The organism is Frederiksenia canicola (assembly GCF_011455495.1).
Lineage (GTDB): Bacteria > Pseudomonadota > Gammaproteobacteria > Enterobacterales > Pasteurellaceae > Frederiksenia > Frederiksenia canicola.
The window spans coordinates 749,729-980,414 of the sequence record NZ_CP015029.1 but is presented as its reverse complement, the minus strand read 5'-3'; the positions used below and the strand labels follow the sequence as shown (position 1 = coordinate 980,414).

The window sequence follows — 230,686 nt, the reverse complement described above, 5'->3', positions numbered from 1 at the left end:
CAATCAAACGAGTTGCCCTCGACGACGCAACAAATTGTTGAACCCATTTTTGCTCAACAGGATTTAGTCGGTTTTTTACGAGTTACTTTCGATTCACAATACGGGCAAACCACTCAAAGCAAAGTGAACGAGCTGTTCCACCTTTTGTATGGTGAGCTGATTATTCTATTTTTGGCGGGCGGGCTGTTTGTTAGCTGTTTTTACTATTTCAACCGCCGCCGTATACATATTATCCATAGCCAACCGAAATTATTGCCAGCGGAGAACAAAAGCCAAGCCCAACGTTTTCACTCTCGCCGCCGAGCTTTTGGGCGTAAATGATTGTAATTCGGGCAACAGAGAGTATAATAACCGCCGTTTTTCGCCAAACTGGCACTTAAATTATCAACTTACAGAGGAATAAATGGCTAAAGAAGATTGCATTGAAATGCAAGGTACAATTTTAGAAACCTTACCTAACACTATGTTTCGTGTCGAATTAGAAAACGGACACGTTGTTACCGCTCATATTTCAGGCAAAATGCGTAAAAACTACATTCGCATTTTGACAGGCGATAAAGTTACCGTTGAAATGACCCCATACGATTTAAGCAAAGCACGCATTATTTTCCGTGCAAGATAAAATCAAAACGGCAGCTTCCCAGCTGCCGTTTTCGTTTTATAACACTACTCTTGGTTCTCTGCCCACCAAGCCGCACCGATTAAACCGGCATCTTGGGCATAATAAGCCCGCACAATTTCAGGGCGGTAGATTGCTGGCATTTCAGCAAGAAAATGTTCCACTCGAGCAAGATAACCTTCCGCTAATCCTACGCTGCCACCTAAAGCAATGCGTTGAATATCCAAATTAATTTTGAGATCTGCAATTAAGTGAGCAATCGCTTTTGCAGATTTTTCGACTAAAGTGACCGCTTGTAGATCGCCTGCTCGGAAACGCTCGAATACCTCTGGCGGTTCACAAGGGTTATCCCATTTCGCAGCATCTCGAGCAATAGCTCTGCCTGCGGCCACAGCTTCCACACAGCCGACACGTCCACAACCGCACACTTCACCATTTGGATCTGCCAAGCTATGTCCGATATGCCCGGCAACACCGTTAGTGCCAGTGAATAATTTGCGGTTTAAGATGATCCCACCGCCAACCCCTGTTGAAACCGTGATAAAGGCAAAGTTCTCAATATCGTCTTGACGTAAAAATTCTGCACAGCCCGCTGCTTGAGCATCATTTAACAAGGTAATCGGCTTATCAGTGTGCTTTTTAACACTTTCTTCAAGCGGGAAAAACGCCAAATTACCCAGATTCTTCGGATTCAAGGCAGTCAAAATGCCATTTTGGATAATTCCCGTTGACGCTACTGACACCTTATCGAATTGCCCTTCGAATTTCTGCAAAATTTCCGCCAAAGCGATATCTAAAGCTTCAGCACTCGGGTTTTGTGGCGTATGAATTTGCATACGCTGTTCAACTTGGGCATCTTTGTCGTTTAAAGTAACCAATGCTGCAGCAATCTTTGTGCCACCCACATCAATGGCTAAACAAGCGGTCATTTTAGGCTCCTGTTTTGCGATTTTCGATAGCGGTAACGAACCAGCTCACGATGTGTTCAAGGCGAGTTAATGCAGAGCCAACGGTTACGGCATAAGCACCGTTCTCAATCGCTAATGCAGCAAGTTCAGGAGTGTTATAACGCCCCTCCGCCATCACACGGCAGCCGTTAGCCACTAAATCACGAACGAGTTGAACATCAGGATCTTTCGGAGTTTCACCACCGGTGTAGCCTGACATTGTGCTGCCGATTAAGTCCACACCTAATTTTTGGCAATACATTCCCTCTTCAAAATTTGAGCAGTCTGCCATTGACATTGCACCAAGTTCCTGAATGCGTTTCACCAACACATCAATTTCTGTTGGGCGAATACGATGTGTACCGTCAAAAGCAATAATATCGGCACCTGCATTGTAGAGATCATCAATATCTTGTAAAAATGGCGAAATACGTACAGGGCTGTCGTCTAAATCGTATTTCACAATCCCTACAATCGGCACGTCTACCACTTTACGGACGGCTTTAAGATTCTCAATGCCTTCAATTCGCAAACCTGCCGCACCACCGGCAACAGAAGCCGCCGCCATCGCGGCAACAATTTCAGGGTGATCCATTGGACCATCATCAACAGGCTGGCAAGAAGCAATCAAGCCATGTTTTAATTGTGCTAAAATCTGTTCTTTGGTTAGTCTTGACATACAAACTCCATTATCCCTACAAAAAAAGAAGATTAACTCCAGCATAATATTCTGCAATGACAACTCACGCAAGATATAGACGAAAAAAGTGAGAACTAGATCAAATTTTTACAACTTTGTCGACTTCAGCTCGACAAAGTTGTAAAAATTTTGAAGATTTTGACAAAAAAAATCGGTATAGTATTGTCACTTTTTTCATCGTCGATTTTGTTCATAAAATCGATATATTTTTGGACTTTCTGAGGTTTTAATAATGGATACATTAATCAGCCTATTAGGTATTGTTGTACTCCTTTTAATTGCTTTCTTATTATCTAACAATAAAAAAGCAATTAATGTGCGTACCGTTGCTGGTGCATTGGCTTTCCAAGTTGGTATTGGTGCATTAATTCTTTATGTCCCTGCAGGTCGTGAAGCATTACTTGCTGCAGCAAAAGGTATCAGTGCCGTTATCAACTATGGTAACGATGGTATCAACTTCTTATTTGGTGGCTTAGTTAGCGACAAAATGTTTGAAGTCTTTGGCGGCGGCGGTTTCGTCTTCGCACTTCGTGTTCTTCCACCAATCATCTTCTTCTCTGCATTAATCTCTGTACTTTACTACTTAGGCATCATGCAATTTGTGATCCGTATTTTAGGCGGTGCATTGCAAGCAGTTCTTGGTACATCTAAATCAGAGTCAATGTCTGCAGCAGCAAACATTTTCGTCGGCCAAACTGAAGCTCCATTACTGGTTAAACCATACATCAAATCAATGACTAACTCTGAGTTATTTGCGGTAATGTGTGGTGGTTTAGCTTCTGTTGCGGGTGCGGTAATGATTGGCTACGCTGGTATGGGGGTACCACTTCCATACTTAATCGCAGCCTCATTTATGGCAGCCCCAGGTGGTTTATTGTTCGCTAAAATTCTTCACCCTCAAACAGAACCATTTAAAGATGAGTTAAGTGAAGAAGATATGGATGACAAACCATCTAACGTAATCGAAGCAGCAGCAGTAGGTGCCTTCTCTGGTATGCAATTAGTGATGAACGTAGGTGCAATGTTATTAGCATTCATCGCATTAATCGCTATGTTAAACGGCTTTATTGGCTGGACAGCAGGGTTAATTGGTTTTGAAGGTGTTACTCTCCAATCGCTTCTCGGCTATATATTCCAACCTCTTGCATGGGTAATTGGTGTGCCATGGGAAGAAGCTCAAGTTGCTGGCTCTTTAATCGGTACTAAATTAGTAGTGAACGAATTTGTTGCTTACGCCGATTTCGCTAACTACTTAAAACCTGAAGCAGCCGTTGCCTTAAGTGCAAAAACCGTTGCAATTATCACTTTCGCATTATGTGGTTTCGCAAACTTAAGCTCAATTGCAATTTTAATCGGCGGTCTTGGCGGTATGGCACCAAATCGTCGTAGCGATGTTGCTCGTATGGGCTTAAAAGCGGTTGCAGCTGGTACGCTTTCTAACTTAATGAGTGCTGCGATTGCAGGCTTGTTTATCGGTATCGGCGGTGCCGTACTGTAATGTAAAAATAGCGTAATCAACACCGCAGGAAACTGCGGTGTTGTCATTTTAGGCTAAGTTAAACGATTGCGTAAAATCCTCTTAGTCCCACAGTCCCCCTTTTTCAAAGGGGCAAACAATATAGAAGGAAAATCCTATGAGTTTAAAACAAGTAGCACAACAAGCGTTGTCATTAATGGATTTAACTACCTTAAACGACAACGACACTGATGAAAAGGTCATCGCACTTTGCCAACAAGGCAATACTGCTTTTGGTACACCTGCTGCCGTTTGCGTCTACCCCCGTTTTGTGCCGATCGCTCGAAAAGCCTTAAGAATGCAAGGTACTGAAAACGTGAAAATTGCGACTGTCACCAACTTCCCACATGGGAGTGATGATATTGACATTGCGGTTGCAGAAACGAAAGCTGCAGTTGCCTATGGTGCAGACGAAGTGGATGTCGTTTTCCCATATCGAGCGTTAATGGCTGGCAATGAACAAATCGGTTTTGAATTAGTCAAACAGTGCAAAGCCGTTTGTGCCGTAGCAAATGTTATTTTAAAAGTCATTATTGAAACAGGTGAATTGAAAACTGAAGCATTAATTCGCAAGGCGAGCGAAATTTCAATCAAGGCAGGTGCAGATTTCATCAAAACCTCAACAGGTAAAGTGCCTGTCAATGCAACCCTTGAATCTGCCCGCATTATGCTTGAGACCATTCGTGATTTAGGTGTAGCTGACACTGTTGGTTTTAAAGCAGCAGGTGGCGTGAAAACTAGCGAAGAAGCAGCACAATATTTAGCTTTAGCAGCTGATATTTTGGGTAAAAACTGGGTAAACCAAGCTCACTTCCGTTTCGGTGCATCAAGCCTATTAGCCAATTTACTAGCAACCTTAAACGATCAACAAGTAAATAAAAACGTCACTGGTTACTAACTCATTACAAGCGGTCAGTTTCCAAGAAAAATGTGTAAAACTTTCGTCGGATCTCACCGCTTGTTATCTAATTTATCGGACGAATGGGAAATACTCATTCATTCTTAATCCACCAATAAGAGGAACTCACAATGACTCCACATATTAACGCACCAGCAGGTGCATTCGCTGATGTTGTTTTAATGCCAGGCGACCCACTTCGTGCAAAATACATCGCAGAAACCTTCTTAGAAAACCCTGAGCTTGTTACCAATGTGCGTAATATGTTCGGCTACACGGGCACTTACAAAGGCCGTAAAGTGTCAGTAATGGGACACGGTATGGGTATTCCTTCTTGCTCAATCTACGCAAAAGAGTTGATCACCGAATATGGCGTGAAAAAAATCATTCGTGTGGGTTCATGTGGAGCCGTGCGTCCAGACGTTAAATTACGTGAAGTGGTCATCGGTGTCGGTGCTTGTACCGATTCAAAAGTAAACCGCATCCGTTTCAAAGATAACGATTTTGCTGCTATCGCAGACTTCGATATGACTTTAGCCGCAGTTCAAGCCGCAAAAGCAAAAGGTATAAACGTGCGTGTAGGTAACCTTTACTCAGCAGACTTATTCTATACACCCGATGTTGAAATGTTTGATGTGATGGAAAAATACGGCATTTTAGGGGTAGAGATGGAAGCTGCAGGGATCTACGGTGTAGCTGCAGAGTTCGGGGCAAAAGCCTTAACGATCTGTACCGTTTCAGACCACATCCGCACCCATGAACAAACCACTGCTGAAGAACGTCAATTAACTTTCAACGACATGATTGAAATTGCGTTGGAATCTGTGTTAATCGGCGACCAACAATAATTTGCAAAATTTTTGCCAAATCTAACCGCTTGTAAAAGCGGTTATAACAAAAAAGCCTGATTTTCATCAGGCTTTTCTTGGCTTGCGTTTAGAATTACGCTTGACCTTTCACTTCTTTTAAACCGTTGAATGGTGCTTTCTCACCTAACGCTTCTTCAATACGGATTAATTGGTTGTATTTCGCAACACGGTCTGAACGGCTCATTGAACCTGTTTTGATTTGACCTGCTGCAGTACCTACCGCTAAATCAGCAATCGTTGCATCTTCAGTTTCACCAGAACGGTGTGAAATTACGGCAGTGTAACCAGCGTCTTTTGCCATTTTGATGGCCGCAAGCGTTTCAGTTAATGAACCGATTTGGTTGAACTTGATTAAGATTGAGTTTGCAATCCCCTTCTCGATACCGTTTTTCAAAATTTTAGTATTCGTTACAAATAAGTCGTCGCCAACTAATTGAACTTTGTCACCTAACACTTTAGTTTGATATGCGAAACCGTCCCAGTCTGACTCATCTTGACCATCTTCGATAGAGACGATTGGGTATTCTTTACATAAACCTTCTAAATAGTGAGTGAACTCTTCAGAAGTGAATGATTTACCTTCACCTTTCATTTCGTACATACCGTTTTCTTTGTTGTAGAACTCAGATGAGGCACAGTCCATAGCAAGTGTTACATCTTTACCTAACACATAACCGGCTTTCTCAACCGCTTCTTTGATACACGCAAGTGCATCTGCGTTTGAAGCAAGATTTGGCGCGAAACCACCCTCGTCACCTACAGCAGTATTTAGACCTTTACCTTTTAATACTTTCGCAAGGTTGTGGAATACTTCAGCACCGATACGTAACGCTTCTTTTAACGTTTTCGCACCTACAGGTTGAATCATAAATTCTTGGATATCAACGTTATTGTCAGCGTGCTCACCACCGTTGATAATGTTCATCATTGGTAATGGCATGGAGTACACGCCTGGTGTGCCGTTAAGTTCTGCAATATGAGCATAAAGTGGCATACCTTTTGAAGCTGCCGCAGCTTTTGCATTTGCTAAAGACACCGCTAAAATTGCGTTCGCACCGAATTTAGATTTGTTGTCTGTACCATCTAAGTCGATCATAATTTGGTCGATCTCAGCTTGGTTAGATGCATCTTTGCCCAAAATGGCTTGTGCGATTTCGTTGTTTACTGCAGAAACAGCTTTTAACACACCTTTACCTAAGAAACGTGCTTTGTCACCATCACGTAACTCTAATGCTTCGCGTGAACCTGTTGATGCACCTGATGGTGCAGCTGCTAAACCAACAAAACCACCTTCTAAGTGAACTTCAGCTTCAACAGTTGGGTTACCACGAGAGTCGATGATTTCACGACCAATTACTTTAACGATTTTTGCCATTGTTAATATCCTCAATGTGAGATTAATGTAAAAAAACGTGTGTATAGTAATCGGATTTTGCTGTTTTGTCTTGTAAAAAAGTGACATACTTCACAAAATCTGAAAGTAATTTGATCCGAACGGGTAATTTCGGGAAAATACACAAAAGATTGCTCAAACAAATTCTACCCCCGCAAACGGGACCAGAGTTTATTATTTTAGAGAACATAAAATGACCACAACCGAACTTTTACGCTGTGAAAATATCAGCAAATTTTACAAAGAAGGTGCAAATAATACGCAGGTATTAAAAAATATTTCGTTTTCAATGAACAACGGGGAACTTGTTGCCATTGTTGGAAGCTCTGGCTCAGGGAAAAGCACGCTACTTCATACATTAGGAGGATTAGATCAACCAAGTCTAGGTGAAGTGTTTATCAAGGGTCAATCACTCCAACGATTGAGCAGTAATGCCCTTGCGAAGCTACGCAATCAACACTTGGGCTTCGTTTATCAATTTCATCATTTAATGGCTGATTTCTCTGCACTGGAAAATGTGATGATGCCAATGTTAATTGGTCAGCAAAGTCGCTCAGAAGCCAAAGATCGGGCTGAAAAAATGCTACAAGCGGTTGGTTTATCTCATCGAATTACGCATCGACCGTCCGCTTTATCTGGTGGCGAACGCCAACGTGTAGCCATTGCCAGAGCCTTGGTGAACAATCCATCACTCGTGCTTGCTGACGAACCAACAGGGAATCTCGACCAAAAAACAACAGAAAGTATTTTTGATTTGATCAAACAGCTTAATCAAGAGCAATGCATTGCCTTTCTCTTAGTTACCCATGATTTAGGGTTAGCAGATAAACTCAACCGTCGTTTTGTCATGCAAGACGGTGTTTTGCTTGAGGATAAATAATGAACACGCCTTTTTTTATCAGTTATCGTTACCAGAAAGGCAAGCAGAAAAACCGTTTGGTATCGCTTATTTCGCTTTTCTCTAGCGTTGGAATTGCGTTGGGCGTAGCGGTGCTCATTATCGGACTGAGTGCAATGAATGGCTTCGAACGAGAACTTAACCAGCGCGTGCTATCCGTTGTGCCACAAGCTGAGATTTTTTCTTATAACAAAAATCAAAATGCGTTTATTCAACAGGGAAATCGTCTCGAGCAACTTGTTCAAACCAACCCGAATGTTCTTGCTGTCTCCCCTTATATTAGCTTTACTGGGCTGATTGAAAATGGTTCTAAGCTCAAAATTGCCGAGATTCGAGGCATTGAACCGTTTAAACATGAAAAAACGAGCTCCTTAAATCAATTTATTGCTAAGGAGCAATGGCAAAGTTTCAAGCAACAAGGTGGTCTTATTATTGGAGCAGGGATTGCTCGAGATTTAAATATCGACATTGGTGAGGATGTAACTTTGCTGCTCCCACAATCAAGCCATGACGGCAAACTCGCTCAACCTTTACGCTTCAGCTTAAATGTGACAGGTATTTTACGTCTAGACGGTCAGCTTGATCACAGTTATGCCATTATTTCGCTTGAAAAAGCACAAGAACTGTTGGAGCTAGAATCTCGCCAGATTTCAGGCGTTGAAATGAAAGTAAAAGATCCCTTCAATGCGAGAGATATGCGGTTTCCAGAATTGGCGAATTACCCCCAACAGATACATTTCAAAACGTGGATCGATAAATTTGGCTATATGTATCACGACATTCAGCTGATCCGCACCGTGATGTATATTGCGATGGTATTAGTGATTGGCGTAGCGTGCTTCAACATTATTTCAACGCTCGTCATGGCCGTCAAAGACAAGCAAGGCGATATTGCGATCCAACGCACACTGGGAGCAAACAACCGTTTTATTCAGCAAATTTTCTTGTGGTATGGATTAATTTCAGGACTAAAAGGGGCATTGTTTGGGATTGTGCTAGGCGTTGTTCTGGCGTTAAATCTCACGGCAATTATCAAAGCTCTGGAAGATTTCTTCGACGTAAAATTGCTTTCTGATGGCGTGTATTTTATCGATTTTCTACCGAGTGAAATCCATTGGCTCGACATCATTTGGGTGTTACTGGCCACCATCATTCTAAGTCTTATCGCCAGCCTCTACCCTGCAATTCGGGCCTCAAAACTCGAACCTGCGAAAGTGTTGAGTGGGCATTGATTCATAATGCAAACAGGCGGACATTTCCGCCTGTTTTTTCATCATTCAAATAGTTACAACTTTTCCGCCCTTTCTGGCAACAACACAGGAATACCGTTTTCAATCGGATAGGCTAATTGGGCTTGACGACTGATTAAGCGATTGTTTTCTTTGTCCCATTCCAGTTTTTGATGGGAAACAGGGCAAGCGATGATGTTAAGTAGTTTTTCGTTCATTGTAGGTTCTCACTAAATCTAAAATAGGTTGAAGCAAACAAGCGGTCGCTTCCGCTGAAAATTTTGCAGAAACAGGCACATACCACCAGTTTGGTTCGGCAAAGGCGTGGCATTTTACCGCATCTTTTTCGGTCATCAGCAATGGTTCTCCCGCAGATAATGGCGAAATTATCGCCGCAGAATAGGCTTGGTGGTCGGCAAAACTGTGGCAAGCGGTCAGATTGATGCCATAGTGTTGCAACATCTTAAAAAAACGGGGTGGATAACCAATGCCCGCCAAAGCCACGGCTGACTGCTTGGTAAAATCACGCAATGGCTTACGTTCGCCCGTAGCTAAGTTGATCGCCTCCGTCGGCTCAAGAGTCATCAAATGCTCGCCTTGATTTGCAACATTTCCGTTGCAAATGACCGCTTGTACCGATTTCAAACGACTCGGTAGCTCGCGTAAACTGCCCGCAGGTAACAAAAATCCGTTGCCGAAACGGCGTTCGCCATCAATCACCACCCATTCTATATCTCGTTGTAAAGCGTAATGTTGCAAACCATCATCGGTGATAATCAAATCTAGTTCAAACTGGCTCAACAGCAGTGCAATACTTTGCTGACGGTTCGGTGAAATTGCCACAGGAGCTTGGGTGCGTTGAGCAATTAGCACAGGCTCATCGCCCATTTGTTCGGGATCGCTTTGTGCCGTGACAAGCTGCGGAAACAGCTTATTTTTCCCACCATAACCACGGGAAATCACCCCCACTTTAATGCCTCTCTGTTGCATCTGCTCCACCAGCCACACCACTACTGGCGTTTTGCCATTACCGCCCACCGAAATATTCCCCACCACCAAAACCGGCACAGGCGAGCGGTAAGATTTCAAGCAATTTTTGCGATACAACGCTCGGCGGAGTTGACTAATCAGCCAAAATAGCAGCGAAAATGGTGCAAGTAGAAAGGTAAAAGGGTTAATGGATTGCCAGATTTTCATTGTTATTTTACTTTTTGGTAATTCTCAATTTGTATAATATCTCATCGATGAATAGATTTTCTGAATAAAACTTTGTTGCCTAAGTCAGCTTCGGATAAAGTCTTTGGTTCACTTCTATGCTTTCTTCTTTATATTTTTCATCCTTTCCAAAAGGAAACCAACCAAAACACCCACCACCGAACTGTAAGAAAGTTAATAGCTTTTTCTTTTCTGATTTTTGTTCAGTACTTATCTAAGTTCAACGACGGAAATCCTTTTCTTTTTCTCGTCTTGTTAACTTCATAATAGTAAAAAAGGGCAATAAATTATTGCCCATCAATAAATTTTACTCCACCTTCGGTTTTTCGCCTTTCTCAACAGAGCCTTTGCCGACGGTGACTTTTTTCGCATTGAGCGAAGGTAAGTCATACATCGTATCAAGCAACAGATTTTCCACAATTGAACGCAAACCACGTGCCCCTGTTTTGCGGGCAATCGCTTTTTGGGCGATGGCAGTGAGTGCATCTTTGGTGAATTTCAGCTCCACGCCTTCCATTTTGAATAGGGCTTGATACTGTTTGATGATCGCATTTTTCGGCTCGGTCAAAATTTGGATCAACGCCGCCTCGTCTAATTCAGACAATGGCGTAATCACGGGCAAACGTCCGATCAACTCTGGGATCAAGCCGAATTTGACCAGATCTTCTGGTTCCACTTGCTTGAATAATTCGGTTAAGGCTTGACGATCTTTATCTTTTTTCAGCTCTGCACCAAAGCCAATACCACCTTGTTTATTGGTTCGGGCTTCGACAATTTTATCCAGCCCCGCAAAAGCTCCGCCACAAATAAATAGAATTTTAGACGTATCTACCTGAATGGTTTCTTGTTTAGGGTGTTTACGTCCACCTTGTGGATTAATGTTTGCGACCGTGCCTTCCACCAATTTTAACAAGGCTTGTTGCACACCTTCGCCCGATACATCTCGGGTGAGCGATGGGTTTTCTGATTTACGGGTGATTTTGTCGATCTCATCAATGAAAATAATGCCACGCTCGGCTTGTTCTGCATCAAAATCGCATTTCATCAATAATTTTTGGATCACGTTTTCTACGTCTTCTCCCACATAGCCCGCTTGAGTCAGCGTTGTGGCATCTGCAACGGCAAACGGCACATTCAAACGGCGAGCTAAACTTTCCGCTAACAAGGTTTTTCCGCTTCCTGTTGGACCAATCAACAAAATATTACTTTTGCCAAGCTCAACGCCCTCGCTTTCTTCATTATCTGACAAGGCATTACGTAAGCGTTTGTAGTGGTTATAGACCGCCACTGACAGCACTTTTTTGGCGTGTTCTTGTCCGATCACATAATCATCTAAATGAGCATGAATTTCGTGTGGGGTGGGCACTTTTTCTGGCTCGCTTTCGCTCTGCTCAAATGCCTCATCAATTAACGGCTCGGCTTCGCCTTTGAGCAATGCATAGGATTCTTCGATACAGTCATTGCAGATATGCCCTTCAGTGCCTTCGATTAACGCATCAACTTCTGAGCGACGTTTACCACAAAAACTGCAGTGTGGCTCTTGTTCAAATTTATTCATTATTTCTGATCTCTTTTGCTCACCACCGCATCAATTAAGCCATAATCTTGGGCTTCATCGGCTGACATAAAATTATCACGGTCAGTGTCTTTTTCAATTTTTTCTAGCGGCTGGCCCGTAAATTCCGCCATACGTTCGTTTAAAGTCTGTTTGATTTTCAAAATTTCTTGGGCGTGAATTTGAATATCCGACGCTTGCCCACGGAAGCCGCCGAGCGGCTGATGAATCATCACTCGGGCATGCGGTAAGGCAAAGCGTTTGCCTTTTGTCCCTGCGGAAAGCAAAAATGCTCCCATTGAACAAGCTTGCCCGATACACACAGTGCTAACATCTGGTTTGATGAAATTCATCGTATCGAAAATCGCCATCCCCGCCGTCACCGAACCACCAGGGGAGTTGATGTAAAGGTGAATATCTTTTTCAGGATCTTCCGCCTCTAAAAATAGCAACTGGGCGACAATCAACTTCGCCATTTCATCTTCCACGCCACCGTTTAAAAAAATAATCCGCTCTTTGAGTAAGCGGGAGTAAATATCATAGGCACGTTCGCCTTTGGAACTCTGTTCCACAACCATTGGAATAACTGACATTTTCGTTCCTTATAAAATAGAAAAACGCTGAATTTTAACAAAAATCGGCAAGGGTAGAAAGTGGCACGAAATAGCGGTAAGATCTGCCCACTTTTTTACAATTTGAATAATGATGACATTAAATGACATATATACCCAGTTTGCAAATTGCAAATCTTGGGAAGAAAGATACCGCTTGTTAATTCAGCTCAGCCGCCAACTGCCAAAACTTTCGGCACAAGAGTTGGAAGCTCTCCCCGAAATTCACGGCTGCGAAAGCCGCTTGTGGTTTGCGTTTCAAACCGAACCGAGAGAAATCAAAGCCTATAGCGATGCCCGTTTAATGCAAGGGCTATTGATGATCGTCCGTATCGCCTTGCTTGAAAAAACCACCGCCGAGTTAGCACAGTTTGAAATTCAACCGCTTTTTGATGAGCTACACATTACCCGTCATTTGACGAGCACTCGTTTGAATGGGCTAAAACAAATTCAAGACATTGTTAGAAACGCTAGTTGATCTAAAACGCACTCCCCGTTTACTTTAGCTTTCTTGCTCGTTCGCTGTCCCACTTTTCTAACTGGGCTAAGGCATTATTTTTTCTGTTTAGATTCGGTTGTTTATCAGCACACAGCACGATATTTTCTAAAGTGTCAGCTTGATAATAATAAGGCTGCTTGCTTTGCAACGCTTGGTCAAATTGTTGGTAAGCCGCATCAAATTTGCCCTGCTTACACAAAAATGTGCCGTAATTATTCATCACATCAGGGCGATTTTCACTCAACGTTAAGGCTTGTTGGTAGGCTTTTTCGGCATTGCTTGGCTCGCCAATTTGCTGAAAATAGTAGGCAAGGACAGAATGCGGCAGATAATCTTTTGGGCCGTGCTCAAGAGCTTTGTCGATATTTTGCTTGGCTTTTGGAAAGTCATTCTGTTCCAGATAAGCCAAGGCAAGATTGATACGAGCTTTAACCGCTTCACTGCGGTTAAACCCAGCTTGCTCTGGCGGGCTTTGCGTAGCACAACCTGAGAGCCAGAGAGCTAGCAAACAAGCGGTCAGATTTTGAAAAAGTTTTGCAAATTTCATCGTTTCTCTCATCACAGTACATTTTGTTAGGGGAAAACCTACATGTCCCTCATTGTTTTTACGGTGTAAGCTAAGTCTTAACCCACCAATTAGCATTACAAGCGGTTAGTTTTGATGAAAAATTTGCAAATCGTAATGGCGGGCGAAGCCCCACCCGACCTATTGAGCGATTGCAATATTTTCACCAAACTTACGTTTTTCCATCGTGCGTTTGGTACGGTCGATGACGTCGCCAGCAAGCTGTCCACAGGCGGCGTCAATATCATCGCCACGAGTTTTACGAACGGTGACGGTAAAGCCATATTCCATCAGCGTTTTTTGGAAACGGTCGATACGCGTATTTGAGCTTTTCGCATATGGGGCTTCTGGGAACGGGTTCCACGGAATCAAATTGATTTTGCTCGGGGTGTTTTTCAACACATCCGCCAACTGATGTGCATGTTCTACACTGTCATTCACTTGGTTGAGCATCACATATTCAATCGTCACTTTGCCGTGGTTAGCATTCGACACTTCTAAATATTTGTTCACCGAGTCAATCAACATTTTGATGTTGTATTTTTTGTTGATTGGCACGATTTCATCACGCAATGCATCGTTCGGAGCATGCAGCGAAATCGCCAACGCCACGTCAATTTGCTCCCGCATTTTATCCAATGCAGGCACCACACCTGAAGTTGAAAGAGTTACACGGCGTTTGGATAAGCCGTAGGCAAAGTCGTCTAACATAATTTCCATTGCAGGAATCACATTATTCATATTCAACAACGGCTCCCCCATTCCCATCATCACCACATTGGTGATTGGTCGCACGCCAGTTACACCAAAGTTACCGATAATTTTCGATGCTCGCCACACTTGCCCGATAATTTCCGACACACTCAGGTTGCGGTTAAAGCCTTGTTGTGCGGTGGAGCAGAAAGTACAGGCTAAGGCACAGCCCACTTGCGAAGATACGCACAACGTTGCCCGATCATCTTCAGGAATATAAACGGTTTCGATCTGCTGATCCCCCACTTGCATCGCCCATTTGATTGTGCCATCGGCAGAACGCTGTTCCACTGCCACTTCAGGCGCCTTGATTTCGGCGATATTTTTCAGTTTCTCCCGTAACACTTTGTTGATGTTGGTCATATTGTCAAAATTGTCTTCACCAAAGTGGTAAATCCATTTCATCAACTGATCGGCACGGAACGGTTTTTCGCCCATTTCGGCAAAAAGCTCCCGCATTTCTTGACGGTTCAAATTTAATAGGTTGATTTTTTCTTGTTTGGATTGAGTTGAGCAACCGCTATTAGTCGCTTGAATTTGTTCAGACATTGAAAAGCCTCGTTGTTACACGTCTTGTGGCAAAAGGTGAATTTTGCATTGATAAAAGAGTGCAAATTCTACTGATGTCTGAGGCTATAGGCTAGTGATTTTTATCAGATTTGCAAAGTTGAAGATGTGCGTTTTTCGACAGAGATCACAAAAATCGGATTACAAGCGGTTAGTTCCACTAAACATTTTGCAAGTTGAGTATGCTTTGAAAATTAAGAAAACGCTTAAGAAGAAGTGGTGGGCGATACCGGTCTCGAACCAGTGACCCCCTCCTTGTAAGGGAGGTGCTCTCCCAACTGAGCTAATCGCCCTTCATTGATATGAAGCTTATGATGCTAAGTCTAAGTGGTGGGCGATACCGGTCTCGAACCAGTGACCCCCTCCTTGTAAGGGAGGTGCTCTCCCAACTGAGCTAATCGCCCACTTGAGACTTACATCTGGGAAGTTTGAAAGGTTGGTACTTTTTATTATTAAAAAGTGGTGGGCGATACCGGTCTCGAACCAGTGACCCCCTCCTTGTAAGGGAGGTGCTCTCCCAACTGAGCTAATCGCCCTTTTCAAACTGTTTTGCAACGCAACGTTGCGGGGTGGCATTATAGGGATCTTAAAATTATCGTCAAACGATTTTTGCAAAAATTTGTGTATTCGCTGAATTTTTCGCCCAAAACGGCAAATTTTCACTATTAATCGTTGATCATAAGAGTAAAATAGTAAAGTTTTTTGCTAAAAATTTTAAATTAGGATAAAAAATGAAAATTGAAACCCTTTTCCCCTTAGCTCCGAATGTGAAAGTTCGTACTCGTTTTGCCCCAAGTCCAACAGGCTATTTACACGTTGGTGGTGCGAGAACGGCACTTTATTCATGGTTATATGCTAAACATAATCAAGGCGAATTTGTGCTGCGTATTGAAGATACCGATTTAGAACGTTCAACGCCAGAAGCAACCGCAGCAATTTTGGAAGGAATGGAATGGTTGAATTTAGAATGGGATCACGGTCCTTATTATCAAACTAAACGCTTTGACCGCTATAATCAGGTGATCGATCAAATGCTTGAACAAGGTCTGGCATATCGTTGCTACTGTTCAAAAGAGCGTTTAGATGCATTGCGTGCAGAGCAGGAAGCTCGTAAAGAGAAACCACGATACGATCGCCACTGTTTACACAATCCACCCTTGGATCCTAATGCTCCACACGTTGTTCGTTTCAAAAATCCAACTGAAGGTTCTGTCGTATTTGACGATGCCGTTCGTGGTCGAATTGAAATCAGCAACAGCGAATTAGATGATTTGATCATTCGCCGCACCGATGGCTCACCAACCTACAACTTCTGCGTTGTCGTCGATGACTGGGATATGGGGATCACCCACGTGGTGCGTGGTGAAGATCACATCAACAACACACCTCGTCAAATCAATATTTTGAAAGCGTTAGGTGCTCCAATCCCTGTTTATGCCCACGTATCAATGATTAACGGCGATGATGGACAAAAATTATCCAAACGTCATGGCGCCGTCGGCGTGATGCAATATCGTGATGATGGCTACTTACCAGAAGCTTTGATCAACTACTTAGTGCGTTTAGGTTGGGGGCATGGTGACCAAGAAATTTTCAGCCGTGAAGAGATGATTGAACTGTTCAATTTAGAAGCGGTGAGTAAATCCGCCAGTGCGTTCAATACTGAGAAATTACAATGGTTGAACCAACACTATATCCGCAGCCTTGATCCAAATTATGTGGCAGGCTATTTGGCGTGGCATATGCAAAATCAAGGCATTGATACCAACCATGGTCCAGCCCTTGCCGAGATAGTTGGCGTGCTTGGTGAACGTTGCAAGACGTTGAAAGAAATGGCAGCATCAAGCCGTTACTTCTTTGAAGAATTTGACAGCTATGATGAAAAAGCCGCAGCGAAAAACTTTAAGGCTGAAGCTGTTGCCCCTCTTGCAAAACTTTCCGAGAAACTAACCGCTTGTAATGAGTGGACGGTGGAAAAAATTCACGAAGCGATGAATCAAACCGCTGAAGAATTAGAAATCGGTATGGGCAAAGTTGGAATGCCATTCCGCTTGGCGGTCACCGGCTCAGGACAATCGCCATCAATGGACATCACCGCTAAATTGGTCGGCAAAGAACGTACTCTCGCCCGCCTAGCGAAAGCGATTGCGTATATTCAAGCGAATAGCTAGTCAGTTTTTGAGCAATCAAAGGGCGAAACTGTTTTTGTGATTGACAGATAAGCCGCAAACACCTATTATTTCGCTCGTTTTTGGGGATATAGCTCAGTTGGGAGAGCGCTTGCATGGCATGCAAGAGGTCATCGGTTCGATCCCGTTTATCTCCACCAAATTTTAAGCCTTGGATTTTCCAAGGCTTTTTTGTTTTCTGATAGTTGGATTTTATGAGACAACAAAAAAGGGCTTTCGCCCTTTTGTGAAAAATTAGAATGGCATTTTCATACCTGGTGGCAACTGAATACCTGCAGTAACGCTTGCCATTTTTTCTTTTTGTAACTCTTCAGCACGACGCACTGCATCGTTAAAAGCGGCAGCGATTAAATCTTCCAACATTTCTTTGTCGTCTTCCATCAATGATGGATCGATTTCAATACGACGGCAATTATGTGCGCCGTTAATCGTGATTTTCACCAAACCAGCTCCTGATTCCCCCGTCACTTCAAGCTGTGCGATCTCTTCTTGCATTTTTTGCATACGTTCTTGCATTTGTTGAGCTTGCTTCATTAAGCCGCCCAATCCGCCTTTTCCAAACATGGTTTACTCCTAAGTAATAAAAAACGCCCGCATTCTACTGAAGCAAGCGTTTAGGTGCAAGCGGTTAGATCCGCTTAATAATTTGCAATTGCAAAAAATTGTACGGAAATGACCGCTTGTCAGATTAGATTTTGCTCTTATCGCGAACGGCACCTTTATCGGCAGACGTCGCAAAATGCCCGTAAACTTTGAGGGCAAAGGAAACTTCACGCTGGCGATTTGCGGGTTTCCAACCTAGTTTATCTTGCTCTGCTCGACGTTGAGCTAATTCGGCTTCAGGCACGACTAACTCAATTTTACGGTTTGGAATATCGATCTCAATGATATCGCCATCTTTGACTACGCCAATTAAACCGCCAGCAGCCGCTTCTGGTGAGCAATGTCCGATGGATAAGCCCGATGTACCGCCAGAAAAACGTCCGTCTGTTAATAAGGCACAGGCTTTGCCTAAACCCATAGATTTCAGATAGCTAGTTGGATAAAGCATTTCTTGCATGCCCGGTCCGCCTTTTGGACCTTCGTAGCGAATAACGACAACATGCCCAGCTTGCACTTTGCCACCTAAAATACCTGCAACTGCATCTTCTTGGCTTTCAAACACAATGGCTTTACCGCTAAATTTTAAGATGCTTTCATCAACGCCTGCAGTTTTTACGATACAGCCATCTAAAGCGATATTGCCCGATAACATGGCTAAGCCACCATCTTGGCTATAAGCAAATGCTTTGCTACGAATACAGCCATTTTCACGATCATCATCAACAGTATCCCAACGGCAGTCTTGCGAGAAGGCTTGCGTGGTGCGAATACCTGCTGGACCAGCTCGGAAGAATTTGTGTACTGCTTCATCTTGCGTGAGTTTGATGTCGTATTTAGCAATCTGTTCACCAATGCTCATACCTAAAATGGTGCGAGTTTGGTTGTTCAACAAGCCTGCACGGTCTAACTCGCCCAAAATCGCCATAATACCGCCAGCACGATGCACATCTTCCATGTGATATTTTTGCGTATTTGGTGCCACTTTGCTCAGGCAAGGCACCACACGAGAAAGGCGATCAATATCCGCCATAGTGAAATCCACTTCTGCTTCTTGTGCGGCTGCTAATAAATGCAGAACGGTGTTGGTTGAGCCGCCCATGGCAATATCCAGGCTCATGGCATTGTCGAAAGCGTCTTTAGTGGCGATTGAGCGTGGTAATACGGAAACATCATCTTGCTCATAATAACGTTTGCACAGTTCAACAATCTGTTTGCCGGCATCTAAGAAAAGCTGCTTGCGGTCAGCGTGGGTGGCTAAACAAGAACCGTTGCCTGGTAAGCTCAAGCCAAGTGCTTCCGTTAAACAGTTCATCGAATTAGCAGTAAACATGCCAGAGCAAGAACCACAAGTTGGGCAAGCGGAACGCTCGATCTGTTCGCTTACTTCGTCCGACACATTCGGGTTTGCCCCTTGGATCATCGCATCAACCAAGTCTAATTTGATGATTTGATCGGATAACTTGGTTTTGCCTGCTTCCATTGGACCACCAGAGACAAACACCGTTGGAATGTTCAAACGCATTGCTGCCATTAGCATTCCTGGGGTGATTTTGTCGCAGTTGGAAATACACACCATCGCATCGGCACAATGTGCATTGACCATATATTCCACACTATCTGCAATCAAATCTCGGCTTGGCAAAGAATAAAGCATACCTCCATGCCCCATGGCGATCCCATCATCAACGGCAATAGTATTAAATTCTTTCGCGACACCGCCTGCTTTCTCAATTTCAGCCGCAACTAATTGCCCCATATCTTTTAAGTGAACGTGCCCCGGGACAAATTGCGTAAATGAATTCACCACCGCAATAATCGGCTTACCGAAATCATTTTCTTTCATTCCTGTTGCACGCCATAAAGCACGTGCGCCTGCCATATTACGACCTTGTGTACTGGTCGCTGAACGTAGTTTAGGCATAATCTCTCCAAGTTTTATAATGTTATGTTGTGTTTACAAGCGGTTAGTTTTTCAGAAAATTTTGCAAATTTCCATAGAAATTTAACCGCTTGTTAAAAGAATTATAAATTACGCCCGATCCCCTTAAACTTCTCTACAAAAGCCGCCACTTTTTGGAAAACTCTTTGTTTTAGCGTTAAATATTTTGGATTAATTGGACTCATTTTAGGCAAAATATCGTTTAACTCAGTGCCATTTTCGCTGGTATATTCTCGTTTCAAGGAATTACTGATATAGCGTTTTGCCGCATCTACATTAAGTTGCTCTTCATCAATTAAGGTTTTTGCCTCTTTTTGTAGTTCCATTTGTGCATATTGGAAAAAGGCTTCAATAATATCCGCTTTATGCTTAAATTGATTGAGATCCGTTTGCTCAATAAATTCTACAATTAGACCTTCTTTGGCACGGTTACCAAGGCTTGCCCGAATAGTGCGGCGTATATCTGCGATCAAATCTTCTTTATTACCAGATTTTTTATTTTGTTCAAAAATCAATTCTAAAATATAGTCTAAATTAATCTCTTGAGACTTTAAAAGATCTACTTCAAAGACCACATCGTCCCAATCAATCGTCAGTTTTTCAGGCTTATTTCCTGCTTTTTCTCGGCGTAGCCATTCACGAATATCATTATAGGTTGAACGATAATCCTGAACTTTATGCTCAGTCAAAATAGGTTTGGCGTTATACTCCCCTGCTTGCTCTTGCAGTTGATTTTGAGCGATCTTTTCCGCCTGTTTTTTCAACTCAGTATATTCATCATAATTTTGTAGCACATTATCAATACGCAGATATTCGCCAAAAAGTTTAACAAAGGCTTTTTTGTCTTTTTCGGTTTCAATATTTGCTGGTTCAGGGAATTTCTCTTGCAACTCCTTCACCACCGCCAAATAACCTCGACAAAATTCGCCAGTTAGTTTGTCCTCATAGCCCTGCATATATTCTCGATAGCTTTTTTCTAGCACCACATTTTTGGTGTTTTTATTGCCGAACAAAGTAATGGCATCAATGGTGTCTTGTTCTAGATCTCGGAAAGTAACGATATTGCCAAAGGTTTTGGTGGCATCAAAAATACGGTTGGTGCGAGAATAGGCTTGTAGCAAACCATGATAACGCAAGTTTTTATCTACAAATAGCGTGTTCAATCTTGGGGCATCAAAGCCCGTTAAGAACATTCCCACCACAATAAGTAAATCAATTTCTTGATTTTTTACTCGCTTGGCTAAATCACGATAATATTCTTGGAATTTTTCAATGCCAAAGTTACTTTTAAAATGCTGGTTATAATCTGCCATCGCTTGAGCCAAAAACTCTTTAGCGGTCAAGTCCATGGCATCGGTATCAAAACTTTCATCCACAATATCGCCTACCGCATTTTGCTCTTCATTGGCGGTAAAAGAGAAAATAGTGGCAACTTTTAATGGTTTTTCTACCGCTTGCTGTAGTCGTTTAAAGGCTTGGTAATAAAGCTTTGCCGCATCCACACTAGAGACTGCAAACATGGCATTAAAGCCCTTTCCCCCATTGATACGGTGGGTTTTGTATTTAAAATTATCCAAAATATATTGGGTAATTTCTAGGATACGTTCAGGGTGCAAAAAGGCTTTTTTGGCTTCAAGTGCGGTTAGTTTTTCTAAATCTTTTTCTTGTTCAATGTCTTTAAAGGTTGGACGTACATCATTGTAATCCACCTTAAATTTCAGCACTTTTTCATCACGAATGGCATCGGTAATCACATAAGAATGTAGCTCACGCCCAAATACACTTTGCGTATTCTCCGCACCCAAAGCATTACCTTTTCTAATCAGCTTGCCATCAACTATTTCATCAGGAAAAATTGGCGTTCCTGTAAAACCAAATTGGCAAAACTTCTTAAACTTTTTCTTGAGATTTTTTTGAGCTTCGCCAAACTGAGAGCGATGGCATTCATCAAAAATAAATACCACCTGTTTTTGATAAATCGCTAAATTCTCTTCTGATTTCATCAAATTGTTGAGTTTTTGAATGGTGGTAACAATGATTTTGTTATCTTCTTTGTCCAAATTACGCTTTAAGCCTGCAGTGCTTTCTGAACCATTGACACTATCTGGCGAAAAACGCTGATATTCTTTCATCGTTTGATAGTCCAAATCTTTTCTGTCCACCACAAAAAATACCTTATCAATAAAAGGCAATTCGGTCGCCAAACGAGCCGCTTTAAAACTGGTTAAGGTTTTGCCCGAACCTGTGGTATGCCAAATATAGCCACCGCTCTCTACATTGCTCCAGTTTTTATTTAGATAAGTGCTTTTAATTTTCCATAAAATCCGTTCGGTAGCCGCAATCTGATAAGGACGCATTAAAAGCAACGTATCGCTGACATCAAACACCGAATAATCAATCAAGATTTTGAGCAAAGTATTTTTTTGAAAAAAGGTTGCGGTAAAATCTTTTAAATCCTTAATCAAACTGTTGTCGGATTTCGCCCAGTTCATCGTAAAATCAAAGCTGTTTTTATCCCGCTTGGTGGTATTAGCAAAATAACGAGTGTCTGCGCCATTTGAAATCACAAAAACTTGTAAATACTTAAACAAGGAATTTTCGCTATTAAAGCTTTCCTTGCTATAACGATGAATTTGGTTAAAAGCCTCACGAATTGCCACCCCACGTTTTTTCAATTCAACCTGCACCAAAGGCAAACCATTAACCAAAATAGTTACATCATAGCGATTGGCGTGCGTGCCAGTTTGTTCAAATTGATTGATGACTTGCAGTTTATTATTGGTAATGTCTTTTTTATCTAATAGATAAATATTTTGAATACGCCCTGTGTCAAACACAAAATCATAAATGTGGTTATGATGAATTTTGCGGGTTTTATCCAGTAAATTCTCTGATGGTTTATCCAAATATTCTTCAACAAAACGTTTCCATTCCCCATCGGTAAAAATGACATGATTTAGCCTTTGCAGCTGCTGCCGCACATTGGCAAGTAGCTTGTCTTGGCTATTTAAATCCGTGCGATACTCATAACCTTGATTGATTAAGTCTTGGATAAATTCGCGTTCCAAATCGCTTTCCGTTTGATAATTACTAGACTGCTCAATCGGCGTATATTTATCCAAAATAATAAAATGATTGGTTTCGGTGATGGTGGCAGTTTGGGTGGTCATATATTAAATATTCCTCTAATACTAAATATCAGACTGCTTAAAATGATATATTTCATTAATTTGTTCAATTAAATACTTTAATACCTTTTTATCATTCTCTGTTAATTCTGCAATTTCTTCTGTAGAGTGTTTTGAATGGCTTGAGATATCTGTAATTCTCTTTTCATACGGATTTCTTTCTCCATCATCCAACATTGGTAGCAGCATATCCCATTTTTTATACCCTAAGAAAGTTGATGTTTTCTCCAAAATATTTCTGAGAAAATTAAAATGGTATTTTTGAAGGTTGTTTTCTTTAATTGCATTCTCTATTTCCAACTTCAAGTGCAAATGATATGAAAATGGAGAATCATTATCCTGTCTTTGAAGATCATACATGCCATCATCATATTTCTTTAGTATGTACTTTTCTGCTTTACCTAGCTCATTATGCAAAACATTATAAAAAAGAGGGTTATGGGTAGTAATAATAAACTTTAACGAAGACTGGCTTGACTTTATTAAAGTTGCGATATCTACAGCAAGTTCAATTAGATGATTTTCATCTAAAGAACTAACAGGGTCATCAATAAAAATATACTCCAGATCATCAAACTGATTACTTGACCTATCTTTAGGCTCAGGAGTATTCAACTCATCAACCACTTGCTCTAATAAGCTATAAAAAATACACCAAATAAAATTACTTTCCTCGCCTTTCAATATTTTAATATTTTCCTCTACTTCATCATTACCTCGAGCAAAAGAAAATGTAACTTCATCAAAAGAATCATTAAACTTAGGATTTAATTTTTCATTGGTATAACGTTGAAAATGCCCGATTATTTCATTCCCTTTCCCTTGCTCACTTAATATCCATTGAGTAAAAGTATTGGGTTGGATGTTAAGTTTTAAATCAATATCTTGAGTTAAGTCATTGTTCCAATAAAATAAATCTTCCGTAAACGCATTATAGTAAAGAATTTTATTACGAGCTGGGGGAGTGCCTTTATCACTAGAAAAGTCCTTTGGTGCAACTAGGTTTTTAAATAGCTTAGATAAGCGTGTTTTTCCTGTGCCATTAAATGCATAAATAAGCTGTGTTTTCTTATCGCAATCCTTTAAATTTTGTGCAACTTCTTCTAATGTTTTACTCATTTTTTACTCCGATTATGATTGAGAAAACCCAAGCAACAGCTCCCGATAATACTCATACTGCTTGCGTCTTAACTCAATTTCTTTTGGCAAGCCGTCTGTGATGGAACTGGTCAAACGGTCAAATGTATCTAAAATGGCGACAATCTTGGCTTGGGTTTTTAGTGGGGGGATTGGGATTTGTAACCCCTTAACAATCTGAGCATTAATATTGGTTTGTGAACCTGTGCCTAGTGATTTAATATATTCATATTGACTACTTAAATAATGAAATAAGTAACGATAATTCAAAATCTTTTCATCTATTTGAATATTGGCACAAGCCTGATTTGTTGTCATTGGGATTTTATTAATTGCTACTTTACCAACAGTTGCTCCATACATTGCGATAATCACACAATTTTCAGGTATCCATTTTGCACTAGAATTTTTAACGCCTGTTTCGGTAATTTTAATGTCTGTATCCCAAATCTCTCCAAAGTTCACTTCTTGCGTTCTAAGCCAAGGAATATCGCCATTATAATATTCATCTACCCCTGTTTTTGGCGTACCGCCTGATGAAATCTTTGTAGCAACCTCTCCCAAACTTCTCCACTCAAACCCCACTTTTGCCAATTCATTTTCAGACAACAACAAATCCCGATAATAGTGATATTGTTTTTTACGCAGGGATAATTCAGCTTCCAGCGTAGCTTCCAGCTCTGTCAAAATGTCAAGTCTTTTTACAATTTCTTTTTGTAATTCGAGTGGGGGAATGGGGATTAAAATATCCTTAATCATTGGCTTTGTTAATTGTGGAATACCGCTTTCTGGGACTTTGTAATCATTTTCAATCATCTTCATAAAATAATACGCAAATTTTAAGTTGATTGAAACTTTTGGTGTTAAAACTAATAATCGAACAATAGGAAAAAAAGGGTTCTCTCTATAACTTGTCCAACCAATCGTTCCCCTTGCTGATATTGTTAGACTTGGTTTGTTAATTTTTGCTTGGTTAGTCCAACCATATAATGCCTTTTTCCCTATACCATTGGATAAAATAGGAATACAAAATTCATCTGTTTTTTCTATTGATAGTGCATCTTTTGGCACATCACCACCTGCTATAATTTCAAAAATATCCCCCAATGGTTTCCACTCCACTTCTGCCTGTTCAATCATTGTTAAAATATTACTTTTCATCATTTTCTCTATTTGCAAAATTTGTTAAAAATCTAACCGCTCTTTTGGTTAAAAAGCGGTTTATTTTTCTAATTTCCCTCGATCTCCGCCACAATTTCATCAATCTGGGCTCGCAAGGTATCAATTTTGGCGACAGTTTGGTGAATATCGGCATTGAGCACATCAATATCAATCACTTCTCTGGTATCTTTGACCTCTACATAAGAACTCACCGCCAGATTGTAGTCATTTTCTGCAATGGTTTCTTTATCCACCATTTTGACCAAATGCTCGACATCCGTTTTATCAGCAAAGAGTTTGATAATCTCGGCGATATGCTCATCAGTGAGTACGTTGTTGTTGGTTTCTTTCTTAAAAATACCACTGGCGTCAATAAACTGGGTATTGTTGTCTGCTTTGGATTTTGAGAGTACTAAGATATTGACCGCAATGGACGTACCAAAAAACAGATTAGGGGCAAGAGAAATCACCGTTTCCACATAGTTATTGTCAATCAGATATTGACGGATTTTTTGTTCTGCCCCACCACGATAAAAAATACCAGGGAAAGTAACAATCGCCGCACGCCCCTTAGCAGATAAGTAATTGAGCGTGTGCATAATAAAGGCAAAGTCTGCCTTAGATTTTGGGGCAAGTACACCAGCAGGGGCAAAGCGGTCGTCATTGATTAAAGTTGGATCATCTAAGCCAATCCATTTAATCGAATAAGGCGGATTGGAGACAATGGCATCAAAAGGCTTATCATCTTTAAGTTTTGGGTCAATTAGGGTGTCGCCAAGCTCAATGTTGAATTTGTCGTAATTAATATTGTGCAAAAACATATTCATACGAGCAAGGTTGTAGGTGGTGTGGTTGATTTCTTGCCCGAAAAAACCCTCTTCAATGATATGCTCATCGAACTGCTTTTTGGCTTGCAAAAGTAGCGAGCCAGAACCACAGGCAGGATCGTAGATTTTATTGACCGCACTTTGCCCATATAAGGCAAGTTTGGCGATCAACTTGGAGACATTTTGTGGAGTAAAAAATTCACCGCCTGACTTGCCCGCATTGGCAGCATAGTTAGAAATCAAAAACTCATACGCATCGCCAAACAGATCAATTTGATTATCCTCAAAATCGCCAAAATCCAGCTCCGCCACACCTTTTAATACGGCAGCAAGACGTTTATTTTTATCCGTAACCGTATTCCCCAAGCGATTGGATGTGGTATCAAAATCGGCAAATAAGCCTTTAATATCATGCTCTGATGGATAGCCATTGGCAGAAGCTTCAATGGCGGTAAAAATCTCTTTTAAATCGGTATTTAGCTTGTCATTGGTATTAGCGGTTTTGACGACATTTTCAAATAGCTGACTTGGGTAGATAAAATAACCTTTAACCTTGATGGCATCATCTTTAATGTCATCAGTGATGATATTGTCATTTAGCGTCGCGTAATTAACCTCTTCATCATTAAAAAAGGCAGCAAAATTCTCACTGATAAACCGATAAAACAACGTACCTAAGACATATTGTTTAAAATCCCAACCATCAACTGAACCTCTCACATCATTAGCAATTTGCCAAATACGGCGTTGAAGCTCTGCTCTTTGTTGTTGACTTGTCATAAATTTATCCTTTCTATTTCTTTGTTTCTAATGATCCCAAGTATATCGCTATCATCGTTAAAATTGCACCAACCCACTGCATCGTATTAATGGGTTTATCTAACAGTAAATAGTCAATAACCAACGCAGCAACAGGCTCTGAAAGTAATAGTAGCCCTGTCAAACTGAGCGATAGCAAAGGAATGGAATACGCAATGAGTCCCCACGCAAAACATTGCATGACTGCCCCATAAATCACGATAAGCCCTATCTGCTCCCAGTTGGTTGGGTATAAATTATGGCTATTTAACCACAACGCAGGAAGAAATAGAATTGCCATTCCACCTAGGCTAAGTCGAAACATGAGAGAGAATATGGGCGTTACCGCGGTTTGCTGCGTTTTACGAATATAAACCATCGACAACGCCAACATCAGCCCCGAAACTATCCCTGAAATAAAGCCCCAACTCGCCTTGCTATTATATTCAAATTCAGGGCTAGCAATTAAAGCAACCCCAACAATAGCAAGGCATAGACTAAACATCTGCAATTTCGTTTGCCGTTCGTGAAACCAGAAAAAACCAATCGCTGACAGCCAAAAAATTTGTAAGCTATTGAGTAAAGTAGAAATTCCCGGCCCAACGGCATAGATACTTTCGTGCCATAAGGCTAAATCTAGTCCTAAAAATGCCCCAGAAATCAGGGCATACGTCGTGGCTTGCTTTGAAATTGGAGCGGATTGTTTGAATATTTTCGCCAAAGCATAAAAAATACCTGCGGCGACAAATAATCGCCAAAAAGCAATCGCATACGCCCCGACTGGTACATAGGCAACAATCAAGCTCCCCAAGCCAAAGAGAATACAGCCAATCACTAGGCCGATACTGGCGGATTTTTCAGAGGTGACAAATTTCATGATATCCTTTGCAAAAAATTAGGCGGATCTAACCGCTTGTCAAAAAGCAAGGTGAGATGATGACATATAAAAAATGCCGAGTAAATTTCTCACTCGGCATTTTCTGTGTGATTTAATCGCTTAAATCTTATTTGGCATCGTAGTTAATCACGTTAAAGAAGCGTTTACCGCTATTGGTGCCTGCATAGCCACTTTTCGACCAGAAAGCCTCTTTAAACCAATTTTCAAAATGCTCACGTTTTTTAAAGGTGATTTCACCAAAGTTCGGGTCAAAGAAAATCACTTGCTCACCTTTCACCGACGCCGCTACAGTATGCGAACCGCCTTCTAGGTTGATAGAGATTTTTTTCACACCAGAATGGCTATCACCCGTGTCTAAAATGGCATTGATTAACGATTTCACCTCCGTATTCGTCACTGTGCCTGACACTTCATCTTTACGAGAATACTCACCCACTTGTTTTTGTTTCACTTTGGCCCCTTGTTCATTTAACCAAGACTCCGTAAATTTAAACTGCTGGGTGGCAGAACTGCCGCTATTGATAAACTCAGTTTGCAATTTTTTGATTTTCTCAAAGGCTTGTTTATCTAATTTACCCTCTTTGCCATTTGGATAAATTTCCTTAAACAAACTTTGATCATCGTTTACTTTCTTCGCAATCCAGAATGCACAAGTTGCCTCACAAGTGCCGTGTTCTGTTTCACTGTGCTTGATGATTTCATTAAATACTTCCCCTTTTGATTGAGCGTATTTAAAACTCACCTCACCACCATATTGTTCCACAGAATTTCTCACCTCTTTGATTTTTTTACCTACACGCAACGGTTGGAATTTATCCTTCACTTGTTGCAATGCTGAACGAGGTTTTTCCACTAATGTGCTTGCTTGTACTTTGTCATCAATTGGTGTCGCTTTTTTGGTTGTTGCCTCAGTCTGAGACTCAACTTTCGGCGCTACAAGCGGTGCGTTTTCCTCTGTTTTTTGCAATTTCGGCAACGCCTCACTCCCCGCTGGTAAGTTTTTCTGTGAAAGCTCTTTTAAGAACTCTTTCACCACTTCACTGCTAGAAGCCGACTTCGCCGTTGTGTTTGTTTGCGGAATAATTTGAGTTTCAAATGATTCATTAAATTTGGTAAACGGTGGATAACCTGCATCCAGTAACAGTTTATTCACTATTACACGTGCCATTCGTCCATTACCTTCCGCAAACGGGTGATATGCAATTAAACGTTGATACACTAAACCCGCCAAGACACTCGGCTCTACCCCATTTTTTCTTGCTTGGTTGATAAAATCAACCGTCGCTTTGAGCTGAATTTTTGACGACTCTGGGCTAGAGAACACCGCATTTTCTTTAGTCAAGGTCTCTTTCTTATACAGAACTCGATCCGCACCTTCATCTGGACGTAAGCCGTGATTCAATTTTTCAATCATTTCAACGGTGAGATCCTGATCTTTACTTTTCACTAAAAACTCTTCTATTGCACCGCGAATTTGCTCTTTTAATTCAGGGTTCTTTTGAATCGTTTTTGAAGTTGAGGCTAGAGCCTCTGTTACGCTATCCGTCGCCACTTTTGTGTCTGTGATAACGGTACCTTTCGGTAGCTCTTTAACTAAGTTTTGAATTGCGTTGAACTCTTCTGCGGTTGGTTTAAAGGTGACCGCATCGTTAATCCGCTGCTCCACTTTTCTCGCACCTTCCGTCAAAATATCGTTAAACTCCGGTGAATCACCCATCTGTTTAATCGTTGACTCTGGAATATATTTCTTCGCCGCCTCTTTTGCCTCCGCTAAGAATTGTGGATTCTTCAAGACTTGTTCTCCAAAATCAGCATTACGCTGTTTTTCCAAACTCAATAGCCCTTTTAGGTTCGCACTATCAGGTAAATTGTCATAGTTTGGTTCAGCATCTGACGCTTTGCTTTCCGCTTTTGTCTCTGTTTTAGGTGACTTTTTAGCTTTATCTGAATCTGAGCCTTTGAAGAATTTTTTCACTTTGCTCAAGAAGGATTCACTTTCCGCTTTTTTCTCTGTCACCACCGGTGCTGCCGTTTCTTCGCTTGGCTTAGCTACGTCTGCTTTTTCTACCACTGCTTTTGAGACATCCGCTTGCGGGCGTGGTGGTAACGCAGGTGGGGTGTCATCCGCTTCCACTACCGCTTTCTTCGGCTGTTTTGCTTCCGCTTCCACACTACGTTGCTCCGCCTTCGCTCTCGCTTCTGGCGATTTGTCTATCGTTGCATACGGATTTTCTTCCGCTTGCGGACGTGGTGGTAACACTGGTGGTGTGTCATCCGCTTCCACTACCGCTTTCTTCGGCTGTTTTGCTTCCGCTTCCGCACTGCGTTGCTCCGCCTTCGCTCTTGCTTCTGGCGATTTGTCTATCGTCGCATACGGATTTTCTTCCGCTTGCGGACGTGGTGGTAACGCTGGAGGGGTGTCATCCGCTTCCACTACCGCTTTCTTCGGCTGTTTTGCTTCCGCTTCCGCACTACGTTGCTCCGCCTTCGCTCTTGCTTCTGGCGATTTGTCTATCGTCGCATACGGATTTTCTTCCGCTTGCGGACGTGGTGGTAACGCTGGTGGCGTGTCATCCGCTTCCACTACCGCTTTCTTCGGCTGTTTTGCTTCCGCTTCCGCACTGCGTTGCTCCGCCTTCGCTCTCGCTTCTGGCGATTTGTCTACTTTAGCGTATAAATCTTCTAGCTCTGCTTTAGATTTAGGTTGTGGCGTTGCGATGTCTGTGTTTTTCGGTGTTAAGTTAGGAATTTCAGCATAATCACTTTCGACCTCATTCGCTTTTGCTTTTGGAGCAAAGGTTGAAATATCGGCATAGTCACTTTCCACTTCTGCGGATTTCGCTTTTGGTGTAAAGGCTGAAATTTCCTCATAATCACTTTCCACTTTTTGTTTCGTGCTATTTTCTGTCGGTAGTTCTGGCAGTACACGTTTAGCTTGATTATTTGGATTTGTCTCAGCCACCTTATTAGAAGAGGCAGAATCTTCCTGTACAAGCGGTCTGTTTCTCGTTGAGTTTTGCGAATTATCATTCAGTTTACTTGAATGCGATTTCACTTTATCACGTGCTTTTTGACCAAGTTCTACCGCATCTAAGATCTCAAATTCAAATTTGCTTTTCGCAATACGATCATCACGATGTACCTCTTTGGCTTTATTAATGTCAGTATTAATTGAGGTATCTTCTGATTTTATGCCGTCTAATGTTGATTTCTGGGTCGCATCATAATGATGTTGCTCTGCACGTCCTCCTCTTAAAGAAAGTTGTGCGGTACCACGCTCATTAATCCCCACTGTGCCGCCACCGTGACCGCCATCCTTATGGTAAGATTCCTCTACATTTTGATGAGTTACATTACCTTTAATAACGACATCTTTACCTTTGTTATGATCAACAATATGTCCAGCAGAAAGGTTGACATCATTTAACTCACCCACAATACGATCTGCAATAATGCCCGATTGCTTATTGATTTTGTTTCCTTTCTCATACTCATAGCCATAACCCGCACTAATCGTTCCCGTAGGTGTAATCTCTAAGGCCGTATTAATAGAAGCACCGCCAGTAGCTCCTGCATTAATGGAATGCTCTGAACGCTCAATATGATCTTGTTTAGAAATAATATTCGTTGTTCCTTCAACATCAATATTCAGTTGCTTAGTGCGTATATTAGCACCATTCAGGTTGAGATCTTTTCCCGCATTAATAGTAACTTTCTTGCTGAGTAGTTCGCTATTTTGTACTTCTTTCTTATCTGAGTTAGAAATATGGACGCTAGCCTCTACACCGCCCGTGACGCCAACTGTACAGCCTTTAGACATTACACCACAAGATGAGGTGGCACCATCAAATATTTTCTCAGATACGGCGGTTGCATTTTCTTTCTGCTCTCTCTCGCCTGCATTAATATTAATATTCTCTTTCGCTGTTAATGACAACTCACTATTCTCATCACTCTGTACATTATTTAAAGTAATGTCACCATCACGAGCAATTAAGGAGGTTTTGCCTCCAATATGGGTACGGACATCTTGCTTGTCTCTGAGAACTGAGGCTGAAGCATCAAACTCAATTTTTCTTTTCACTGAGCCGCCAACCAAATCGCCCGTGACTAAACCAAGTGCCTCACTTGCATGTTGTAATGCAACAGTACCATCTTGTTTTAGACCTTGCTTCTTGTCATTTACATGTTTAGCAATTCCAGTTGCAAAATCAGCGGCTGCAGAATGTCCCTCTGCTTCAACACCAACTTTCACTTTAAAGCCAGCTTCTGCTTTAAAATAGCTATCCTTTTCTTTGGTAGAAGAAATTGAACCCGCAGATAATGTAAAGCCTTCATCCTTCTTACTACGCTCTTTAGCGTAGAAATCTTCACCTTTTTCAGCCATTAAATCAGCAATTTGTTCTTTTGAAAGTGCTTGAAGATCTTTCTGCTTTTGTTTGCGAGCTTCTTCTAAAGAGGTATTTGCAACTTCTGCAGCCACCTCTTTAGAGGGTTTAGCTTTATCACTTTGTTTATCTTGAGATAATTCATTACCACTTTTATTAATATCGACGCCACCAATATCTGCATTACCTAAGACATGTAATTTCCCAGATTTTGCATTAAACTCACTATTTTTGTGCTTTAACAAGGCTTCTGCTTCAATTTTATTACTCAGTGCTAAACCTAGATCAGCATTTACACCTGCATTATCACTTGGTCCTGATTTAATAGATGGATCAGAATATTCATTCGCACTTATCTGTGTAGAATGACCTAGTGCACTAGCTCCTCCTGCTAATTCTAACGAAAGGATACTCTCTGTCCGCTCTGAATGTGAATAATTCTTTCCAGCCTTAGTATTGATATTTCCTTGAACAATTCCCGTTGTTTTATCCGTATCAATTTTACTCCCTTGCTGATTTAAATCACCTTTAAGAGCCAGATGCAAATGCTCAAATTTAACATCTGATCCGACTGAATTCACGTCAACCTTATCTAAAGTTTCAACCCCAACATTTAAACCACTAAAACGTGATTTAATCTCTTTTGACTTATGTGTTGTTTTCACCTCATAAGTATCCTGTACATTCAGGTCTTTGGATTTAATAAAGCCAGTTTTACCTTTAACATTTGCTGCTTTTAAATCTACATTTTTGTCTAAACCAGCTTCTAAATGAACATGCCCTTCCGAAATAACATTTGCTTTTTCTGTTACTGTGTTACCTTGATCATTTGTTACCGTTTGAGAAATTAATTCAACGCCTTCTAAGCCTTTTAATTTAGTCTTCTCACGACTTAGGATATCTCCTGAATTAATGATTTTTCCTTCAGCCTCAATATCAATTTTATTTGCAATGACTGAGCCCGCATTATTAAATTCCTTTGACTTTAATTCAATGTCTCTTGCCTTAATTACGGCCTGCCCTAACCCCTGATATTTTTTGGCATCCGCCAATGTTTCAGGAGCTAAATAAACTTGAGGTATAAAAACCTCTTTGCCATTTACTTCTGATTTAACGTACCAAATAATATCTTCTTTTAAAGATGCCTGTTGCTCTTTAGTTAAAGCTTGGCCAACCGTTAAATTAAGTTCCTGTGATTTATTTACAGCATTGTCCATTAAGCGTTTAACTAAATCTCGATTATTTAAGTCATATTTAAGAGACAGATGATTATCCACTTTCTTTTCAATTGTTCGAGTAATTAGCTGATGCTGAAAATAATTATCGCCAATAACAGTAACTTTATTTTGTCCTTTTACTTCAGATGCTACTTTATTAAAGAAATAGTCAGCTCCAACATACTCTTCCTGTTTAATATATTTCACACGAGTATGATAAAGCGGATCGACTTCAACACGAGGTCGATTTGCATTTTCCAATAATGCTCTTTGGTTTGCTAACTCTTCTGCTTTACGACGTTCTTGCTCTAATTTAGCACGATATTCTTTTAAACGAAGTTCTTCTTCTTGACGCTTTTGTTCTTCTGCTTTTTCTCTAGCCAACTGTTCTTCTTGTAATTTTCTTTCCGCCTCTTCTTGCTCTTTTCTAAGCTTCTCCTCCAACGCTAGTTTTTCTTGACGCTGTCTTTCTGCAAGTTCTCTGCTTTTTCTCTCAAGCTCCTCTAAACGTTTTTTTTCTGCTTTTAAACGTGATTGTTCGTCCTCTAAAGCTTCACGTTCTTTACGCTGTCTCTCTTGTAGCTCTTTTTCCGCTTTTTCTCGACGTTCTTTAGCAATTCTTTCTTGACGCTCTTTTTCTTCTTTCGCTTTTTGTGCTTTTCTTTGACGCTCTTCTTCTAGCAGCCTTTCAGCCTCTTCTTTTGCTTTACGAATTCGTTCTAATTTCTCTTGCTCCGTTTCCTCTAATAATTTTTTATCCTCATCATTTGGATTAAATACTGGTGGTTTTGGTTTCTGTAGTTGTAATGAACGATCGATAAATAAATTCGTTTCTCCAAGTAAGTCAGCAAGTACAGAAAGATCAATATCTGAACTACTATCTTGACTTTGAGATGAGATATTCTTAAATGTCACTTTTGGTAATACTATCTTAGTATTTCCTGCACTTAATGTGCTATCAAATTTATTTGTAATGCCATTATTTCCATTCTGGATATTTTGAATACTTCCAGTAATAGAGTCTGCTAAAATTTTTGCTTGAGTATCTGGATAAAATTCTACTAACAGAGGATTTCTTTTTGCACTTGCCCATTTCCGTCTTAAATCTTGAAGATCTCTACTTTCCCAATCTTGACCAAAGACTTGCGTTAATACTTTTTGCAGCTGAGGAGATTGAATATTTTTCAGAATTTTTAAATACTCACTAGAATATCCACTATAAAGTGAGCTTGATTTAATCGCCTCTTCATTATAGAGAAGGTGATCTAATAATCCTTTAAGAGAGGAAAATGGGTATACTGACTCTCCTGATAGTGGATTTGAGATGAACCCAAATCGTCCAAATGGTTGAAATCTTAGTAAGAAACTCGCATTATTATCTTTTTGAAAATAATGATAGCCTAAATCCTTAGATATTCCCTTAGCATTATTACGAATACGGGTAGTTCCATTATTAAAAAACTCACCTTTTATATTAATAATGCCGTAATTATCAATTCCACTTTCATTTGGATTTTTATTATCTCTTTGGATAAATTCAAAACCATCCTCTGAAAGAATATGCCCCATGGACTTAATTTTTATATTTAATCCTTCAAGCTCCTCAATCCATCCACCAATTTTATAAACATCATAGCGTAGTAAATTACGGGGATTAGTACTTGAACTACCAACAAAATATCTTTTCCCTATTACATCTCCAGTGACAGTAGCATTGTTTACTAGATGACTTGCACTAAGTGTTAATTTTTTACGAGATAAAATCTTACCATCATTAATAAAGTCAAATGCCGCATCTAAATAAGTTGTACCTTCAGAATGGAAAATACCTTTTTCTCCATTATGAATATCTATAGCATTTAATTTAACACTTTTACCTGCCCCGATTAGTCCATTATTGGTGGCTTTACGCCCTGCAGAGATATCCAAAGTATTAAATGCGGTAATTAAACCGTTATTTAAAAGGTTATTACTGATAATAGTTAAATTATTGGCTACTTGAATCTCTTTATCTTTTTCAACGGTAAAGTCATCCGATATAATTTTTAGCGTATTTTTTGCCTGAGGTAAATTACCATGTAAATTAGCACTAAAGCTCGTATTATCTAAGAAGATCAACTCTGCATTATTTTTACTCTGAATAGTCCCTGAGTTAGTATAATTATTCTCAATGACATTTTGAGAATCATTCATTTTCTTAACCCCATGAACAGAGAGGTAAAGTTCATCCTCAGCTAAAATATCACCTGTATTCTTTAAGTTTTTACTCGTAATTCTTGTATTTCTTGCAGAGATCGTTCCTTTGTTATCAATTTTAGAGTCTAATGTAATCGTGTGACCAATAATCGTTGCATTCTCTGATACTTTAGTATTTTCCCCAGAAATATTTACTCTTTTGGCTCTAACTTTGCTCGCATTTTCTAAATTAACACTGGAGTCAATTAAGATATTCTCTCCTGCTTTTAAGCTAGCATTTTTTTTCAAGTCGGTTTGCTTTGCATCAACTAAAATATATCGGCCTTCAAGTTTATTGTTTACCTCAACATTTTTTGCTTTTTTAATATCAATAACATTTTTAGCTTGAATCGTTTCAATAGAAACTTTTCCACCTTGAGATTCAATGACAATATCAGCCTCAGATAAAATGATCCCTTTATGATGGACACCTGCACCTTTATCTGTCACAATAAATTGGACTTTATCTCCATACATTGAGCCTGTTTCTGCCCCTGTTAATATCACCTCTTCATTATGAACATTCTTTGATTTAGCGGTACGTTTTTCTACATCATAATCACTAGAGCCAGCAACTAAGTTAATATTTGCTGGATTTAATGTTGTTTTCGTATTATGTTTTATTGCTCCTTTTTGATTAATTTTTTTAGCTACAATATCAACATATCTTAAGCCATCTGTCGCTAGGCCATTTTCCTCAATAGATACTTGTCCTTTATCAACCGATAAATGCAATCCTTTTTTTGGATCAATCACATTACTTGTAGAAATAACAAGACGATCAGTATTAAATGTGCGAACACCATTTACGCTAACACCGTTAGGATTCACAATAAGTAAATCTGCTTTATCGCCTAATACCTCTAATCCACCTTTTAATTTTGTTTCCTCATGACCCGTTACTTGTGCCAAAATTGCTTTAGCAGACTGATCTCTTAAATGTTTACTTTTTTCTTGATAGCCCACTAAGGTTGAAGTATCTGCTTGTTTGTTATTTTTAAATACTGCACCATTTTCAACATTAAATTTATTAAAACGGTTATCTGAGATACCATCATGTTCCGGTTTTGCAATATCAATGATAGCCACATTATTAGAGGTAATCTCAACAGAAACTTTATCTTTATGGTTTGGATCTACTTCAATTGGGTTAGCCGTCGCCATTGCAGGCAAGGATAATAAAATCGGTAGTGCTAATACATGGCGAACAATTTCTTGAATTGATTGTGATAAGAATGACAAGCGGTAACTTTCTTGTTCTTTTTTACCATTTTTCTTTTCTGACTTATTATTTTCAGTTACGCTATTAATAAATTCAGCAACTGGAACTAAACAGGATTTTGCTTTACTAAAAACGAGTTTATATCGATTTTTATTCATAACTAATTTCTCCTTAAAATTTAAAAATTAAAATGACACAGATCCATTAAAATAATAAACGGATTTATTCTTATTGTGTTTGACATCTTTTAATGGTTTTGCATAACTTAATGCGAGTGACAATCTATTTGAAATCGTTGCCTTAATCCCTGTCGCAAAACCGGAAATCGTTTCTCTTGGTAAATTTGATTTATGGCGAACTTGCCCAATATCAAAGCCAATTAATGGTGTAATTTGCGAAATTGCATATTTTTGTGGATAAAATGGTACGCTAAATGTCTGAGATAAATAAGCTCCATTCTCACCAGAAATAATACCACCTTTGAATCCTCTCACCGTATATTCATCGCCTAAAGAAAATTGGTTATCTGAATAAAGATGATATGGACTATACTGAGCACCAATTCTTAGTTGATAATTCGTATTGCGTTTAAATAACTCAATAGGTCTACTCCAAGTCATGTTTCCACTTACCACTCTAAGTGTCTTATCGCCTTTTTCGCTATATGCTAAAGAATCAGCACCCGACCAATTCAATCCATTTGCATAGGTTAATTCGCTATATAACTTACCTTTTAACAAATTAGTGGTATAAGATAAACCAACACTCCATTTATTTTCATGGCGATTAAGTACTTCACGTTGAACAATATAGTTTATTCGTTTTTTAAACTCCAATTCATTATATAAAGAAAGGATACTTTCTTTATTGCGGAAAAGCATTCTTGACAGTTTTACATTAAGCGTATTTGTACGACCACTTGAAGAGTAACTATCATTAATCCCTTTTACCTCACGCTCATAACTAGATTTTGCTAATTTTGTTTCCAACGTATAAAAAGAAAATGGCTGGGTATAACTTATTGAATAGTTGAGTTGATTATTTTTACTATGTTGACGATAAAAGCGATGCCCTGTTGATAGACTCCATTCATCATTCGTCCCTAAAATATCACTCATTCTTACAGAAAGAGTTGCCTGATTTCGTCCATTGGCATTATTTTCAGCACCTGATGTATTGTATCCAAGCTGCAATATTGGCCAAGCACGGCGAGATGTCACAAAATTAAGATTAGACTTACCTTCTTTTTCACTGGCTTTCACATCCACTTGAACTGATTTGTTTGAGGTATTCATCATCTCAATAAACTGATCAAGTTGATGTACATTGAATACATTCTGTTTAAAAGAAGGTAATACAGAAAGCATTGCTTTATCTTTAAATGTGTCAGGTAATTTTTTATTCACCAAATATTGATCTACCTCCCCCCAATAAACGATAAATTGAAGGTGACCATCTGAAAGATCTTTCGACTTTAAACCGACGGCACTCGTCACATAGCCAGCTTGATATAAAGCTTCTGTGATGGCTTGAGAAATCGCAAAAATTTGATGGCTACTGATGTTACTACCTTGATAGCGATGAATAATTGGCTGAAAATCCACATTTGCTTTAACATCAAGCATATCTATGCTGATTTTGTCAATTTTAGGCAGATTCTCATCTACGACTATCTGCTCCTGTGGTTGCTTTTCTGTGGTGGGCGTTAAAAATTGATCCGCTTTTTCTAATGCTTTTTGAGCATCTTCAGCAGCTTCTTGATGTTTGAGACGTTGGAGCTCTTGAGTGAGGGGATTAGTTTCAGCTTGCACTGAGTAAGAGAAAGGCAATAGACAAACCGCTATTGCCAGCGAAGTTCGATTAAATTTTTCCATAGAGTAAAATTCATTTTAAAGTAAAAACGGATTGACAAGTTTTACACTTTTTCCACAAAATTTCTAGGTTCTTTATCGAACTAAAGGACTAATAGATTATAAAATCATCAACTTACATACAATTCTATCACAGCACAAACAAATTAATTACATCTATAAAATTGACAAAATCTACTTTAGCGTACCACTCACTCCCCATCTAAAATAAATGTTGAGGCTGTTTTTGAATGAATTTCAGCTGTATCAAAAAATGGAAGAGAAAAATCTGTTTGCTCAATCAGTAAACCAATCTCCGTGCAACCTAAAATTATCCCTTCTGCACCTAACTTTTGTAAATCCGCTATCACTTGCAAATAATATTGCTTAGATTTTGGTAATAATTTCCCAACACAAAGCTCTTCAAAAATAATGCGATGAATTTCTGCTTGCTGTTCTTCACTTGGCACAATGGCAGAAATACCACGCTCACTCAGCCCATTTCGATAAAAATCATCTTGCATCGTAAAGCGAGTCCCAAGCAATCCAACCGTTGAAATATTCTGATCTAGAATGTGTTGAGCAGTAGCATCAATAATATGCAAGAAAGGAATCGTAACCGCCCCTGAAATATAATCCGCAACTTTGTGCATCGTGTTAGTTGCCAACAAAATTCCATCAGCCCCCATTTTTTCTAATGTGCGAGCGGCATCAGCAAGGATCTCACCGGCTTGTTGCCAATTTCCAGCTTTCTGACATTGTACAATTTGCTCAAATTCGACACTCACCATCAACAGTTTTGCACTGTAATTTCCGCCTTTGGCTTGATTGACCAAGCGGTTGATTTGTGAATAGTAGGTCACCGTACTTTCAGGCGACATTCCGCCAATAATACCAAGGGTTTTCATAAAAGCTCCTATAAACAAGCGGTCAGTTCCCAGTCAAATTTTGCAATTGCAAAAAATTGTTGGGAACTAACCGCTTGTAGTTATTTCACGTCAATCACATCGGGCAGTTTGACTAGCTGATGCATTAGTAGCGGCAGTTCTCGCTCGCTTTGCACCTGTACTTGAAGCGAAATTACTCTACCATCGCTTTTTGCATTAAGTTGCACCACAGTGAAGCCTCGATGGCGAATCACACGTAATAAACGCTCTAACGTTTCAGGGCGTTGGCTGGCTTGAATAGTTAAATCGTACGTTTGCATTTTACACCCCAATATCTTCTTCGATCATATCGCTGTTGCACGCATTTGGTGGCACGAGCGGCCACACGTTTTCTTCATCTGGAATGCAGACGTGCAGTAAATACGCCCCTTCGGCGTTGAGCAAGCGGTCGATTGCCTCAGACACTTCGTTTGCTTTTTCAATCCGTTCGCCTGCAATGCCAAATGCAGAAGCAAGGGTAACGAAATCAGGGTTGTCATCTAAAATCGTTTGGCTGTGGCGACCGTGGAAGAACAGCGACTGCCATTGACGCACCATTCCTAAACGCTGGTTATCCAACAGCAGCATTTTGATCGGTAAATTGCCCCGCTTAATCGAACCAAACTCTTGAATATTCATCATCAATGAACCATCGCCGGTAATTAAAATTACCGGATCTTGTGGACGCGCTTTCGCTACCCCTACTGCAGCAGGTAAGCCAAAGCCCATCGTGCCAAGCCCAGCGGAAGTTAAATAGTTCTCTGGTGCATAATGTTGCATATGTTGTGCCGACCACATTTGATGCTGCCCAACATCGGTGGTAATCACCGCATTTTGTGGTTTACGTTGTGAAAGGGTATTGAGCAATGCCCAAGGATCAATTTCTTTATCGCCGGCATTGTCTTCATATTGGAAATCAAAATCAGCTTTCATTCGTAAAATATCCTCTCGCCAAGGATCAATATCTAACGATTGTGCTAAAGCATTCATTGCTTCATTTAGATTGCCTTGCAAAGCAACATCCGCTTTGCGTAACTTGTTGATTTCGGCTATATCAATATCCGCATGGATCACCTTCGCACTTGGTGCAAAGGTGTCTAATTTGCCTGTTACACGATCATCAAAACGTGCGCCTACAGCCAACAACAGATCACACTCTTGCACCGCATAATTTGCTGCTTTAGTGCCATGCATACCGAGCATTCCCATATAGAGAGGGTGCTTCGGGGGAATTGTACCGAGCCCTTTAAGGGTGGACACTGATGGTATATTGGTCATTTCTAAGAAAGTTCTGACCGCTTGTACGGCATTGCCCATTCCCACGCCGCCGCCCACATACAATACAGGGCGTTTCGCCTGAGCAAGCAAGGCTTTCGCTTCAGCAAGTTTGGCTGGCTGCTGGGCTTGATCAGCGATTTTTTCATAGACAATCGGCTTGGCAGAAGTTGGAGCAAATTGCACATCTTTAGGAATATCAATGAGAACAGGCCCTGGGCGACCACTTTGGGCAATTTGGAAGGCTCTCGCTATCACGTCAGGTAACTCATCAATGTGTTGCACAATAAAACTGTGCTTGGTGCAGCCGAGAGATAAACCCAACACATCAATTTCTTGGAAGGCATCGGTACCTATAAAATTACTCGCTACTTGCCCAGTAATGGCTACGATAGGAATCGAATCTAACAACGCATCAGCCAGACCTGTAATTAAATTTGTTGCCCCTGGGCCAGAGGTCGCAATACATACGCCAACTTTACCTGTTGAACGAGCAAAGCCAATTGCTGCAATGGCCGCCCCTTGTTCATTACGACAAAGCAAATGATCCAAACCTGAATCATAAATTGCATCATAAACAGGCATTATCGCCCCACCGGGGTAACCAAAAATTGTGTTTACGCCTTGTGCTTTAAGGCACTCCACAACTAAATTCGCACCATTCATTGATGTTGTGTCCTTCTTGTTATAGTTTGATTGAAAGTTGTTATAGATAACATAGTTTTAGAATATTTTGAATAAATTGCCAGAAATTTATGTAAAAAAGTTGAAAAAGCCCCAAATGGGCCCCATTCACCACATTCATTTTGCGACAAATTTAAGGAACAACAATGCCTGCACTGATTTTTTTATTCGGTCTTTTTCTCTATATTTATGTTGAAATTTCACTACTGGTGAGCGTGGGATCAGCGATTGGTGTACTGCCATTAATTTTATTGATGATTGCCATTTCCGCTGCAGGGTTATGGTTGATTAAATTACGAGGCATAATGACGATTCTGCAAATCCGTAAGCAAATCAGCCAAGGACAGATTCCGACTCAAGCGGTGATAAATTCGGTGTTTTTTGCTATTGCAGGCGTACTGTTACTGATCCCAGGTTTTCTCAGCGACATTTTAGCGATTTTACTTCTACTACCGCCTACTCGCTTTTTATTGCAAGGTGTGGTGATGAAATTTGTGCTAAATCGTTTTCGCTTTTTCAGTATTAGCAGAAATTTTCGTTCTAACTCATACCATCAAAATACTTTTGACGCCGAATTTGAACGAAAAACCGATGAAGATAAGTGGATCAAATAATAGGAAGCTCGCCCACAAGCGGTCAGTTCCGAGCAACATTTTGCAAATCTAATGGGGCATATCTACGCCCCGCTTTTGCGATGACTCATTACAATCCTTTCAGCCACATTTCAAATTTATCCGCCTGCATAAAACCCGTTACTCGTTTATCGCTCAATTCGTTGCCGTTTTCATCGAAAAACAGAATGGTTGGTAAGCCCAGCACTTGGAAATGTTTCATTATTTCATCGTTTTCGGTGGAGTTACGAGTCATATCCACTTGTAGCATCACCATTTTTTCCAGTTCGGCTTTCACCTTAGCATCGGTGAAAGTGTATTTTTCAAACTCTTTGCAGGCAACGCACCAGTCGGCGTAGAGATCGAACATCACTTTTTTGCCACGGTTTTCCGCAATTGTATGTTGCAGCTCTGAGAGGGTTGTAATGCGAGTGAAATGGCTTTGCTCGGTGATGATTGCCGTGGGTTGGCACACTAAATCTGCCCACGGTTTGCCACTGAAAATCAACCCCGTTACCAGCAGAGCTCGCAACGCTTTTTTCCACAAGGTTGTGGCGGTAAATTGTTCATTGAGCCAAATCAAAGTCACAACCGCCAACGCCGACCAAAGCAGCGGTTCAAACTGGCTTGGTAGCAAACGACTGAGCAGGAAAATCGGCAAGGCAAGCATCACAAAGCCGAACAGCGTTTTTACTTTCAACAGCCAATCGCCCGATTTCGGCAGGATTTTGTTGCCGAACAGGGTGATCAACATCAATGGAATGCCCATTCCTAATGCCAATAAATAGAGAGCTAACCCGCCAGTGAGTACATCCCCACTTTGTGCTACATACAGCAACGCACCAGAAAGCGGGGCGGAAGTGCAGGGCGAAGCAACCAAGCCCGCAATCATCCCCATCAAAAAGACACTCGGATAGGAACCGCCCTGCTGCTGTTGGCTGAGTTGGTTGAGCTTTTGCTGCCAGCTATTCGGCAGTTGCAAGGTAAACAGCCCAAACATCGACAATGCCAGTAAAGTAAACACCATCGATAAACCAATCAACACGGGTGGGCTTTGCAACGCCACTTGAAACGGCAAACCGATCGCCGCCACAATCAAGCCAAGCAACGTGTAGGTTAATGCCATACCTTGTACATAGGTCAAACTCAAGGTAAAAGCTCTCACGCTATTTGGACGCTGACGGTTGCCGATCACAATCGCAGACAACAACGGTAACATCGGCAGCACGCAAGGGGTAAACGCCAAGCCAACGCCTAACACAAAAAACCAAAAAATCGACAGACGATTTTGGGCTAAACCTGCTGCTAATTGATCTTGCTCGGCAACTTGAATAGCTGATGTAGAAGTCGCCTGATTTTCCGCATGATTTGCAAAATTTTGCTCGGAACTGACCACTTGTAGCTCGATCGTTACCGTTTCTGGCGGGTAGCAAAAGCCTTTAGTGCAGCCTTGATAACGCACATCGACTTTGCCAGCTGATGATTTCAACGGCACATTCAACCCAAGTTGCTGGCGGAAAATCTGCACATCGCCAAAAAATTCATCGTGATGTGTTTCACTTGTAGGAAATTGCCACTCACCCAATTCAGCATTATGTGGCGTCACGCTGATCTCTTTTTGGTACAAATAGTAGCCGTCCGCAATTTGCCAATTTAGTGCTAATTTTTCTTGTTTGACTTCGTAGGAAAAAGCGAAGGCTTGCTCACTTGTGAGAAATGTTGGTTTTGAACCGAATAGACTTGCGTTTGCAGAAATCGCACCTAACACACTCAAAAAACAGATAAAAATTCGAATAAACATGGCTCATCCCATCAATAAATACGCATTTATTGTAATACGCCGTTATTCATTCACCAACAATTTCTTTAAAACAGATAAAAAACAACTTGCATAATTATTCAAAAAAATCTACTATCTATTCAATTCAGGCGTTTTTAGATAGGATCTATCGCAAATGGCGATTCGTATTAGCAATGTCAATTTCTTTTATGGCTCAAATCAAGCCTTGTTTGACATCAATTTGAACATTGAAAAGGGCGATACCGTAGTGCTGCTCGGTCCAAGTGGTGCAGGAAAAAGCACCTTAATTCGCACCTTAAATTTAATGGAAGTGCCACAATCGGGCGTGTTGGAAATTGCCAATCACCGTTTTGATTTAACTGCCCAAGCTAACAGCAAACAAGTAAATTTACTTCGTCGTAATGTTGGTATGGTATTTCAACAGTATCATCTTTGGCCGCACTTAACCGTAATGCAGAACTTAATTGAAGCCCCAATGAAAGTATTGGGTTTAAGTAAGGACAAGGCTATTGAAAGAGCCAATGGTTTATTAAAACGGCTACAGTTATCGGAATTTGCAGCACGTTTTCCGTTACATTTATCCGGTGGCCAGCAGCAACGGGTTGCGATTGCTAGAGCCTTGATGATGCAGCCAGAAGTGTTGCTTTTTGATGAACCCACTGCCGCTCTTGATCCAGAGATCACCGCTCAAGTCGTTGATATTATCAAAGAATTACAGCAAACAGGCATTACACAGGTGGTAGTAACCCACGAAGTGTCTGTAGCACGTAAAGTGGCGACCAAAGTCGTCTATATGGAAAAAGGTAAAATTATTGAACAAGGTGATGCGAGCCATTTTGAGCACCCGCAAACCGCTCAATTTGCCAACTATCTTTCACACTCTCATTAAAATATATAGGAAAACACAATGAAAAAATTACTTCTTGCCACGCTTTTAGCTACTTCTGCGGTTGCGAACGCACAAACCATTACTTTTGCAATGGAGCCAAGCTATCCTCCGTTTGAATTAACCAACGAAAAAGGTGAAATCATCGGTTTTGATGTGGATATTGCTAATGCAATTTGTAAAGAAATCCAAGCAACCTGCCACTTTAAAAGCCAATCGTTTGATTCATTAATTCCAAGTCTAATCAAAGGTCGTGGCGGTTTTGATGCAGCCATTTCCGCAATCGACATCACCGAAGCTCGTGCAAAACAAGTTGATTTCTCTGATGCCTACTATGAAAGCTCTGCGAGCTTTATTGCAGTGAAAGATAAGATCACTGATTTAGCTCAAGCGAAAAAAGTTGGCGTACAGAACGGAACAACTTATCAACAGTATGTCAATGCGGAAGCGAAGCAATATGCGGCAAGCTCTTACGCCAGCTTACAAGATGCCATTTTGGATCTAAAAAATGGCCGTATCGACATTATTTTCGGTGATACGGACGTATTGCGTGATATGTTTAGTAAAAACCCAGAACTTGCATTTATCGGTGAGAAAGTTACCGATAAACGTTACTTCAATAACGGCTTAGGGATTGCGGTGAAAAAATCAAACAAAGCATTGGTAGAAAGTCTAAACAAAGGTATTGCTGCAATTAAACAAAATGGCGAATACCAAAAAATCTATGATAAATGGATGACTAAATAATTCGATATGATTGAATATCTTCCTTTAATTGGTAATGCCACCCTAATGACCTTAGGGTTGGCATTCTGTTCATTATTGCTAGGCTTGCTCTTGGCGATTGTGTTTGTTTCACTTGAGACAAATCGTTTAGCAATCATCAATAAACCAACTATGGTATTTGTCGCACTCTTACGGGGATTGCCTGAAATTTTAGTGGTTTTTCTGATTTATTTTGGCACACCTGAAATTTTAGAACTCTTCACTGGTGATTACATTGAGTTAGGTCCATTTGGCTGTGGGGTTGTGGCACTTTCTTTAATTTTTGCGTCTTACGCCTCCCAAACGCTACGCGGGGCAATCCAAGCCATTCCTGCTGGTCAGTGGGAGTCTGGAGCTGCACTTGGTTTAAGCCGTGTTTACACCTTTATGCATATTGTGATGCCACAAGTATGGCGACATGCACTTCCGGGGCTGAGCAACCAATGGCTGGTGCTATTAAAAGATACCGCTTTAGTGTCATTAATCGGAGTACATGACTTAATGCGTCAAACCGAGTTGGTTAATACCAATACACATCAACCATTTACTTGGTATGGTCTAGCGGCATTAATTTATCTTGCGATTACCCTAATCAGCCAGGTATTAATTCGTAAACTAGAGGCGAGATTTACCCGCTTTGAGAGAGGGATTGCATAATGTGGCAAGATTATTTTTTGACTATCGCACAGGGCATTCCGACCAGTTTATTGCTCACGTTTGTGTCACTGACTATCGCTTTTTTTATGGCGATTGGGCTGACACTGGTACTTTCTCTTGAAAATCGGCTCGCCAAAATGTTAGTAAATGGTTTTTTAACGCTGTTTACTGGTACACCACTATTAGTACAGTTTTTCTTGATTTACGCTGGTCCTGGGCAATTCAAGTGGATCGTTGAAAGCCCACTTTGGGCACTTTTCTCCAATGCATGGTTCTGTGCGATGTTGGCATTAGCATTAAACAGCGCAGCTTATACCACCTTACTGTTTCACGGTGCGGTAAAAGCCATTCCGAGAGGACAGTGGGAAACCTGTGCCGCTCTTGGCTTAAACCGCTTACAGACACTGAAAATTCTCGTCCCTTACGCGTTGAAACGAGCGTTGCCATCTTATAGCAACGAAATTATTTTAGTGTTTAAAGGAACCTCGCTCGCTTCCATTATTACCATCATGGATATTATGGGCTATGCTCGCCAGTTATATGGAACGGAATATGATGCATTGACAATCTACGGTATCGCTGGTGCGATTTATCTCATTATCACTGGTATCATGACGATTGTGCTTCGCCGTATTGAACGCAAAGCCTTGGCATTTGAACGATTGGAAAACGCCTAGCGACCTTGCTCTTTGTTAGATTTTTTGCAAGCTATCACACTTGCAAAAAATCTCCCGGATCTGACCGCTTGTATCTCCCTAAGCAATTTGCTTAAACCACCTCAAAAATCGTCCGTAAATAGCTTGCGACCGATTGTTCTTTATGATCACCAATCACTTCATGATTGGGTAATGCATTACGCAAACGCTGATCCGCATTGCCCATCACACAGCCTTTTCCAACTTGGGAAAGCATTTCTACATCGTTCATCCCATCACCAAAGGCAATACAATCTTGTAAATCATACCCTCGGGCTGCGACCAGTTGCGATAATGTATTCGCCTTGCAAACGCTTTTTGCCATAATTTCAAAACATTGCGGCGTGGAATAAGTGAGCTGCAGTTGATCACCATACTTTTCAGCAATGAATTGCTCAACTGGAACTAACGATTCTGGTGTCCGACCGATAAAAAAGATTTTCTCGGTTTGTTTGCCATGATGCTTTTTGAAATCAATAACCTGATACATAAAACCAGATTCTTGGTGGAATTTTCTAAGCGGCTCCACATCTACATTAATAAACCAATCGTCCGCTTGATAGCTATTCAAACACACATTAAAAGGATCAAAAGGTGTTGTTGTCATGATTTCAAAGGCAATTTGCTCAGGAATGTAATGATTAACAAATAATTCTCCCGCTAAATTATTTGCTCTCGCTCCATTACTCGTCACTAATGTTGCTTCATTGATATTCACTTTACTCATTATACGTCGCACATCAGGCAAGCTCCGCCCTGTCGCTAAGAAAATATCCACACCTTTTGCCGCCAATTTTTCAAGCGTTTCAATTGTAAATTCGCCAAGTCGGTGCTCACCATTCAATAAAGTGCCGTCAAGGTCAGAAATTACTGCACGAAATGGTTTAGTCATTGTTCTATCCTTTTCAATAATTAATCTGTTCACAGGCTAACAAATTTGGCTTTTGAGTTCAAAATAAATGACTGGTTTATTGTGATTGCTCAAAAAATAGCAAAACAAGCAAAATTTATGAAAAGATGAATTTTATGCCATCACCATTAGGATTATTTTGTTAAATTATAGTTAATAAAATTTAATAATCTGAGTTTTAACAAAAATCCAGTTTATTATGCTAAACAAAAAAGATATTTTGCCAAAGCAACCGTTTGCAAAAGAGAAATATGCTATTGACTTCATCATTAATACGGTTAAGATATCGCCCATTCCTGAATAACAATGCAAACATAAACACACAAAAATGGTAAAACTGATTTCTGCTCTCAACCTTTTACTTCTAACGCACTTGGTGCGTGGTTAAGGCTGTGAAAAGAAAAAAGTTCACTATCCACACTTACCCGCACCTAAAACGTGCGGGTTTTTTTATACCAAATTCTATCCTATTCAAATAAAGAGGCGATTATGAGCAACAATATTATTATTTTTGATACCACATTACGTGATGGTGAACAGGCATTGAAAGCCAGCCTCACCGTCAAAGAAAAATTACAAATCGCCCTCGCCCTTGAGCGTTTAGGCGTGGATGTCATGGAGGTTGGCTTCCCTGTATCATCGGCGGGAGATTTTGAATCCGTGCAGACTATCGCTCGCCATATCAAAAACAGCCGTGTTTGTGCTCTTTCTCGTGCCGTAGATAAAGACATTGACGCCGCTTACGAAGCCTTAAAAGTAGCGGAGGCCTACCGTATTCATACCTTTATTGCGACCTCTGCCTTGCATGTTGAAGCTAAACTTCGTCGCACCTTTGACGATGTGGTTGAAATGGCAGTACAAGCGGTCAAAAGAGCAAGAAATTATACCGATGATGTTGAATTTTCCTGCGAAGATGCAGGACGGACGGGGGTAGATAATATCTGCCGTATTGTTGAAGCCGCGATCAAGGCTGGGGCAACCACGGTGAACATTCCTGATACTGTCGGCTACTGCTTGCCATATCAATATGGTGACATCATTGCTAATGTGATGAACCGTGTGCCAAATATCGACAAAGCTGTGATTTCGGTACATTGCCATAACGATTTGGGCATGGCAACGGCGAATTCACTCACCGCAGTGCAAAACGGAGCAAGACAGATCGAATGTACCATCAACGGCATCGGCGAACGGGCGGGCAACACGGCATTAGAAGAAGTCGTAATGGCAATCAAAACCCGTCAAGACATGTTCAACGGCTTGGACACTCGTATCAATACCCAAGAAATTCATCGTGTTAGCCAAATGGTCAGCCAGTTGTGCAATATGCCTATTCAGCCGAACAAAGCGATTGTTGGCTCAAACGCTTTCGCTCACTCCTCAGGCATTCACCAAGACGGCATGGTAAAACACAAGAACACCTACGAAATTATGTCGCCAGAAACCATCGGCTTGAAAAAAGAGAAGCTCAATTTAACCGCTCGTTCAGGGCGTGCGGCGGTGAAAAACCATATGGAAGAGATGGGCTATCAAGAAAGCGACTACGATTTAGATAAACTCTACGATGCGTTCTTAAAACTTGCCGACAAAAAAGGACAAGTGTTCGACTACGACTTAGAAGCTTTGGCGTTTATTGATATGCAGCAAGGCGATGAAGATCGCTTGAAATTAGACGTGATCACCACGCAGCTCATCAGTGGCTTGCCCGCCTCTGCATTCGTGCAAGTGGAATTAGACGGCAAGAAAATCAGTGATGTTTCACAAGGCGGAAATGGTCCTGTCGATGCGACTTTCAACACCATTTTGAAAATCACGGGGTTGGAAATCAAAATGCTCAACTACAATTTGACGGCGAAAGGTGAAGGTGCCGAAGCTTTAGGACAAGTAGATATTGTGGTTGAACATCAAGGTCGCCGTTTCCATGGGGTTGGCTTGGCGACTGACATCGTTGAATCCTCCGCCCGTGCCTTGATCCACGCCATCAATGCAATTTACCGCTCACAAAAAGTGGCGGATTTGAAATGTAAGAAATAGGTAGATAACACAAGCGGTCAGTTTCTCGATCTTTTTTGCAAAAAATGGGGAGAAACTAACCGCTTGTCTCTTCGCTTAAGCCGCCCAAACTGACTAGTTTTCAGTCGAAACAATCTCAGGCGTGTAGTTCAATTTATAAATAGCCGCTTTTAACGTTTCATTATCCACATCGCTTTCCGCAATCACTTGCACTTGATGCTCTTTGATACTTGCTTTTGTGGAGATCACCCCTTTTACATCACGCAAGGCTTTATTCACTAAATACGCACACAGCTGGCAAGTCATTTCTTTGATCTGAATCACAACGTGCTTTTCATTGTTTTCTGTGGCGTGCAGCGGGTTCAATAACATCACGCAGAACAACGTAACATAAACTGGAAATTGAATTAACTTTTTCATTCTAACACCCAAGGTAATATTGTTGGATAAAAAAGGAAGAACAGAATAATGCCTAACAGCACCCAATATAAAATCTTTAACGTTTGCAGAGAAAGATATTTACTACAAATCATTCGATTGGAGAAGTTTAACAACCAAAAGCCGTAACCAAACGCCCCCAAAGAAATAATTAGCATTGGTGTGCGTAAAAACGCCCACTCATTGAGCTCAATCAGCCATGTTGAAGACACGCCCAATATCAAGTAAATCAACGGAGCAATACAGCATAACGTAGATGTCACTGCCGCAACAACGGCAGTGAGACAAGTGGCGATGAAGCTTCGATTAGCGTTTTTTGGCGATAAATTCATAACGGAACGCTTTTGGATCAAAAAAGTTAAGCGGATCGCCACCAATTTCGGCATAAGGATAGCCAAAGTTATTCAGCGGCGTCATTTCAGGTACTGGATAGAGATCAAAATCTCTGGCGTGATTATAACCAATCCAATTCATTTCCCAGTTACCGAAAAGATAAGCCGAAACGGCTTGCACATCGTTATCTTGTACTGCTTTTTTCTCCGCAAGTCGCATTTTGGCGACATCCGCAGAATCAACTGGCACCCACCCAAAACCAGCAAGATAGAACTCCGCACGGCAATGTTGCCCACCGCTTACCTCTGCAACGCCCTGTTCATCGGCACTACCAAACGCTTTAGCGGAATATTTTCCCATTTTGACCGCTTGCCCTAAACGAATGCCAAACACTTCACGGGCAGGAATCCCTGCTGCACGAGCAAGGGCGACAAAAACAGAATTAATATCAGTACATTTCCCTTTTAAAACCCCTGTGGTCAAGATTTTTTCTACGTCTCCATCACCACAGCCTAATACAGAATTGTCCCGCTCCATATTATTTACCACCCATTGATGAATGCGTGCTGCTTTTTTTAGCGGATCTGTTTCATTACCAACAATGTTATCCACATATTCTTTTACAATGCCATCTGTTTTAATGTGAGTAGTTGGCTTTAAATATTCCAGCACATCAACGGAATAGACAATTTTCTCCGGCATTTGATAATGGTTTAATGCTCCTTGAACCATTGGTTCACGATCTTTCGTTTGCACTAACATCGTGATTTTTAGTTCTCGCTTATCGGCATTTTTATCCCAATTGGCAAAGAGCGTTTTGACTCCGTACTGATTATTTTCGGTAATGTAGGCTTGCTGATAATTTCCTTCAAATTGGATAGATTTCACCTCTTGATACTCGCCATTAAAAGGCAATGGTACCCATAAATTGGTTTCGCCTGATGAGCCTTTAGGAGCAACAATGTCAAAAGATTTGGTTAATTCATAGGTGTGAACATCGGTGTGATAATTTGGAATCACGCTAGCAAATGCCAAAGGCGAGCAAGCCGCCGAAAGCAGCACGGTAAATTTTTTCATAAAGAAGTTTCCTGTGTAAATAATAAACACAGCAAAGTGAAGGGTAAACTAAGTGCAGAATACGGGAGGGCCGTATTAGGTCATCTCTTTACACACAAAACCTTGCGATATAACGAAATGGTTTAAAACCGAGCGATATTCTACACGTTTCCCAACAGAAGTAAAACGGGTAACTTAGCCAAACAACTCGTCCATTGCGTCAATCAGTACACCACTTGGTTTATCAAAATAAACGCCACTATTATGAGAACCATCCATTCCCCGTAAAAACAGATACGCAATACCGCCAAAATCCCGTTGATAATCATAATTCTGCCCCAAACGAGAACGTAAATAGCGATGTACAGCCAACGTATAGAGCAAGTATTGCAAGTCGTAACGATATTGCCCCATCGTTTTTTCAATTTTCTCTCGTGCATAATCCTGTGGTAAATATCCAAGAAAATTCGATTTATAATCTATCACATAGAACTGATTTTCCACTTGCACAATGCAATCCACAAAGCCACGAACAAACCCTTCCACCTGTAACAATTGCAAATCAGGCAGCTGTTTTGCCAAACGGCTGTGTTGCTTGAGTAATGCGTTTAGTTGAGGTAACGCTTTTCGGTTACCCAAACGTAAATAGAATTGCCATTCTGTTAGGCGAGTGGCTTGAGAGATCTGCGAAAGACGAAACGGCTTATCTCCAATCGGAGTGACAAGAATTCGCTCAAACCATTGCAAGACAGGCTCAATCCAATTTTCATCTAAATTGAGCTGTTCGCACAAGGCTTGAATACTGTCGTGCGTAATTGGCTGCTGAAAATCCTGCCGTTCAAAAAAGCGGTGAAGTACATTCCCCACATTCGTGCTATGTGGAAATTGAAATGGATTGCGTTCGCCTTGCTGCTCCAGCTCTATTGAGGTCGTTGCAATGACATGACTATCATAGTCCAAAGCCATATCTTGCCACCCAACAAGCGGTTGGTTCCGCAGAACATGTTGCAAACGCTCATGTTGTGCTTGCAAGGCGGTAAAACTGGTCACACTGCCCCTCTCCCGAATTTTCCCTTGAAACGTTTTGGCTTCCACGTCATTCATCTCTGTACTTGTTGGTTCAAAACGGCTAGTTGCAAACGTTTCCGCTAAACTGACCGCTTGATAGGCAATGCCTTTACGTTCAAAAGCATCACGTGTATTCAACGCTTTTTGAATGTCCCCTTGTGCTAACAAATAATGCATTGCATTCCACTTATCGCCCCAGACTTCAGGTAAGACTAAATGGAGCTGATATTTTGCTCGAGTTAATGCCACATACAGCAATCGCAGGTCTTCGGCATGCTCTGCTTGGTCTTGATATTGCTTGATTTGCTCATCGCCACTGTTGAAACTCCACCGCACTTGATTCTCTTCGTCGCGATAGATTGCCATACTCGCCGCTCGTGCTCCTTGAGCATTTTTGGCAATAAACGGCAGCCATACCACGGGATATTCCAATCCTTTAGATTTATGAATCGTGATAATTTTGATCAGATCCGCTTCACTTTCCAGCCGCAAAACTTGCTCATCACTGTCGCCATTTGGATTCGCTATTTGCTCATGAAACCAACGTAATAAACTGCTTTCATTTTCTACGCTGTCCATTTTTTCTTGTAACAACTCGGCTAGGTGGAGAATATTGGTGATCCGCCTGTCAGCATCATCGTGGCTATTTAAACGAGCAATAATTTGCTGCTGAATAAATAATTTATGTAACATCGGCAACACCCCTTGAAGCTGCCACACTTGGAAATAATGAGCAAAATGTTCAACATAACTATCCCACTCAGTTTCGTTATTTTTGATCTGAAAAAGATCCGCAGCAGTTAGTCCCCAAAGAGAAGTGCCAAGTGCTGCCAATAACGCTCGTGACGAAAAAGGATGTAAACAGGCATTTAAGATAACCGCTAAATCCGCCGCATCTTGCGACTGATAAACACTATTGCGTTCAGAAAGGTAAACCGATTGCAAATTTCGAGCTGCAAGTGACCGCTTGATCTCCGCAGCTTCGTCGTGAGAGCGGACTAAAATCGCAATGTCTTTCGGTGTTAATTCCCGCTCCACCAAGGTTTCATTCTGTTCGCTCAACACCCATTTTTCGCCCTTCTGAGCCGCATTTAGCTGCAACACAATTTGCTCTGCACAATGTTCTGCCGCTTGTGTTGTGTTATACCCTTTTGCCAGCAAATAGAGATTCGTTTCTTGTTGATTTCCAAGCAATTTTTCATTACTTTGTTTAAAATCAACTGCACTGAAGGTGATGTCAGGATAGAGAAAAGCAGGTTTATTGTCCGGCAGAGTAAAAAGTTTGTTCACCGTTTCCACAATGGCGGGGAGAGATCGCCAGTTTTTCGCTAAGGTAAATTTCGCATCCACCTGCTTCGCCGCATCAAGATAAGCAAAAATATCCGCTCCACGGAATTTGTAGATCGACTGTTTCGGATCGCCGATCATAATGAATCCATAGGGTTTATCGCCGTCTAAGAAAATGCGTTTGAAGATTTGATATTGAATGTTGTCGGTATCTTGTGATTCATCGATCATGGCAAAACCGAACTGCTGGCGGATTTTGCCCGCCAACACGTCGCCTTTTTCTCCTTGCAACGCCTCATAAAAATAGGTCAGCATATCGCTGAAATTTTTTTCTAAATGAGTATGCTTATAGTCTGTGAGTTTTTGGCGAAGATGTTGGAAAAAACGATAGAGCAATTTGGTTTCAATTTGGTTTGAAATGTCGCTAAATGTCTCAAACTGCTGGATAAACTCATCCCATTGAACAAAATGCGAACTACGTAATATCTCCGCACCTTTGCTTGCTTTCGCATTCAACATGGATTGACTGAAATAGCTCAACTCTTTACTTGGAAACGACCAATCACGGTTTGTCGCCCAGGCACGAATCGTTGGTAACCATTTGTTTTTAAAACTTTCTTCTTTATAGCTAACACCATTGAGAATTTTGATTTTTTTATCCGCATTTTGCTGCTCAAACGCCGTTTGAATAGGGGCGATAATGTCCCCTTCATTCGTCTGCCAATACGCTCTGGCGGTTGCAAGAAATTGCTCGAATCTACCCGCTTGTTGGGCATAGTCTTCGTTTAGTTCACGCTGTTGAGATTCTGTCAGCGGCGGCAAAATACCTGATAAATAACCTTTCACTTTATTTAACGCATTTTCAGGGCTTTGCAGAAGCCTTGCAACCAACGCCGTTTCTTCCAAACTTGCGGGGTAAAACAGCTCTCGCCATGTCTCTTCACTTAAGCGTTGTAATAACTCTCGCTCATCGGTTTGTAAGTTAATATCAAACCGCACACCTGAATCAAACGCATACTGAAAAAGCATTTTCTGGCAAAAACTATCAATGGTGTAAATGCTTGCCAAGTCCATTTCTCGCTCTGCAATTTGTAAGCGGAGCAAGGCTTCCGCCAAATTCGGCTGAATTTGCTGATAGATCCTTGCCAAAAACGGATCTGCCAAATTCTTGCGGGCATCGTCACTGTCTGGATCCGCAAACCATTTAGCCACATTGCGTAACTTGGCTCTAATACGATCCCGCAACTCTTGCGTTGCGGCTTTGGTAAAGGTCACGACCAAAATTTGCTCGACCATTAATGGCTCACATTCCACGCCAAGCACCAATCGCAAATAAAGATTTGCCATGGTGTAGGTTTTCCCGGTTCCTGCGGAAGCTTCTATTAGACTCGCTCGGTTAAGCGGAATTGAGATAGGATCAAGAGTTTTCATCGGCTGTATCCAGTAAAAAGTGATGGGGCATTTTAGCACTACAAGCGGTCAGATTTATTCGACAATTTGCAAAATTTCTTTAAAATCTGACCGCTTGTAAACGAGGAAAAGGCGTGAAAAATCAATGAAACTCAATGCTCAACAACAACAGGCGGTGGAATATGTGAACGGGGCTTGCTTAGTGCTGGCAGGGGCTGGCTCGGGCAAAACACGGGTGATCATCAATAAAATTGCCCATCTCATCGCCCACTGCGGCTACTCGCCAACACAGATTACGGCAGTTACTTTCACCAACAAAGCTGCTCGTGAAATGCGGGAACGGGTTGCCCATTCCATCGGCAAGGAAAGTAGCAAAGGGCTGACCATTTCCACTTTCCACACCCTCGGTTTCGATATTCTCAAGCGAGAACATAAATTGCTCGGCTATAAATCGGGGATGACGTTGTTTGACGAACACGATCAACTGGCGTTACTCAAGCATCTGTTGCCTGAAAATGTGGCGGAAGATAAAGATCTGCTGAAAGCCTTGATCGCCACCATTTCTAACTGGAAAAACGATCTGCTTTCGCCCGAACATGCCATCGCACACTGTAAAACCGATCGGGATCGGGTTTTCTCCCATTTTTACGCTCAATATCAAAATCAGCTCAAAGCCTACAATGCGTTGGATTTTGATGATTTGATTATGTTGCCGACTTTACTTTTCCGTCAATTTCCAGAAGCAAAAGCACGTTGGCAGCAGAAAATTCGCTACCTGTTGGTCGATGAATATCAAGATACCAATACCAGCCAGTATGAGTTGATTAAATTGCTGGTAGGTGGGCACAACAACTTTACCGTGGTCGGCGATGATGACCAATCGATCTACTCGTGGCGGGGGGCAAAGCCCGAAAATATGGCACGTTTAAAAGCCGATTTCCCGCAACTTAATGTGATCAAATTGGAACAAAATTACCGCTCAAGCCAACGGATTTTGCATTGTGCCAACATTTTGATCGACAACAACGATCACTTGTTTGAAAAACGGCTGTTCTCCCAGCTCGCTGAGGGGGAAAAGCTGAATGTCATCGAGGCAAAAAACGAAGAACACGAGGCAGAGCGAATTGTTGGTGAGCTGATCGCCCATCGCTACATTCGCAAAACCAAATATAAAGATTATGCGATTTTGTATCGTGGCAATCATCAATCTCGCTTATTGGAAAAATTACTGCTCCAAAACCGCATTCCTTACAAAATTTCAGGCGGTACATCGTTCTTCGCCAAGGCGGAAATCAAAGATATGTTGGCGTATTTACGCCTGCTGGTAAACCAAGATGACGATGCCGCATTTTTACGCATTGTAAACACACCACGCCGTGAAATCGGGGCCGTGACGCTCGAAAAATTAGGGCAACTGGCGAATGAAAAGCAAGTCAGCCTGTTTGAAGCGATTTTTGATTTTGAGTTGATCCAACGGCTTACACCAAAGCCGTACCAAGCATTGCAGGACTTTGCCCGTTGGATTGTGGAACTTGCCGATCAAGCGGTCAGATCCGAACCACAAACTGCAGTGAAAGACATGTTGGCGACAATTCAGTACGAAGCCTATCTGTACGAAACCGCCAATACGCCGAAAGCGGCAGAAATGCAGAGCCGCAACGTGCAAACACTGTTTGAGTGGGTACAGAAAATGTTAGATGGCGACGAAATGAACGAGCCAATGAGCCTCAGCCAAGTCGTCACCAATCTCACCTTGCGGGATATGATGGAACGCAGCGAAGACGATGATGAAAGCGATCAAGTACAACTGATGACGTTGCATGCCTCCAAAGGCTTGGAGTTTCCGCACGTTTTTCTGATTGGTATGGAAGAAGGCATTTTGCCACACCAAACCAGCATTGACGAAGACAATATCGAAGAAGAACGCCGTCTTGCCTACGTTGGTATCACTCGGGCTCAGCAAACGCTAACATTTTCGCTCTGTAAAGAACGCCGTCAATATGGTGAAATCCTCAAACCTGAAGTCAGCCGTTTTCTGCAAGAACTGCCGCAAGACGATTTGCAATGGGAGCGAGATAAGCCTCCGCTTACAGCCGAACAAAAACAACAAAAAACCGTTGCTAAAGTGGCCGATTTAAGGGCGATGTTGTTGGCGAATAAGAAGTGAGCCTATTTAAGTCCATAAAGGCAGGATCTGCATCAGCCTATATGCCACTACCCGATAGCATGAACAACTTGCAAAAAATTCGGCTAAACTGACCGCTTGTCGTGGGCGGACATCCAGTCCGCTCCTACAGCCCTGATGGAAATTATCCACTATTAAGAAACAATTATTTCACTAAAACACTATTTATCCACCGTCATTTTCGCTCTACAATGCACGCCATCGAAAGCCAAGACTTTTCAACAAATTCAAAATAAGGAGCATATATATGTTATACATCCGCAAAGCAAATGAACGTGGACATGCTAATCACGGTTGGTTAGATTCCAACCATACTTTCTCATTCGCTAACTATTACGATCCAAAATTTATGGGTTTCTCATCACTGCGTGTGATCAACGAAGACCGAGTAAAAGCGGGCTATGGATTTGGTACACACCCACATAAAAATATGGAAATTCTCTCTTATGTGTTAGATGGCACCATTGCTCACAAAGACAGTATGGGTAATGTAGAAGAGCTGAAAGCAGGTGAATTTCAAATTATGTCTGCGGGTACAGGCGTAACACATTCAGAATTTAACCCAAGCGATACAGAAAACCTACATTTCTATCAAATTTGGATTATGCCAAATGAAATGAATATTAAACCGCGTTACGATCAAAAAGCCTTTGAAAATCAAAAAGGTGGAACATTGATTTTATCACCAAATGCGGAAAATGGTTCGTTCAAAGTCTATCAAGATATGAAGTTATGGCGTTATCAATTTGATGCAAACCACACCGAAGCGATCAAATTAGACGCTAACCGCAACTACTGGTTACAAGTAGTGAAAGGTGAATTTACTATCAACGGGAATACGGTCAGAACTAGCGATGGCATTGCTATTAGCGAAGAAACCTTAGCCAATATTGAAACCAATAGCGATGTTGAATTTCTGATGTTTGACTTAGCATAACGTTAATTTAGAGCTGTCTTTTGACAGCTCTTTTTTATGGACTCAGAGGAGCTTACGCCAATAGTTCGGAGCGTAGCCACTGAGAAAGTGCATTCAGCACTCAAAACGGTAACACGCTGAATATTAAATGAAAGAAATAGGGTCAATATGTCCCCCATTTTGGTTTGTTCTAAACTAGCGTATAATCACCACGCAAATTTTATCCTTTGGAGTGGTTTATGACGCACCTTTCTCACGCAACAGAAACACTTTCTCTCTATTCCCAAGCGATTACCCGCCTTAGCAAAAATCTTAATGACACTTTCAACCAAGCCGTTGATCTGATTTTAGGCTGCGAAGGGCGTATTGTGGTGGCGGGTATTGGCAAATCTGGCTTAGTCGGCAAAAAAATGGTAGCAACTTTCGCCTCTACCGGAACGCCAAGTTTTTTTCTACACCCTACAGAAGCCTTTCACGGCGACTTGGGAATGCTCAAGCCAATTGACGTGGTCATTTTGATTTCTTACAGTGGCGAAACGGATGATGTGAATAAACTGATCCCAAGCCTGAAAAATTTTGGCAATAAAATTATTGCAATGACGGGCAAGGCACAATCCACCCTTGGTCGCTATGCTGACATCGTGCTAGACATCAGTATTGAGCGAGAAGCCTGCCCAAACAATCTCGCCCCAACCACATCTAGTTTGATTACAATGGCTCTCGGCGATGCGTTGGCGATTGCGTTAATCAAAGCTCGTCATTTCAATGCGGAAGATTTTGCCCGCTTCCACCCTGGCGGTAGTTTAGGGCGGAAATTGCTCTGCCGCGTACGTGATGTGATGCAACGCAAATTGCCAACGGTTTGCCCTAATTGCAGTTTTAGCGATTGTCTAAATGTCATGAACGAAGGCAGAATGGGGGTCGCGCTAGTCATGCAAGGGGAGCAATTACTGGGTATTATTACCGATGGTGATATTCGCCGCACCCTTGCGAAATTTGGGGCGGAAAGTTTGAATAAGTCAGCACAAGAAATGATGACCCGTCAACCAAAAACTATTTTAGATAGTGCCTTCTTAGCTCATGCTGAAGAATTGATGAAAGAGAAACATATTCACTCACTGATTGCGGTGGATGAAACGGGCAAAGTGACAGGTATTGTGGAGTTTGCAAGCTAATGGCGAAATCAAATTACATCACCCGAGTAGGCTGGCAAGTGTTGGATCAAGAATTGAAATATCTGTGGAAAGAGGAACGCCCCAAAGTCACCCAAGCGGTATCGGATGCCGCAGCTTTAGGCGATCGCAGCGAAAATGCTGAATATATCTACGGCAAACGCCGCTTGCGTGAAATTGACCGCCGAGTGCGTTTTCTCAGTAAACGGTTGGAAGTTCTACAAATCGTGGATTATCACTCCAGCCAAGAAGGCAAAGTCTTTTTCGGTGCGTGGGTGGAACTTGAAAATGAACAAGGCGAAACCAAACAGCACCGTTTAGTTGGTACGGATGAATTTGATCCTGCTAAAAATTGGATTTCAATCGACTCGCCAGTGGCTCGTGCGTTAATCGGTAAACAAGTGGATGATGAAATCCAAGTCGAAACGCCGCTCGGCAAAATCACGCTGTATATCAATAAAATTTGGTATGAGAAATAACAAATAAGGGCTAAGGAATTTCCTTAGCCCTTTAACATTGATTTACTGAATAATGACAAAGAAGTTTGAGCCTTCCCGTAAGATGTTCAACGCCACTGCCGAAGGTTTGGAATCTAGGATTTTACGAAGCTCGCCAATATTTTCCACTTCACGTCGATTCACACCAACAATCACATCACCTTTACGGAAACCACGACTTTCAGCGGCAGAACCTTTTTCAACTTTTGTGATTTCAACACCTTTAATGCCTTTTTCATTGTAGTTGCTGAGTTCTGCCCCTTTCAAGGCTGGCAGTAAGCTATTCGCACTGGTTTTAGTCTGTTCATCGGACTGTAAAGTCACATTCGTTGTTGATTCTTTTCCATCACGCAAATAAATGAGTTCAATTTGTTTACCCGCTCCTGTCGTTGCGACTTTGGCACGCAATTCTGCGAAACTACGAATTTTTTGGCCATTTAAGCCTACAATCACGTCACCTGCTTTTAAACCTGCTTTTGATGCTGCTGAATCCGCCATCACTTCACTCACAAAGGCACCTTGTTGAGCATCCACGTTGAAGGCTTTGGCAAGATCCGCATTGAGCTCACCGCCTTTAATACCAAGTAATCCACGTTTTACTTCACCAAATTCTATAATTTGTTGAACAAGATTGTTCGCCATATTACTTGGAATAGCAAAGGCAATCCCTGCATTGCCACCACTTGGAGAGATGATTGCCGTGTTAATACCAATCAATTCACCTTGTAAATTGATTAATGGACCGCCCGAATTACCACGATTTACGGCGGCATCCGTTTGGATATAACTTTCATACCCTTCATCACTATTACCCGTTGAGCGACCTAATGCCGACACGATCCCTGAAGTTACCGTTTGACCTAAGCCGAATGGGTTACCGATAGCCACAGTAAAATCGCCCACACGTAACTTATCGGAATCGGCAATTTTAATTTCGGTTAAATTGCTTGGATTCTCAATTTGCAATAACGCTACATCTGAAAGTGGGTCAGCACCAATCAATTTAGCTTTGAATTCACGGCCATCATCCAGTTTAACTGTAATTTTTTCTGCATTATCAATCACGTGATTGTTGGTCACAACATGACCTTTTTTCGCATCAATAATCACCCCTGAGCCTTCGCCACGAAATTGGCGTGGGCCACGATCACCAAAACGATCACCGAACATATCTGGACCGAAGAAAAACTCAAACTCATCAGGTAAATTCGCACGCGGAGATCGGCTATCTTCTTTTGTTTGGCCTTCTACGGCAATGCTCACGACCGCAGGACGCACTTTTTCTAACATAGGCGCCAAACTTGGCATTGCTTGACCATCAACCGCAGTAGGTAAACTTGCTTGTACTGCCATTGGGGCTGAGAGTACGCCCATACCTAATACTAATGCGGTTAATAACGACTTTTTCATTAGTTTTTTCATTTGTCTTTCCTTTTTTATTATGAGTATACATTTACGATAGCACTATGACAGAAAAAAAATTTTATGGTTCTCTTAAAACCATAATATTTGCCCAAATTTCCAGCAAAACAATGTTCTCATTCCCCATAAAAATAGCGATGAAAACGGTATAAAATGTGATCTTTATCACATTTTCTTTGTCATTAAAACATTAAATTAACAACTTAATTTACTTTACCCATATTCCTTTTTACAATAGCACGCCTTTTGGCTATCTCACTAGCAAACGTTTATCTTCAAAATAGGACACTAACAATGTTGTGGTTTTTCTTCTGTATTGCCGTACTCTTAGCAGGTTATTTTGTATACGGTAAAATTATTGAAAAGATCTTCGTGATCAACCCGAAAAAAACAACACCAGCGTACTCAATGACCGATGGTGTGGACTATATGCCAATGTCTAAAAAGAAAATTTGGCTTATTCAATTATTAAACATCGCAGGAACAGGCCCAATTTTTGGTCCGATTCTAGGGGCATTATACGGACCTGTTGCTATGCTTTGGATTGTAATTGGTTGTATTTTCGCAGGTGCAGTACACGACTACTTCTGTGGGATGTTAAGTGTACGTAACGGCGGTGCATCTATGCCTAATTTAGCAGGCAAATATTTAGGTGCCCCAGTTAAAGCCTTCATTAACTTATTAGCAGTTGTATTATTGCTATTAGTTGGCGTAGTGTTTGTGGCAAGCCCAGCCAAGTTATTAAGTAGCTTAACCGTTGAAAACTTGGGCGTAGTAGAAAGTGCAGGGGCTGCTGCAACCGTATTTGGTTTTGATGCTGCAACAGTATTGGTGATCTGGACCACCATCATCTTCGTTTATTACATCATCGCAACCTTGCTACCAATTGATAAAATTATTGGTCGAATTTATCCATTCTTTGGTGCCTTACTGCTATTCATGACATTCGGTATGATCTACGGTTTGGTATCAAGCCATTTAAATTCTTCAGAGCCAATCGAATTCTTCCGCACTGTTGGTGGTTTGGATTTTGATAAGTTCTTCCAAAATTTCCAACCAAAAGGTGATGTACCAATTTGGCCATTGCTCTTCTTAACTATCTCTTGCGGAGCATTATCAGGCTTCCATGCAACACAAACCCCATTAATGGCTCGTTGTGCTCAAAATGAAAAAGAAGGTCGTTTCATTTTCTACGGTGCAATGATTGCAGAAGGCGTGATCGCATTAGTATGGTGTGCGGTGGGTTTAAGTTTCTACCAGGATCCAAACGAATTACAAGCCGCAGTCGCTGCAGGCTCACCGTCTAAAGTAGTATACGATTCAGCGATCTACTTCTTAGGTGCAATTGGTGGAGTGTTTGCGATTTTAGGCGTGGTGATTTTACCAATTACTTCAGGTGATACCGCATTCCGTGCAGCACGTTTAATCATCGCTGAGTTCTTCAAATTTGAACAACGCACATTAGTCAAACGCCTTGTGATTGCTATCCCTCTTTTCGTTCTCGGTTTCATCGTGTCGAAAATCGACTTCAGTATCTTATGGCGTTACTTCAGCTGGGCGAACCAAACCACTGCTATGGTGATGTTGTGGACAGCAGCGGCATATTTATACCGCTACAATAAATTCCACTGGATATGTACGGTACCTGCACTCTTTATCAGTGCCGTATCCTTCACTTACCTGGCTTACAACAAAATCGGTTTCGGTTTAGATTATCAACTTTCTGTCTATATCGGTTTAGGCTTAACGGCTTTCTGCTTAGTACTTTTCTTGACTATGCTGAAACCACTTGGCAAAACCGACCCAGATGCAACGGTTGATGATTCTGCGAAAGCATAATCCATCTCTCATAAAGGGCGTAGCGACTACGCCCTTATCTTTTTACAAGCGGTCACTTTCTCAACATTTTTTGCAAATGCCTATCCGTTTTTTCGATACTCATACTCATCTCGACTATCTCGCAGATGATCTTCAACTCACGATCCCAGAGCTACTTACAAATGCCCAAACTATGGGAGTTGAGCGCATTCTTGTTGTGGCAATATTCGCAAAAAATTTCGAGAAAGTGACCGCTTGTAGTCGCTTAGAACCGAATCATATCGTCTATGGTTTAGGGCTCCATCCACTCTATATTGAACAGCATCAGCAAGCCGATTTAGATTTATTGGAAAAACGCCTAAGTGAACGAGATCCCCATTGCACTGCGATTGCAGAAATCGGACTAGAGCGAGGTGTTGAGTCTGTATCCACGCCAACCTTGTGGCAGAAACAGTGTGAATTTTTGGAAACACAGTTGGCTCTCGCCAAGCGGTATGATCTGCCCGTAAATTTGCATTCTCGCAAAAGCCACGATCAGCTTTCGGTCTTTCTGAAAAAAGCCCAACTTCGCCAAGCGGGCGTAGTGCATGGTTTTGCGGGGAGTTACGATCAAGCCAAACGCTTTGTCGATCTCGGTTATAAAATTGGTGTCGGCGGCACTATCACTTACCAACGAGCCAACAAAACCCGCGAAGCTATTCGCAAATTGCCGTTGGAGATGTTGCTGTTAGAAACGGATAGCCCTGATATGCCTGTTTTTGGTTTTCAAGGCGAACCAAACCGCCCCGAGCGATTAGTCGTGACGTTTAACACCTTATGTGAACTCCGCCGAGAAACGCCTGAGCAGATCGCTGAAACCATCTGGCAAAACAGCGAAAAATTATTTTGGAAAAAGGCTTAACCGAAGATATCGGAATGGACATTTACCCGAATAATCTCTAATCGGCGCTATTCAAATTTTGCTCCTTGATTTTGTGAACATTACGCTCTAGCCAACGTCCAAACCTGAATATCTTTGACCCCTTGCTTGAGTAATGCCAAACAAATAGCATTGATCGTGGAACCTGTGGTGACCACATCATCCACAATCGCAACTCGCTGGTAAGGCTCAATAGGTTCATATTTAAAGGCATGTTGCAGATTTTTGCGGCGTTGGACGGCAGTTAGTTCTTTCTGTGGAATGGTTGCCCGTACCCGTTTTAAACTGTGACAATCCAACGGAATATCGAGCCATTTTGAGAGCGGTTCGGCGATAAGTTCTGCTTGATTGTAGCCCCGCTTCCATTGGCGTTTCCAGAAAAGTGGCACAGGCAAAATGACGTCGGGTAGACATAAATGATGAGTGCGTCTTGCTTGATAAATCGCAAGCAGTAGTAGCCGAGCAAGAGCGAAATCTAAATAATGCTGATGCTGAAATTTGAAGCGATGAATCCACTCCGCAAGCGGTGACTTATAGGCAGAAATTTGCACAATATGGTGCCATTTCGGCTCATTTTGTAGGCAATTTCCACAACTGTGGTCATTTTCTAACAAAGGGGAACCGCAATGTCCACAGTAGTTTGAACGTTCCAATAACTTTACACAACGACAACAGAATCCATGGGAACTAATCGCAAGTGTCTGCTGACAGTGGAAACAGCGAAATCGAGAAAAATTCATAGCTCACGCCTTTTAGAAAACCGTTTTTGCACTCTATCAATTTTTCTGAAATAAATTTTGTCAATTTTTGCGACACAGATCGAAAAAAGAGTAAAATCATTTCCATTGTACTAAAGGAGAAACAATGAAAGCATTAACTCACCCTATAAAAATCGTCTTCTTTGATATTGACGAAACCTTATATTACAAAAAAGAATGCCGCATTCCCGACTCCATTTTTGAGCAGGTTATCCCACAGTTAAAATCCAAAGGCATTATTCCTGCGATTGCGACGGGTAGAGCCTTAGGCGCATTTCCCAAAGCGATTCAGCCATTATTAAATCCACAGGGGTTTGAACTTTTTGTCACCACAAATGGGCAATACAACATCTATCAAGGCGATATTATTAGTCAATACCCACTAACTACTGAGCGGATTGAGAGAGCCTTAGAAAAACTCAAAGCACTGCAAATTGAGTATGGCTTCGTCAGTATTGAGGAAATTGCCGTATCAAAAAACACAGCAGAAGTTGAAAAATCGCTACGTCCAATTAAAGAAGACTATATTGTCGATCCGAATTTTTATCTTGATCACAAAATACTGCAACTACTCGCCTTCTTCCCACAAGAACGAACACAAGAAGTCATTGGTTCTGGTTTATTGGAAGATGATTTCAAAGAAGTCCGTTGGCATAAATATTCTGTTGACTTACTGAAAAAAGAAAATTCTAAAGCTAAAGGGATCAAGGACGTACTGAATTATTTCAATATCCAGATGGAAAACGCGATGGCATTTGGCGATGGCTTAAATGATTTAGAAATGTTAGCAACCGTTGGATACGGCATTGCAATGGGAAATGGCGAGGAAGAACTCAAAGCCGTAGCAGATTATGTCACCTTACCAATTGAACAAGATGGTATTTTAGCGGCACTTAAAAAACTGAAGGTTCTTTGATTATTTCATCAATCAAATGTAAACTATTCTCATCTGGACAAAGCGGGCGTTCTATATACGCCCATTTTTGTGATATCAAAAAATCACTCGTTGTAAAAAGAGAGACAAATAATGAATAAAATATTACTTTCCACTTTCGTGCTGATTTTCTCAGCCAATACTTATGCTGAGCTAACTAAGCAGCAACGTGAGCGAGCCGTAGAACGTTTGGACGACCGTCGCTTACAAAGCGAATATGAAATGAAAGAGCCCGAAAGACCTAAAGTATCTACATCCCAGTCTGCCGCTGCGGCAAAAGAAAACTCAATTTCGATGTCTAAAGAAGAACTCGCAAACCACCCTGATTTAGTTATTCGAGCCTTGATCCCCGCGGTTATGCAACGAAATGCGGATAATGTCGCCTTACTTTTTCCTATTTATCAGCAAATTCCTCCCGCCTTCCACGATCCACTCTTAACAAAATGGGCGGAAGCTATCTTAGCCAAAAAAGCAGAAAACTATAGTCAATCCATTCGTTTATACCGTGAATTAGTTGCTGCTAAACCTGAAATTTTAGAAGCTCGTTTACAACTGGCAATCACTTTATTTGAAAACAGTGAATTAGATGCCGCAGAAGGACAGTTCAAGAAATTACGTTCTGAGCCATATCCTGTTATACAACAAATCAGTGATGATTACCTAAATGCCATTCAGAAACGTGACCATTGGTCATTTAATGGTGGTTTAACTTATCTTAACGATCCAAACATCAATAACGCCCCGAAAGCGGGAACCACGTATGGTAACTGGACACCACCAAAATCAGAATCCGCACAAGGTGTTGGCTTCAATTTCAATATTGGAAAAAAATGGTCTTGGGGAAACGGCTTTTTCAACGAGCTACGTTTGGATACCAATGGAAAATACTACTGGAACAACAAAAAATATAACGAAATGTCATTGCGTAGCAGCTTAGGATTAGGTTACCAAAATGCCAAATCAGTGTTCGTGATTTTACCATTTATGGAACAAACGCTCTACGCAGGTGGATCAAGCACAAACGAAACGTTAAAACGTTTCTCTAAGAATCGCGGTGCAACTGCTGAATTCAATTACTGGTTATCCCCAAAATGGCAACTTAATGCGAACTATGAATACGGAGAACAACGCTATGTAGCCCGTAAACATCTCAATGGCAATTACCACTTTGTATCAACCAGTTTAGTTTACCTTGCCAGTGCCAAACAATACTGGTTTGGTGGCGTAAACTACAATCGTACTTCTACTCGAGATGCCGACGACAGCTTTTTACGCCGTGGGGTTAGTCTAGGCTGGGGGCAAGAATGGGGTAAAGGATTATCGACTCGAATCTCATTGAGTGCGGCTCAGAAAAACTACAAAGGTCCAATGCCGATATTCAATATTACTCAACGAAATAAAGAGTACGGCATCACATCCTCTATTTGGCACCGAGCAATCCATTACTGGGGCATTACCCCTCGTTTAACCTATAGCTTCACCAAAACAAAGAGCAACCACTCGTTCTATACTTACGATAAACACCGTGTCTTTATTGATTTAAGTAAGCAGTTTTAAACGACAAGCGGTCAGTTACGGCAAAAATTTTGCAAATAGCGGGACACAAAATCAGAAATTTGCTCGATATTATTGATATCTAAGCGGTTTTCCCGTTCAAGCGGATAATCGGTCGCCGTTGCGATGGTAAATTCGTCTAATTCAGGTAAAGGCTTATCGAGATCTTGGCGATGCAGTTGGATCTTCGGTAAGCCTTCGTGTTTAAAGCCCTCCACCAAAATCAGATCGACATTTTGATCGCGAAATTGCTCAGTTAAATGCTGAAAATCGGCAAGCTCATCTGTTTCCACCATCATTGCCCAGCGTTGATCGCACACAATCATCGTGGGATTCGCCCCCGCTAAGCGCAGACGGTGGCTGTCTTTGCCCGCTTTATCCACATCAACATGATGATGTGAATGTTTAATCAGCCCCACCTGTACGCCTTTTTGCTTGAGAGCGGGGATCAATTTTTCCAACAATGTGGTTTTACCCGTACCACTGTAGCCCGTTATCGCCAGTAGCGGTTTGCAAAATTTTACCGAAATCTGACCGCTTGCCAGTTGCTCGGCACTATTGAAATTTTGAAAGGCATCGGGCTGTTCGGAGAAATCCACCGCCACACTCTTTTGCGATTGAAAAAACTGCAGCAGACGGCGTTCGCCTTGAGCTAAATAATCCGCCAACGCAGGTGAAATTGAACGGTGAATAAGGGCAAAAGTTGGGTGAGCTTTCTCGCCATCGTGGGCGTAAGCGATTTGAGCATCGTTAATTCGCAAGGCAGTTGCCAGTTTTTGTACTAAATTGGTTGGCACGAAGGGGCTATCGCACGACACAAACAGCAGATAATCACCTTCCAACTGTCGAAAGCCCGACAGCATTCCACTTAACGCCCCTTGAAAGCCATCAAGATCGTCTGAGTAGGTTGGAATATCAGGATATTGAGCGTGATACACATCATGCAAACGGTTGATATTCAACACAATTTTGCAAACCTGTGGAGAAAGTCGCTCAATAATATGGGAAATCATCGGCTTGCCATTAAACCGCTGTAAGCCCTTTTCCACCCCGCCAAAACGGCGAGCTAAACCGCCTGATAAAATCACTGCCGTCACTGAATTTATTTGTGCCATTTTTTTCCCTTGTTTTTGCAAAATGCGAACTAAAAGTATATGATTTCGCCCAGTTTTTTCCAAATTTTTTAGGTAACAAAATGAAATGTAAACGTTTAGACGAAGTCCTTGAACTACTGGGTGAACACTGGCGAAATGAGCCCGATCTGCATCTACTTGATTTATTACATAAAATCGCTGAAGAGGTAGGTGAGCCGAACAATTTAGAGGCGTTGCGTGATGAAGTGCTGATTTATCAGCTCAAAATGCGGGGCAAAGACAAAACAGAAGTGATCCCTGGTTTAAAAAAAGATTACGAAGACGATTTTAAAACCGCTTTACTCAAAGCACGTGGAATTTTACAGGACTAACGTTGTCCAAAAGCAGCATTCATTTATATTGAGGTAACAATGAAAAAATTAGCATTAAAAAGCACGTTTATCGCCCTTTCCGCGCTTTTCGCTGTCAATAGCAGCGTGATCGCAGCAGATTTCAACGAGGGTAAAGAATACAGCCAAATCCGCCAAGTGCCATCGGCACAAAAAGAAGTCGTAGAGTTTTTCTCATTCTACTGCCCGCACTGCTACGATTTTGAGATGAGTTACAAAATCCCTGCGGCGATCAAAGATGGTTTACCACAAGATGCGACATTGGTGCAATATCACGTTAATTTTTTAGGTCGTCAATCAGAAAACTTAACCCGTGCGTGGGCATTAGCGATGGCGTTAGGCGTAGAAGATAAAGTCAAATCCGCGTTGTTTGAAGCCGCCCAGAAAGATGCATTGAAATCCATGGACGATATTCGTGCGATTTTTTTAAACCACGGCGTCACTGCAGAACAATTTGACGGTGGCATCGACAGCTTTGCGGTTAATGGTTTAGTCAATAAACAAAAACAAGGTGTGGAAGAATTTAAAGTGCGTGGCGTCCCTGCATTTTTCGTCAATGGACAATACCAAATCAACGCCGAAGGCTTTTCCGATGTGGGGTCCACCAGTGAATTCGTGAAACGCTATGTGGATGCAGTATTATTCTTAGTGAAGAAGTAACTGCGAAAAAATATAAAAGTGGTCAATTTCTTGACCACTTTTGCAAAAAAGTTGCGGGATCTGACCGCTTGTTATTACCAATAAGCACGTACACCAATAGCAACAACGTTATCACGTGTTTTGCTTGAATTTGCACCACTGATATTCTGCTTAGTGCGGCTTGTTGCAGCTTCAACGAAACCTTTCACATATTTAGGAATAAAGTAATACTCCGTTCCTACCATAAATTGATGCGTTTTATTTTCTTGTTTGCGGCTATTTACCACATTACGTGTATTCATTTTATAGGCGTACATGGTGTAAGCACGCAATTCAGGTATGAATTTGTATTCAAGCACCGTACGGACTTCTTTCTGAACATCTTTATTACCAATAATACCTTTGTTTTTGGTTTCACCGCGTTCTAAATCGAGACCAACGGTCGTTTTACCATAAGTGTAAGCGGTACCAAACGAGTAGGCAGTGTAGTTAAATAAGCTATGATCACGATTAAATGAACGCTCACGGGTCATACCTGTACCAAAACGTGCGTGTTGGTTATCGGCAAATTTATAATCATAAATTACCCCTGCACCCATCACATCTTTACGTTTATTTTTACGGTCGAGACCGTTGCTACTACGCTTGCTGTGATCGCCGTAGAAACCACCAAATTTTAAACCATCAATGACGTTGTAAACATATTGGATAGATTTACGTTCAAAGCCATTAAGTAAGCCATCACTCAAACTTAACGTATTACCTAAATCTGTCTGCTTAACTTCATCAGCAATGGTAAATTGATGACCATACGTCAATTCACCAAAAGTGTAGCTACCGATTCCTGCATACAATTGACGAGTATAAATGTCATCAAAATCGTGTTGTGAAGGTGCCTTACCACGGAAACGCCATTCCACTCGCCCTAATGCATAAAAGTCTTCATCAAATTCTTGTTTGAGTTTAAAACCAAAACGTGTGCCGTTATTCGCAACGGCGTGATTAATATGTTCTTTATGGGTTTCACCATTCGCATGAACTTTTTCTGAGGTGCTTTTCCACACTAAACGAGCGGAACCAGTAAGGTCAATTTTCGTTCCTGTTTCTTTGCTCTCTAATAACGTGTATGCTTGAGAAGATGCCGTTGCTAATGCAAGTGCAGATAAAACAAAAAGGTCTTTTTTCATAATGTTCTCCGGAAAAGAATGTAAAAAATAAGTTATTCTAGTCGAATTATACATCACATTTACTTCAATTGGCGTGTAGAATTACATATCGTTTAAAAATTGAATCAATGGGATCCTGTGGAAAGGAAAAATTAATGACAAATTCTCCTCTAATTGCCATTGTGGCAGGTGAAGTTTCTGGTGATATTTTAGGTGCAGGCCTGATTTCAGCTTTGAAAGTTCACTATCCAAATGCTCGTTTTATCGGCGTAGCGGGGGAGCAGATGCTCCACGCAGGCTGTGAGACACTGTTTGATATGGAAGAACTGGCTGTAATGGGGCTGGCAGAAGTGGTAAAACACTTGCCCCGCTTGCTCAAACGCCGCAAGCAAGTGATCGACACGATGCTTGAGCTAAAACCTGATATTTTCATCGGTATCGATGCTCCTGATTTCAACATCGGTGTAGAAGAAAAGCTCAAAGCCAATGGCATTAAAACCATTCATTATGTTAGCCCATCGGTGTGGGCATGGCGGCAAAATCGGGTACATAAAATTGCCCGTGCAACGGATCTTGTTCTAGCGTTTCTCCCCTTTGAAAAGGCGTTTTACGATAAATTCAACGTACCTTGCCGTTTTGTTGGACATACCATGGCAGATGCGATTCCACTTAAACCAAGCCGTAAAGAAGCCTGCGAGCGACTAAACATAGATGAAAATCAACATTATTTGGCAATGTTAGTGGGGAGTCGTGGTAGCGAAGTAGGCTTTTTGAGTGAGCCGTTCTTACAAACAGCAAAATTACTCAAAGCACAATTTCCTCACTTGCAATTTCTCGTGCCTCTGGTTAATGATAGCCGTATCGCCCAATTTGAAGCTATCAAAGCAGAAGTTGCCCCCGATCTTGAAGTACATATTCTTAAAGGTAATGCTCGCTCAGCCATGATCGCAGCAGAAGCCACTTTACTCGCATCGGGAACCGCAGCATTGGAAGCTATGTTATGTAAGTCCCCAATGGTTGTAGGTTATAAAATGAAACCAACAACCTATTGGCTGGCGAAAAAATTAGTAAAAACTGACTATATTTCTTTGCCAAATTTACTCGCAAACTCACCGCTTGTACCTGAATTAATTCAAGATGAATGCAATCCTGAAAACTTGGCTAAACAACTGAGCGTTTATTTGTCAGATGATCCAGAGCATCGCAAACAGCAAAATGCGTTAAAACAGCGTTTTACTGAACTTCATCAGCAAATCCAGTGCAATGCCGATGCGCAAGCTGCACTGGCTGTTGTTGATATTTTGAATAATTGATAAATGTTCTTAGAGAAAAAGAAATGTCGAAATTAAAAAAAACCATTGTGATTTTGGTGGCAATTTTTCTCGTTTTAGGGGGCTACTTTCTCATTGCATTTACGATGTTTAGCCCACCTAAAACAACATTTTTCTCTACGAATCAGGTCAATTATGCACTAAAAAAGCGGAGTGATATCACTGACTGCTATCATGCAGAACAACAAACGGAAGTGCTTAATCAGTCTGAATTTCAACTATTAGTTTGGAATATTCATAAAGGACAAGATGCTGGCTGGCAAGATACTTTACATACTCTTTCACATAACGCAGACCTCTTGTTGTTACAAGAGATTAGTAGCCAGCAACATCTAGAAAAACTGCTTGAAAAACACTTTCCTTATTTCGTTTATGCCGTAAGCTTTGCTTATCACAATACTTTTTCTGGTGTAGGTACTCTTGCAAAATTTGCACCACAAACTTATTGTGCTAGTGCAACAAAAGAGCCTTGGATAAAACTGCCTAAAGTGGGGGTCGCAACAACTTACCCATTGCTAAATGGAAAATCGCTGCTTGTAGTTAATTTACATTTAGTCAATTTTGAGTGGAATCCTACTAACTACCAACAACAATTAACTGAAGCCTTTAACTTAATAGCAACACACCAAGGTCCAATTATTTTAGCTGGCGACTTCAATACTTGGAACAAACGACGTCTGCGTTTAGTCGAAGAACTCGCAAATAAACATCACTTTAGACCCGTCAGTTTTTCACCAGATGTCCGACTTCACTTTATGAACAATCCATTAGATCATATTTTTGTAAAAGGACTTTCGGTTCTAGATGCAACAACACTTGAAACAGAAAGCTCAGATCATAACCCTCTGTTGATTAAATTGAAATTGGACTAAACATGAATATTACCGTCACACAGATCGCCTCCATTGTTTCTCCACTACTTTTCTGGTTTGCGATTGCGACTGTCACATTACGTTTACTCACTAAAAAGCAATCCAACTCCGCCACAATCTCATGGATTATGTTGATTTATCTGCTACCAATTGTGGGTTTAATTATTTACTTACTGTTTGGTGAAATTACGCTTGGACGTAAGCATGCGGAAAAAGCACAAAAACTAGCCCCTACTTACCAACAGTGGTTTACACAGCTTGAACAACAGCCGCACTTGCTACGCCAAAACATGTCAGGTCGTTATCTGGCTCTCTTTGAACTCTGTCAAAGACAATTACAAATTCCTTGTATCGCAGGAAATGAATTAAAACTATTTTCTTCTCCTGATACCATTATGCGACAAATCATTCGAGACATTCATCAAGCCCAAACAGAAATTCGTATGATTTTTTATATTTGGCACAATGGGGGAATGGTCGATGAAGTTGCTATTGCCTTACAACAGGCTGCACAACGTGGTGTAAAAGTTCAAATCCTATTAGATGCGGTTGGAAGTGCTGATTTTATTGGAAGTGAACATTATCATACGATGCGAAGTCATGGGATTGAAATTGCGGAAGCTCTGAAAGTGAAATTATGGCGAGTTTTTTTAAGCCGAATCGACTTACGTCAACACCGCAAAATTATCGTTATCGACAATCACATTGCTTATACAGGCAGTATGAATATGGTTGATCCTGCCTATTTCAAACAAGATCAAGATGTTGGACAGTGGATTGACGTAATGGTGAGAATTAACGGCCCTGTTTCAACAATACTCGCCGCATTGCACTCTTGGGATTGGCAAATTGAAGAAGAAATTGATGCCCTTCCCTCCCTTCCCGATGAAAAGCTCCTGCCTGTAGAAATGGATAACCAACACGCCGTGCAGATTCTGCCTTCTGGTCCGAATGAAAATAAAGAACTGATGCCAAGAGCCTTAGCAACTGCAATTTACTCTGCCCGTAATAGTATTGTAATTACCACACCTTATTTTGTGCCAAGCCCTGAAATTGCCAGTGCATTAGAAAATGCGGCATTAAGGGGAGTCGAAGTTAGAATCATTGTGCCTGAACGCAATGACTCCACGATGGTCGAGTGGGCAAGTCGCTATTTCTTTGATGAATTACTTGAAACTGGGGTAGAAATTTATCGCTTTGAGCAAGGATTACTACATACTAAAAGTATCGTGATTGACGATCGCTTAGTGCTTATCGGCTCAGTCAATATGGACATTCGCAGTTTTCTACTGAATTTTGAAGTGACAATGATTGTTGATGATAAAGACTTTGCCAAACAAGTGAGCTTGTTGCAACATGACTATATCAAGGCTTCTGTTCAAATTGATGCTGAAAAATGGGCTAAACGTCCGGTCTATCAACGCATTACAGAAAAACTGTTTTACCTTTCTAGCCCACTGCTTTAACGTAAATAGCCCCGATAAACGGGGCTATTTAGCCATTACTTACTTAAACAGTTGCTAAACTCATCTGCTACCGCTTGCAGGAATTGTGTATAAGCATCTTTGCCCATTGCTACTTTTTCGCCAAGCGGGTCAAGCTGACCAACTTTTGTCGCCGTGCCTTTGCTTAAACTCTCGATCACTTTTGGGGTGAATTGCGGTTCTGCAAATAAGCATTGTGCTTTGTGTTTTTGGATATTTTTCTTAATTGAATTTAACGTCTTCGCTCCTGGAGCAATGGTTGGGTTGATAGTAAATGAACCAAGCGACTCCAAACCATAGGCCCGCTCAAAATGTCCATAAGCATCGTGGAAAGTGTAGTAACCTTTGCCTTTTGCGGTGGCAAGTTGTTGGGTAATTTCACCATTCTTCTTCGCTAACGCCGCTTTGAAATCGGCTAAATTGGCTTCAATTTTCGCTTTTTTCTCTGGCATTTGTTGGCTCAAACGCTCCGCAATTTGTGTGGCAATATGTTCACTTGCTGTTGGCGAAAGCCAGATGTGCCAATCTTCATCGTGATGATGGTCGTGCCCTTCATGAGCATGATCGTGATGTTTATGTGCATGTTTGTGCTTATGTTCGTGTTTATGATCTTTGTGATCCTTATGATCATCATCGTGATCATGCTCTTTTGCTGCATCAACGATTTGTTCAATGGCTTCCACATCTTGCAAGGTCAGTACTTTTTCTTTTGGCAACTTATCGATACTTTTCTCTAAAAAGGTTTCCATATCATCACCTACCCAAACTACAAGTTGGGCAGATTTAAGCTGCTCAACATCAGACGGTTTCAAATTATAATCGTGTGGTGATGCACTCATCGGTAACAACACATTGGTTTCGGTTACCCCATCGGTGATGGCATTGGCGATAAAACCAAGCGGTTTCACAGTAGTTAATACATTGGCATTCGCAACTGCCGTTGCCCCTAATAAAGCAAGGCTTAACGCGGTTCTTTTTAACATAGTTCATTCTCCTGTTCGGTAAAGTGGCGAGATTTTAGCAGAACGGCAAGATATTTCTATAATTTTTTTATGGTTATTTAAGTACAAAACAGATTTGCAAAATTTTGCCGAAATCAGACCGCTTGTAAGCGGTCAAATTTGCTATAATTTTTGTAAATGGAAGGATAAAACAATGAAATACAAAAACCTGCGAGATTTTCTTGATTTACTGGAACAAAAAGGCGAGCTAAAACGCATCTGCCACGAAATTGATCCTTATTTAGAAATGACCGAAATCGCTGACCGCACCTTGCGAATGGGTGGACCAGCATTGCTATTTGAGAACCCTAAAGGCTACAAAATGCCAGTGTTGTGCAATTTATTTGGCACGCCAGAACGGGTTGCAATGGGAATGGGACAGCCTGATGTTTCGGCGTTGCGAGAGCTCGGCAAACTGCTGGCGTTCTTAAAAGAGCCTGAACCGCCGAAAGGTTTTAAAGAGCTGATCGGACAAATTCCACAGTGGAAACAGGTGCTGAATATGCCGAGCAAAGTGTTGAGCAAAGCAGATTGTCAGCAAATCGTGCTGTCGGGCGATGAGGTTGATCTCTACCAACTGCCGATTATGCACTGCTGGCAAGGCGATGTCGCACCGCTGATCACTTGGGGACTGACGATTACCCAAGGTCCGTACAAAAAACGGCAAAATTTGGGGATTTACCGGCAACAACTGATCGGCAAAAACAAACTGATTATGCGCTGGCTTTCCCACCGAGGCGGAGCCTTGGATTTCCAAGAGTGGAAAGAAGCTCACCCGAACGAGCCGTTTCCTGTTTCGGTGGCATTGGGAGCCGATCCCGCCACGATTTTAGCGGCAGTAACCCCCATTCCTGACAGCCTTTCCGAATATGCGTTCGCGGGGCTATTACGGGGCAATAAAACCGAAGTGGTAAAATCGCGAAGCAATTCTCTTGAAGTGCCTGCCAGTGCCGAAATTGTGTTAGAAGGCTATATCGACCCGCAAGAAACCGCACTTGAAGGCCCTTATGGCGACCATACGGGCTATTATAATGAACAGGAATATTTCCCCGTGTTCACCGTCACCCACATGACCATGCGAAAAGATGCGATCTATCATTCGACCTACACAGGTCGCCCGCCCGATGAGCCAGCAGTACTCGGTGAAGCGTTGAATGAAGTCTTTATCCCGATTTTGCAAAAACAGTTCCCTGAAATTGTCGACTTTTATCTGCCACCTGAAGGCTGCTCTTATCGCTTAGCGGTAGTGACGATCAAAAAACAGTACGCAGGACACGCCAAACGAGTGATGATGGGGGTATGGTCGTTTTTACGCCAATTTATGTACACCAAATTTGTGATTGTGTGTGATGATGATGTGAATGCTCGCGATTGGAAAGATGTGATCTGGGCAATCACGACCCGCTGCGATCCCGCTCGTGATACCACATTGATCGAAAACACCCCAATCGACTATCTTGACTTCGCCTCCCCAGTCGCAGGGCTTGGATCAAAAATGGGCATTGACGCGACGAACAAATGGGCGGGTGAAACCACGCGAGAATGGGGAACACCGATTGTGAAAAATCCTGACATCGTCAAACGGGTGGACGATATTTGGGAAGAACTCGGTATTTCAAAATAATATCTCGGGCGGCTCAATGTGGTCGCCCTATTTTTACCAAACAAGCGGTCAGTTTCAGTAAGAATTTTGCAAATTTAACGACTAATTTTTTATTCATTTCTAAAGGAGAAAACCATGATCACTGTCTTGTTCTGTTTATTTTTTATCATTCGTCTATTTAGTCTGAAAATTTCGATTAAAAACGAAAAAAATCTCATTGCCAAAGGGGCGATCCAATACGGCAAAACCAACTCCACGCTGCTTTCCATTGCGCACGTTTTATTCTATTTCTCCGCGTTATTTGAAGCGAATTATTACGGCTATGTATTTGATTCCACGTCCTTAATCGGTGCGGTGATTGTTGTGCTTTCGCTTGTCGCATTGTTTTGGGTGATTCGTGAATTGGGTGAAATTTGGACAGTAAAACTCTACATTTTGCCACACCATCAGCTCAATACCTCGCCCATTTTTAAACATATCCGCCACCCGAACTATTTCTTGAACATCATTCCAGAGCTTATTGGGATTATTTTGTTGTGCCACGCTTGGCATACGCTTTACTTCGTTTTCCCCATTTATTTAATTATTTTAGGCGTGCGGATTTATCAAGAAGAAAAAGTGATGAAACCGCTCTTTGAGCAGCAAGCCACCAAATAATTTTCATAGCTAATCCCTACCAAAATCGCTATACTTGGCCGCTTTCGCTGTGGCGAAAAACACACTACAAGCGGTCAGTTTCGCTGACTTTTTTACCATCCCCCCAATAATGAGGAACGAAAAATTGATCAAATTCGGTCGAATATTTTTTGCCAAATTGATGGCAGTTGCGGTGGCTTTTTCTGCATTATCTGCTCAGGCAGCAGAAAAATTGTATGTGTATAACTGGACGGAATATGTGCCGTCATCGTTACTTGAGCAGTTCACGAAGGAAACGGGTATCGAGGTGATCTACTCTACCTTTGAAAGTAACGAAGAAATGTATTCAAAGCTGAAATTAGCCAATGGTGCGGGCTACGATATTGTGTTCCCATCAAGCTACTATGTCGGCAAAATGGCGAAAGAAGGGATGTTGGCGGAAATTGATAAAAGCAAATTAAGCAATTTCGACAATGTTGATAAAGCCTTGATGGGCAAGCCTTTCGACCCTAAAAATAAATACTCACTGCCTTATGTCTATGGTTTAACTGGCATCGGCGTGAACAGTGCCAATATCGACCCAGCCAAACTTACCAGTTGGGGCGATTTTTGGAAACCCGAATTCAAAGGCAAGTTATTGCTGATGAATGATGCTCGTGAAGTGTTCCACATTGCGTTGTTGTTAGACGGCAAATCGCCGAATACCACCAAGGAAAGTGAAATTAAAACAGCTTACGAGCGTTTACTCAAAGTCGTGCCGAATGTGTTAGTGTTCAACTCTGACTCCCCTGAAATGCCTTATTTACAAGGCGAAGTGGATGTTGGGATGATCTGGACAGGCTCGGCACACCGTGCGAAAAGCGAAAATCCAGACATCAAATTCATCTTCCCCAAAGAAGGAGCGGTGGTTTGGATGGATAACTACGCAATTCCAAAACAAGCCAAAAATAAGGATGCGGCACATAAATTTATCGATTTCTTGTTGCGTCCAGAAAGTGCGAAAGAGGTGATTGAGGTGATGGGCTTCTCTATGCCGAACGAGAAAGTAACACCACTTCTCTCTGAAAGTTTAGTGAACGATCCATTGATCTTCCCACCCCTTGAACAAATTGAAAAAGGTATTTTACAAAGTGATGTCGGCGAAGCTGTCGAAATCTATGAAAAATACTGGAATTTACTCAGAACAAATAGCAAATAGAGGTCTTAAATGTCTGCTCATCAAACAGCAACAGCAAATCCAGGCCCACTCGGTTTATGTGGATTTGCCCTAACAACTTGGTTACTTAGCTTAATTAACAACGGCACCTTCGGCGGCGAAAACGTCGGCTTAGTGCTTGCAATGGGCTTTGCCTTCGGCGGCACCGCACAAATGATTGCGGGGATGTTCGAATTTTCGAAAGGCAACACCTTTGGTTTCACTGCATTCACCAGCTACGGGGCATTCTGGTGGTCATTCGCCCTATTCAAAACCTTCTTCGCGACAACTGTTTCGGCGGAATTTATCGGCTGGTATTTAATCGTTTGGGGAACCTTCACCTTAATGATGTTCGTTGGTACACTGGCGAAAGCCCGTGCGTTACAAGTGATCTTCGCATTATTAACCATCACATTCTACTTATTAGCCGCAGGCGATTTTACGGGTAACCATAACATCACCCATATCGGCGGTAATTTTGGTTTAGCAACTGCACTTGCCGCATTCTACTTAGCCGCAGCAGAAATCATCAACGAAAGTTTCGGTCGTACCGTGTTACCAATCGGCGCACCCAAAGCCTAACAAGCGGTCAGATCCGCCAACTTTTTTGCAAATGCCCCACATCGTTGGGGCATTTTTTATTTTCGGCTTGAGCTTGTAGCGACTACAACCTTTATGCTCTACTTATTACTTTCACATAGAAGGCATATTTATGACACATTCACATTCTGAGCATGACCACGATCACCACAGCCATCTTCCACAGGATCGCAACACCTTACTCTGGAGCTTCGCTATCATTACTGTTTTTATGTTAATTGAATTTGTCGGTGGTTATTTCTTTAACAGCTTAGCGTTAATCGCTGATGCAGGACACATGGCAAATGACAGCCTGTCGATTGGATTAGCCGTTTTAGCACTGTGGTTTGCTCACTCGCCTATATCAAAATGGCTGGCTCTGCTCAACGGCGGATCGCTACTTGTTATCGCACTGTGTATTATTTGGGAAGCCATTGAAAGATTGCAATCTCCGCAAACCATCGCAGCGTTGCCAATGATCGCTGTTGCAGTGATCGGATTATTGGTTAATATCGTCGTCGCTCAAATGATGCTCAAGGCAAACCATGAGAACCTCAATATCCGAGCGGCTTATTTACATGTTCTGGCTGATTTACTTGGCTCTCTGGTGGCAATTATTTCTGGGTTAGGTGCCTACTTCTTGGCATGGCAATGGATTGATCCACTCGCCAGTTTACTACTCAGTTTGATTATTTTTCGTAGTGGCTGGCAAGTGACCAAAGCAGCCATCAATGACATTTAGGGCGTTACCCGCCCTAAACAAGCGGTCACTTCCGGCTAATTTTTTGCAAGTCGGTCAAGCAATTTCTGATGAATGCCGCCAAAGGCGCCGTTGCTCATCACCAAAATGTGATCATTTGGTTGTGCGACTTGGGTAACTTGCTCGACGAGTTCATCAATGCTTGTAGCCCATTGTGCTGGCTGGCAAAGAGCCTCGGTAATTTGGCTGACTTGCCAAGGAATTGTGTCGGGTTGGAAGACAAACACCTGATCCGCATCAGCCAGAGATGGGGCAATTTCGTCTTTATGCACGCCCATTTTCATCGTGTTTGAACGGGGCTCAAGGACCGCTAAAATGCGTTGATCTTTGCTGATTTTGCCACGAAGTGCGGCGATTGTCGCCGAAATAGCGGTGGGGTGATGGGCGAAATCATCGTAAATGGTGATGCCATTGACTTCCCCTTTCACTTCCAAACGGCGATTAGCGTTGATAAACGTACTGAGAGCTTGGCACGCCATTGGAATGGTAACGCCTGCATGATGTGCGGCGGCGATTGCCATTAATCCATTGTGCATATTGTGCTCGCCCCAAATGTGCCAATGCACTTCGCCCGCTTTTTCGCCGTGATGATAAACGGCAAATTGAGTGCAATCTGCGGTGATCGGTTCAGCAAACCATTCATTGTCTTTGCCGATAAATTGCAATTCACAGTAGCTTCCCATCGCAAGAGTATCTTGCACGTTCTTGTCGGATTTTGCCGATAAAATACAGCCTTTCTGTGGCATTGTGCGGATAACGTGATGGAACTGGCGTTGAATCGATTTTAAATCATCAAAAATATCGGCGTGATCGAAGTCGATGTTATTCACAATCAACGTTTTGGGGTTGTAATGGACGAACTTCGACCGCTTGTCAAAGAATGCAGAGTCGTATTCATCGGCTTCTATCACGAAAAATGGGGCACTTCCCGCACGAGCGGAAATGCCAAAATTCCCCGCCACCCCGCCAATCAAAAAGCCAGCATCAAGCCCCGCTTGGTCTAAAATCCACGCCAACATTCCCGTTGTAGTGGTTTTGCCGTGGGTACCTGAAACCGCTAAAACCCAACGATTTTTCAATAAGTTATCATGAAGCCATTGTGGGCCTGAAGTAAAATTGAGCTGATTATCTAACACATACTCCACACACGGATTGCCACGGCTGATCGCATTGCCGATGATCACCATATCAGGTGTAGGCTGCAGCTGTGCCACATCATAATTTGGGATAATCTCAATACCACTTCTTTCTAGAAAAGTGCTCATCGGCGGATACACGTTGGTGTCTGAACCGGTGACTTTATAACCAAGCTCACGGGCGATCATCGCCACCCCGCCCATAAAGGTGCCGCAAATACCGAGAATGTGAATATGTTTTTGCATAAAATTCCTTGAATGTAGATAACTGTGAACAAAGTCACAAAACCGAAAAATAATGACAGGTATAATAAAGCAATTTGTTGAAATAAGGAGAGAAAAATGAAAACTTTAGGCGAATTTATCGTGGAACGACAAGCGGAATACCCGGGAGCAACAGGGGAGTTGAGTGGTATTCTGTCGTCTATTCGGCTATCGGCAAAAATTATTCACCGTGACATCAATCGAGCAGGGCTAACACAAGATATTTTAGGCGTGTCAGGCGATGAAAATATTCAAGGCGAAACGCAGATGAAGTTAGACGTTTTCGCCAACGAAACGATGAAAAAAGCACTCATCGCTCGTGGTGATGTCGCAGGTTTTGCCTCAGAAGAAGATGATACCTTTGTCGCCTTTGATACGGAGCGGGGGCGTAACGCCAAATATATTTTAATGACCGATCCGCTCGACGGTTCATCTAATATTGATGTAAACGTTTCTGTCGGCACTATTTTCTCGATTTACAAACGCATTTCGCCGATTGGTACGCCCGTTACAATGGAAGACTTCTTGCAACCTGGACGTAAACAAGTCGCTGCGGGCTATGTAACTTACGGTTCATCCACAATGTTAGTTTACACCACGGGCAACGGCGTAAACGGTTTTACTTACGATCCCTCTTTGGGCTTGTTCATTCTTTCGCACCCCAATATGAAAATGCCATTTGAAGGCAAATATTATTCAATCAATGAAGGGCAATATCGTACCTTCCCTGAAGGCGTAAAACGTTTCATTAAATTCTGCCAAGAAGAAGACCAAGCCACCAAACGCCCGTATTCGTCTCGCTACATCGGTTCGCTCGTATCCGATTTCCACCGCAACTTACTCAAAGGTGGCATCTACATCTACCCAACCACCACTACTCACCCGAAAGGTAAATTGCGACTATTATACGAAGGCAACCCGATGGCATTTATCGCGGAACAAGCTGGCGGTATGGCAACGGACGGCATCAATCCGATTCTTGACATCAAACCAACAGAGCTTCACCAACGCGTGCCATTCTATGTCGGCTCAACCGCAATGGTACAAAAAGTGGAAGATCTCTTAAAAGAATTTGGTTAATCCACACGTCTCATTTTAATTTGTTGTGTTACAAGCGGTCACTTCTGAAGAAAATGTTGCAATTTGCAAAAAATAGTCCGAATCTGACCGCTTGTTTATGCTTTTTGGTTATAACTGACATAAATTTGTTCTTTACCAATGGACAAAATCTCGCTATCTTGTAAAGGTTTTGTTAATTTCCCCATAGGAGACACGATGAAATTACGTACAAAATTTTCGCTCATTGCTGCAACATTATTGGCTTCAAGCCTTGCACAAGCTGCCGATAAAACCTTTGTAAACTGCGTAAGCCGCTCACCTACAGGCTTTAGCCCTGCTCTTGTAATGGATGGTATTTCCTATAACGCCAGCTCGCAACAAGTGTACAACCGTTTGGTTGAATTTAAACGTGGCTCAACAGAAATTGAACCTGCACTCGCAGAAAGTTGGAGCGTCAGTGATGACGGTTTGACTTATACCTTCAATTTACGCAAAGGCGTGAAATTCCACACAACCAAAGACTACAAGCCAAGCCGTGAATTTAATGCTGACGATGTACTGTTCTCATTCCAACGTCAGCTTGACCCAAACCACCCGTATCACAATGTGTCGAAAGCAACCTATCCGTACTTCAAAGCGATGAAGTTTCCGAAATTGTTGAAAGCGGTTGAAAAAGTGGATGATCACACCGTGAAAATTACCCTTAATCACCCCGATGCAACCTTCTTAGCCAGTTTAGGTATGGACTTTATTTCGATCTATTCCGCTGAATATGCCGACAAAATGCTTGCGGCAGGCAAACCTGAAGCGATTGATACAACACCAATCGGCACTGGGCCATTCGTGTTTGCAGGCTATCAGCTAGATCAAAAAATTCGTTTCTTAGCCCACAAAGAGTATTGGAATGGCAAAGCGGATATTGACCGCTTGATCTTTGATATCGTGCCAGATGCGACTACTCGCTATGCAAAATTGCAAGCGGGCAGCTGCGATATGATGGATTTCCCGAATGCAGCGGATCTCGACAAAATGAAGACCGATCCAAAAGTGAATTTGCTTTCACAACCGGGGTTAAACATCGCTTATATCGCTTTTAATACCGAAAAAGCCCCGTTTGATAACGTAAAAGTTCGCCAAGCGTTGAACTATGCGGTGGATAAAAAAGCAATTTTAGATGCCGTTTATCGTGGTGCGGGTGTCGCTGCGAAAAATCCATTGCCACCCACAATTTGGGGCTATAACGACAGCATCACTGATTACGAATACAATCCAGAAAAAGCGAAGCAGTTGTTAAAAGAAGCAGGCTTTGAAAATGGTTTTGAAACGGATATTTGGGTGCAGCCTGTGGTGCGTGCATCAAATCCAAACCCACGTCGTATGGCGGAATTAGTCCAAGCCGACTGGCAAAAAGTGGGCGTAAAAACTAAATTGGTTAGCTATGAATGGGGCGATTACATCAAACGTACCAAAGCGGGAGAATTAACTGCAGGGACTTACGGCTGGTCTGGCGATAACGGTGATCCAGATAACTTCTTATCACCATTATTAGGCAGCGAAAATATTGGCAATAGCAACTATGCACGCTTTAAAAATGCCGATGTCGATGCGTTGCTTGCAAAAGCAATTATCTTGTCAGATAAAGGCGAACGTGCAAAATTGTACGAGCAAGCTCAGGTTATCATTAAAGAGCAAGCACCATGGATCAATGTTGCTCACTCTATCAACTTTGCTCCAACAAGCAAACGAGTGGAAGGTTATAAACAAAGTCCGTTTGGCTACTCTTACTTCTATGGGACAAAAATCATCGACTAACAAGCGGTTAGATCATTAGATTTTTTTGCAAATACCAAAATCCCCAAGATACCTTGGGGATTTTTATTACACATTAGTTTGCTTTAGTATGAGCTCGTTTACCTAAAATAACCGTAATTGTAAATGCCAAGCCAGCGGAAATGACCATACCGACACAGTACATCCCAAGACTTTCTGGTTTGATTGACGGAATTCCCGGCAACCCTGCTGCCCCCAATGCAATTGCTTTCACATTGAATAAAGCAATAAATGCACTCGATACTCCAGCTCCGATCATTGCCGCAATAAATGGATAGCGAAAACGCAAGTTAACCCCAAACATAGCTGGTTCAGTAATACCAAGTAGTGCAGAAACACCTGATGGCACCGCAATACCACGCACTTTCGCATCCTTCATCACAAAAGCGGCACCTAAACATGCTGCCCCTTGTGCAATATTCGACATCGCTGCAATTGGGAAAATAAAGGTTCCGCCTGTTGTCGCCACTTCTGCTAATAGCTGTGTTTCAACCGCAATAAAGGTTTGGTGCATTCCTGTAATCACAATTGGAGCATAGAACGAACCAAAAATCGCACCGCCAACAAAACCTAATGTGTCATATAACCAGGTTAAACCGAAGCTAATTAGCGATCCAGCTTCACGTCCTAGTGGACCAATAATCGTAAATGCTAAGAACCCAGCAATAAACAATGAGAAAAGCGGTGTAATCAAGTTATCTAAGAACGATGGTACAATTTTACGGAAAAACTTCTCCAATGTTGCCAAGACCCAGGCAGAAACTAATGTCGGGATCACTGTGCCTTGATAACCGACTTTTTCAATTTCTAACCCTAACACATTCCAATACTGAATGTTGCCCTTCGCAAGAGTGAGAGCATAGTTCCAACCATCGGCTAATGCCGGATGGACTAATAACATTCCAAGAGCGGCCCCTAAATAAGGATTACCGCCGAACTTACGAGTTGCAGAAAAACCAAGCAATACAGGTAAGAAGACAAATGGTGCATTCGCAAAAGTATTCATTAAATCGACTAAATCTGCGATGCCAGGGTACATATCAACAACATTCACGCCCTCAGCAAAGAAGCCTTTGGCAGTTAACATAGAGTGAATCCCCATTAACAAACCGCCCGCAACAATGGCAGGAATGATTGGCACAAAAATATCAGCTAACCCCTTGATCGCAGATTGGAACCAACCTTGTTTTTCTGCGCCTGCGGTTGCAACATCTGCGGTTGTCATGTCCCCAATACCAAGCATCTGGATGAGTTCTGCGTGAACTTTATTCACTGTACCAGAGCCAAAAATAATTTGATACTGGCCCGCAACTGAGAATTGTCCTTTTACGCCATCAATATTTTCAATGCCTTGTTTATCAATCAGACTTTCATCTTTGACAACCATACGTAAGCGAGTAGCACAATGTGCGGCAGCTGAAATGTTTTCTTTTCCGCCGAGTTTATCAATCACCTGCTGAGCAATTTGTGGAAAATTCATAGTAAGTACCTTTATAGTGTGAGAAATCAAACTATTTCATTTTAACTAAATCGTTTTAGCAAATAAAGAACACAAAGATAAAAGGTTTTAGTTTTGAGATCAAGTTCACATTTTTAGCAAGTTTAGCTCAACAAATCTGCAAAAAATTGGCAGGAACTAACCGCTTGTTTCAACAAAAAGTATAAATTTTAGAATTTTTTTGATTTAGATAAAAACAGTCTGGAGCAAACACGTTAGAATGGCATTCTTCTTTTTTATTTTTACGAGGTCTCTATGCTCTATTTTGAGTTTATTCTATTACTTGCTTTTTTATATGCTGGTAGCCGCTTCGGCGGTATTGGGTTAGGGGTTGTGTCTGGAATCGGCTTGCTTGTTGAAGTCTTTATTTTACGCATGCCGCCGACATCACCGCCGATTGAGGTTATGCTCATCATCATTGCGGTGGTAACTTGTGCATCGGTGCTTGAAGCCGCTGGTGGATTAAAATTCATGCTACAAATTGCCGAACGTATTTTACGTAGCAATCCAAAACGGGTGACCATTTTAGGCCCTCTAGTGACTTACACCATGACATTAATGTTAGGTACAGGTCATGCCGTTTATTCAATTATGCCAATTATTGGTGACGTTTCACTAAAAAATGGAATCCGTCCAGAGCGTCCTATGGCAGCAGCCTCTGTTGCCTCTCAGCTCGGGATCACGGGCAGCCCAATCTCCGCTGCGGTTGTTTACTATTTAAGCCAAATCGTTGAATTACCTGGATTTGAACACGTTTCACTACTGAGCATTGTTGGTGTCACTATTCCTGCAACCTTTACTGGAGTACTCGCACTTTCATTGTATAGCTTAAAACGAGGCAAAGAATTACAAGATGATCCAGAATATCAACGCCGTTTACAAGATCCTGTGTGGAAAGAACGTATCGCAAACACCACAAGCACTTCATTAGATGAGAAATTGCCACCTGCGGCAAAAAATGCAGTGTTACTGTTCTTACTCGCATTAGTAAGTATCGTGATTATTGCTATGTTCCCTGAGATTCGTACGATTGGCGATGCGAAAAAACCAATCTCAATGAGTGCAATCATTCAAATGATGATGTTAGCTTTTGGTGGTATCATTTTATTAGCAACAAAAACCGACGTACAAAAAGTGCCAAATGGGGTGGTCTTCAAGTCAGGCATGGTGGCAGCAATCGCTATTTTCGGGATTGCTTGGATGAGCGATACCTACTTCACTCACGCAATGCCATCATTCAAAAGTGGTATCACAGAAATGGTAAATGCATATCCATGGACATTTGCCTTTGCTTTGTTTGCCGTTTCAGTTGTAATTAACAGCCAAGCCGCTACTGCTAAAATGTTGCTACCAGTTGGTTTAGCAATGGGCTTACCTGCTCCATTATTAATCGGCTTACTTCCAGCTACTTACGGTTACTTCTTCATTCCAAACTATCCATCTGATATTGCAACCGTAAACTTTGACGTCACAGGTACAACGAAGATTGGTAAATACTACTTCAACCATAGTTTTATGGTTCCAGGTCTAATCGGTGTCATTACGGCTTGTAGTGTCGGAATTTTCCTAGCCAATATTCTAATTTAACCATTTGCAAATGGTGATAAAAAAGTGACCGCTTGTGGAGAAACAAGCGGTCACTTTTACGTCATATTTTGCAATTAACTATTTTTCATCAAGCGTGTAATTCTACCTGAAGCGATTTCCTCTTCACGAATCGTCATCACTTCACAACCATCTTTGGTAACAACAATTTGATGCTCAAACTGTGCGGAATGACTACGATCTTTCGTTTTCACCGTCCATCCATCTGGCATTGTTCGGATCTCTTTCTTACCCGCATTGACCATCGGCTCAATCGTAAACACCATTCCTTCCTGCAAAATTACCCCTCCATCATCGGAAAAATAGTGCAACACTTGTGGGTCACAATGAAACTGATCCCCAATACCATGACCACAATATTCACGCACGACAGAAAACCCTTCTTTTTCTACATATTGCTGAATAGTCTTACCTATTTGATTCAGACGAATACCAGGCTTCACAATTCGCAATGCTTTGTATAAAGATTCTTGAGTGACTTCAATCAAACGTTTGTCACGAATACTTGGCTCACCAACCACATACATTTTAGAATTATCGCCATAATAACCCTCTTTGATCACTGTGACATCAATATTGAGAATATCCCCTTTTTTCAATTTTTTATCGTCATTAGGAATACCGTGGCAAATTACTTCATTGAGTGAAATACAAGTTGCTTTCGGGAAACCATGATAGCCTAAACAAGCGGGAATACCCTCTTGCACTTGTTCAATATACTGATGGCAAATACGATCAAGTTCGCCTGTACTTACACCTTCTTTGACATAAGGTTCAATCATCACTAATACATCTGAAGCTAAGTTACAGGCAACTCGGATCTTTTCTAACTCCGCTTCAGTTCGGATAGGAATATTATTCATGAATATACTTTCTCTTATAACAAAAAGTGTGGCGAATTATACGCTTTTTCACAACGAAATTCACGCACTACAATCGGTCACGTTGGTGGTATCTTTTACAAAGCCTATTCTTTCCCCCTTCCCAAAACAAAAACCCCTTGCACTGTACTCAACCGAGTACTTGCAAGGGGTCCAATAAAACCCTGATGGTGCCCTACTCTCACATGGGGAAACCCCACACTACCATCGGCGTCACTGCGTTTCACTTCTGAGTTCGGAATGGAATCAGGTGGGACCACAGCACTATGGCCATCAGGAAAATCCTGTTGTTGTCTTTGTTCGTCTTTATTTTTTCGTTCTCTATTCTTGGCTTCTTACGTCGCCTTTAATCTGAAACAAGCTGTCTGTTTGATTTTCTTTCACTTCGCTCTCGCTTTGTCTTTTCGTTTAGCTTTCTTCTCAACCGCTTTTGGCTTCTTTCTTCTTTCCAAAAACGCTTGAGGTTGTATGGTTAAGCCTCTCGGGCAATTAGTATGGGTTAGCTCAACGTCTCGCAACGCTTACACACCCCACCTATCTACGTCGTAGTCTACAACAACCCTTACTGACTTAATGTCAGGGATGACTCATCTTGAGGCAAGTTTCGTGCTTAGATGCTTTCAGCACTTATCTCTTCCGCATTTAGCTACCCAGCAGTGCCTCTGGCGAGACAACTGGAACACCAGTGATGCGTCCACTCCGGTCCTCTCGTACTAGGAGCAGCCCCTCTCAATCATCCAACGCCCACGGCAGATAGGGACCGAACTGTCTCACGACGTTCTAAACCCAGCTCGCGTACCACTTTAAATGGCGAACAGCCATACCCTTGGGACCTACTTCAGCCCCAGGATGTGATGAGCCGACATCGAGGTGCCAAACACCGCCGTCGATATGAACTCTTGGGCGGTATCAGCCTGTTATCCCCGGAGTACCTTTTATCCGTTGAGCGATGGCCCTTCCATTCAGAACCACCGGATCACTATGACCTGCTTTCGCACCTGCTCGACTTGTCTGTCTCGCAGTTAAGCTTGCTTCTACCATTGCACTAACCTGACGATGTCCGACCGTCATTAGCAAACCTTCGTGCTCCTCCGTTACGCTTTGGGAGGAGACCGCCCCAGTCAAACTACCCACCAGACACTGTCCGAACACCTGTACTTGGTGTTTCGTTAGAACATCAAACGTTAAAGGGTGGTATTTCAAGGACGCCTCCACAAGAACTAGCGTTCCTGCTTCATAGGCTCCCACCTATCCTACACATCAAAATTCAATGTTCAGTGTCAAGCTATAGTAAAGGTTCACGGGGTCTTTCCGTCTAGCCGCGGGTACACCGCATCTTCACGGCGATTTCAATTTCACTGAGTCTCGGGTGGAGACAGCCTGGCCATCATTATGCCATTCGTGCAGGTCGGAACTTACCCGACAAGGAATTTCGCTACCTTAGGACCGTTATAGTTACGGCCGCCGTTTACTGGGGCTTCGATCAGGAGCTTCTCTTTCGATAACACCATCAATTAACCTTCCAGCACCGGGCAGGCATCACACCCTATACGTCCACTTTCGTGTTTGCAGAGTGCTGTGTTTTTAATAAACAGTTGCAGCCAGCTGGTATCTTCGACTGGTTCAGCCTTCGGAGGTAAACTCCTACAACCTACGCCAGCGCACCTTCTCCCGAAGTTACGGTGCTATTTTGCCTAGTTCCTTCACCCGAGTTCTCTCAAGCGCCTGAGTATTCTCTACCTGACCACCTGTGTCGGTTTTCAGTACGGTTTAGTTATATCTGAAGCTTAGTGGCTTTTCCTGGAAGCGTGGTATCAGTAACTTCATTCCCTTAGGAACTCGTCATCACTTCTCGTTGTTTAAATTGGGTAAGCGGATTTGCCTACCTACCCCAACTACCGGCTTAAACAGACATCCAACAGTCTGCTTACCTAACCTTCTCCGTCCCCACATCGCAATATAACCAAGTACGGGAATATTAACCCGTTTCCCATCGACTACGCTTTTCAGCCTCGCCTTAGGGGCCGACTCACCCTGCCCCGATTAACGTTGGACAGGAACCCTTGGTCTTCCGGCGAACGAGTTTTTCACTCGTTTTATCGTTACTTATGTCAGCATTCGCACTTGTGATACGTCCAGCAAACCTCTCGATTCACCTTCATCCGCTTACACAACGCTCCCCTACCCAACAGATTTGACTCTGATGCCGCAGCTTCGGTGCTATATTTGAGCCCCGTTACATCTTCCGCGCAGGCCGACTCGACTAGTGAGCTATTACGCTTTCTTTAAATGATGGCTGCTTCTAAGCCAACATCCTAGCTGTCTAAGCCTTCCCACTTCGTTTCCCACTTAATATAGACTTTGGGACCTTAGCTGGCGGTCTGGGTTGTTTCCCTCTCCACGATGAACGTTAGCACCCACCGTGTGTCTCCTATGCATTACTCTTCGGTATTCGCAGTTTGCATCGGGTTGGTAATCCGGGATGGACCCCTAGCCGAAACAGTGCTCTACCCCCGAAGGTATTCACATAAGGCTCTACCTAAATAGATTTCGGGGAGAACCAGCTATCTCCCGGTTTGATTGGCCTTTCACCCCCAGCCACAAGTCATCCGCTAATTTTTCAACATTAGTCGGTTCGGTCCTCCAGTTAGTGTTACCCAACCTTCAACCTGCCCATGGCTAGATCACCGGGTTTCGGGTCTATACCTTGCAACTAGACGCCCAGTTAAGACTCGGTTTCCCTACGGCTCCCCTATTCGGTTAACCTTGCTACAAAATATAAGTCGCTGACCCATTATACAAAAGGTACGCAGTCACCAAACAAGTTGGCTCCCACTGCTTGTACGTACACGGTTTCAGGTTCTATTTCACTCCCCTCACCGGGGTTCTTTTCGCCTTTCCTTCACAGTACTGGTTCACTATCGGTCAATCAGGAGTATTTAGCCTTGGAGGATGGTCCCCCCATCTTCAGACAGGATATCACGTGTCCCGCCTTACTTATTTTCAGCTTAGTTCCACACAAGGCTTTTAAAGTACGGGATTATCACCCTCTTTGATTGAGTTTCCCAACTCATTCCTCTAAGTCTTGTGCTATAACTGAATGGCTCCTTCGCGTTCGCTCGCCGCTACTAACGAAATCTCGGTTGATTTCTTTTCCTCGGGGTACTTAGATGTTTCAGTTCTCCCGGTTTGCCTTATTTACCTATGGATTCAGTAAATAATGATAAGCTCTTCGCTTATCGGGTTTCCCCATTCGGACATCTTGGATTAAACGCCTCTTATCGACTCATCCAAGCTTTTCGCAGATTAGCACGTCCTTCATCGCCTCTGATTGCCTAGGCATCCACCGTGTACGCTTAGTCACTTAACCATACAACCTCAAACATTTTTAGATAATATTGTTATTAAACAATCATCAAAATATTTAAAGCTGATAATCAAAAACTACTACTTGTGTGCTTTTGTTCACACAAGATTTTTACTACTCAGACTTTCTTTCGAAAATCTCTCAGTTTTTCAGCTTGTTTCCTATTTTTTAAAGAACTATAGACAATGAAACATTTCTGTTTCACTCATCATACCTAAAATCACAAAGGCTTTTGCAAAACTTTCGCAAAAACTGACCGCTTGCAACCTTAGGTATGATGAGTTGGTGGAGATAAGCGGGATCGAACCGCTGACCTCCTGCGTGCAAGGCAGGCGCTCTCCCAGCTGAGCTATATCCCCATTCATCACTTCCGTTTTCTTCACTCATTATTAACTTGCTTTAGCCTATTGCTTTGCTTGTTACCTGTTTGAGTGGTGGGTCTGAGTGGACTTGAACCACCGACCTCACCCTTATCAGGGGTGCGCTCTAACCACCTGAGCTACAGACCCAACGGATGACCTTCAGTTTTTTTGTCTTTCTATCAAACAATCTGTGTGAGCGCTTATTGTGTCATTTCTACTTCGGTAAGGAGGTGATCCAACCGCAGGTTCCCCTACGGTTACCTTGTTACGACTTCACCCCAGTCATGAATCATACCGTGGTAAACGCCCCCCTTGCGGTTAAGCTATCTACTTCTGGTACAACCCACTCCCATGGTGTGACGGGCGGTGTGTACAAGGCCCGGGAACGTATTCACCGCAACATTCTGATTTGCGATTACTAGCGATTCCGACTTCATGGAGTCGAGTTGCAGACTCCAATCCGGACTTAGATGCACTTTGTGAGATTTGCTCCATGTCGCCATTTTGCTTCCCTCTGTATGCACCATTGTAGCACGTGTGTAGCCCTACTCGTAAGGGCCATGATGACTTGACGTCATCCCCACCTTCCTCCAGTTTATCACTGGCAGTCTCCTTTGAGTTCCCGACCTAATCGCTGGCAACAAAGGATAAGGGTTGCGCTCGTTGCGGGACTTAACCCAACATTTCACAACACGAGCTGACGACAGCCATGCAGCACCTGTCTCATGGTTCCCGAAGGCACATTCACATCTCTGCGAACTTCCATGGATGTCAAGAGTAGGTAAGGTTCTTCGCGTTGCATCGAATTAAACCACATGCTCCACCGCTTGTGCGGGCCCCCGTCAATTCATTTGAGTTTTAACCTTGCGGCCGTACTCCCCAGGCGGTCGATTTATCACGTTAGCTTCGGGCACCAGAGTTAAACCCCAATCCCCAAATCGACATCGTTTACAGCGTGGACTACCAGGGTATCTAATCCTGTTTGCTCCCCACGCTTTCGCACATGAGCGTCAGTATATTCCCAAGGGGCTGCCTTCGCCTTCGGTATTCCTCCACATCTCTACGCATTTCACCGCTACACGTGGAATTCTACCCCTCCCTAAAATACTCTAGATTGCCAGTCTGAAATGCAATTCCCAGGTTAAGCCCGGGGCTTTCACATCTCACTTAACAATCCGCCTGCGTGCCCTTTACGCCCAGTCATTCCGATTAACGCTCGCACCCTCCGTATTACCGCGGCTGCTGGCACGGAGTTAGCCGGTGCTTCTTCTGTGGATAACGTCAATTACCAACTCTATTAAAGTTGATACCTTCCTCACCACCGAAAGAACTTTACAACCCGAAGGCCTTCTTCATTCACGCGGCATGGCTGCATCAGGGTTCCCCCCATTGTGCAATATTCCCCACTGCTGCCTCCCGTAGGAGTCTGGACCGTGTCTCAGTTCCAGTGTGGCTGGTCATCCTCTCAGACCAGCTAGAGATCGCGGGCTTGGTAGGCCTTTACCCCACCAACTACCTAATCCCACTTGGGCTCATCTTATGGCAACTGGCCCGTAGGTCCCAGTCTTTAATCTCTCGATATTACGCGGTATTAGCTACAGTTTCCCGTAGTTATCCCCCTCCATAAGCCAGATTCCCAAGCATTACTCACCCGTCCGCCACTCGTCAGCAAGAAAGCAAGCTTTCTCCTGCTACCGTTCGACTTGCATGTGTTAAGCCTGCCGCCAGCGTTCAATCTGAGCCATGATCAAACTCTTCAATTCAAAAAGTTTAATCGCTCAATAAATACTGACTATAAAAAAATCAATAATATTCATTATGAATTTCAAGTTAAGCACTTATTAAGACTTCAAAATTAAATAATATTTCACTTCAAAATCACATCAACAAGTGCCCACACAGATTGTCTGATTCATTATTAAAGAGCAAAAAACAACGACGCACCGTAATAACCTAATCCGTTCACAACAGTGCGTCGTTGTGTGGTGCGCATTATAGAGAAATTCAAATCCAATGCAAGCAAAAAATTTAAAAAAATTTAAAAAAACGATCTTTTGGTGAAAAAAGATCCAAACTGATGATTTTGTATGACATTTTAATGGTACAAGCGGTATGATTAGCCCAATTTTTTGCAAAACCAAAAGAGGATCATATTATGCAGAACCAACACTTTATCGGATTAGGCGTTGCGGGTAACTTTGCGGGGCATTTGGAACAAGCGGGCGAAGCAGCCGATTTTGTCAAAGTAAAAACCTCGGAAGCTATTCAACCAAAGGCAATTTTCCCCTTTTATGTGCCAAGCAAAAATTTAGCGGAAACCGACCGCTTTCTGGCCGAATTCCCGCTTTCGTCTGACACCATTCGCTTTCCATACGATGCCGATAATTTACAGATTGAGCCTGAAGTTGCATTAATTTGTGAAATTCACTATGAAAATCAAAAAGTTGTCGCTCTTAAACCGACTCATTTTGCCGCCTATAATGATTGCTCAATTCGTCGCCCAAACGCTCGCAAAATTTGTGAGAAGAAAAACTGGGGGGCAAATTCCAAAGGATTATCAACTCGTTGGATTGCCTTAGACAAATTTGAGCAGGGTGGCAATTTAGATGATTACCACATCGCTTGCTTCCATAAACGTGCGGGTGTGATGAACGAATATGGCATTGATAGCCAAACTATTGGTTACAGTTATTTCCACCAAAAACTTTTAGATTGGATTATCGATCGAATGAATAATCAGCCCGACCAAGACCCAATGAACAACATTGCTGATTTACTGGCTCGTGCCAACTATCCAACTCAGGCGGTAATCAGCATCGGAGCAACTCGCTATACCGATTTTGGCGAGTACAATTTCTTGCAAGTAGGCGATACCAGCATTGTCGTAGTTTACAACGGCAAGCAATATCGCCACGAACAGATTGTCGAAATGGCAGAAAAAGAGCAGTTTGTGGATGGTATTTCAGCCCTAGTACAAGCGGTAAAATAGCAAGCCTTTTTGCAAATTTTGCGACACAGATCGAAAAAATCGTTTTTCGTTCTGATTTCTTCGCTTTCCTTTTGTATAGTCGCTACATTTTCTGAGGACGATTTATGTGGCGACTACTCTTTTTTCTATTTATTCCCTCTGTCTTGGCTCAGCCGCTAAATTTAATGCTGTTGGAACAGTATAAAAATCAAGATGTTACGGGCTGGGTGATGAGCGAAAAGTTGGATGGCGTGAGAGGATTTTGGGACGGCAAGCAACTGCTGTCTCGCCAAGGCTATCCATTCAATCCGCCCGATTATTTCGTGGAGCATTTCCCGCCTTTTGCGATTGATGGCGAATTATTTAGCGAGCGTGGCAAATTTAGTGAAATTTCGGCAACCGTTCGCTCTGCTAACCCAAAAGGGTGGTATAAATTGAAACTACACGTTTTTGATGTGCCGAATGCCGAAGGTGATCTCTTTGATCGTCTGGCGACATTAGAAAAGTGGTTGGAAACCAATCCTTCGCCGCATATTGCGATCATCAAACAGATCCCACTCAAAAATACTGATCACTTGCATCAATTTTTTAGTGAGATTCAACAACTTGGGGGCGAAGGCGTAGTGGTGCGTAATCCTAATTCGCCTTATATTCATGGACGCTCCGCTCAAATTCTCAAACTCAAAGCGGTGTTGGACGAAGAATGTACCGTAGTAGCACATCACAAAGGCAAGGGGAAATATGCCGATAAACTTGGGGCGATTACCTGCGAAAATAAGCGAGGGCGTTTTCGCATCGGTTCGGGATTTAAAGATAAAGATCGAGAAAATCCGCCACCGATCAACAGCGTGATCACCTATAAATATCATGGGCTGACGGAATCGGGCAAACCGAGATTTGCAACCTTTTGGCGAATTCGAGACGATTTGCAAAAAAATCCGACAAACTGACCGCTTGCAAGCGGTCGGTTTTGCTGAAAATTTTGCAAAAATCAAAGCAGATTGACTCACTTTCTTGTAAACTAGATGCCTTTTTAACATTGATAGAAGGAAAAACAATGGATTTCCCAATTTGCCCACAATGTAAAGGCGAAAATACTTACCACGACTCGATTCAATTTGTCTGCCCAGATTGTAGCTATGAATGGACTGGCGAAGAAGCCGAAGCACAAGATGATGATCAACTGATCGTAAAAGACAGCAATGGCAATTTATTAGCCGATGGCGATGATGTGATTTTGATTAAAGATTTGAAACTCAAAGGCTCATCGGAAGTGCTGAAAAAAGGCACGAAATACAAAGGAATTCGTTTAGTAGCAGGCGATCACAATGTTGATTGCGGAAAATTACTGCTGAAATCAGAGTTTTTGAAAAAGGCATAATCCCATATTTTCAGGCGGACACCTCGTCCGCCTGTATGAACAACCTAATCAGCACTCCTGCCCTTTGGCACTCATTATTTCAATGATTTGCCTGTCCATATAGACCATACTTTTGGTAGCGATCGCACAAAGATTGTTGATCGATTTATCAACACTATGTTCTACAATGCCTTCGTTACCTGTTACTCGGCTGTTGTCTAACGCCATGAGCACTGCTTTGTAAGCAGACGAAACACCTGTGGAGACTTTCATCGCACAACTGTTTGCTGCCCCGTCACATAACACGCCACTGATGTCACCGATCATACTGCAGATCGCCATACTGATCGCATTAAAATTGCCGTTTAGCAGATATGCCATTCCCGCAGCACTGCCCATTGCCGCCGTAGTGACTGCACATAATGCCGATAATTTTGGCAATTTACTGTGAATGTAAATAGCAATAGTGTGTGAAAGGAATAACGCACGAATCAGCTGCTCATCGTTGGCATTGACAAAACGTGCCACAATCACCGAAGGCATTGTGGCAGCGATGCCTTGATTGCCAGAGCCTGAATTACTCATCGCAGGCAGTAACGCCCCGCCCATTCGAGCGTCGGAGGCTGCAGTGGTTTCGATCACAATGCGGTTGAGCAGATCGTCCGACAGCAAACCGAGTTCGATCTGCTTTTTCAACGTGCGACCAATATGCAATCCATACTCTTTTTCCAAGCCTTCTTTGGATAAGGCACTGTTGAGCTGAGCAGCCTCAGCAATAAACGCCAATTTTTCAACAGGAGCGTGCATCGCAAAATCGTAAATTTGCTGGGCTGAAAGCTGATTGAAAAACTGGTAATCATCGGCAACTTCCGCAGTAACTGTAGGCTGCTCAAAAATCACCTCACCATTTTTTTCAATCAACACCACATTCGTATGTGAGTCCTGAATACAGACCTTCACCCAACCGCTGTCGCCAAGCACCAAAGCTTCAGAGTAGAGCGGAAATTCTACGTTGGCAATGTCGACACTCACCCGATTTTCCGCCAACATCTGCTTGGCTTGAGCCACATCATCAGGCTGAATATGTTTTAGTACCTCCAACCCCGCTTGACAGTCGCCCGCTATCGCCCCTGCCGCCGCCGCAATTGGCAACCCAACCATTCCTGTTCCTGGCACCGTGACCCCCATTCCGTTTTTCATCAAATTCGGAGACACTTTTGCCTGAATTTGTTGCAACGGTGAATCCAAATGCGACACGGCAATCGCCGTTGCTAAAGCAAGTGAGATCGGTTCCGTACAGCCCAATGCCGGGGCGACATCGCGTTTCACAATGGCGATCAACGCATCGCCAAACTCAACATCTTTCATTGTTTAACCCTTTGGTAAAATTTCGCCACATTCTACCCGCTTGTGCCCGCCAACAAAATAAAAATTTGTTAAATAGTTGTAAATTGTGAATAGACATGCAATTATTTAGCATAACTTTTCATCTTAATCGTCACTTACAAGCGGTCAGAAAGTTTAGCTTGAATGCAAACGTTTGCTTTAGTAAACTTAGCCGCCTACTTCTAATCACGCCGCAACGGTGGTGGTTAATGGCTACTTGTAAGTACCAACCAAATAGATTTATTTAGGAGTAAATAATGTTTCAACCCGCAATTCTTGTCTTAGCCGACGGTTCAACTTTCCATGGAAAATCAATCGGCTATGATGGACACACCATCGGTGAAGTAGTTTTTAACACCGCCATGACGGGCTACCAAGAAATTCTAACCGACCCTTCCTACACAGGGCAAATCGTCACACTGACTTACCCCCATATCGGCAACACAGGTGCCAATCTTGAAGACACCGAATCTCATGCCGTTTATGCCGCAGGCTTGATTATCCGTGACCTTCCTCTATTACATAGCAATTTCCGCTCAAATATTTCCCTTCAAGATTATCTCATTGCCAATAAAATCGTTGCCATCGCCGATATTGATACCCGCCGCTTAACTCGCATTTTGCGTGAGAAAGGTGCACAAGCAGGCTGCATTTTAGTCGGTGATGACGCCGAAAAAGCGTTAGCACTTGCTAAAAGTTTTGGCTCAATGACTGGCCAAGATTTAGCCAAAGAAGTGACTTGCAAAGAGCTTTATCAATGGACAGACGGCGAATGGCAACTCGGAAAAGGCTATGTACCACAAGCTACCCCTGAATTTCATGTTGTCGCCTACGACTACGGCGTAAAACACAATATCTTGCGTATGCTTGCCGAACGTGGCTGTCGTTTAACCGTTATGCCTGCGACGACTTCTGCGGAAGCTGTGTTAGCCCTTAATCCAGACGGCATTTTCTTATCAAATGGCCCTGGCGACCCAGAACCTTGCAACTATGCAATCACTGCTATCCAAAAATTACTTGCCACCAAAAAACCTATCTTTGGCATCTGCTTAGGGCATCAACTTCTCGGCTTAGCCGCTGGCGGAAAAACTAAAAAAATGGCGTTCGGACACCATGGGGCAAACCACCCTGTGCAAGATCTCGACAGCCAAAAAGTGCTTATTACGAGCCAAAACCATGGCTTTGAAGTAGATGAACAGAGCTTACCTGCCAATGTGCGAGTGACCCACCGCTCTTTATTTGATGGCACTGTGCAAGGCATTGAGCTAACCGACCAAGTCGCATTTTCATTCCAAGGGCACCCTGAAGCTAGCCCCGGCCCGAACGATGTCGCGTATCTATTCGACCGTTTTATTGACGAATTAAGAAAGGCGAAGGGGGCGTAACAAGCGGTGAGATTTTAAAGAAAATTTGCAAATTTTTGATAGAAATTGACCGCTTGTGGAGAAATAACGAGATAAAACAATGCGAACTTATGCTTTTAAATTAGTAAACGTCTTTGCTGAAACTCACTTCGGTGGCAATCCGCTAGCAGTGTTTCCCCAAGCGGACGGTTTAACCGATGAAGAAATGCAACAAATCGCTAAACAATTTAATTTGAGCGAAACGGTCTTTGCTTTTTCATCGGAAACTGCTGTTGCGGATCTACGCATTTTCACCCCAGCTTATGAACTTCCGCTTGCAGGGCATCCGACTTTAGGCTGTGCTTATGTGTTGCAACAGCAACAACGGCTACCCGAGCAGTTTGTGTTAAATACCAAGGCGAAAGCAGTTCGAGTATTCGGGAAAAATGCAAAAATGGAATTGGCGATTGAAGGTTACGACATCAAACCAAGTGAAGCTACCCACAGTCAATTAGCCAAGGCGACGGGATTATCGGAAGCACAAATTGCGGAGACAGCCTATTGGCTTAACAGCGGATCCCCACAGCTTTTATTGCAACTTCATGAACGATCTGCCCTTGATCAAGTGGCAATTCATATCGCCACTTTACAAGAAATCTGTGAACAAGAAGCGAGAACGGTGATTTATTTGTGGTGTGAAGAAAACGAGACGATTTTTTCTCGTCTTTTTTATGTGGCGAACAATGCCCTGTTTGAAGATAGCGGAACAGGCTCCGCCGCTGCAAACTTAGGAGCGTATTTTCTTTCACAGGGTAAGTTCCCTCTCAATCGCCAAATTCATCAAGGCGACCAAATAGGCAGACCTAATCGCCTTTCACTCAAACTTGACGAAAATCAGACGATTTATGTTGGTGGGCAAGTGATTGAAGTAGGGGAAGGGAGTTTTTGGATTTAAGCAAAAAATTTAAAAAAATAGGAGAAAAAGTATGCCAAAAGATAGAAAGTCATATGCAACAAAACCATATACTAATTTAGATGGTTTTATAAAAACAATAATTAAGACAGTCAAAGATATAAAAGATGATGAAATCTTACTTTATAGAGGTCAGGCTGATTATAATTGGGATATTACACCATCAATAAAGAGAAAAGACTTCATAAATAAGGAAAATATATTTATTAGAGAAATAATATCATCTTTTCCTAATGACTTTAGAGATGATAAAACAACTTTAGATTATTTGATTAGAGCTCAGCATTATGAGTTGCCCACTAGATTAATAGATTTAACACTAAACCCTTTGGTAGCATTATATTTTTCTTTATCTGAAACAATTGAACTTGATGAGAATAATAACGAAAAGTATAAAGAAGACGGAGCAAAGAAATTTGCTGATGGTGCTGTATTTGTACTAAAAGTAAAAAAAGAACAGATAAAATATTATGATAGCGATACAGCTAGTTGTATCGCTAATTTAGCATTCTTATCTAAGGATGAAAAAGACACTATTAAAAATTACTGCCAACAGTATGTGAATAAAGAAAATAATGAAAAAGATGCATTCAAAAGTGAACTAATGAAAACAAAAGAATTTAAAAGATTACTTCATTTTATAAAATTAGAAAAAAATCATTTTGATGACAATATAAACCCTAGTGATCTATTATCTAATATTATTATCAAAGGAAAAATGAATAATAATAGAATTTTAGCTCAGCGAGGAGCATTCTTACTATGTGGTTTAGGAGAACCTAATTTTGATATTCTTTTGAAATTTAAAATTTCAGCTGAAAATAAGAGACCGTTAAAAGAAGAGTTAGATAAAGTAATGTCTATAAATGATGCATCAATGTTTCCTGAAATTATGCAACATTCTAAATATATCAAAGAAAAGATTTAAATAAGGAATAACAATGCCAAAACGTACAGACATAAAAACCATCCTAATTATTGGTGCAGGTCCGATTGTAATCGGGCAGGCGTGTGAATTTGACTATTCGGGGGCGCAGGCGTGTAAGGCGTTGCGGGAAGAAGGATATAAGGTGGTGTTGGTGAACTCAAACCCAGCGACCATTATGACCGATCCGAATATGGCGGACGTTACCTACATTGAGCCGATTGAGTGGCGAACGGTGGCGAAAATCATCGAAAAAGAGCGTCCTGATGCAATTTTGCCAACAATGGGTGGGCAGACAGCGTTGAACTGTGCCTTAGATTTATCGAAAAACGGTGTGCTGAAAAAATATGGCGTTGAGCTAATCGGGGCGACGGAAGATGCCATTGATAAAGCCGAAGATCGTGGGCGTTTTAAAGAGGCGATGACCAAAATCGGGCTGAATACGCCGAAATCGTTTGTCTGCCACACCTTTGAAGAAGCCTTAACCGCTCAAGAGCAGGTGGGCTTTCCAACCTTAATTCGTCCATCGTTTACCATGGGCGGTTCGGGCGGCGGTATTGCTTACAATCGTGATGAATTTATGGCGATTTGTGAGCGTGGTTTTGAAGCCTCGCCAACCCACGAGCTACTTATCGAACAATCGGTATTGGGCTGGAAAGAGTATGAAATGGAAGTGGTGCGTGATAAAGCGGACAACTGCATTATTATCTGCTCGATTGAGAACTTTGACCCGATGGGCGTGCATACGGGCGATAGTATCACCGTTGCTCCTGCACAAACCTTAACCGACAAAGAGTACCAAATTATGCGTAACGCCAGCCTTGCGGTGTTGCGTGAAATTGGCGTGGATACGGGCGGTTCAAACGTACAATTTGCGATTAACCCTGAAAATGGCGAGATGATCGTGATTGAAATGAACCCTCGTGTAAGCCGTTCTTCTGCCTTAGCGTCAAAAGCGACAGGCTTCCCGATTGCCAAAGTGGCAGCGAAATTAGCGGTGGGCTATACCCTAAATGAACTGCGTAACGACATCACTGGCGGTTTAATTCCAGCCTCATTTGAGCCAACGTTGGATTATGTAGTGACCAAGATCCCACGTTTTGCCTTTGAGAAATTTGCCAATGCGGACGACCGCTTGACCACCCAAATGAAATCAGTGGGCGAAGTGATGGCAATGGGGCGTACTTTCCAAGAGAGCTTGCAAAAAGCGTTGCGTGGCTTAGAAACCGGCATTTGTGGCTTTAATTTACTGTCAGAAGAGCCTGAAAAAATCCGTCGTGAGCTTGCCAACCCCGGCCCGAACCGTATTTTATATGTTGCCGATGCCTTTGGGGCAGGCTTCTCGCTCGAAGAAGTGCATCACTATTCCAAAATTGACCCTTGGTTCTTAATTCAAATTCAAGATTTAGTTCAAGAAGAACTGGCGCTTGAGAAAAAGCAATTTAGCGATCTTGACCGAGACGAGCTTCGCCGTTTAAAACGTAAAGGCTTTTCCGACAAACGTATCGCTCAACTGACCAATGTGAGTGAAAAAGCAGTGCGTGATTATCGTCGTAGCCTAAATGTGTTGCCTGTGTATAAGCGTGTCGATACCTGTGCTGCCGAGTTTGCTTCTGATACCGCTTATCTCTATTCCACCTACGAAGAAGAGTGCGAATCAAATCCATCGGATCACAAAAAAGTGATGATTTTAGGCGGTGGCCCGAACCGTATTGGACAAGGGATTGAGTTCGATTACTGCTGTGTGCACGCTTCCCTTGCCTTGCGTGAAGCGGGATATGAAACCATTATGGTGAACTGTAACCCTGAAACCGTTTCTACGGATTTTGATACGTCCGACCGCCTGTATTTCGAGCCATTAACGCTGGAAGATGTGTTGGAAGTGGTGCGTGTGGAAAATCCTTGGGGCATGATTGTGCATTATGGCGGTCAAACGCCACTCAAATTGGCGAATGCCTTACACGAAAACGGGGTGAACATCATCGGTACATCGGCGGATAGCATTGATGCCGCCGAAGATCGTGAGCGTTTCCAACGTATTCTGAATGAATTAAATCTCAAGCAGCCTGCCAACCGTACCGCGCGTAATGCGGCGGAAGCGGTGGAGTTGGCGAATGAAGTGGGCTATCCGTTAGTGGTTCGTCCTTCTTATGTATTGGGTGGACGTGCGATGCAAATCGTGTATAACGATGAAGAATTGAACAAATATATGCGTGAAGCGGTGTCTGTGTCTGACGATAGCCCAATTCTGCTCGATCACTTCTTAAATAATGCGATTGAAGTCGATGTGGATTGTATCTGCGATGGCGAAAATGTGGTGATCGGCGGCATTATGCAACACGTTGAGCAGGCAGGAATTCACAGTGGCGACTCGGCTTGCTCATTGCCAGCCTACTCGTTAAGCGGTGAGATTTTGGATGAAATTCGCAGACAAACCAAAGAAATGGCGTTTGCGTTAAAAGTGCGTGGCTTGATGAATGTGCAGTTTGCAGTGCAGAACGATGTGATTTATGTGCTAGAAGTGAACCCTCGTGCTAGCCGAACCGTTCCATTTGTGAGTAAAGCCACAGGTCGCCCATTGGCGAAAATTGCAGCTCGTGTGATGGCAGGGGAAACCTTGGCGGAATTGAATGCGTTAGACGAAATCATTCCAACCAAATTCTTTGTGAAAGAAGCGGTGTTCCCATTCATTAAATTCCCAGGAGTTGATACGATTTTAGGCCCTGAAATGCGTTCAACGGGGGAAGTGATGGGCGTGGGCGAAACCTTTGCTGAAGCCTTCTTCAAAGCACAGCTCGGTGCAGGCGAACGAATTCCGAAAATCGGTAAGGTGTTTATGTCGGTTGTTGATCAAGACAAAGCGACCTTGCTTACCATCGCCAAACGTTTCCAAGAGCAAGGCTACGGCTTGTGTGCCACTTTCGGTACCGCCAAATTCTTACGAGACAATGGCGTTGCAGTGCAAACCATCAATAAAGTGCGTGAAGGTCGCCCGCATATTGTCGATGCAATCAAAAACGGTGAAATCGCCCTCATCATCAACACCGTTAGCGGTGAACCCGAAGTAATTGCCGATAGCCACTCAATCCGCCGCACCGCCTTGCAACAGCGAGTGCCAATCCAAACCACCATTTCGGGGGCTTATGCATTAGTGGAAGGAGTTAAACACATCAACGAATTTGATGTTTACTCCGTCCAAGAGTTGCACCAAGAAATGCAGTTGTAAACAAAATGGGGATGCTAATCAAAATAGCCTCCCCATTGTCTAAACAGACATATTACTCACAACGTCTTTAGAGAAGTTGTTCTCGGCTTCGGGAGCGTTGGCATAGCCAACGTTCCAAAAGTTTTGCAAAATTTTGACATAAACTGACCGCTTGTAGGCTATTGATCGGACAACGCCGCAAGTTGATCCGCTTGATATTCAGTGATAATAGGTTGGATCAATTCGTCGATCTTACCGTTCATCACTTCATCAAGGCGGTAAACCGTCAAGTTGATACGGTGGTCAGTTACACGCCCTTGTGGGTAGTTGTATGTGCGGATTTTATCGGAACGGTCGCCCGAACCGAGCAAATTACGGCGAGTGTCTGCTTGCTCTTGGGCTTGTTTTTCTTTCTCCACTTGGACGATACGAGAAGCCAACACAGCCAACGCTTTGGCTTTGTTTTTGTGCTGGGAACGCTCGTCTTGACACTCTACCACGATGCCTGTTGGAATGTGGGTAATTCGCACCGCAGAATCCGTAGTGTTCACGTGCTGACCACCCGCACCCGATGAGCGGTAAGTATCAATGCGTAAATCCGACGGATTGATCTCTGGCATTTCTGATTCTGGCAATTCTGGCATTACCGCCACTGTGCAAGCGGAAGTGTGAATACGCCCTTGAGATTCGGTCTTTGGAACACGTTGAACACGGTGCCCGCCCGACTCAAATTTGAGCTGACCATAAACACCTTCACCGCTGATTTTAACGATGATCTCTTTGTAGCCCCCCTGTTCACTTTCGTTAGCGGAAAGCTCTTCAATTCGCCAGCGTTTACCTTCGCAGTAACGGCTATACATACGGTATAAATCGCCAGCGAAAATGCCCGCCTCATCACCGCCTGTGCCTGCACGAATTTCAAGGAAAGCGTTGTATTCATCGTTTGGATCTTTTGGTAATAATAAGATTTGTAATTGCTGTTCGACTTGTTCGATTTCAGCTTTGTTCTGCTCAATTTCTTCGGCAGCAATCTCTTTCATATCGGGATCATCAAGCAAAAATTGAGCTTCTTCGATATCGCGGTGTAATTTGTTCCAGCGGTTAAATGCCCCAACCACTTCTTCCAGTTGGGAATATTCTTTGGAATAGGCTCGGAATTTATCTTGATCGCTAATGACAGATGCATCGCCCAACAAGGCTTGGAGTTCTTCGTGGCGTTCGCTTAGGCTTTCTAATTTAGTAATAATCGACTGTTTCATAATACAAAGTAGGATGGGTTTTAGCCCACCAATAAGTGAAAAGAAATGGTGGCTTAAATCCACCTACATAAAATCGCACTATTTTAGCTGACAAGGCGAATAAACGCAAAAAGCCTAGAATATCTCTAGGCTTACATAAAATAGGATGGGAAAAGAATTATTTCACTAAATCTTTTAATGCTTTACCTGCAACGAATGCCGGTACGTTAGCTGCTGGGATTTCGATTGCTTCGTTAGTTTTTGGATTACGACCTGTACGAGCTTTGCGGTGGTTTACTTTGAAAGTACCGAAACCGATTAGTTGTACGGCATCACCTTTTTTAAGGCTGCCAGAAATTGCTTCTAAAGTCGCTTCTAATGCTGCTTTTGCGTCTTTTTTGCTTAAGTGTGCCGCTGCTGCGATCGCATCAATTAACTCAGTTTTGTTCATTGGTTGTATCCTCTAAAAGATTTATTGTTATTACTGGCTGTTATGCCTAAACTTAGATTTGCGTAAATGCGGTGATAGCTTAATTCAAACCCGCTTATTCTCAAAGCAAATAATGCAAAAATTGTTACCTACATCACATTTATTGATTAAAATTTAACCCAATATTGCTGACTCCACTCTCTCTAATCTCATTTTTCAGGCCTAAAATCAATTCTACATCGCGTTCTTCACGCTCATTCAACAATCTGTAGATCTGCCATTGCACATCTAATTCCTCCTGAATTTCAATAGCATTCTTAAGCTCTTGCTCGTTTAATTCACGATCGAGCTGAGTTTCTAAATAAGTTGCTACCGTTGCAAGCGAAAGTTGGCTAATTTTGACCGCCTGTTCGAGTGTTTCGCCTGCGATAATCGCATGCAACAGCTCTGACAAGGCTTCGCATGCATCTTGAGCGGGGAAAACTCCGTAAAAATCGTATTGATTAACATCAGGGATGATGTCTTCTAATTTTTCCAACTGATTTTCAAAATTGATCTTCGCCCCCTTCACTGTGAGAAACTCCCAAACGAGATTTAGTATATTTTGAAAAACTTTTGCCTGATCTGCCCGCTTGCTCACTTCACAAAATAGTTGGAAATTTGGCATCATTCGTTCGCATAAACACGCCATAAAAACAAGATGTTGCCAACTCTCAAAACGTTCCATACGTTTATGGATAGGGTTTCGCATAGGATTTCCTTTTATTGATGATATGACTTCGAAAATGTGTGGATCGCATCGACAAACACTTTCGGGCTTTGTTCTGGCACATCTTGGTGAATACCGTGTCCAAGGTTGAAAACGTGCCCTGAGCCATTGCCAAAGCCAGCTAAAATCGCTTGCACCTCTTGTTCAATGCGTTCTGGCGAGGCGTATAGTACGCTTGGATCCATATTGCCTTGCAACGCTACTTTATGCCCAACTCTTGCACGGGCATCGGCAATATCCACCGTCCAATCCAAGCCCACAGCATCGCAGCCAGTATCGGCAATCGCCTCTAGCCATAAACCACCGCCTTTAGTGAACAGGGTAACTGGCACACGGCGACCGTCATTTTCACGAAGTAAACCGTCCACGATTTTGTGCATATATTGCAGCGAAAATTCCTTGTAATCACGATGAGCCAATACGCCCCCCCAAGTGTCGAATACCATCACCGACTGTGCCCCTGCTTTGATTTGAGCATTCAAATATAAGATCACGCTGTTAGCCAGTTTATCTAACAAGCAATGTAGCAGTTTTGGATCGGTATAGAGCATTTTTTTGATTTTGGTGAAAGCCTTGCTTGAACCGCCTTCAACCATATAAGTGGCAAGCGTCCACGGGCTGCCTGAAAAGCCAATCAACGGCACTTCACCCTTTAATTCACGGCGAATGGTTCGCACCGCATTCATTACATATTGCAATTCACCTTCAGGATCAGGAATAGGCAAATTATCCACATCCGCTTTGCGTTCGATTGGGTGAGCAAATTTCGGACCTTCGCCAGCCCCAAAACTCAGCCCTAACCCCATCGCATCGGGAATGGTCAAAATGTCAGAGAATAAAATTGCGGCATCAAGATCGTAACGACGTAAAGGCTGTAAAGTGACTTCACAAGCTAAATCCGCATTGCGGCAAAGGGACATAAAATCCCCTGCTTGAGCACGGGTTGCTTTATATTCAGGTAGATAACGCCCCGCTTGACGCATCATCCATACTGGCGTCATATCAACAGGTTCACGCAATAGGGCTTTTAAATAGCGATCGTTTTTGAGAGTGGTCATATAGCATTCCGTTGGGCGTATTTATTCACCCGAAAAATAACATCAAAGAAAAGGCGGGTTAACCCCCCGCTCTGTGTGTGGCAAATCATATCACAAAATGAACTTAAAGTGCTTCTACGCTGAATTTTGCCGTGACCGTTTCGCCTTGATTTAACAAGCGATGAATGCGGGCGGTTTCAACGCAAACCATCGTTTTATGCCCTGCTTCGTTCATTCCTGACATCGCTTTGTGCCACGGATTCCACACCACTACTTCACTGGCATTTTGATGCTCAACATTAATTTGACGTTTTGCAATTGGATCGATGATCACGGTTGGCAAACCATTTGCGGTGTAAATTTCATCGACTAAATTTGCAAATTTTCTTGGGGAAGTGACCGCTTGCATGGTCTGTTCAACCGAATTGAAACTCTCATTGGGCAAGTTATGTAACTCAATTTGGGCAATATCCGCTACCTTGAAATAGCTATGCAACGCGACTTGAGCAGGCTTTGCGGCAAGATGGGTGAAGGTTAAACGACATTCAGAGCCTAATTCCATTTGCATTAACGCTTCGTCTTCCAAAGCGAGTTCTAACAACACACGATCAGCAAGGACATCGACTTTAGTGAGTGTCCATAAACGATTACGAGCCGTCCCGTGGGCAGGCTGTTTTACGCCCCCAAACCACGGATAACAAATCGGTACACCGCCACGTATTGCCACACCTGTTTCAAATGGCTCAACGTCACTCAGCCAAATCACATCTTGTGAACACGGGGTTGGCTGCCAGCTCAATAGTTGCGCCCCTTGCAAGGCGACCTTTGCGTGAAAAGAGGTATGCTGAATATACAAAATATCCAACTGGTTATGTTTGATAAGAGAAAGCCCAGCTGGAAGCGTTGGTATTGGTTTCATGGCGATATCCTTTATAGGTTCAAATAAATAAAATCATAACATTAAAACTAGGAATCTAGACGTCTAGATTGCGAACATAACGACTTTTGATTAAAATGATAGCTAAGTTTTTTATTTTTAGGTACTGAAAATGGCAGAATGGAATGGTGAATACATTAGCCCGTATGCAGAACACGGCAAAAAAAGCGAGCAGGTGAAAAAAATTACGGTGTCAATTCCAATTAAAGTGTTGGAAATTTTGACCAACGAACGTACTCGTCGCCAAATTCGTAATCTTCGCCACGCAACAAATAGTGAACTACTCTGTGAAGCCTTTTTACACGCATTCACAGGTCAGCCTTTACCAACAGATGAAGAGTTGATGAAAGATCGTACCGATGAAGAAGAAAAAAATGATCATTAGAGTAATTCATTGATGATGAATTCTCCTTTATGAGCGGGATTATCCCGCTTTTTTTGTGACTTTGTGAATAATCTGGAGGAAAAATGAAACATTCACAGCAAATAATGCGAGAAGTGCGTTGGTCGTTATGGCTGACGCTGTTTTATCTCGCAGGTTGGGTTGGATTTGCCTACTTTTCGCCAACGGGACGGGGCCTTTTAGGCTTTCCGATTTGGTTTGAGTTGGCGTGCATTTATTTGCCAATTTTATTTGTGTTGCTCACCACAATAGTAATCAAAACGGTATACAAAGCGATCGATTTGGAGGACAAATAAATGGATTTTGCCGTATTAATACCGCTTATCGCCTATTTGCTATTTGTATTTGGCGTGGCGTTTTATGCCTATCGTAAACGTGCAAGTGGTTCATTTTTAACGGAATATTACGTTGGTGGTCGCTCAATGTCAGGTTTTGTGTTGGCAATGACAATGGCGGCAACTTATGTCGGAGCAAGTAGCTTTATTGGTGGCCCTGGGGCTGCGTATAAATACGGCTTAGGCTGGGTGTTGCTTGCGATGATCCAAGTGCCTGCGGTGATTTTATCTCTCGGGGCATTAGGTAAAAAATTTGCGATTTTAGCCCGTAAAAATAATAGTGTAACGATTAACGATATGTTGCTCGCTCGCTATAAAAGCCCTGTGATTGTATGGCTTTCAAGCCTTGCGTTGTTGCTCTCTTTCTTTGCGATGATGGTAGTACAATTCATTGGAGCAGGGCGTTTGCTTGAGACCACACTGGGTATTTCTTACGGAATGTCACTGCTGATTTTTGCACTCACCGTTGGGGTTTATACCTTTATCGGTGGTTTTCGTGCGGTAGTGTTAACCGATACTATTCAAGGCTTGGTGATGATGGTTGGAACCGCATTATTGCTCGGTGGGGTCATTTATGCCGCGGGTGGCGTTGAGCCAATTATCAATCAATTAGAAGCGATTAACCCGCAGTTAATCACCCCTTACGGCATTGATGAGCGTCCGCTCGATTTCACGTTTATGACTTCGTTCTGGGTACTGGTCTGCTTTGGTTTGGTTGGTTTGCCTCAGCTTGCCGTTCGCAGTATGGCATATAAAGACAGTAACGCATTACACCATGCAATGATTATCGGCACTATCGTGGTATCGTTTTTGATGCTCGGAATGCACTTAGCAGGGGCTTTAGGACGTGCGGTTTCGCCTGACTTGAAAGTGGTCGATCAAGTGATCCCAACGTTGATGTTGCAAGTGCTGCCGCCAGTGATTGTCGGCATTTTCTTAGCTGCCCCAATGGCGGCAATTATGTCCTCTATCGACTCGATGTTGATCCAATCCTCTTCTACGATGATCAAGGATCTCTATCTGGCGATCAAACCAAGTGCAGCCCAAAACGAGAGCAAACTCAAACTGTTTTCTACTCTAACAACATTAACCCTCACCACAGGCGTATTTTTACTGGCGTTCAACCCACCTGATATGTTGATTTGGTTGAACTTACTCTCACTTGGTGGCTTAGAAGCAACCTTCTTATGGGTGATCGTACTTGGACTTTACTGGGAAAAAGCGAATGCGACAGGGGCAATCTGTTCAATGATCGCAGGGCTTGGTAGTTATGTTTTGATGAGCAGTTTTGGTATCAAAATTCTTAGCTTCCACACTATCGTTCCCGCACTCATTATCGGCTTGGTGGCTTTTTTAATCGGTAACCAATTCGGAAAACAAAAATAGGGCAACATCATAAAAAAATCGGCATCCAAATAAGATGCCGATTTTTTCATTCTTCGATACCACCAAGCTGATTTGCAAAATTTTTGCCAGATCTGACCGCTTGTCAGCCCTAAAACTCGTACTCAGTAAAAGCCTTAGCGATGCCAATAACCACTTGGGTAGCTTGCTCCATCACATCAACAGAAATAAATTCAAATTTACCATGGAAGTTTTCACCCCCAGTGAACAAGTTCGGGCAAGGCAAGCCCATAAAAGAGAGGCGCGAGCCATCAGTGCCACCACGAATTGGCTCTAAAATCGGTTTGATACCTTGGGCTTGCATCACGTTTTGGGCGATGTCGATGAGATATTTATGGTTTTCCAACACCTCGTACATATTGCGGTACTGCTCGGTGATTTCCACTTTACCACAATGCTCACCGTACACGTTTTGCATTTCAGACATTGTAGATCGCAACATTTCGCCGAAGCTAGCTAATTCTTCACGGCTGAAGCTACGCAAAATATAATGCAGTTCAGTACGATCGATGCCGCCGTCAATACCGCCAAGCATAATGAAACCTTCTCGCTGTTCGCTTTCTGCTGGGGTTAAATGGGCTGGCAAACGGCTGTGAAATTCGCAAGCTCGCTCCCATGCGTTGATCATTTTGCCTTTGGCTGTGCCTGGGTGAACGCTACGACCAAAAAGAGTGACTGTTGCTCCGTCTGCGTTGAAGTTTTCATACTGCAATTCGCCAAGGGGACCACCATCTAATGTGTAAGCGACTTCGGCACCAAAGGCCTGCACATCAAAGTGATCTGCCCCACGCCCGATTTCTTCATCCACAGTAAAGCCGATGCGGATTTTGCCGTGTGGAATTTCAGGGTGAGCTTGCAAATATTCCACTGCCGACAGGATAATCGAAATGCCCGATTTGTCGTCTGCTCCCAGTAACGATGTGCCATCGGTAGTGACCAGAGTATGCGTTTTCAAGCCATTTAATGCAGGGAAATCCTTCGGTGAAAGTACATCACCGCTGCCTTTTAGCAGAATATCTGATCCATCGTACTGCTCAATCACTTGTGGCTTCACATTTTTGCCGTTGAAATCAGGTGCAGTATCCACATGGGCAATCAAGCCAAGAGTTGGCACACTTTTATCGGTGTTCACAGGTAACGTGGCGAACAGATAGCCGTTTTGATCTAGGCTGATGTCACTCAAGCCCATTGCAGTCATTTCATCTCGCAAAAGGTGGAGCAAGTCCCACTGTTGCGGCGAACTTGGCGTAGTTTGGCTTTTGCGATCGGAGGTCGTATAAATTTGGGTGTAACGTAATAAACGGGTTAAAAGTGAGTGTTTAAGTTGAGAATCTTGCATATTTGTCCTTATTTTTATTCATTGAATTTTCCCTTGATGAACGGAGAAACGCATATCGTTGTTCTGTTCATCCCATTGCATTTGGTTGAGCTGATCTTGGGTGATGGCGGTCACGAATACCTGCGAGCCGCTTTGACGCAAACGATGAGCCAAAAGTGCCCGCTTGGTTGGGTCAAGTTCTGAGGCGAAATCGTCGATCAAAAACAGGCATTTTCTCTGCTTTTGAGCCATTAAGTATTCGCCTTGAGCTAACCGCAATGCACACATCAGCAATTTTAGCTGCCCACGTGAAAGTACATCTTCCACCGGTAAACCATTGGCACGAAAGCGGAAATCCGCTTTTTGCGGCCCAACCATGGTATAGCCTACCCCCCGATCTCGCTCAAAGCCTTGGGCTAAAATTTCTGCATAATCAGCCCCTTTTTCCCAACCTTGATGAAAGCTGACACTAATTTCTAATTCTGGCAAAAAGAATTGGCAGGTTTTCTCAATTTCAGGTCGCAACGCTTCCGCATACGCCGCACGCAGTTGGCTAACAATGTTGGCGAGTTTGGTGAGTTCAATATCCCAAGGTCGCAATTCTGCATAGTTCCGCACTTGTGCCAATGCTGAATTGCGTTGTTTGAGCAGCCGCTTGAGATTTGCCCAATGGCTATAAAATTCAGGGTGTTGATGGAACAATCCCCAGTCGAGAAATGCTCTGCGGTACGTCGGTCCGCCATTCAGCAGAGTTAAACCTTCAGGGGTGATCACTTGCATCGGCAACAGATGAGCAAGATCTGAAATCTTCTTGCCATCTTCGCCATTGATTTTCAGAATAGTATCGCCTTGGCGGCTTTTTTGGATCCCAACCGACCATTCGTGCTTAGCCTCTTCCACCTTGCCAAACAGGGTGAATTGATCTTGATCGTAATGAATAATACGGTTACTGATGTGGCTTTTGAACGACCGCCCGTGCCCGAGATAAAAGATCGCTTCAAGCAAACTGGTCTTGCCGCTTCCGTTTTCCCCCACCAAAAAATTAAAGCTGTGGCTCAATTCTAGATCCACCGCAGTTAAATTTCGGAAGTTGTTGGTGATTAAACGGGATAGTGACATAACAAGCGGTCAAATTTTATAGATTTTTTGCAAATTTACGTGAGTGAATACGTCAATAAATTCACCTACCGCTCACGATCTTCCCTTCTGAACCGCCTGAGCAGCTTTGAATTTGTAGGAAAAATTTAGTGTCTGAGCGAGCCTGCAAGCGAGTTTTAAATTTTTCCGTTAAGCACATTCAAACAAAGCGAAGACAAGCGGTGAAGTAGGGTTGCCTTTCTTTTGGTTACTTTTCTTTGACAACGCAAAGAAAAGTAACAAACAACTACAATCGCATCGGCATAATCACATATTCTGCCGAACTGTTATCTACATCCTCAATCACACAACTTGAAATGGAATCAACCAAATTGATGCGTAAGCGTTGGCATTTTAAGGTGTTGATCACATCCAATAAGTAGCTAACGTTAAAGCCAATTTCCATTTCAACATTGTCATAAGAAACGTCAATAATATCTTCCGCTTCTTCTTGTTCAGGGTTATTAGCGGTAATTTTGAGTTGATCTTTGCTTAAGGCTAAGCGTACGCCACGGAAACGCTCGTTGGATAAAATCGCCGCACGCACTAATGCACGTTTTAACACTTCCGCATCCGCTTCTAAAATACGATCTGCATTGCGTGGGAACACACGGCGGTAATCTGGGAAACGGCCATCAATTAATTTCGAAGTGAACACAATACCGTTCATTGTCACTCGCAAGTTGCTGGTACCGATTTCAAGGCGAACAGAATCACTGTTGTGTCCAACTAAACGAGCAAGTTCAAGTACCGCTTTACGTGGCACGATAACCGAGTGAGCCAATAGCTCTTGATCTAACGCCATCGTACAAACCGCAAGGCGATGACCGTCTGTCGCAATGGTGCGAAGTAAATTGCCTTCTGTTTCAAATTTCATCCCGTTCAAGAAATAACGGGCGTCTTGATTCGCCATGGAGAATTGGGTTGCATCAATTAAACGAGCAAGAGTCGCTTGGTCGATGGTGAAATCCACTTCTGGCTTCCAATCCATCAAATTTGGGTAGTCACTCGCAGGTAATGTCGCTAAATTGAATTTACTGCGGCCAGCACGGACAAATGCACGATCAGCTTCGAATTGCACCGAAATCACGCTATCGTCTGGTAAGGTACGACAAATATCAAGAAATTTTTTGGCCGGAATGGTAAATTTTCCATCGGATCCAACCGCTTCCAGTAACTCGGCTTGGGTTGTTAGTTCTACTTCAAGATCGGTTCCCGTCATAAATAATTGATTGCCACGAATATCAAGCAAAATATTATTGATCACAGGTAAAGTTGGGCGACTGCTTAATACGCCGCATACTTGCTGTAACGGTTTGAGTAATTGTTCACGTGTAATAGTAAATTGCATATTTCCCCCTATGACGAGAGTTTACGAGTTAAATGAGTATAGTCTTCTTGAATGCTGCCGCCACTCTCTCGCAATTCGTTAATCGTTTTGCAAGCGTGCATTACTGTCGTGTGATCGCGACCACCGAATTCACGCCCGATCTCTGGCAAGCTATGGTTAGTCAGCTCTTTGGCTAATGCCATTGCCATTTGACGCGGTCTTGCCACAGAGCGAGTGCGGCTTTTAGATTTCAGATCCGACATTTTGATATTGTAATATTCAGCAACCGTTTTCTGAATATTTTCAATCGTAATAAGATGATCATAAGATGCAAGTAGATCTTTTAAGGCTTCCCGCATCGCATCCACGGTAATTGGACGATGAGTAAAATTTTTCCACGCAATTGCTCGATTGAGTGCTCCTTCTAACTCACGAACATTGGTTCGCAATTTTTGGGCAAGAAAAAACGCGACGTCTTCCGTTAATTCAATACCACGCTCTTCTGCTTTTTTCATCAAAATCGCAACGCGAGTTTCTAGTTCTGGTGGCTCAATAGCGGCATTGACCCCCCAACTCAAACGAGAGCGGATACGCTCTTCAATATTTTCGATATTTTTTGGAAAGACATCCGAAGTCACAATAATCTGTTTACTGCGTTCAAACAAGGAGTTAAATGTATGGAAAAACTCTTCTTGGGTTGCTTCTTTATTAGCGAAAAACTGAATGTCATCGATCATTAACACGTCTAAAGAACGATAGAACTTTTTAAAGTTTTCAATCGTATTGGCTTTAATTGCTTTCACCATATCCTGTACAAAACGTTCAGAATGAATGTAAACGACCCTGGCATTTGGATTTTGGCTGAGAATTTCGTTTCCAATCGCATGCAGCAAGTGGGTTTTACCTAGACCCGTTCCGCCATAAAGCGAAAATGGATTGCAATGATTTTCACCAGGGTTGGCCGCCACTTGTTGTGCTACGGCTTTAGCTAATTGGTTAGATTTACCCTGTACGAAATTATCAAACGTAAGGTTTTCAGTGATCCCCGTACGAATATTGGTAGTGATTTCTGGTTGACTTTTTGCGGTCGTCTGTGCCGTTGGAACAGCCTCTTCAACTGGCTTATTACCCACTTGGATCGTCACATTCAGATCATCATTTTTCCCTAAAAAGCGGGCAAGTCCAACGATCTCTGCCATAAACTTGTCTTTCACCCAATTGGCAACAAATTGGTTCTGTGCATAAAGTACTAATTCACTGCTGGTCGAGCTCGCTTGTAGCGGACGTAACCACGTGCTGTAATCCGCAGGCGATACTTTTGTTTGTAAATGACTTAAACAATCAGACCAAAGGGAAGACACAATTTGCTCCAAAAATAGGGTAAATAAAATGGTTATAATACCCGAAAATTAAGGGAAGATCTTGCACATTTTATGTGGCATTTTATCTAGTATTTAAAATTTTATACCTTGAAAAGATCGCAACAAAAAAAGAGACGCTGATATCTGCGTCTCTTTTCGTTAATCGTCATTATTTTTGTGGTTTCAGACCCGATTCCACATTTTGCATATGTGGCAAACTGTGTGCAATCCCTTTATGGCAGTCGATACACGTTTTACCTTCTTTTTCAGCCATGGCGTGCATTTTCGCAGCAACGCCTTTTTGTTGGGTGAAGTCCATATCAGCAAAGTTGTGGCAGTTACGACACTCTTGCGAATTATTGGCTTTCATACGAGCCCATTCACGCTGTGCCATTTCTAGACGATGTGCTTCGAATTTTTCTTTAGTATCCACTTTACCCGTAATGTGAGCATACACTTCTTTTGCAGCTTCGATTTTACGTGTCCATTTTGGAATAAATTCATGCGGCAAGTGACAATCCGCACAGGTCGCTTTTACCCCACTACGATTGAGATAATGTGGTGAAGCACGGTACTCTGGCACAACATCGTTCATATGGCAGCTTGAACAGAATTCTTCAGTGTTGGTGTGTTCCAATGCCACATTGAATCCTCCCCAAAACAGAATCCCACCAAGAGCCGAAATGACAATGAGAAAGCCAATTCCAATACGGCTCGGGGTACGAAACCACTTCCAAAAGCCTTTGATTAAACGAAACATTAGTTACCCCCAAATACTTTGGTTGGTTGGAATTTGTTCTCAATAATCGGTGCAACTTCTGCTTGCGGTACATGGCATTGTAAGCAGAAATAACGACGTGGTGATGTATCTGCGGTTACATTACCATCACGATCCATAAAGTGAGTTGGACTAATGCGTGGTGCACCCGTTGTTCGATAATTTTCAATACCATGACAATTTAAACACTGGTTAGTGTTTTTAGTCACTTGATAACCTTTGATACTATGCGGAATCATTGGAGGCTGATTCACATAACTTAACGCCAGTTTAGATCCATCTTTTGGCATATTATGGAACTCTGGGGCAGTCGACTCTACACCGTCTTCAATTTTAGAAGGCACTTTTTCAATGCTGTTAGCAACCGCTAAGCCCGATATCGCAATGAAGAATAAGGCGAGATATTTTTTCATTTTTTCACTCCAAGGTAATTCATTCTGTCTTATATCTCAGAAAAGCTATCGCATCAGAGAGCTACAAGCGGTCAGATTCTCTAAACGTTTTGCAAATTTAGAACTCACCACTCGATCGCCTTCTCAGTAAAGGCAGAACTTTTTGACTAAATAATTCGTTTTTCTTTCTCAAAACGCGTTGAAAAAGTAAATACATTTTCAGCACAGACATCAACACAACGTCCGCAACTAATACAATCTTTATCTAACACAATTTGGCTGTCTTCAGGTTTACCATTTAGCGGTAAACGTAGCACTTGCGGTTCAGGGCAGACGTGGAAGCAGTCCATACAGCGATCGCACTGTTTGCGATCAACCACTTTCACACGAACAATACTTTTCGCACCAATAAACGCATAAGTCGCCCCAATCGGACAAAGATGCCCACACCAGCCATGTTCTACAATCAATAAATCGAATAAGAACACGGCTAAGACCAACCACAATGTTGCTCCCAAGCCATAAACGAAGACTCGTCCAAGTGCTGCAACAGGGTTAATCCATTCCCACAATAAAGTACCTGAAACCGCACTGCCAACTAAAATCATCGCTAAAATCCCGTAGCGTAAATTGCGGGGTAATTTTGCCGACTGACGGATCCCCAATTTTCGTCGAAACCAAGCGGCACAGTCTGTCACAAAATTCAAAGGACAAATCCAAGCACAAAAAACTTTGCTGGCGAGAAAAGCGTAAATTGCCACAATAATCAATGCACCAAGCAATGTTTTCCATTCAGGAACATAGCCCGTTGCTAAACTTTCAGCCGTAATCAACGGATCCGTCAATGGGATCACATCAAAAAGCATACTTGAGCTATAATTGCCTTTTAAGATCCAAACATTCCACAATGGTCCGCTTAAAAACATCAAGACAACACTTAGTTGGCTCAGTCGGCGTAAAATCAAAAAGCGATATGCACGCCACCATCCTAACTTTTCCCTTGCTTCAAGCCCGGCATTTTTAGGGCTATTACTTTTCGGTGCGATCGCCATTATTTTACGTCCTCAGGTAAACGAGTAGGGAAAGATTGAATACCTTCTGGGTAAGCTTCGTCTAACAACGAGTGCCCCACTTTTTCTTTCTCTTCCCAACCTAATCGGTAGTGTTTACCCAACATACCTTTCGCAAGATCCATTGGTAACACTTTGATTGCAGCTTCTTCCAATACACAGGCTTCTTCACACTTTCCACAACCTGTACACGCATCTGAGTGAACCGTTGGGATAAATTTTGCGTGTTTTCCTGAGCGTTCATTACGTTGCATTTCCAGCGTAATGGCTTTATCAATCAATGGACAGACCCGATAACACACATCGCATCGCAACCCTTGCCAGTTCAAGCAAGTCTCGTGATCCAGCAATACTGATAACCCCATTCGGGCATCATCAATATTGGTTAAATTCGGATCTAAGGCCCCACTTGGACAGGCTTTAACACACGGAATATCAGGACACATTTCGCACGGCTTATCACGGGCGATAAAGTATGGTGTTCCTGCCTCCATCGGCGAAAGCAACGAGGCTAAGTGCAACATATCATAAGGACACGCCTGCACACATTGCCCGCACCGCACACAAGCAGCGGTAAAATCCTTATCGTTTGCCAACGCACCCGGTGGACGCAATGCTACACCTTGTCGTGCCAAACTCTGATTTTGCTGCAACGCTAAAACAATCCCTACACCGCAAACACCCGCAGCAGTGCGTGTTGCATCTTTCAGAAATTGGCGACGGTTTGGATCGAGTTTCATATTTGCAAAAGTTTTCCGGAAAGTAACCGCTTGTAAGGTGAATTCTGCCCCTTTAACGGAGGCAGAATTTATAACCCTACGCCTTCTCCACCTTCACCGCACATTTTTTGAAGTCGGTTTCTTTGGAAATTGGGTCTGTAGCGTCTAACGTCAGCTTGTTCGCCAACTGCCCTGCATCAAAGAAGGTGGTATAAATTAAACCTTCAGGTACTTTGTTACGTCCTCGAGTATCAAGGTGAGAAATAATTTCGCCACGACGTGAAATGACTTTCACTTTATCGCCATGACGTAAACCACGTTTTTTCGCATCCGTTGGGTGCATCCAAACAAGGTTGTTCGGGAATGAACGGTGTAATTCAGGTACACGGCGAGTCATTGAGCCGGTGTGCCAGTGTTCAAGCACACGACCAGTACACAACCATAAATCATATTCCGCATCTGGTGCTTCCGCAGGTGGTTCATACGGCACGGCTAAAATAATCGCACGCTTGTCTGGGTAACCGTAGAATGCCACTCCTTCACCTTCTTTGACATACGGGTCATACCCCTCACGATAACGCCATAAGGTTTCTTTACCATCGACCACTGGCCAACGTAAACCACGAACTTGGTGATAAGTATCAAAGTCGGTCAAGTCGTGTGCATGCCCACGTCCAAATACGGCATACTCTTCAAATAAACCTTTCTGCAGATAGAAACCAAAGTGGTCAGCTTCATCATTCATATAACCAACCTTGTCAGTTGGCACTTGGTATTTGTCAACTTGTCCATTACGGTACAGCACTTCGTAAAGCGTTTTACCTTTGTATTCTGGATTCGCTGCTAACACGTCTGCAGGCCACATTTCGTCAGTTGTAAAATATTTGGAGAATTCAACTAGCTGCCAAATATCTGACTTCGCTTCGCCTGGTGCTTTCACTTGTTGATACCAGAATTGTGTACGACGTTCTGCGTTACCATAAGCGCCTTCTTTTTCCACCCACATTGCGGTTGGTAAAATTAAGTCCGCTGCAAGTGCTGAAACCGTCGGATATGGATCTGATACGATGATGAAGTTTTCTTCATCACGCCAACCTGGGAAACGTTCTTCATTAATATTTGGACCGCCTTGCATGTTATTGGTACACATTTGCCATAACACATTCATTTTTTTGTCTTTTAATGCACGGTCTTGAGCAACAGCGTGATAACCCACTTGTGTTTGAATAACGCCATGTGGGAGTTTCCACAACTTCTCTGCTTTTTTAACGTGTTCTGGATTTGTTACTACTAAATCCGCTGGCAAGCGGTGTGCGAAAGTACCTACTTCACGAGCAGTACCACAAGCTGATGGCTGACCTGTTAATGAAAACGGGCCACAACCTGGTTTTGAAATTTTACCTGTGAGTAAGTGAATGTTGTAAATCAAATGGTTCGCCCACACCCCACGGGTATGTTGGTTAAAGCCCATTGTCCAGAACGACACGATATTCAGTTTTGGATCTGCATACATTTTTGCCAAGGATTCAAGTTGATCTTTTGGCACGCCTGAAATTTCGTGAGCTTTTTCAAGGGTATAAGGTGCAACAAGTTTTTTGAATTCTTCAAAATCACTATCGTGCATTTTGCCTGCCGTTTTGACATTCTTCGCCGCTTTCTCTAACGGATGGGTCTCACGTAAGCCATAACCAATATCGGTTTCACCACGTTTGAATTTCGTGTGTTTTTGAATGAAATCGTGATCAATTGCATCGTGCTGAATCAGATAGTTCGCAATATAGTTCATGATCGCTAAATCAGACTGTGGTGTGAATACAATACCTAAGTCGGCTAATTCAAATGAACGATGTTCATAGGTTGAAAGCACCGCAACTTTCGAATCTTTTTTCGATAGACGGCGGTCAGAAATACGTGACCACAAAATTGGGTGCATCTCCGCCATATTAGAGCCCCAAAGCACAAACGCATCGGCTTTCTCGATATCGTCGTAACAGCCCATTGGCTCATCCATACCGAATGTACGCATGAACGCAACCGCAGCAGATGCCATACAGTGTCGTGCATTAGGGTCAATATTGTTTGAACGTAAGCCCGCTTTAAATAACTTAGATTTTGCAATTCCTTCAAAAATGGTTGATTGCCCAGAAGTGAACATTCCTGCTCCATTAGGCCCTTTCTCTTTCAACGCTTTTTTGAACTTCTCCGCCATAATCGTAAAGGCCTGATCCCACGAAACTGGGGTAAACTCACCATTTTTGTCGAACTTTCCATCTTTCATTCGCAACATTGGCGAGGTCAAGCGGTCTTTTCCGTACATAATTTTTGGTAGGAAGTAACCTTTGATACAGTTCAACCCACGGTTTACTTCTGCGTCTGGGTCACCTTGCGATGCCACAACACGACCGTTTTGGGTTCCCACAAGCACACTACAACCGGTTCCACAGAAACGGCACGGAGCTTTGTCCCATTTGATCGTATTATCATCGGCATAGACATTCTTCACTGGAATAGAAATCCCAGCGGCAACCGCTGCAGCAGCTGCAGCGTTGGCTTTCATAAAATCTCGACGATTGAGTTCCATAATGTTCCCCAAAAAGAATAGGTAATAAAAAAATTTAAAGTTTTTCGTCCTGCTGACTATAAATCAAAGACACTACGATAACTCCGTCAATATCTTTGATGCTCTCCATTCGTTCCACTAATGCAGGTTGAAAGTCTGCTTCTAGCACCACCACCAACTTGCCTTCTTCGGCTTTTTCACCATGAACTTCAGTGTATGGCATCGTATTTAATGCCGTTTTCACTTGTGCTAATTTTTCAGGGCGAACCTGCACCACTAAACTGCAAACGTACCAGTTTCCGTCGTGCTGCGAATGATTTAATTTGTCCGATACGTTTCTCATAACATTTATAAATACAATAAATTAATGCTTTGACTCGGGCAGACGTTTAAACATGCCCCGCAACCATTACAACTTTCTAAATCTACACTTGGTGTCGGTACTCGCCCTACAGCACGTTGAAAGCGGATAGCTCGACTTTCACAACTATCTTGGCAGGCTCGGCATTCCACTTGATTGTGTGCCAAGCAGTTTGGCTGAACTTCTACCTTATGCAGCCATGGTTCTTCGTCCGTTGAGCGAAATAAATTCGGTACTTCACACGCCTTCACACAAGCTTGGCAGAAAGTGCATTCTTGCTTGCCTTGGCTAAAATCCACTTCGGGATAGCCACCCGCTCCTTTAATTAAAATTTGTGTTTCGCACGCCGTAATGCAACGGCTGCAAGCGGTACAATGTTGCTCAAATTTTGCAAGCTCTATCCAAGGAGGACGTACGACTTGCAAACCTTGTTGTTTCGCTTGTTCATCTTTTAGTGCATTTAAAAAGTTTCCACGTAAAAAATGTCGACGAGAAAGCGATTTATCCATTTAAATAAAATAGTTGAGTAAAAGAGTAGGTTATTTCACAGTCTATTGTATCAGTTTGTAAGAATTGTGAAATTGTTGTGAAAGACTATTCGAAGGAAGTTTGACTGTAGTCAAAAAAATAGCGATAAATCTATTGATTTATCGCTATATATTTAATTTTACAATGAAGTCTTATTAAATAAATGTGACTAACGTTGTCGAGCTTTGTAACGTGGATTGGTTTTACAAATCACATATAATTTGCCTTTACGACGTACGATTTGGCAATCTGGATGACGTGATTTTGCCGTTTTCAATGAATTTAAAATCTTCATTCTACTTTTTTCCTATTCTTATTTTTTAGAGGCTAATGAAATACCTTTAAAGCGTTCATTAAATTTACTTGCACGACCTTCCGTATTCGCTTCACGACGTTTACCCGTATACACAGGGTGTGAGGCTGACGAAGTATCTAATGGATAAAGCGGATACTCTTTGCCATCCTCCCAAACCATGGTTTTGGTGGTATGAGCACAAGAGCGAATAACCCAACCTTGTTGTACACTGCTATCAAAAAATAATACTTCACGATAATTTTCAGGATGAATCCCTTTTTTCATGTTTAACTCCGAAATAAAACCATAAATAAAATATGGAAATCATTTTGCCTGAAAATTTGATAAATAACAATAAATTTTTTATGGGTTAATCTAAATGGATTTCTTTTTGCAAAAAATCCTCAAAATCTGACCGCTTGTATGGTGTCAGATCAATTTATCCACAAAGCTAAATGTGGTAGTCTAAACAAGATTTTGAGCCTTCACTTTTGGAGAAAAAAGATGTCTAGACAACCTTTTCTAATTGCCCCTTCGATTTTATCTGCCGACCTTGCCCGCCTTGGCGATGATGTGCGAGATGTGCTAAATGCGGGGGCAGATTTGATCCATTTTGATGTGATGGATAACCATTATGTCCCGAATTTGACCTTTGGCCCTGCAATCTGTAAGGCATTGCGAGATTATGGCATTGAATGCCCGATTGATGTGCATTTAATGGTGAAGCCTGTTGATCGTATTATTCCTGATTTTGCGAAGGCGGGGGCGAATATCATTACTTTCCACCCTGAAGCAACGGAGCATATCGACCGTTCGTTACAGCTTATTCGAGATCATGGCTGCCAATCGGGCTTGGTATTCAACCCCGCTACGCCACTGCATTATTTGGATTATGTGATGGATAAAGTCGATGTGATTTTATTGATGTCGGTAAACCCTGGTTTTGGCGGACAAGCCTTTATCCCTTCCACATTAGATAAATTGCGTGAGGTTCGCCGTCGTATTGATGCAAGCGGTCGCAATATTCGCTTAGAAGTAGATGGTGGCGTGAAAATCAACAATATTGCTGAAATCGCTGAAGCAGGTGCCGATATGTTTGTGGCGGGGTCAGCCATTTTCGATCAGCCAAACTATCAAACAGTTATCGCCCAAATGCGTCAAGAGCTGGCAAAAGTGTAATGACAAGCGGTCAGATCCAAGCCAAGTTTTGCAATTTTGAACTCACCTTCAACGGCTATCGTTTACGTTGAGCATTGAAGATGTTTTTATTCAACCTACAAGCGGAAAAACGCTACGCCAACGCGGGCTTTCAACATGAAGGTTGTGCTAAATCCCATCCAACCTAGCATTTGCAAAAAATGGGACGGATCTGACCGCTTGTTAGATCCCTTCACCGAACATCCCTTCATTGCTGTGGGCGTTACCGAAATATTGGTTCATTTCAAAGGCGGGTTTTTGGCTTTCAGAATGCCCAATGATGCGAGCTGGCACACCTGCGGCGGTGGCATATTCGGGAACCGCTTGCAACACCACAGAATTGGCTCCAATTTTTGAGTAACGTCCAATTTCAATATTACCGAGAATTTTCGCCCCCGCCCCGATCATCACCCCTTCACGAATTTTCGGGTGACGATCCCCGTGTTCTTTACCCGTGCCGCCAAGGGTAACGCCTTGTAAAATCGACACGTCATTTTCAATCACTGAGGTTTCGCCCACCACAATACCCGTGGCGTGGTCGAGCATTATCCCACAACCAATACGAGCCGCAGGGTGAATATCCACATCAAAGGCAACCGAAATTTCATTTTGCAGATAAATCGCAAGGGCTTGACGACCTTGTTGCCATAAATAGTGGGTAACACGATAGCTTTGTAGGGCGTGATAGCCTTTGAGATAAAGTAGCGGCGTAGACCATTTATCTACTGCAGGATCGCGGGTGCGGACGGCATCAATATCGCACGCGGCACTGTGGATAATGTACGGATCAGCAGCGTAGGCTTCTTCAATAATCTCTTTCAAAGCGATGGCGGGCATAATTGCATTCGACAATTTATTGGCGAGAATGTAGCTCAATGCATCGCCGAGATTGTGATGTTTGAGAATGGTGGCGTGGAAAAAACTCGCCAACATCGGCTCGCAATTTACCAGCTCCTGTGCTTCTTGGCGGATGTCTTGCCAAATTTGTGCAATTTTTTGTTCGTTCACAATACCCTCTACTCGCCTTTTCGTTCCCGTCCAAGAAGTGCTTTCGCAACATCATTTGGATGTTTTTGATGAAACAACATTTGGTAGATCTGCTCAACAATTGGCATTTCCACCCCTTGTGTTTGAGCAAGTAAGTAAGCCTCTTTGGTATTATAAAAACCTTCTACTACTTGCCCGATCTCCGCCATAGCTTCTTCTGCAGTTTTGCCTTGCCCAAGCATTAAACCGAAGCGACGGTTACGGGATTGGTTGTCCGTACAAGTCAGTACTAAATCGCCCAACCCCGCCATCCCCATAAAAGTGGTTGGGTTAGCACCAAGTGATGCACCTAACCGACTGATTTCCGCTAAACCTCGTGTGATCAAGGCAGTGCGGGCGTTTGCTCCAAAGCCCATTCCATCCGAAATCCCCGCTCCGATCGCAATCACGTTTTTGATCGCCCCGCCAAGCTGTACCCCAACCATATCGCTATTGAGATAAACCCGAAACGCCTTAGAACAGTGGATCCGTTGCTGCATTTCATCGGCAAAAACCGGATCTGTTGAAGCCAGTGAGATCGCCGTTGGCAAGCCCATGGCCAGCTCTTTGGCAAAAGTCGGACCTGACAACACCGCAAGCGGGTGGTTGTCGCCTAAAATTTGCAACGCCACGTCTTGTAGCAATCGTCCCGTATCCCGTTCAAGCCCTTTGGTTGCCCACATAATGCGATGCTCTGCTCGCAACAGTGGCTTGAGCTGCTGTAACACCTCGGTAAAAACGTGGCTAGGTACCACGATGAGCAGATCTTTTGCTTTTTTGACCGCTTGTGCTAAATCGCTTTCAATCGCCAATGCTTCAGGAAAAGTAATATCGGGCAAAAATTCACGGTTCATACGCTCGTCCGCCAGCACCGCCATTTTCTGTGGATTATGCCCCCACAAATAAGTGGTGTGCCCGTTGCGAGACAAGGCAATCGCCAACGCTGTACCATAAGATCCCGCCCCTAAAACGGTGACAGGAGCGGTGTAAGTGGTATTCATCTCTTATTTCCTAGCTAAAAAAAATAGGTATGCCAAGCATACCTATTTTTATCATCAGATCAATTAGTTCGCGAGTGGCTTCTCTTCACCTTCTTCAGCAGCTTGTTGACGCTCTAGGTAATCCATAAAGAGTGCATCAAAGTTTACTGGTGAAAGGTTCAACGCTGGGAAAGTACCGCGATTTACCAAGCTTGAAATTAATTCACGAGCGTATGGATATAGCACTTCTGGGCATTTTGATGCTAAGCAGTGAGCAAGTTGAATCCCGTCAATACCTTTAATCGTAAACACGCCTGCTTGTTTCACTTCACAGATAAACGCCACATCTTCGCTGTCTTCTAATTTTGTTTCGACATTGATATGTAATGTAACTTCGTAAGTGTCTTCGCTGAGTTGAATCGTTTCAGTGTCTAACTCAAAACCTAATTGTGGTTTCCACTCCTGTTGGAAAACGTTTGGTGAGTTTGGTGCTTCGAATGAAACATCTTTAATATAGACACGTTGAATTTGCATCTCAAATGCTTGTGCTTCTTCAGGAGCAGCGACTTTGTTTTCTTCAGTCATAATAAAATCCTTCGTTATTTATGTTTTTTCACAAGGGGAAGATTAGCAGCACGCCAACCTGCAATACCTTCTTTGAGTGCAGAAACCTTAGCAAATCCTTGTTTCGTCAGAGTATTTGCTAAGCCTTGAGCAGTTAAACCATTATTATCAACCACAATAACTGGACGATCTTTATATTTTTCAATAATATTGTTGAGCTTATTGCCTTTGATATCGCTTGGTAAAACATGAACACTGTCAATGATGTGACCTGATTTAAATTCATCATCAGTACGCACATCAAGTACAACGCCATCTTCATTATTAATCAGTAACGTCGCTTTAGCATTATCGACCACACTAATTTTGCTGGTTACACCTTTATAAAGGTTAATAACCACTGCTACAAATAATGCAATCCACGCCACCACCATAATAGTATGGTTTGCGACAAATTGTTGAGCTTGTTGAGCAAATGTGAGTTGTTCCATTGGTGTTTCTCTTTGAAATTAAACGTGCTTGCTTAACTCTATTCTCACTTATCAGAGACCGAATGTAGTTCGAGACAGAAGGTAACAAGCGGTCAGATTTTCACAACTTTTTGCAAATGTGAAATACCCCGCCGCCTTTGACGGTAGCTCCCCGCAAGCGGGGAGCCTTTTCGGGGAGAATTAAGAGAAAATTACGCCTGTTGCTGAGCCATTACTTCATCGAATGACGTCGCTTTCTCAGTCACTTTTGCTTTTGTCAGAATCGCATCAACGGCTTGCTCTTCTAATACGACATTACGAATGTTGTCAGTTAATTGACGGTTTTTCGCATAGTAGTCGATCACTTCTTGTGGTTGCTCATAAGCAGATGCTAATTCAGCGATAGTCGCTTTCACACGCTCTTCATCCACTTGTAATTCGTTTGAACGAATCACAGATGAAAGTAATAAACCGACTTGAACGCGACGTTTTGCATCCGCTTCAAATAATTCCGCTGGAAGTTGGGCAGCCATGTCTGGTTTGCCACCAAAACGTTGAACGGCTTGCTGACGTAACACATCCACTTCTTCCGCTACCGCCGCTGCTGGTACTTCGATATCGTTTTGAGCCACTAAACCATTTAATACTTGGTTTTTCACACGAGCAGTTACCGCATTTTTGAGTTCACGCTGCATATTTTTCTTGATTTCAGCACGTAACTCTTCAACGGTTTTACCCGCACTGAATTTTTTCACGAACTGTTCTGTCAATTCTGGCAACACCATGTTTTCCACTTTCTTCAAGGTGATTGCAAATTTCGCTGCTTTACCTTTTAAGTTTTCTGCGTGGTATTCTTCAGGGAAAGTCACATTAATGTCGAATTGTTCGCCCGCTTTGTGGCCAACGATACCGTCTTCAAAACCAGGAATCATACGGCCTTGACCCATGAATAATACGAAATCGGTCGCTTTACCACCTTCGAATTCTTCACCATCAACAGAACCAACGAAATCAATGGTTACACGGTCGTCTGCTTTCGCGGCGTCTTGACTTTCTGCCCAAGTCGCTTGCTGTTTGCGAAGTACATCAACCATTTTGTCTAAATCTGCTTCAGTGATTTCAACCACTGGTTTTTCCACTTCAATGTTTTCTAAGCCTTTTACGTCAACTTCTGGGAAAACTTCAAAAGTCGCAGTGAAAGAGAAATCTTTACCTGCTTCGTAGTTGTTTGGGGTAAAGGTTGGGCGACCAGCAAGATTTAATTTTTCGCTGATAACCATATCAAAGAATGCACGTTGCATCTCATCTGATAACGCATCTTGACGTGCCGCTAAACCGTAGCGTTGTTCAATAATTGAATGTGGCACTTTGCCTTTACGGAAGCCATCAACACGTGCGTTTTTCGCATAGCCTTTTAATTGTTCGCGGTATGCCGCTTCGACTTTCTCAGCTGCGACAGTAATAGTTACACGGCGTTCTAAACCTTGAGTTGTTTCGATAGAGAATGACATTCTTAAACCTCAATAATGTAAAAAAGAGTCAGTATATAAAATACAGATAGAAAAATAGGCGGAAATTTTACCCTTTAATCCGCTATCTGTCGATAAATTTACGCTAACTTGCTTTGACTTTATTTTAAAAGTTGGCTAAGTTCTCTCAATCACGCAATAAAAATAACCAAAAAAGGAGCAAATATGCAACGTATCAAACTCATTAAGCCCACTGAAGCACAATTTGACGAAATCTTAAAATACAAGCGGTCATTTGCAGCAAAAAATTTGCGTGTGCATGGCAGCAGTAATTTGAATGGCTTTGGTGATGATGAATTAGATCGCTGGTTGGAATATCTTAATTCGCCTGCGGGTACGAACTGGTTCGGCTATAACACGGTAGAAGACGACACATATTTAGCGTGGCATTCGGAACAAAATCGAATGGTTGGTATCATCAATATTCGCTACGAATTGACTGAGGATTTATTTAAAACGGGCGGACACATCGGCTATTCGATTCACCCTGACTTTTGGGGACAAGGTTACGGAACAGAGCAGTTAGCGCTCGCCTTGCAAGAAACGGACAAACTTGGGCTGAAAGAGATACTGATTACTTGCGATAAAACAAATCCGGCCTCCGCCAAAGTAATCATCAAAAACGGTGGCGTGCTTGAAAATGAAGAGCAAGATGGTGAAAAAATTATCCAACGCTATTGGATCCGCCGCTGATTTGCAAAAAATGGTTAGAAACTGACCGCTTGCAAGCGGTCAGTTCCCGTGAAAAATTTGCAAATTACTTCGCTAACGCTTGACGTTGTGCCGCAAATAACTGCTCACAACCACCTTTAGCAAGCGCTAATAAATTCAGCAATTCGCTATGGCTAAACGGCTCGCCTTCTGCGGTGCCTTGTACTTCAACCATACGCCCATCTTCGACCATCACCACATTCATATCGGTTTCGGCGTTGGAATCTTCCACATATTCCAAATCGCATACGGCTTCACCTTCCACAATCCCAACCGAAATGGCTGCCACTAAGCCCTTTAATGGATTTTCTTTGAGAACACCGTCTGCCAATAATTTTTGAATCGCATCGTGTAATGCCACACACGCTCCTGTGATTGAAGCGGTGCGAGTGCCGCCATCGGCTTGGATCACATCGCAATCGACGGTAATGGTTCGCTCACCTAAAGCTTTTAAATCGACCACTGCACGCAATGAGCGAGCGATTAAACGCTGAATTTCCATCGTACGACCGCCTTGTTTGCCTTTTGCCGCTTCACGCTGGGTGCGGCTGTGGGTTGCACGTGGTAACATGCCATATTCTGCCGTAATCCAGCCTTGATTTTGCCCTTTCAAAAAACGTGGTACCGTTTCTTCCACGGTGGCATTACAAAGTACTTTGGTTTCACCAAATTCGATTAACACTGAGCCTTCTGCATAACGAGTGTAATGGCGAGTAATGTTGATTGGACGAGTTTGAGTATTTAAACGATCATTCGGACGCATTGTTCTTCCTTCATTATCAATTGGATTTTTTCCTATTCTAACAGAATAAAGGGTACAATACGCCCGAATTTTCTAACTAACCGAGAGACTAGAATGATTTACAGTATGACTGCCTTTGCCCATTTGGAGCTCAAAAAAGAGTGGGGCAACGCTGTGTGGGAAATCCGCTCAGTGAACCAACGTTTCCTTGAAACTTATTTTCGCTTGCCTGAAAGCTTCCGCCATTTAGAGCTGAATTTGCGTGAAAAATTGCGGGCATCTTTAACCCGTGGCAAAGTCGAGTGCAGTTTACGGATTGACTTAAATACCAACCAAAACAATGGATTAGCCTTAAATCAAGCGTATGCTCAACAGGTAATCAGCTCGTTACAATGGCTCAAACAAACCGCCAATGAAGGCGAAATCAACTTAGTTGATGTATTGCGTTTTCCAGGCGTAGTGGATAATCCACAGCAAGATGTTGATCAAATTAGCCAAGATCTGCTTGCGGGATTTGAGCAAATCGTCAGTGATTTTATTGCGATGCGTGGGCGTGAAGGAGCGAATTTACAGGCGTTAATTCAACAACGTTTAGACAGCATCGCCGCCGAAGCTGCAAAAGTCCAAGCCCAAATGCCAAGCATTTTGCAATGGCAAAAAGACCGCTTGCAGCAACGTTTTGATGAGCTAAATTTACAGCTCGACCCACAACGTTTAGAGCAAGAAATGGTGTTACTTGCACAAAAAGTCGATGTGGCTGAAGAACTCGACCGCTTGCAGCTGCACGTGAAAGAAACCACGTCAATCCTGAACAAAGGCGGGGCGGTTGGGCGTAAATTAGATTTTATGATGCAAGAGCTAAACCGTGAAGCGAATACCTTGGCATCAAAATCGATCAATGCGGATGTGACAAATTCCGCCGTCGAACTGAAAGTGTTGATTGAACAAATGCGGGAACAAATTCAAAATTTAGAGTAGAAGAGATCAACAAGCGGTCAGATCCTGCCATTTTTTTGCAAAAGCTCGGCAAGATCTGACCGCGTGTTATTTGTCTAGCGTAATGAGAACAGCAACATCCCGCCTAACAGGCAGAGCAAAATGCCAATCAAGCGATTCACCCTTTGTTGTCTAGTTAATAACTTTTGACGAATCATGGGAGCAGAAAGCAAAATCGCCACAACAACAAACCAGACTAAATGAGCAAAGGACATAAAGGCACCATAGCCAATTTGAATGGCAAGAGAGGTGCCGGGCTGTACAACTTGGGTGAACACACTCAAGACAAAAAGCGTCGTTTTCGGATTGAGTGCATTAGTCAGAAACCCTGTTTTAAATGCCGTGAAACCGCTCAACGGGCTTCTTGTGGTGGATAAATCAATCTCAATTGAACGATGGCGAAATGTTTGTATACCAATATAAATCAGATATAACGCTCCTAGAAACTTGATGAAATGGAACAGAAAGGGAAATTTCACCAACAACACACTCACCCCAACTAGCGTATAGATCACGTGAATCCATACTGCTGCGGCAATGCCACAAGCCGTTAAAACGCCTGTTTGTTTTCCATAAAGATAACTGTTGCGAGTCACCATTGCGAAATCGCCTCCTGGGCTAATCACCGCTAAAATTGTAATACTTGCAACTGCAATAAATTCATTCATTTAATTTCCTTATTACTGTTTTTTGAGCGTATTTTGCAGTACATTAAAAAAAAGAAAAATTGAAAAAATCGCAAGAGAGGTGTGAGATTTTGGAACAAATAAAACGATTACCACTCAACGCACTAAAATATTTTTATTTTGTTGGGAGTTATAGCAGTTTATCTGTCGCGGCTGAAAAGCTTTGTATCACACATAGTGCGGTAAGTAAGCAATTAAAATTACTGGAAAGCTATTTTGAGGAACCACTTCTACTCAAACACGGACGAGGCATTCAGTTAAGCCGCACAGGTAAAATATTATATGAACATTGCCATGACGCTTTCTCCTGTCTAGAAAAAGGGCTAACTGAGATACAACATCAACAAAAACAGCATTTGGTTATCTCCTGTGAGCCAACGTTAGCCATGAAATGGTTGATCCCTCGAATGGCTGAATTTCAGGCAAAACATCCGTTTCAAATCGTTATTTTAGCGGCTGGCGGACAAGTCGATTTTCGCCAATACGGCATTGATATTGCCTTGCGTCGCAATGACTTTCATTGGTCTCCCACGCTATATACTGAAAAAATTGCAGAAGAACAAATGGGCGTTGTGCAAATGCCTAACTTGACTTTACATCAGAAGTTATATACTCGCACTCGTCCAAACGCTTGGCAACATTGGAGTGCCCAAACAGGTATTGAATTCAAGCACTACCCTGACGTCTTTTTTGAACGTTTTGCCTTAGCGATTCAGGGAGCCGTGAGTGGCATTGGTTTGACCGTAGCCTCAAAACTGATGGTAGAACATGAACTCAAACAAGGCAGTTTAATTGCCCCCTACGGTTTTATTCCCGATGGTTCTGCCTACTATTTACTCTCTGAGACGGACTTCAATACAGATTATAAAAAACAGCAATTTTTGGCTTGGGTCAAAGCCGAAATCGCCTTAACCTTAGCCAAATAGCCATACAAGCGGTCAGATCCCTGCAATTTTTTGCAAGTCTTGCACTCTGCGGGTAAACTAGCTCCATTTGCAAAATTTCATTCAAAACTGACCGCTTGTTATGTCATTTACACTTCAATTTAGTCTGCCGAAAACCGACGGCAATTATCAAGATCATCAAACCTTAGGCTCGTTAGTTGGACATTCGGACACCTTGGCGATTGCCGAAGCCGCCAAACAGTTCAATGGCTTGAGCGTGGTGGTGACGCCTGACACTCGCACGGCGTTACGCCTTGAAAAAAGCCTACCGCAATTTAGCAACTTGCCCGTGCAGCTTTTTCCTGATTGGGAAACGTTGCCGTATGATAATTTCTCGCCTCATCAAGACATTATTTCCGCACGGCTGTCGGCGTTGTTCCAACTGCAACAGGGTCGAAAACAAATTTTCTTGTTGCCCATCAATACCTTACTACAAAAACTTTGTCCGCCGAGCTATTTGGCGAACAATGTGTTGCTGATCAAAAAAGGCGATACGTTTTCGATCGAAAAGTTACGTTTACAACTGGAAAATGCGGGCTATCGAGCCGTTGATCAGGTGTTAGAATATGGTGAATACGCAGTGCGGGGAGCATTACTCGACCTCTATCCGATGGGGGCAGATCAGCCTTATCGCTTGGATTTTTTCGATGATGAAATTGATTCTATCCGCACTTTTGATGTGGAAAATCAACGCACCTTAACGGAAATCAGCGAAATCAATCTGCTGCCAGCCCACGAATTTCCGACTGATAGCAAAGGCATTGAATTTTTCCGAGGACAATTCCGCGAACAGTTTGGCGAAATTCGCCGTGAGCCTGAACATATTTATCAGCAAGTGAGCAAAGGCGTCCTGAATGCAGGTATTGAGTACTGGCAGCCGCTGTTTTTCAGCGAAATGGCAAGTTTTTTCGACTATCTGCCACCAAAAACCTTGTTTATCACCTTAGACGAGCTGCAATCCAAAGCGGAGCAGTTCGCCAACGATACGGCACAACGCTACGAAAATCGCCGTGTCGATCCGATGCGGCCGCTGCTGCCACCTGAAAAATTATGGTTCCCGATTGACGACATCAATCGCTGGCTGAAAGGCTATCCTCGTTTGAGTTTAACAACGGAGAAAATACGGAAATCCGCGGCGAAGCAGAATGCCAACGTGTTGCCACTACCTAATGTGGCGATGCAATCCAATACCAAAGAGCCATTTTCGGCGTTTCAGCAGTTCCGCCAAAAATTCAACGGTAACATTCTATTTTCCTTTGAAACGGAAGGACGACGGGAGACCTTGCTCGATCTGCTTTCCCCCCTTGGGATCAAACCGAAGCAGATCCACGATCTCAGTGAAGCGGATCAACCGTTGAGTTTGATGATCGGCAACCTCGATCAAGGCTTTATGATTGAGCAAACAAGCGGTCAGATTTTGGCAATTATTTGCGAAACGGACTTACTTGGCGAGCGGATCCAGCAAAGCCGCAGCCGAGAGAAACGCAAAAGCGTCAATCCTGATACGCTGATTCGCAACTTAGCGGAGCTGAAAATCGGGCAGGCGGTGGTGCATTTGGAAAATGGTGTGGGACGTTATGGTGGTTTAACTACGCTGGATGCGGGTGGAATCAAAGCGGAGTACTTGGTGTTGCATTACGCCAACGATGCCAAACTTTATGTACCTGTTGCCTCGCTACATTTGATTAGCCGTTATATCGGCGGTGCGGACGAAAATGCCCCGTTGCATAAACTGGGCTCAGAAGCGTGGGCGAAAACCCGTCAAAAAGCGGCAGAGAAAATTCGTGATGTGGCGGCAGAATTACTTGATGTCTATGCAAAACGAGAGTCGCAAAAAGGTTTTGCATTTCAATATGATAGAGAAGCCTTCCAACAATTCAGTGCCACGTTCCCTTACGAAGAAACGGACGATCAAAAACTGGCGATCAATGCCGTGATCAGCGATATGTGCTTGCCAAAAGCAATGGATCGTCTCGTTTGTGGCGATGTGGGCTTTGGTAAAACCGAGGTGGCAATTCGAGCAACGTTCTTGGCAGTGATGAACCAAAAACAAGTGGCAATTCTCGCCCCAACGACCTTGCTCGCTCAACAACACTACGAAAATTTCAAAGATCGTTTTGCCAATCAGCCTGTCAATGTGGAAGTGCTTTCCCGTTTTAAAACCGCCAAAGAGCAGAAAGAAATTTTGGCTCGCACCGCAGAAGGCAAAGTCGATATTTTAGTTGGTACCCACAAATTACTGCAGGAAGATGTCAAATTCCGTGATCTTGGCTTGCTCGTGATTGATGAAGAACACCGTTTTGGCGTTCGCCAAAAAGAGCGAATGAAACAGCTGCGAGCCAATGTGGATATTTTGACTTTGACCGCTACACCAATTCCTCGCACGCTCAATATGGCGTTAAATGGAATGCGGGATCTATCGATTATCGCCAGCCCGCCTGCTCGCCGCCTGTCGATTAAAACTTTTGTGCGACAAAGCGATGACAACCTTATTCGTGAAGCGATTTTGCGTGAAATTCTACGTGGCGGGCAGGTTTATTATCTGCACAACGATGTCGCCACAATTGAAAATTGTGCCGAAAAACTAACTGCTTTAGTGCCAGAAGCTCGTATTGTGATCGGACACGGACAAATGCGAGAACGGGAACTCGAGCGAGTGATGAGCGATTTCTATCATCAACGTTTCAATTTACTCGTTTGCTCAACCATTATTGAAACGGGGATTGATGTGCCAACAGCGAACACGATTATCATCGAACGTGCCGACAAATTCGGCTTGGCACAACTGCACCAATTGCGTGGGCGGGTTGGACGCTCTCACCACCAAGCCTATGCTTATATGCTCACGCCGCACCCGAAAACGCTCACTAAAGATGCACAGCAACGTTTGGAAGCGATGAGTACTATTGATAATCTCGGGGCGGGTTTTGCCTTAGCGACCCACGATCTCGAAATTCGTGGTGCGGGCGAATTACTTGGCAGCGAACAAAGCGGGCAGATCGAAAGTATCGGTTTTTCGCTCTATATGGATTTGCTCGAAAATGCGGTCAACGCCTTGCAAGAAGGTCGTGAGCCAACTTTAGACGAAATCACTCAAAACCAAGTGGAAATTGAATTGCGAGTGCCTGCGTTACTACCTGATGATTATTTACCTGACGTGAATATGCGGCTATCCTTCTACAAACGCATCGCTAGCGCCGATAACGCCGATGCCTTGAAAGATCTGAAAGTAGAGCTGATCGACCGCTTTGGATTGCTGCCTGAACCGACTAAAAACCTGTTCCAGATCACCCAATTACGCCATATCGCAAAAGGTTTGGGATTGAAAAAAGTCGATGCAAGCATTAACGGCGGCTATCTCGAATTTAAACCAACAGCCACCCCTGACCCGATGAAGTTTTTAAAGCTGATCCAACAGGACAAAAATGGATATAAATTCGACGGCCCGCAAAAATTCCGCTTTACCAAACCGCTTGAAACCGCAGCCGAAAGATTGCAGTTTGTGAGTGAGTTGTTGGAAAGGATCGCTGAGTAAACCATACAAGCGGTCAGATCCGACCAAAATTTTGCAAATTTTCAGCAATAAGACGGAATTTTCGCCTAACGTGCATTTTTTTGAAATTTCTGTTTGACACTCACATTAAATTCGCTAGAATACGCCACATCGAAACGCTACTGAGTAATCGGTAGCGTTTTTTAGCGGGAATAGCTCAGTTGGTAGAGCACGACCTTGCCAAGGTCGGGGTCGCGAGTTCGAGCCTCGTTTCCCGCTCCAATTTTTCAAATGCTTTATTTCGCGTCGTGCCCGAGTGGCGGAATCGGTAGACGCAAGGGATTTAAAATCCCTCGCCTTTCGGGGCGTGCCAGTTCAAGTCTGGCCTCGGGCACCATTTCAAAATAAATCATCTCAATGCGGGAATAGCTCAGTTGGTAGAGCACGACCTTGCCAAGGTCGGGGTCGCGAGTTCGAGCCTCGTTTCCCGCTCCAATTTTTCAAAGCTTTACTTCGCGTCGTGCCCGAGTGGCGGAATCGGTAGACGCAAGGGATTTAAAATCCCTCGCCTTTCGGGGCGTGCCAGTTCAAGTCTGGCCTCGGGCACCATTTACTCGCATATCAAAAACTTAGAAAACACATCAGAAAAATAATAGCACCCGAAGGTGCTTTTTTATTATCTGATATTTAGCATTTCTGCGGCTTTTGCTGTTAAATTCTCTGCACCGTTGGCTCGGATCACCACATTATCTTCTGTGCGAATACCGCCGAATTTTTTAAATTCGTCGATTTTTTGCCAGTTGAAGAAACGGGCAAGTGGTGCATTTTTCCACGGATTGAGTAACATCTCAATAAAGTAAAACCCTGGTTCAATCGTCAGCACCATGCCTTCGGCAAGATCACGAGTACAACGTAGGCTTGGGTACAGTTCAGGAGCCGCTTTGTGTGTGCCTCGAGCGTTTTGCTGGAACCCAGCGACGTCATGCACTTGTAAACCAAGCTGGTGCCCTAAGCCATGCGGGAAGAACGTGCGGCTAATGCCTTCTTCAAAAATTTGATCTGCTGGCAGTTTGACGAAATCAAAATCCTGTAATAGCTGTGAGATCCATTGATGCATTTGAGTATGATAGCTCAGATAGTTGTAGCCAACTTGTAGGTTATCAATCACCGCTAATTTGAGTTTTTCCATTTCCGCTACTAATGCGGCAAATTCGCTCTTCGAATCAAAAGCATAACTGCGAGTAAGATCTGAAGCATAGCCCAAATAGGTCGTGCCCGCATCTAGCAAGAAGCTGTGACGTTCGGCAGGTGGTGCAACATCTAACTTGGTGTAATGTAAAATCGCACTGTTTTGGTTAATCGCCACAATATTGCCGTAAGGTACATTGTTGTCCGATTGCTGGGTAGCTTGCAAGTAAGCAAGGTTGATTTCAAACTCACTCTTTCCGTCCAAAAAGGCATTTTTAGCTGCGTGGTGCCCTTTCAATGCCGAAAATTGAGCTTGATAAAGGCATTTAATTTCAAATTCTGTTTTGAATGAACGAGCAAAATGCAGTACATTAAGCACCTTTTTCGGATTGATGTGGCTGAAACCGAGTGCTTCCGCCCACTTTTCGTCTTCACCGATAAAGGCACAATGTTGCGGCTGAATAAATTGGGCGATTTGCTGGCTATCCGCTAAAATCTGCCAATCAAATTCGCTGGCAAAAAAGGTGTCAGTCGGCGGATTAGGGGCAACGTGCCAGTAATCTTGCGGAGCATAAAAATAGATTTTCGGCTTGTTTTTGCCGTCTAGATACAGCCAGCTCTGCTCGGCATTGGGATCAGGGAAAACGTAGTTAAAATGCGGGTTGATTTTAAAGGGCGAATGTTGATCGTCTAAAAAATGCGGTTTTGCCGAGCCTGCGTAAATCCATAATCCATCAAGCCGAGCTAATTCTAACGCTTGTTGCACGGTCTGCTGCACCGTGGCAAGATGTTGTGTGAAAAGCGATTGCATATAATTTCCTTTAAGTGATTTCAATGACTATAACTATCGATCAAACTTTAGATACCCTTGGGCTTCGATGTCCAGAGCCTGTGATGCTCACCCGTAAAACGATTCGCAATATGCAAGATGGCGAAGTGTTGCTGATTATCGCCGATGACCCTGCCACCACTCGCGATATTCCAAGTTTCTGTCAATTTATGGATCATCAGCTGTTGCAAAGCGAAACAGCGGAAAAGCCGTATCGCTATTGGGTGAAGAAAGGGCTATAAACAAGCGGTCAGATTTGAGAAAAAATTTGCAAAACTTTCTCAGGATCTGACCGCTTGTACATTAATGCCTTGTCGGTTCGAAATCGTCGTCATCTTCATCATCGAAGAATTCGCCGTCTTCACCGTATTCATCTTCATCGCTGTTTGGGTCTTCAAAATAAGTTCCCCAACCTTCGTATTCTGCTCCAGCTTTTTCGATTAACGGTAGCAACTCTTTTTGCTGTGCCGTGATGAGATCCGCATCTAATTTGATTTCGCTGACGATGTCGCACACGAAAATCACTTTGCCGTTTTCTTCTTCCACCTCTTCTGCTTCGGAAATTTCGTAGCCGAGTTTGTAGGCATCGACCACTAATTTTTCGAGTTTATCGAAATCCTGGTGAGCAACGTGGTGTTCGATAATGTAAAGGGCTTCGGGATCGGATCCATCTTGTAGCAAGTTTTCGATAATTTCATCGGTTTCTTGGCGTAATTGATTGAAATCGTACATAATTTTTCCTTATTCGTGAATTTGGAAGGCTCTCGCGAACCAACCATCTAATTTATTGGCCAATTTATCAATGCCGATTTTATTCAAAGCAGAATAGGCCTCCACTTGAATATCGCCTTGGAAATAGAGCACCGCTTCCCGCACCATTTTGACTTGCTTGCTGCGTTGGCTTTGGCTGAGTTTGTCGGCCTTGGTCAGCAATAACAGTACGGGCAAGTCAGACGACACTGCCCATTCGACCATTTGCTGATCGAGATCTTTGAGCGGGTGGCGAATGTCCATCAAAATTACCACGCCCCGTAAACATTCCCGTTTTTGTAGATATTCGCCGAGCGATTTCTGCCATTGGATCTTCATTTGCTCAGGCACCGCCGCATAGCCATAACCAGGCAAATCGACCAATTTGCAGTTTGGCTCCACTTCAAATAAGTTGATCAACTGAGTACGCCCTGGGGTTTTTGAGGTTCTCGCCAAGCTTTTTTGATTGGTTAATGCGTTCAACGCCGTGGATTTTCCCGCATTAGACCGCCCCGCAAACGCAATTTCCACCCCGCTATCTTCGGGCAAATGCCGAATATCAGGGGCGGACGTGAGAAAGTGGGTTTTGTGATAGTTAAGTTTAATTTCTGTCATCTTTAATAATAAATGATAGTGCCTGTGTTACACAGGGGCTTAAAAGGTGAAGAGCACGTATGAAAGACGCGTGCCATCCATTACAATACGTCTCCACAACTTACCTAAATTTGACCGTTAAGCCCTTTTCACCATATTGGTTCGGTTCAGGATTGCCCGCAAAAACGCCCCATTCTAACAGCAGCATTGTGCCGATAAATAGCGGCATCATCACGCCTAATAGCCACGCCATTGTACCACTGGCTCCAAGCGAGGCCGCATAGCAAACCGCAGGCACCAGCACCATTAACAAGGCTTTGCCTGAGCGGTTTCGGTCGTGCAAGCGTTTCACAGCCACTGCCGACAAACTATACGCCGAAGCAATCAGTGGAATCACGCTGATGGCGGTGTAAGCGGTCGGATTTAGCACAAAATTTGCAAATAGAAAGAGGAACACGAAATTGATCCCAAAGCCGATCCAGAACCCTTGACGGTTGAGCCGACCTTGGAATGAAAACAGGGCGTGATACCAAGCCATTATTGCAACGCCTTTTCAATTTTCTCAAACAGATCACGAGCAAGGTGATCCAACCCTTTCAAACGCTCTAAACCACGACGCATCAAGGTTTGGCGTTGAGCATCGTAGCGAGAAAGTTTGATTAATGGCTCAATTAAACGGGCAGCTACTTGTGGGTTAGTGTCGTTGAGTTTAATCAACATATCCACTAAGAAGCGGTAGCCTGAGCCATCAATGGCGTGGAACGCTCTTGGGTTTTGGCTGGCAAACGCCCCAATCAATGAACGCACACGGTTTGGGTTTTTGAAATTAAAGCTGCGATGTTCTAACAAACCTTGTACGATTTCCAACACGTTTTCATCTGGACGGGTAGCTTGCAACATAAACCATTTGTCCATCACTAAACCATCATGATGCCATTTCTGTTCAAAGTCTGCCAACAATTGATCACGGCACGGTAGTTGAGCTTTAGTTGCGGCTGCAAGGGAAGCTAAAGTGTCGGTCATGTTGTCTGCTTGATGATAATGTTTATGCACCAACGTGTTGCCGACATCGGTGAAGGCAAGATAAGACAAGCACACGTTGCGTAACGCTCGTTTCGCCATATCTTCCGCCACCACTCGATATTCAGGCAGACGATTCTGGTTATACACCACCAACAAGCGATCTTTTAAGCTCTCGGCGATACTGCGTTGCATAAAGTCTCGCACCGCCGCAATGCCCGCAGGGTCGATCACTTTGAAACTTTCGGCAAATTCCGTTTCTTTCGGTAAAGTGAGCGTTAAAGCAGTCAATTCTGGATCAGTATTTGCCTTTTCCAACACCAGTGTTAAGGCTTCGATTAACGCCTCAGAGAACTGCATCGGTTGGTTTTGTTGAAAACGGCTTAAATTCGCACGCAACTCATTGATATATAAAGTTTGTGCGGCATCCCAACGGACAAACTCGTTATCCGCAAATTTCACTAATGTCAGCAACTGCTCGGTGCTGTAATTGTAATCCACACGCACAGGGGCAGAGAAATCACACAATAAAGCAGGTACTGGACGTTGCGGAACGTTGTGGAACTCAAACGTTTGGTGTTCGTGGATCACGTCCAACACATCGCTCACCGTTAATAATTCATGCTGTAAGTTGATTTTTTGCCCGTTTTCGCCGTATAACGCCACACGCAATGGAATATGCAAGTTCACTTTTTCCACTTGGTCAGCGGTTGGTGGCGTCATTTGAGAAACGTGCAAACGGTAAGTTTGGCGTTTTTCATCATATTCATCGGCAATCGTCAATTCAGGTGTACCTGATTGGCTGTACCAACGGCGGAATTGTTGTAAATCCACGCCCGAAGCCCGCTCCATCGCAGACACAAAATCTTCGCAAGTTGCCGCTTTGCCATCTTGCTCCGCCACATAAAGTTTCATCCCTTTTTGGAATTTTTCTTCGCCAAGCAAGGTGTGGATCATACGGATCACTTCCGCCCCTTTTTCATAAACGGTAACCGTATAGAAATTGTTCATCTCGATCACTTTTTCAGGGCGAATGGGGTGAGCCATTGGGCTGGCATCTTCGGCAAATTGCACCGAACGCATCATTCGTACATCTTCAATCCGTTTTGCAGGGCGTGACCATAAATCTGACGTAAATTCTTGATCACGGAATACAGTCAAACCTTCTTTCAGCGAAAGCTGGAACCAGTCACGGCAAGTAATGCGGTTGCCCGTCCAGTTGTGGAAATATTCGTGAGCAATCACGCTTTCCACCCCCATATAGTCATCATCGGTCGCCGTTTGCGGGTTGGCAAGCACAAATTTCGAGTTGAAAATGTTCAACCCTTTGTTCTCCATCGCCCCCATATTGAAGAAATCAACCGCTACGATCATATAAATATCCAAATCGTACTCTAGCCCGAAGCGTTCTTCGTCCCATTTCATTGAGCGTTTCAAGCTTTCCATTGCCCAACCCGCACGATCTAAATTGCCACGATCGACATAAATTTCGAGATCCACCACTCGCCCGCTCATCGTGGTGAATTTGTCCTGCAAGAGATCAAAATCGCCCGCTACCACCGCAAACAAGTAGCACGGTTTTAAGAACGGATCTTCCCACTCAACCCAGTGACGACCATCTTCCAACTCCCCTTGAGCAATGCGGTTGCCGTTGGCGAGTAGGTACGGATATTTGCTCTTACAAGCGGTCAGTTTCGTGCGATATTTTGCAAGTACGTCAGGGCGATCAAGCATATAAGTAATTTGGCGGAAGCCTTCCGCTTCACATTGCGTGCAAAGCCCATCACCCGATTGGTACAAGCCTTGCAATGACGTGTTTTCAGACGGATTTAACCGAGTTTGAATTTCCAGCTGGAACTGCTCTGCAGGGAATTGGCTTAAATCTAAGGTTAAAGATTCATCATCTTTCTGATATTTGCTAAACGGCTCGCCATTTAATTTGAGTGACAAAAATTCAAAACTGTGCCCGTCTAAACGCAGTTGCGTAGCGTCGCTATTTTGACGCTTCACCGTTAAGGTTGAAGTCACTAACGTATCTTGCGGATCAAGTTGGAAATCAAGGTAAATATCAGTGATGGTAAAATCGACAGGACGATAATCTTTTCTAAATTTTGCTTTAGGTTGCATAGCATTTCCTTAGGTCAGAGTAAGTTCAAATTTATGCCGCGTAGTATATTGCAGATTGGGGGGAAAGTCATTGAGATGTATGCATTCGGATGAACATAAAAACGCAACCCCAACTGTTTTCAGTGTTGCACTGAACGCCTGTTAGGGTTGTGTTTTTTACGGTAATTTTAAATCTCAGATTTCCATTTTTTAAACAATGAGTTAAAAAGAACTTTATCTAGTTATTTAGCTCAGTCTCTAACATTTTTTCTTCTTGTTAATTAAAGATTTAATTAAAACTTCCATTATCATTCCTATTATTGCCAATAGCACACCAAACAAAATCACTTTTGTACTTTCATAATCCTCATTTTTTTACTTTCAATAAATGAATCATTTATATGATAGAAACACTCCCCACCATTAACACAAGAATAAAATATATAAGGTTCATTATTTATATAAACCAACCTTAAAATTGAAATTTCATATCTCCCTTCTTTAGGAAATCCACAGTACGAAAAATAACATTTATCATTAACACTTCTTATACTCTGATATTCATTTAACGTACCAACCAATTTACTCTCTTTAACATCCACCTGAAAATTATAAAAGTCTTTATACTCTATTTTGTCATAACCCAATAATTTAGGAACACTGAAAAGTAATACAATGAGTAATAAAAAGATAGCTAAAATCATTGGTATAGCATACTCTTTCATAAACTTTTTGTTATAAATTTATACATCATAAAAATTACCCTTTAGAAAGCTCCCACTAATAATCACTTCACATTACAATTATTACTTTTTTAATTTTCTTTGTTTAAAACCCAGAAATGAAATAAAAAGCGATAGTCCAAAAGCCATTAAAAAACCGACAACCACAAATTTTCCATTTCTCAGATAATCTATTTTTTGTTTTTCAATAAAATCTTCATTGATATTATAAATACATCTCTGACTCTCCTTAAGACAAAAATAGTGTATAAAAACCTTTCCCTCTATTGAAATAAAGTTAATTTTTGAAATAAAATATTCTCCATCCTTAGGCAAACCACAATGAGAGTTATAGCACTTATTACTAAGTCTATTAATTGTAAGATATTTACCTAGCTTACCATTCATTCTTTTACCAATAACTTTAACTGTTACGTTATGATATTCTTGCTGCTCAATTTCAAGTTGATTAAACAGAACTTTTGGTGTAAATAGTACCAATAATGAAACTATGAAACCAATATATATAACAGCAAAAATCTTGTTATAAATCTCCATTTCTTTAATGAAGTCTCTAATAAGTTTAATCATTATTTAATCTTCTTAAGTCAACATCCATAAATCCATTAATATTCTCCAGAATTTATTCCACAAGAACTGTATGGGATATAATCTGTAAAATTTCTATACCGATGTTCGGTCGGTAAGTATATCCAATAACGTAACTCTACATTTAAAAAAACATTTTCCTGTAGCCCATCAGGTATTTTTCCATAAATTAATTTGCAGCAGTCTGGATTTAGAAATTTAAAATCTTCTACACTTAAATACTCCCTATTTCTGAAGTTAAACGTGATGTCTTCTGGAAGAACTAATACGCTATAAATAGAATCTAAAATATCTTCAATCGCTCTGTCAATAAGCTCTTGTTCAGTATAAATTTCGGATAAGTATTTACCCTTCTCAAAACAGTAGCCATTACTTTCAAACGTTTCAACAATAGCATCTTTTATCATAAAGTAACCAAATACCGCTACCGTGCCTATCATCACTACTTTAAACAACCAATCTTTGAACTGTTTGCCACTTTTATACTTCATACTCTGCCTATAGGGTTTAATCTACGCATACTAAAATACTCCTTTCTTTAAGAAAGACAAAAAGAAAATGATGAAATTTCGAACTCTCTGACCATTTTCTATTTGCAAAATTTTCGCCGAATCTGACCGCTTCTTGCCTTAATGGAATCGCTCGTTCCCACAAGCGGTCAGTTTCGTCTAACGTTTTGCAATTAGGATCTGCTTCCAAAAATCGCGGTGCCGATTCGTACCATTGTTGAGCCGCATTCAATCGCACTAGCAAGATCATCTGACATGCCCATTGAGAGCGTATCGATGCCGTCAAATTGAGTTTGCAGTTGGATGAATAAGTGATGCATAGCAGATAATGCCATTTTCTGTTTTTCGGGATCGGATTCAGGGGCGGGAATTGCCATTAAGCCGCGTAATTTTAGATTCGGCAGTTGTGAAATTTGGCGGGCAAGTTCAGGCAAGGCGTCGGGTTGGATTCCCGCTTTTGAATTTTCATCGCTGATATTAATTTGAATCAGCACATTTAACGGTGGCAAATTGGCTGGGCGTTGTTCACTGAGGCGTTGGGCGATTTTCAGGCGGTCGAGGGTTTGTACCCACGCAAAATGTTCCGCCACCAAGCGAGTTTTATTGGATTGCAACGAGCCGATAAAATGCCATTCTAATTCGTGGTTATCCGCAAAAAACTGCACTTTTTCCACGCCTTCTTGCACATAATTTTCACCAAAGGCACGTTGCCCTGCGTCAATCGCTTGCTCGATCATTTCAACGGGTTTGGTTTTACTCACTGCCAACAGTTTTACAGCATTTTGTGGGCGATTTACCTTTTGGCTAACCTGTTGAATTTTTTGATGAATTTGGTTTAAGTTATCGGAAATCGACATTTTTTCCTCCAAAAAGTTATAATGCTCGGAATAATAAAACGCTCATTCTCGAAAAACAAGGAAACTTATGGAACAGTTGGCAAAAATTAAATTAGTGATTACCGATATTGATGGCGTACTGACCGATGGCAGCCTATATTATGACGAAAACGGTGAAGCCTTGAAATATTTCAACGTCAAAGATGGGTTAGGCATCAAAATGTTGCTTGCTTGTGGCATTCAAGTGGCGGTGCTTTCAGGTGGAGATACGCCTATTTTACGTAGGCGAATTAAAAGTTTAGGTATTCCATTATTTCAACTCGGCAAAATGTCGAAACGCCAAGCCTGCTTGGATTTAATGCAACAAGCAGGTGTTTGTGCTGAAGAAACCGCATTTTTGGGCGATGACACTCTCGATTTACCAGCGTTTGAAGTCTGTGGGGTAGCCGTGGCGGTGGGCGATGCCTTTGACTATATCAAAGCTCAAGCGGATTTAGTCCTTACCCGAGCAGGCGGACATTCCGCCTTTCGTGAGCTGTCGGATATGATTTTAAACGCGCAAGGCAAAGAGAAAGTTTACGCAACTGCGGACGGTTTTTTAGAAGTTGTAGATCGAATGGCACAATAAAATAAGCGGTGTGATTGGCAAAATTTTTTGCTGATCTCACCGCTTGTCAAGAGTAAAGCCGTAATAACATACAAGCTACAACAACATCTTCACGATTTTATCTAGTTTCACTCGCCCGAATTTTTTCAGCAGTTTCTGCACGGGGGCGGGGTAATCTCTCTGCTGTTCCAAATCACTATAATGGCTAAGCACTTGAGTATGCGTGCGGATCTGCGACAGTTCATTTTCGGCTTTTTCAGCGAGTTCCGCTAACGGATCGGATAGCAACACTGCATTTTCGGCATCTAAGCCCCACGCACGTGGGTTGAGATTATTGCCCGTCAGCAAAATGTAACGTTGGTCAATCCAAACCCCTTTGAGATGGTAGCTGTTCGCCTCATGTTTCCACAAACGAATGGTGAGTTGCCCATTTTGAATAGAGCTATCAAACCGCTTGCAGAACACCCGCAAATTCTTTTCATACAAATACGGCAATGCCGATGCCATCGTAAATTTTTCTTCTGGTGGCGTGTAGAAATCATTGGCGGTTTTATCACCGACAATAATTTCAATCTGCTTACCCTTCTCCAGCAACCACGCAATGCGAGAACGCAGCGAGCGTGGGAAATTGAAATACGGCGTGCAAATCGTCAATTTTTCCTGCACTTGATAAAACAACGCTTCAATGGTTTTATTCAAGCGATTTCGGCGACCAAGCCCAATCAGCATGGATGCCATCAATTTATCGCTCGCCATCGGCTGCCCTGCAAATTGGTAGCTTTGCTGGCTCAATTCCTTACGAAAAGCTTTGACAAGCGGTCGAATTTCTTCACGTTTTTGCCGATTGAATTGATCTAAACGGCAGACAGCAGGATTTGCCAAAATATGCTGTTCGGTGAAATTGACGATGCTATCGGTCAAAGCTTTACTTTCAATTTGATGATAGCGGTCATAACGATAGCGATCAAACTGATGCAGATAGACATTGTTGATACTCGCCCCGCTGTAAAGCAAGGTGTCGTCAAACACGAATCCTTTGAGATGCAACACACCAAACACTTCCCGCACATTAATCGGCACGCCGTAAAAAATGATTTCGCTGCCCTTAGGAAGGTTATATTGCTCACGCATTGTGGCATACCAATCGGCATTGGATAGCTGTGCCGCTTCGCCAATTCTCCCCCGCTGTGCTCGATGCCAATCAACTAACACTTTGATTTCTAACTGTGGATTTGCGATCTTGGCTTGATACAAAGCGTCAAGAATTTCTTGCCCTGCGTCGTCTTTCTCAAAATAAAGTGTAGTGAGATAAATGCGAGATTTGGCTTGAGCGATTAGGCTCAGAATTTGCTGTTTGAATGCCGCACTACTGGCTAAAAAACTGACGTGCTCTGCCGATTGTGGCAAGAATGTCAGGGCTTCCAGAAATTTTTTGGCTTTTGCTTTTTTATTTAAATTTAGCATATTTCACTATTCCGATAACAAGCGGTCGGTTTCTTGAGATTTTTTGCAAAATGCATCGAAAATCTGACCGCTTGCTCTGAATTCAGTTCCCATCAACGCCCACGAAGTGCATTGAATAGAGAGGAAAGATCTATGCGAAATTACGCACTTCACCTTGACCAGCCACATTCTCCACACAACGTCCACAAATATGTGGATGTGCTGTATTAGCACCAATGTCCGTTGCATAGTGCCAACAACGTGGGCATTTTTCGCCGTCTGCACGTTCGACTTTCACCGCTAAACCTGGGAAATCACCTTCCGCTACATCGGCTTCGGCTAATGGCTTAACCACCGCTTGCGAGGTGATCAACACAAAACGCAATTCGTTGCCAAGCTGTTCAAGCAATGGACGGATTTCATCGTTAGCGTAAACGGTCACTTTCGCTTCTAAGCCCGCACCGATAAGTTTATCGTTACGAGCACGCTCAAGCACACAGTTTACTTCTGCACGCACTTTCAACAATTTTTGCCAGTAGCTATCGTCTAATTTTTCGTTTTCACCTAAGCCGAATAAGCCTTCGTAAAATTCTTCGGTGAACACAAATTCAGAGCGTCCGTCCACTTTTGGTAAATGCCCCCAAATTTCATCGGCAGTGAACGAAAGAATTGGGGCAATCCAACGCACGAGTGCTTCGCTGATATGCCATAACGCCGTTTGGCAGCTACGGCGTGCAAGGCTGTCGGCTTTAGTCGTATATTGACGGTCTTTGATAATATCCAAATAGAACGACCCCATTTCCACTGAACAGAAACGCATTAAACGTTGCACAACGGTGTGGAATTGGTAGTTATCGTAGGCGTCTTTGATCTCTTTTTGAGCCTCTAACGCACAGCTGACCGCCCAGCGATCAAGACTGATCATCTGTTCTGGCTGAACCAGATCACGTTTTGGATCGAAACCGTTTAGATTGGCTAATAAGAAACGGGCAGTGTTACGAATACGGCGATAAGTATCACCCGCACTGTTTAAAATATTGTGCGAAACCGCGATTTCACCAGTGTAATCGGTTGAAGCCACCCATAAACGTAAAATATCAGCACCGTTTTTGTTCCATACTTCGCTTGGTAAAATCACGTTACCAAGTGATTTCGACATTTTGTAACCTTTCTCATCAACGGTGAAGCCGTGGGTAAGCACTTGTTTATATGGGGCTTTATTATCGGTTGCGGTGGAAAGCATTAACGATGACATAAACCAGCCACGGTGTTGGTCAGAACCTTCAAGGTACATATCCGCTTCATTGCCGTTGAATTCTGAACGATCTTTCACGACGGAGAAATAGGTCGATCCTGAATCGAACCACACATCTAGGGTATCTGGTACTTTCACATACTGTTGTGCATCGGCACCCAGTAATTCTTTCGGATCGAGATCCCACCATGCTTGGATACCTTTTTGCTCCACACGTTTTGCCACTTCTTCAACTAATTCAACAGTACGTGGGTGCAGTTCTTCGGTTTCTTTATTGATGAACAACGCCACTGGCACGCCCCAAGTCCGTTGGCGTGAGATACACCAGTCAGGACGGTTTTCCACCATTTTCTCAATGCGTGCTTGCCCCCAGCTTGGGATCCAACGCACTTTTTTAATTTCGCTTAACGCTTGTTGGCGTAAGCCCTGTTTTTCCATTCCGATAAACCATTGCGGTGTCGCACGGAAAATAATCGGAGTTTTGTGACGCCAGCAGTGTGGATAGCTGTGTTTGATTTTGCTGAATTTGAGCAAGGCTCCCACTTCTTGCAATTTCGCGACCACTAAATCGTTCGATTCAAACACACCTTTACCTGCAAAGAAGGGGACGTCAGCTTTGAATTTACCATCATTGCCGATTAAACCCGCCATTTCGATGCCGTTCTTCATCGCGATCACATAGTCGTCTTGACCATGGTCTGGTGCGGTGTGGACTAAACCTGTACCGCCGTCAGTGGTAACGTGATCGCCGAAAATAAACGGCACGCTGAAATCGTAGAATGGGTGGTTGAAACGTAAGCCACCTAAGGCTTCACCCTTCGCTTCACCAAGCACAGTAAAACTTTCCACGCCAGCGGCTTTTGCCACGTCTTCCACTAAATCTTTCGCTAAAATCACACATTCATTGCCGAATTGCACCAACTGATAATCTAAGTTATCGTTGATCGCAATTGCACGGTTAGATGGGATTGTCCAAGGGGTTGTCGTCCAGATCAGTGCAGAGACGTTTTCGGTGGTTTTCACCACGTTGAATTTGGCAAAAACTTGCTCAGAATCGACCGCTTGGAAACGCACATAGATAGATGGCGAGACTTTGTCTTCGTATTCAACCTCAGCTTCCGCCAAAGAAGAAGCACAATCTAAACACCAGTGAACGGGTTTTGAACCTTTGTAAAGGTGCCCATTTTCCACGGCTTTACCGAAAGCACGAATGATATTCGCTTCAGTATTGAAATTCATCGTCAAATACGGATTATCCCAATCGCCTAACACGCCCATACGAATGAAATCGGCCTTCTGCCCTTCCACTTGCTCAGCGGCATATTTGCGACAAGCTTCACGGAATTCTGCCGCCGAAATTTTCTCATTGGGCTTACCCACAAGACCTTCTACTTTTAATTCGATCGGCAAGCCATGGCAGTCCCATCCTGGAATATACGGCGAATCGTAGCCCAATGCAGTTTTTGATTTAATGATAATATCTTTCAGAATTTTATTGACGGCGTGACCTAAGTGTAATGAACCATTTGCATACGGAGGGCCGTCGTGCAAAATAAACGATTTTTTGCCTTTCGAGGCTTGACGAATTTGTTGGTAGAGCTTTTTATCGTACCAATTTTTCAACATTTGGGGTTCGCGTTTCGCCAAATCTCCCCGCATCGGGAAACCTGTTTCAGGTAGGTTGAGTGTGTTTTTGTAGTCTGTCATTTTGTTTTTTCCATTTAAATTGAATTCCGTTTTTCTCTCCCTTTCTTTACTCGTGTCAAGAAAGGAATTAAAGAAACACGCCCTACTTCGCTCTGGCGGCTTAGAAGGGATGTTGTAATTATCACGATCTTTGGTCGATTTTACATTTTACAAGCGGTCTGATTTCAACCATTTTTTGCAAATTTTTCCCCTTTGAAAAAAGGGGATATAGAGAGATTTAATGCGATAATTTCAGCACAACCACACCCGAAATCACCAGTAACATGCCGAAATATTTGCCGAGTGTTGCACTATCGCCGTAGCACCAAATCCCCACTAAAAACGTACCAACCGCCCCGATGCTTGTCCAAATCGCATAAGATGTACCGATTGGAATGGTGCGTTGTGCCAACCATAAAAACCAACCGCTTGCCGCCATAAAAGCAACAGCAATCACAATCCCTAAAATGCGGTTTTCAGGCTGCTGTGCCATTTTTAATCCAACAGGCCAACCAACTTCCATTAGCCCCGCCACAATTAAATAGAGCCAAGCCATTTTAACGCTCGCTAAAAAATTGTTTTACGTTGGCAACATCCCGCTCAATTTGCTGTTTTAACGCCTCGAAATGCTCAAATTTGATTTCAGCACGGATTTTTTTCAAGAAACGAACCTCGATCGCTTTTCCATAAATAAATTCATTGAAATCAAATAAATGCACTTCAAGCAATGGTTTTGTGCCATTAATGGTCGGTCGATTGCCGACATTCGCAATGCCATTAAAAAGCCCGTTTTCTGTTTCCACTTGTACCGCATAAACCCCTTGGATTGGCGTCACTTGGCGGTTTAGCATCATATTTGCCGTTGGAAAACCAATTGTTCTACCTAATTTATTGCCGTGAGCAACACGTCCACGAATAGAATACGGCTTACCGAGCATTTTTTCTGCCAATACTAAATCATCTTTTTTTAACGCTTCACGAATCAACGAACTACTAATGCGAACTGTCTCTAAACAGTGGCTATCGCTGCTTTCAATGGCAAAGTCAAACTGCTCAGCCGCCTGTTGAAGCGTACTGAAATCGCCCTGCCGTTTCAAACCAAAGCGAAAATCATCACCAATGCTTAAATAACGAATGTTGAGCTGTTCAACTAACAAGTGTTGAATAAATTGGGCAGGAGAAAGCTGTGCAAAGGTTTGATCAAATCGAACGCACAACACAAAATCAATACCCAATTTCGCTAACGCATGGAGTTTATCTCGCAATCGCATTAAACGAGCTGGTGCAACCATTTCAGCCTGTTGTCTTGCGAAAAATTCCCTTGGCTGTGGCTCAAAAAGCATCACGACTGAAGGTAAATTTAACGCTACCGATTTTTCTCGTAAACGATGGAGAATTTGCTGATGCCCTAAATGAACTCCATCAAAATTGCCGATAGCCAGCACGCAGCCATTTTGAAACCCTGCTCGATTTTTTAAATTATGAATGCCGCGGATTAATTGCATGAAGTCATTATCGTAAAATTTAAGTTAAAAATAGTCGCTGATTATACGGGGAAGAGCCCAAAATGGGAAGAAAAGGCAGGAAGAAATTCGCCCCCCTCCCTTCAACAAGCGGTTAGTTTGTCACTATTTTTTGCAAATGTTGAGTCGGATCTCACCGCTTGTAAGGGGCATTTTATTATCTAAAGCGTAGCTTGCTTTTGTCGTACGATTTCAAACAGACACACGCCAGTCGCAACCGAAACATTTAGTGATGAAACCGAACCCGCCATTGGAATGCTGATCAGTTGGTCACAATGCTCACGGGTTAAACGTCGCATTCCGTCGCCTTCTGCTCCCATGACCAATGCGATTGCACCAGTCAGTGTGGCTTGATACAAGCTTTCAGTGGCTTCGCCTGCGGTCCCGACAATCCATACATTGCGATCTTGCAATTCACGCATTGTACGAGCGAGATTGGTAACACGAATGAGTGGCACGGTTTCTGCTGCCCCGCAAGCCACTTTGCGAGCGGTTGAGGTCAGTTGTGCGGATTTGTCTTTCGGCACAATGACTGCATCCACACCTGCTGCGTCGGCCGTACGCAAGCACGCCCCGAGATTATGTGGATCGGTTACGCCGTCTAGGATCAATAAAAACGGGTTGGATTTACGATCTAAAATCTGATCGAGATCATTTTCATTTAACTCTTTGGCAGGAATCACTTTGGCGATAATGCCTTGATGAACCTCACCCTGTGCTTTGTTATCAAGGGCTTGGCGATTGACCTGCTGCACCCGAATGCCTAAACGTTGTATATCGTTGAGTAAAGGAGTTAATCGTTTATCTTCACGCCCTTTTAGTACAAACACCTCGATCAATCGTTCTGGTGCAACATCTAAAAAGGATTTCACGGCGTGAATGCCGTAGATTTGTTCGCTCATATTTATAACTATATTAATTAGTTTTAAGGATGTTTAACATTATATTTACCAATAGTTAATGTTTGCTTAACGGTATTATCAACCTCATCCATTAAATATTTTTTTAAGATATTTCTAGCGTTTTCTGCATCAGCTGCTAGTGTTTCATAAGTTGAGTATTTATCACTAATCCATCCTCCTACTTCTCCTATTTTTCCTGAACTAAGAATATTAGAATCATACATAACCTCATAAGATATCGCTCTATTAGGTTCTAGCAATATAGAATTTGCAGGGCTTAAATAGCCTGTTTTAATATTTAATATAATTTTAAGTCCCTTTAAATTATTATAGCTTTGACTATTTTCTTGATCTAAATCAATTAGTTTAGCTGAGTATCCTTTATTACTTAAGTTCGACAGAACTGCATTTGCAAATTGAACATTTATAGAATCTTTACTTTGGAGTAATTTTAATTTTTCATTAAAATCAATTGTGTAGCGATTTGATTTAGCCCTATTCCTTCCTTCAACTACCTTATCAACGCTAGACAACAAAATAGCTGGCAAAATACCACCCGATTTATTTGCTGATGCAGCTGAACTATCCTCAACTGTTATTTCTTGAACCTCTTTAGAATTATAAAAAACAAGAATATCTTTTGAAGTTGTAATTAGATTTTGATACTCAACGATTTTTCTCTCCATTTCTGGACTTGTAGTGGAACAGCCAGATAATAATATCAATGAAATACCAAGTATTCTTTTCATGATGTAATTCTCCATTACTAGTTATATAAATCAATGCTCTCTGGTTTTAAAGAACACCACGTCTGGATAACGCTCTTGTGCCAAGTTTAAATTCACCATCGTTGGAGCGATGTAGGTGAGATTATCGCCACCATCTAGGGCTAAGTTTTGTTCGTTTTTGCGTTTGAATTCTTCAAATTTTTTCGCATCATGGCACTCTACCCAACGCGCTGTGGCGACATTTACGGTTTCGTAAATTGCTTCGACGTTGTATTCTGATTTCAAGCGGGAAACCACCACATCAAACTGCAACACGCCAACCGCCCCGACGATTAAATCGTTATTCATCAATGGACGGAATACTTGCACCGCACCCTCTTCGGAAAGTTGAACTAAGCCTTTGAGTAGCTGTTTCTGTTTGAGGGGATCTTTCAATCGAATGCGACGGAATAGCTCTGGGGCGAAGTTAGGAATACCAGTAAATTTCAGGTTTTCACCTTGGGTGAAGGTATCGCCGATTTGGATCGTACCGTGGTTGTGCAAGCCAATAATATCACCTGCGTAGGCTTCTTCAGCGTGAGAACGGTCGCCCGCCATAAAGGTTAAAGCATCAGAAATCACCACATCTTTACCAATACGGACGTGTTTGAGCTTCATTCCTTTTTCGTATTTGCCTGAAACGACCCGTAAGAATGCCACACGGTCGCGGTGTTTTGGATCCATATTCGCTTGAATTTTGAACACAAAACCGCTGAATTTTTCTTCGCTTGCCGACACTTCACGTTCGTCTGTTTGGCGAGCTTGTGGAGCGGGTGCCCAAGCGGTTAAGCCATCTAGGAAATGATCAACGCCGAAGTTACCGAGAGCCGTCCCGAAGAAAACCGGGGTCAATTCGCCTTTTAAGAAGGCATCCAACTCAAATTCGTTGCTCGCCCCTTGCACCAATTCTAACTCATCACGCAGTTGTTGAGCTAAATCGTCGCCCACCGCGGCATCAAGCTCTGGGCTATTTAAGCCTTTCACTACTCGCACGTCTTGAATGGTATGGCCCTGTCCCGTTTGGTAGAGATAGGTTTCATCATTGGCAATGTGGTACACGCCTTTGAACAATTTGCCGCAGCCGATCGGCCAAGTGATGGGAGCACAACGAATTTTTAGGACACTCTCGACTTCATCAAGCAATTCCATGGGATCACGAATATCACGGTCGAGCTTGTTCATAAAGGTGAGAATCGGCGTGTCACGCAAGCGAGTCACTTCCATCAATTTAATCGTCCGTTCTTCAACCCCTTTCGCACTGTCGATCACCATCAAACAGCTATCCACCGCAGTGAGTGTGCGGTAGGTATCTTCCGAGAAGTCTTCGTGCCCTGGAGTATCGAGCAAGTTTACCAAGCAATCGCCATAAGGGAACTGCATTACGGAGGTGGTAATCGAGATCCCCCGCTGTTTTTCCATTTCCATCCAGTCGGATTTGGCGTGAGCCTGCGAACCTTTTCCTTTGACCGAACCCGCTTTTTGAATGGCTTGTCCGTACAGCAACACTTTTTCAGTGATCGTGGTTTTACCCGCATCAGGGTGAGAAATAATCGCAAAAGTGCGGCGTTTATTAACTTGTTGTGGATAATCGTTGAGTGACATCGGTTTCTCTATCTTTCATTAAAATCGTAAAATGGCGTATTTTCCCTGATCTTGCGGAGTATCACAACCACCTGACAGAATTTGTGCTAAGATTTGCAAAATTTCTGCAAGAAATGACCGCTTGTGGCGTCGAACACCACACAAGCGGTCAGTTTCTCGCAATGTTTTGCAAAAAAGACAAATACAAGGAGATAAAAATGAATTGGTTTCTGTTAACGCTGAAAAATACCTTTAACTTCAAAGGCAGATCTCGCCGCAGAGAGTTTGGTTGGTACTATCTGATGATGCTTGTCATCGGTTTCAGTGTAACCTTGATTCAAGAGTTTGCAATGATGTTGAATTTAACGGGCTTCGGCAATTTTCTGAGTTCAACTTATGATCTCATTTCGTATGCGTTAACCATCACCGCAGTCAGCTTAGTCACCCGCCGTTTACATGACTTAGGGCGTTCAGGTTGGTGGCAGCTCATTATCTACCTGCCATTAATCTATATTTATGGGCGGGCTTATCAACTTACCTCTTCGCTACATCCGAATGCCATTACACAAGCACTCTATATGGATGTCAGTTTGCAGTTTATTTCGATTGGATTTAGCCTGACGATATTAATTATGTATTTGATTTTATTATTTAAAGACGGTCAGAAGCACACCAACCAATACGGTGAAAGCCCGAAATACCTAAGCGAAACTCAAACGGACCACTCAACGAATTTGAATGCCTAACAAGCGGTCACATTTCACCACAGTTTTGCAACACAAAGCCCAGTCATTGACTGGGCTTTGAGCTATTTCGTTTCACGATCATCCACACCAACCAGAAGATAATGACCATCAATATCCGCAAGGCTGCGGAAGCCGATGTTGTAAATATCGCAATGTTTGTTGCGATTGATCGGCCGATAATCGAAATTGTCGTGGTGATGTCCGTGGAAAATCTTTTTCACACCCATTTTGCGTGCCAACTGATTAATGCGAGCAAAGCCTTGCGGGTGTGGGCGTGGGGCCTCGTGGGTGATCAAAATATCCGCTTTTTGCGATTCCAATGCTTCCACGTCAGACGGGAAAATGGAGCTGCGGTGTCGCAACGGCACACCGCCTCGCCAAATCCGCTCTTGTGGCGAATATTGGCAGTAATGGATTGGATCGAAATACATCGGGCGATGCGGTGGCATCCAAATATGCCCCCGAAACACGCCACCAAGCCCCGCAATCCGTTTACCTTGAATCTCTACCACTTTGCCGTGAATGTTACGTTCTTTCCAGTGGCTACCCCAAATCGCATCATAAGCCGCCACGGTTTTACTGTCGTGGTTGCCGTGAATAAACCAAATATCACAGTGCTGGGCGAGTTGATCCAGCTCAGCGGTGGTGGTTAATTGAAGATCCCCTAAAATCACTAAAGCGACATTTTCTCGTGCTTTTACCATGGGGAAAAGATGGGCATAACTCCCGTGTGGGTCGCCCGCAAACAGTATCATTGGTTGTTCTCGTTATCGTTAAAAGTTAAAGCAATCGCCTCGTCATTTAAAATCGCTTGTACTACGTCTTTGGTTTGGTTGTAGCGATCCAAATAACTTGGCGACTCAATTTCAATATAAGGGACGTTGTATTTTTCTAATAATTTTTTCAGCAGTTGTTGGAAACGTTGGCGTTGCTTAGTCGAACCAAGGCTTCGCAAACCGTCATCTACCCATTTGGTGTTATTGGAGAGCAAAATCGTCACATCAAACGGATATTCACGAATCATTGAATCCAAAAACGGATGGGCTTTGCCTTCGTATTGCATACAAAACGCTTGGGTGGTGATGTAATCGGTATCGACAATCGCTACTTTGTGTGCGTGCTTAGTGGCGTAATCCACATAGCGTTTATGGCCTAATGCAATTTGCGGGTAGTCTGAATATTGCAACGCTTGCTCATTACCGCCTAACTGCTCAAACACATATTCACGCCCATATTCCCACGCCGATGTGGTGTTAAACACATTAGCTAATTTACTGACCAACACGCTTTTACCGCTGCTTTCTCCGCCTAAAATCGCAATAGTTTTCACGAAAAATGGACGCACTTCTTTCGGAATAAAACGCCAGTATTGGAATGGGTTATTGCGAATTTTAGTTGCCGACACGTTGAACGAATTGCGTTCAGGATCAACCAACTGTACTTCCAAATTCAGATAGGTTTCATAAGGGGTTTTATCCTGCACCTCACTGCTAAATACAATCGTCGGCTGAATATGCTTTTCCGCAAACAGTTCTTTCACTCGACTTGCCCAACCTTCCCAGCCATTCGGATAGCTCGGAATGCCGTCTTCCACCAAATGGTGAATAAAAATCTGCTTTTGCTGATACTTGAAAATCTGCTGCATCCAACGCAGGCGATCTTCATTGGTCGGCATTCGCTTCATTTTGCTGTCGCGGAATAATTTGAGATCCCGTTCGGTGTCGGTACAGACGATAACGTGCAGTTGATCCACTTTACTGAAGGCTTCGTAGATCATATTAATATGCCCCGTATGCACAGGGTAGAATTTACCGAAAATCACCCCAACACGCTGATTTTGCTGCTCCACAATGTTCAGCACACTGTGCAATGCTTTGAGCTTGCTTGCACTCGGATTTTTGATTTTCCCCGTTACCAACTGATTAAAATAAGCACGGGTGACATTCGCCTGCTCGCACACATCGTTCACTTTGAGTTTGAGCTGTTTACGTTTTTGTTGAAGATAAGCAAAATCGGTCATCTGTTTGTCCCTCAAAATAAGGGCTAAATGATAGGCTAAAAAGGGATTTTTGTCATCGTTTTTATGTATAGTCAAGCGGTCGGTTTTAGGCAATTTTTTGCAAAAAAGTGTATAAACACTTTCTACTTTTGGTGGGAAAGGTATAATCGCCCACCTTTGACGGAGAACAGAATTTTATGGCGTTATTGATTACTCACAAATGTACTAACTGCGATATGTGCGAACCCGAGTGCCCTAATCAGGCAATCTCGATGGGGGACGAAATCTATGTGATCGACCCCGCCCTTTGCACCGAATGCGTAGGGCATTATGATGTGCCAACCTGCCAGAAAGTCTGCCCGATCAACAACTGCATCATCACTGACCCTGATCACATCGAAACTAACGAACAGCTTTGGGAACGTTTTGTGATGATCCACCATGCTGACGAATTATAAAAAGCATAAAAAAACAACCGCTTGCGTTGCCACAAGCGGTCACTTCTAAGCAAAATTTTGCGAATTACAAACCTTTTGGAATACGGATTTTTTGACCAGGGAAGATCTTGTCCGCATCTTTGATCACTTCTTTGTTTGCATCGACAATCGCCGTGTATTTCGCTCCATTGCCATAGGCTTTTTCCGCGATTTTCCAAAGCGTGTCGCCTTTTTGGATCACATAAAAGGCATCATCGCCTGCCACTTGCTCGCCGTTAGCGATTTGCACATTATCGATATTCACATTGGTAATACCCGCAATATTGCCCGCCATTAACACCGCTTTTTCAACTGCCGCTGCGGTTGATGCCACACCACTGATGTTTGCCACCCCATTTTCAACAGTGACTTTCACATCTTCCACGCCTGGATTGTCTTCAGCCAAATGCTCCGTGACCGCTTTTGAAGCCTCTTCCTCTTTGTTGAATAATTTTTTGCCAATATCAGATACGAAATCAAATAACCCCATGTTGAACTCCTGTAAAGTAAATGTCGGATTTTTCGATTGAAATTGCTCAATCGCTGCGTTAGATTAACCGAAATTGAATAAGTTCCAAAGAGAAAAACGATGAAACTTGCCGAAGCTTTAATTGAACGCGCAGATTTACAACGCCGTTTAGCCCAACTCACGCAACGCTTACAGCAAAACGCCCAGCATCAAGAAGGCGAAACGCCGAGCGAGAATCCGCAGGAATTATTAGCGGAATACGCTCAAACTGCAGAGCAACTGAAAAAATTAGTGGTGGCGATCAATCTCGCCAACAATCAAATTCAGCTCGAAAATGGCATCACGATGGTGGAAGCCCTGGCAGAACGGGATCGCTTGAAAGCTGAACATTCGATGCTGATTTCCCTTGCCGATGCCGCAATGCCAGAGCAAAATCGCTATAGTCGCAGTGAAATCAAGAGTGTAGCGGCGGTAAACGTGCGAGAAATCCGCCAAAAAGCCGATCAAGTGGCGAAACAACATCGCCAACTCGATACGCAAATCCAGCAAGCCAACTGGCAGCACAATATTTAACTCATTTGGTAGTTTTTCGGTTAAGGCGAATGTCCACGCTCGCTTAGCGAACAAAGCACTCATATTGCGGAAACGAAGGGCAGTTTCATTTTTGAACCGCGTAGCCTCGTACACGTTAATGGGTAAAGTCACCGCGTAAAACGTACAACCACGACATTGATTCGCCGAAAAACGAGGGTGGGAAAGGGGTTACAAGCGGTCGGATTATGCCCATTTTTTGCAAATGGCAAAACTTTTGGGAAATCTGACCGCTTACATTTTCCATTTCTGCATTATTCAGCTAAAATTAGCCATTTTTCCTACTGACAAAGGTTACCCGTGAAACTTGCCACATTTTATCTTCTCAGCCAAGCCCACAGCCCAGAAAATGCATTTTCTGCCGCAGAGCAGCTTGCTTGCGATCTTGCTGCAAAGGCGTGGCGAGCGGGCAAACGGGTGCTAATTGCCTGCGAGACCGAGCAACAAGCGAATAACATTGATGAGCTGTTATGGGCGAGAGAACCCGATGATTTCGTGCCACACAATCTCTCGGGCGAAGCCACCACTTACGCCACTCCCATCGAAATTTCATGGCAAGGCAAACGCAACGCCCAACGGCGAGATCTGTTGATTTCTCTGCAATCGACCATACCTGATTTCATCAACAGTTTTAACCAAGTGATCGACTTCGTGCCTGCCGATGAAACCGAAAAAGCCCAAGCCCGTGAACGTTATAAGCAATATCGCCAAATGGGCTGGCAGATGGGGACGGAACAGGTTTAATTCGCTCCCTTGAAAAGTAAGGAAGTCGATTTCTCAAAAAGCACACGCTGATGATTTTTCTAACAAATAAATGTAAACCGTAATGTGGCAATGTAGAACGTTTGAACAGCTTTCAACTCCCGAACTCTTTGAAATTTATAAAGCAAGGGTTGACGTTTTTGTGGTCGAGCAACATTGTGCTTATCCCGAAATTGATGATAACGATTTGATTGCTCTGCACCTTTTTGCAAAAAATTCGCAGAAACTGACCGCTTACTGTCGCATTATTCCTAAAGAAAAGGGCGTAGCAATTGGTCGAGTGTTGGTCACAAAAGAACATCGTGGCAAAGGTTTAGCCAGAAAGCTCATGCAAAAAGCCTTGGAAATCTGCCAACAACATTGGCAAAATCAACCGATTTATGTACAAGCTCAAGCGCATTTACAAGGGTTTTATCAATCTCTAGGATTTCAACCCATATCGGAAATTTATCTAGAAGATGGCATACCGCATTTGGATATGGTGTTAGAGAAGGAAATCTTGTAAGGAGATCTATATATGAAAATATTGCTAGTTTGGATTGGCACTATAATTTTATTCTTTTTATCTGCTCCGTTATTTCTTACTCTTGATTGTGCAGGTAGTTCAGGTCCCGGAGGATTAGGTTGTTTAGCTACTGGAGGTTTTAAGGCTCTACTTTTTGCTCTTGCTATTGGTATTTGGGGAACAGTATATTTTTTAAGACAAAAATAAAAGATATCAAAAATCAATCTAGAAGAATGTAGAACAAATTAAATGAATACCTTAGCTCAAATTGACCATTTAAAACAAAAAATTAGCCAACTTCGTCCACTTTCGGCGAGCGAAGTACAGCGGTTGCGTGAAGAGTTTATTATTGAAAGCAGTTATAATTCCAATGCGATTGAAGGCAATACCATCACTTTGCGTGAAACGGTGTTGATTTTAAAAGAAGGTATGACGATTGCCGAGAAACCCATTCGGGAACATTTAGATATTATCGGCTTTAAAGATGCGTTTAATTATATCTATGAATTGGTGGCAAATAACGAACCTTTAACTGAACGAACGATTAAAGATATTCATTCTCTCGTATTAATGAGTAATGCAGAAAATCGAGGCGTATATCGTAAAATTCCAGTGCGAATTTTAGGGGCAGATAATGAGCCAACACAGCCTTATTTAATTGCCGAAGAAATGGCAATCTTAATTGCAAAATATCAGCAAAAACTGACCACTCTTCATCCTTTAGAAGCAATAAGTTGGTTACATTTAGCCTTTGAAAGTATTCATCCTTTTATTGATGGAAATGGGCGAACAGGGCGTTTATTACTCAATTTTGAATTATTAAAACAAGGTTATTTGCCCGTTGATATTAAATTCACCGACCGAGCAAAATATTACCAATGCTTTGATGAATATCATCAAAATCAGCAAGATGTGAGTGCACTATTGTCTTTAATTGCGGATTATGAGTTAAAAGAATTAGAGCGATATTTAGCGATTTTGGAGAATAGATAAAGAGTGGTGGGGCTTGCGGAATATTTGCAAAAGGAAATCATATTTTCTTCGTAATTATAATCTGCCAAATCTCCCCTAGCCCCTCTTTGCTAAAGAGGGGATTGAATCTCTACAAATTAGCATGAAGTGGAAATGCTCACAAATAAGATCGAAAAGTAGAATGAGGTGCTACAATCTCCCTCGAGCAAGTTCCCCTCTTTGAGCTACGAGGGGATAGGGGAGATTTGACAAACTTAGCTTGCGAAGTAAGAAAGCAAATAAGATAAAGAATTTCTTACTAAAGCAATAATCCTTATAATAACAAGCGGTAAGATTTCTAACGAATTTTGCAAATTTTTCGGAAAAACTGACCGCTTATAAATCGGATAGTGCTCGTCTTTGACGAGCTCTGTAATTTTAAGTAAAAAGGTACTCGTCAAAGGTGAGATCTATCGGGGGGGAAAATGAATAAAAAATTTGATTTGTTTGAAATTATATTAATTAGTGTCACTGTATTTACGATAGGTCTAGTTTTAGGGAAGCTAGATGCTGGAATAAATAAAATTAATTTTGATCTATCATCAATTACATCAAGTTTTATTTCATTACTTGGACTATTCATTACATATGAAGCTCTAAAAATTGCACATAAAGGACTAGAAACTTGGAAAAAACAAAGAACTAGAGAATTAATACCTAAATTATATTATAGTATTTTGAATATAGATAGTTACTTTAATACTCTTGATTTTTCAGAAGCTAAACTTGCTATAGAAGGAAATATAATTTTTTTCGCTAAAATTAATTCGTTCCTAGGTAAGGAAATTGTAAACATTCAAACTAATTTATTAGATTACGAAAAATTTATAGGTGAAAACCCTAATATTAATGTAATAAAAGAATCATTAGTAAACATAAGACATGCTTATATCTCATATAAAGAGATAGTTACGAAGAATTCTGCATTAATAACTCAATATGAATTACAGGGATTAAAACAAAGTCAAAACCCTAAATCTTATGAGAGTGAAACAAGTGAGCTACATTCTTCTGTAATGAAATTATTACGTGATTTAGATCCAGAAATCGACAATATGGTTAGAAATGTAAAAAAATTATTTGATTAAATATATTCACAAAGAGAAAAAATAAATGACTCAAAAATTCACAATGGCAGATCGCTTTGAGGCATCTGCGGTAGAACAAGCACTTTATAAACACTGGGAAGAACAGGGCTATTTTAAGCCGTCTGAAAACCCGAATGTTCCGAGTTACTGTATCGCTATTCCGCCACCGAATGTGACGGGGTCGTTACATATGGGGCATGCTTTCCAGCAAACGTTAATGGATACCTTAATCCGTTTTAACCGTATGGAAGGCAATAATACCCTATGGCAAACGGGGACAGACCACGCTGGGATTGCAACTCAAATGGTGGTGGAGCGTAAAATTGCGGCGGAAGAAGGCAAAACTCGCCACGATTATGGGCGTGAAGCCTTTATCAATAAAATCTGGGATTGGAAAGCCTATTCAGGCGGTACGATCAGCCAACAAATGCGTCGCCTTGGTAACTCAATCGACTGGGATCGTGAGCGTTTTACCATGGACGAAGGTTTGTCTAATGCGGTGAAAGAAGTCTTTGTTCGCTTGCACGAGCAAGGCTTGATTTATCGTGGTAAACGCCTTGTGAACTGGGATCCGAAATTACATACGGCAATTTCTGATTTAGAAGTGGAAAACAAAGAGAGCAAAGGCTCGCTTTGGCATTTCCGCTATCCATTAGCAAATGGAGCGAAAACGGCGGATGGTAAAGATTACTTGGTGGTGGCGACTACTCGTCCTGAAACCATGCTTGGCGATACAGCGGTGGCGGTTCACCCTGAAGATGAACGCTATCAATCGCTGATTGGCAAAACCGTTATTCTTCCTCTTGCGGATCGTGAAATTCCGATTATTGCTGATGATTATGTAGATCGTGAATTTGGTACGGGTGTGGTGAAAATTACGCCAGCCCACGATTTCAACGACTACGAAGTGGGTAAACGTCACCAGTTGCCAATGGTAAACGTGCTGACCTTAAATGCCGATATTCGTGATGAAGCGGAAATTATCGGCACAGACGGAAAACCTTGCACAAATTACACCGCACTTATTCCTGCAAAATATCAAGGAATGGAACGTTTTGCTGCTCGTAAACAGATCGTGGCAGACTTTGAAGATCTTGGCTTGTTAGATGAAATCAAACCACATGACTTAAAAGTACCTTATGGTGATCGTGGTGGCGTGCCAATCGAGCCAATGCTAACCGACCAATGGTATGTGAGCGTAAAACCGCTTGCTGAAGTGGCAGTAAAAGCGGTGGAAGATGGCGAAATTCAGTTCGTGCCAAAACAGTATGAAAATCTCTATTTCTCTTGGATGCGTGATATTCAAGACTGGTGTATTTCTCGCCAATTATGGTGGGGACACCGTATTCCTGCGTGGTACGATGAAAACGGCAATATCTATGTAGCTCGTAGCGAAGAAGAAGCTCGAGCGAAGCATAATTTGCCTGCAGATTTAGCCTTAAAACAAGATGAAGATGTGCTAGATACCTGGTTCTCATCGGGCTTGTGGACGTTCTCAACTTTAGGTTGGCCAGAACAAACGCCAGATCTGAAAATGTTCCACCCAACGGATGTGTTAATCACTGGTTTTGACATCATTTTCTTCTGGGTCGCTCGTATGATTATGTTCACGATGCACTTCATTAAAGATGAAAATGGCAAGCCACAAGTGCCGTTCAAAACCGTTTATGTAACGGGCTTAATTCGTGATGAACAGGGTCAAAAAATGTCGAAATCGAAGGGTAACGTGCTTGACCCGATTGATATGATTGACGGTATTTCCCTTGAAGATCTCCTTGAAAAACGCACTGGCAATATGATGCAACCACAGCTTGCAGAAAAAATTGCCAAAGCCACTCGCAAAGAATTTGAGAACGGTATTTCTGCACATGGAACAGATGCTTTACGCTTCACCCTTGCGGCATTAGCAAGCAACGGACGTGATATTAACTGGGATATGAAACGCTTAGAAGGCTACCGCAATTTCTGTAATAAATTATGGAATGCGAGCCGTTTCGTTCTCACCAACGACAAACTTGATTTAAGCGAAGGCGAGGTGGAATACAGCTTGGCAGATCGTTGGATCCAATCGAGCTTTAACCGCACTGTTGAAGAATTCCGTTCTGCGTTATCGCAATACCGTTTTGACTTAGTGGCGAACACCATTTACGAGTTCACTTGGAACCAATTCTGTGACTGGTATTTAGAGCTCACCAAGCCTGTATTTGCCAACGGCACAGAGGCACAAAAACGGGGGACAAGTCGCACACTTCTCAATGTGTTAGAGAAATTGTTACGTTTAGCTCACCCAATTATTCCGTTCATCACTGAAGAAATTTGGCAAAAACTGAAAGGCGTGATGGATTTATCGGGCGACACTATTATGTTACAGCCATTCCCGAAAGTGGAAGAAAGCGAACTTGATCCTGCGGCAGAAACTCAAATCGGTTGGTTGAAAGAAGTAATTGTGGCAGTGCGTAACATTCGTGCAGAATGTAACATCGCTCCAAGTAAGCCATTAACGTTATTGGTGCGCAACACTAACGAAAGTGATTGCAAAATTTTGGCCGAAAACGACCGCTTGTTACAAGCCATCGCCAAACTTGAGCAAGTGAAAGTGTTAGCTCAAGGCGAAGATGCTCCGCTTTCAGTAACCAAACTGATCGCTAACGTGGAATTATTCGTGCCAATGGCAGGCTTTATCAATAAAGAAGCCGAACTCGCTCGCTTAACCAAAGAGATCGAAAAACTCAATGGCGAAGTAAAACGCATTGAAGGCAAACTGAGTAACGAAGCCTTCGTCGCCAAAGCCCCAGAGCAAGTTATCGCCAAAGAACGTGAAAAAATGGCAGAATACGCTGACGGCTTGGCAAAACTGCAACAGCAGTATCAAGCCATTGAAGCTCTATAGCTAAACAAGCGGTCAGATCCCGAAAAAGTGTTGCAACATTTTTCTCGGATCTGACCGCTTGCAGTGTGAAAGGATCCCTAGCTAACACATCGGCTAGGGATTTTTATTTACGTTTTTTCCACATTTTATCTTCTTGCCCACGCCATAAGCGTTGGATATTGTCATGATGACGATACACTAACAAACAGCAAACAAGTGCAACGGGAAAAGTGAGTTCGGGCTTAAACCACCATACGTAAAAAGGCACGCTGAGTGCGGTAATCACGGCACTGAGTGACGAATAACCTGATATGCCGAAAACGATCAACCATGTTAATAATGCAAGCCCTGAAATGGCATAGCCAAGCGGAAGAATAGCACCAAATGCCGTTGCCACGCCTTTGCCGCCACGGAATTGGAAGAAAATGGGGAAAACATGTCCTAAACAAGCGGCAAGTGCAATAAAACCAATCTGAAGTGGCGGTAATGCTAAATATAACCCCACGGAAACAGGTAGTAATCCTTTCAAAATATCAAATAGCAACACACCTAATGCAGCCTGCTTACCACCAATTCGCAATACGTTGGTTGCCCCTGGATTGCCCGAACCATGTTTTCTTGGATCAGGTAGTCCCGCCAAGCGGCAGAAAATAACGGCACTTGAAATTGAGCCCAATAAATAGGCTGCAATAATAATGAAATACGCCATTACCTGTTCCCCTTATCGCAATGAGTAATTTTGTGATATTCTACCTGAACTTTCAAAAAGGAAAATAAGGAAAGATCCGATGAGCGATAAAGTTTTTATTCATGAACTCACCGCTTTTGCATCCATTGGGGCTTATGATTGGGAACATACCATTAAGCAACGCTTGGTATTTAATATTGAAATGGAATGGGATTTTCAGCGAGCGGTTGAAGAAGACAATGTTGAATTTTGTTTGAATTACGCCGAAGTATCCGCAAGAATTCTCGATTTTGTTGAAAAAACACCATTTAAGTTAGTGGAGACTGTGGCTTATCGTGTAGCGGATTTGCTGCAAAATGAATTTAAAGTCAACACATTACGTATTGAATTACACAAACCCAAAGCGGTGGCAGAAGCCAGTAGCGTTGGGGTGATCCTTGAACGTCATTAATGAGAATCTTATGAAACAACATTATCTCCTTTTTTCACTTCTATTGGGGTTATCTTCCCCCCTTTTTGCACAATCGACACCAACCAAAGAAGCATTGGATGAACAGTTCCAACAAGCCATGAAATTACTTACTGACCCAAGTAATTCTGCAGAAGGAATACGATTGCTAGAACAAGTCGCCAAAGGAAATGTTGTCGATGCACAACTCTCGGCAGGTGATAACTATTTTTATGGGCTATACCCAGAAACCCCTAAAGATTATCTCAAAGCCATTTATTGGTACGAAAAAGCCGCCGAACAGCAATCTTATTTTGCGATGGAAAAACTGGCAGAAATCTATGAAAAAGGCCTAGGTGTGCCAGTAGATCTCACCAAAACCGTTGAACTACATAAAAAAGCCCATGAACTCGCTGGTTATGCCAACGACTCCAGTTTATATGTTGCTAAAGCCTATTTAAACGGCATCGGCGTTGAAAAAGATCTTCAACAAGCGGTCACTTACTTACAAAAAAATGCAGAAGCCTACTCCGCCGAAGCCAATCTTTTACTCGGTAAATTATACGAAACGGGGGAAGGTGTTGAACAAAGTGATAGCAAAGCCTTTGAGTGTTATTCACGCATCGGGAAAAGTAACCTACTACAAAACAATAGTGAAAATAGCTATCGATTGGCTAAAATGTATGCTGAAGGCAGGGGAACAGAAAAAAATCTAGAGCAAGCTGCTGCAAATTATATTGATGTCCTAAAATATGGTAATCACACTTTAAAACAAGAAGCCAAAGCTGGATTAGCCAGTTTATTACCTGAAATCACACAACTTGCCGAGACAGATGAAATATATCAATTATTACTCGGTTCACTATATGAAGATGGCTTTGGTGTAGCCAAAGATGTTTATAAAGCCGATCACCTATATAAAACACTATATCAAAACAGCGAAGATGCCTATGTTAGCGATGAGGCATTTACCCTATTAGACCACTTGCGTAAACGGGTAACTGGGATTCAACGCCCTGTGCATATCATTGAACCAACTGAAGCAGATAAAGCTGCTCTCCTTCAAGTTCAATCGGCTATTGAAAAAGGGGAAAAGGAGCTAGTTTGTAAATTACTTCCTCCTTTGGCGGATAAAGGCTGGGCTGAAGCACAATATACACTGGCGAATTTGGACGATTTCCCTTGTACGCTCAATCCGACTAAAGCATTCGAGTTAATGCAAAAAGCAGCTCAACAGCAACATACACTCGCAATGGCGGCATTAGCTGATCTCTACCAGACAGGTTTTGGTGTGGAGCCAGATTGGTGGTTTGCCACTTATTGGTATCAACAAGCTGCCAATAAAGGAGACATTGACTCACTTTTCCAACTCGCCCACCACTATGAAGATGGGATCGGTGTATTTAGAGATCCACAACAAGCTGCGGAACTTTATCAACAAGCGATCGATAAAGGACATAGAGACTCACATACTAACTTAGGGCATCTCTATGCAAGTGGAACACTTGGCGAACCTGATTACGCCAAAGCATTAAGCCTATTTAGCATTGCTGCAGAACAAGGCGATGCCCTTGCGATGTTCAATACTGGTGTGATGTATCTTGATGCCCAAGGGGTGGAACAAAATTATCAACAAGCTCGTTATTGGTTAGAAAAAGCCGTGGAAAACGGCGATGCAAATTCGCTTGCCCTATTAGGGGAAATTTACCAAACAGGAAAAGGGGTCAAAAAAGATTTAAAGAAAGCCTTTGAATATTATATGAGTGCAGCCGATAACGGTAGCATTGATGCCCTTTATGCCATTGCCAGAGCCTATGAAAAAGGCGAAGGCACCAAGAAAGATTTAGAGCAAGCAAAAGTATTCTATCGTCTCGTTATTGCAAGTGGAGAGACTGAATTAGTAGAGCCTGCACAAATTGCGTTGGACAAATTAACTAAGAAATCAAAAAAGTGAGGATGTATGAAACAATCAACCATTAAAAGTCGCTTGGCGCATTTAGATGTTACTGAAAATCACGCCGTGCTCACCACCGTATTAGCACAACTTGCTAAACAGAATTACCAAGCTCAATTTTCTGCCGAGCAAATTCAGACATGGTGTGAACAATTTCAACTTTCGCCTGTTGATCTCGCACTGACTTGTTTGCCTATTGCCGCATGCTATGCGACTCCACCCGTTTCCAATTTCTATGTGGGTGCGGTTGCCATTGGAAAATCAGGAAAATTCTATTTCGGCGCCAATATAGAATTTGCCCAAGATGCCATCCAACAATCGGTACACGCCGAACAAAGTGCAATCTCACACGCACTGGTTGCGGGCGAAGAAGGCATTACGGATATGGTTGTAAATTACACGCCGTGCGGACATTGCCGCCAATTTATGAATGAATTAAATACCGCTCACACGCTAAAAATCCATTTGCCGCACAGCCAAAACAACTTGTTGCATAGCTATTTGCCCGATTCATTTGGTCCGAAAGATTTGAATATCTCAAACGTACTGTTTGATAAACAACATTTGCAATTTTCTAGCCATAACGACCCGCTTGTCCAAGCAGCAATCACCGCCGCCAGCCGATCGTACGCACCTTACAGCCAAGCCGTCAGCGGTGTTGCATTGCAGGTTGGCGAACACATCATTACAGGACAATATGCCGAGAATGCCGCCTTCAACCCAAGTTTTTTACCGCTACAAAGTGCATTAAATTATCGCCGAATGCAGGGCTTAGAGGAAATTGCCATTAGTCGCATTGTATTAGCTGAAAAACAAGCCATACTCAGCCACCGAGCAATTACAGAAGATCTTGCAAAACACACGTTTAATTTGCCTGTGGAATATATTTCTCTTTAAATACAATAGATATTTTTTATAAAAGTTTGATTAAAGCTAATTAAACGTAAAAATAAAAGTTCCAGTGTTTAAAGATCGCAAGTAGAATATCACAAGTTTGCAACATTTAAATGACGATTGTAAAACTGAGTTTTTAAATTTTTAAAAGGGCAAAAAATGGAAAACCCACAAATTCTCATTGTTGAAGATGAAGCTGTTACTCGCAGCACACTAAAAAGTGTGTTTGAAGCGGAAGGCTATGATGTATTTGAAGCCAGCGATGGTGTTGAAATGCATTCCATCTTAGATCACCACGAAATTCATTTAGTGATTATGGATATTAATCTACCGGGTAAGAACGGTTTGATGCTTGCTCGTGAATTGCGTGAAAATACAGACATCGCATTAATGTTTCTAACTGGACGCGATAACGAAGTGGATAAAATTCTCGGTTTAGAAATTGGTGCGGATGATTACATCACCAAACCGTTCAACCCCCGTGAATTAACCATTCGTGCTCGTAATTTGCTACAACGCACCATGGCAGAGAAAGAGAAACATACGAAGGAAGCTGAACCAATTGAGAGCTATCATTTCAATGGCTGGACGCTTGACGTTAATAGTCGCAGCTTAATCAACCCTGAAGGTGAAAGCACTAAATTACCACGCAGCGAATTCCGTGCTTTGCTCCATTTCTGTGAGAACCCAGGGAAAATTCAAACCCGTGATGATTTATTAAAAAGAATGACAGGACGTGAATTAAAACCTCACGATCGCACAGTGGATGTCACCATTCGCCGCATTCGTAAACATTTTGAAGATCATCTCAATACGCCCGAAATTATTGTCACTATTCACGGTGAAGGCTACCGTTTCTGTGGCGAATTAGAATAATCTGCTTGCGAGACAAGCGGTGAGATCCGAAAAGACATTTGCAAATTTTCTGACGGATCTCACCGCTTGTACTATTTCACTTCTTCAATATACCGCTTCACAAATTTGGTCTGATGTTTCGCCATCACCTCTTCCAACGAAATGCCATACTTATCCGCCAAAATAAATAAGTTATCAAACACATCGCCCAATTCTTCAATCAAATTTTCTCGCTTTTGTGTCAAATCTTGCTCTACCTGATCAGGACGCTCCCGTCCGATTTCAATCGCTCGCACCGCACATGCGACTTCACCTACCTCTTCGGTTAAATACGCCAAACGGCGAAATACATCTCGCTCATACCACTTTTGCTGTTTATAAAACTCGCTTACCCATTGCTGATATTCACCAAAGTGCATTTTGTTCCCCTTATGATTTTGCTAAAATTTCCGCTTCACTTTAACCAAATCTGGAACAAAAAGAAATGTATATCACCGTTTACTGCGGGGCAAGCTTAGGAAATAACCCCCTTCATCAACAGGCGACCATCGCACTTGGCAAATGGCTTGTAGAGCAAAATCACACCTTAGTTTATGGTGGGGGAAAGGTCGGGCTGATGGGCTTGTTGGCCGATACTGTATTACAACACGGCGGCAAAGTGATCGGCATTATGCCGACATTTTTACAACAGCGAGAAATTGCCCACACTGGTGTGACGGAAATGATTAGCGTCAGCTCAATGACTGAGCGAAAACAGAAAATGATTGAACTTGGGCAAGCCTATATCGCCTTAGCAGGCGGCCCCGGCACACTCGAAGAAATTAGCGAAGTCATTTCATGGGCGAGAATCGGGCAAAATAACCATCCGTGCATTTTATTTAACAGCGATGGCTATTATGAACCGCTCAAAGCCGTCTTTGACAAAATGGTAACGGAAGGCTTTCTCACGCAACAAGATCGAGAAAAAACCTTATTCTCTGATGACTTAACCGAAATTGAAGCCTTTATTGCAAACTATACCCCGCCCGATGTTCGCCGTTACTGATTTGCAAAACGTTTCGAGAATCTGACCGCTTGCAGTAGAATGCAGGCTAAATTTATTGTGAAGGAATGATTATGAAAGAAACTATTGTCGCCCAAGCTACGCCGATCGGACGTGGTGGTATCGGCATTTTGCGAGTGTCTGGACCGCTCGCCAGCAAAGTGGCAGAACAAGTACTCGGCAAATGCCCGAAACCTCGGATGGCGGACTATTTACCCTTTAAAGATGAAGACGGCACCACGCTCGACCAAGGCATCGCCCTGTTTTTTAAGGCCCCCAATTCCTTTACTGGTGAAGATGTGTTGGAGCTGCAAGGCCACGGCGGACAAGTGATTTTGGATATTTTGCTCAACCGAATTTTGAAAATCGATGGCGTACGAATTGCCCGTGCGGGCGAATTTTCCGAGCAGGCTTTTTTAAACGACAAACTCGATCTCGCTCAAGCAGAAGCAATTGCTGACTTGATCGATGCTACATCTGAACAAGCGGCTCGCTCTGCCTTAAAATCACTACAAGGAGAGTTTTCTAATAAAATCAATGTATTGGTTGATAATGTCATTTATCTTCGCACCTACGTTGAGGCCGCGATCGATTTCCCCGATGAAGAGATCGACTTCTTAGCTGACGGCAAAATCGAAGCAAAACTGAATGAAATCATTGCTCAACTCGCCAGCGTTCGCCAAGAAGCCAAACAAGGCACCATTTTGCGTGAAGGGATGAAAGTGGTGATTGCTGGCAAACCGAATGCGGGTAAATCGAGCTTGCTCAACGCATTGGCTGGGCGTGAAGCGGCTATTGTAACCGACATTGCCGGCACCACTCGCGATGTATTACGGGAGCATATCCATATTGATGGTATGCCACTGCATATTATCGACACGGCGGGGCTGCGGGAAGCCAGCGATGAAGTGGAAAAAATTGGGATCAAACGGGCATGGGATGAGATTGCTCAAGCAGATCACGTTTTGTTGATGATCGACAGTACCACATCCAAATCCGATGCATTTCAAACAGAGTGGGCTGACTTCTTGGTAAAACTGCCGAAAAACATTCCTGTTACCGTGATTCGCAATAAAGTTGATTTAACTGGGGAAACGGAAGGTTTGATTCAGGTAGATAATTTCACTGTCATTCGTTTATCTGCACAAACGAAAGTGGGCGTAGATTTACTGCGAGAGCATCTCAAAAAATCAATGGGTTATCAAAGCTCGACGGAAGGCGGTTTCCTAGCTCGTCGCCGCCACTTAGTTGCCCTTGAAACCGCAGCAGAACATTTAGCACGAGGGCATGTTCAGCTCACCCAATTCTTTGCGGGCGAATTGCTCGCCGAAGAATTGAGATTGGTACAAAATGCGTTAAGCGAAATCACAGGACAATTCACTTCCGATGATTTGCTCGGCAATATTTTCAGCTCATTCTGTATCGGAAAATAACTCATTCGTAAAAACGTGGGCGGCAATGCCGCCCTTAATTTGCAATATTTTGCGGTGATCTGACCGCTTGTCGTCTTTGCCTAACGCAATTTCATCTGAAAAATAACGGCTTCTGCTTGGCAGCCAAACTCAAATGTCGTATGCAATTCCACGCCATTTTCTGTTGGGCTGATGCGACTTTTAATTTTACACGGTTCATTTTCAACCGAACGTGCTTTTTCAATCAACTTCTCTAGCCCTTGCTGTGCTTGGGCTTCATTTTCATATTGTTGCACGACCTCAATAGTGCTGTCGGCATTATCAAACATTGCCGTGTTTGTCGGTTTACAGTTGGTTTTACAGTTTTCAACTTCGTCACTAAATGTTTTACTCATAAAGATTCCTTCATCACAAAATAAAATCGACTATATCAGAAGATCCCCTTGCATTCTTTGAGCCATAACAACATTTAACATTTCCAGCAAAATCAGGTAGAGTGCGTTATCTTTTTTAGCTAAACGATTGCAATGCTTCGCAGAATTACCCAGATTTCCGCTTGGTCGGTCTATTTAATTATCTTATCCCTTTACATTTTTAGTTTATGGGCGTTATTTGATCACCGTTCAGATGCCACTTTTTGGTCTTTTCACGAAGTGGGACAAATTCTGAAATATAGCCTGTTACAAGCCGGGCTTTCTGCCGTTTTCTCAACGCTGTTTGGCATTCTACTTGCTCGCAGTTTTTTCTATCTCAACTTCAAAGGGAAACATATTCTGTATAAAATCATCACCTTTGCGTGGGCGTTGCCGTCATTGGTGGTGATTTTTGCCGTGATTGGCGTCTGGGGAAATGCGGGTTGGTTAGCCCAAATATGGCAATCGCTTGGTTTAGAGTGGCAATTCCAACTATACGGATTGCAAGGCATTTTGTTGGCACATCTCTTTTTCAATATTCCGCTAGTAGCAAAATACGTATTAGAAGGGCTGAGTTTGATTCCAAGCAGCCAACACCAACTCGCTGCTCAACTTAATTTACGCGGCATCCACTACTTCCGCATTGTTGAACTCCCGATTCTCAAAGGGATTTTACCTTATGCCTTTACCACAATTTTCCTGATCTGTTTTACTAGCTTTCCGATCGTGTTGATGTTAGGCGGTGGCCCAAAATACAGCACACTTGAAGTAGCAATCTATCAAGCGGTCACTTTTGAATTTGATTTTGCCAAAGCGGTGATGCTGATTATGATGCAAATTCTCGTGGGCATTGGGTTACAAATTTTGATGGACTTCGCGACTAAACTCGCCTTCCAACAATATCGTTCCTATCCATTGCCGATTGATAATATTTGGAAAGCAACACTGTCTGGACGACGTAAATGGGGGCTACAAGCGGTCATTTCCGTTCTCAGTTTTGCAATTGTTGTACCTATTCTCAATGTGATTTGGACTGGGCTATCCGTCTCTGACTTTTTCAGTCGCTTAGCCAATCCGCAACTTTGGGAGGCAACGCTATTTTCGCTACTCTTAAGCCTGATCGCCACGCTCACCGTCATTCTCATTGCCTACCTTATTGCATTGGAGGCAAGGCAACTGGCTTATCGCAACCAAAAAATCAAACACAGTTTTCTCGCTGGTGTAACCACCTATCCGCTCATCATGCCCGTTTTTATGTTGGCAGTTGGGTTATTTTTATTACTTATCAATGTGGAGCTTTCCACTTGGCAGCTTCTTGTTTTAGTGGGCGTGTGTAACGGGTTAATGCTACTTCCCTATATTTATCGGCTTATTTTTACCGCCATGTGGGAAGCACTCATCACACAAGATAAACTTGCCCGTAGCCTTGGGCTAACCGGGCTTCGCCGTTGGTGGATTGTGGAAAAAACCTACTTAATCCGTCCCCTTCGAAACGCCTTTGCGTTAGCAATGTCGTCAAGTTTAGGTAGTTTTGCTGTGATTGCGTTCTTTGGTAGCCCCGATTTCAGCACCTTGCCGTATTTACTCTACCAACAACTTGGCAGCTACCGAATGGACGATGCCGCTGTCACGGCGTTGGTGTTGATGGTTCTGACTTTTCTGCCATTTTTACTGATTGAACAAAAAGAGAATAGATAATGATCCATTTAGATTTGGAATTTGACTACCCTGCTCTCCCAATGCAATTTCAATGCCATATCCAACCAGGAGAGCGAGTTGCCGTTGTTGGGGAAAGTGGTGCGGGGAAAAGTACGTTACTCAACCTCATCGCCGGTTTTGAACAAGCCAGCCGCGGTGAATTATATTTACATGGCGAAAATCACTTCGCCACCGAACCCGCTGCCCGTCCAGTTTCTATGCTATTTCAAGACAATAATCTGTTCCCCCATCTGACTGTGCAGCAAAATATTGGTTTAGCACTGGTGCCAAGTCTTCATCTCTCGCCCGCTCAAACGGAGCAAGTCGCAAAAATTGCCGAACAAATGGGCATTGCTGATTTTCTTGCCCGTCGTGCTGATCAACTTTCTGGCGGACAAAAGCAGCGAGTTGCACTGGCTCGCACTCTATTGCGAGATAAACCCATTTTATTACTCGATGAGCCTTTTTCTGCACTCGATCCCAAACGGCGTGAAGAACTACAACAACTCGTTTATCAACTCTGCGAACAGCGGCATTTAACCTTATTGATGGTGACACATCAATTCGATGAAGTAAAAGCACTCTTTGATTACGCCTTAAAAATCGAAAACGGCAGAATTCTTCGCTGAAAAGGCCTTACAAGCGGTCAGATCCAAGCCATTTTTTGCAAAGCGAGAAAATGTGTACATTTCTAGTCAAATGCCGATTTTTCTAGTAGTATTCTCCTTTTATCGGATCATTCAATATTAGAGGTTATCGTGCCAAAACGTGACTATGCCGCCCGCACTAAAACAGCTAAAAGCGGTAACAAACTCCTTATTTTGATTATCATCATTTTATTATTGTTACTAAGTGGTTTGGGCTTATGGGTGCTACAAGACAAAATGGCTCCCCAGCCTGCACCAGTAAAAACAACAACACCAACATCACAGAAGAACGAATTACCAAGCAAACCTGAAGAAATTTATAGCTATATTCGTGATCTTGAAACACGCGAAGTGCCGATTGATACCAACTCAAAATTGGCTCGTCTCACTAAGGAGCAAGAACAGCAGATCTTGAAAAAACAGGAAATGGAAAAACAGCAGCTTGCTCAACAAACAGCACCAACACCAACCACTGAGAATCAGACCACTTCAGCGGGTGCTACGGCACAGTCACCATTAACGGAACAAGAACTAGCCGCACAAAAAGCAGAAGAACTGAAAAAACAGCAAGAACTTGCGAAAAAAGCAGAACAAGAGAAAAAAGCGAAAGAAGCAGCTAAAGCACAAAAAGTGGTTGCAACAGCAAAACCTGCCTCAGAAGCCCCTAAATCTGTTGGAAAATATGGTTTACAATGTGGTGCATTTAAAAGTAAAGCACAAGCAGAAAATATGCAGGCTCGTTTAGCGATGGCAGGCTACAATGCGAAAGTGGTCAGCAGTGCGGAATGGAACCGTGTTTTTGTCGGTCCAATCGGTGATCGTGCGGCAGCTTCCGCTGCACAATCGAACGCCCGCAGTGTAGCTGAATGTTTAATCGTTGGTATGTAAGGAAAACAGATGCAATTCAAAGACTATTTAGCGACTTTCCCTGCGATTGAACATTTATCAGCGTTAGAGGTTGTACAAAATGGTATGGTAATCCACACCATTCCGGCTATTGAAGGTAAACTTGGCTCACTTAAACTGTATCATGCGTTAGCAGAGAAATACGCCAACACCTTAAATGCACATTCTGCCCAACAAGGGCTAGAATGGTTTGCAGAACACGTTGAAGATGCCAAACAACATGTAGGTAAACACCCCAATATTGATTTGTTATTCAAAGTCATCGCTGAGAATTTAGTACTCACGCTGAATCCTATTCAAAAATAACATCATCATTGGCAGTTTAGAGCCTCTAAGCTGCCTTTTTCATTTCTCTCTTTTCAATTTGTCTCAGCGCCCCCCTAAATAACCGACCAACTCGCTCATACTGCGTGGTGTCGGAAGAAAGTGTTGGATTAAATTCTGTCAATTCAAATACGGCGAGCGAAGGCAAATGTAGCAGTTCGCTAAGCAGCCACTTCACTTCCTGCTCAGTGAACCCTCCTTTTACGGGCGTGCCCGTAGCAGACAATAAATCCGCATCTAAAGCATCAACATCAAAACTGAGATAAACCATATCCACATCGTCAAATTGCTGTTTGACTTGTGTAAGCACTTGCTCAATACCCATTTCTCGTATTTTTTCTACTGAAAAATAGGGAATATTAAACTGATTCAATAGTGCGATTTCTTCAGGCTCACAGTCTCTCAGGCCGAGAAAACAGAGATCTTCGGGCAAAATACCTTTTGACTGTGGGGCAAGTTGCTTTAACTGCTGCCAATACTGAATAATTTCATCACTGAGCAAGTGCTTACTCCATGTTTGGTTATCTTGTCGTATTAAGGCAGCTAAGCTCATTCCATGTAAGTTGCCCGATGGCGTCGTGTAGGGCGTATGTAAATCGGCATGGGCGTCAATCCAAATCACACCAATTCGCTTGTCGGGGAACGTATGGCATAATGCGGAAATAGTACCGATGGCATTGGCATGGTCGCCCGACAAAATAACGGGGAAAGAAGATGATTGGAAATGCTGGCTAAGTGGTGGCAGGCATTGATGAAAAAAAGCGGTGAGATTATCAATATACTTTGCAGGTGGTGCGATGAAATCACTTGAGAGATGATTTTCAAAGATCACCTCTCTTTCAAAAACAGTATCACTTCGCTGCGAAAGCCATTTTACTCCTTCATGACTTCCTCGCTTGCCCGCCCCCACATCCGATAAAATTTGAATCAGTTGCATTCGCTCCCCTATCAGAATCCAGCCCAAAACGGTAGCCATTCTGCCAAAGTGTATTAGATTCGCAAGCAATTATTTAACAATATTGCAACATTTACACCAAAATGAGAGTGATCTCACATTTCTATAAGCCACTCTTTTGCAAAACTTTTATAGGAAGTGACCGCTTGTATCCACCCTACTTCGGCAATGTCTGGCACTTTGGACAATAAAAACTGTTGCGTTGCCCGATAACTTTTGCTTCGATGATCGAACCACAGTCGTTGCACTCTTCGCCTTTGCGTCCGTAAACTTGCAGCACTTGAGCGAAGTAGCCTGGTTTGCCGTCAGGTTGGATGAAATCTTTCAACGTTGTGCCGCCTTGAATAATCGCTTTGGTTAGCACATCTTTGATCACCGTCACCAAACGCTCGCACTGTTTCCGTTTAAGATTTTGTGCCGCAAGCTCAGGGTGAATGCCCGCCATAAATAGCGATTCACAGGCGTAAATATTGCCCACGCCAACCACCACTGCATTATTCATAATGAAATTTTTTACCGCTACCGTTTTATGGCGACTTTGTTGATAAAGGTAGTCCGCAGTGAAAGTCTCTGAAAGCGGTTCAGGTCCAAGTTTCGCTAACAGTGCCGCATTTTCGGCATTATCCACCCACAACCACGCTCCAAATTTTCGCGGATCGTTATAGCGTAACATCGTGCCGTTGCTCGTTACCAGATCGACATGATCGTGTTTCCCGATCGGCTGATTTTGTGCTTTGGACAAAATCCCGAGCGATCCCGACATCCCTAAATGCACCAAAATATCGCCACGATTGGTATGAATAATGAGGTATTTCGCACGGCGGTAAATTGACAAAATCGTCGCCCCATTCATTTGATTAAGTTCATCACTTACCAACCAACGCAACTGCTTTTGGCGAACAATGATCTGTTCGATCGTCTGCCCGACCAAATAAGGCGACACCCCTCGCACACTCGTTTCAACTTCGGGTAGTTCTGGCATTTTGCCCCCTTAAAAATAAGGTGGACTTTCGCCCACCTCGTAGTAAAAAATTAATCAAATCTGACCGCTTGTAAAGCACAACTATTCCGCTTGTTTTGTCACTTTTGCGACCATGAAACCCACTAAGCAACCAACGATAGCAAACGGTAACCATTCCATTGAATAGGCTTTAAGTGGTAATTGCGTCATGGCTTCAATACCAACGACAGAAAGAATAGACACAACGGTGACTAATCCCACGGCGATACGCTGTGCAAGTAATGGCAATTTAACCACTAAATTCACTAATAAAAGTAAAATAATGGTCATTGAAATTGGGTAAAGCACCAATAGGACAGGTACTGATTTGCTGATTACAACACTTAAGCCTTGGTTGGCAATCGCAAAACTGATGACGATAAACAACACCACATAAGTTTTATAAGCGATTTTCGGGAAGATTTCATTGAAATATTCGCTCACCGCTACCGCTAAACCGACTGTTGTGGTTAAACACGCCAATGATACGATGACACCAAGAATGATACGCCCAGCATCGCCGAAAGTATCCGTTGCGGCGGCGTTAAGAATATAAGTCCCGATGTTTTGACCTTTCGCGGTTAAATCTGCGACCGTTTCCGCTGATACTGGCAAGTTATTTCCAATCCAACCTAATGCGATGTAAATCAATGCTAATGCAACGGCTGCCACAATCCCCGCAGCCACAGTTTGTTTGATTAACGCTGCTTGGTTGCTGACTTTAGCTTTAATCGCATTTAGCACAATCACCGAGAAGGCAAGTGATGCCAACGCATCCATGGTGAAGTAGCCTTCTAAAATGCCGTTCGCAAAGGCATTTTCCATTTGTTTGGTTTGCAGCAACGTATCTGGTGCATCGTTAAGTAAGAAGTAGGCTTTTACCACTAATGCGATAATTGAAACCAATAATACCGGGGTTAAAATCGATCCAATACGATCCACCATTTTCGATGGATTTAAGCTTAACCAAAGTGCGATGGAAAAGTAAATCACCGTAAACACGAGTAGCGACACCGTGCTTGATTCACCTAAAAACGGCAAAATTGCCATTTCGTAAGCCGTTGCCCCTGTGCGTGGACCGGCAAAAAATGGACCGATCGCTAAATAAATCGCCATTAAGAACACCACTGAGAACCATGGGTGAATACGGTTTAACGCTTCTTTATAACCGCCTTGGTAGAATGAGCTGACGATAATGCCCAGCAGTGGTAAACCAACGCCTGTTACGACGAACCCTGAAATCGCAGACCAGAAGTCTGTGCCACTATCTAAACCTAATTTAGGTGGAAAAATTAAGTTACCCGCCCCAAAGAAGATGGCGAACAACATAAACCCCACCACAAACACGCTTTTGTTCATTGTAAAACCTCAAATGAATATCAATACATAAAAATGGAAAACCGAATTTTGCAATGTGATTTGCAAAATTCGGCTAGAATCTGACCGCTTGTGCAGTTAGTTCATATACAAGCCACCATTGACGTGAATGGTTTCGCCTGTGATATAGCCTGCGTCTTCTGACGCTAAAAATGCAACGGCTTTGGCAATATCCTTCGCTTGACCAAGCTGTCCTGCGGGGATTTGGCTTAGAATTGCATTTTTTTGCTCATCCGTAAGTTCTTCTGTCATATCCGTTGCAATAAAGCCTGGTGCAACCACATTGACGGTAATGCCACGGGAAGCCACTTCTTTTGCAAGGGATTTTGAGAAACCGACCACGCCCGCTTTTGCTGCACAGTAGTTGGTTTGTCCTGGGTTACCGCTTGAGCCGACCACCGAACCGATGGTAATAATACGACCGTAGCGTTTTTTCATCATTGAACGCAACATTGCTTTCGATAAGCGATAAATAGAAGTCAGGTTAGTTTGTAGAATATCGAACCACTCTTCATCTTTCATTCGCATTAACAGGTTATCACGGGTGATCCCTGCGTTGTTCACGAGAATATCAATTTCTCCGAATTGTTCTTTGATCTGAGCTAAAACTTGCTCAATTGACTCTGCATCAGCAACATTTAACACTAAGCCTTTACCTTTTTCGCCTAAGTACGCAGAAATAGACTCTGCCCCTTTTTCTGATGTCGCCGTTCCGATAACAAATGCCCCTTTGGCACTTAATTCTTCTGCGATAGCACGCCCAATTCCACGAGTGGCCCCCGTCACTAATGCGATTTTGTTTTGCATTGTTTTCTCCTTGTAGGGTGGGCTTGCCAGCCCACCATTTGCAAAAAATTAAAAAAATGTGACCGCTTGTTGTGGTCATTGGTGGGTCAAGACCCACCCTACAAATTATTCAAATGAAACCGCATCAAACGATGCCACATCATTCACCGCTTTCGCCGTGATTTCTTTGGAAATACGTCCCGCCAAACCAGTTAAGACTTTATTCGGACCGATTTCATATAATGTCGTCACACCTTCTGCGACCATTTTTTCGACAATCTCCGTCCAACGTACCGGGCTGTAAAGCTGACGCACCAACGCCAAGCGGATAGCTGCGGCTTTCGTTTCAACTTGCACGTCCACATTATTGATGACCGGCACTTGCGAAGCGTTTAACGTAACGTGAACCAAAGCTTCCGCCAATTTATCCGCCGCCGGCTTCATCAATTCGCAGTGCGATGGTACACTTACCGCTAACGGCAATGCTCGTTTCGCCCCGGCTTCTTTACACAATGCTGCCGCACGCTCTGCTGCGGTTTTGGTTCCTGCAATCACCACTTGACCCGGTGAATTGAAATTCACTGCGGAAACAATTTCGCCTGTTTCTTGTTGGGCTTGTTGGCAAGCATTGATAATCCCTTCATTCTCTAAACCGATAATGGCAAACATCGCCCCTGCACCAGCAGGCACGGCATCTTGCATTGCTTGCCCACGCAACTCCACCAATTTTACAGCCTCTTGGAAATCCAACACCCCCGCACAGACTAATGCGGAATATTCACCTAAACTGTGCCCTGCCATTACCGCAGGTTTTTGCTCAGGGAATTTTTGTTGCCAGATGCGATATAACGCGACCGATGCAGTCAGCAACGCAGGCTGAGTGCGGTGGGTTTGTCCTAACTCCTCAGCAGTACCGTTTTGAACTAAATCCCATAAATCATAGCCAAGCACTTCACTTGCTTGTTGGAAAGTGTGCTCAACAACTGGATACTGCGGTGCAAGATCTGCCAACATTCCGACCGCTTGCGATCCTTGACCGGGAAAAACCATTGCAAATTTAGACATATTTGTTTCCTTTTTAAATTATATAAATGCTATTACTACTTATGTGCACTTTCTGCAACAACCCAAATAAAGTATATGGGGAAAGCTAATACTGTTCCGACAACAGCAACAGGTATAGCAACAGGTAAAAGAACTACTTTAGCAATATCTTCCCCTGTTATTTTTTTTGATTTTTCAAAAAACTCTAATTGAATCAACAATTTATTTGTTAATGGGTATTTTGATAATAGCTCATTACGGTTTTGCAATTGAGAAAGTATTCCATCAGCATAAAAACGTTTAAATAATGTTCTCCTATTGTTAGATTGAGTAAACCCATACTCATCCATCAAAACCTTTTGTTCCTTTTTTGACAATTGTTCTTTAACAAAAGAAACATCGTAATAGCCTTTTAGTTTTTTGCCATCATGAATTTCAATTAAAATTGAAGGATCTTTCATCTTATTGATGAAAGGCAACATCAAAACTTTTTGTAATACATCAATATTTCCTTGGCTAAATTGATAATCATAATTCTGACCTACAACATATAAATTGTCTTTATCAACTAAAAAAGCTTGAACAACATCATTAGATTTCACTTTTTCAATATGAGTACTGCAAGCAGTTAGTATTGAGATACTTAATAGCAAAATAGTTTTTATAAAATGAGAGAAGTTCATTATTTTTCCCCTTTTAGTTGATGAAAATCGAATAATTATTTACGGCTTTAATCCGCCGAATAATAGAGCTTACCAATCTCAATCTTCTGGCGACCATTTGCCTCACGCCATTTGTTGGTATCACGCAGGGAATAAACGCAGCCGCAATACTCTTGCTGATAGAAACGCTCACGTTTACTGATTTCGATCATTCGTTGTGAACCGCCGCCTTTTCGCCAGTTGTAATCCCAATAAACCACATCGTCATATTTTTCCGCCGCACGATGTCCACAGCCATTAATTTGGTTCATATCTTTCCAACGGGAAATTCCCAAACAGCTAGTAAACACAGGAAAACCATTTTCATGGGCATATTGTGCCGCTTTCTCAAACCGCATATCGAAACACATGGTGCAGCGAATGCCACGCTCTGGCTCGTTTTCCATTCCTTTTGCTCGATCAAACCAGTTTTGGCGGTCGTAATCGGCATCAATAAACGGAATGCCCCACTTTTCCGCAAAACGAATGTTCTCTTCTTTACGGATCAAATACTCTTTGAGCGGATGAATGTTTGGGTTGTAGAAATAGATAGTAAATTCAATGCCCGAAGCGTGAATCGCTTCCATCACCTCGCCAGAACAAGGAGCACAGCAAGAATGGAGCAACAATTTATTGTGCCCGTTGGGCAGCTCTAATTTTTCCCGCACAAAAGGGGCGTTTGGATCTTTGCCCTTACGGGTTTTCTTGATGGGTTTTTGATTGATATTTTCTGTCATTTTATTTTTCTAAAATTTGTCTGTTTTCCCTTCTGAACCGCCTGAGCGACTTTGAATTTGTAGGAAAAATTTAGTGTCTAAGCGAGCTAGCGAGCGAGTTGTAAATTTTTCCGTTAAGCAAATTCAAACAAAGCGAAGAAAGCGGTGAAGTAGGGCTGCCTTTCTTTTGGTTACTTTTCTTTGGCAATGCAAAGAAAAGTAACAAATCATTTAATACGAACGATCCACCGACAAATACGCCAATGAACTCAATGCTTGTTTAAACTCGCTTTCTGGCAACATTGCAATCGCATCCACAGCTTTTTGGGCTTCTTGTTTAGCACGTTGCATCGTGTAATCAAGCGATTTCTGCTCCGCCATAATCGCTAAAATTTCATCAAGAGCATCGCGTTTTCCGCCCTGTTCAATCGCTTCACGAATCAGATCGGCTTGTTGCGGATTACCGTTTCGCATTGCATGTAGCAATGGCAGAGTTGGTTTGCCTTCAGCTAAATCATCGCCGATGTTTTTGCCGAGCTTTTCAGCGTTGGCACTGTAATCCAAAATATCATCGACTAACTGAAACGCGGTGCCGAGATAGCGACCATAATTCTGCAATGCCGTCACTTCCGCTTCGTTTGCATTCGCAACCAACGCCGCACATTGAGTCGCCGCCTCAAACAAACGGGCGGTTTTGCTGTAAATCACCTGCATATAATTTTCTTCGGTAGTTTCAGGATCATTCACATTCATTAATTGCTGAACTTCGCCTTCGGCAATCACATTAGTCGCATCCGACATCACTTTCAGCACAGGCAAGGAGTTAAGGCTGGTCATCATTTGAAAAGCACGGGTGTAGATAAAATCACCAACCAGTACGCTTGCGGCATTGCCAAAACGGGCATTTGCGGTTTCCTTACCACGACGCATATCGGACTCGTCCACCACATCATCGTGCAGCAGAGTTGCCGTATGAATAAACTCAACAAACGCCGCACAGGTAATGTGATCGTGCCCTTGATAGCCCAAAGCTCTCGCCGCCAGCACTGCAATCAACGGGCGGATCCGCTTGCCGCCACCGCTGATAATGTAATGCCCAAGTTGATTGATCAGCACCACATCAGAATTCAGTTGGGCAAGAATGGCGTGATCAACCGCTTGCATGTCGTGTTTAGCCAGGGCTGAAATTTGGTCAAGGGTAAATTGTGTCATTAGATTATCGTTTTCAATACAAAATAAGGCGAGATTTTACCTGAATGTGCGAGTTGGTTCAAAGTAAGAATGTCTACAAGCGGTCAGATCCGAGCTGAAATTTGCAAAAAGAGGTAATTCCTATCAACTAGATGGATTCGTCTGGAAAAACAGGACTTTTTGTTTATACACAATCCACATCGTTAAGATCACTAATAACAGTGTTTGAATGATTTTGCTGTCTGGGTGAGTGGCAAAAATTTCATTGCCTAAATTGGCACTTAAATGAAATAGGATCGCAATCAAAATACTTCGTCCACATGTCATATATAACCAATTCATTAATAGCATAAACACGATCATACTCAACACAAAATTGATGGTATAAACGGCACCTTGTTGCACTAACTCGCTGTGATAGTAGCCTTTGACAAAAGCTAAAGGTAAATGCCAAATCGCCCAATATAGGGTAAAAATGATTGAAGTCGTAAATACACTAAAGCGAGACAATAGTGCATCTGTGCCATAAGAGTGCCAAGCCAATTCTTCAACTACAGCAGCTAAAATTAACATCATCCAAGGTGATAACAGTACCGATGTAAAAGAAGGTGAGCCTGAAATAACAAATTGCTCAACTCGATAGCCTAATAAAAGCGATAACAGTTGAGCGACAATTAATGACGCCGGCAAAAGAAATATCGCAATAAGTAAATATCGTGTTGGAATTGTACGAAAAGAAAAAAGACGAGAAACAAGATGTTGGTTTAATGATGGATTTTGCAAAAGTAAATAACCTGCCAACAAAGCGGGGGAAATTAAACCAAGCAAACTTAATCCTAATTGAAGCGGCTGATAATGTTCGGCATCAGAATGATGACTTAAATACGCAGCAACAAACCATAATGCCCAAGGAATTAACAGTGAAAAACTAAAGAAAAATAGAGGGCGATAGTGTTTCATCGTAACTCCTTAGGCATCAGAGGAATTGCTACTCTCTCACTGGTTCTACCCGTGCCAATTTCACCATATTCTCCCCCACTTCTAGCACAGTAACGTTGAGATTAAACAAAGTGAACTGCATATCTTCATCGGGGATTTTTTCCAAGTGTTCTACAATTAAACCATTGAAAGTTCGCACTTCATCGGACGGCAAATTCCAGTTAAATAGCTTGTTCAAATCCCGCAAATTCGCAGATCCCTCGATCAACACCGAACCATCTGATTGCGGTTTGACTTCTTCGTCTAAAGTCGGGGCGGCAGAGGTAGTGAATTCACCGACAATTTCTTCCAAAATATCTTCTAAGGTAATCAACCCTTTGATGTCGCCATATTCGTCTACCACCAAGCCAATCCGCTCTTTGTTATTTTTGAAGTTCATCAACTGGGTAGTGAGCGGTGTGCCTTCTGGAATGAAATAGGCTTCATCAACCGCTCGCACCAGCATTTCTTTGGTAAATTCGTTGCGTTCGAGCATCAAGCGAAAAGCTTCACGCACCCGCAGCATCCCGAGAATGCTTTTGTCCATATTGCCTTTGTAGATCACCACCCGTGCGTGTGCCGCCCCAGTGAGCTGCCGCATAATCGCTTTCCAGTCATCATCAATATCAATGCCGCCGATGTCGTTGCGTGGGACCATAATATCGTCCACAGTCACTTTTTCCATATCCAAAATCGAAATCAGCATCTCTTGGTGTGAACTTGGAATGTAACGCCCCGCCTCTAATACCACGCCACGTAGTTCTTCGGCACTCAGCCCCGATTTTTCAGATTTGCGGATCCGTAATAATTTCATCAGCGATTTGATGATGATGTTCATCAAAAATACCAATGGCATTAAGATTTTTTTCAGCGGAGTAAGAATGTAACTAGCGAAAAAACCGACTTTTTCAGGGTAAATCGCTGCAATGGTTTTCGGTAAAATTTCAGCAAAAACTAACATCACAAAGGTGAGTAAACCCGTGGCAATCGCCACCCCTGCTTCACCCGAAAGTTGCATCCCGATCATTGTCGCAATCGCCGAGGCGGCAATATTGACTAAGTTATTACAGATTAAAATCAGGCTGAGTAGCACGTCGGTTTTGGCGAGCAGTTTTTCGGCTTGTTTTGCCCCACGATGCCCTTTTTCAGCAAGGTGTCGCATACGATAGCGGTTTAAAGACATCAGCCCCGTTTCAGAGCTAGAGAAGAATGCGGATAGCACGAGAAGAATAGCAAGAGCAATAAATAAGCTACTCAGGGGGATACTTTCCAAAGTGTGATTCCTATATAAATTAAATAAACAAGCGGTAAGATTTCAGCAATTTTTTGCAATTCTTACCGCTTACCTTAGATCCTGCTGCCGAAATAGGCAATAGTGAGCAACATCATACCTGAAATTGAGTAAATTAGCACCCGATTTCCACGCCAGTGCAGTTTCCATTGCCCGAGCAACAACAGGCTGTACACAATCCATGCCATAAATGAATAAGCCGCTTTATGAACTTGTTCTGGGGCGAAAAAATTGTGCAGGTAAATCATTCCTGTCACCAAAGTAATCGTCAGTAAGCCTTGTGCCGCAAGAGTGAGCGTAAAGAAATGACGTTCAACAGTCATCAACGGCGGTAAGACAGGCGAAAACGGAATTTTTTTCGCTTTCAAACGGCTGTCGAGCCATTTCAGTTGAACCGCATACAGCAAGGCAATAAAAAAGAGTGCATAAGAAAAAATTGCCATCGCTAAATGGAACATCAGCCCCGTATTTTCCGCCAACTGCTTGACGAAATTACCCTCAACGAAATTCGATAATGCCACGCTCACAATGCCGAGCACATAAATCACCGACAACGGCAGCCAAATTGTTTTCCAGCGGGTCAATGCGATTGTCGCGAAAGCACTAATTGCTACACTGATGAGTGAGCCAACGTTCACAATGGTGAAATTCTGTCCATTTCCAACGAAAAGGTGTTGAGAGATATCAACCAAATGAAATAACACTGCAAAACCGCCCAACGCCAGCACCGCTTTGATATTCGGTTTTTTATTGACTTCGAGGCGAGCAAGAGTTGGGGTGATCCACAACAATGCCCCGAGATAAGTGCAAATTGCAAGAATGGCAAATAACATTTTTATCGCTCAATAAGAATGGTTTTCAATAGATATTAAATTAGCAGTTTTCGGAAAGATTGGCTACGCTCTACATCAAAATTTTGTGATTTAGTCTTTCCCTAAACAAAAAAGATAGGGCGATCTCCGTGCCGTAGGCTATCGATAAACGAACACGGCTTTAGAACATCTTTAATAACACTTCAATCTCTCTCGGCACCTGCTTCGGTTCTGGCACAAAAACCTGTTTATGTCGTTGCAGTTCACCTTTTTCAAGCTGAATGCTGCTTTTGGGGACTTTGAACAGTTTACTCAAAAATTTCAGCAAGTGAGCATTAGCTTGCCCATCGACTGGCGGGGCGGTGATAGCGATTTTGAGTTCATTATCGTGCAAGCCGACAACTTGATCTCGGCTGGCTTTGGGCTGTAAAAAAATCCGCAAGCGAATGCCTTGCGGATTTTCACAAAATTCGACCGCTTGCATTACGCCAACGCCCAAAGTTGTCCGAATACGCTGAGTAAGAAGCTATTCAATAAGATCAAGCCGAAGCCCAACACCATTACAGAGAAATCAAGCATCCCTGTTTTCGGTAGAATTTTACGGATTAAACCCAATACTGGCTCGGTGATTTGTGCCACGGTGTAATCCAACGGGTGATTGCCTTGCGTAACCCAGCTCATTAACGCCCGGATCAGAGTGGTGAAAAATAGCACTTGCCCGAAGGTTTTTACTACGCTCAACAAGCCGATCAATACTGCTGTAGGAGTACTCAACCCAAATAAAATAAATTGCAAAGCGACGATTGCAGCAGCTAATAATAATGCCGCAAAATTAATGCCTTTCACGGTTGGCAACACACGGCTGACAGGATTTACCATCGGGTTAGTCAATCGCATTAACGTTTGAGAAATTGGCAAATAGGGATCAACACGGCAGAACTGGAACCACGCACGCAGTACCAACATAAAATTAAAGAAACCGACAACAATCGAAATAATCGGGGCTAACACTTCCATTCTTTTCTCTCTCTCTGGTTTTCGCAATAAGCAACAAGCGGTCAGATCTGCAACATTTTTTGCAAATCCAACCGCTTGTAAGCTTACGCTTGGTGAATGGGTAAATCCCACCAAATGTCGAATAACTCGCTCACTTCAATTTCAATTAAGCCATTATCCGCCAACCATTTTTGTACTAATTGGCGGTGGGATTCATCACATTTGCCTAATTTTTCTAAGCAAACTAAACCTTCCCAGTGTAAATAGCCGCTGCCTTCGTAGGCTAAGCCGTTCGGGCGGATCACTTCATCAATAAAACGATCAACGACGTTATCAATTTGGTCGATCCCTGTACCTTCTGCAAATTGGAATTTCACTAAGAAACCAAGCTCTTGGAACTCAGCTAAGTGCATTTTTTTACGCTGTCTGCGATTACGATTTGGTTGTGACATTTTGTCTTCCTCTTGTGTCAATAGTCGTTATTTAGAAATCGTTGCTTTAATCAATTTTTCTGCTTTCGCTAAACTGTTTTCGACTGCAGAATACTCCGTTTTTGAACGGCTAACCACTTGTTCTGCTGTATTTAACATGACATCAACTCGATTTGCTTCTGTTTGTGTCACTAATACTTTAAGTGGTAATTGTAATGCTAACGAAGGATCTTTTACCATTAATGGGGTTCCTGCTTTAGGGGTTCCGTAAACAATCACGGTTGCAGGTTGCATCTCCAATCCAGCTTCTTTAGCCGCTTTTTGGTGATCGATGTGTGCGAAAACGGTCATCCCTTTCTCTTTAAACGTTTCGGTGAGAACCGATACCGTTTTTTGAAAATCATATTTGCTTTCAAATAGTTGCGGTTGAGCGTTGTCGCTATTTGCTAATGCAATGCTGCTGGTAAATAGAAGTGTAGAAAGTAACATTTTCGTTTTCATAGTTCACCTCGAAAGTTAGTTTTTGATGAAATAAAGATCCCAAACGCCATGCCCGAGTTTATGCCCACGCTCTTCAAATTTCGTCAAAGGACGAAACGCAGGACGAGGGATAAAATCGTTGGTTGACGATTGGTTGTGAAGTTGCGGGAATTGACGCAACACGTCGAGCATATGTTCTGAATAATTTTCCCAGTCTGTTGCCATATGGATAAAACCACCTACTTGCAATTTACTCAACACGCGTTCCACAAAGGCTGGCTGCACAATGCGGCGTTTGTGGTGTTTTGCTTTTTGCCACGGATCCGGGAAATAGAGCTGTAAACCGCCAAGGCTTTCATCAGCGATTGCATCTCGCAAAATTTCGGTAGCGTCGTGACAGATTACCCGTAAATTTTTCACACCTTTCTCTACCGCATAAGCAATACACGCCCCAACACCAGGGGTATGCACTTCAATACCGATATAGTTTCGGTCAGGATTTGCCTCTGCCATTTCAACCAGCGATTTGCCCATCCCGAAACCAATTTCCAACACCACGGGATTGTGGTTGCCAAAAATTGCAGCAAAATCAAATGGCGTATTTTGATAATCCAAGCCTAAATTTGCCCAGTTACTATTCATCATATCCCGTTGATAATCGCTCAACCGCCCTGTTCGCAATACAAAGCTGCGAACTTTACGTAAATAGCGACCATCTTCAGTAAATTCTGCTTGCTCGACCGTTTTACGTTTTTTGTCGGCAAAAGTGACTTTTTCTAACATCTATTTTCTCAATAAAAAGAAAAAGAGCAGTAAAATTACTACTCTTTTATATGACTCAAGTATAGTCAATTTCTAGCTGCCTTGCAATCTTACTTCGCAAGCAAATAAGCTCTTAACTGAGCAAAATCATTTTCCATCACATCAGAAAGCAATGGCAATTTGTTGTGTTTGTCTAAAGCTTCTGGCAATGGTAATTCGAGATCTAAAATTCGCTCAACGCTCTCTTTAAATTTCGCTGGGTGAGCCGTGCATAGGAAAATGCCTGTTTCGCCCTCTTGGAGCTGATCTTTCAACACTTGGTAAGCAATCGCCCCATGTGGCTCACATAAATAACCTTCGGCATATTGAGCCTTGAGGGCTTGCTCTGTTTCAGCATCATTCAAAGCACCTGATCCTAAATCTGCTAACTTCCATCCGTTACGTTTGAACAGTTCTTCAACTCGTGGCCAGTTATTCGGGCGGCTAACATCCATTGCATTAGATAATGTCGCCACAGTCGCCTTCGGTTCCCATTTTCCTGAATGCAAATAGCGAGGCACCGTGTCATTGGCATTGGTTGAAGCAATAAAACGTTTGATTGGCAAACCAAGAGTTTTGGCGATCAAACCAGCGGTTAAGTTACCGAAGTTACCACTTGGTACGGAAACCACCACATTACTGCGTTTCGCTTTTGGTAACTGAGCAACGGCTTCAAAATAGTAGCAAACTTGAGCAAGCAAGCGACTGATATTGATCGAGTTGGCAGAGTTCAAGCCGATTGCTTCACGCAACTCAACATCATCAAAAGCCTGTTTCACAAGGGCTTGGCAGGCATCGAAGTCAGACTCAATCGCAACCGTGCGAATGTTGCCGCCAAGAGTGCAGAATAATTTTTCTTGTAACGGGCTAATTTTGCCTTTTGGATACAAAATCACCACATTAATATTTTCTAAGCCGTAGAACGCGTGAGCTACCGCTGCACCTGTATCACCAGAAGTGGCGGTTAAAATAGTAATTTTTCCATCGCCACGCACCGCACTCAAGGCTTGTGCCATAAAGCGTCCACCGAAATCTTTAAATGCAAGGGTTGGACCGTGGAAAAGTTCTAAGGCATAAATATCTTCATTTACGTTGGCAAGGGAAGCAGGAAAAGTAAAGGCATTCCTCACCATTTGATTTAAGGTTTCCGCTGGAATTTCTTCGCCAATCAATGCCGCTAAAATTTTCTGACTACGCTCGACGAATGGCAGCTCAAGCAGTTCATCAATGTTGTTTAAGGTAGGGATAATTTCAGGGAAAAACAGCCCTTGATCTTTCCCCAATCCTTGACGCACTGCTTGGGCAAAATTGACCTGTTCTTCAGGATGCTTGATGTTGTATAAGTTCATTTGTTGTCCTTTATTATTCAGAATCGTAAAAATTTCCCGATTGTAGCCATTCCCCTTTGTTAGTCAATAGAAAAGCGGTAAGATCACGGCATAAAACACTTTTGCAAAGGAGAAAAAATGTATAGCACGACTCGCACAATCCCAACCTGTAAACATATCGCTCTGGTTGCTCACGATAGCTGTAAACAGAGTTTGGTGGAATGGACACAAAAACACCGCACCGCACTCGCTCCCCATAAACTCTATGCCACAGGCACAACCGGAAATTTATTAGCCAACAAAACAGGCTTGGAAATTGCCGCCCTGCTAAGTGGGCCAATGGGTGGAGATCAACAACTCGGCGCGCTTATTGCGGAGAAAAAAATTGATATGTTGATCTTCTTTTGGGATCCAATGAATGCCGCACCACACGATCCTGATGTAAAAGCATTGATGCGGATCGCCACGGTTTGGAATATTCCTGTTGCGATCAACCAAGCCAGTGCGGATTTCTTGCTTTGTTCACCGCTATTTGAAAGAGATGTTGAAGTCGAAATCCCTGATTATGACCGCTATTTGCAAGAAAGATTAGGCTAACAAGCGGTCGGTTTACTATAAAATTTTGCAAAATGGGTGTATGATCTCGATCAAATTTTCACCCTATTTTCGAAACTCACTATGTGTAAAATCCAGCCAAATTTATTGATTCGGTTAGATCAATATCGCTTAATTGAAATCAACGGTGTTGATGCCGAAAAATATCTGCAAGGACAATTGACTTGCGATGTATCCAAACTCGCCGATGGCGAGCAAACGCTAACTTGCCATTGTGATCCGAAAGGTAAAATGAGTTCGCTCTTTCGGTTATATCGCAAAACGGCGACGCAATTTTTTATGATTGTTCGACACGAACTACTGCCAGAGGCCTTGGTTCAACTTAAAAAATACGCCGTATTTTCTAAAGTCACGTTCACCGAATTAGACACCGCCATTTTCGGCACAACAAGCGGTGAGATTCTGGCAAAATTTTGCGAGGAAGTGACCGCTTGTGCCCTTCCTGGTACGCCATCCCGCCATCTCTTTTGGGGAGATATTGAACTTGACACCAACCACTCCAGTGACGTGTGGGATTTATTGGATATTCAACATGGTGTGCCTATTTTGCATAAACCGCATCAATTTGAATTAATTCCGCAAGCCGTCAATTTACAGTGTTTGGATCAAGCAATCTCCTTCACTAAAGGCTGTTACATTGGGCAAGAAACGGTCGCAAGAGCAAAATATCGTGGGGCAAATAAACGGGCAATGTTTACCTTTGTGGGTGAATTCCATGGCAGTGAATTGCCTGACATTGCGAGTGCCATTGAGATGCAAATTGGCGAGCATTGGAAATCGACAGGGCTTATTTTAAGCCGAGTGCCGCAAGACAATCATCTCTGGCTGCAAGTGGTATTGAATAAAGAGATAGAACCTGATGCCGCCTTCAGAGTTGGACAAATTCCATTGCAACTGGTTGAGCTCCCTTATTCTTTGGATGAAAACTAATGGAATTTATTTACCCTGACGCGAAGTTGATTGCAGGCGTGGACGAAGTGGGGCGAGGTCCGCTGGTCGGTGCAGTGGTGACGGCCGCAGTGATTCTCGATCCAAATCAAAAAATTGAAGGCTTGGCAGACTCCAAAAAATTGTCAGAAAAACGTCGCCTTGCCCTTGCTGAAGAAATCAAAGCCAAAGCGTTGTGCTGGTCGCTTGGACGTGCTGAACCACACGAAATTGATGAACTCAACATTCTGCACGCCACAATGCTAGCCATGCAACGAGCCGTGGCAGGGCTACGCATTCAGCCTGATTTTGTGTTGGTTGATGGCAATCGTATTCCTGAGTTACCGATGGCAGCTCAAGCAGTGGTAAAAGGCGACAGTTTAGTCGCCGAAATCAGTGCTGCGTCGATTTTGGCGAAAGTCGCACGAGATCAAGAAATGAACGAACTCGACAAACGCTATCCCAACTATCAATTCGCTAAACACAAAGGCTATCCAACCAAATTGCATTTTGAAAAACTGGCAACACTCGGTGCCACACCACAACACCGAAAAAGTTTCGCCCCCGTTGCGAAAGTACTAGGCATTAAATGAAACAACAACGCTATCTCCAACGCTGTTTAGAATGTGACACCGTGGTCGACATTGCAAAAAATTTGCCTAATCAGACCGCTTGTTGTCCAAACTGCGACCAAATTCTTCAACCAGGTAACCGCTGGAATTTACGTCGCTGTGCCATTATCGCGATGTCGATCCTGATTTTATTGCCATTTGCCTTGTTCTTACCCCTGATGAACATTGATTTGCTTGGTGTACAAATTCACGCTTCAGTTTGGGGCGGCGTGTGGAAAATGGCAACGCAAGGCTTTCCTTACACCGCTTTTATGATTTTGCTTTGCTCGGTGGTCATGCCATTTTCTTTTGCGTTGTTGGTTCTCACGATTTGGGTGCAGAAATGGCTTCGACATCGCCCTCGCTACACATTAATTTTTCTCAATAAAGTCAAACAATGGGTGATGTTAGATGTTTATTTAATTGCATTGGCCGTTGCCGCATTTAAAGTGCGTGATTATGCACCGTTATCGTTTGATATTTATTTACTTCCTTTTGTACTCACCACTATTCTGACGATTCTGTTATTTATCAAAATCGCCCCTAAACGGCTATGGAACGAATTTTATCCTGAATATCATTCGTTGGAGCCAGATCACCCCTGCAATCCCACACTTTGCCCTGAGTGTGAATACACCTTTGATGAACGTATTGTTGATGGCAAAGGCCGTCATCGCTGCCCTCGTTGCGAAAGCAATTTAGATGTACCCGATAAAATCAAGCTACAACGGGTTTGGGCCACGCTTATCGCAGGTATTGTGATGATGATCCCGGCAAATATTTTACCGATTTCGTCCACTGAGTTTGCTGGGACAACCTCTGCTGACTCACTGATGAGTGGGGTGCTGCTGTTTATGTCTATGGGAAGCTATGCGGTGGCAGCCATTGTGTTTATTGCCAGTATTGCTGTGCCATTCAGCAAAGTGGCGATCATTTTGTACTTACTGCTTGCCATTCATTATCGTTGGAAACACCCGATTCATTGGCAGATGAAATTGCTACATTACGTTCACTTTGTTGGGCGTTGGTCGATGCTAGATCTATTTGTACTTGCACTGATGATGTCGCTAGTCGAACGTGGGCAAATCATTAGCTTCTCCGTAGGCGATGCGGCGTTCTATTTCGGTGCAGCCGTATTCTTAACGATGATCTCATCATCGAATCTCGATGCCCGAATGCTGTGGCGAATCCACCGAGAGCACCAAAAGCCACCAACAAGCGGTCAGTTCTGAGCGAAATTTTGCAAATTCTCAACAAAGGTTTATACTTCCGCCCCTAATAAACGCTTACTGGAGGCTATTATGCGTATTGATACTTCTGAACTTTGTGATATGTATTCCGACCAAGTCGATGTCGTCGAACCGATTTTTTCGAGTTTCGGCGGACGTTCATCTTTTTTTGGAAAAATCACCACCGTAAAATGCTTTGAAAGCAATGGACTCATTGCAGAAGTCTTGGACGAAGAAGGTCAAGGGCGTGTATTGCTTATCGACGGCGGTGGTGCGGTGCGTCGTGCCTTGATTGATGCCGATTTGGCACAACTTGCCGTAGAGAATGGCTGGGAAGGCATTATTGTAAACGGTGCCGTGCGACAGTTAGATGTTTTAGAAACCTTAGATATTGGGATTCAAGCACTTGCACCAATCCCTGTTGGGGCAGACGATACTAATATTGGTGAAATTGATACGCCTGTCAATTTCGGTGGTGTCAGTTTCCTTCCCGAAGATTATATTTATGCCGACTTAACGGGCATTATTCTTTCTCCTGAACTCTTAGATTTAGATAATGAGTAAAAATGTTGGGCGGTATAAATCATCATCCGCCCTTCTTTTTGTCTAAAAATTCAAATAAAAGTCTCGAGTGAGTGCTTTAAATTCCGCAGTATATTGATTTTCAAGATCGTAGATATCTAACGATTTTTCAAGAAAAGGGCGTTTTTCTCGCCCAAAGGTGATGATCATTCTTTTCGGTAGCTTGCCCGTTTTGGTACAAATTGCCCATTTTTCTACACAAAATAGGTCAAGATCAGTCGCTTGTTCGATCAGCTTTTCACCTGCCATAAAAGGTAAAATCAGACTCATTTTCCCCGTTGGTGCTAACCAATTTTTAGCTTGTTTCAGCCACTCAACATGGCTTTTCACCACTGTTCGAGCTAGATCACGCTGCGGTGAGCGACTCGCAAGAGAGTGTTCAAAATAAGGTGGATTCGTCACAATCAAATCAAACGGCATTGCAAAATGTAGTGAGAAAATATCCGCTTGTTGGATCTGAATCTTCGCTGCCCACGGGCTATTACGCACATTTTGTTGTGCTTGTAGGCAGGCTGCCCTATCTAGCTCAACCCCAACAATTTCAACATCGGATGCCGTCCGCTGAGCCAACATCATCGCAATTAGCCCAGTTCCCGTACCTAAATCAAGCAATCTCCGACCATTTGTAACATCCGCAATTGCCCCCAATAAAATACCATCTGTATTCACTTTCATTGCACATTGGTCATGAGCAATGAAAAAGGACTTAAACTGAAAACCAGTCGCCATCTATTTTCTCAATTTAATCGTTTGAATAGCATGATCGTCACCTTTCACTAAAATCAGATTGGCACGGTCACGACTTGGCAGAATATTCTGTCGTAAATTCAATCCATTGATTTCATTCCAAATTTTCGTTGCTGTTTCAATCGCCTGTTGCTCCGATAGTTTAGAATAATGGTGAAAATAAGAATTCGGATCGGTAAACGCACTGCGGCGAAATTTTAGAAAACGATTAATATACCATTTCAACAATAATTCTTCTTCTGCATCTACATACACAGAAAAATCAACAAAATCTGACAAAAACACATTATGTGGGCTGGCGGGATAATTCATTCCACTTTGCAACACATTGAGACCTTCTAAAATAACAATATCAGGTTGATCGACTTCGTTAAATTGATCAGGAATGATGTCATAGGTCAAATGTGAGTAAATGGGCGCTTTAACATGTCGTTTACCTGATTTAATGTCCGACACGAACTGAATCAAGCGATGAATATCATAAGATTCTGGGAAACCTTTTCGGTTAAGGATATTTTTTTCTTCCAAAACAGATAAAGGATAAAGAAAACCATCAGTGGTAATTAATGACACTTTACGCTCTTCAGGCCAGCTCGATAGTAGTGCTTGTAAAATGCGGGCAGATGTACTCTTTCCAACAGAGACACTCCCTGCAATGCTAATAATGTAAGGCACCTTCGGTGCTTCAACATCAAGAAACTTATGAAGAACCTGCTGACGTTTGATATTCTCATCAATGTAGTAATTAATTAAACGAACTAGGGGCAAATAAATTGCTCTAACTTCATCTAAAGAGAGATCCTCATTGAAACTCAGTAAAGGTTTAAGATCTTTTTCCGTCAATGTCAACGGAACAGACTTCCGAAGTGCCGCCCACTGTTGACGGTCAAAAGTTAAAAAAGGACTAATTTTAGGCGTTTCTGTAGAAAACATTGTGATTGTCTCAGGTTTTACTTCATTTAATAAGTAAAATAGATGTTTAGTGAATAGTGTAAAATATACAATATAAATGACAAAATAGGGCAGATAATCCAATAAAAGCAACTAAAAATATGTAAAAAATCATCACTTTGACTGTTTTACAGTCGAAAAAACGGATTTTTAAAATTTTTTGAAAAAAACACTTGCAAGGTTTTCCGAAAACCCTATAATGCGCATCACTTGCTTACGACAACGCAACGCCGACTTAGCTCAGTAGGTAGAGCAACTGACTTGTAATCAGTAGGTCACCAGTTCGATTCCGGTAGTCGGCACCATCTCGCCAAAGTAATCAAGCATTCAATTAATGTGGAGGGATTCCCGAGCGGCCAAAGGGGGCAGACTGTAAATCTGTTGGCTCAGCCTTCGAAGGTTCGAATCCTTCTCCCTCCACCATCTCTTAATTGAATTCTATGGGACAGACGAATTTAGAACAGCGGGCATCGTATAATGGCTATTACCTTAGCCTTCCAAGCTAATGATGCGGGTTCGATTCCCGCTGCCCGCTCCAAGCGCTGATATAGCTCAGTTGGTAGAGCGCACCCTTGGTAAGGGTGAGGTCGGCGGTTCAAATCCGCCTATCAGCACCACTTCCTTTCTAGCTTCATCTTTTCCTTAGTAAATATACAGAAACAATCGTATTCATTTCTACATTAGGTTAATGTGGTAACGTACCATCGTAACCGTGTTTGTTTAGAGGGACTTTTAAAATGTCTAAAGAAAAATTTGAACGTACAAAACCGCACGTAAACGTGGGTACAATCGGCCACGTTGACCACGGTAAAACAACTTTAACCGCAGCGATTACTACCGTATTAGCAAAACACTACGGTGGTTCTGCTCGTGCTTTCGACCAAATCGATAACGCACCAGAAGAAAAAGCACGTGGTATCACCATCAACACTTCACACGTTGAGTACGATACACCAACTCGTCACTACGCACACGTTGACTGCCCAGGACACGCGGACTATGTGAAAAACATGATTACCGGTGCGGCACAAATGGACGGTGCTATCTTAGTAGTTGCGGCAACAGACGGTCCAATGCCACAAACTCGTGAGCACATTCTTTTAGGTCGCCAAGTAGGTGTACCATACATCATCGTATTCTTAAACAAATGCGACATGGTAGATGACGAAGAGTTATTAGAATTAGTTGAAATGGAAGTTCGTGAACTTCTTTCTCAATACGATTTCCCAGGTGATGACACACCAATCGTACGTGGTTCAGCGTTACAAGCGTTAAACGGCGTGCCAGAGTGGGAAGAGAAAATCCTTGAGTTAGCAGGTCACTTAGACTCTTACATCCCAGAGCCAGAGCGTGCAATCGACAAACCATTCCTTCTTCCAATCGAAGACGTATTCTCAATTTCTGGTCGTGGTACCGTAGTTACTGGCCGTGTTGAGCGTGGTATCATCCGCACTGGTGATGAAGTTGAAATCGTGGGTATCAAAGATACTACGAAAACAACGGTAACTGGTGTTGAGATGTTCCGTAAATTACTTGATGAAGGTCGTGCAGGTGAGAACGTTGGTGCTTTATTACGTGGTACTAAACGTGAAGAAATCGAACGTGGTCAAGTATTAGCGAAACCAGGTTCAATCACACCACACACAGACTTCGAATCAGAAGTGTACGTATTATCAAAAGAAGAAGGTGGTCGTCATACTCCATTCTTCAAAGGTTACCGTCCACAGTTCTACTTCCGTACAACTGACGTAACGGGTACTATCGAATTACCAGAAGGTGTTGAGATGGTAATGCCTGGCGATAACATCAAAATGACTGTAAGCTTAATTCACCCAATCGCAATGGACGAAGGTCTTCGTTTTGCGATTCGTGAAGGTGGTCGTACAGTAGGTGCGGGCGTTGTAGCGAAAATCATCAAATAATTAATTTTTATTAATTATTAAAGCATAAAGAAAGGCGTATCGAAAGATACGCCTTTTTGTTTGGGGCAAAGACTGCAAGCGGTCACTTTGTGATAATATTTGGCAAATCAAGAAATGAAAAATTATTTAAAGATATTTATGCCAATTCAGATTCAACGTTATCTCTACACTATTTTATTTTCCGCCATAGGCTATGGGGCTTATGCTGCAGTGAACGTTTTGTACTTTTTAGATAAAGGATTAAATTTCCAGAGTATTTCCATTCTGTTTATTCTGCTCAACTTGCTCATCTTAATTTGTGAAATCCCAACGGGCTTTTTGGCCGATAAAATCAAGCCTATCAATGCAGTTGTAATCGGATTGCTCATAATTATTGCCTCACGTATCTTATTATTAGCTGATTTTTCTTACGGATTGGAATGTTCAATGATCTTTTATGGTATCGGGCTTTCCTTGATCTCTGGGGCTGCAAATGCCGTTTTAGTGGGGTTAAAATCTTCCTTTAAAGATTCAACTGAAAAACTCTTTTCCTTGAGTGTCATTTATCGAAGTGCTGGAGCCATTCTCGGTGGAATGGGGGCCTATTATTTATTCAAACAAAATAGCCAATATCCTTGGATCTATTCCGCTCTCGCCTACACCATCTCAGCAACGATCTTATTTTATTATCGAAAAGATTATTTGTTTGAGAGCAAAGAGAAATTGCAAGTTCATTCGATTTTACCCCTGATTACCAAGCTCAGCCGCCAATCATTTTTCTGGGCGAGTGTCTTTTATGCTTCATCATCACTCGCACCATTTTTACTCTGGCAACATCTTTTTAAACAGTTTCCTTATGGTCTTGAATATGGGTATTTAATGTTACAAATAGCAATACTCAGTGCAGGAAAAATTGTTCGAATAGTGACATTTACGGAAAAACAGCGAGTAAGGGTGATGCTAGTAAACATAACTGCAATGATATTAATGCCACTATTTACAAGTTCGATGTGGATTCTATTATTATTGCTTGTCACTCATGTTTTTTGCGTAGGGCTACTTAGTATCTTTTTTAGTGCGAATTTCCACGATAATATCAAACAAGAAACTAGAGCAACATCTGAATCAATTATGTCAGCTTTTGATTCTCTCTTTTCATTACCAATGCTGTACCTGATTGGCTATTTTATGGATCAGAAACTTTCTTTACTTGCTTTTGGTATTTCTTGCTTAAGTGGTGCTGTAGCATTGGTATTCTTTCTTCGCTCAAGAAAAAAGCTTAATCCACAAGCGGTTAGTTCCCAATAATATTTTGCAAATACTCATTTGCCAAATATTATCACAAAGTGACCGCTTGCAGTCTTTGCCCCAAACAAAAAGGCGTATCTTTCGATACGCCTTTCTTTATGCTTTAATAATTAATAAAAATTAATTATTTGATGATTTTCGCTACAACGCCCGCACCTACTGTACGACCACCTTCACGAATCGCAAAACGAAGACCTTCGTCCATTGCGATTGGGTGAATTAAGCTTACAGTCATTTTGATGTTATCGCCAGGCATTACCATCTCAACACCTTCTGGTAATTCGATAGTACCCGTTACGTCAGTTGTACGGAAGTAGAACTGTGGACGGTAACCTTTGAAGAATGGAGTATGACGACCACCTTCTTCTTTTGATAATACGTACACTTCTGATTCGAAGTCTGTGTGTGGTGTGATTGAACCTGGTTTCGCTAATACTTGACCACGTTCGATTTCTTCACGTTTAGTACCACGTAATAAAGCACCAACGTTCTCACCTGCACGACCTTCATCAAGTAATTTACGGAACATCTCAACACCAGTTACCGTTGTTTTCGTAGTATCTTTGATACCCACGATTTCAACTTCATCACCAGTGCGGATGATACCACGCTCAACACGGCCAGTAACTACGGTACCACGACCAGAAATTGAGAATACGTCTTCGATTGGAAGAAGGAATGGTTTGTCGATTGCACGCTCTGGCTCTGGGATGTAAGAGTCTAAGTGACCTGCTAACTCAAGGATTTTCTCTTCCCACTCTGGCACGCCGTTTAACGCTTGTAACGCTGAACCACGTACGATTGGTGTGTCATCACCTGGGAAATCGTATTGAGAAAGAAGTTCACGAACTTCCATTTCAACTAATTCTAATAACTCTTCGTCATCTACCATGTCGCATTTGTTTAAGAATACGATGATGTATGGTACACCTACTTGGCGACCTAAAAGAATGTGCTCACGAGTTTGTGGCATTGGACCGTCTGTTGCCGCAACTACTAAGATAGCACCGTCCATTTGTGCCGCACCGGTAATCATGTTTTTCACATAGTCCGCGTGTCCTGGGCAGTCAACGTGTGCGTAGTGACGAGTTGGTGTATCGTACTCAACGTGTGAAGTGTTGATGGTGATACCACGTGCTTTTTCTTCTGGTGCGTTATCGATTTGGTCGAAAGCACGAGCAGAACCACCGTAGTGTTTTGCTAATACGGTAGTAATCGCTGCGGTTAAAGTTGTTTTACCGTGGTCAACGTGGCCGATTGTACCCACGTTTACGTGCGGTTTTGTACGTTCAAATTTTTCTTTAGACATTGCTAATGTTTCCTATGTAAGCCCCGTAGTGCGAAATGCACTACGGAAATTGATTAAATCAAATTACTTTTTACGTGCTTCAATAACAGCTGCTGCGACACTTGAAGGTGCTTCAGCATATTTTAACGGTTCCATTGAGTATGATGCACGACCTTGAGTTTGTGAACGGAGATCTGTTGCGTAACCAAACATTTCTGAAAGCGGAACTTCCGCATTGATTTTAACAACAAATTCATTTGCCTCTTGACCGTTTACCATCGCACGACGACGGCTTAAGTCACCAATTACATCACCAACGTAATCTGGCGGAGTTTCTACTTCAACCTTCATGATTGGCTCAAGTAGAACAGGATTTGCTTTTGCGAACGCCGCTTTAAATGCTAATGACGCTGCAAGTTTAAACGCTAATTCAGATGAGTCAACATCATGGTATGAACCGAAATGTAAACGCACACCTAAATCTACTACAGGATAACCGGCTAATGGACCAGACTTAAGCTGCTCTTGGATACCTTTGTCAACTGCAGGGATATATTCACCAGGGATTACGCCACCTTTGATTTCATTTACGAACTCATAACCAGGACCCTCAGGATCTAATGGATATAAGTCGATAACAACGTGACCGTATTGACCACGACCACCAGATTGTTTTGCGTGTTTACCTTCAACATCTTTAACTGTAGTACGGATAGTTTCACGATAAGATACTTGCGGTTTACCGATGTTCGCTTCCACTTTGAACTCACGTTTCATACGGTCCACAATGATATCTAAGTGTAACTCACCCATACCAGAGATGATAGTTTCGCCAGACTCTTCATCAGTATGAACACGGAATGAAGGGTCTTCTTGTGCTAAACGACCTAATGCTAAGCCCATTTTCTCTTGGTCAGCTTTGGTTTTTGGCTCTACCGCAACAGAAATTACTGGCTCTGGGAATTCCATACGCTCAAGAATGATTGGGGCATCGATCGCACATAATGTGTCGCCAGTACCAACATCTTTCAAGCCGATTGCTGCAGCGATGTCGCCCGCACGAACTTCTTTGATCTCTTCACGTTTGTTAGCGTGCATCTGTACGATACGTCCAAAACGTTCACGTTTTTGCTTCACAGAGTTCAATACAGTATCACCTGAATTGATTACACCCGAATACACACGGAAGAAAGTTAAGTTACCAACAAATGGGTCCGTTGCAATTTTAAATGCGAGTGAAGAGAATGGCTCATCATCGCTTGCATGACGTTCACCTTCCGTTTCGTCTTCGTTGATACCTTTAATTGCAGGAATGTCTGTTGGTGCAGGTAAATAATCAATTACCGCATCAAGCATCGCTTGAACACCTTTATTTTTAAATGCTGAACCACAGCAAACAGGAATCACCTCACCTGCTAAGACACGTTGACGTAATGCAGATTTGATTTCTTCTTCTGTTAACTCTTCTCCAGAAAAGAATTTTTCCATTAACTCTTCTGATACTTCTGCTGCTGCTTCCACGAGCATTTCACGACGCTCTTGACATGCATCTAACATGTCTGCTGGGATATCTTCATAAACAAATGACATCCCTTGGTCAGCATCATTCCAGTTAATCGCTTTCATTTTGATTAAATCAACAACCCCTTTGAAATTCTCTTCTGAACCAATTGGAAGTTGTAATGCAACTGAGTTACCACCTAAACGGGTTTTGATTTGATCAACCACACGCAAGAAGTTAGCACCAGTACGGTCCATCTTGTTTACAAACGCAATACGTGGCACTTGGTATTTATTTGCTTGACGCCATACAGTTTCAGATTGTGGTTGAACACCACCTACTGCACAGTAAACCATGACTGCACCGTCAAGAACACGCATTGAACGTTCTACTTCAATGGTAAAGTCAACGTGTCCAGGAGTATCGATAACATTGATACGGTGTTCTGGGTATTGTTTTGACATGCCAGACCAAAATGCTGTAGTAGCCGCAGAAGTAATAGTGATACCACGCTCTTGTTCTTGTTCCATCCAGTCCATTGTTGCTGCACCATCGTGCACTTCGCCTAATTTATGGCTTTTACCTGTATAGAAAAGGATACGCTCAGAGGTAGTTGTTTTACCTGCGTCGATGTGAGCACTGATACCGATGTTACGATATCGCTCAATAGGAGTTGTACGAGCCATTATTCTTACCTTATTTTGTAATCTAATGTGAATTTATATATGTAATAGGCTTCATCACAGATTTTGAGATGAAGCCTACAAAAGTCAAAAGCTTATTACCAACGATAGTGAGCAAACGCTTTGTTAGCTTCAGCCATACGGTGAACATCTTCACGTTTTTTCACTGCTGAGCCTTTGTTGTCTGCTGCATCAGAAAGTTCGTTAGCTAAACGAAGTGCCATTGATTTGTCACCACGTTTACGAGCAGCTTCAATGATCCAACGCATTGCTAATGCATTACGACGAGTTGGGCGAACTTCTACTGGCACTTGGTAAGTAGAACCGCCAACACGGCGAGACTTAACTTCAACCGTTGGGCGTACGTTTTCAAGTGCTGCATCAAATGCTTCTAACGCTTCTTTGCCTGAACGTTGAGATAGCGTTTCTAATGCATCATACACAATGGATTCTGCGATAGATTTTTTACCATCTACCATTAAAACGTTAATGAATTTTGCAAGTAATTCTGATCCGAATTTTGGATCTGGGAGGATCTTGCGTTGACCTACATCACGACGACGTGGCATTTTAATTTCTCCGTATTATAAAATCTTCAGGATTTTCCAAAACTCTAATGTAAGGTAAGCCTTACAGGAACTGGAGTTTGTGGTAATTTTTTAAAAAATTAGACGTTTGGCCTTACTTAACGGAGAACCATTAAGATTTAGGACGCTTAACGCCGTATTTAGAACGACCTTGTTTACGGTCTTTAACGCCTGCACAGTCTAATGCACCGCGTACAGTGTGGTAACGCACACCCGGTAAGTCTTTAACACGACCACCACGGATTAATACAACACTGTGCTCTTGAAGGTTATGACCTTCACCACCGATATAAGAAGTAACCTCAAAACCATTCGTTAAACGGATACGACATACTTTACGTAACGCTGAGTTTGGTTTTTTAGGAGTTGTAGTATATACACGAGTACATACACCACGTTTCTGCGGGCAAGCCTCTAATGCAGGAACGTTGCTTTTTACAACCTTTTTCACACGCGGTTTGCGTACTAGCTGGTTGATAGTTGCCATTAATTAAGCTCCAGTTAAAAATAAAAAATAATTAAAAACGCCCTTTCATAGACGAAAGGACGGCAAATTCTAGAGTAATTATTACCCAATGTCAAGCTATTTACCGCTTTGCCTTTTGCTCTGATACATGGCACCGAACAAGGAAATTCACTATAATGATTGGCAATTTTCAGCCTTTCTTTATTAAGGAATTATCCATGACCCAAACTAAAATCGGTGTACTCCTTGCTAACCTTGGTACCCCCGATGAACCGACGACACCCGCTGTTAAACGCTATCTACGCCAATTTTTAAGCGATCCTAGAGTAATTGACCTCCCCCGCTTAAAATGGTTACCGATACTCAACTTTTTCGTTCTACCAAAACGTTCACCAAAAGTGGCTGAAGCCTATAAAGCAATTTGGTCAAATGAAGGTTCTCCTTTACTTGCCATTTCTCGCCAGCAACAGAAAGCGGTACAAGCCTATTTTGATAGCCATCACTGCAACGTTGTTGTTGAATTAGGCATGAGCTACGGTAATCCAAGCATTGAAAAAGCGGTAGAGAGCCTGATTACTCAAGGTGTGGAAAAAATTATTGTATTACCGTTATATCCACAATATAGCTCAAGTACAACAGCTTCCGTATTTGATGCTTTTGCTCGTGCCTTACAGATGCACAAAAAAATGGTGCCATTTGAATTTATTCATAACTACCACGACCACCCTCTTTATATTCAAGCCCTTGCCAATACGGTTCAACTTGCAGAAGATGAACTGTTGCTTTTCTCGTTCCACGGTATTCCGCAACGCTATGAAACAGAAGGTGATTTCTATGCTGATCATTGCCGAGCAACTGCTCACTTAGTTGTGGAAAAACTCGGATTGCAACCAAATCAATGGTTTATTTCATTTCAATCTCGCTTCGGCAATGAAACATGGTTACAACCCTACACAGATGAAACCTTGCAAACATTTCCAGCGAATAATGTAAAAAATGTTGCCGTAATCTGCCCTGGATTTTCGGCAGATTGTTTAGAAACACTCGAAGAAATTGCGGAAGAAAATCGTGAAAACTTTGTGAATGCGGGTGGGAAAAACTATCGCTACATTCCTGCGTTAAATGCGAGCGACGATCATATTCAGTTGTTGGTTAAACTCATTGAAGAAAAATGCTAATCACAAGCGGTCAGTTCCATCAGCAAATTTGCAAAAAATGCTCAGGAACTGACCGCTTGTAACCATTAGGCTTTTGGCTTGTCTTGATCGTGATTGCCAAGGAATTTACCAATCAATGCCTTACCCAGCTCTGACTGATTCAGTCCTTCTAAGGTGGCGGCTAATTTTGTACCGCCGGTAGAGCTAAATAATTCCCCTACACGCTCAATACCTTTATCTACCTTCGCTTCATTGATGATGAATTTCATATCTGAATTCGCAAGGGCTTTGGCCTGTTCGATACCAATTGCTTGATTCGCTTCGATTTGGCGAATACTCACAAGATACTGCTGATACCCCACATTGCTACCAATTTCTTTTGCTAATTCAATTTGACCAGAAACCAAAGAAATTTCGAGTTTTTGTTTCGCATCGGCCTCCGCAGTACCAATTTTTGCGATACCTTGTGCTTCTTTATCTTTTGTTTCAAGCAATGCTTCCGCAGCTAAGAAGGCTTTCTGCTTTTCCCCTTCCGCTACCAAAATTTGATGCTGCTTCTCGGCTTCAGAGTCGATGATCAAGGCATTGCGATTAGCTTCTGCTTTAATTTCTTGCGTGCGTTTGTCTTGATCGGCTTTGACGATTTGCACATCTTTCGCAATCTCCGCCTGCTTCACTTCCGCCACCCGTTTAACGTCCATTTCACGCTCTTTGGTGATTTTTTCCTGCTCTTTTACACGTTGTTGAGCCTGCTCATTGGAAATTGCTACTTCTCGTTGATTTTCAACGGTTTTCAAACCCACTTCTTTTTCTGCTTCTTGTTGCTTCACATCGGATTCTTTTTTCGCTTCAATTTCGGCAATTTGAGCTTCTTTTTGGTTACGAGCGACTTCAACACGGCTCTCTTTTTCAATGAAGGATTTTTTGATTTCCATAATATTGAGAATCACATGAGAGTTGCCACTGTCACGAATATCCATTAACTCGATCGTTTTAACTGGCTCAATCCCCCAATTTTTTAACTGCTCTTTTACTGCCGTGGTGAAATCATCACCCAATTCGGAACGCACTTGTAAAATATCATTAAGATTGCGACTAGAAAGAATGGAACGCACAGAACCTTGAATAATATCAACAAGTTGTGCATTCATATCACGGAAATCCGACACACGTTGAGCCGCTAAATTAGAATCTGAAATACGGAAGAATGCGGTCAAATCCACCACAAAAGGCAAACGCTCTAAATCGTAGGCTTCGTAGTTATCGATTTTGATTGAGAATACTGACACGGGCAACACAATGGTGCTCACCCCGATGACAGGCAGCCAAGAAGGGAAAGCATAATAAACGTTACCATTGCCGGTGTCTTTACCATAAGAAGTGGTTTTACCGCCTGACTGAACAATATGCACCTCGTTGGTTTTTACCACACGGCGGAACATCAAGGCGATGATCAAACTTACGATCAACAAGCCCACTACGGCGATCCCACCAATAAAGTAATAAAGCTCCATTTTTTGCTCCTTATATAAAATAGACTGTGCAATTTTAGCAAACAAGCGGTCACTTTTTACAAAAATTTTGCAAATTTTTGCGTCTCATTCCGCCTTTGTTATAATCACCGCAATTTTTCGTATTGTCGGGCAAAATTAAGGTAAAAATGGGATTATTTGAATCGATATTGATTATTGGCGTACTGATTGTGGTGAGTGCGGTAATTTCGTCGGCGGAAATTTCGTTGGCGGGGGCGAGAAAACTCAAATTACAGAATTTAGCCAACGAGGGCAATCAAAAAGCCCAAAAAGTATTGGAGCTGCAGGAACAACCGGGGCAATTTATTACCGTGGTTCAAATTGGGTTGAATATGGTGGCGATTCTAGGTGGTATGATTGGCGAAGGATCTATCACGCCTTATGTACATCAATTTCTTGCCAAATATAGCCAAGCTGAATGGTTAGACAGTGCAGCATCGTGGCTGTCGTTTGCGTTGGTGACGATCTCCTTTATTTTGCTGGCGGATTTAATGCCAAAACGGTTGGCAATGGCAAATCCTGAAAAAGTGGCATTGAAATTGGTGGGGGTGATGAGCCTAACCATCTTACTGCTCAAGCCATTCGTGTTGCTGTTTGATGCGATTGCCAACGGGCTGTTTCGTTTGCTTCGCATTTCGACCGTTCGCCAAGACAATATGACGCCTGAAGATATTATCGCAATGGTGGATGCAGGGGCAGAAGCGGGGGTGCTAAAAACGCAAGAACATTATCTGATCGAAAACATTCTTGATATGCAACAACGCACCGTCACGTCAACAATGACCACCCGTGAAAACATTGTATTTTTGGATAAGTCCTTCACTCGTCAGCAAATTTTCGAAACATTACAGCAAAATTCGCACTCAAAATTGCTGATTTCGGACGGTAGCATCGACAAAATTATCGGCTATGTGGAGTCGCACACCTTGCTGACACTCTTTTTGCAGGAAGAAAAAGTCTCGCTTACCGATAATCGTGTGCTACGCAAGGCGTTGTACATTCCTGACACACTTTCGTTGTATGAAGTGTTGGAGCTGTTTAAGTCCTCAGGCGAAGATTTTGCGGTGATTATCAACGAATATGCGTTGGTGGTGGGCATTGTGACACTCAATGATGTGATGAGCATTGTAATGGGCGAGTTGGTGTCAAACGAGGAAGAACAGATTGTCCGCCGTGACCAAGACTCATGGCTGATTGATGGTTCAACGCCGCTGGAGGATGTGATGCGAGCGTTGGATATTATTGAATTTCCTAACCAAGAAAACTACGAAACTATTGGCGGATTTATGATGTATATGCTACGCAAAATTCCGAAAAAGACCGATTTTGTGTTATATGACCGCTACAAATTTGAAATTATTGACACTGAAAATCTGAAAATCGATCAACTGATGGTGTCGTTGCGTAAAGATCTCTCACAGGAAACCTTATGATTACCCTTTATCACAATCCAAAATGCAGCAAATCTCGCGAAACGTTAGCCATTTTGCGTGAGGCTGGCGTTGAACCAACGATTGTTGAATATTTAGTTACCCCCCTTTCCGCAGAATTGATTGAGAAATTGATTCACGAAAGTGGGGTGAGTATCGAACAGGCATTACGCACCGATGTTGAAGAATATCAACAGTTTATCGAAGGCAAAGCCTTGAGCGACAACGAAATCATTGCCTTAATGTCGGCTCACCCTCGGCTACTCAACCGCCCTTTCGCCAGCGGTCAAAAAGGCACAAAATTTTGCAGACCGCCTGAGTTAGTGAAGGACTTGTTGTAATGCAATCAAACCACTCGTGTGGAACGAGCGGTATCTGTTTTGGTAAAAGAACTGCTGTAAATTTGCAAAAAACTTGAAGAAAATGACCGCTTGTCACCTAAGCTAAGGTATCAACATGAAAAAAATCCTACTTTTAAACGGCCCCAATCTCAATATGTTGGGCAAACGTGAACCGCATATTTATGGCTCGCAAACCTTGGCAGATATTGAACAACGTCTGCAACAACAAGCCGCAGCACAAGGTTTTCAGCTCGCATTTTTCCAAGCCAATGGTGAACAGCCATTGATTGAACGTATTCACCAAGCCTTTCAAAATACCGATTTCATTATCATCAACCCCGCTGCTTTTACCCATACCAGTGTCGCATTACGAGATGCGTTACTGGCGGTGGCAATTCCATTTGTGGAAGTGCATTTGTCAAATGTACATAGCCGCGAGCCGTTCCGCCATCACTCCTATTTAAGCGATGTGGCAAAAGGAGTGATCTGCGGCCTGGGGGCAAAAGGCTACGATTATGCGTTAGACTATGCTATCCATTTTCTTAAAAAGAGCGGAATAAACTGATTGGATCAGTGACAAAACTGAGCTATTTTCGCCAATTTTGTAAGATTTTCATCGCAAATTTGACGAAATTCAGGTAATCTACGCACCGGTTTTTTGCCCTGTTTTATTTGGGCATTCTCGTTATTCTATTCACATTTAAAACGGATCTCACTATGGATATTCGCAAAATCAAAAAACTTATCGAGCTTGTTGAAGAATCAGGCATCACCGAATTAGAGGTTTCAGAAGAAGAAGGCACAGTTCGCATTAGTCGTGCAGCACCTGTTGCCACTCCAGCTCCAGTGCAATATGTCGCCGCACCACAAGCCCCTGCGGCTCCAGCACCTGCAACAGCTGCTCCAGCAGCCCCTGTCGCAACACCAGCCCCAGTAGCTGCAGATATCAGCGGTCATGCGGTGCTTTCTCCAATGGTGGGAACGTTCTACCGTAGCCCAAGCCCAGATGCTCCGCCATTTGTTGAAGTGGGTAAAACGGTAAAAGTAGGTGATTCACTTTGCATTGTAGAAGCAATGAAAATGATGAACCGTATCGAGTCAGACAAAGCTGGTGTAATTAAAGCAATTTTAGTCAATGACGGCGAAGCAGTTGAATTTGACCAAAAACTCTTCATCATCGAATAATTTCTTCTACAAGCGGTGAGATTCTCAAAACGTTTTGCAAATCTGATTTGCAAAACTTTCCTAACATCTGACCGCTTGTCTTACCAAAGGACAAACTCATGTTAGAAAAAGTTGTCATTGCCAATCGTGGCGAAATTGCATTACGCATTTTGCGTGCCTGTAAAGAACTAGGCATCAAAACCGTTGCAGTACACTCAACTGCCGACCGTGAACTTAAACACGTTCTTCTCTCTGACGAAACCATCTGTATCGGCCCAGCCCCATCTACCAAAAGCTACTTAAACATTCCAGCGATCATTGCTGCAGCTGAAGTGACGGGTGCGGACGCTATTCACCCAGGCTACGGATTTTTATCTGAAAATGCCAATTTCGCAGAGCAGGTGGAGGCATCTGGCTTAGTCTTTATCGGCCCAACGGCCGATGTGATTCGCTTAATGGGCGATAAAGTGTCGGCGATCACTGCGATGAAAAAAGCGGGCGTACCTTGCGTACCTGGTTCAGATGGACCAGTTGGTAACGATGTCGCAAAAAATAAAGAGATTGCTAAGAAAATCGGCTATCCAGTGATTATCAAAGCGTCCGGTGGTGGCGGTGGTCGTGGAATGCGTGTGGTTTATAACGAGAAAGATTTGGAAGAATCGATCGCAATGACCAAAGCAGAAGCGAAAGCAGCATTCAACAACGATATGGTGTATATGGAGAAATACCTTGAAAATCCACGCCATATCGAAATCCAAGTGCTTGCGGATACCCACGGCAATGCCGTTTATTTAGCCGAGCGTGACTGTTCAATGCAACGCCGCCACCAAAAAGTAGTGGAAGAAGCCCCTGCACCGGGTATTAGTGATGAATTACGTAAATCTATTGGTGAACGTTGTGCTAATGCGTGTATCGAAATCGGCTATCGTGGTGCAGGCACTTTTGAGTTTTTATACGAAAATGGTGAATTTTATTTCATTGAAATGAATACTCGTATTCAAGTGGAACACCCTGTGACTGAAATGATCACGGGCGTAGATTTGGTGAAAGAGCAGTTGCGTATTGCCGCAGGTTTACCACTGTCGATTAAACAAGAAGACATCAAAGTGCGTGGACACGCTATCGAATGCCGTATTAACGCTGAAGATTCCAAAACCTTCTTACCATCGCCAGGAAAAATCGGACGGTTACACGTTCCAGGTGGTTTAGGCGTACGTTGGGATTCGCATATTTACTCAGGCTATGCGGTTCCGCCACACTACGATTCAATGATCGCCAAACTCATCACTTACGGGGAAACGCGTGAAATTGCCATTCGTCGTATGGAAAATGCCTTAAGCGAAACAATTGTAGAGGGTATCAAAACCAATATTCCACTTCATCAACAAATTCTCTCCGATGAAAACTTCCGAGCAGGTGGCACCAATATCCACTATCTCGAGAAAAAATTAGGATTAAAATAGTAGACACAAAAAAACCGCACTGACGTGCGGTTTTTTACATTTACGGGTTGCGTTTTTGTTCAATCGTTTCAAGCAATTTTTGTACCGATTCATCGGCAAAAATATCACTCACATTGCGGCTGAGTTTACGTCGCCAGTTTGGATATTCGGTGCTAGTGCCAGGGATATTTACTGGCTCCAACATATTTAGCCAATCCTCTGGTTGCGTACCAAATAGCACACTGTTGGTGTCCGCCACATAGCTTTGAAGCTGGTGGTTGAAGTTTTGAGTGATACCGTAATAATCTGGCTCAAGTTCCTGCACCGCCTCTACCGCAGCACGAATTTTCAGCTTGTTTTCGTGGCGAGTTTTGTAAAGCTGCTCAAGCACTTCTGGGTTTGGATACACATCAAAACGCTGCCCTAACTCAAAATCGTAGGTTTTCCAGTAGCCTTGTACTGTTGGTAAATCATGGGTGCTAAGGGTAGTCATCGCTTGGTATGGGTAGTTTGCCAGCGGTTTGCTTGCTCCTTCTTCATACTCAAAATAGAAAATGTTGTAGGCTAAAATACCTTTGCTTTCAAGGGATTCTAACATTCCGTCAGGCACCGTTCCGAGAGCTTCGGCGATGATCAAACAGTGGTGGCGTTGGCTTTCTAATGCCAAGATCGAAAGCAGATCTTCTAACGGATATTTTACATACACGCCATTTTTGGCTGAATCGCCTTTAGGCACCCACCACATTCTCGCAAAGCCAAGAATATGGTCAATCCGCAATGCCCCACAATCTTTCATATTGGCACGCAATAAGTCGATAAATGGTTGATAACCACGCTCAGCAAGCACTTCTGGGTGCATTGGCGACAGCCCCCAGTTCTGCCCTTGTGGTGCCAAAATATCTGGCGGAGCCCCCACCGATGCTCCAAGGACATAAAGCTCTTTATCTGCCCAAGTTTCCGCACCATTATCTGCCACGCCTACGGCTAAATCGCGGTAAAAACCGATTGGCATTTGTAGCTGTTTAGCCAGTTCATTACAGGCCTTGAGTTGTTGCTGTGCGACAAATTGCAGCCACATATGGAAGCGGACCAATTCCGCTTGAGCATTTTGGAACTCGGCAACGCAAGCGGTCTGATAATCTTGGAATTTTGCATCCCAAGACGACCAACCATATTGATCGGCAAATTGGGAAGAAAGCCACTCGTGCAAGGCATCAAAAGTCGCCTGCACTTTGAGTGATTCGCCATTTTCTTCGATGAATTTCTCGAAGGCAGTTTGATCTTGCTGTTTGAACTGCTTGTAAGCTAGGCGTAAGCCTGCCAATTTCAGCCACATCACCTGCGAATAATCCACATACTCTTTTTGGCGAGCCTCTTTCAACTGTTGTTGGATCGCATCGGAATAGAACCACGCCGTGGCTTCTGCACTTTGACGGAAAGCATCAATGGCTGGCACGTTGATGTAGATGATGTTTTGCCATAAGCGAGAAGATGGACTGTACGGGCTTGCTCCTTCTGGATTAGCAGGGAAAAGGGAATGGATTGGGTTTAGCCCCACAAAATCACCACCTTTTTCCGCCAGTTTGACTAAGAATTGTTGCAGATCACCGAAATCACCGATCCCCCAGTTTTGTTCAGAACGTAGGGTGTAAAGCTGTAAAATCGATCCCCACAATTTCTTTTTCTGTTGTAATTCAATAGGTTGGAAAGCCGTTTCAGGCGTGATAATTACACGGCATGCCGTACCGTCAAAACTGAGTTGGTGGTAGCCGAGAGGTAGATCGGCTGGCAATGCAAGCTGATTTTTTTTGCATTTTCCTGTTAACACTTGACCGCTTTCAAGGGTAAGCTGCCAGCTTTTTGTGCTGTTTTTTGGCAAGGTGAATGCCACTGCTTCGCCTTGTTTTGCCACTTTAACGGGAGGTAGAACGCCTGCCGCTTTTGGCTCACCTAATAGCTCTGCGATTTTGGCATAAACATCAGGCGCTGGGCGAATTTTCTCGCCGTGTTCATCGATAAAGTAAGGGTTAATAAATGCGTGCTGTTGGTTCATTGTTACTGCTCTTTATATGATTTAATACAAAATAGTTTAATTCTGCCCCCGCTTTAGCGGGGCAGAATTTGTTCTTTTAGCCCTTCACCCCACCAGCGGTTAAACCACCGACTAGCCAGCGTTGTGCGATGATAAACACCACGGTGATTGGGATAGCGGAGAGAATTGCAGCGGCGGCGAAGTCGCCCCATAGGTAGTTTTGTGGGTGGAGATATTGCTGCATTCCCACGGCTAAGGTGTAGTTATCCACATCACGCAATAAGAGCGATGCGACTGGCACTTCGATGATAGCGGCGATGAAAGCTAGAATAAACACTACCGCCAAAATCGGTACGGAAAGTGGTAATAAAATCAAACGGAAAGTCTGCCACGGGGTCGCACCGTCAAGGGCGGCGGCTTCTTCAAGAGAGTTGTCGATCGTCTCAAAATAACCTTTGATCGTCCAAACGTGCATTGCAATCCCCCCCAAGTAAGCGAAGATCACACCGCCGTGCGTGTTTAAGCCTAAGAATGGAATGTAATCGCTCAAGCGGTCAAACAATGCATATAACGCCACCAAGGAAAGTACTGCAGGGAACATTTGGAAAATCAACATACTCTGCATTAACACTTTTTTGCCCGCAAAACGGAAACGAGCGAAAGCGTAGGCGGCTGTGGTCGATAAAATCAACGTAATTAATGCCGTGATACCTGCCACTTTTACTGAGTTCCATAGCCATAATAAAACAGGGAATGGCGGAGGGGTCACGGTGCCGTCAGGGTTAGTCACGCTAAAACCGAGAGCCAATTTCCAGTGTTCAAAGGAAATTTGGCTTGGAATGATTTCCCCTAAAGCCAAGTTACCTGGGCGAAGGGAGATGCCCAATATCATAAATAATGGGAACATAATCAACGCACAAAAGGTGATAAGAAAAAAGTGGGTGGCAAATAACCGCACTTTCATTGATTTAGGTTGGACAATTGCCATAGTAGTATCCTTTTTATTTCATTCTGCACTCGCTTCACTAGGGGAGGAGGTAAGAGAAACGAGCCGAAAGGGACATTGGTAAAATTTTACATTAATCTGACCGCTTGTCTGCCCCCATACTTTGTAAGATACGTCTCCCTCAAGCGGGGGCAACATGATGATCTAATTACTCATTCGACAACTTCGTCAAGCGGATTTGGAATAAGGCTAACGCACTGACTAGCAAGAAGATAATCACTGAAATCGCTGCAGCTAAACCGAAATCTTGCGTACCGCTGCCTTCAAAGGCAATTCGGTAGGTATAGCTCACTAACAAGTCAGTATGCCCTGCTGGTGTGGTGGTCCCAACCATATTTGGTCCACCCACGGTTAATAATTGAATCAATACGAAGTTATTAAAGTTAAAGGCGAAACTGGCGATCATCAACGGCATTAATGGCTTAATCAATAACGGCATGGTAATGCGAGTGAAGTTTTGCCAAACGGTCGCACCATCAATCGCCGAAGCTTCATATAAGTCTTGTGGAATTGCCTTGAGAAAGCCCATACAGACGATCATTATATACGGGTACCCTAACCACGTATTAACAATCAACAACATAATTTTCGCGAGTGTCGGATCGTTAAACCATTCGGGACGGATACCAAACAAGTTATTTAAGATCAGGTTGATTTCCCCAAAACTTTGGTTGAACAAACCTTTGAATACCAAAATAGAGATAAAGCCAGGAACAGCGTACGGCAAAATCAGTAACAAGCGGTAAGTAGCTTTGCCTTTCAGCGGCTCCCATTGCACTAAGGAGGCAAAAATCATGCCAAGTAGTGTAGTGAAAATCACGGTTAAAAAGGCGAATGTCACCGTCCAAATAAAGATTTTAATGAACGGACCTTGTACGCCTTTATCCGTGACGATTTTCACAAAATTTTGCCATCCCGTCACCACGGTATAACCCGGCTCTAAGCGTTCACCCACAAAATTACCTTGAGCATCAACCAATTGGAAAAAGCCAATATCATCGTTTGGGCGATACGTTTTGCCCGACTCCATATTAGTAAGCTCTTGCTTGCTCTCGTCAAATTGATAGCGTGGCTTGAGTTCAGCAAACTGACGCAGACCACTCATTGACAGACTTTCCCCCGTTGGCAACTCCACCGTAATGCCTTGCAATTTGGTTCGGTTCTGGGTAATCACTTTTAGTGGTACTACCGCAGACGTTGGCAGAGATTCACTCTCTTTCACCGTCACATCACCTGCCAGATTTTCTACTGCAAGCGGTTCTGAAAGGTAATTTTTTTGTGATGTCGGATGACTAAACGCTAATTGGTATTGCCCATTACCTGCATCAAACAGTTTGAAATCAAACTTCTCACCCGCAGAATAACGTTGGCTTTGTAGCTGTTTAAGCACCTGCTCATAACTTAGTTGGTTCGTACCACTGTAATTGGTAAAGGCAATCACTACCGTACAAAGTAGCGGAAACACCACAAAAATGCCAATGGCAGCGACCCCTGGGTAGAGATAACGCCAGCGGTAAGTTTTTTGATTGCTAAAAATATAAATACCCGACGTCACTACAACCAACGCTAACAATGCGAAAAGAATTTCACCTTGCAGATAAATAGTGAAGACAAGATAAAATGAAATAAAATAGAGCAGCCCCACAAAAGCTCTTTTGCTCCAAACTTGAGCGGGCGAGAGTGTTGGTTGGGTCATGGATAACATTGAATGTTCCTTTTATTTACTGCTGGTAGGAATAATGGGGTTGTGAGAGCAGATCTATATATCCGCCCGATAACCCCGAAAGCGTTTTATGAGATGAATAATGTTATCTTTGCGGGCGGACACATAGGTCCGCCCCTACATTATTGGGATGTTTTATTACTCTTTCTCAATTTTTGCTTGAGCTTCATCAAGTGCTGCTTTCACTGATTGACGACCCGTCACCGCTGCATTGATTGCTGCTTTTTCAGAGTACCAGAAGCGACTCATTTGCGGAATATTTGGCATCACCTCACCGTTTTCTGCATTTTGCATCGTTGCGGCAATGCGTGAATCAGATGCTAATTTCGCTTGATAGCTTTTTAATGCCACTGCACCAAGTGGTGCATCTTTATTCACAGTTTCTAAGCCCATATCAGTCAGCAAGTGGTTTTCTAAGAACTCTTTAGCCAAGTCTTGGTTTGGGCTGGCTGAGTTCACTGCGGCACTTAATACGCCTACAAACGGTTTAGATGGTTTGCCATTTAAAGTTGGCAATACCGCCACCCCGTAGTTGATACCACTTTTCTCGATATTTGCCCAAGACCAAGGGCCGTTAATCGTCATTGCGGTATTACCTTTATTGAAAGAGGCCTCAGACACCGAGTAGTCCATATCGGCATTGATCACTTTATTTTTTACCAAATCAACTACAAACTGTAAGCCTTTTTGTGCCGCCTCGTTGTTTACCCCAATATCTTTCACATCGTAACCGTTTGGCGTGACTTTAAAGGCATAAGCACCTTGTGAAGAAGAAATTGGCCAAGTAAAGTACGGCTCTTGTAAATTCCACATGATCGCAGATTTACCTTTTGCACGCAGTTCTTTATCCAATTTCTCTACTTCTTCCCAAGTTTTCGGCGGATTTGGCACCAAGTCTTTGTTGTAAATTAAAGAGAGAGACTCAATGGCGATTGGATAAGCGATTTGTTTGCCGTTATATTTAGTTGCCTCCCAACCGATGTCAGACAATTTCGCTTTAAATTCTGCAGAGGGTTGCACTTCGGCTAATAAACCTGCTTGTGCATAACCACCAAAACGGTCGTGAGCGAAAATAATGATATCTGGGCCATCACCTGTTGATGCCACTTGCGGATAGAGTTCTTCCAATTTTCCTGGATGCTCAACTACCACTTTCACGCCAGTATCCGCTTCAAATTTTTTACCCACTTCGGCTAGACCGTTGTAACCCTTATCAGCACTAATCCAGATGTTTAATTGCCCTTCTACAATTTTCGCACTTACACCTTGTGCGACAAATAAACCTGCAAGAACGGCTAAAGCTGTTTTTGTTAATTTTTTCATGGAATGTTCCTCATAAGTAAATGGAATTTTTCAGCAGTATCTTTATTTATTACACCCTAAGAAGCATCATTCCCCCTTCTCATACCCCATCAAGAAATTCGTGATCTAGTTCTCATTTTTTAATTCCCACACTAAATTTGTGAAGTGAATCACAAAAAATCACTCCATTTTTGTGATCTCGCTCACAAAACAAGCGGTCACTTTCGACTAAGAATTTACAAATCGCCCACTCATTTTTATGACAGGGGGATGATGCCAAACTAAACAAAAGAGCGTACTCTCCACCAAAAATTTGTTTTGCGGAGAATTAACATGGCTGATGTAAAATTAACAGGTATCAACAAATCCTATGGCGATGTGCATATTTCAAAAAATATCAATCTCGACATCAAAGAAGGTGAATTTGTCGTCTTTGTTGGCCCATCCGGCTGTGGAAAGTCCACCGTATTACGAATGATTGCAGGCTTAGAAGAGATCACATCGGGCGATTTATTCATTGGCGACACACGTATGAACGACGTTCCACCTGCCAAACGCAACATTGGTATGGTGTTTCAGTCTTATGCTCTCTATCCACATTTAAACGTGGCAGAAAACATGTCTTTTGGTATGAAACTCGCTGGCAAAAAGAAAGACGAAATCGATCAACGTGTCAATCAAGTCGCCGAAATCCTACAACTTGCCCACCTATTACAACGCAAACCGAAAGAGCTCTCTGGTGGACAACGCCAACGTGTGGCAATCGGTCGTACACTCGTTTCACAACCCGAAGTCTTTTTGCTCGATGAACCGCTTTCTAACTTAGATGCCGCATTGCGGGTACAAATGCGCGTGGAGATTTCCAAACTGCACAAAAAACTTGGCAGAACGATGATTTATGTAACCCACGACCAAGTAGAAGCGATGACGCTTGCCGACAAAATCGTGGTATTACAAGCGCTCGGCAATAATCCGAATATCACCTCCAACGTAGCACAAGTCGGCAAACCACTTGAACTCTACCACTACCCTGCTAACCGTTTTGTGGCTGGTTTTATTGGCTCACCAAAAATGAATTTTATCCCTGTGCGTGTGGTAGAAGTAAAACAAGATGCAGTCAAAATCGAAATGCCAGATTCCACCCATCTCACTTTCTGGGTACCTGTGGAAGGTAAGGGCGTGAAAGTGGGCGATAATCTCTCGCTCGGCATTCGTCCTGAACATTTACTACCTTGCGATCAAAGCGAAGTCTGCATTAAAGGCTCAGTGAAAGTGGTGGAACAGCTCGGTAACGAAACCCAAGTTTATATCGAAATGCCGCCAATCAAACAAAGTTTGGTTTACCGCCAGAACGATATCGTGCTAGTGCAAGAAGGCGATGAAATGGCTGTAGGTATCAATCCAAATCGTTGTCACTTATTCAAAGAAGACGGTACTGCATGCAAACGGTTGTTTAAAGAGTTGGGCGTGTAATTCAATTCGACAGGCAATAACAGAACCGTTTTAGCAGAATACACTCTTTTTTTATGTGTAAAAAAAAGAGCCTGTGCATTATAGATGATGCACACAGAAAAATCAATAACCATTTGATTTTTAAATACATTTTAGTTTCATAGTGTCATAAAAACATCAAAAAAACGTTCACAACGTTAAGGAGCTTACAATGAAAAAAACATTATTAGCCACAGTTGTCTCTGGCGTTCTTCTTTCGACTTCTGCACTCGCGGTTGATTTCCACGGTTACGCCCGTTCAGGTATTGGCTGGACGTCAGGCGGCGGCGAACAATCTGCACTTACGGTAAATGGTGGTGGTGCTAAATATCGTTTAGGTAACGAATCAGACACCTACGTAGAGTTCAAATTAGGTCAAGAACTATATAAAAATGGCGAGAAATCCATCTATTTTGATTCTAACGTGGCTTATGGCGGTACGCTTCACAATAACGACTGGACAGAGACCAGCCCAGCCTTGCGTGAATTAAACGTACAGTTCAAAAACTTTGCAGATAGCCTTCCTGGGGCAACATTATGGGCGGGTAAACGTTTCTACCAACGCCATGATGTGCATATGAACGACTTCTACTACTGGGATATTTCAGGCCCAGGTGCGGGGGTTGAAAATATCGACTTAGGTTTCGGTAAACTTTCTTTAGCGGTTACACGTGACACTGAAACAGGTGGAGCATATTCATACTATTATGATCACGTAAGCAAAACGTATAAAAGCGATCGCACCGTGAAAAAAGATGTCTACAACGATATTTTCGATATTCGTTTAGCTGGCATTGAACTTTGGAAAGATGGTTCTTTAGAGTTAGGCTTTGACTATGGTAACGCCCATAAAAAAGACGATTCTGCTTATGTAAATAAAGATGCAACCAAAAATGGTTATATGGCAACCGCAGAATACACCCAAGGTAACTTCTTCGGTGGGTTCAACAAGTTTACCGTGCAATATGCGAAAGATTCTATGACATCATGGAATAACGGTCACGCCCAAGGCTCACTTGCAAGCAACAAAGGTGATATGCTTCGTTTAATCAACCAAGGCGTTGTCGCTGCGGGCGATAAAGTGGAAGTCATGTATGCGTTAATCTACGAAAAAACAGACTTGAAAAACAAACAAGGCAAAACATGGTACTCTGCAGGGGTGCGTCCAATGTATAAATGGACAGACACAATGAGCACCTTGTTAGAAGTGGGTTACGATCGCATCAAAGATCAAGCTACAGGCAAGAAAAACGACCTCATGAAATACACCGTTGCTCAGCAATGGCAAGCAGGTAGCAGCATTTGGGCTCGCCCTGCAATCCGTGTATTCGGCACATACGCTCACTGGAATGATAAATTCAACAAAACTAACCGCACTAACGAGGGTTACAAAGCCAAAGATGGTGAATTTATCGGTGGCGTACAATTTGAAGCTTGGTGGTAATCCCCCCTTACAAGCGGTCAGTTCTGCTGAAAAATTTGCAACATTTTTGCCTAAAGTGACCGCTTGCACTGACACATTGGACGCCTTCATGGCGTCCTTTTACTATCTTTCGGAGAATTTATGAAAATCAAAATCGCACTCTGTCTATCCGCTCTCTTGTTCAGCCTTTCTGCTCAAGCCTTAAGCCCAGATCAAAATGAACTCGCCAAAGTGCAATGGCAAGATCTCAACCTAAACCAGCAACAAACGGCGACAGTTACAGCCCAAGCAATGCCAACCATTCAAGGGGCAAGCGGTGCTGTTGTTGGCTATAAAATTCCTGCGAATCAAGGTGCGGTGAAAATTCAAATTAAAAGCCCAGTGCAAAAAGACAACAGCGTGTTTGTACCAAATGTGCTCGTGCTTGATAGCCATTTCACGCCATCATTAACTTACCCCGCCAAACAATTTCAGTTCGCTGAAGAACGGGGCTTGTCTGGTGCACAATATCAAGCGGAGTTGAGCCTAACCCCAACGCCAAATCAAGATTTTATCTACTTGTTGATCTACACCACCGAGCAAGATTTGCAAGGCAAAACCATTATGACCCACCCAGCCAAACTGCTCGCCAAAGCAAAAGGCAACCAACCGCCTGCGATTGCCGATATTGAAGTGACACACCGCGATCAAGGCAAAGTGATTGTAGAAGTGGATGGCGTGCAATCCAGCCAATTTATCGGTTTAAGTGGTCCGTTATTTGAAAGCAAGCAGCCTGCACCGAAAGTGGTTGGCACACAAGCCATTGCCAAAGCCGAAAAAACCGCAAGCAAAGCGACACAACCAGTGGAATCTAGCACAGAACAATACTTCAACAACGCGGTGAAGCAAGCCTTGAAAAATAACGACATCAACAAAGCCATGAATTTAGTCAATGAAGCCGAGCAGCTTGGTTTAAAACAGCCGAGACAGATTTTCATCAAACACGTTTCTGCAAAATAATTTGCAAAAAAAGCTGAGAATCTGACCGCTTGTAGCCACAAATTAGACGAGTACGAATCTTTTCGTACTCGTTTTTCCACAAGGAGATGAAGACATACGCTGCATTTTCGCACCAAAACGAGCGGGATAAAGTGAGAATTATTTGGCTCTGGTCACAATAAAATATTTAACTCATTGTTTTTCTTTAAATTATTAATATAGCTAGCAAAAACCTCTATGCTTTTTTCTCCATATTTAAAGAAAATTTGCTAAAATTTTATCGCTTGTCGATGATGCGGAGTGAAACACTATGCAAGTTGTTACAAAATTAATCCCCACAAAACTGATTTTTGGCAATAATCCGAGTGAACCACGTGACAAACAAGGCGTGGAGCGGGGAGCGTTGTTGCGAGTGTTGGAACAAGCAAAAGCGTATCCACTGACGTTGATCACCGCTCCTGCCGGCTATGGCAAAACGACCTTGGTGCTGCAATGGAAAGCCCGTTTACTGGCGGACAATACACCGCTTGCATGGTTTACATTGGATGAAAGTGATAACAAAGCGGAGCAATTTTCTCACTATTTTTCTACCGCACTTGCCAAGGCGACAGGCATTTCGCTACAAGGCATAAACTATCAAAACGACCTGATCGATTACTTTGGGCAATTATTAATACGGCTACACGATGTCGATGAGCATTTTTATCTGATCATTGACGACTATCATCTCATCGACAACAGCGAAATTCACGATGCTCTGCGTTTTTGGCTAAAACATCAACCACGCACGATGAGTCTTGTGTTGCTCTCTCGCCTTGTGCCACCGCTGAGCATTACTAATCTGCGTATTCACGAAAAATTGTTGGAAATTGATGTCCACCAGCTCGCCTTTAGCCCGAACGAAGCTCGTCAATTTTTTGAACAGAAACTGCATCAGACGTTAAGCGATGAAACGGTGTTTGCCCTGTGTGATCGAGTCGAAGGTTGGGCGACGGCGTTGCAGCTGATGATTTTCGCCATTCGCCAAAATGCGGAATTGCTCCACTTTCCCGAAAAGCTATTTACCAAATTAAATCAACAACATATCGCTGATTATCTGAACGAAGAAGTGTTCCATTATGTTGATCCTGCGATCAAACAGTTTATGCAACGCTGTGCAATCTTACGTTCGATGAATGAAAAATTGGTGCTTGCGCTTACCCAAGATGAAAACGGTGTGAAGAAGCTCGATGAGCTGGAAAAACAAGGGCTATTCATTCAGCGATTGCAACAAGACGACGGCGAATTTTGGTGGAAATTTCATCCGATTTTAGCGTCTTATTTGTCGCAAAGTTGCCGTTTAGAATTACCCAATGAGTGGCAGCAGCTACACCAAACCGCAGCGATGATGTGGTTGAAACTGGGCTACGGTTCAGAGGCGTTGTATCACGCTCAAATGTTAGACGACCCGACTACGCTCTATCAAATTCTGCAAGAACACGGCTGGTCGCTGTTCCACCAAGGGCAACTCAAACTAATTGAAGATTGTTTGACCCATCTACCTGCGGAGCAACTGTGGCAAGATGAAAATTTGGTGCTACTCAAAGCGTGGTTGGCACAAAGTCAGCACCGCCACCAAGAAGTGAGCGGTATCTTGCAAAAATTCCAACCAAAACAACCGCTTACCGAGAGCCTACAAGGCCGTTTTGATGCACTTAAAGCTCAAGTGGCGATCAACGCTGGCGATGAGGAACAGGCGTATTTGCTCGCAAATCAAGCCTTGCGAAATCTGCCAAGTGAGTTTGGCTATGCTCAAATCGTCGCTAAGTCGGTAATTGGCGAAGCACAACATTGCCGTGGCTATTTGAAAGAAGGTTTAGCGTTGATGCAGCAAGTGGAAAAACTAGCAACAACACAGCGTGCTTATCACCATTGGTTATGGTCCCGCTTACAGCAATCGGAAATCCTTTCTGCCCAAGGCTTTTGGCAATCGGCATACGATTTACTCAAAGAAACCACTCAGCAAACTCACGAATTTCGTCAAATTCCGATGAACGAATTTTTGCTGCGGCTAAAAGGGCAAATTTTGTGGGAATGGCACCATCTCGACCAAGCAGAAGCAATGGCAAATGCCGGCATTGAAGTGCTAGACAATGAAGAAGAACAAATTCAATGTTTGGCCTTGTTGGCAAAAACGTCCTTGACTAAAGGCGATTTAAACAATGCTGAACGGCTTATTGACCGCTGCCGAGCTTTACTAACTCGCAGCTCGCCGCACAAAGACTGGCTCACTGCCTTAGACGAAGTGCAGTTGATCTATTGGCAAATGAAAGGCGAAACCGCGCCACTTGAAAGCTGGTTGGCACAGGCGAATTTCCCAAGCCAAGAACATAATCACTTCACCCAACGTCAATGGCGAAATATTGCTCGTTGCTATTTGCTACAAGAAAATTACGAACAAGCGTTGAAAATTCTCAATAGTCTGCTGAAAACCACGGCGATTTTTAACTTGGTGAGCGACAGCCAACGGGCGTTGATTTTGCGAAATCGTCTACATTATCTGCAAGGCAAAAAAGATTTGGCACAGCGAGATCTGATCCAAGCGCTCAATTTGAGCCAGCAGACCAACTTCATCAGTGCCTTTGTGATTGAAGGCGATTTGATCGCCCAGCAGATCCGCCAACTGTTACAGCTGAATGTGTTGGACGAACTTTCTACCCACAAAGCACAATTTATTTTACGCAGTATCAACCAGCACAACCGCCACAAAACCGCCCATTTTGATGAAGAATTTGTGAAAAGTCTGCTGGAAAACCCGCAAGTCCCAGAGCTGCTCAAAATCAGCCCTCTCACCCAAAGGGAGTGGCAAGTGCTAGGACTGATCTACTCGGGTTATAGCAATGAACAAATCTCCCAAGAACTTGTGGTGGCGATGACCACCATCAAAACCCATATTCGCAATCTCTACCAAAAAATCGGCGTCGCCAACCGCAGCGAGGCGATTGAATATACCCGCAGTTTGTTACGAATGATGGGCTATCATTGAGAATACAAGCGGTCAGTTTAAGGTCTTTTTTTGCAAATGCCGTTTGTAAAACTTTTACTGGATCTGACCGCTTGCAACCCTAGTCATCGACGGTAAATTGCTGTAAACTACGCTCCCGTCCTGATGGTTTTACACCATTCCTGATTTCAATCTCAATTAACCCAATCACAAGGCAAAACAATGGCAACAAATTATATTTTTGTAACGGGCGGTGTTGTTTCTTCTTTAGGGAAGGGCATTGCAGCAGCCTCTTTAGCATCTATTCTCGAAGCTCGTGGCTTAGATGTCACCATAATGAAGCTCGACCCTTATATCAATGTTGACCCTGGTACAATGAGCCCTACTCAGCACGGTGAAGTCTTCGTGACCGAAGACGGGGCGGAAACTGATTTAGACTTGGGGCATTACGAGCGTTTTATTCGCACTAAAATGACCAAAGCCAATAACTTCACCAGTGGTAAAATCTATTCAGAAGTATTACGCAAAGAGCGTCGTGGCGACTACCTTGGTGCCACAATTCAAGTGATCCCGCATATCACAAACGAAATCAAAGCACGTGTGATCGAAGGTGGTAAAGGACACGATGTGGCAATCGTTGAAGTTGGCGGCACTGTGGGTGATATTGAATCGCTACCCTTCTTAGAAGCGTTGCGTCAGTTAGCGGTGGACGTTGGCCGTGAAAAAACGTTATTTATGCACTTAACCCTTGTGCCGTATATTCCAACCGCAGGTGAAGTGAAGACTAAACCAACCCAACATTCGGTGAAAGAGTTGCTTTCAATCGGTATTCAGCCAGATGTGCTGGTTTGCCGCTCCGATCGTGCAATTCCAGCAAATGAACGTGCCAAAATTGCGTTGTTCTGTAACGTGCCAGAGCGTGCGGTGATTTCACTCAAAGACGTGGATTCCATTTACCGTATCCCAGCACTCTTGAAATCGCAAGGCTTAGATGATTTCATCTGCGAACGCTTCCGTTTAACCTGCAAAGAAGCGGATTTATCAGAATGGGAAAACGTATTGTATGAGCAAGCGAACCCAACGGGCGAAGTCACCATCGGTATGGTTGGCAAGTATGTGGAATTGCCAGATGCTTATAAATCAGTCAATGAAGCGTTAAAACACGCGGGGCTGAAAAACCGTTTAACCGTAAACATTCAGTATATCGACTCGCAAGATGTAGAAACTAAGGGCGTCGAAGTCTTAAACGGCGTTGATGCGATTTTAGTCCCAGGCGGTTTCGGCTATCGTGGCGTGGAAGGGAAAATTCTCACCGCACAATACGCCCGTGAAAATGGCATTCCATACTTGGGCATTTGTTTAGGGATGCAAATTGCGTTAATTGAATACGCACGCAATGTAGCAGGAATGAAAGGGGCTAACTCTACGGAATTCGATAAAAACACACCATTCCCTGTGGTAGGTTTAATCACCGAATGGCAAGATGCCGACGGCAAGGTGGAAGTTCGTTCTGATGAATCCGATCTCGGCGGCACAATGCGTTTAGGCTCACAGGCCTGTCACTTAGTTGACGGTACTTTAGCTCGTGAAGTTTATGGTGCAGAAACCATTTTCGAACGCCATCGCCACCGCTACGAAGTGAATAATACCTTGTTGCCACAAATCGAAGCAGCTGGCTTGAAAGTATCTGGCTTATCGGCAGATCGTAAATTAGTGGAGATCATCGAAGTGCCAAACCACCCTTGGTTTATCGCAGCACAATTCCACCCAGAATTTACCTCAACGCCACGTGATGGACACCGCCTATTTGAAGGTTTCATCAAAGCGGCGAAAGCACATCAAGCAAAATTGGCGAAGTAAATCACAACTTGTAGGGTGGGTTTTGACCCACCTTTATTATTTACAAGCGGTGACTTTTGGAGAAAATTTTACAAATGGGACAAGCCCCACACTAAAAGGAAGGAACTATGTCAAACCCACTTTTAAACAATACTGGTTTACCAAAATTCTCACAAATCAAACCTGAACATATTCAACCTGCGATTGAGCAACTTATCCAACACTGTCGTGAAACCATCGACCAAGTGGCTCAAATCGACAATCCAACTTGGGATAATTTCTATATGCCGCAAGCGATGTCGGGGGATCAGCTCTCTCGTGCATGGTCGCCTGTTGCACATCTCAATGCCGTAAAAAACAGCCCTGAATTGCGTAACGCCTACCAAGCCTGCTTGCCGTTATTATCGGAATACAGCACTTGGGTAGGACAACACCAAGGCTTATATCAAGGCTATGTCAAACTCAAAAACAGCCCTGAATTTGCCACTTATTCTCTCGCACAAAAAAAAGCGGTAGAAAACAGCCTGCGTGATTTTGAATTATCTGGTATCTCACTACCAGCCGAAAAACAAAAACGCTACGGCGAAATCTCAATGCGTTTATCAGAACTTAGCTCACAATTTAGCAACAATGTACTTGATGCGACAATGGGGTGGGACGTGGTCATCGACAATGCTGACGAACTCAAAGGCTTGCCCGAATCGGCATTAGAAGCCGCAAAACTCGATGCCGAAAGCAAAGGCAAAACGGGCTATCGCTTCACGCTTGAGTTTCCAAGCTATTTGCCAGTCATGACCTACTGCGAAAATCGAGAACTTCGCCAACAAATGTACGAAGCCTACAACACCCGTGCCTCTGACCAAGGCGTGAACGCAGGCAAATGGGATAACTCTGCGATTATGGCGGAAACCCTCACACTTCGCCAAGAACTCGCCCACCTACTCGGCTTTGACACCTACGCCGATTATTCCCTTGCCACCAAAATGGCAGAAAGCCCAAAACAAGTGGTGGACTTTCTTGAAGGTTTAGCAAATCGCTCCAAAGCACAGGGCGAAAAAGAACTGGCTGAACTCAAAGCCTTTGCTGCCAAAGCGTTTGGAATGAACGATTTACAGCCTTGGGACATCGCCTTTTACAGCGAAAAACAAAAACAAGCGTTGTATGCGATCAACGATGAAGCACTTCGCCCATACTTCCCCGAAGAGCGTGTACTTTCAGGCTTATACGAGTTACTCCACCGCATTTTCGGCATGAAAGTGGTCGAGCGTTTTGATGTAGAAACCTATCACGACAGCGTTCGCTTTTTCGATATTTTCGATGAAACCGACCGCTTGCGTGGCTCGTTCTATCTCGATCTCTACGCCCGTGAACACAAACGGGGCGGGGCATGGATGGATGACTGCATCAACCAAAAACGTTTGGCAGACGGTTCATTGCAAAAACCTGTTGCCTATTTGACCTGTAACTTCAACAAACCTATTGGTGACAAACCAGCCCTATTCACCATGGACGAAGTGACTACGCTATTCCACGAGTTCGGACACGGTATTCACCATATGCTCACTGAAATTGACGTCGGCGATGTAGCGGGTATCAACGGTGTAGCGTGGGATGCCGTCGAGTTGCCGAGCCAATTCCTTGAAAACTGGTGCTGGGAAGAAGAAGCGTTGGCGTTCATTTCAGGTCATTACCAAACGGGCGAACCGCTACCAAAAGAGAAACTCACTCAGTTGCTTAAAGCGAAAAACTATCAAGCCGCGATGTTTGTGCTTCGTCAGTTAGAATTTGGCATTTTCGACTTCCGCCTACATATGAGCGAACCACGTGAAAATATTGTGATGGACGTCCTGCGTGACGTGAAAAAACAGGTTGCCGTGGTTGAGATTCCGACTTTCGTCCGCACCCCACACAGCTTCGCCCACATTTTCGCAGGCGGTTATGCGGCAGGCTATTACAGCTATTTATGGGCTGAAGTACTCTCCGCTGATGCATTCTCACGCTTTGAAGAAGAAGGTATTTTCAGCCGCGAAGTGGGCGAATCGTTCTTACAAAACATCCTCACCCGTGGTGGCTCAGAAGAACCAATGGTGTTATTCGAACGCTTCCGTGGACGCAAACCAACCCTTGATGCATTATTAAGACACAAAGGCATTGCGGCTTAGTATTTGCAAAATATTTAAAGGAACTGACCGCTTGTAGTGATACAAGCGGTCAGCTTTTATGGCGTTTATGTTAATAGATCTTTAGTCTTCACTATTCTTCAATTGAACGCAATAACTCGTTAATTCCCACTTTACCACGGGTTTTTTCGTCTACTTTCTTCACAATCACCGCACAGTAAAGGTTATATTTTCCGCATTTTGATGGCAAGCTGCCTGAAACGACGACAGACCCTGCAGGCACGCGACCGTAGTGGATTTCGCCTGTTTCACGATCGTAAATTTTGGTGGATTGACCGATGAACACGCCCATTGAGATCACACAGCCGTCTTCCACGATCACGCCTTCCACGATTTCAGAACGTGCACCAATAAAGCAGTTATCGCCAATAATGGTTGGATTCGCTTGTAATGGCTCTAACACGCCGCCAATGCCCACACCGCCTGAAAGGTGGACGTTTTTACCGATTTGAGCACAAGACCCCACTGTCGCCCAAGTATCTACCATTGTACCTTCACCAACGTAAGCACCAATGTTCACATAAGATGGCATTAACACGGTATTTTTCGCAATATAAGCTCCTTTACGCACCGTCGCCGATGGCACTACGCGGAAGCCTTCTTGTTGGAAACGTTCTGCTGTGTACTCCGCAAATTTAAGTGGCACTTTGTCGTAGTATTTAGTTTCAGCACCATCAATGATTTGGTTATCGTTGATACGGAATGAAAGCAATACCGCTTTTTTCAACCATTGGTGCGTAACCCACTCTCCATCGATTTTCTCCGCCACACGATATTTGCCGCTGTCTAAACCTTCTAAAACGTCAAGCACGGCCGCTTTGGTTTCAGCATCCACAGTGTTTGGGGTGATTTCGGCACGACGCTCAAACGCCGCTTCGATAATTTGTTGTAATGACATCTACATCTCCTGTCTGTCTAAATAGAAAAAATTGCCCGCATTGTAACAAATCGTCGCAGAATTAGTATCGTTTAAATTAGTAAAATCCATGTTTCTGCCTATGGTAGCAATTGCAGCAGTTTACAAGCGGTCCGTTTCGATGAAAATTTTGCAAATCCCGATTTTCCCTTTGACTATTTTGCTTGCAATCGGTAATATTCGCACCCTATGCAAAAAGTAAAACTCCCGCTCACTCTCGATCCACATAAAGACGCACAACGTCGAATGGATTATGCAGGTTACCTCCCAAGTAGCCTACTTAGCCGTTTAGCTGAATCGGTGAGCAATGTGCTAAGCGATGCACAAGTTACTCTTTCGTTATCCGTTGACCCACAAAAACTCACCGTGATTAAAGGCTCGGCACAAGTTGAAGTGGAACTCGAATGCCAACGTTGTAGTAACCCATTTTCGCAAACACTCGACTGCGAATTTCTTTTCAGTCCTGTGAAAAGTCTGGAACAAGCGGACGATTTACCCGAAATTTATGAGCCGATTGAACTCAATGAGTTTGGCGAAGTGAATATTGTGGAATTGATCGAAGATGAATTTATTCTCTCTTTGCCACTTGTGCCAATGCATAACTCTGAACACT

203 protein-coding genes, 14 tRNA genes, 3 rRNA genes and 1 pseudogene (2 of these 221 cut by a window edge) are annotated in these 230,686 nt (G+C 42.8%); 101 read left to right on the top strand and 120 right to left on the bottom strand.

What is annotated here, in order from left to right:
- Both A4G17_RS04795 and infA read left to right on the top strand, forming a co-directional pair.
- Positions 1-321: the final stretch of a YtjB family periplasmic protein gene (locus A4G17_RS04795; protein ID WP_123957205.1), read on the top strand. Its footprint begins 342 nt before the window's first position; 321 of the gene's 663 nt are visible here — the last part of the coding sequence; the start codon falls outside the window, past its left edge; its stop codon occupies positions 319-321.
- An 82-nt stretch (positions 322-403) separates the two neighbouring features.
- Positions 404-622, top strand: coding sequence for a translation initiation factor IF-1 (infA, locus tag A4G17_RS04790; RefSeq protein WP_005598198.1), 219 nt, complete (start codon positions 404-406; stop codon positions 620-622).
- A 44-nt stretch (positions 623-666) separates the two neighbouring features.
- On the opposite strand, the gene A4G17_RS04785 is transcribed toward infA, so the two are convergent.
- Both A4G17_RS04785 and A4G17_RS04780 read right to left on the bottom strand, forming a co-directional pair.
- Positions 667-1,548: an N-acetylmannosamine kinase gene (locus A4G17_RS04785; RefSeq protein WP_123957206.1), complete on the bottom strand. Its 882-nt coding sequence runs from the start codon at positions 1,546-1,548 to the stop codon at positions 667-669.
- A gap of 1 nt (position 1,549) precedes the next feature.
- Positions 1,550-2,245, bottom strand: coding sequence for an N-acetylmannosamine-6-phosphate 2-epimerase (locus A4G17_RS04780; RefSeq protein WP_123957207.1), 696 nt, complete (start codon positions 2,243-2,245; stop codon positions 1,550-1,552).
- Between the two features lie 253 nt (positions 2,246-2,498).
- Between A4G17_RS04780 and A4G17_RS04775 the strand changes: the two genes are divergently transcribed.
- From A4G17_RS04775 to deoD, 3 genes are all read left to right on the top strand, one after another.
- Positions 2,499-3,764 carry a NupC/NupG family nucleoside CNT transporter gene (locus A4G17_RS04775; protein WP_123957208.1) on the top strand — a complete coding sequence of 422 codons (1,266 nt, stop codon included), beginning with the start codon at positions 2,499-2,501 and terminating at the stop codon, positions 3,762-3,764.
- Positions 3,765-3,900: 136 nt separating this feature from the next.
- Positions 3,901-4,680, top strand: a complete 780-nt coding sequence (gene deoC / locus A4G17_RS04770) for a deoxyribose-phosphate aldolase (RefSeq protein ID WP_123957209.1) — start codon at positions 3,901-3,903, stop codon at positions 4,678-4,680.
- Between the two features lie 131 nt (positions 4,681-4,811).
- Entirely contained in the window at positions 4,812-5,528 is a 717-nt protein-coding gene (gene deoD, locus A4G17_RS04765) for a purine-nucleoside phosphorylase (protein ID WP_123957210.1), read from the top strand.
- A gap of 94 nt (positions 5,529-5,622) precedes the next feature.
- On the opposite strand, the gene eno is transcribed toward deoD, so the two are convergent.
- A complete protein-coding gene (eno, locus tag A4G17_RS04760) occupies positions 5,623-6,924 on the bottom strand; it encodes a phosphopyruvate hydratase (protein WP_123957211.1) in 1,302 nt (433 codons plus the stop codon).
- Between the two features lie 211 nt (positions 6,925-7,135).
- On the opposite strand from eno, the gene lolD reads away from it, so the two are divergent.
- Entirely contained in the window at positions 7,136-7,822 is a 687-nt protein-coding gene (gene lolD, locus A4G17_RS04755) for a lipoprotein-releasing ABC transporter ATP-binding protein LolD (RefSeq protein ID WP_123957212.1), read from the top strand.
- Positions 7,822-9,072: a lipoprotein-releasing ABC transporter permease subunit LolE gene (gene lolE, locus A4G17_RS04750; protein WP_123957213.1), complete on the top strand. Its 1,251-nt coding sequence runs from the start codon at positions 7,822-7,824 to the stop codon at positions 9,070-9,072. The genes lolD and lolE overlap by 1 nt, the downstream gene beginning before the upstream one ends.
- Positions 9,073-9,125: 53 nt before the next feature.
- On the opposite strand, the gene A4G17_RS04745 is transcribed toward lolE, so the two are convergent.
- The 4 genes from A4G17_RS04745 to clpP form a co-directional block, all read right to left on the bottom strand.
- On the bottom strand, positions 9,126-9,287 hold the full coding sequence (locus A4G17_RS04745) for a Trm112 family protein (protein WP_123957214.1): 162 nt from the start codon (positions 9,285-9,287) through the stop codon (positions 9,126-9,128).
- On the bottom strand, positions 9,268-10,266 hold the full coding sequence (gene lpxK, locus A4G17_RS04740; RefSeq protein WP_123957215.1) for a tetraacyldisaccharide 4'-kinase: 999 nt from the start codon (positions 10,264-10,266) through the stop codon (positions 9,268-9,270). Before lpxK ends, A4G17_RS04745 begins: the two co-directional genes overlap by 20 nt.
- Positions 10,267-10,591: 325 nt before the next feature.
- Complete coding sequence (gene clpX, locus A4G17_RS04735) at positions 10,592-11,842, bottom strand: ATP-dependent protease ATP-binding subunit ClpX (RefSeq protein ID WP_123957216.1); 1,251 nt, start codon at positions 11,840-11,842, stop codon at positions 10,592-10,594.
- On the bottom strand, positions 11,842-12,432 hold the full coding sequence (clpP, locus tag A4G17_RS04730; RefSeq protein ID WP_123957217.1) for an ATP-dependent Clp endopeptidase proteolytic subunit ClpP: 591 nt from the start codon (positions 12,430-12,432) through the stop codon (positions 11,842-11,844). Before clpP ends, clpX begins: the two co-directional genes overlap by 1 nt.
- Before the next feature lie 112 nt (positions 12,433-12,544).
- On the opposite strand from clpP, the gene A4G17_RS04725 reads away from it, so the two are divergent.
- Entirely contained in the window at positions 12,545-12,928 is a 384-nt protein-coding gene (locus A4G17_RS04725; RefSeq protein ID WP_123957274.1) for a SufE family protein, read from the top strand.
- Positions 12,929-12,947: 19 nt separating this feature from the next.
- Here the strand turns inward: A4G17_RS04725 and pilW are convergent, their stop codons facing one another.
- The 5 genes from pilW to A4G17_RS04700 form a co-directional block, all read right to left on the bottom strand.
- Positions 12,948-13,496, bottom strand: a complete 549-nt coding sequence (pilW, locus tag A4G17_RS04720; RefSeq protein WP_123957218.1) for a type IV pilus biogenesis/stability protein PilW — start codon at positions 13,494-13,496, stop codon at positions 12,948-12,950.
- 159 nt (positions 13,497-13,655) lie between these two features.
- Positions 13,656-14,816: a dual-specificity RNA methyltransferase RlmN gene (rlmN, locus tag A4G17_RS04715; RefSeq protein ID WP_123957219.1), complete on the bottom strand. Its 1,161-nt coding sequence runs from the start codon at positions 14,814-14,816 to the stop codon at positions 13,656-13,658.
- 235 nt (positions 14,817-15,051) lie between these two features.
- Positions 15,052-15,127: transfer RNA gene (locus tag A4G17_RS04710), tRNA-Val, on the bottom strand.
- Positions 15,128-15,162: 35 nt separating this feature from the next.
- Positions 15,163-15,238 (bottom strand) — tRNA-Val (locus tag A4G17_RS04705).
- A 56-nt stretch (positions 15,239-15,294) separates the two neighbouring features.
- A tRNA-Val gene (locus A4G17_RS04700) sits at positions 15,295-15,370 on the bottom strand.
- Positions 15,371-15,565: 195 nt separating this feature from the next.
- Here A4G17_RS04700 and gltX point away from each other — a divergent pair.
- On the top strand, positions 15,566-17,005 hold the full coding sequence (gene gltX / locus A4G17_RS04695) for a glutamate--tRNA ligase (RefSeq protein ID WP_123957220.1): 1,440 nt from the start codon (positions 15,566-15,568) through the stop codon (positions 17,003-17,005).
- An 82-nt stretch (positions 17,006-17,087) separates the two neighbouring features.
- Positions 17,088-17,163, top strand: a tRNA-Ala gene (locus tag A4G17_RS04690).
- A 94-nt stretch (positions 17,164-17,257) separates the two neighbouring features.
- Here A4G17_RS04690 and A4G17_RS04685 read toward each other — a convergent pair.
- The 12 genes from A4G17_RS04685 to ilvG form a co-directional block, all read right to left on the bottom strand.
- The gene (locus A4G17_RS04685) at positions 17,258-17,587 is read right to left on the bottom strand and encodes a YbaB/EbfC family nucleoid-associated protein (RefSeq protein ID WP_123957221.1); all 330 of its coding nucleotides are present in this window, start codon (positions 17,585-17,587) and stop codon (positions 17,258-17,260) included.
- A gap of 124 nt (positions 17,588-17,711) precedes the next feature.
- On the bottom strand, positions 17,712-19,547 hold the full coding sequence (gene ilvD, locus A4G17_RS04680) for a dihydroxy-acid dehydratase (protein ID WP_123957222.1): 1,836 nt from the start codon (positions 19,545-19,547) through the stop codon (positions 17,712-17,714).
- A gap of 101 nt (positions 19,548-19,648) precedes the next feature.
- Positions 19,649-22,735, bottom strand: coding sequence for a type I restriction endonuclease subunit R (locus tag A4G17_RS04675; RefSeq protein WP_123957223.1), 3,087 nt, complete (start codon positions 22,733-22,735; stop codon positions 19,649-19,651).
- A gap of 21 nt (positions 22,736-22,756) precedes the next feature.
- Entirely contained in the window at positions 22,757-23,872 is a 1,116-nt protein-coding gene (locus A4G17_RS04670) for an AAA family ATPase (RefSeq protein WP_123957224.1), read from the bottom strand.
- Positions 23,873-23,884: 12 nt separating this feature from the next.
- A complete protein-coding gene (locus tag A4G17_RS04665) occupies positions 23,885-25,051 on the bottom strand; it encodes a restriction endonuclease subunit S (RefSeq protein ID WP_207948574.1) in 1,167 nt (388 codons plus the stop codon).
- Positions 25,052-25,119: 68 nt separating this feature from the next.
- Positions 25,120-26,658, bottom strand: coding sequence for a type I restriction-modification system subunit M (locus A4G17_RS04660; RefSeq protein ID WP_123957226.1), 1,539 nt, complete (start codon positions 26,656-26,658; stop codon positions 25,120-25,122).
- Positions 26,659-26,671: 13 nt separating this feature from the next.
- A complete protein-coding gene (locus tag A4G17_RS04655) occupies positions 26,672-27,553 on the bottom strand; it encodes a DMT family transporter (protein ID WP_123957227.1) in 882 nt (293 codons plus the stop codon).
- Positions 27,554-27,680: 127 nt separating this feature from the next.
- Entirely contained in the window at positions 27,681-36,794 is a 9,114-nt protein-coding gene (locus A4G17_RS04650) for a YopT-type cysteine protease domain-containing protein (protein ID WP_123957228.1), read from the bottom strand.
- Positions 36,795-36,821: 27 nt separating this feature from the next.
- Positions 36,822-38,510 carry a ShlB/FhaC/HecB family hemolysin secretion/activation protein gene (locus A4G17_RS04645; RefSeq protein WP_123957229.1) on the bottom strand — a complete coding sequence of 563 codons (1,689 nt, stop codon included), beginning with the start codon at positions 38,508-38,510 and terminating at the stop codon, positions 36,822-36,824.
- Positions 38,511-38,698: 188 nt separating this feature from the next.
- Positions 38,699-39,394, bottom strand: coding sequence for an aspartate/glutamate racemase family protein (locus A4G17_RS04640; RefSeq protein ID WP_123957230.1), 696 nt, complete (start codon positions 39,392-39,394; stop codon positions 38,699-38,701).
- A gap of 80 nt (positions 39,395-39,474) precedes the next feature.
- Positions 39,475-39,693 carry an acetolactate synthase 2 small subunit gene (gene ilvM / locus A4G17_RS04635; RefSeq protein ID WP_123957231.1) on the bottom strand — a complete coding sequence of 73 codons (219 nt, stop codon included), beginning with the start codon at positions 39,691-39,693 and terminating at the stop codon, positions 39,475-39,477.
- Between the two features lies 1 nt (position 39,694).
- On the bottom strand, positions 39,695-41,353 hold the full coding sequence (gene ilvG / locus A4G17_RS04630) for an acetolactate synthase 2 catalytic subunit (protein WP_123957232.1): 1,659 nt from the start codon (positions 41,351-41,353) through the stop codon (positions 39,695-39,697).
- 164 nt (positions 41,354-41,517) lie between these two features.
- Between ilvG and A4G17_RS04625 the strand changes: the two genes are divergently transcribed.
- Positions 41,518-41,985 carry an FxsA family protein gene (locus A4G17_RS04625; RefSeq protein ID WP_123957233.1) on the top strand — a complete coding sequence of 156 codons (468 nt, stop codon included), beginning with the start codon at positions 41,518-41,520 and terminating at the stop codon, positions 41,983-41,985.
- An 88-nt stretch (positions 41,986-42,073) separates the two neighbouring features.
- Here the strand turns inward: A4G17_RS04625 and A4G17_RS04620 are convergent, their stop codons facing one another.
- Entirely contained in the window at positions 42,074-43,783 is a 1,710-nt protein-coding gene (locus tag A4G17_RS04620; RefSeq protein WP_123957234.1) for a protein-disulfide reductase DsbD, read from the bottom strand.
- Positions 43,784-43,937: 154 nt separating this feature from the next.
- Between A4G17_RS04620 and artP the strand changes: the two genes are divergently transcribed.
- Genes artP through artM form a run of 4 tightly spaced genes read left to right on the top strand, consistent with a single transcriptional unit; the run spans position 43,938 to position 46,768 of the window.
- On the top strand, positions 43,938-44,672 hold the full coding sequence (gene artP, locus A4G17_RS04615; RefSeq protein WP_123957235.1) for an arginine ABC transporter ATP-binding protein ArtP: 735 nt from the start codon (positions 43,938-43,940) through the stop codon (positions 44,670-44,672).
- An 18-nt stretch (positions 44,673-44,690) separates the two neighbouring features.
- Positions 44,691-45,416, top strand: coding sequence for a transporter substrate-binding domain-containing protein (locus A4G17_RS04610; RefSeq protein WP_123957236.1), 726 nt, complete (start codon positions 44,691-44,693; stop codon positions 45,414-45,416).
- Between the two features lie 6 nt (positions 45,417-45,422).
- Positions 45,423-46,091: an arginine ABC transporter permease ArtQ gene (artQ, locus tag A4G17_RS04605; protein ID WP_123957237.1), complete on the top strand. Its 669-nt coding sequence runs from the start codon at positions 45,423-45,425 to the stop codon at positions 46,089-46,091.
- Entirely contained in the window at positions 46,091-46,768 is a 678-nt protein-coding gene (gene artM, locus A4G17_RS04600) for an arginine ABC transporter permease ArtM (RefSeq protein WP_123957238.1), read from the top strand. The genes artQ and artM overlap by 1 nt, the downstream gene beginning before the upstream one ends.
- A 91-nt stretch (positions 46,769-46,859) precedes the next feature.
- Here the strand turns inward: artM and A4G17_RS04595 are convergent, their stop codons facing one another.
- Positions 46,860-47,678 carry a Cof-type HAD-IIB family hydrolase gene (locus tag A4G17_RS04595; RefSeq protein WP_123957239.1) on the bottom strand — a complete coding sequence of 273 codons (819 nt, stop codon included), beginning with the start codon at positions 47,676-47,678 and terminating at the stop codon, positions 46,860-46,862.
- Between the two features lie 507 nt (positions 47,679-48,185).
- Between A4G17_RS04595 and leuA the strand changes: the two genes are divergently transcribed.
- A complete protein-coding gene (leuA, locus tag A4G17_RS04590) occupies positions 48,186-49,730 on the top strand; it encodes a 2-isopropylmalate synthase (RefSeq protein WP_123957240.1) in 1,545 nt (514 codons plus the stop codon).
- A 93-nt stretch (positions 49,731-49,823) separates the two neighbouring features.
- Here the strand turns inward: leuA and A4G17_RS04585 are convergent, their stop codons facing one another.
- The 4 genes from A4G17_RS04585 to recB form a co-directional block, all read right to left on the bottom strand.
- Entirely contained in the window at positions 49,824-50,129 is a 306-nt protein-coding gene (locus tag A4G17_RS04585) for a heavy-metal-associated domain-containing protein (protein WP_123957241.1), read from the bottom strand.
- The gene (locus tag A4G17_RS04580) at positions 50,126-50,479 is read right to left on the bottom strand and encodes a hypothetical protein (RefSeq protein ID WP_123957242.1); all 354 of its coding nucleotides are present in this window, start codon (positions 50,477-50,479) and stop codon (positions 50,126-50,128) included. Before A4G17_RS04580 ends, A4G17_RS04585 begins: the two co-directional genes overlap by 4 nt.
- Positions 50,454-51,557 carry a transglutaminase-like domain-containing protein gene (locus A4G17_RS04575; protein ID WP_123957243.1) on the bottom strand — a complete coding sequence of 368 codons (1,104 nt, stop codon included), beginning with the start codon at positions 51,555-51,557 and terminating at the stop codon, positions 50,454-50,456. Before A4G17_RS04575 ends, A4G17_RS04580 begins: the two co-directional genes overlap by 26 nt.
- A gap of 174 nt (positions 51,558-51,731) precedes the next feature.
- Positions 51,732-55,322 carry an exodeoxyribonuclease V subunit beta gene (recB, locus tag A4G17_RS04570; RefSeq protein WP_123957244.1) on the bottom strand — a complete coding sequence of 1,197 codons (3,591 nt, stop codon included), beginning with the start codon at positions 55,320-55,322 and terminating at the stop codon, positions 51,732-51,734.
- Between the two features lie 124 nt (positions 55,323-55,446).
- Between recB and rep the strand changes: the two genes are divergently transcribed.
- From rep to greB, 4 genes are all read left to right on the top strand, one after another.
- Positions 55,447-57,468 carry a DNA helicase Rep gene (gene rep, locus A4G17_RS04565; RefSeq protein WP_123957245.1) on the top strand — a complete coding sequence of 674 codons (2,022 nt, stop codon included), beginning with the start codon at positions 55,447-55,449 and terminating at the stop codon, positions 57,466-57,468.
- A 265-nt stretch (positions 57,469-57,733) separates the two neighbouring features.
- Positions 57,734-58,423, top strand: coding sequence for a pirin family protein (locus tag A4G17_RS04560; protein ID WP_123957246.1), 690 nt, complete (start codon positions 57,734-57,736; stop codon positions 58,421-58,423).
- Positions 58,424-58,641: 218 nt separating this feature from the next.
- Positions 58,642-59,577, top strand: a complete 936-nt coding sequence (locus tag A4G17_RS04555; protein WP_123957247.1) for a KpsF/GutQ family sugar-phosphate isomerase — start codon at positions 58,642-58,644, stop codon at positions 59,575-59,577.
- Complete coding sequence (gene greB, locus A4G17_RS04550; RefSeq protein ID WP_123957248.1) at positions 59,577-60,053, top strand: transcription elongation factor GreB; 477 nt, start codon at positions 59,577-59,579, stop codon at positions 60,051-60,053. Before A4G17_RS04555 ends, greB begins: the two co-directional genes overlap by 1 nt.
- 42 nt (positions 60,054-60,095) lie before the next feature.
- Here the strand turns inward: greB and A4G17_RS04545 are convergent, their stop codons facing one another.
- Positions 60,096-61,493: a Do family serine endopeptidase gene (locus A4G17_RS04545; RefSeq protein ID WP_123957249.1), complete on the bottom strand. Its 1,398-nt coding sequence runs from the start codon at positions 61,491-61,493 to the stop codon at positions 60,096-60,098.
- Positions 61,494-61,787: 294 nt separating this feature from the next.
- On the opposite strand from A4G17_RS04545, the gene A4G17_RS04540 reads away from it, so the two are divergent.
- A complete protein-coding gene (locus A4G17_RS04540; RefSeq protein WP_123957250.1) occupies positions 61,788-63,332 on the top strand; it encodes a carbon starvation CstA family protein in 1,545 nt (514 codons plus the stop codon).
- A gap of 82 nt (positions 63,333-63,414) precedes the next feature.
- A complete protein-coding gene (locus A4G17_RS04535) occupies positions 63,415-64,212 on the top strand; it encodes a TatD family hydrolase (RefSeq protein WP_123957275.1) in 798 nt (265 codons plus the stop codon).
- Between the two features lie 80 nt (positions 64,213-64,292).
- Here A4G17_RS04535 and A4G17_RS04530 read toward each other — a convergent pair whose 3' ends face one another.
- Complete coding sequence (locus A4G17_RS04530) at positions 64,293-64,970, bottom strand: phosphoribosyltransferase family protein (RefSeq protein ID WP_123957251.1); 678 nt, start codon at positions 64,968-64,970, stop codon at positions 64,293-64,295.
- Between the two features lie 124 nt (positions 64,971-65,094).
- On the opposite strand from A4G17_RS04530, the gene A4G17_RS04525 reads away from it, so the two are divergent.
- Positions 65,095-65,904 carry a Cof-type HAD-IIB family hydrolase gene (locus tag A4G17_RS04525; RefSeq protein ID WP_123957252.1) on the top strand — a complete coding sequence of 270 codons (810 nt, stop codon included), beginning with the start codon at positions 65,095-65,097 and terminating at the stop codon, positions 65,902-65,904.
- 111 nt (positions 65,905-66,015) lie between these two features.
- A complete protein-coding gene (locus A4G17_RS04520) occupies positions 66,016-67,479 on the top strand; it encodes a surface lipoprotein assembly modifier (protein WP_123957253.1) in 1,464 nt (487 codons plus the stop codon).
- 11 nt (positions 67,480-67,490) lie between these two features.
- On the opposite strand, the gene mobA is transcribed toward A4G17_RS04520, so the two are convergent.
- A complete protein-coding gene (gene mobA, locus A4G17_RS04515) occupies positions 67,491-68,591 on the bottom strand; it encodes a molybdenum cofactor guanylyltransferase MobA (protein ID WP_123957254.1) in 1,101 nt (366 codons plus the stop codon).
- Between the two features lie 80 nt (positions 68,592-68,671).
- Here mobA and A4G17_RS04510 point away from each other — a divergent pair, with 80 nt between their 5' ends.
- Both A4G17_RS04510 and dsbA read left to right on the top strand, forming a co-directional pair.
- Positions 68,672-68,941 carry a YihD family protein gene (locus tag A4G17_RS04510; protein WP_123957255.1) on the top strand — a complete coding sequence of 90 codons (270 nt, stop codon included), beginning with the start codon at positions 68,672-68,674 and terminating at the stop codon, positions 68,939-68,941.
- Between the two features lie 39 nt (positions 68,942-68,980).
- Positions 68,981-69,619: a thiol:disulfide interchange protein DsbA gene (dsbA, locus tag A4G17_RS04505; protein ID WP_123957256.1), complete on the top strand. Its 639-nt coding sequence runs from the start codon at positions 68,981-68,983 to the stop codon at positions 69,617-69,619.
- A 74-nt stretch (positions 69,620-69,693) separates the two neighbouring features.
- On the opposite strand, the gene A4G17_RS04500 is transcribed toward dsbA, so the two are convergent.
- Positions 69,694-70,785: a porin gene (locus tag A4G17_RS04500; protein ID WP_123957257.1), complete on the bottom strand. Its 1,092-nt coding sequence runs from the start codon at positions 70,783-70,785 to the stop codon at positions 69,694-69,696.
- 134 nt (positions 70,786-70,919) lie between these two features.
- Between A4G17_RS04500 and lpxB the strand changes: the two genes are divergently transcribed.
- The 3 genes from lpxB to cls are packed head-to-tail and all read left to right on the top strand — an operon-like array spanning position 70,920 to position 74,433.
- The gene (gene lpxB, locus A4G17_RS04495; RefSeq protein ID WP_418886396.1) at positions 70,920-72,077 is read left to right on the top strand and encodes a lipid-A-disaccharide synthase; all 1,158 of its coding nucleotides are present in this window, start codon (positions 70,920-70,922) and stop codon (positions 72,075-72,077) included.
- 23 nt (positions 72,078-72,100) lie between these two features.
- A complete protein-coding gene (locus tag A4G17_RS04490) occupies positions 72,101-72,967 on the top strand; it encodes an endonuclease/exonuclease/phosphatase family protein (protein WP_123957259.1) in 867 nt (288 codons plus the stop codon).
- 8 nt (positions 72,968-72,975) lie between these two features.
- Positions 72,976-74,433, top strand: a complete 1,458-nt coding sequence (gene cls / locus A4G17_RS04485; protein ID WP_123957276.1) for a cardiolipin synthase — start codon at positions 72,976-72,978, stop codon at positions 74,431-74,433.
- Between the two features lie 35 nt (positions 74,434-74,468).
- Here the strand turns inward: cls and znuA are convergent, their stop codons facing one another.
- Positions 74,469-75,434, bottom strand: coding sequence for a zinc ABC transporter substrate-binding protein ZnuA (znuA, locus tag A4G17_RS04480; protein WP_123957260.1), 966 nt, complete (start codon positions 75,432-75,434; stop codon positions 74,469-74,471).
- A 172-nt stretch (positions 75,435-75,606) separates the two neighbouring features.
- Between znuA and ubiD the strand changes: the two genes are divergently transcribed.
- From ubiD to A4G17_RS04455, 5 genes are all read left to right on the top strand, one after another.
- A complete protein-coding gene (gene ubiD, locus A4G17_RS04475) occupies positions 75,607-77,076 on the top strand; it encodes a 4-hydroxy-3-polyprenylbenzoate decarboxylase (protein ID WP_123957261.1) in 1,470 nt (489 codons plus the stop codon).
- A gap of 114 nt (positions 77,077-77,190) precedes the next feature.
- Positions 77,191-77,712 carry an isoprenylcysteine carboxyl methyltransferase family protein gene (locus A4G17_RS04470; RefSeq protein ID WP_123957262.1) on the top strand — a complete coding sequence of 174 codons (522 nt, stop codon included), beginning with the start codon at positions 77,191-77,193 and terminating at the stop codon, positions 77,710-77,712.
- 109 nt (positions 77,713-77,821) lie between these two features.
- Positions 77,822-78,889 (top strand): extracellular solute-binding protein, encoded by a 1,068-nt coding sequence (locus A4G17_RS04465; protein ID WP_123957277.1) that lies wholly within the window; start codon positions 77,822-77,824, stop codon positions 78,887-78,889.
- A 9-nt stretch (positions 78,890-78,898) separates the two neighbouring features.
- Positions 78,899-79,468 (top strand): acetate uptake transporter, encoded by a 570-nt coding sequence (locus A4G17_RS04460; RefSeq protein ID WP_123957263.1) that lies wholly within the window; start codon positions 78,899-78,901, stop codon positions 79,466-79,468.
- Between the two features lie 130 nt (positions 79,469-79,598).
- Positions 79,599-80,207 (top strand): cation diffusion facilitator family transporter, encoded by a 609-nt coding sequence (locus A4G17_RS04455; RefSeq protein ID WP_123957264.1) that lies wholly within the window; start codon positions 79,599-79,601, stop codon positions 80,205-80,207.
- Positions 80,208-80,242: 35 nt separating this feature from the next.
- On the opposite strand, the gene mpl is transcribed toward A4G17_RS04455, so the two are convergent.
- A complete protein-coding gene (mpl, locus tag A4G17_RS04450) occupies positions 80,243-81,607 on the bottom strand; it encodes a UDP-N-acetylmuramate:L-alanyl-gamma-D-glutamyl-meso-diaminopimelate ligase (protein WP_123957265.1) in 1,365 nt (454 codons plus the stop codon).
- A gap of 96 nt (positions 81,608-81,703) precedes the next feature.
- Between mpl and fbp the strand changes: the two genes are divergently transcribed.
- Positions 81,704-82,705: a class 1 fructose-bisphosphatase gene (gene fbp, locus A4G17_RS04445; RefSeq protein WP_123957266.1), complete on the top strand. Its 1,002-nt coding sequence runs from the start codon at positions 81,704-81,706 to the stop codon at positions 82,703-82,705.
- A gap of 195 nt (positions 82,706-82,900) precedes the next feature.
- Complete coding sequence (locus tag A4G17_RS04440; RefSeq protein WP_123957267.1) at positions 82,901-84,496, top strand: ABC transporter substrate-binding protein; 1,596 nt, start codon at positions 82,901-82,903, stop codon at positions 84,494-84,496.
- 73 nt (positions 84,497-84,569) lie between these two features.
- On the opposite strand, the gene A4G17_RS04435 is transcribed toward A4G17_RS04440, so the two are convergent.
- Positions 84,570-85,994: a sucrose-specific PTS transporter subunit IIBC gene (locus A4G17_RS04435; protein WP_123957268.1), complete on the bottom strand. Its 1,425-nt coding sequence runs from the start codon at positions 85,992-85,994 to the stop codon at positions 84,570-84,572.
- A gap of 273 nt (positions 85,995-86,267) precedes the next feature.
- On the opposite strand from A4G17_RS04435, the gene A4G17_RS04430 reads away from it, so the two are divergent.
- Positions 86,268-87,599: an anaerobic C4-dicarboxylate transporter gene (locus A4G17_RS04430; protein WP_123957269.1), complete on the top strand. Its 1,332-nt coding sequence runs from the start codon at positions 86,268-86,270 to the stop codon at positions 87,597-87,599.
- 74 nt (positions 87,600-87,673) lie between these two features.
- Here A4G17_RS04430 and map read toward each other — a convergent pair whose 3' ends face one another.
- From map to A4G17_RS04400, 6 genes are all read right to left on the bottom strand, one after another.
- Positions 87,674-88,480 (bottom strand): type I methionyl aminopeptidase, encoded by an 807-nt coding sequence (gene map, locus A4G17_RS04425; RefSeq protein ID WP_123957270.1) that lies wholly within the window; start codon positions 88,478-88,480, stop codon positions 87,674-87,676.
- A gap of 180 nt (positions 88,481-88,660) precedes the next feature.
- Positions 88,661-88,776 (bottom strand): 5S ribosomal RNA (gene rrf, locus A4G17_RS04420).
- Between the two features lie 190 nt (positions 88,777-88,966).
- Positions 88,967-91,868 (bottom strand): 23S ribosomal RNA (locus A4G17_RS04415).
- A 280-nt stretch (positions 91,869-92,148) separates the two neighbouring features.
- A tRNA-Ala gene (locus A4G17_RS04410) sits at positions 92,149-92,224 on the bottom strand.
- Positions 92,225-92,297: 73 nt separating this feature from the next.
- Positions 92,298-92,374: transfer RNA gene (locus A4G17_RS04405), tRNA-Ile, on the bottom strand.
- Positions 92,375-92,450: 76 nt separating this feature from the next.
- Positions 92,451-93,990 (bottom strand): 16S ribosomal RNA (locus tag A4G17_RS04400).
- The 16S, 23S and 5S rRNA genes sit together here with 2 tRNA genes alongside, the layout of an rRNA operon.
- A 392-nt stretch (positions 93,991-94,382) precedes the next feature.
- Between A4G17_RS04400 and A4G17_RS04395 the strand changes: the two genes are divergently transcribed.
- The 3 genes from A4G17_RS04395 to A4G17_RS04385 all read left to right on the top strand — a co-directional run bounded on the left by A4G17_RS04395 (position 94,383) and on the right by A4G17_RS04385 (position 96,576).
- Entirely contained in the window at positions 94,383-95,216 is an 834-nt protein-coding gene (locus tag A4G17_RS04395) for a DUF5718 family protein (RefSeq protein WP_123957519.1), read from the top strand.
- A 104-nt stretch (positions 95,217-95,320) separates the two neighbouring features.
- Positions 95,321-96,145, top strand: coding sequence for a DNA ligase (locus tag A4G17_RS04390; RefSeq protein WP_123957518.1), 825 nt, complete (start codon positions 95,321-95,323; stop codon positions 96,143-96,145).
- Positions 96,146-96,252: 107 nt separating this feature from the next.
- A complete protein-coding gene (locus A4G17_RS04385) occupies positions 96,253-96,576 on the top strand; it encodes a zinc ribbon domain-containing protein YjdM (protein ID WP_123957517.1) in 324 nt (107 codons plus the stop codon).
- A gap of 48 nt (positions 96,577-96,624) precedes the next feature.
- On the opposite strand, the gene A4G17_RS04380 is transcribed toward A4G17_RS04385, so the two are convergent.
- Entirely contained in the window at positions 96,625-97,923 is a 1,299-nt protein-coding gene (locus A4G17_RS04380) for an L-cysteine desulfidase family protein (RefSeq protein WP_123957516.1), read from the bottom strand.
- 275 nt (positions 97,924-98,198) lie between these two features.
- Here A4G17_RS04380 and carA point away from each other — a divergent pair, with 275 nt between their 5' ends.
- The 4 genes from carA to carB all read left to right on the top strand — a co-directional run bounded on the left by carA (position 98,199) and on the right by carB (position 104,408).
- Positions 98,199-99,326: a glutamine-hydrolyzing carbamoyl-phosphate synthase small subunit gene (gene carA, locus A4G17_RS04375; protein WP_123957515.1), complete on the top strand. Its 1,128-nt coding sequence runs from the start codon at positions 98,199-98,201 to the stop codon at positions 99,324-99,326.
- A 79-nt stretch (positions 99,327-99,405) separates the two neighbouring features.
- Positions 99,406-100,239: a PhzF family phenazine biosynthesis protein gene (locus A4G17_RS04370; RefSeq protein WP_123957514.1), complete on the top strand. Its 834-nt coding sequence runs from the start codon at positions 99,406-99,408 to the stop codon at positions 100,237-100,239.
- A gap of 31 nt (positions 100,240-100,270) precedes the next feature.
- The gene (locus A4G17_RS04365; RefSeq protein ID WP_123957513.1) at positions 100,271-101,185 is read left to right on the top strand and encodes an FRG domain-containing protein; all 915 of its coding nucleotides are present in this window, start codon (positions 100,271-100,273) and stop codon (positions 101,183-101,185) included.
- A gap of 13 nt (positions 101,186-101,198) precedes the next feature.
- Positions 101,199-104,408: a carbamoyl-phosphate synthase large subunit gene (gene carB, locus A4G17_RS04360; RefSeq protein ID WP_123957512.1), complete on the top strand. Its 3,210-nt coding sequence runs from the start codon at positions 101,199-101,201 to the stop codon at positions 104,406-104,408.
- Between the two features lie 158 nt (positions 104,409-104,566).
- Here the strand turns inward: carB and prfA are convergent, their stop codons facing one another.
- From prfA to A4G17_RS04335, 5 genes are all read right to left on the bottom strand, one after another.
- Positions 104,567-105,646, bottom strand: a complete 1,080-nt coding sequence (gene prfA / locus A4G17_RS04355) for a peptide chain release factor 1 (RefSeq protein WP_123957511.1) — start codon at positions 105,644-105,646, stop codon at positions 104,567-104,569.
- 157 nt (positions 105,647-105,803) lie between these two features.
- Positions 105,804-106,076, bottom strand: a complete 273-nt coding sequence (locus A4G17_RS04350) for an HU family DNA-binding protein (protein ID WP_123957510.1) — start codon at positions 106,074-106,076, stop codon at positions 105,804-105,806.
- 139 nt (positions 106,077-106,215) lie between these two features.
- The gene (locus tag A4G17_RS04345; RefSeq protein WP_123957509.1) at positions 106,216-106,806 is read right to left on the bottom strand and encodes a YjaG family protein; all 591 of its coding nucleotides are present in this window, start codon (positions 106,804-106,806) and stop codon (positions 106,216-106,218) included.
- An 11-nt stretch (positions 106,807-106,817) separates the two neighbouring features.
- Positions 106,818-107,882 carry a uroporphyrinogen decarboxylase gene (gene hemE, locus A4G17_RS04340; protein WP_123957508.1) on the bottom strand — a complete coding sequence of 355 codons (1,065 nt, stop codon included), beginning with the start codon at positions 107,880-107,882 and terminating at the stop codon, positions 106,818-106,820.
- 103 nt (positions 107,883-107,985) lie between these two features.
- Positions 107,986-108,780 (bottom strand): D-hexose-6-phosphate mutarotase, encoded by a 795-nt coding sequence (locus A4G17_RS04335; RefSeq protein WP_123957507.1) that lies wholly within the window; start codon positions 108,778-108,780, stop codon positions 107,986-107,988.
- Positions 108,781-108,910: 130 nt separating this feature from the next.
- On the opposite strand from A4G17_RS04335, the pseudogene metJ reads away from it, so the two are divergent.
- From metJ to panF, 3 genes and pseudogenes are all read left to right on the top strand, one after another.
- A pseudogene (gene metJ, locus A4G17_RS04330) lies at positions 108,911-109,162 on the top strand (met regulon transcriptional regulator MetJ); the annotation flags it as partial.
- A 104-nt stretch (positions 109,163-109,266) separates the two neighbouring features.
- Positions 109,267-109,497 (top strand): YhdT family protein, encoded by a 231-nt coding sequence (locus A4G17_RS04325; protein ID WP_123957505.1) that lies wholly within the window; start codon positions 109,267-109,269, stop codon positions 109,495-109,497.
- Complete coding sequence (gene panF, locus A4G17_RS04320) at positions 109,498-110,922, top strand: sodium/pantothenate symporter (RefSeq protein ID WP_123957504.1); 1,425 nt, start codon at positions 109,498-109,500, stop codon at positions 110,920-110,922. It begins immediately after the preceding gene.
- A gap of 109 nt (positions 110,923-111,031) precedes the next feature.
- Here the strand turns inward: panF and pepT are convergent, their stop codons facing one another.
- From pepT to A4G17_RS04255, 13 genes are all read right to left on the bottom strand, one after another.
- Positions 111,032-112,279 carry a peptidase T gene (gene pepT, locus A4G17_RS04315; RefSeq protein WP_123957503.1) on the bottom strand — a complete coding sequence of 416 codons (1,248 nt, stop codon included), beginning with the start codon at positions 112,277-112,279 and terminating at the stop codon, positions 111,032-111,034.
- A gap of 18 nt (positions 112,280-112,297) precedes the next feature.
- Positions 112,298-113,377 (bottom strand): DNA replication/repair protein RecF, encoded by a 1,080-nt coding sequence (gene recF / locus A4G17_RS04310; RefSeq protein ID WP_123957502.1) that lies wholly within the window; start codon positions 113,375-113,377, stop codon positions 112,298-112,300.
- Between the two features lie 265 nt (positions 113,378-113,642).
- Positions 113,643-114,746 carry a DNA polymerase III subunit beta gene (gene dnaN, locus A4G17_RS04305; protein WP_123957501.1) on the bottom strand — a complete coding sequence of 368 codons (1,104 nt, stop codon included), beginning with the start codon at positions 114,744-114,746 and terminating at the stop codon, positions 113,643-113,645.
- 8 nt (positions 114,747-114,754) lie between these two features.
- Complete coding sequence (gene dnaA, locus A4G17_RS04300; RefSeq protein WP_207948565.1) at positions 114,755-116,098, bottom strand: chromosomal replication initiator protein DnaA; 1,344 nt, start codon at positions 116,096-116,098, stop codon at positions 114,755-114,757.
- A 157-nt stretch (positions 116,099-116,255) separates the two neighbouring features.
- On the bottom strand, positions 116,256-116,846 hold the full coding sequence (locus tag A4G17_RS04295) for a cytochrome c3 family protein (protein ID WP_123957499.1): 591 nt from the start codon (positions 116,844-116,846) through the stop codon (positions 116,256-116,258).
- Complete coding sequence (locus A4G17_RS04290) at positions 116,846-117,277, bottom strand: nitrate reductase cytochrome c-type subunit (RefSeq protein WP_123957498.1); 432 nt, start codon at positions 117,275-117,277, stop codon at positions 116,846-116,848. Before A4G17_RS04290 ends, A4G17_RS04295 begins: the two co-directional genes overlap by 1 nt.
- Before the next feature lie 146 nt (positions 117,278-117,423).
- On the bottom strand, positions 117,424-118,308 hold the full coding sequence (gene napH, locus A4G17_RS04285; RefSeq protein WP_123957497.1) for a quinol dehydrogenase ferredoxin subunit NapH: 885 nt from the start codon (positions 118,306-118,308) through the stop codon (positions 117,424-117,426).
- A complete protein-coding gene (gene napG / locus A4G17_RS04280) occupies positions 118,308-119,066 on the bottom strand; it encodes a ferredoxin-type protein NapG (protein ID WP_123957496.1) in 759 nt (252 codons plus the stop codon). The genes napH and napG overlap by 1 nt, the downstream gene beginning before the upstream one ends.
- A gap of 76 nt (positions 119,067-119,142) precedes the next feature.
- Positions 119,143-121,626, bottom strand: a complete 2,484-nt coding sequence (gene napA, locus A4G17_RS04275) for a nitrate reductase catalytic subunit NapA (RefSeq protein WP_123957495.1) — start codon at positions 121,624-121,626, stop codon at positions 119,143-119,145.
- A gap of 34 nt (positions 121,627-121,660) precedes the next feature.
- Positions 121,661-121,948, bottom strand: coding sequence for a chaperone NapD (locus A4G17_RS04270; protein WP_123957494.1), 288 nt, complete (start codon positions 121,946-121,948; stop codon positions 121,661-121,663).
- Positions 121,949-121,953: 5 nt separating this feature from the next.
- A complete protein-coding gene (napF, locus tag A4G17_RS04265) occupies positions 121,954-122,475 on the bottom strand; it encodes a ferredoxin-type protein NapF (RefSeq protein ID WP_123957493.1) in 522 nt (173 codons plus the stop codon).
- Between the two features lie 188 nt (positions 122,476-122,663).
- Positions 122,664-122,789: a type B 50S ribosomal protein L36 gene (gene ykgO, locus A4G17_RS04260; RefSeq protein WP_123957492.1), complete on the bottom strand. Its 126-nt coding sequence runs from the start codon at positions 122,787-122,789 to the stop codon at positions 122,664-122,666.
- An 18-nt stretch (positions 122,790-122,807) separates the two neighbouring features.
- Entirely contained in the window at positions 122,808-123,074 is a 267-nt protein-coding gene (locus A4G17_RS04255) for a type B 50S ribosomal protein L31 (RefSeq protein ID WP_123957491.1), read from the bottom strand.
- Positions 123,075-123,293: 219 nt separating this feature from the next.
- Between A4G17_RS04255 and rpe the strand changes: the two genes are divergently transcribed.
- Positions 123,294-123,968, top strand: coding sequence for a ribulose-phosphate 3-epimerase (gene rpe, locus A4G17_RS04250; protein ID WP_123957490.1), 675 nt, complete (start codon positions 123,294-123,296; stop codon positions 123,966-123,968).
- Positions 123,969-124,169: 201 nt separating this feature from the next.
- On the opposite strand, the gene cysE is transcribed toward rpe, so the two are convergent.
- From cysE to tig, 5 genes are all read right to left on the bottom strand, one after another.
- Complete coding sequence (gene cysE / locus A4G17_RS04245; protein ID WP_123957489.1) at positions 124,170-124,994, bottom strand: serine O-acetyltransferase; 825 nt, start codon at positions 124,992-124,994, stop codon at positions 124,170-124,172.
- 8 nt (positions 124,995-125,002) lie between these two features.
- Positions 125,003-126,013 carry an NAD(P)H-dependent glycerol-3-phosphate dehydrogenase gene (gpsA, locus tag A4G17_RS04240; protein ID WP_123957488.1) on the bottom strand — a complete coding sequence of 337 codons (1,011 nt, stop codon included), beginning with the start codon at positions 126,011-126,013 and terminating at the stop codon, positions 125,003-125,005.
- Between the two features lie 63 nt (positions 126,014-126,076).
- Positions 126,077-126,577, bottom strand: a complete 501-nt coding sequence (secB, locus tag A4G17_RS04235; RefSeq protein WP_123957487.1) for a protein-export chaperone SecB — start codon at positions 126,575-126,577, stop codon at positions 126,077-126,079.
- A gap of 14 nt (positions 126,578-126,591) precedes the next feature.
- Positions 126,592-127,047: a rhodanese-like domain-containing protein gene (locus A4G17_RS04230; protein ID WP_123957486.1), complete on the bottom strand. Its 456-nt coding sequence runs from the start codon at positions 127,045-127,047 to the stop codon at positions 126,592-126,594.
- A gap of 191 nt (positions 127,048-127,238) precedes the next feature.
- A complete protein-coding gene (gene tig / locus A4G17_RS04225; protein WP_123957485.1) occupies positions 127,239-128,537 on the bottom strand; it encodes a trigger factor in 1,299 nt (432 codons plus the stop codon).
- A 183-nt stretch (positions 128,538-128,720) separates the two neighbouring features.
- Here tig and A4G17_RS04220 point away from each other — a divergent pair, with 183 nt between their 5' ends.
- Positions 128,721-129,248 carry a GNAT family N-acetyltransferase gene (locus A4G17_RS04220; RefSeq protein ID WP_123957484.1) on the top strand — a complete coding sequence of 176 codons (528 nt, stop codon included), beginning with the start codon at positions 128,721-128,723 and terminating at the stop codon, positions 129,246-129,248.
- A 64-nt stretch (positions 129,249-129,312) separates the two neighbouring features.
- Here A4G17_RS04220 and rph read toward each other — a convergent pair whose 3' ends face one another.
- Positions 129,313-130,029 (bottom strand): ribonuclease PH, encoded by a 717-nt coding sequence (gene rph / locus A4G17_RS04215; protein WP_123957483.1) that lies wholly within the window; start codon positions 130,027-130,029, stop codon positions 129,313-129,315.
- Between the two features lie 93 nt (positions 130,030-130,122).
- On the opposite strand from rph, the gene A4G17_RS04210 reads away from it, so the two are divergent.
- Positions 130,123-130,986: a YicC/YloC family endoribonuclease gene (locus tag A4G17_RS04210; protein ID WP_123957482.1), complete on the top strand. Its 864-nt coding sequence runs from the start codon at positions 130,123-130,125 to the stop codon at positions 130,984-130,986.
- Between the two features lie 74 nt (positions 130,987-131,060).
- Here the strand turns inward: A4G17_RS04210 and A4G17_RS04205 are convergent, their stop codons facing one another.
- Complete coding sequence (locus A4G17_RS04205; RefSeq protein ID WP_123957481.1) at positions 131,061-131,672, bottom strand: LysE family translocator; 612 nt, start codon at positions 131,670-131,672, stop codon at positions 131,061-131,063.
- A gap of 89 nt (positions 131,673-131,761) precedes the next feature.
- Between A4G17_RS04205 and A4G17_RS04200 the strand changes: the two genes are divergently transcribed.
- From A4G17_RS04200 to A4G17_RS04175, 6 genes are all read left to right on the top strand, one after another.
- On the top strand, positions 131,762-132,616 hold the full coding sequence (locus A4G17_RS04200) for a LysR substrate-binding domain-containing protein (RefSeq protein ID WP_123957480.1): 855 nt from the start codon (positions 131,762-131,764) through the stop codon (positions 132,614-132,616).
- A 100-nt stretch (positions 132,617-132,716) separates the two neighbouring features.
- Positions 132,717-136,169, top strand: coding sequence for a transcription-repair coupling factor (mfd, locus tag A4G17_RS04195; RefSeq protein ID WP_123957479.1), 3,453 nt, complete (start codon positions 132,717-132,719; stop codon positions 136,167-136,169).
- A 164-nt stretch (positions 136,170-136,333) separates the two neighbouring features.
- Positions 136,334-136,409: transfer RNA gene (locus A4G17_RS04190), tRNA-Gly, on the top strand.
- Positions 136,410-136,437: 28 nt separating this feature from the next.
- A tRNA-Leu gene (locus A4G17_RS04185) sits at positions 136,438-136,524 on the top strand.
- A gap of 22 nt (positions 136,525-136,546) precedes the next feature.
- Positions 136,547-136,622: transfer RNA gene (locus A4G17_RS04180), tRNA-Gly, on the top strand.
- Positions 136,623-136,649: 27 nt separating this feature from the next.
- A tRNA-Leu gene (locus A4G17_RS04175) sits at positions 136,650-136,736 on the top strand.
- A gap of 67 nt (positions 136,737-136,803) precedes the next feature.
- On the opposite strand, the gene pepQ is transcribed toward A4G17_RS04175, so the two are convergent.
- On the bottom strand, positions 136,804-138,126 hold the full coding sequence (gene pepQ / locus A4G17_RS04170) for a Xaa-Pro dipeptidase (protein ID WP_123957478.1): 1,323 nt from the start codon (positions 138,124-138,126) through the stop codon (positions 136,804-136,806).
- A gap of 23 nt (positions 138,127-138,149) precedes the next feature.
- On the opposite strand from pepQ, the gene tusA reads away from it, so the two are divergent.
- Positions 138,150-138,386 carry a sulfurtransferase TusA gene (tusA, locus tag A4G17_RS04165; protein WP_123957477.1) on the top strand — a complete coding sequence of 79 codons (237 nt, stop codon included), beginning with the start codon at positions 138,150-138,152 and terminating at the stop codon, positions 138,384-138,386.
- Between the two features lie 61 nt (positions 138,387-138,447).
- Here the strand turns inward: tusA and rraB are convergent, their stop codons facing one another.
- The 8 genes from rraB to A4G17_RS04125 all read right to left on the bottom strand — a co-directional run bounded on the left by rraB (position 138,448) and on the right by A4G17_RS04125 (position 145,311).
- The gene (rraB, locus tag A4G17_RS04160) at positions 138,448-138,876 is read right to left on the bottom strand and encodes a ribonuclease E inhibitor RraB (protein ID WP_123957476.1); all 429 of its coding nucleotides are present in this window, start codon (positions 138,874-138,876) and stop codon (positions 138,448-138,450) included.
- Positions 138,877-138,885: 9 nt separating this feature from the next.
- Positions 138,886-139,509, bottom strand: a complete 624-nt coding sequence (gene yihA, locus A4G17_RS04155) for a ribosome biogenesis GTP-binding protein YihA/YsxC (protein ID WP_123957475.1) — start codon at positions 139,507-139,509, stop codon at positions 138,886-138,888.
- A gap of 100 nt (positions 139,510-139,609) precedes the next feature.
- On the bottom strand, positions 139,610-140,026 hold the full coding sequence (locus tag A4G17_RS04150; RefSeq protein WP_123957474.1) for a DUF805 domain-containing protein: 417 nt from the start codon (positions 140,024-140,026) through the stop codon (positions 139,610-139,612).
- Entirely contained in the window at positions 140,026-142,635 is a 2,610-nt protein-coding gene (pepN, locus tag A4G17_RS04145; RefSeq protein WP_123957473.1) for an aminopeptidase N, read from the bottom strand. Before pepN ends, A4G17_RS04150 begins: the two co-directional genes overlap by 1 nt.
- Positions 142,636-142,958: 323 nt before the next feature.
- Positions 142,959-143,339: a hypothetical protein gene (locus A4G17_RS04140; protein WP_123957472.1), complete on the bottom strand. Its 381-nt coding sequence runs from the start codon at positions 143,337-143,339 to the stop codon at positions 142,959-142,961.
- A gap of 81 nt (positions 143,340-143,420) precedes the next feature.
- Positions 143,421-143,927, bottom strand: coding sequence for a hypothetical protein (locus A4G17_RS04135; protein WP_123957471.1), 507 nt, complete (start codon positions 143,925-143,927; stop codon positions 143,421-143,423).
- Between the two features lie 35 nt (positions 143,928-143,962).
- Positions 143,963-144,436, bottom strand: coding sequence for a hypothetical protein (locus tag A4G17_RS04130; RefSeq protein ID WP_123957470.1), 474 nt, complete (start codon positions 144,434-144,436; stop codon positions 143,963-143,965).
- A gap of 191 nt (positions 144,437-144,627) precedes the next feature.
- The gene (locus A4G17_RS04125; protein ID WP_123957469.1) at positions 144,628-145,311 is read right to left on the bottom strand and encodes a YggS family pyridoxal phosphate-dependent enzyme; all 684 of its coding nucleotides are present in this window, start codon (positions 145,309-145,311) and stop codon (positions 144,628-144,630) included.
- Positions 145,312-145,378: 67 nt separating this feature from the next.
- Between A4G17_RS04125 and A4G17_RS04120 the strand changes: the two genes are divergently transcribed.
- Complete coding sequence (locus tag A4G17_RS04120) at positions 145,379-145,918, top strand: KdsC family phosphatase (protein ID WP_123957468.1); 540 nt, start codon at positions 145,379-145,381, stop codon at positions 145,916-145,918.
- Positions 145,919-145,993: 75 nt separating this feature from the next.
- Here the strand turns inward: A4G17_RS04120 and pssA are convergent, their stop codons facing one another.
- The 7 genes from pssA to prfC all read right to left on the bottom strand — a co-directional run bounded on the left by pssA (position 145,994) and on the right by prfC (position 155,075).
- Complete coding sequence (gene pssA / locus A4G17_RS04115; RefSeq protein ID WP_123957467.1) at positions 145,994-147,361, bottom strand: CDP-diacylglycerol--serine O-phosphatidyltransferase; 1,368 nt, start codon at positions 147,359-147,361, stop codon at positions 145,994-145,996.
- Between the two features lie 130 nt (positions 147,362-147,491).
- On the bottom strand, positions 147,492-150,302 hold the full coding sequence (ileS, locus tag A4G17_RS04110; RefSeq protein WP_123957466.1) for an isoleucine--tRNA ligase: 2,811 nt from the start codon (positions 150,300-150,302) through the stop codon (positions 147,492-147,494).
- A 217-nt stretch (positions 150,303-150,519) separates the two neighbouring features.
- Positions 150,520-150,837, bottom strand: coding sequence for a DMT family transporter (locus tag A4G17_RS04105; protein ID WP_123957465.1), 318 nt, complete (start codon positions 150,835-150,837; stop codon positions 150,520-150,522).
- A gap of 1 nt (position 150,838) precedes the next feature.
- Entirely contained in the window at positions 150,839-151,786 is a 948-nt protein-coding gene (gene ribF, locus A4G17_RS04100; RefSeq protein WP_123957464.1) for a bifunctional riboflavin kinase/FAD synthetase, read from the bottom strand.
- 179 nt (positions 151,787-151,965) lie between these two features.
- Positions 151,966-152,706 (bottom strand): 23S rRNA (guanosine(2251)-2'-O)-methyltransferase RlmB, encoded by a 741-nt coding sequence (rlmB, locus tag A4G17_RS04095; RefSeq protein ID WP_123957463.1) that lies wholly within the window; start codon positions 152,704-152,706, stop codon positions 151,966-151,968.
- A 23-nt stretch (positions 152,707-152,729) separates the two neighbouring features.
- Positions 152,730-153,455, bottom strand: coding sequence for a hypothetical protein (locus A4G17_RS04090; RefSeq protein ID WP_123957462.1), 726 nt, complete (start codon positions 153,453-153,455; stop codon positions 152,730-152,732).
- A gap of 30 nt (positions 153,456-153,485) precedes the next feature.
- Positions 153,486-155,075, bottom strand: coding sequence for a peptide chain release factor 3 (gene prfC / locus A4G17_RS04085; RefSeq protein WP_123957461.1), 1,590 nt, complete (start codon positions 155,073-155,075; stop codon positions 153,486-153,488).
- 197 nt (positions 155,076-155,272) lie between these two features.
- Between prfC and A4G17_RS04080 the strand changes: the two genes are divergently transcribed.
- Positions 155,273-155,800 (top strand): DUF805 domain-containing protein, encoded by a 528-nt coding sequence (locus A4G17_RS04080; RefSeq protein WP_165894258.1) that lies wholly within the window; start codon positions 155,273-155,275, stop codon positions 155,798-155,800.
- A 62-nt stretch (positions 155,801-155,862) separates the two neighbouring features.
- Here A4G17_RS04080 and A4G17_RS04075 read toward each other — a convergent pair whose 3' ends face one another.
- Positions 155,863-156,555, bottom strand: coding sequence for a metallophosphoesterase family protein (locus tag A4G17_RS04075; RefSeq protein WP_123957459.1), 693 nt, complete (start codon positions 156,553-156,555; stop codon positions 155,863-155,865).
- The gene (gene nadR, locus A4G17_RS04070) at positions 156,552-157,820 is read right to left on the bottom strand and encodes a multifunctional transcriptional regulator/nicotinamide-nucleotide adenylyltransferase/ribosylnicotinamide kinase NadR (RefSeq protein ID WP_123957458.1); all 1,269 of its coding nucleotides are present in this window, start codon (positions 157,818-157,820) and stop codon (positions 156,552-156,554) included. Before nadR ends, A4G17_RS04075 begins: the two co-directional genes overlap by 4 nt.
- Positions 157,821-157,996: 176 nt before the next feature.
- Here nadR and A4G17_RS04065 point away from each other — a divergent pair, with 176 nt between their 5' ends.
- The gene (locus tag A4G17_RS04065; RefSeq protein ID WP_123957457.1) at positions 157,997-158,257 is read left to right on the top strand and encodes a YfhL family 4Fe-4S dicluster ferredoxin; all 261 of its coding nucleotides are present in this window, start codon (positions 157,997-157,999) and stop codon (positions 158,255-158,257) included.
- 64 nt (positions 158,258-158,321) lie between these two features.
- On the opposite strand, the gene lysM is transcribed toward A4G17_RS04065, so the two are convergent.
- Positions 158,322-158,765, bottom strand: coding sequence for a peptidoglycan-binding protein LysM (gene lysM, locus A4G17_RS04060; RefSeq protein ID WP_123957456.1), 444 nt, complete (start codon positions 158,763-158,765; stop codon positions 158,322-158,324).
- A gap of 99 nt (positions 158,766-158,864) precedes the next feature.
- Between lysM and A4G17_RS04055 the strand changes: the two genes are divergently transcribed.
- The 7 genes from A4G17_RS04055 (at position 158,865) to A4G17_RS04025 (ending at position 165,591) form a co-directional block, all read left to right on the top strand.
- Positions 158,865-159,317, top strand: coding sequence for a DIP1984 family protein (locus A4G17_RS04055; protein WP_123957455.1), 453 nt, complete (start codon positions 158,865-158,867; stop codon positions 159,315-159,317).
- A 318-nt stretch (positions 159,318-159,635) separates the two neighbouring features.
- Positions 159,636-160,079, top strand: a complete 444-nt coding sequence (locus tag A4G17_RS04050) for a DNA polymerase III subunit chi (RefSeq protein WP_123957454.1) — start codon at positions 159,636-159,638, stop codon at positions 160,077-160,079.
- An 82-nt stretch (positions 160,080-160,161) separates the two neighbouring features.
- Positions 160,162-160,602 (top strand): GNAT family N-acetyltransferase, encoded by a 441-nt coding sequence (locus A4G17_RS04045; RefSeq protein ID WP_123957453.1) that lies wholly within the window; start codon positions 160,162-160,164, stop codon positions 160,600-160,602.
- Between the two features lie 12 nt (positions 160,603-160,614).
- Positions 160,615-160,809: a hypothetical protein gene (locus tag A4G17_RS04040; protein ID WP_123957452.1), complete on the top strand. Its 195-nt coding sequence runs from the start codon at positions 160,615-160,617 to the stop codon at positions 160,807-160,809.
- A gap of 42 nt (positions 160,810-160,851) precedes the next feature.
- Positions 160,852-161,595, top strand: a complete 744-nt coding sequence (locus A4G17_RS04035; RefSeq protein WP_123957451.1) for a Fic family protein — start codon at positions 160,852-160,854, stop codon at positions 161,593-161,595.
- 443 nt (positions 161,596-162,038) lie between these two features.
- On the top strand, positions 162,039-162,701 hold the full coding sequence (locus A4G17_RS04030; protein ID WP_123957450.1) for a hypothetical protein: 663 nt from the start codon (positions 162,039-162,041) through the stop codon (positions 162,699-162,701).
- 25 nt (positions 162,702-162,726) lie between these two features.
- On the top strand, positions 162,727-165,591 hold the full coding sequence (locus tag A4G17_RS04025) for a valine--tRNA ligase (protein ID WP_123957449.1): 2,865 nt from the start codon (positions 162,727-162,729) through the stop codon (positions 165,589-165,591).
- A 103-nt stretch (positions 165,592-165,694) separates the two neighbouring features.
- Here A4G17_RS04025 and plsY read toward each other — a convergent pair whose 3' ends face one another.
- On the bottom strand, positions 165,695-166,279 hold the full coding sequence (gene plsY, locus A4G17_RS04020) for a glycerol-3-phosphate 1-O-acyltransferase PlsY (protein WP_123957448.1): 585 nt from the start codon (positions 166,277-166,279) through the stop codon (positions 165,695-165,697).
- 79 nt (positions 166,280-166,358) lie between these two features.
- On the opposite strand from plsY, the gene folB reads away from it, so the two are divergent.
- The 4 genes from folB to arcA all read left to right on the top strand — a co-directional run bounded on the left by folB (position 166,359) and on the right by arcA (position 170,430).
- Complete coding sequence (gene folB / locus A4G17_RS04015; RefSeq protein WP_123957447.1) at positions 166,359-166,709, top strand: dihydroneopterin aldolase; 351 nt, start codon at positions 166,359-166,361, stop codon at positions 166,707-166,709.
- A 10-nt stretch (positions 166,710-166,719) separates the two neighbouring features.
- Positions 166,720-168,660 carry a tetratricopeptide repeat protein gene (locus tag A4G17_RS04010; RefSeq protein ID WP_123957446.1) on the top strand — a complete coding sequence of 647 codons (1,941 nt, stop codon included), beginning with the start codon at positions 166,720-166,722 and terminating at the stop codon, positions 168,658-168,660.
- A 6-nt stretch (positions 168,661-168,666) separates the two neighbouring features.
- Positions 168,667-169,557, top strand: coding sequence for a cytidine deaminase (gene cdd / locus A4G17_RS04005; RefSeq protein WP_123957445.1), 891 nt, complete (start codon positions 168,667-168,669; stop codon positions 169,555-169,557).
- 156 nt (positions 169,558-169,713) lie between these two features.
- Positions 169,714-170,430: a two-component system response regulator ArcA gene (gene arcA / locus A4G17_RS04000; RefSeq protein WP_123957444.1), complete on the top strand. Its 717-nt coding sequence runs from the start codon at positions 169,714-169,716 to the stop codon at positions 170,428-170,430.
- 71 nt (positions 170,431-170,501) lie between these two features.
- Here arcA and A4G17_RS03995 read toward each other — a convergent pair whose 3' ends face one another.
- Positions 170,502-170,828, bottom strand: a complete 327-nt coding sequence (locus tag A4G17_RS03995; protein ID WP_123957443.1) for a MazG nucleotide pyrophosphohydrolase domain-containing protein — start codon at positions 170,826-170,828, stop codon at positions 170,502-170,504.
- A gap of 65 nt (positions 170,829-170,893) precedes the next feature.
- Here A4G17_RS03995 and A4G17_RS03990 point away from each other — a divergent pair, with 65 nt between their 5' ends.
- Positions 170,894-171,454: an LOG family protein gene (locus tag A4G17_RS03990; protein WP_123957442.1), complete on the top strand. Its 561-nt coding sequence runs from the start codon at positions 170,894-170,896 to the stop codon at positions 171,452-171,454.
- Positions 171,455-171,525: 71 nt separating this feature from the next.
- The gene (gene mnmE / locus A4G17_RS03985; protein WP_123957441.1) at positions 171,526-172,884 is read left to right on the top strand and encodes a tRNA uridine-5-carboxymethylaminomethyl(34) synthesis GTPase MnmE; all 1,359 of its coding nucleotides are present in this window, start codon (positions 171,526-171,528) and stop codon (positions 172,882-172,884) included.
- Positions 172,885-172,964: 80 nt separating this feature from the next.
- On the opposite strand, the gene A4G17_RS03980 is transcribed toward mnmE, so the two are convergent.
- Positions 172,965-173,258, bottom strand: coding sequence for a YfcZ/YiiS family protein (locus A4G17_RS03980; RefSeq protein ID WP_123957440.1), 294 nt, complete (start codon positions 173,256-173,258; stop codon positions 172,965-172,967).
- Positions 173,259-173,390: 132 nt separating this feature from the next.
- Between A4G17_RS03980 and thiP the strand changes: the two genes are divergently transcribed.
- The 4 genes from thiP (at position 173,391) to A4G17_RS03960 (ending at position 176,833) form a co-directional block, all read left to right on the top strand.
- Positions 173,391-174,974: a thiamine/thiamine pyrophosphate ABC transporter permease ThiP gene (gene thiP / locus A4G17_RS03975; protein ID WP_123957439.1), complete on the top strand. Its 1,584-nt coding sequence runs from the start codon at positions 173,391-173,393 to the stop codon at positions 174,972-174,974.
- A complete protein-coding gene (gene thiQ, locus A4G17_RS03970) occupies positions 174,974-175,603 on the top strand; it encodes a thiamine ABC transporter ATP-binding protein (protein WP_123957438.1) in 630 nt (209 codons plus the stop codon). Before thiP ends, thiQ begins: the two co-directional genes overlap by 1 nt.
- 129 nt (positions 175,604-175,732) lie before the next feature.
- Positions 175,733-176,509, top strand: coding sequence for a cell division protein FtsN (ftsN, locus tag A4G17_RS03965; protein ID WP_123957437.1), 777 nt, complete (start codon positions 175,733-175,735; stop codon positions 176,507-176,509).
- Between the two features lie 9 nt (positions 176,510-176,518).
- Positions 176,519-176,833, top strand: a complete 315-nt coding sequence (locus tag A4G17_RS03960; RefSeq protein WP_123957436.1) for a DUF2322 family protein — start codon at positions 176,519-176,521, stop codon at positions 176,831-176,833.
- 25 nt (positions 176,834-176,858) lie between these two features.
- On the opposite strand, the gene A4G17_RS03955 is transcribed toward A4G17_RS03960, so the two are convergent.
- The 17 genes from A4G17_RS03955 to thrC form a co-directional block, all read right to left on the bottom strand.
- Positions 176,859-177,788, bottom strand: a complete 930-nt coding sequence (locus A4G17_RS03955) for an arginase (RefSeq protein WP_165894257.1) — start codon at positions 177,786-177,788, stop codon at positions 176,859-176,861.
- Between the two features lie 175 nt (positions 177,789-177,963).
- Positions 177,964-178,788 (bottom strand): bifunctional DNA-formamidopyrimidine glycosylase/DNA-(apurinic or apyrimidinic site) lyase, encoded by an 825-nt coding sequence (mutM, locus tag A4G17_RS03950; RefSeq protein WP_123957434.1) that lies wholly within the window; start codon positions 178,786-178,788, stop codon positions 177,964-177,966.
- A gap of 81 nt (positions 178,789-178,869) precedes the next feature.
- Positions 178,870-180,165: a branched-chain amino acid transport system II carrier protein gene (gene brnQ / locus A4G17_RS03945; protein WP_123957433.1), complete on the bottom strand. Its 1,296-nt coding sequence runs from the start codon at positions 180,163-180,165 to the stop codon at positions 178,870-178,872.
- A gap of 96 nt (positions 180,166-180,261) precedes the next feature.
- A complete protein-coding gene (gene fabG / locus A4G17_RS03940; protein WP_123957432.1) occupies positions 180,262-180,990 on the bottom strand; it encodes a 3-oxoacyl-ACP reductase FabG in 729 nt (242 codons plus the stop codon).
- Positions 180,991-181,095: 105 nt separating this feature from the next.
- A complete protein-coding gene (gene fabD / locus A4G17_RS03935) occupies positions 181,096-182,034 on the bottom strand; it encodes an ACP S-malonyltransferase (RefSeq protein ID WP_123957431.1) in 939 nt (312 codons plus the stop codon).
- A gap of 35 nt (positions 182,035-182,069) precedes the next feature.
- Positions 182,070-182,696, bottom strand: a complete 627-nt coding sequence (locus A4G17_RS03930; RefSeq protein WP_123957430.1) for a hypothetical protein — start codon at positions 182,694-182,696, stop codon at positions 182,070-182,072.
- A 47-nt stretch (positions 182,697-182,743) separates the two neighbouring features.
- Positions 182,744-183,451, bottom strand: coding sequence for an epoxyqueuosine reductase QueH (locus A4G17_RS03925; protein WP_123957429.1), 708 nt, complete (start codon positions 183,449-183,451; stop codon positions 182,744-182,746).
- A 210-nt stretch (positions 183,452-183,661) separates the two neighbouring features.
- Positions 183,662-184,594, bottom strand: coding sequence for an octaprenyl diphosphate synthase (ispB, locus tag A4G17_RS03920; protein ID WP_418886403.1), 933 nt, complete (start codon positions 184,592-184,594; stop codon positions 183,662-183,664).
- Between the two features lie 171 nt (positions 184,595-184,765).
- On the bottom strand, positions 184,766-185,581 hold the full coding sequence (locus tag A4G17_RS03915) for a CPBP family intramembrane glutamic endopeptidase (protein ID WP_123957427.1): 816 nt from the start codon (positions 185,579-185,581) through the stop codon (positions 184,766-184,768).
- 28 nt (positions 185,582-185,609) lie between these two features.
- Entirely contained in the window at positions 185,610-186,872 is a 1,263-nt protein-coding gene (locus A4G17_RS03910) for an HlyC/CorC family transporter (protein ID WP_123957426.1), read from the bottom strand.
- Between the two features lie 74 nt (positions 186,873-186,946).
- Entirely contained in the window at positions 186,947-187,723 is a 777-nt protein-coding gene (locus tag A4G17_RS03905; protein ID WP_123957425.1) for a cytochrome C assembly family protein, read from the bottom strand.
- Between the two features lie 160 nt (positions 187,724-187,883).
- Positions 187,884-188,186: a DUF167 family protein YggU gene (yggU, locus tag A4G17_RS03900; RefSeq protein WP_123957424.1), complete on the bottom strand. Its 303-nt coding sequence runs from the start codon at positions 188,184-188,186 to the stop codon at positions 187,884-187,886.
- Positions 188,186-188,719 (bottom strand): YggT family protein, encoded by a 534-nt coding sequence (locus tag A4G17_RS03895; protein ID WP_123957520.1) that lies wholly within the window; start codon positions 188,717-188,719, stop codon positions 188,186-188,188. Before A4G17_RS03895 ends, yggU begins: the two co-directional genes overlap by 1 nt.
- 83 nt (positions 188,720-188,802) lie before the next feature.
- Positions 188,803-189,150 (bottom strand): YggL family protein, encoded by a 348-nt coding sequence (locus tag A4G17_RS03890; RefSeq protein ID WP_123957423.1) that lies wholly within the window; start codon positions 189,148-189,150, stop codon positions 188,803-188,805.
- A 27-nt stretch (positions 189,151-189,177) separates the two neighbouring features.
- Positions 189,178-189,630 (bottom strand): DUF302 domain-containing protein, encoded by a 453-nt coding sequence (locus A4G17_RS03885; protein WP_123957422.1) that lies wholly within the window; start codon positions 189,628-189,630, stop codon positions 189,178-189,180.
- A 15-nt stretch (positions 189,631-189,645) separates the two neighbouring features.
- Entirely contained in the window at positions 189,646-190,392 is a 747-nt protein-coding gene (gene trmB, locus A4G17_RS03880) for a tRNA (guanosine(46)-N7)-methyltransferase TrmB (protein WP_123957421.1), read from the bottom strand.
- Between the two features lie 89 nt (positions 190,393-190,481).
- On the bottom strand, positions 190,482-191,759 hold the full coding sequence (gene thrC, locus A4G17_RS03875; RefSeq protein ID WP_123957420.1) for a threonine synthase: 1,278 nt from the start codon (positions 191,757-191,759) through the stop codon (positions 190,482-190,484).
- A 117-nt stretch (positions 191,760-191,876) separates the two neighbouring features.
- On the opposite strand from thrC, the gene mgsA reads away from it, so the two are divergent.
- The 5 genes from mgsA to rraA all read left to right on the top strand — a co-directional run bounded on the left by mgsA (position 191,877) and on the right by rraA (position 195,684).
- Positions 191,877-192,335: a methylglyoxal synthase gene (gene mgsA, locus A4G17_RS03870; protein WP_123957419.1), complete on the top strand. Its 459-nt coding sequence runs from the start codon at positions 191,877-191,879 to the stop codon at positions 192,333-192,335.
- An 81-nt stretch (positions 192,336-192,416) separates the two neighbouring features.
- Positions 192,417-193,283, top strand: a complete 867-nt coding sequence (gene ygfZ, locus A4G17_RS03865) for a CAF17-like 4Fe-4S cluster assembly/insertion protein YgfZ (protein WP_123957418.1) — start codon at positions 192,417-192,419, stop codon at positions 193,281-193,283.
- Entirely contained in the window at positions 193,283-193,873 is a 591-nt protein-coding gene (gene rnhB / locus A4G17_RS03860) for a ribonuclease HII (protein ID WP_123957417.1), read from the top strand. Before ygfZ ends, rnhB begins: the two co-directional genes overlap by 1 nt.
- Complete coding sequence (locus A4G17_RS03855) at positions 193,870-195,123, top strand: paraquat-inducible protein A (protein WP_123957416.1); 1,254 nt, start codon at positions 193,870-193,872, stop codon at positions 195,121-195,123. The genes rnhB and A4G17_RS03855 overlap by 4 nt, the downstream gene beginning before the upstream one ends.
- A 69-nt stretch (positions 195,124-195,192) precedes the next feature.
- Positions 195,193-195,684 (top strand): ribonuclease E activity regulator RraA, encoded by a 492-nt coding sequence (gene rraA, locus A4G17_RS03850; protein WP_123957415.1) that lies wholly within the window; start codon positions 195,193-195,195, stop codon positions 195,682-195,684.
- A gap of 42 nt (positions 195,685-195,726) precedes the next feature.
- Here rraA and A4G17_RS03845 read toward each other — a convergent pair whose 3' ends face one another.
- Together A4G17_RS03845 and coaA are read right to left on the bottom strand one after the other, a co-directional pair.
- Positions 195,727-196,431 carry a tRNA1(Val) (adenine(37)-N6)-methyltransferase gene (locus A4G17_RS03845; RefSeq protein ID WP_123957414.1) on the bottom strand — a complete coding sequence of 235 codons (705 nt, stop codon included), beginning with the start codon at positions 196,429-196,431 and terminating at the stop codon, positions 195,727-195,729.
- Positions 196,432-197,382, bottom strand: coding sequence for a type I pantothenate kinase (gene coaA / locus A4G17_RS03840; RefSeq protein ID WP_123957413.1), 951 nt, complete (start codon positions 197,380-197,382; stop codon positions 196,432-196,434). It lies immediately after the preceding gene.
- A gap of 247 nt (positions 197,383-197,629) precedes the next feature.
- Between coaA and A4G17_RS03835 the strand changes: the two genes are divergently transcribed.
- The 6 genes from A4G17_RS03835 to A4G17_RS03810 all read left to right on the top strand — a co-directional run bounded on the left by A4G17_RS03835 (position 197,630) and on the right by A4G17_RS03810 (position 200,609).
- Positions 197,630-197,705: transfer RNA gene (locus tag A4G17_RS03835), tRNA-Thr, on the top strand.
- Positions 197,706-197,738: 33 nt separating this feature from the next.
- Positions 197,739-197,823, top strand: a tRNA-Tyr gene (locus A4G17_RS03830).
- Positions 197,824-197,863: 40 nt separating this feature from the next.
- Positions 197,864-197,938 (top strand) — tRNA-Gly (locus tag A4G17_RS03825).
- A gap of 3 nt (positions 197,939-197,941) precedes the next feature.
- A tRNA-Thr gene (locus A4G17_RS03820) sits at positions 197,942-198,017 on the top strand.
- 120 nt (positions 198,018-198,137) lie between these two features.
- Positions 198,138-199,322, top strand: a complete 1,185-nt coding sequence (gene tuf, locus A4G17_RS03815) for an elongation factor Tu (RefSeq protein WP_123957622.1) — start codon at positions 198,138-198,140, stop codon at positions 199,320-199,322.
- A 114-nt stretch (positions 199,323-199,436) separates the two neighbouring features.
- Positions 199,437-200,609, top strand: a complete 1,173-nt coding sequence (locus A4G17_RS03810) for an MFS transporter (RefSeq protein ID WP_148087024.1) — start codon at positions 199,437-199,439, stop codon at positions 200,607-200,609.
- Positions 200,610-200,733: 124 nt separating this feature from the next.
- Here the strand turns inward: A4G17_RS03810 and tuf (A4G17_RS03805) are convergent, their stop codons facing one another.
- From tuf (A4G17_RS03805) to rpsL, 4 genes are all read right to left on the bottom strand, one after another.
- Positions 200,734-201,918, bottom strand: coding sequence for an elongation factor Tu (gene tuf, locus A4G17_RS03805; RefSeq protein WP_123957622.1), 1,185 nt, complete (start codon positions 201,916-201,918; stop codon positions 200,734-200,736).
- Between the two features lie 63 nt (positions 201,919-201,981).
- On the bottom strand, positions 201,982-204,084 hold the full coding sequence (gene fusA, locus A4G17_RS03800) for an elongation factor G (protein WP_123957621.1): 2,103 nt from the start codon (positions 204,082-204,084) through the stop codon (positions 201,982-201,984).
- Positions 204,085-204,179: 95 nt separating this feature from the next.
- Positions 204,180-204,650 carry a 30S ribosomal protein S7 gene (rpsG, locus tag A4G17_RS03795; RefSeq protein WP_123957620.1) on the bottom strand — a complete coding sequence of 157 codons (471 nt, stop codon included), beginning with the start codon at positions 204,648-204,650 and terminating at the stop codon, positions 204,180-204,182.
- 130 nt (positions 204,651-204,780) lie between these two features.
- Positions 204,781-205,155 (bottom strand): 30S ribosomal protein S12, encoded by a 375-nt coding sequence (gene rpsL, locus A4G17_RS03790; RefSeq protein ID WP_005708967.1) that lies wholly within the window; start codon positions 205,153-205,155, stop codon positions 204,781-204,783.
- Positions 205,156-205,352: 197 nt separating this feature from the next.
- On the opposite strand from rpsL, the gene hemH reads away from it, so the two are divergent.
- Positions 205,353-206,312 carry a ferrochelatase gene (gene hemH, locus A4G17_RS03785; protein WP_123957619.1) on the top strand — a complete coding sequence of 320 codons (960 nt, stop codon included), beginning with the start codon at positions 205,353-205,355 and terminating at the stop codon, positions 206,310-206,312.
- A 65-nt stretch (positions 206,313-206,377) separates the two neighbouring features.
- Here hemH and A4G17_RS03780 read toward each other — a convergent pair whose 3' ends face one another.
- On the bottom strand, positions 206,378-207,805 hold the full coding sequence (locus tag A4G17_RS03780; protein ID WP_123957618.1) for an SPFH domain-containing protein: 1,428 nt from the start codon (positions 207,803-207,805) through the stop codon (positions 206,378-206,380).
- Positions 207,806-207,951: 146 nt separating this feature from the next.
- Between A4G17_RS03780 and paeA the strand changes: the two genes are divergently transcribed.
- From paeA to accC, 5 genes are all read left to right on the top strand, one after another.
- Entirely contained in the window at positions 207,952-209,256 is a 1,305-nt protein-coding gene (gene paeA, locus A4G17_RS03775) for a polyamine export protein PaeA (RefSeq protein WP_123957617.1), read from the top strand.
- Positions 209,253-209,594, top strand: coding sequence for an arsenate reductase (glutaredoxin) (gene arsC, locus A4G17_RS03770; protein ID WP_123957616.1), 342 nt, complete (start codon positions 209,253-209,255; stop codon positions 209,592-209,594). Before paeA ends, arsC begins: the two co-directional genes overlap by 4 nt.
- Before the next feature lie 115 nt (positions 209,595-209,709).
- Complete coding sequence (gene aroQ / locus A4G17_RS03765; RefSeq protein WP_123957615.1) at positions 209,710-210,159, top strand: type II 3-dehydroquinate dehydratase; 450 nt, start codon at positions 209,710-209,712, stop codon at positions 210,157-210,159.
- Between the two features lie 152 nt (positions 210,160-210,311).
- Positions 210,312-210,779 (top strand): acetyl-CoA carboxylase biotin carboxyl carrier protein, encoded by a 468-nt coding sequence (gene accB / locus A4G17_RS03760; protein ID WP_123957614.1) that lies wholly within the window; start codon positions 210,312-210,314, stop codon positions 210,777-210,779.
- 98 nt (positions 210,780-210,877) lie between these two features.
- Positions 210,878-212,221 carry an acetyl-CoA carboxylase biotin carboxylase subunit gene (accC, locus tag A4G17_RS03755; RefSeq protein WP_123957613.1) on the top strand — a complete coding sequence of 448 codons (1,344 nt, stop codon included), beginning with the start codon at positions 210,878-210,880 and terminating at the stop codon, positions 212,219-212,221.
- Positions 212,222-212,261: 40 nt separating this feature from the next.
- Here the strand turns inward: accC and malQ are convergent, their stop codons facing one another.
- The 4 genes from malQ to malE all read right to left on the bottom strand — a co-directional run bounded on the left by malQ (position 212,262) and on the right by malE (position 218,284).
- Complete coding sequence (gene malQ, locus A4G17_RS03750) at positions 212,262-214,253, bottom strand: 4-alpha-glucanotransferase (RefSeq protein WP_123957612.1); 1,992 nt, start codon at positions 214,251-214,253, stop codon at positions 212,262-212,264.
- Positions 214,254-214,329: 76 nt separating this feature from the next.
- Entirely contained in the window at positions 214,330-215,220 is an 891-nt protein-coding gene (malG, locus tag A4G17_RS03745) for a maltose ABC transporter permease MalG (RefSeq protein ID WP_123957611.1), read from the bottom strand.
- A 166-nt stretch (positions 215,221-215,386) separates the two neighbouring features.
- A complete protein-coding gene (malF, locus tag A4G17_RS03740; RefSeq protein WP_418886402.1) occupies positions 215,387-216,934 on the bottom strand; it encodes a maltose ABC transporter permease MalF in 1,548 nt (515 codons plus the stop codon).
- A gap of 165 nt (positions 216,935-217,099) precedes the next feature.
- A complete protein-coding gene (malE, locus tag A4G17_RS03735) occupies positions 217,100-218,284 on the bottom strand; it encodes a maltose/maltodextrin ABC transporter substrate-binding protein MalE (protein ID WP_123957609.1) in 1,185 nt (394 codons plus the stop codon).
- Positions 218,285-218,596: 312 nt separating this feature from the next.
- Between malE and malK the strand changes: the two genes are divergently transcribed.
- The 6 genes from malK to prlC all read left to right on the top strand — a co-directional run bounded on the left by malK (position 218,597) and on the right by prlC (position 229,139).
- Positions 218,597-219,736 carry a maltose/maltodextrin ABC transporter ATP-binding protein MalK gene (gene malK, locus A4G17_RS03730; RefSeq protein WP_123957608.1) on the top strand — a complete coding sequence of 380 codons (1,140 nt, stop codon included), beginning with the start codon at positions 218,597-218,599 and terminating at the stop codon, positions 219,734-219,736.
- A gap of 190 nt (positions 219,737-219,926) precedes the next feature.
- Positions 219,927-221,198 (top strand): maltoporin, encoded by a 1,272-nt coding sequence (locus tag A4G17_RS03725; RefSeq protein WP_123957607.1) that lies wholly within the window; start codon positions 219,927-219,929, stop codon positions 221,196-221,198.
- Positions 221,199-221,318: 120 nt separating this feature from the next.
- A complete protein-coding gene (malM, locus tag A4G17_RS03720) occupies positions 221,319-222,176 on the top strand; it encodes a maltose operon protein MalM (RefSeq protein WP_123957606.1) in 858 nt (285 codons plus the stop codon).
- Between the two features lie 289 nt (positions 222,177-222,465).
- Positions 222,466-225,180: an HTH-type transcriptional regulator MalT gene (malT, locus tag A4G17_RS03715; protein ID WP_123957605.1), complete on the top strand. Its 2,715-nt coding sequence runs from the start codon at positions 222,466-222,468 to the stop codon at positions 225,178-225,180.
- 180 nt (positions 225,181-225,360) lie between these two features.
- On the top strand, positions 225,361-226,998 hold the full coding sequence (pyrG, locus tag A4G17_RS03710; RefSeq protein ID WP_123957604.1) for a glutamine hydrolyzing CTP synthase: 1,638 nt from the start codon (positions 225,361-225,363) through the stop codon (positions 226,996-226,998).
- Between the two features lie 107 nt (positions 226,999-227,105).
- A complete protein-coding gene (gene prlC / locus A4G17_RS03705; RefSeq protein ID WP_123957603.1) occupies positions 227,106-229,139 on the top strand; it encodes an oligopeptidase A in 2,034 nt (677 codons plus the stop codon).
- Positions 229,140-229,230: 91 nt separating this feature from the next.
- Here the strand turns inward: prlC and dapD are convergent, their stop codons facing one another.
- Complete coding sequence (gene dapD, locus A4G17_RS03700) at positions 229,231-230,055, bottom strand: 2,3,4,5-tetrahydropyridine-2,6-dicarboxylate N-succinyltransferase (RefSeq protein WP_123957602.1); 825 nt, start codon at positions 230,053-230,055, stop codon at positions 229,231-229,233.
- Positions 230,056-230,262: 207 nt separating this feature from the next.
- On the opposite strand from dapD, the gene yceD reads away from it, so the two are divergent.
- Positions 230,263-230,686, top strand: partial view of a 23S rRNA accumulation protein YceD gene (yceD, locus tag A4G17_RS03695; RefSeq protein WP_123957601.1) — the 5' portion only. It continues 101 nt past the right edge of the window; the window shows 424 of its 525 coding nt (coding positions 1-424); the start codon lies at positions 230,263-230,265; the stop codon falls past the right edge of the window.

What these genes read in the sequence shown, in the direction of transcription:
- paeA (WP_123957617.1), top strand. Translation starts at nt 207,952, where the DNA reads ATGGGATTATTTGAATCGATATTGATTATTGGCGTACTGATTGTGGTG.
- malM (WP_123957606.1), top strand. Translation starts at nt 221,319, where the DNA reads ATGAAAATCAAAATCGCACTCTGTCTATCCGCTCTCTTGTTCAGCCTT.
- A4G17_RS04645 (WP_123957229.1), bottom strand. Translation starts at nt 38,510, where the DNA reads ATGGAAAAATTTAATCGAACTTCGCTGGCAATAGCGGTTTGTCTATTG.
- A4G17_RS03915 (WP_123957427.1), bottom strand. Translation starts at nt 185,581, where the DNA reads ATGAAACACTATCGCCCTCTATTTTTCTTTAGTTTTTCACTGTTAATT.
- brnQ (WP_123957433.1), bottom strand. Translation starts at nt 180,165, where the DNA reads ATGAACAAAAGCGTGTTTGTGGTGGGGTTTATGTTGTTCGCCATCTTC.
- A4G17_RS04380 (WP_123957516.1), bottom strand. Translation starts at nt 97,923, where the DNA reads ATGAAAGATGTTGAGTTTGGCGATGCGTTGATCGCCATTGTGAAACGC.
- gltX (WP_123957220.1), top strand. Translation starts at nt 15,566, where the DNA reads ATGAAAATTGAAACCCTTTTCCCCTTAGCTCCGAATGTGAAAGTTCGT.
- rlmN (WP_123957219.1), bottom strand. Translation starts at nt 14,816, where the DNA reads ATGTCTGAACAAATTCAAGCGACTAATAGCGGTTGCTCAACTCAATCC.
- infA (WP_005598198.1), top strand. Translation starts at nt 404, where the DNA reads ATGGCTAAAGAAGATTGCATTGAAATGCAAGGTACAATTTTAGAAACC.
- rlmB (WP_123957463.1), bottom strand. Translation starts at nt 152,706, where the DNA reads ATGAGCGAACAAATCTACGGCATTCACGCCGTGAAATCCTTTTTAGAT.
- mpl (WP_123957265.1), bottom strand. Translation starts at nt 81,607, where the DNA reads ATGCAAAAACATATTCACATTCTCGGTATTTGCGGCACCTTTATGGGC.
- carB (WP_123957512.1), top strand. Translation starts at nt 101,199, where the DNA reads ATGCCAAAACGTACAGACATAAAAACCATCCTAATTATTGGTGCAGGT.
- A4G17_RS04090 (WP_123957462.1), bottom strand. Translation starts at nt 153,455, where the DNA reads ATGAAAAGAATACTTGGTATTTCATTGATATTATTATCTGGCTGTTCC.
- A4G17_RS04440 (WP_123957267.1), top strand. Translation starts at nt 82,901, where the DNA reads ATGAAATTACGTACAAAATTTTCGCTCATTGCTGCAACATTATTGGCT.
- nadR (WP_123957458.1), bottom strand. Translation starts at nt 157,820, where the DNA reads ATGACCGATTTTGCTTATCTTCAACAAAAACGTAAACAGCTCAAACTC.
- pepN (WP_123957473.1), bottom strand. Translation starts at nt 142,635, where the DNA reads ATGCAACCTAAAGCAAAATTTAGAAAAGATTATCGTCCTGTCGATTTT.
- A4G17_RS04785 (WP_123957206.1), bottom strand. Translation starts at nt 1,548, where the DNA reads ATGACCGCTTGTTTAGCCATTGATGTGGGTGGCACAAAGATTGCTGCA.
- trmB (WP_123957421.1), bottom strand. Translation starts at nt 190,392, where the DNA reads ATGTTAGAAAAAGTCACTTTTGCCGACAAAAAACGTAAAACGGTCGAG.
- A4G17_RS04140 (WP_123957472.1), bottom strand. Translation starts at nt 143,339, where the DNA reads ATGAAAGAGTATGCTATACCAATGATTTTAGCTATCTTTTTATTACTC.
- A4G17_RS03990 (WP_123957442.1), top strand. Translation starts at nt 170,894, where the DNA reads ATGTATATCACCGTTTACTGCGGGGCAAGCTTAGGAAATAACCCCCTT.
- A4G17_RS04080 (WP_165894258.1), top strand. Translation starts at nt 155,273, where the DNA reads ATGAATTGGTTTCTGTTAACGCTGAAAAATACCTTTAACTTCAAAGGC.
- ileS (WP_123957466.1), bottom strand. Translation starts at nt 150,302, where the DNA reads ATGACAGACTACAAAAACACACTCAACCTACCTGAAACAGGTTTCCCG.
- A4G17_RS04640 (WP_123957230.1), bottom strand. Translation starts at nt 39,394, where the DNA reads ATGAAAACCCTTGGTATTATTGGCGGAATGTCGCCTGAAAGTACGGTG.
- A4G17_RS04105 (WP_123957465.1), bottom strand. Translation starts at nt 150,837, where the DNA reads ATGGCTTGGCTCTATTTAATTGTGGCGGGGCTAATGGAAGTTGGTTGG.
- recF (WP_123957502.1), bottom strand. Translation starts at nt 113,377, where the DNA reads ATGTCACTATCCCGTTTAATCACCAACAACTTCCGAAATTTAACTGCG.
- malE (WP_123957609.1), bottom strand. Translation starts at nt 218,284, where the DNA reads ATGAAAAAATTAACAAAAACAGCTTTAGCCGTTCTTGCAGGTTTATTT.
- ilvD (WP_123957222.1), bottom strand. Translation starts at nt 19,547, where the DNA reads ATGCCTAAACTACGTTCAGCGACCAGTACACAAGGTCGTAATATGGCA.
- A4G17_RS04745 (WP_123957214.1), bottom strand. Translation starts at nt 9,287, where the DNA reads ATGAACGAAAAACTACTTAACATCATCGCTTGCCCTGTTTCCCATCAA.
- A4G17_RS04270 (WP_123957494.1), bottom strand. Translation starts at nt 121,948, where the DNA reads ATGAGAAACGTATCGGACAAATTAAATCATTCGCAGCACGACGGAAAC.
- prfC (WP_123957461.1), bottom strand. Translation starts at nt 155,075, where the DNA reads ATGTCACTCAACGATTATCCACAACAAGTTAATAAACGCCGCACTTTT.
- A4G17_RS03845 (WP_123957414.1), bottom strand. Translation starts at nt 196,431, where the DNA reads ATGGCGACTGGTTTTCAGTTTAAGTCCTTTTTCATTGCTCATGACCAA.
- prfA (WP_123957511.1), bottom strand. Translation starts at nt 105,646, where the DNA reads ATGAAACAGTCGATTATTACTAAATTAGAAAGCCTAAGCGAACGCCAC.
- malT (WP_123957605.1), top strand. Translation starts at nt 222,466, where the DNA reads ATGCAAGTTGTTACAAAATTAATCCCCACAAAACTGATTTTTGGCAAT.
- A4G17_RS04435 (WP_123957268.1), bottom strand. Translation starts at nt 85,994, where the DNA reads ATGAATTTTCCACAAATTGCTCAGCAGGTGATTGATAAACTCGGCGGA.
- clpX (WP_123957216.1), bottom strand. Translation starts at nt 11,842, where the DNA reads ATGAATAAATTTGAACAAGAGCCACACTGCAGTTTTTGTGGTAAACGT.
- accB (WP_123957614.1), top strand. Translation starts at nt 210,312, where the DNA reads ATGGATATTCGCAAAATCAAAAAACTTATCGAGCTTGTTGAAGAATCA.
- A4G17_RS04325 (WP_123957505.1), top strand. Translation starts at nt 109,267, where the DNA reads ATGAAACATTCACAGCAAATAATGCGAGAAGTGCGTTGGTCGTTATGG.
- A4G17_RS04530 (WP_123957251.1), bottom strand. Translation starts at nt 64,970, where the DNA reads ATGAATTTTTCTCGATTTCGCTGTTTCCACTGTCAGCAGACACTTGCG.
- thrC (WP_123957420.1), bottom strand. Translation starts at nt 191,759, where the DNA reads ATGAACTTATACAACATCAAGCATCCTGAAGAACAGGTCAATTTTGCC.
- arcA (WP_123957444.1), top strand. Translation starts at nt 169,714, where the DNA reads ATGGAAAACCCACAAATTCTCATTGTTGAAGATGAAGCTGTTACTCGC.
- panF (WP_123957504.1), top strand. Translation starts at nt 109,498, where the DNA reads ATGGATTTTGCCGTATTAATACCGCTTATCGCCTATTTGCTATTTGTA.
- A4G17_RS04350 (WP_123957510.1), bottom strand. Translation starts at nt 106,076, where the DNA reads ATGAACAAAACTGAGTTAATTGATGCGATCGCAGCAGCGGCACACTTA.
- tig (WP_123957485.1), bottom strand. Translation starts at nt 128,537, where the DNA reads ATGTCATTCTCTATCGAAACAACTCAAGGTTTAGAACGCCGTGTAACT.
- A4G17_RS03780 (WP_123957618.1), bottom strand. Translation starts at nt 207,805, where the DNA reads ATGGAGCTTTATTACTTTATTGGTGGGATCGCCGTAGTGGGCTTGTTG.
- A4G17_RS04670 (WP_123957224.1), bottom strand. Translation starts at nt 23,872, where the DNA reads ATGAGTAAAACATTAGAAGAAGTTGCACAAAATTTAAAGGATTGCGAT.
- fabD (WP_123957431.1), bottom strand. Translation starts at nt 182,034, where the DNA reads ATGTCTAAATTTGCAATGGTTTTTCCCGGTCAAGGATCGCAAGCGGTC.
- ilvG (WP_123957232.1), bottom strand. Translation starts at nt 41,353, where the DNA reads ATGAATGGTGCGAATTTAGTTGTGGAGTGCCTTAAAGCACAAGGCGTA.
- hemH (WP_123957619.1), top strand. Translation starts at nt 205,353, where the DNA reads ATGACCCAAACTAAAATCGGTGTACTCCTTGCTAACCTTGGTACCCCC.
- rpe (WP_123957490.1), top strand. Translation starts at nt 123,294, where the DNA reads ATGTCTAGACAACCTTTTCTAATTGCCCCTTCGATTTTATCTGCCGAC.
- A4G17_RS04065 (WP_123957457.1), top strand. Translation starts at nt 157,997, where the DNA reads ATGGCGTTATTGATTACTCACAAATGTACTAACTGCGATATGTGCGAA.
- A4G17_RS04490 (WP_123957259.1), top strand. Translation starts at nt 72,101, where the DNA reads ATGTCGAAATTAAAAAAAACCATTGTGATTTTGGTGGCAATTTTTCTC.
- A4G17_RS04470 (WP_123957262.1), top strand. Translation starts at nt 77,191, where the DNA reads ATGATCACTGTCTTGTTCTGTTTATTTTTTATCATTCGTCTATTTAGT.
- A4G17_RS04075 (WP_123957459.1), bottom strand. Translation starts at nt 156,555, where the DNA reads ATGATACTGTTTGCGGGCGACCCACACGGGAGTTATGCCCATCTTTTC.
- A4G17_RS04365 (WP_123957513.1), top strand. Translation starts at nt 100,271, where the DNA reads ATGCCAAAAGATAGAAAGTCATATGCAACAAAACCATATACTAATTTA.
- lysM (WP_123957456.1), bottom strand. Translation starts at nt 158,765, where the DNA reads ATGGGGTTATTTGATTTCGTATCTGATATTGGCAAAAAATTATTCAAC.
- A4G17_RS04230 (WP_123957486.1), bottom strand. Translation starts at nt 127,047, where the DNA reads ATGGAACAACTCACATTTGCTCAACAAGCTCAACAATTTGTCGCAAAC.
- rph (WP_123957483.1), bottom strand. Translation starts at nt 130,029, where the DNA reads ATGCGTCCGAATGATCGTTTAAATACTCAAACTCGTCCAATCAACATT.
- deoD (WP_123957210.1), top strand. Translation starts at nt 4,812, where the DNA reads ATGACTCCACATATTAACGCACCAGCAGGTGCATTCGCTGATGTTGTT.
- malK (WP_123957608.1), top strand. Translation starts at nt 218,597, where the DNA reads ATGGCTGATGTAAAATTAACAGGTATCAACAAATCCTATGGCGATGTG.
- tusA (WP_123957477.1), top strand. Translation starts at nt 138,150, where the DNA reads ATGACTATAACTATCGATCAAACTTTAGATACCCTTGGGCTTCGATGT.
- ykgO (WP_123957492.1), bottom strand. Translation starts at nt 122,789, where the DNA reads ATGAAGATTTTAAATTCATTGAAAACGGCAAAATCACGTCATCCAGAT.
- malG (WP_123957611.1), bottom strand. Translation starts at nt 215,220, where the DNA reads ATGGCAATTGTCCAACCTAAATCAATGAAAGTGCGGTTATTTGCCACC.
- A4G17_RS04595 (WP_123957239.1), bottom strand. Translation starts at nt 47,678, where the DNA reads ATGACTAAACCATTTCGTGCAGTAATTTCTGACCTTGACGGCACTTTA.
- A4G17_RS04610 (WP_123957236.1), top strand. Translation starts at nt 44,691, where the DNA reads ATGAAAAAATTACTTCTTGCCACGCTTTTAGCTACTTCTGCGGTTGCG.
- fusA (WP_123957621.1), bottom strand. Translation starts at nt 204,084, where the DNA reads ATGGCTCGTACAACTCCTATTGAGCGATATCGTAACATCGGTATCAGT.
- A4G17_RS03855 (WP_123957416.1), top strand. Translation starts at nt 193,870, where the DNA reads ATGAAACAACAACGCTATCTCCAACGCTGTTTAGAATGTGACACCGTG.
- A4G17_RS04130 (WP_123957470.1), bottom strand. Translation starts at nt 144,436, where the DNA reads ATGAAGTATAAAAGTGGCAAACAGTTCAAAGATTGGTTGTTTAAAGTA.
- artP (WP_123957235.1), top strand. Translation starts at nt 43,938, where the DNA reads ATGGCGATTCGTATTAGCAATGTCAATTTCTTTTATGGCTCAAATCAA.
- A4G17_RS04395 (WP_123957519.1), top strand. Translation starts at nt 94,383, where the DNA reads ATGCAGAACCAACACTTTATCGGATTAGGCGTTGCGGGTAACTTTGCG.
- yggU (WP_123957424.1), bottom strand. Translation starts at nt 188,186, where the DNA reads ATGCAAGCGGTCGAATTTTGTGAAAATCCGCAAGGCATTCGCTTGCGG.
- rraA (WP_123957415.1), top strand. Translation starts at nt 195,193, where the DNA reads ATGCGTATTGATACTTCTGAACTTTGTGATATGTATTCCGACCAAGTC.
- A4G17_RS04135 (WP_123957471.1), bottom strand. Translation starts at nt 143,927, where the DNA reads ATGATTAAACTTATTAGAGACTTCATTAAAGAAATGGAGATTTATAAC.
- plsY (WP_123957448.1), bottom strand. Translation starts at nt 166,279, where the DNA reads ATGGCGTATTTCATTATTATTGCAGCCTATTTATTGGGCTCAATTTCA.
- clpP (WP_123957217.1), bottom strand. Translation starts at nt 12,432, where the DNA reads ATGTCAGTTATTCCAATGGTTGTGGAACAGAGTTCCAAAGGCGAACGT.
- napA (WP_123957495.1), bottom strand. Translation starts at nt 121,626, where the DNA reads ATGGAACTCAATCGTCGAGATTTTATGAAAGCCAACGCTGCAGCTGCT.
- A4G17_RS04555 (WP_123957247.1), top strand. Translation starts at nt 58,642, where the DNA reads ATGACGCACCTTTCTCACGCAACAGAAACACTTTCTCTCTATTCCCAA.
- pilW (WP_123957218.1), bottom strand. Translation starts at nt 13,496, where the DNA reads ATGAAATTTGCAAAACTTTTTCAAAATCTGACCGCTTGTTTGCTAGCT.
- A4G17_RS04575 (WP_123957243.1), bottom strand. Translation starts at nt 51,557, where the DNA reads ATGAAAAAATTTACCGTGCTGCTTTCGGCGGCTTGCTCGCCTTTGGCA.
- recB (WP_123957244.1), bottom strand. Translation starts at nt 55,322, where the DNA reads ATGAAAACTCTTGATCCTATCTCAATTCCGCTTAACCGAGCGAGTCTA.
- malF (WP_418886402.1), bottom strand. Translation starts at nt 216,934, where the DNA reads ATGACCCAACCAACACTCTCGCCCGCTCAAGTTTGGAGCAAAAGAGCT.
- A4G17_RS03995 (WP_123957443.1), bottom strand. Translation starts at nt 170,828, where the DNA reads ATGCACTTTGGTGAATATCAGCAATGGGTAAGCGAGTTTTATAAACAG.
- A4G17_RS04500 (WP_123957257.1), bottom strand. Translation starts at nt 70,785, where the DNA reads ATGAAAAAAGACCTTTTTGTTTTATCTGCACTTGCATTAGCAACGGCA.
- A4G17_RS03810 (WP_148087024.1), top strand. Translation starts at nt 199,437, where the DNA reads ATGAAAAATTATTTAAAGATATTTATGCCAATTCAGATTCAACGTTAT.
- A4G17_RS04120 (WP_123957468.1), top strand. Translation starts at nt 145,379, where the DNA reads ATGGAACAGTTGGCAAAAATTAAATTAGTGATTACCGATATTGATGGC.
- A4G17_RS04655 (WP_123957227.1), bottom strand. Translation starts at nt 27,553, where the DNA reads ATGAAATTTGTCACCTCTGAAAAATCCGCCAGTATCGGCCTAGTGATT.
- A4G17_RS04625 (WP_123957233.1), top strand. Translation starts at nt 41,518, where the DNA reads ATGCCTGCACTGATTTTTTTATTCGGTCTTTTTCTCTATATTTATGTT.
- napG (WP_123957496.1), bottom strand. Translation starts at nt 119,066, where the DNA reads ATGAAACTCGATCCAAACCGTCGCCAATTTCTGAAAGATGCAACACGC.
- A4G17_RS03955 (WP_165894257.1), bottom strand. Translation starts at nt 177,788, where the DNA reads ATGCAACTGATTCAAATTTTATCGGATGTGGGGGCGGGCAAGCGAGGA.
- A4G17_RS04210 (WP_123957482.1), top strand. Translation starts at nt 130,123, where the DNA reads ATGATTTACAGTATGACTGCCTTTGCCCATTTGGAGCTCAAAAAAGAG.
- znuA (WP_123957260.1), bottom strand. Translation starts at nt 75,434, where the DNA reads ATGTTAAAAAGAACCGCGTTAAGCCTTGCTTTATTAGGGGCAACGGCA.
- arsC (WP_123957616.1), top strand. Translation starts at nt 209,253, where the DNA reads ATGATTACCCTTTATCACAATCCAAAATGCAGCAAATCTCGCGAAACG.
- A4G17_RS04520 (WP_123957253.1), top strand. Translation starts at nt 66,016, where the DNA reads ATGAATAAAATATTACTTTCCACTTTCGTGCTGATTTTCTCAGCCAAT.
- gpsA (WP_123957488.1), bottom strand. Translation starts at nt 126,013, where the DNA reads ATGAATACCACTTACACCGCTCCTGTCACCGTTTTAGGGGCGGGATCT.
- fabG (WP_123957432.1), bottom strand. Translation starts at nt 180,990, where the DNA reads ATGCAAAACAAAATCGCATTAGTGACGGGGGCCACTCGTGGAATTGGG.
- coaA (WP_123957413.1), bottom strand. Translation starts at nt 197,382, where the DNA reads ATGTTTTCTACAGAAACGCCTAAAATTAGTCCTTTTTTAACTTTTGAC.
- A4G17_RS04220 (WP_123957484.1), top strand. Translation starts at nt 128,721, where the DNA reads ATGCAACGTATCAAACTCATTAAGCCCACTGAAGCACAATTTGACGAA.
- prlC (WP_123957603.1), top strand. Translation starts at nt 227,106, where the DNA reads ATGTCAAACCCACTTTTAAACAATACTGGTTTACCAAAATTCTCACAA.
- rep (WP_123957245.1), top strand. Translation starts at nt 55,447, where the DNA reads ATGAAACTCAATGCTCAACAACAACAGGCGGTGGAATATGTGAACGGG.
- leuA (WP_123957240.1), top strand. Translation starts at nt 48,186, where the DNA reads ATGAGCAACAATATTATTATTTTTGATACCACATTACGTGATGGTGAA.
- A4G17_RS04295 (WP_123957499.1), bottom strand. Translation starts at nt 116,846, where the DNA reads ATGTTTCGTTTAATCAAAGGCTTTTGGAAGTGGTTTCGTACCCCGAGC.
- rnhB (WP_123957417.1), top strand. Translation starts at nt 193,283, where the DNA reads ATGGAATTTATTTACCCTGACGCGAAGTTGATTGCAGGCGTGGACGAA.
- A4G17_RS04035 (WP_123957451.1), top strand. Translation starts at nt 160,852, where the DNA reads ATGAATACCTTAGCTCAAATTGACCATTTAAAACAAAAAATTAGCCAA.
- secB (WP_123957487.1), bottom strand. Translation starts at nt 126,577, where the DNA reads ATGACTGAAGAAAACAAAGTCGCTGCTCCTGAAGAAGCACAAGCATTT.
- A4G17_RS04335 (WP_123957507.1), bottom strand. Translation starts at nt 108,780, where the DNA reads ATGAAACCAATACCAACGCTTCCAGCTGGGCTTTCTCTTATCAAACAT.
- pepQ (WP_123957478.1), bottom strand. Translation starts at nt 138,126, where the DNA reads ATGCAATCGCTTTTCACACAACATCTTGCCACGGTGCAGCAGACCGTG.
- A4G17_RS04725 (WP_123957274.1), top strand. Translation starts at nt 12,545, where the DNA reads ATGACATTAAATGACATATATACCCAGTTTGCAAATTGCAAATCTTGG.
- carA (WP_123957515.1), top strand. Translation starts at nt 98,199, where the DNA reads ATGTTTCAACCCGCAATTCTTGTCTTAGCCGACGGTTCAACTTTCCAT.
- A4G17_RS04205 (WP_123957481.1), bottom strand. Translation starts at nt 131,672, where the DNA reads ATGAATGAATTTATTGCAGTTGCAAGTATTACAATTTTAGCGGTGATT.
- A4G17_RS04045 (WP_123957453.1), top strand. Translation starts at nt 160,162, where the DNA reads ATGTGGCAATGTAGAACGTTTGAACAGCTTTCAACTCCCGAACTCTTT.
- pepT (WP_123957503.1), bottom strand. Translation starts at nt 112,279, where the DNA reads ATGCAAGATTCTCAACTTAAACACTCACTTTTAACCCGTTTATTACGT.
- lolE (WP_123957213.1), top strand. Translation starts at nt 7,822, where the DNA reads ATGAACACGCCTTTTTTTATCAGTTATCGTTACCAGAAAGGCAAGCAG.
- A4G17_RS04775 (WP_123957208.1), top strand. Translation starts at nt 2,499, where the DNA reads ATGGATACATTAATCAGCCTATTAGGTATTGTTGTACTCCTTTTAATT.
- A4G17_RS03725 (WP_123957607.1), top strand. Translation starts at nt 219,927, where the DNA reads ATGAAAAAAACATTATTAGCCACAGTTGTCTCTGGCGTTCTTCTTTCG.
- A4G17_RS04370 (WP_123957514.1), top strand. Translation starts at nt 99,406, where the DNA reads ATGCGAACTTATGCTTTTAAATTAGTAAACGTCTTTGCTGAAACTCAC.
- A4G17_RS04580 (WP_123957242.1), bottom strand. Translation starts at nt 50,479, where the DNA reads ATGAATTTATCGCCAAAAAACGCTAATCGAAGCTTCATCGCCACTTGT.
- lpxB (WP_418886396.1), top strand. Translation starts at nt 70,920, where the DNA reads ATGACAAATTCTCCTCTAATTGCCATTGTGGCAGGTGAAGTTTCTGGT.
- A4G17_RS04430 (WP_123957269.1), top strand. Translation starts at nt 86,268, where the DNA reads ATGCTCTATTTTGAGTTTATTCTATTACTTGCTTTTTTATATGCTGGT.
- A4G17_RS04255 (WP_123957491.1), bottom strand. Translation starts at nt 123,074, where the DNA reads ATGAAAAAAGGGATTCATCCTGAAAATTATCGTGAAGTATTATTTTTT.
- deoC (WP_123957209.1), top strand. Translation starts at nt 3,901, where the DNA reads ATGAGTTTAAAACAAGTAGCACAACAAGCGTTGTCATTAATGGATTTA.
- mobA (WP_123957254.1), bottom strand. Translation starts at nt 68,591, where the DNA reads ATGGCACAAATAAATTCAGTGACGGCAGTGATTTTATCAGGCGGTTTA.
- map (WP_123957270.1), bottom strand. Translation starts at nt 88,480, where the DNA reads ATGAATAATATTCCTATCCGAACTGAAGCGGAGTTAGAAAAGATCCGA.
- A4G17_RS04345 (WP_123957509.1), bottom strand. Translation starts at nt 106,806, where the DNA reads ATGCGAAACCCTATCCATAAACGTATGGAACGTTTTGAGAGTTGGCAA.
- artM (WP_123957238.1), top strand. Translation starts at nt 46,091, where the DNA reads ATGTGGCAAGATTATTTTTTGACTATCGCACAGGGCATTCCGACCAGT.
- A4G17_RS04010 (WP_123957446.1), top strand. Translation starts at nt 166,720, where the DNA reads ATGAAACAACATTATCTCCTTTTTTCACTTCTATTGGGGTTATCTTCC.
- ispB (WP_418886403.1), bottom strand. Translation starts at nt 184,594, where the DNA reads ATGCAAGCGGTTGATCACGCCATTCTTGCCCAACTGAATTCTGATGTG.
- dapD (WP_123957602.1), bottom strand. Translation starts at nt 230,055, where the DNA reads ATGTCATTACAACAAATTATCGAAGCGGCGTTTGAGCGTCGTGCCGAA.
- A4G17_RS04650 (WP_123957228.1), bottom strand. Translation starts at nt 36,794, where the DNA reads ATGAATAAAAATCGATATAAACTCGTTTTTAGTAAAGCAAAATCCTGT.
- A4G17_RS03980 (WP_123957440.1), bottom strand. Translation starts at nt 173,258, where the DNA reads ATGAGTAAAACATTTAGTGACGAAGTTGAAAACTGTAAAACCAACTGT.
- A4G17_RS04025 (WP_123957449.1), top strand. Translation starts at nt 162,727, where the DNA reads ATGACTCAAAAATTCACAATGGCAGATCGCTTTGAGGCATCTGCGGTA.
- mnmE (WP_123957441.1), top strand. Translation starts at nt 171,526, where the DNA reads ATGAAAGAAACTATTGTCGCCCAAGCTACGCCGATCGGACGTGGTGGT.
- mfd (WP_123957479.1), top strand. Translation starts at nt 132,717, where the DNA reads ATGTCATTTACACTTCAATTTAGTCTGCCGAAAACCGACGGCAATTAT.
- accC (WP_123957613.1), top strand. Translation starts at nt 210,878, where the DNA reads ATGTTAGAAAAAGTTGTCATTGCCAATCGTGGCGAAATTGCATTACGC.
- hemE (WP_123957508.1), bottom strand. Translation starts at nt 107,882, where the DNA reads ATGACCACTCTCAAAAACGATCGCTATTTAAAAGCCCTATTGCGTGAA.
- cdd (WP_123957445.1), top strand. Translation starts at nt 168,667, where the DNA reads ATGAAACAATCAACCATTAAAAGTCGCTTGGCGCATTTAGATGTTACT.
- A4G17_RS03925 (WP_123957429.1), bottom strand. Translation starts at nt 183,451, where the DNA reads ATGACAGAAAATATCAATCAAAAACCCATCAAGAAAACCCGTAAGGGC.
- lolD (WP_123957212.1), top strand. Translation starts at nt 7,136, where the DNA reads ATGACCACAACCGAACTTTTACGCTGTGAAAATATCAGCAAATTTTAC.
- A4G17_RS04665 (WP_207948574.1), bottom strand. Translation starts at nt 25,051, where the DNA reads ATGAAAAGTAATATTTTAACAATGATTGAACAGGCAGAAGTGGAGTGG.
- napH (WP_123957497.1), bottom strand. Translation starts at nt 118,308, where the DNA reads ATGGCGATCGCACCGAAAAGTAATAGCCCTAAAAATGCCGGGCTTGAA.
- ilvM (WP_123957231.1), bottom strand. Translation starts at nt 39,693, where the DNA reads ATGCAAACGTACGATTTAACTATTCAAGCCAGCCAACGCCCTGAAACG.
- A4G17_RS04385 (WP_123957517.1), top strand. Translation starts at nt 96,253, where the DNA reads ATGGATTTCCCAATTTGCCCACAATGTAAAGGCGAAAATACTTACCAC.
- A4G17_RS04125 (WP_123957469.1), bottom strand. Translation starts at nt 145,311, where the DNA reads ATGTCGATTTCCGATAACTTAAACCAAATTCATCAAAAAATTCAACAG.
- A4G17_RS03890 (WP_123957423.1), bottom strand. Translation starts at nt 189,150, where the DNA reads ATGTCACAACCAAATCGTAATCGCAGACAGCGTAAAAAAATGCACTTA.
- A4G17_RS03930 (WP_123957430.1), bottom strand. Translation starts at nt 182,696, where the DNA reads ATGAACTTCTCTCATTTTATAAAAACTATTTTGCTATTAAGTATCTCA.
- rpsL (WP_005708967.1), bottom strand. Translation starts at nt 205,155, where the DNA reads ATGGCAACTATCAACCAGCTAGTACGCAAACCGCGTGTGAAAAAGGTT.
- folB (WP_123957447.1), top strand. Translation starts at nt 166,359, where the DNA reads ATGAGCGATAAAGTTTTTATTCATGAACTCACCGCTTTTGCATCCATT.
- ygfZ (WP_123957418.1), top strand. Translation starts at nt 192,417, where the DNA reads ATGTGTAAAATCCAGCCAAATTTATTGATTCGGTTAGATCAATATCGC.
- pyrG (WP_123957604.1), top strand. Translation starts at nt 225,361, where the DNA reads ATGGCAACAAATTATATTTTTGTAACGGGCGGTGTTGTTTCTTCTTTA.
- tuf (WP_123957622.1), top strand. Translation starts at nt 198,138, where the DNA reads ATGTCTAAAGAAAAATTTGAACGTACAAAACCGCACGTAAACGTGGGT.
- A4G17_RS04030 (WP_123957450.1), top strand. Translation starts at nt 162,039, where the DNA reads ATGAATAAAAAATTTGATTTGTTTGAAATTATATTAATTAGTGTCACT.
- A4G17_RS04055 (WP_123957455.1), top strand. Translation starts at nt 158,865, where the DNA reads ATGAAACTTGCCGAAGCTTTAATTGAACGCGCAGATTTACAACGCCGT.
- thiQ (WP_123957438.1), top strand. Translation starts at nt 174,974, where the DNA reads ATGATCCATTTAGATTTGGAATTTGACTACCCTGCTCTCCCAATGCAA.
- A4G17_RS04585 (WP_123957241.1), bottom strand. Translation starts at nt 50,129, where the DNA reads ATGAAAAAGTTAATTCAATTTCCAGTTTATGTTACGTTGTTCTGCGTG.
- aroQ (WP_123957615.1), top strand. Translation starts at nt 209,710, where the DNA reads ATGAAAAAAATCCTACTTTTAAACGGCCCCAATCTCAATATGTTGGGC.
- pssA (WP_123957467.1), bottom strand. Translation starts at nt 147,361, where the DNA reads ATGCTAAATTTAAATAAAAAAGCAAAAGCCAAAAAATTTCTGGAAGCC.
- greB (WP_123957248.1), top strand. Translation starts at nt 59,577, where the DNA reads ATGGCGAAATCAAATTACATCACCCGAGTAGGCTGGCAAGTGTTGGAT.
- A4G17_RS04510 (WP_123957255.1), top strand. Translation starts at nt 68,672, where the DNA reads ATGAAATGTAAACGTTTAGACGAAGTCCTTGAACTACTGGGTGAACAC.
- dnaN (WP_123957501.1), bottom strand. Translation starts at nt 114,746, where the DNA reads ATGCAATTTACTATTACACGTGAACAATTACTCAAACCGTTACAGCAA.
- A4G17_RS04685 (WP_123957221.1), bottom strand. Translation starts at nt 17,587, where the DNA reads ATGTTTGGAAAAGGCGGATTGGGCGGCTTAATGAAGCAAGCTCAACAA.
- yihA (WP_123957475.1), bottom strand. Translation starts at nt 139,509, where the DNA reads ATGACAGAAATTAAACTTAACTATCACAAAACCCACTTTCTCACGTCC.
- tuf (WP_123957622.1), bottom strand. Translation starts at nt 201,918, where the DNA reads ATGTCTAAAGAAAAATTTGAACGTACAAAACCGCACGTAAACGTGGGT.
- A4G17_RS04560 (WP_123957246.1), top strand. Translation starts at nt 57,734, where the DNA reads ATGTTATACATCCGCAAAGCAAATGAACGTGGACATGCTAATCACGGT.
- A4G17_RS04390 (WP_123957518.1), top strand. Translation starts at nt 95,321, where the DNA reads ATGTGGCGACTACTCTTTTTTCTATTTATTCCCTCTGTCTTGGCTCAG.
- A4G17_RS04780 (WP_123957207.1), bottom strand. Translation starts at nt 2,245, where the DNA reads ATGTCAAGACTAACCAAAGAACAGATTTTAGCACAATTAAAACATGGC.
- dsbA (WP_123957256.1), top strand. Translation starts at nt 68,981, where the DNA reads ATGAAAAAATTAGCATTAAAAAGCACGTTTATCGCCCTTTCCGCGCTT.
- A4G17_RS04540 (WP_123957250.1), top strand. Translation starts at nt 61,788, where the DNA reads ATGTTGTGGTTTTTCTTCTGTATTGCCGTACTCTTAGCAGGTTATTTT.
- A4G17_RS04525 (WP_123957252.1), top strand. Translation starts at nt 65,095, where the DNA reads ATGAAAGCATTAACTCACCCTATAAAAATCGTCTTCTTTGATATTGAC.
- A4G17_RS03905 (WP_123957425.1), bottom strand. Translation starts at nt 187,723, where the DNA reads ATGTTATTTGCCATTCTTGCAATTTGCACTTATCTCGGGGCATTGTTG.
- A4G17_RS04455 (WP_123957264.1), top strand. Translation starts at nt 79,599, where the DNA reads ATGACACATTCACATTCTGAGCATGACCACGATCACCACAGCCATCTT.
- A4G17_RS04620 (WP_123957234.1), bottom strand. Translation starts at nt 43,783, where the DNA reads ATGTTTATTCGAATTTTTATCTGTTTTTTGAGTGTGTTAGGTGCGATT.
- A4G17_RS04675 (WP_123957223.1), bottom strand. Translation starts at nt 22,735, where the DNA reads ATGACCACCCAAACTGCCACCATCACCGAAACCAATCATTTTATTATT.
- A4G17_RS03895 (WP_123957520.1), bottom strand. Translation starts at nt 188,719, where the DNA reads ATGGAAGTGTTAGCCCCGATTATTTCGATTGTTGTCGGTTTCTTTAAT.
- A4G17_RS04460 (WP_123957263.1), top strand. Translation starts at nt 78,899, where the DNA reads ATGTCTGCTCATCAAACAGCAACAGCAAATCCAGGCCCACTCGGTTTA.
- ribF (WP_123957464.1), bottom strand. Translation starts at nt 151,786, where the DNA reads ATGCAATTAATCCGCGGCATTCATAATTTAAAAAATCGAGCAGGGTTT.
- fbp (WP_123957266.1), top strand. Translation starts at nt 81,704, where the DNA reads ATGAAAACTTTAGGCGAATTTATCGTGGAACGACAAGCGGAATACCCG.
- mutM (WP_123957434.1), bottom strand. Translation starts at nt 178,788, where the DNA reads ATGCCAGAACTACCCGAAGTTGAAACGAGTGTGCGAGGGGTGTCGCCT.
- napF (WP_123957493.1), bottom strand. Translation starts at nt 122,475, where the DNA reads ATGGATAAATCGCTTTCTCGTCGACATTTTTTACGTGGAAACTTTTTA.
- malQ (WP_123957612.1), bottom strand. Translation starts at nt 214,253, where the DNA reads ATGAACCAACAGCACGCATTTATTAACCCTTACTTTATCGATGAACAC.
- A4G17_RS04150 (WP_123957474.1), bottom strand. Translation starts at nt 140,026, where the DNA reads ATGGCTTGGTATCACGCCCTGTTTTCATTCCAAGGTCGGCTCAACCGT.
- A4G17_RS03885 (WP_123957422.1), bottom strand. Translation starts at nt 189,630, where the DNA reads ATGAAAACGAAAATGTTACTTTCTACACTTCTATTTACCAGCAGCATT.
- mgsA (WP_123957419.1), top strand. Translation starts at nt 191,877, where the DNA reads ATGTATAGCACGACTCGCACAATCCCAACCTGTAAACATATCGCTCTG.
- rpsG (WP_123957620.1), bottom strand. Translation starts at nt 204,650, where the DNA reads ATGCCACGTCGTCGTGATGTAGGTCAACGCAAGATCCTCCCAGATCCA.
- A4G17_RS04545 (WP_123957249.1), bottom strand. Translation starts at nt 61,493, where the DNA reads ATGAAAAAACTAATGAAAAAGTCGTTATTAACCGCATTAGTATTAGGT.
- A4G17_RS03960 (WP_123957436.1), top strand. Translation starts at nt 176,519, where the DNA reads ATGCAATTCAAAGACTATTTAGCGACTTTCCCTGCGATTGAACATTTA.
- A4G17_RS04465 (WP_123957277.1), top strand. Translation starts at nt 77,822, where the DNA reads ATGAGGAACGAAAAATTGATCAAATTCGGTCGAATATTTTTTGCCAAA.
- A4G17_RS04290 (WP_123957498.1), bottom strand. Translation starts at nt 117,277, where the DNA reads ATGAAAAAATATCTCGCCTTATTCTTCATTGCGATATCGGGCTTAGCG.
- thiP (WP_123957439.1), top strand. Translation starts at nt 173,391, where the DNA reads ATGCTTCGCAGAATTACCCAGATTTCCGCTTGGTCGGTCTATTTAATT.
- A4G17_RS04660 (WP_123957226.1), bottom strand. Translation starts at nt 26,658, where the DNA reads ATGACAAGTCAACAACAAAGAGCAGAGCTTCAACGCCGTATTTGGCAA.
- ubiD (WP_123957261.1), top strand. Translation starts at nt 75,607, where the DNA reads ATGAAATACAAAAACCTGCGAGATTTTCTTGATTTACTGGAACAAAAA.
- eno (WP_123957211.1), bottom strand. Translation starts at nt 6,924, where the DNA reads ATGGCAAAAATCGTTAAAGTAATTGGTCGTGAAATCATCGACTCTCGT.
- artQ (WP_123957237.1), top strand. Translation starts at nt 45,423, where the DNA reads ATGATTGAATATCTTCCTTTAATTGGTAATGCCACCCTAATGACCTTA.
- rraB (WP_123957476.1), bottom strand. Translation starts at nt 138,876, where the DNA reads ATGTACGATTTCAATCAATTACGCCAAGAAACCGATGAAATTATCGAA.
- A4G17_RS04040 (WP_123957452.1), top strand. Translation starts at nt 160,615, where the DNA reads ATGAAAATATTGCTAGTTTGGATTGGCACTATAATTTTATTCTTTTTA.
- lpxK (WP_123957215.1), bottom strand. Translation starts at nt 10,266, where the DNA reads ATGAAAATCTGGCAATCCATTAACCCTTTTACCTTTCTACTTGCACCA.